Source organism: Mesorhizobium sp. B2-4-2 (genome assembly GCF_006442845.1).
Lineage (GTDB): Bacteria > Pseudomonadota > Alphaproteobacteria > Rhizobiales > Rhizobiaceae > Mesorhizobium.
The window spans coordinates 1-212539 of record NZ_VFVM01000010.1 but is presented as its reverse complement, the minus strand read 5'-3'; the positions used below and the strand labels follow the sequence as shown (position 1 = coordinate 212539).

220 protein-coding genes, 5 pseudogenes and 1 riboswitch are annotated in these 212539 nt (G+C 64.4%); of the genes and pseudogenes, 151 read left to right on the top strand and 74 right to left on the bottom strand.

The window, feature by feature from the left end:
• The coding region (locus tag FJ942_RS22345; RefSeq protein ID WP_140898963.1) for an ABC-F family ATP-binding cassette domain-containing protein at nucleotides 1–954 on the top strand (954 nt) is incomplete at its 5' end.
• A 36-nt stretch (nucleotides 955–990) separates the two neighbouring features.
• Here FJ942_RS22345 and gcvA read toward each other — a convergent pair.
• Nucleotides 991–1875: a transcriptional regulator GcvA gene (gene gcvA / locus FJ942_RS22340; RefSeq protein WP_140898961.1), complete on the bottom strand. Its 885-nt coding sequence runs from the start codon at nucleotides 1873–1875 to the stop codon at nucleotides 991–993.
• A 111-nt stretch (nucleotides 1876–1986) separates the two neighbouring features.
• Here gcvA and FJ942_RS22335 point away from each other — a divergent pair, with 111 nt between their 5' ends.
• Nucleotides 1987–2472, top strand: coding sequence for a VOC family protein (locus tag FJ942_RS22335; protein WP_140898959.1), 486 nt, complete (start codon nucleotides 1987–1989; stop codon nucleotides 2470–2472).
• 32 nt (nucleotides 2473–2504) lie between these two features.
• Nucleotides 2505–3236 carry an SDR family oxidoreductase gene (locus FJ942_RS22330; RefSeq protein ID WP_140898957.1) on the top strand — a complete coding sequence of 244 codons (732 nt, stop codon included), beginning with the start codon at nucleotides 2505–2507 and terminating at the stop codon, nucleotides 3234–3236.
• A 24-nt stretch (nucleotides 3237–3260) separates the two neighbouring features.
• On the opposite strand, the gene FJ942_RS22325 is transcribed toward FJ942_RS22330, so the two are convergent.
• Both FJ942_RS22325 and FJ942_RS22320 read right to left on the bottom strand, forming a co-directional pair.
• A complete protein-coding gene (locus FJ942_RS22325) occupies nucleotides 3261–3791 on the bottom strand; it encodes a DUF1629 domain-containing protein (RefSeq protein WP_140556404.1) in 531 nt (176 codons plus the stop codon).
• Between the two features lie 87 nt (nucleotides 3792–3878).
• Nucleotides 3879–4232 carry a hypothetical protein gene (locus FJ942_RS22320; RefSeq protein WP_140556406.1) on the bottom strand — a complete coding sequence of 118 codons (354 nt, stop codon included), beginning with the start codon at nucleotides 4230–4232 and terminating at the stop codon, nucleotides 3879–3881.
• Nucleotides 4233–4358: 126 nt separating this feature from the next.
• Here FJ942_RS22320 and FJ942_RS22315 point away from each other — a divergent pair, with 126 nt between their 5' ends.
• The 15 genes and pseudogenes from FJ942_RS22315 (at nucleotide 4359) to FJ942_RS22245 (ending at nucleotide 15578) form a co-directional block, all read left to right on the top strand.
• Entirely contained in the window at nucleotides 4359–5486 is a 1128-nt protein-coding gene (locus FJ942_RS22315) for a KamA family radical SAM protein (protein WP_140898955.1), read from the top strand.
• A 124-nt stretch (nucleotides 5487–5610) separates the two neighbouring features.
• The gene (locus FJ942_RS22310; protein ID WP_181167667.1) at nucleotides 5611–6648 is read left to right on the top strand and encodes a helix-turn-helix domain-containing protein; all 1038 of its coding nucleotides are present in this window, start codon (nucleotides 5611–5613) and stop codon (nucleotides 6646–6648) included.
• Nucleotides 6649–6975: 327 nt separating this feature from the next.
• The gene (locus tag FJ942_RS22305) at nucleotides 6976–7938 is read left to right on the top strand and encodes an AraC family transcriptional regulator (protein WP_140499017.1); all 963 of its coding nucleotides are present in this window, start codon (nucleotides 6976–6978) and stop codon (nucleotides 7936–7938) included.
• A gap of 198 nt (nucleotides 7939–8136) precedes the next feature.
• The gene (locus FJ942_RS22300; RefSeq protein ID WP_140499015.1) at nucleotides 8137–8442 is read left to right on the top strand and encodes a hypothetical protein; all 306 of its coding nucleotides are present in this window, start codon (nucleotides 8137–8139) and stop codon (nucleotides 8440–8442) included.
• Between the two features lie 283 nt (nucleotides 8443–8725).
• On the top strand, nucleotides 8726–8971 hold the full coding sequence (locus FJ942_RS22295; RefSeq protein ID WP_140499012.1) for a DUF680 domain-containing protein: 246 nt from the start codon (nucleotides 8726–8728) through the stop codon (nucleotides 8969–8971).
• Nucleotides 8972–9080: 109 nt separating this feature from the next.
• Nucleotides 9081–10052 (top strand): MBL fold metallo-hydrolase, encoded by a 972-nt coding sequence (locus FJ942_RS22290; protein WP_140499010.1) that lies wholly within the window; start codon nucleotides 9081–9083, stop codon nucleotides 10050–10052.
• Between the two features lie 31 nt (nucleotides 10053–10083).
• Nucleotides 10084–10581: a tetratricopeptide repeat protein gene (locus FJ942_RS22285; protein ID WP_140759708.1), complete on the top strand. Its 498-nt coding sequence runs from the start codon at nucleotides 10084–10086 to the stop codon at nucleotides 10579–10581.
• Between the two features lie 217 nt (nucleotides 10582–10798).
• On the top strand, nucleotides 10799–11320 hold the full coding sequence (locus FJ942_RS22280) for a DoxX family protein (protein ID WP_140521452.1): 522 nt from the start codon (nucleotides 10799–10801) through the stop codon (nucleotides 11318–11320).
• A 111-nt stretch (nucleotides 11321–11431) separates the two neighbouring features.
• A complete protein-coding gene (locus FJ942_RS22275; RefSeq protein ID WP_140521453.1) occupies nucleotides 11432–12028 on the top strand; it encodes a BA14K family protein in 597 nt (198 codons plus the stop codon).
• A gap of 277 nt (nucleotides 12029–12305) precedes the next feature.
• A complete protein-coding gene (locus FJ942_RS22270; RefSeq protein ID WP_140521454.1) occupies nucleotides 12306–12557 on the top strand; it encodes a hypothetical protein in 252 nt (83 codons plus the stop codon).
• 200 nt (nucleotides 12558–12757) lie between these two features.
• Nucleotides 12758–13090, top strand: coding sequence for a DUF2934 domain-containing protein (locus FJ942_RS22265; protein ID WP_140521455.1), 333 nt, complete (start codon nucleotides 12758–12760; stop codon nucleotides 13088–13090).
• On the top strand, nucleotides 13087–13236 hold the full coding sequence (locus FJ942_RS22260) for a hypothetical protein (RefSeq protein WP_140898953.1): 150 nt from the start codon (nucleotides 13087–13089) through the stop codon (nucleotides 13234–13236). The genes FJ942_RS22265 and FJ942_RS22260 overlap by 4 nt, the downstream gene beginning before the upstream one ends.
• 366 nt (nucleotides 13237–13602) lie before the next feature.
• Nucleotides 13603–14760: a sulfite oxidase gene (locus FJ942_RS22255; protein WP_140516107.1), complete on the top strand. Its 1158-nt coding sequence runs from the start codon at nucleotides 13603–13605 to the stop codon at nucleotides 14758–14760.
• 210 nt (nucleotides 14761–14970) lie between these two features.
• Nucleotides 14971–15074: pseudogene (locus FJ942_RS28935) on the top strand (PRC-barrel domain containing protein); the annotation flags it as partial.
• A 156-nt stretch (nucleotides 15075–15230) separates the two neighbouring features.
• Nucleotides 15231–15578: a hypothetical protein gene (locus FJ942_RS22245; RefSeq protein WP_140500147.1), complete on the top strand. Its 348-nt coding sequence runs from the start codon at nucleotides 15231–15233 to the stop codon at nucleotides 15576–15578.
• A 189-nt stretch (nucleotides 15579–15767) separates the two neighbouring features.
• Here the strand turns inward: FJ942_RS22245 and FJ942_RS22240 are convergent, their stop codons facing one another.
• Both FJ942_RS22240 and FJ942_RS22235 read right to left on the bottom strand, forming a co-directional pair.
• Complete coding sequence (locus FJ942_RS22240; protein ID WP_140898950.1) at nucleotides 15768–17825, bottom strand: TRAP transporter permease; 2058 nt, start codon at nucleotides 17823–17825, stop codon at nucleotides 15768–15770.
• Between the two features lie 85 nt (nucleotides 17826–17910).
• A complete protein-coding gene (locus FJ942_RS22235; protein WP_140500143.1) occupies nucleotides 17911–18900 on the bottom strand; it encodes a TAXI family TRAP transporter solute-binding subunit in 990 nt (329 codons plus the stop codon).
• A gap of 337 nt (nucleotides 18901–19237) precedes the next feature.
• Between FJ942_RS22235 and minC the strand changes: the two genes are divergently transcribed.
• The 4 genes from minC to FJ942_RS22215 all read left to right on the top strand — a co-directional run bounded on the left by minC (nucleotide 19238) and on the right by FJ942_RS22215 (nucleotide 23135).
• Complete coding sequence (gene minC, locus FJ942_RS22230) at nucleotides 19238–20083, top strand: septum site-determining protein MinC (RefSeq protein ID WP_140898947.1); 846 nt, start codon at nucleotides 19238–19240, stop codon at nucleotides 20081–20083.
• Between the two features lie 170 nt (nucleotides 20084–20253).
• Nucleotides 20254–21069: a septum site-determining protein MinD gene (minD, locus tag FJ942_RS22225; RefSeq protein ID WP_140500139.1), complete on the top strand. Its 816-nt coding sequence runs from the start codon at nucleotides 20254–20256 to the stop codon at nucleotides 21067–21069.
• Nucleotides 21066–21338 carry a cell division topological specificity factor MinE gene (gene minE, locus FJ942_RS22220; protein WP_140500137.1) on the top strand — a complete coding sequence of 91 codons (273 nt, stop codon included), beginning with the start codon at nucleotides 21066–21068 and terminating at the stop codon, nucleotides 21336–21338. Before minD ends, minE begins: the two co-directional genes overlap by 4 nt.
• Before the next feature lie 339 nt (nucleotides 21339–21677).
• On the top strand, nucleotides 21678–23135 hold the full coding sequence (locus tag FJ942_RS22215) for a hypothetical protein (RefSeq protein ID WP_140898945.1): 1458 nt from the start codon (nucleotides 21678–21680) through the stop codon (nucleotides 23133–23135).
• A 167-nt stretch (nucleotides 23136–23302) separates the two neighbouring features.
• On the opposite strand, the gene FJ942_RS22210 is transcribed toward FJ942_RS22215, so the two are convergent.
• Nucleotides 23303–23839, bottom strand: a complete 537-nt coding sequence (locus FJ942_RS22210) for a DUF6428 family protein (RefSeq protein ID WP_140582464.1) — start codon at nucleotides 23837–23839, stop codon at nucleotides 23303–23305.
• A gap of 42 nt (nucleotides 23840–23881) precedes the next feature.
• On the opposite strand from FJ942_RS22210, the gene FJ942_RS22205 reads away from it, so the two are divergent.
• From FJ942_RS22205 to FJ942_RS22190, 4 genes are all read left to right on the top strand, one after another.
• Nucleotides 23882–24235 (top strand): metalloregulator ArsR/SmtB family transcription factor, encoded by a 354-nt coding sequence (locus FJ942_RS22205; protein ID WP_140556429.1) that lies wholly within the window; start codon nucleotides 23882–23884, stop codon nucleotides 24233–24235.
• A gap of 85 nt (nucleotides 24236–24320) precedes the next feature.
• On the top strand, nucleotides 24321–24734 hold the full coding sequence (arsC, locus tag FJ942_RS22200; protein WP_140898943.1) for an arsenate reductase (glutaredoxin): 414 nt from the start codon (nucleotides 24321–24323) through the stop codon (nucleotides 24732–24734).
• Nucleotides 24715–25953 (top strand): arsenite efflux MFS transporter ArsK, encoded by a 1239-nt coding sequence (gene arsK / locus FJ942_RS22195; protein WP_140898941.1) that lies wholly within the window; start codon nucleotides 24715–24717, stop codon nucleotides 25951–25953. Before arsC ends, arsK begins: the two co-directional genes overlap by 20 nt.
• A gap of 129 nt (nucleotides 25954–26082) precedes the next feature.
• Nucleotides 26083–26964, top strand: a complete 882-nt coding sequence (locus tag FJ942_RS22190; RefSeq protein WP_140657648.1) for a DMT family transporter — start codon at nucleotides 26083–26085, stop codon at nucleotides 26962–26964.
• 52 nt (nucleotides 26965–27016) lie between these two features.
• On the opposite strand, the gene FJ942_RS22185 is transcribed toward FJ942_RS22190, so the two are convergent.
• Together FJ942_RS22185 and FJ942_RS22180 are read right to left on the bottom strand one after the other, a co-directional pair.
• Complete coding sequence (locus tag FJ942_RS22185) at nucleotides 27017–31105, bottom strand: autotransporter domain-containing protein (protein WP_281406757.1); 4089 nt, start codon at nucleotides 31103–31105, stop codon at nucleotides 27017–27019.
• 224 nt (nucleotides 31106–31329) lie between these two features.
• Nucleotides 31330–32289 (bottom strand): AraC family transcriptional regulator, encoded by a 960-nt coding sequence (locus tag FJ942_RS22180; protein ID WP_140516087.1) that lies wholly within the window; start codon nucleotides 32287–32289, stop codon nucleotides 31330–31332.
• Nucleotides 32290–32488: 199 nt separating this feature from the next.
• Here FJ942_RS22180 and FJ942_RS22175 point away from each other — a divergent pair, with 199 nt between their 5' ends.
• Nucleotides 32489–33625: a helix-turn-helix transcriptional regulator gene (locus FJ942_RS22175; RefSeq protein WP_140898937.1), complete on the top strand. Its 1137-nt coding sequence runs from the start codon at nucleotides 32489–32491 to the stop codon at nucleotides 33623–33625.
• 153 nt (nucleotides 33626–33778) lie between these two features.
• Here the strand turns inward: FJ942_RS22175 and FJ942_RS22170 are convergent, their stop codons facing one another.
• From FJ942_RS22170 to FJ942_RS22160, 3 genes are read right to left on the bottom strand one after another with little or no spacing between them, the layout of a single operon-like run.
• Nucleotides 33779–36076 (bottom strand): xanthine dehydrogenase family protein molybdopterin-binding subunit, encoded by a 2298-nt coding sequence (locus tag FJ942_RS22170; RefSeq protein WP_140500120.1) that lies wholly within the window; start codon nucleotides 36074–36076, stop codon nucleotides 33779–33781.
• A complete protein-coding gene (locus tag FJ942_RS22165; protein ID WP_140565295.1) occupies nucleotides 36073–37056 on the bottom strand; it encodes a xanthine dehydrogenase family protein subunit M in 984 nt (327 codons plus the stop codon). The genes FJ942_RS22170 and FJ942_RS22165 overlap by 4 nt, the downstream gene beginning before the upstream one ends.
• Nucleotides 37053–37532 (bottom strand): (2Fe-2S)-binding protein, encoded by a 480-nt coding sequence (locus tag FJ942_RS22160; protein WP_140500117.1) that lies wholly within the window; start codon nucleotides 37530–37532, stop codon nucleotides 37053–37055. Before FJ942_RS22160 ends, FJ942_RS22165 begins: the two co-directional genes overlap by 4 nt.
• 302 nt (nucleotides 37533–37834) lie before the next feature.
• Between FJ942_RS22160 and FJ942_RS22155 the strand changes: the two genes are divergently transcribed.
• Nucleotides 37835–38449: a TetR/AcrR family transcriptional regulator gene (locus tag FJ942_RS22155; RefSeq protein ID WP_140500115.1), complete on the top strand. Its 615-nt coding sequence runs from the start codon at nucleotides 37835–37837 to the stop codon at nucleotides 38447–38449.
• Between the two features lie 56 nt (nucleotides 38450–38505).
• Nucleotides 38506–39504 carry a bestrophin family ion channel gene (locus FJ942_RS22150; protein ID WP_140556442.1) on the top strand — a complete coding sequence of 333 codons (999 nt, stop codon included), beginning with the start codon at nucleotides 38506–38508 and terminating at the stop codon, nucleotides 39502–39504.
• Nucleotides 39505–39588: 84 nt separating this feature from the next.
• Here FJ942_RS22150 and FJ942_RS29080 read toward each other — a convergent pair whose 3' ends face one another.
• The 3 genes from FJ942_RS29080 to FJ942_RS22140 form a co-directional block, all read right to left on the bottom strand.
• Nucleotides 39589–39717: a hypothetical protein gene (locus tag FJ942_RS29080; protein ID WP_263483591.1), complete on the bottom strand. Its 129-nt coding sequence runs from the start codon at nucleotides 39715–39717 to the stop codon at nucleotides 39589–39591.
• Between the two features lie 32 nt (nucleotides 39718–39749).
• Nucleotides 39750–40070 (bottom strand): hypothetical protein, encoded by a 321-nt coding sequence (locus FJ942_RS22145; protein ID WP_140898935.1) that lies wholly within the window; start codon nucleotides 40068–40070, stop codon nucleotides 39750–39752.
• Between the two features lie 120 nt (nucleotides 40071–40190).
• Entirely contained in the window at nucleotides 40191–40943 is a 753-nt protein-coding gene (locus tag FJ942_RS22140; RefSeq protein ID WP_140898933.1) for a DUF899 domain-containing protein, read from the bottom strand.
• A gap of 110 nt (nucleotides 40944–41053) precedes the next feature.
• On the opposite strand from FJ942_RS22140, the gene FJ942_RS22135 reads away from it, so the two are divergent.
• The 3 genes from FJ942_RS22135 (at nucleotide 41054) to FJ942_RS22125 (ending at nucleotide 43926) form a co-directional block, all read left to right on the top strand.
• Nucleotides 41054–42274, top strand: coding sequence for a helix-turn-helix domain-containing protein (locus tag FJ942_RS22135; protein WP_140898931.1), 1221 nt, complete (start codon nucleotides 41054–41056; stop codon nucleotides 42272–42274).
• Between the two features lie 36 nt (nucleotides 42275–42310).
• Nucleotides 42311–42943: a PQQ-binding-like beta-propeller repeat protein gene (locus FJ942_RS22130; RefSeq protein ID WP_140898929.1), complete on the top strand. Its 633-nt coding sequence runs from the start codon at nucleotides 42311–42313 to the stop codon at nucleotides 42941–42943.
• Between the two features lie 152 nt (nucleotides 42944–43095).
• Nucleotides 43096–43926, top strand: a complete 831-nt coding sequence (locus FJ942_RS22125) for an aldo/keto reductase (RefSeq protein WP_140500104.1) — start codon at nucleotides 43096–43098, stop codon at nucleotides 43924–43926.
• A 201-nt stretch (nucleotides 43927–44127) separates the two neighbouring features.
• Here the strand turns inward: FJ942_RS22125 and FJ942_RS22115 are convergent, their stop codons facing one another.
• Both FJ942_RS22115 and FJ942_RS22110 read right to left on the bottom strand, forming a co-directional pair.
• Nucleotides 44128–44499: an endonuclease domain-containing protein gene (locus tag FJ942_RS22115; protein ID WP_140521473.1), complete on the bottom strand. Its 372-nt coding sequence runs from the start codon at nucleotides 44497–44499 to the stop codon at nucleotides 44128–44130.
• A gap of 249 nt (nucleotides 44500–44748) precedes the next feature.
• On the bottom strand, nucleotides 44749–45054 hold the full coding sequence (locus tag FJ942_RS22110; RefSeq protein WP_140500102.1) for a hypothetical protein: 306 nt from the start codon (nucleotides 45052–45054) through the stop codon (nucleotides 44749–44751).
• 221 nt (nucleotides 45055–45275) lie between these two features.
• Between FJ942_RS22110 and FJ942_RS22105 the strand changes: the two genes are divergently transcribed.
• The 12 genes from FJ942_RS22105 to FJ942_RS22050 all read left to right on the top strand — a co-directional run bounded on the left by FJ942_RS22105 (nucleotide 45276) and on the right by FJ942_RS22050 (nucleotide 60173).
• The gene (locus FJ942_RS22105) at nucleotides 45276–45917 is read left to right on the top strand and encodes a glutathione S-transferase family protein (RefSeq protein WP_140898976.1); all 642 of its coding nucleotides are present in this window, start codon (nucleotides 45276–45278) and stop codon (nucleotides 45915–45917) included.
• A gap of 254 nt (nucleotides 45918–46171) precedes the next feature.
• Entirely contained in the window at nucleotides 46172–47716 is a 1545-nt protein-coding gene (locus FJ942_RS22100; RefSeq protein ID WP_246679880.1) for an ATP-binding protein, read from the top strand.
• A gap of 103 nt (nucleotides 47717–47819) precedes the next feature.
• Complete coding sequence (locus FJ942_RS22095) at nucleotides 47820–49625, top strand: N-6 DNA methylase (RefSeq protein ID WP_140898926.1); 1806 nt, start codon at nucleotides 47820–47822, stop codon at nucleotides 49623–49625.
• Nucleotides 49622–50713, top strand: a complete 1092-nt coding sequence (locus tag FJ942_RS22090; RefSeq protein WP_140558894.1) for a BsuBI/PstI family type II restriction endonuclease — start codon at nucleotides 49622–49624, stop codon at nucleotides 50711–50713. Before FJ942_RS22095 ends, FJ942_RS22090 begins: the two co-directional genes overlap by 4 nt.
• 187 nt (nucleotides 50714–50900) lie before the next feature.
• The gene (locus FJ942_RS22085) at nucleotides 50901–51110 is read left to right on the top strand and encodes a hypothetical protein (protein ID WP_140558895.1); all 210 of its coding nucleotides are present in this window, start codon (nucleotides 50901–50903) and stop codon (nucleotides 51108–51110) included.
• Nucleotides 51111–51207: 97 nt separating this feature from the next.
• Nucleotides 51208–52398 (top strand): AraC family transcriptional regulator, encoded by a 1191-nt coding sequence (locus tag FJ942_RS22080; protein WP_224655996.1) that lies wholly within the window; start codon nucleotides 51208–51210, stop codon nucleotides 52396–52398.
• 174 nt (nucleotides 52399–52572) lie between these two features.
• A complete protein-coding gene (locus tag FJ942_RS22075; protein WP_140500094.1) occupies nucleotides 52573–53091 on the top strand; it encodes an AraC family transcriptional regulator in 519 nt (172 codons plus the stop codon).
• A 196-nt stretch (nucleotides 53092–53287) separates the two neighbouring features.
• Nucleotides 53288–57691 carry a YadA-like family protein gene (locus tag FJ942_RS22070; RefSeq protein WP_140898924.1) on the top strand — a complete coding sequence of 1468 codons (4404 nt, stop codon included), beginning with the start codon at nucleotides 53288–53290 and terminating at the stop codon, nucleotides 57689–57691.
• Between the two features lie 7 nt (nucleotides 57692–57698).
• Nucleotides 57699–58274 (top strand): invasion associated locus B family protein, encoded by a 576-nt coding sequence (locus FJ942_RS22065; RefSeq protein ID WP_140898922.1) that lies wholly within the window; start codon nucleotides 57699–57701, stop codon nucleotides 58272–58274.
• Nucleotides 58275–58287: 13 nt separating this feature from the next.
• Nucleotides 58288–58974: a hypothetical protein gene (locus FJ942_RS22060; protein WP_140898920.1), complete on the top strand. Its 687-nt coding sequence runs from the start codon at nucleotides 58288–58290 to the stop codon at nucleotides 58972–58974.
• Between the two features lie 49 nt (nucleotides 58975–59023).
• On the top strand, nucleotides 59024–59491 hold the full coding sequence (locus FJ942_RS22055; RefSeq protein ID WP_140898918.1) for a DUF4189 domain-containing protein: 468 nt from the start codon (nucleotides 59024–59026) through the stop codon (nucleotides 59489–59491).
• 58 nt (nucleotides 59492–59549) lie between these two features.
• Nucleotides 59550–60173: an invasion associated locus B family protein gene (locus tag FJ942_RS22050; RefSeq protein ID WP_224681689.1), complete on the top strand. Its 624-nt coding sequence runs from the start codon at nucleotides 59550–59552 to the stop codon at nucleotides 60171–60173.
• An 18-nt stretch (nucleotides 60174–60191) separates the two neighbouring features.
• Here the strand turns inward: FJ942_RS22050 and FJ942_RS22045 are convergent, their stop codons facing one another.
• Nucleotides 60192–62177 carry an ABC transporter ATP-binding protein/permease gene (locus FJ942_RS22045; RefSeq protein WP_140630638.1) on the bottom strand — a complete coding sequence of 662 codons (1986 nt, stop codon included), beginning with the start codon at nucleotides 62175–62177 and terminating at the stop codon, nucleotides 60192–60194.
• A 296-nt stretch (nucleotides 62178–62473) separates the two neighbouring features.
• Here FJ942_RS22045 and FJ942_RS22040 point away from each other — a divergent pair, with 296 nt between their 5' ends.
• Nucleotides 62474–62914, top strand: coding sequence for a hypothetical protein (locus tag FJ942_RS22040; protein WP_140500175.1), 441 nt, complete (start codon nucleotides 62474–62476; stop codon nucleotides 62912–62914).
• A 48-nt stretch (nucleotides 62915–62962) separates the two neighbouring features.
• Here the strand turns inward: FJ942_RS22040 and FJ942_RS22035 are convergent, their stop codons facing one another.
• The 8 genes from FJ942_RS22035 to FJ942_RS21995 all read right to left on the bottom strand — a co-directional run bounded on the left by FJ942_RS22035 (nucleotide 62963) and on the right by FJ942_RS21995 (nucleotide 72359).
• Nucleotides 62963–63949 (bottom strand): ABC transporter permease, encoded by a 987-nt coding sequence (locus FJ942_RS22035; RefSeq protein ID WP_140516049.1) that lies wholly within the window; start codon nucleotides 63947–63949, stop codon nucleotides 62963–62965.
• A 229-nt stretch (nucleotides 63950–64178) separates the two neighbouring features.
• Nucleotides 64179–65150 (bottom strand): ABC transporter permease, encoded by a 972-nt coding sequence (locus FJ942_RS22030; RefSeq protein WP_140561105.1) that lies wholly within the window; start codon nucleotides 65148–65150, stop codon nucleotides 64179–64181.
• A complete protein-coding gene (locus tag FJ942_RS22025; RefSeq protein WP_140561104.1) occupies nucleotides 65147–66697 on the bottom strand; it encodes a sugar ABC transporter ATP-binding protein in 1551 nt (516 codons plus the stop codon). Before FJ942_RS22025 ends, FJ942_RS22030 begins: the two co-directional genes overlap by 4 nt.
• A gap of 278 nt (nucleotides 66698–66975) precedes the next feature.
• Nucleotides 66976–68025, bottom strand: coding sequence for an ABC transporter substrate-binding protein (locus FJ942_RS22015; protein WP_140516043.1), 1050 nt, complete (start codon nucleotides 68023–68025; stop codon nucleotides 66976–66978).
• Between the two features lie 101 nt (nucleotides 68026–68126).
• Entirely contained in the window at nucleotides 68127–69041 is a 915-nt protein-coding gene (locus FJ942_RS22010) for a sugar phosphate isomerase/epimerase (RefSeq protein ID WP_140557833.1), read from the bottom strand.
• A 38-nt stretch (nucleotides 69042–69079) separates the two neighbouring features.
• On the bottom strand, nucleotides 69080–70615 hold the full coding sequence (locus tag FJ942_RS22005) for a mannitol dehydrogenase family protein (protein WP_140557835.1): 1536 nt from the start codon (nucleotides 70613–70615) through the stop codon (nucleotides 69080–69082).
• Entirely contained in the window at nucleotides 70612–71394 is a 783-nt protein-coding gene (locus FJ942_RS22000) for an SDR family oxidoreductase (RefSeq protein WP_140500072.1), read from the bottom strand. Before FJ942_RS22000 ends, FJ942_RS22005 begins: the two co-directional genes overlap by 4 nt.
• Before the next feature lie 44 nt (nucleotides 71395–71438).
• Nucleotides 71439–72359, bottom strand: coding sequence for a MurR/RpiR family transcriptional regulator (locus tag FJ942_RS21995; protein ID WP_140898916.1), 921 nt, complete (start codon nucleotides 72357–72359; stop codon nucleotides 71439–71441).
• A 331-nt stretch (nucleotides 72360–72690) separates the two neighbouring features.
• On the opposite strand from FJ942_RS21995, the gene FJ942_RS21990 reads away from it, so the two are divergent.
• On the top strand, nucleotides 72691–73875 hold the full coding sequence (locus tag FJ942_RS21990) for a Gfo/Idh/MocA family oxidoreductase (protein ID WP_140898914.1): 1185 nt from the start codon (nucleotides 72691–72693) through the stop codon (nucleotides 73873–73875).
• Nucleotides 73876–74154: 279 nt separating this feature from the next.
• Nucleotides 74155–74688, top strand: coding sequence for a sterol desaturase family protein (locus FJ942_RS21985; RefSeq protein ID WP_140500066.1), 534 nt, complete (start codon nucleotides 74155–74157; stop codon nucleotides 74686–74688).
• Between the two features lie 47 nt (nucleotides 74689–74735).
• Here the strand turns inward: FJ942_RS21985 and dinB are convergent, their stop codons facing one another.
• On the bottom strand, nucleotides 74736–75977 hold the full coding sequence (gene dinB, locus FJ942_RS21980) for a DNA polymerase IV (RefSeq protein WP_140500065.1): 1242 nt from the start codon (nucleotides 75975–75977) through the stop codon (nucleotides 74736–74738).
• A gap of 141 nt (nucleotides 75978–76118) precedes the next feature.
• Here dinB and FJ942_RS21975 point away from each other — a divergent pair, with 141 nt between their 5' ends.
• Nucleotides 76119–76355 (top strand): hypothetical protein, encoded by a 237-nt coding sequence (locus tag FJ942_RS21975; RefSeq protein WP_140500063.1) that lies wholly within the window; start codon nucleotides 76119–76121, stop codon nucleotides 76353–76355.
• Between the two features lie 144 nt (nucleotides 76356–76499).
• On the opposite strand, the gene FJ942_RS21970 is transcribed toward FJ942_RS21975, so the two are convergent.
• On the bottom strand, nucleotides 76500–76916 hold the full coding sequence (locus FJ942_RS21970; protein ID WP_140516034.1) for a helix-turn-helix domain-containing protein: 417 nt from the start codon (nucleotides 76914–76916) through the stop codon (nucleotides 76500–76502).
• Between the two features lie 140 nt (nucleotides 76917–77056).
• On the opposite strand from FJ942_RS21970, the gene FJ942_RS21965 reads away from it, so the two are divergent.
• Complete coding sequence (locus tag FJ942_RS21965) at nucleotides 77057–77644, top strand: dihydrofolate reductase family protein (protein ID WP_140898912.1); 588 nt, start codon at nucleotides 77057–77059, stop codon at nucleotides 77642–77644.
• A gap of 150 nt (nucleotides 77645–77794) precedes the next feature.
• Here the strand turns inward: FJ942_RS21965 and FJ942_RS21960 are convergent, their stop codons facing one another.
• From FJ942_RS21960 to ada, 4 genes are all read right to left on the bottom strand, one after another.
• Nucleotides 77795–78538, bottom strand: a complete 744-nt coding sequence (locus FJ942_RS21960; RefSeq protein ID WP_140547272.1) for a 2OG-Fe(II) oxygenase — start codon at nucleotides 78536–78538, stop codon at nucleotides 77795–77797.
• Nucleotides 78535–79080, bottom strand: coding sequence for a methylated-DNA--[protein]-cysteine S-methyltransferase (locus tag FJ942_RS21955; protein ID WP_140547273.1), 546 nt, complete (start codon nucleotides 79078–79080; stop codon nucleotides 78535–78537). The genes FJ942_RS21960 and FJ942_RS21955 overlap by 4 nt, the downstream gene beginning before the upstream one ends.
• 157 nt (nucleotides 79081–79237) lie before the next feature.
• Nucleotides 79238–79432, bottom strand: coding sequence for a hypothetical protein (locus tag FJ942_RS21950; protein ID WP_140898910.1), 195 nt, complete (start codon nucleotides 79430–79432; stop codon nucleotides 79238–79240).
• A 12-nt stretch (nucleotides 79433–79444) separates the two neighbouring features.
• Nucleotides 79445–80524, bottom strand: a complete 1080-nt coding sequence (gene ada / locus FJ942_RS21945) for a bifunctional DNA-binding transcriptional regulator/O6-methylguanine-DNA methyltransferase Ada (RefSeq protein WP_181169997.1) — start codon at nucleotides 80522–80524, stop codon at nucleotides 79445–79447.
• Between the two features lie 123 nt (nucleotides 80525–80647).
• On the opposite strand from ada, the gene FJ942_RS21940 reads away from it, so the two are divergent.
• Nucleotides 80648–81046: a type II toxin-antitoxin system HigA family antitoxin gene (locus FJ942_RS21940; RefSeq protein ID WP_140561099.1), complete on the top strand. Its 399-nt coding sequence runs from the start codon at nucleotides 80648–80650 to the stop codon at nucleotides 81044–81046.
• Between the two features lie 14 nt (nucleotides 81047–81060).
• Here FJ942_RS21940 and FJ942_RS21935 read toward each other — a convergent pair whose 3' ends face one another.
• On the bottom strand, nucleotides 81061–81753 hold the full coding sequence (locus FJ942_RS21935) for a helix-turn-helix domain-containing protein (RefSeq protein WP_140561098.1): 693 nt from the start codon (nucleotides 81751–81753) through the stop codon (nucleotides 81061–81063).
• A gap of 174 nt (nucleotides 81754–81927) precedes the next feature.
• Between FJ942_RS21935 and FJ942_RS21930 the strand changes: the two genes are divergently transcribed.
• Nucleotides 81928–82254: a DUF1330 domain-containing protein gene (locus tag FJ942_RS21930; RefSeq protein WP_140500048.1), complete on the top strand. Its 327-nt coding sequence runs from the start codon at nucleotides 81928–81930 to the stop codon at nucleotides 82252–82254.
• Nucleotides 82255–82375: 121 nt separating this feature from the next.
• The gene (locus FJ942_RS21925; RefSeq protein ID WP_181165266.1) at nucleotides 82376–82912 is read left to right on the top strand and encodes a hypothetical protein; all 537 of its coding nucleotides are present in this window, start codon (nucleotides 82376–82378) and stop codon (nucleotides 82910–82912) included.
• A gap of 54 nt (nucleotides 82913–82966) precedes the next feature.
• Here FJ942_RS21925 and FJ942_RS21920 read toward each other — a convergent pair whose 3' ends face one another.
• Both FJ942_RS21920 and FJ942_RS21915 read right to left on the bottom strand, forming a co-directional pair.
• Nucleotides 82967–84058: a phosphatase PAP2 family protein gene (locus tag FJ942_RS21920; RefSeq protein WP_140898908.1), complete on the bottom strand. Its 1092-nt coding sequence runs from the start codon at nucleotides 84056–84058 to the stop codon at nucleotides 82967–82969.
• A 243-nt stretch (nucleotides 84059–84301) separates the two neighbouring features.
• On the bottom strand, nucleotides 84302–84751 hold the full coding sequence (locus FJ942_RS21915; RefSeq protein ID WP_140568049.1) for an ester cyclase: 450 nt from the start codon (nucleotides 84749–84751) through the stop codon (nucleotides 84302–84304).
• A 216-nt stretch (nucleotides 84752–84967) separates the two neighbouring features.
• Here FJ942_RS21915 and FJ942_RS21910 point away from each other — a divergent pair, with 216 nt between their 5' ends.
• Nucleotides 84968–87064: an EAL domain-containing protein gene (locus tag FJ942_RS21910; RefSeq protein ID WP_140568047.1), complete on the top strand. Its 2097-nt coding sequence runs from the start codon at nucleotides 84968–84970 to the stop codon at nucleotides 87062–87064.
• Nucleotides 87065–87209: 145 nt separating this feature from the next.
• Here the strand turns inward: FJ942_RS21910 and FJ942_RS21905 are convergent, their stop codons facing one another.
• The gene (locus FJ942_RS21905) at nucleotides 87210–87407 is read right to left on the bottom strand and encodes a hypothetical protein (protein ID WP_181165267.1); all 198 of its coding nucleotides are present in this window, start codon (nucleotides 87405–87407) and stop codon (nucleotides 87210–87212) included.
• A gap of 205 nt (nucleotides 87408–87612) precedes the next feature.
• Between FJ942_RS21905 and FJ942_RS21900 the strand changes: the two genes are divergently transcribed.
• Both FJ942_RS21900 and FJ942_RS21895 read left to right on the top strand, forming a co-directional pair.
• On the top strand, nucleotides 87613–88332 hold the full coding sequence (locus FJ942_RS21900; RefSeq protein ID WP_140547201.1) for a 3-keto-5-aminohexanoate cleavage protein: 720 nt from the start codon (nucleotides 87613–87615) through the stop codon (nucleotides 88330–88332).
• A 148-nt stretch (nucleotides 88333–88480) separates the two neighbouring features.
• Nucleotides 88481–89035, top strand: a complete 555-nt coding sequence (locus FJ942_RS21895) for a cytochrome b (protein WP_140500038.1) — start codon at nucleotides 88481–88483, stop codon at nucleotides 89033–89035.
• Here the strand turns inward: FJ942_RS21895 and FJ942_RS21890 are convergent.
• The 3 genes from FJ942_RS21890 to FJ942_RS21875 form a co-directional block, all read right to left on the bottom strand.
• Entirely contained in the window at nucleotides 88998–90119 is a 1122-nt protein-coding gene (locus FJ942_RS21890; protein ID WP_140516020.1) for a serine hydrolase domain-containing protein, read from the bottom strand. The genes FJ942_RS21895 and FJ942_RS21890 overlap by 38 nt on opposite strands.
• A 183-nt stretch (nucleotides 90120–90302) precedes the next feature.
• Nucleotides 90303–91907: an ABC transporter substrate-binding protein gene (locus tag FJ942_RS21880; RefSeq protein ID WP_140898905.1), complete on the bottom strand. Its 1605-nt coding sequence runs from the start codon at nucleotides 91905–91907 to the stop codon at nucleotides 90303–90305.
• Nucleotides 91908–91957: 50 nt separating this feature from the next.
• The gene (locus FJ942_RS21875; RefSeq protein ID WP_140898903.1) at nucleotides 91958–93091 is read right to left on the bottom strand and encodes an FAD-binding oxidoreductase; all 1134 of its coding nucleotides are present in this window, start codon (nucleotides 93089–93091) and stop codon (nucleotides 91958–91960) included.
• Between the two features lie 132 nt (nucleotides 93092–93223).
• On the opposite strand from FJ942_RS21875, the gene FJ942_RS21870 reads away from it, so the two are divergent.
• The 3 genes from FJ942_RS21870 to FJ942_RS21860 all read left to right on the top strand — a co-directional run bounded on the left by FJ942_RS21870 (nucleotide 93224) and on the right by FJ942_RS21860 (nucleotide 95822).
• A complete protein-coding gene (locus FJ942_RS21870; RefSeq protein ID WP_140898900.1) occupies nucleotides 93224–93841 on the top strand; it encodes an XRE family transcriptional regulator in 618 nt (205 codons plus the stop codon).
• A gap of 124 nt (nucleotides 93842–93965) precedes the next feature.
• Nucleotides 93966–94670 (top strand): SDR family oxidoreductase, encoded by a 705-nt coding sequence (locus FJ942_RS21865; protein ID WP_140557856.1) that lies wholly within the window; start codon nucleotides 93966–93968, stop codon nucleotides 94668–94670.
• A gap of 93 nt (nucleotides 94671–94763) precedes the next feature.
• Nucleotides 94764–95822 (top strand): Gfo/Idh/MocA family oxidoreductase, encoded by a 1059-nt coding sequence (locus tag FJ942_RS21860; RefSeq protein ID WP_140685688.1) that lies wholly within the window; start codon nucleotides 94764–94766, stop codon nucleotides 95820–95822.
• Between the two features lie 16 nt (nucleotides 95823–95838).
• Here the strand turns inward: FJ942_RS21860 and FJ942_RS21855 are convergent, their stop codons facing one another.
• Nucleotides 95839–96486 carry a DUF922 domain-containing protein gene (locus FJ942_RS21855; RefSeq protein ID WP_140898897.1) on the bottom strand — a complete coding sequence of 216 codons (648 nt, stop codon included), beginning with the start codon at nucleotides 96484–96486 and terminating at the stop codon, nucleotides 95839–95841.
• A 241-nt stretch (nucleotides 96487–96727) separates the two neighbouring features.
• Here FJ942_RS21855 and FJ942_RS21850 point away from each other — a divergent pair.
• From FJ942_RS21850 to FJ942_RS21820, 7 genes and pseudogenes are all read left to right on the top strand, one after another.
• Nucleotides 96728–97014 (top strand): annotated as a pseudogene (locus FJ942_RS21850) (GIY-YIG nuclease family protein).
• A 216-nt stretch (nucleotides 97015–97230) separates the two neighbouring features.
• Complete coding sequence (locus tag FJ942_RS21845; protein ID WP_140500024.1) at nucleotides 97231–97683, top strand: GNAT family N-acetyltransferase; 453 nt, start codon at nucleotides 97231–97233, stop codon at nucleotides 97681–97683.
• A 148-nt stretch (nucleotides 97684–97831) separates the two neighbouring features.
• Nucleotides 97832–99031 carry a PLP-dependent aminotransferase family protein gene (locus tag FJ942_RS21840; protein ID WP_181169999.1) on the top strand — a complete coding sequence of 400 codons (1200 nt, stop codon included), beginning with the start codon at nucleotides 97832–97834 and terminating at the stop codon, nucleotides 99029–99031.
• Between the two features lie 110 nt (nucleotides 99032–99141).
• Nucleotides 99142–99522, top strand: a complete 381-nt coding sequence (locus tag FJ942_RS21835; RefSeq protein ID WP_140898892.1) for an ester cyclase — start codon at nucleotides 99142–99144, stop codon at nucleotides 99520–99522.
• Nucleotides 99523–99533: 11 nt separating this feature from the next.
• A pseudogene (locus FJ942_RS21830) lies at nucleotides 99534–99698 on the top strand (PLP-dependent aminotransferase family protein); the annotation flags it as partial.
• Nucleotides 99699–99813: 115 nt separating this feature from the next.
• Nucleotides 99814–100611: a hypothetical protein gene (locus FJ942_RS21825; RefSeq protein WP_140898889.1), complete on the top strand. Its 798-nt coding sequence runs from the start codon at nucleotides 99814–99816 to the stop codon at nucleotides 100609–100611.
• Nucleotides 100612–100744: 133 nt separating this feature from the next.
• Nucleotides 100745–101293, top strand: a complete 549-nt coding sequence (locus FJ942_RS21820; protein ID WP_140898886.1) for a YbhB/YbcL family Raf kinase inhibitor-like protein — start codon at nucleotides 100745–100747, stop codon at nucleotides 101291–101293.
• A gap of 131 nt (nucleotides 101294–101424) precedes the next feature.
• Here the strand turns inward: FJ942_RS21820 and FJ942_RS21815 are convergent, their stop codons facing one another.
• Nucleotides 101425–101895: a nucleoside deaminase gene (locus FJ942_RS21815; RefSeq protein WP_140898884.1), complete on the bottom strand. Its 471-nt coding sequence runs from the start codon at nucleotides 101893–101895 to the stop codon at nucleotides 101425–101427.
• Between the two features lie 218 nt (nucleotides 101896–102113).
• Between FJ942_RS21815 and FJ942_RS21810 the strand changes: the two genes are divergently transcribed.
• The 8 genes from FJ942_RS21810 to FJ942_RS21775 all read left to right on the top strand — a co-directional run bounded on the left by FJ942_RS21810 (nucleotide 102114) and on the right by FJ942_RS21775 (nucleotide 109708).
• A complete protein-coding gene (locus FJ942_RS21810) occupies nucleotides 102114–102731 on the top strand; it encodes a hypothetical protein (RefSeq protein WP_140898882.1) in 618 nt (205 codons plus the stop codon).
• Nucleotides 102732–102766: 35 nt separating this feature from the next.
• On the top strand, nucleotides 102767–103852 hold the full coding sequence (locus tag FJ942_RS21805) for a D-alanine--D-alanine ligase family protein (protein WP_140898880.1): 1086 nt from the start codon (nucleotides 102767–102769) through the stop codon (nucleotides 103850–103852).
• 73 nt (nucleotides 103853–103925) lie between these two features.
• Entirely contained in the window at nucleotides 103926–104348 is a 423-nt protein-coding gene (locus FJ942_RS21800; protein WP_140500011.1) for a VOC family protein, read from the top strand.
• Nucleotides 104349–104556: 208 nt separating this feature from the next.
• Entirely contained in the window at nucleotides 104557–104916 is a 360-nt protein-coding gene (locus FJ942_RS21795; protein WP_140500009.1) for an SPW repeat protein, read from the top strand.
• 190 nt (nucleotides 104917–105106) lie between these two features.
• A complete protein-coding gene (locus FJ942_RS21790; protein WP_246679879.1) occupies nucleotides 105107–106480 on the top strand; it encodes a nodulation protein NfeD in 1374 nt (457 codons plus the stop codon).
• Nucleotides 106477–107241, top strand: a complete 765-nt coding sequence (locus FJ942_RS21785) for a slipin family protein (RefSeq protein ID WP_140623014.1) — start codon at nucleotides 106477–106479, stop codon at nucleotides 107239–107241. Before FJ942_RS21790 ends, FJ942_RS21785 begins: the two co-directional genes overlap by 4 nt.
• 326 nt (nucleotides 107242–107567) lie before the next feature.
• Nucleotides 107568–108560, top strand: coding sequence for a sterol desaturase family protein (locus FJ942_RS21780; protein ID WP_140898969.1), 993 nt, complete (start codon nucleotides 107568–107570; stop codon nucleotides 108558–108560).
• Entirely contained in the window at nucleotides 108557–109708 is a 1152-nt protein-coding gene (locus FJ942_RS21775; protein ID WP_140500002.1) for a GNAT family N-acetyltransferase, read from the top strand. The genes FJ942_RS21780 and FJ942_RS21775 overlap by 4 nt, the downstream gene beginning before the upstream one ends.
• Before the next feature lie 26 nt (nucleotides 109709–109734).
• On the opposite strand, the gene FJ942_RS21770 is transcribed toward FJ942_RS21775, so the two are convergent.
• Both FJ942_RS21770 and FJ942_RS21765 read right to left on the bottom strand, forming a co-directional pair.
• Entirely contained in the window at nucleotides 109735–110742 is a 1008-nt protein-coding gene (locus FJ942_RS21770) for an aldo/keto reductase (protein WP_140500000.1), read from the bottom strand.
• A gap of 144 nt (nucleotides 110743–110886) precedes the next feature.
• Nucleotides 110887–111177, bottom strand: coding sequence for a hypothetical protein (locus FJ942_RS21765; protein WP_224519116.1), 291 nt, complete (start codon nucleotides 111175–111177; stop codon nucleotides 110887–110889).
• Between the two features lie 256 nt (nucleotides 111178–111433).
• Between FJ942_RS21765 and FJ942_RS21760 the strand changes: the two genes are divergently transcribed.
• Both FJ942_RS21760 and FJ942_RS21755 read left to right on the top strand, forming a co-directional pair.
• Nucleotides 111434–111679: a hypothetical protein gene (locus FJ942_RS21760; RefSeq protein ID WP_140499998.1), complete on the top strand. Its 246-nt coding sequence runs from the start codon at nucleotides 111434–111436 to the stop codon at nucleotides 111677–111679.
• A gap of 282 nt (nucleotides 111680–111961) precedes the next feature.
• Entirely contained in the window at nucleotides 111962–113026 is a 1065-nt protein-coding gene (locus FJ942_RS21755; RefSeq protein ID WP_140499996.1) for a PAS domain S-box protein, read from the top strand.
• 47 nt (nucleotides 113027–113073) lie between these two features.
• On the opposite strand, the gene FJ942_RS21750 is transcribed toward FJ942_RS21755, so the two are convergent.
• Nucleotides 113074–113280, bottom strand: a complete 207-nt coding sequence (locus FJ942_RS21750) for a hypothetical protein (RefSeq protein WP_140898878.1) — start codon at nucleotides 113278–113280, stop codon at nucleotides 113074–113076.
• A 109-nt stretch (nucleotides 113281–113389) separates the two neighbouring features.
• The gene (locus FJ942_RS21745; RefSeq protein ID WP_140547516.1) at nucleotides 113390–113680 is read right to left on the bottom strand and encodes a hypothetical protein; all 291 of its coding nucleotides are present in this window, start codon (nucleotides 113678–113680) and stop codon (nucleotides 113390–113392) included.
• A 227-nt stretch (nucleotides 113681–113907) separates the two neighbouring features.
• Here FJ942_RS21745 and FJ942_RS28595 point away from each other — a divergent pair, with 227 nt between their 5' ends.
• Complete coding sequence (locus FJ942_RS28595) at nucleotides 113908–114060, top strand: hypothetical protein (protein ID WP_181167666.1); 153 nt, start codon at nucleotides 113908–113910, stop codon at nucleotides 114058–114060.
• 27 nt (nucleotides 114061–114087) lie between these two features.
• Here FJ942_RS28595 and FJ942_RS21740 read toward each other — a convergent pair whose 3' ends face one another.
• Nucleotides 114088–114402 (bottom strand): plasmid stabilization protein, encoded by a 315-nt coding sequence (locus FJ942_RS21740; RefSeq protein WP_140515975.1) that lies wholly within the window; start codon nucleotides 114400–114402, stop codon nucleotides 114088–114090.
• Nucleotides 114403–114568: 166 nt separating this feature from the next.
• Nucleotides 114569–115501, bottom strand: coding sequence for an alpha/beta hydrolase (locus tag FJ942_RS21735; RefSeq protein WP_140649194.1), 933 nt, complete (start codon nucleotides 115499–115501; stop codon nucleotides 114569–114571).
• A gap of 193 nt (nucleotides 115502–115694) precedes the next feature.
• On the opposite strand from FJ942_RS21735, the gene FJ942_RS21730 reads away from it, so the two are divergent.
• Both FJ942_RS21730 and FJ942_RS21725 read left to right on the top strand, forming a co-directional pair.
• The gene (locus tag FJ942_RS21730; RefSeq protein ID WP_140898876.1) at nucleotides 115695–116672 is read left to right on the top strand and encodes an SDR family oxidoreductase; all 978 of its coding nucleotides are present in this window, start codon (nucleotides 115695–115697) and stop codon (nucleotides 116670–116672) included.
• Between the two features lie 75 nt (nucleotides 116673–116747).
• A complete protein-coding gene (locus FJ942_RS21725) occupies nucleotides 116748–117044 on the top strand; it encodes a hypothetical protein (RefSeq protein ID WP_140582360.1) in 297 nt (98 codons plus the stop codon).
• Between the two features lie 60 nt (nucleotides 117045–117104).
• Here FJ942_RS21725 and FJ942_RS21720 read toward each other — a convergent pair whose 3' ends face one another.
• The 3 genes from FJ942_RS21720 to FJ942_RS21710 all read right to left on the bottom strand — a co-directional run bounded on the left by FJ942_RS21720 (nucleotide 117105) and on the right by FJ942_RS21710 (nucleotide 118148).
• Nucleotides 117105–117356: a DUF982 domain-containing protein gene (locus FJ942_RS21720; RefSeq protein WP_140582358.1), complete on the bottom strand. Its 252-nt coding sequence runs from the start codon at nucleotides 117354–117356 to the stop codon at nucleotides 117105–117107.
• An 87-nt stretch (nucleotides 117357–117443) separates the two neighbouring features.
• Complete coding sequence (locus tag FJ942_RS21715; RefSeq protein ID WP_140582355.1) at nucleotides 117444–117887, bottom strand: GFA family protein; 444 nt, start codon at nucleotides 117885–117887, stop codon at nucleotides 117444–117446.
• Nucleotides 117888–117968: 81 nt separating this feature from the next.
• The gene (locus FJ942_RS21710; protein WP_115144153.1) at nucleotides 117969–118148 is read right to left on the bottom strand and encodes a DUF3606 domain-containing protein; all 180 of its coding nucleotides are present in this window, start codon (nucleotides 118146–118148) and stop codon (nucleotides 117969–117971) included.
• A gap of 395 nt (nucleotides 118149–118543) precedes the next feature.
• Between FJ942_RS21710 and FJ942_RS21705 the strand changes: the two genes are divergently transcribed.
• On the top strand, nucleotides 118544–118972 hold the full coding sequence (locus tag FJ942_RS21705) for a DoxX family protein (protein ID WP_140499981.1): 429 nt from the start codon (nucleotides 118544–118546) through the stop codon (nucleotides 118970–118972).
• Here the strand turns inward: FJ942_RS21705 and FJ942_RS21700 are convergent, their stop codons facing one another.
• Nucleotides 118973–119278 carry a hypothetical protein gene (locus tag FJ942_RS21700; RefSeq protein WP_140499979.1) on the bottom strand — a complete coding sequence of 102 codons (306 nt, stop codon included), beginning with the start codon at nucleotides 119276–119278 and terminating at the stop codon, nucleotides 118973–118975. It lies immediately after the preceding gene.
• Between the two features lie 252 nt (nucleotides 119279–119530).
• On the opposite strand from FJ942_RS21700, the gene FJ942_RS21695 reads away from it, so the two are divergent.
• The 5 genes and pseudogenes from FJ942_RS21695 to FJ942_RS21670 all read left to right on the top strand — a co-directional run bounded on the left by FJ942_RS21695 (nucleotide 119531) and on the right by FJ942_RS21670 (nucleotide 123362).
• On the top strand, nucleotides 119531–120178 hold the full coding sequence (locus FJ942_RS21695) for a glutathione S-transferase family protein (protein ID WP_140499977.1): 648 nt from the start codon (nucleotides 119531–119533) through the stop codon (nucleotides 120176–120178).
• Between the two features lie 696 nt (nucleotides 120179–120874).
• A complete protein-coding gene (locus FJ942_RS21685) occupies nucleotides 120875–121255 on the top strand; it encodes a hypothetical protein (RefSeq protein ID WP_140521518.1) in 381 nt (126 codons plus the stop codon).
• Complete coding sequence (locus FJ942_RS21680) at nucleotides 121248–121643, top strand: hypothetical protein (protein ID WP_140521519.1); 396 nt, start codon at nucleotides 121248–121250, stop codon at nucleotides 121641–121643. Before FJ942_RS21685 ends, FJ942_RS21680 begins: the two co-directional genes overlap by 8 nt.
• Nucleotides 121600–122259: pseudogene (locus FJ942_RS21675) on the top strand (terminase family protein); the annotation flags it as partial. The gene FJ942_RS21680 and the pseudogene FJ942_RS21675, both read left to right, overlap by 44 nt.
• Before the next feature lie 347 nt (nucleotides 122260–122606).
• On the top strand, nucleotides 122607–123362 hold the full coding sequence (locus FJ942_RS21670; RefSeq protein ID WP_140630708.1) for a terminase family protein: 756 nt from the start codon (nucleotides 122607–122609) through the stop codon (nucleotides 123360–123362).
• Nucleotides 123363–123466: 104 nt separating this feature from the next.
• On the opposite strand, the gene FJ942_RS21665 is transcribed toward FJ942_RS21670, so the two are convergent.
• The gene (locus tag FJ942_RS21665) at nucleotides 123467–123838 is read right to left on the bottom strand and encodes a nuclear transport factor 2 family protein (RefSeq protein WP_140521521.1); all 372 of its coding nucleotides are present in this window, start codon (nucleotides 123836–123838) and stop codon (nucleotides 123467–123469) included.
• A 150-nt stretch (nucleotides 123839–123988) separates the two neighbouring features.
• Here FJ942_RS21665 and FJ942_RS21660 point away from each other — a divergent pair, with 150 nt between their 5' ends.
• Nucleotides 123989–124522, top strand: a complete 534-nt coding sequence (locus tag FJ942_RS21660; protein ID WP_140521522.1) for a hypothetical protein — start codon at nucleotides 123989–123991, stop codon at nucleotides 124520–124522.
• Nucleotides 124523–124795: 273 nt separating this feature from the next.
• Here FJ942_RS21660 and FJ942_RS21650 read toward each other — a convergent pair whose 3' ends face one another.
• Nucleotides 124796–125410 (bottom strand): methyltransferase domain-containing protein, encoded by a 615-nt coding sequence (locus tag FJ942_RS21650; protein WP_224519113.1) that lies wholly within the window; start codon nucleotides 125408–125410, stop codon nucleotides 124796–124798.
• Nucleotides 125411–125669: 259 nt separating this feature from the next.
• Between FJ942_RS21650 and FJ942_RS21645 the strand changes: the two genes are divergently transcribed.
• Both FJ942_RS21645 and FJ942_RS21640 read left to right on the top strand, forming a co-directional pair.
• On the top strand, nucleotides 125670–127448 hold the full coding sequence (locus tag FJ942_RS21645) for a portal protein (protein ID WP_140898873.1): 1779 nt from the start codon (nucleotides 125670–125672) through the stop codon (nucleotides 127446–127448).
• Nucleotides 127445–127768, top strand: coding sequence for a hypothetical protein (locus FJ942_RS21640; RefSeq protein ID WP_140898871.1), 324 nt, complete (start codon nucleotides 127445–127447; stop codon nucleotides 127766–127768). Before FJ942_RS21645 ends, FJ942_RS21640 begins: the two co-directional genes overlap by 4 nt.
• 259 nt (nucleotides 127769–128027) lie before the next feature.
• Here FJ942_RS21640 and FJ942_RS21635 read toward each other — a convergent pair whose 3' ends face one another.
• Complete coding sequence (locus FJ942_RS21635; protein ID WP_140521524.1) at nucleotides 128028–128342, bottom strand: YMGG-like glycine zipper-containing protein; 315 nt, start codon at nucleotides 128340–128342, stop codon at nucleotides 128028–128030.
• Nucleotides 128343–128646: 304 nt separating this feature from the next.
• Here FJ942_RS21635 and FJ942_RS21630 point away from each other — a divergent pair, with 304 nt between their 5' ends.
• The 10 genes from FJ942_RS21630 to FJ942_RS21585 all read left to right on the top strand — a co-directional run bounded on the left by FJ942_RS21630 (nucleotide 128647) and on the right by FJ942_RS21585 (nucleotide 139238).
• Nucleotides 128647–129558 (top strand): hypothetical protein, encoded by a 912-nt coding sequence (locus tag FJ942_RS21630; protein ID WP_140561079.1) that lies wholly within the window; start codon nucleotides 128647–128649, stop codon nucleotides 129556–129558.
• A gap of 45 nt (nucleotides 129559–129603) precedes the next feature.
• Complete coding sequence (locus tag FJ942_RS21625; RefSeq protein WP_140515933.1) at nucleotides 129604–130593, top strand: Coat protein; 990 nt, start codon at nucleotides 129604–129606, stop codon at nucleotides 130591–130593.
• A 177-nt stretch (nucleotides 130594–130770) separates the two neighbouring features.
• Nucleotides 130771–131382 (top strand): hypothetical protein, encoded by a 612-nt coding sequence (locus tag FJ942_RS21620; RefSeq protein ID WP_140561078.1) that lies wholly within the window; start codon nucleotides 130771–130773, stop codon nucleotides 131380–131382.
• Nucleotides 131382–133838 carry a hypothetical protein gene (locus tag FJ942_RS21615; RefSeq protein WP_140898869.1) on the top strand — a complete coding sequence of 819 codons (2457 nt, stop codon included), beginning with the start codon at nucleotides 131382–131384 and terminating at the stop codon, nucleotides 133836–133838. Before FJ942_RS21620 ends, FJ942_RS21615 begins: the two co-directional genes overlap by 1 nt.
• Before the next feature lie 293 nt (nucleotides 133839–134131).
• Nucleotides 134132–134785 carry a hypothetical protein gene (locus tag FJ942_RS21610; RefSeq protein WP_140817830.1) on the top strand — a complete coding sequence of 218 codons (654 nt, stop codon included), beginning with the start codon at nucleotides 134132–134134 and terminating at the stop codon, nucleotides 134783–134785.
• A gap of 2 nt (nucleotides 134786–134787) precedes the next feature.
• Complete coding sequence (locus FJ942_RS21605) at nucleotides 134788–135291, top strand: hypothetical protein (RefSeq protein ID WP_140817828.1); 504 nt, start codon at nucleotides 134788–134790, stop codon at nucleotides 135289–135291.
• On the top strand, nucleotides 135291–137819 hold the full coding sequence (locus FJ942_RS28590; RefSeq protein WP_181169995.1) for a hypothetical protein: 2529 nt from the start codon (nucleotides 135291–135293) through the stop codon (nucleotides 137817–137819). The genes FJ942_RS21605 and FJ942_RS28590 overlap by 1 nt, the downstream gene beginning before the upstream one ends.
• A 56-nt stretch (nucleotides 137820–137875) precedes the next feature.
• A complete protein-coding gene (locus FJ942_RS21595) occupies nucleotides 137876–138253 on the top strand; it encodes a hypothetical protein (RefSeq protein WP_224519111.1) in 378 nt (125 codons plus the stop codon).
• Between the two features lie 297 nt (nucleotides 138254–138550).
• Entirely contained in the window at nucleotides 138551–139024 is a 474-nt protein-coding gene (locus tag FJ942_RS21590; protein WP_140499943.1) for a hypothetical protein, read from the top strand.
• A 28-nt stretch (nucleotides 139025–139052) separates the two neighbouring features.
• On the top strand, nucleotides 139053–139238 hold the full coding sequence (locus FJ942_RS21585; protein WP_140663772.1) for a hypothetical protein: 186 nt from the start codon (nucleotides 139053–139055) through the stop codon (nucleotides 139236–139238).
• A 643-nt stretch (nucleotides 139239–139881) separates the two neighbouring features.
• Here the strand turns inward: FJ942_RS21585 and FJ942_RS21575 are convergent.
• Entirely contained in the window at nucleotides 139882–140070 is a 189-nt protein-coding gene (locus FJ942_RS21575) for a hypothetical protein (protein ID WP_140521537.1), read from the bottom strand.
• Nucleotides 140071–140404: 334 nt separating this feature from the next.
• On the opposite strand from FJ942_RS21575, the gene FJ942_RS21570 reads away from it, so the two are divergent.
• A complete protein-coding gene (locus FJ942_RS21570) occupies nucleotides 140405–142978 on the top strand; it encodes a hypothetical protein (protein ID WP_140898867.1) in 2574 nt (857 codons plus the stop codon).
• A 19-nt stretch (nucleotides 142979–142997) separates the two neighbouring features.
• Here FJ942_RS21570 and FJ942_RS29075 read toward each other — a convergent pair whose 3' ends face one another.
• Nucleotides 142998–143120, bottom strand: a complete 123-nt coding sequence (locus FJ942_RS29075) for a hypothetical protein (RefSeq protein ID WP_263486362.1) — start codon at nucleotides 143118–143120, stop codon at nucleotides 142998–143000.
• Nucleotides 143121–143158: 38 nt separating this feature from the next.
• Nucleotides 143159–143986, bottom strand: coding sequence for a class I SAM-dependent methyltransferase (locus FJ942_RS21565; protein WP_140898864.1), 828 nt, complete (start codon nucleotides 143984–143986; stop codon nucleotides 143159–143161).
• Between the two features lie 182 nt (nucleotides 143987–144168).
• Between FJ942_RS21565 and FJ942_RS21560 the strand changes: the two genes are divergently transcribed.
• The 6 genes from FJ942_RS21560 (at nucleotide 144169) to msrA (ending at nucleotide 146643) form a co-directional block, all read left to right on the top strand.
• Nucleotides 144169–144906, top strand: a complete 738-nt coding sequence (locus FJ942_RS21560; RefSeq protein WP_140898862.1) for a glycosyl hydrolase 108 family protein — start codon at nucleotides 144169–144171, stop codon at nucleotides 144904–144906.
• Nucleotides 144907–144908: 2 nt separating this feature from the next.
• Nucleotides 144909–145109 (top strand): hypothetical protein, encoded by a 201-nt coding sequence (locus FJ942_RS21555; RefSeq protein ID WP_140499933.1) that lies wholly within the window; start codon nucleotides 144909–144911, stop codon nucleotides 145107–145109.
• The gene (locus FJ942_RS21550; protein WP_140499931.1) at nucleotides 145106–145345 is read left to right on the top strand and encodes an ABC transporter permease; all 240 of its coding nucleotides are present in this window, start codon (nucleotides 145106–145108) and stop codon (nucleotides 145343–145345) included. The genes FJ942_RS21555 and FJ942_RS21550 overlap by 4 nt, the downstream gene beginning before the upstream one ends.
• Nucleotides 145330–145530: a hypothetical protein gene (locus FJ942_RS21545; RefSeq protein ID WP_140685705.1), complete on the top strand. Its 201-nt coding sequence runs from the start codon at nucleotides 145330–145332 to the stop codon at nucleotides 145528–145530. Before FJ942_RS21550 ends, FJ942_RS21545 begins: the two co-directional genes overlap by 16 nt.
• A 100-nt stretch (nucleotides 145531–145630) precedes the next feature.
• Complete coding sequence (locus tag FJ942_RS21540) at nucleotides 145631–145942, top strand: hypothetical protein (RefSeq protein ID WP_140898967.1); 312 nt, start codon at nucleotides 145631–145633, stop codon at nucleotides 145940–145942.
• 182 nt (nucleotides 145943–146124) lie between these two features.
• Entirely contained in the window at nucleotides 146125–146643 is a 519-nt protein-coding gene (msrA, locus tag FJ942_RS21535; protein ID WP_140898860.1) for a peptide-methionine (S)-S-oxide reductase MsrA, read from the top strand.
• 138 nt (nucleotides 146644–146781) lie between these two features.
• Here msrA and FJ942_RS21530 read toward each other — a convergent pair whose 3' ends face one another.
• Nucleotides 146782–147099 (bottom strand): hypothetical protein, encoded by a 318-nt coding sequence (locus tag FJ942_RS21530; protein ID WP_140515911.1) that lies wholly within the window; start codon nucleotides 147097–147099, stop codon nucleotides 146782–146784.
• Between the two features lie 218 nt (nucleotides 147100–147317).
• A riboswitch (TPP riboswitch) is annotated at nucleotides 147318–147431 on the top strand.
• Here FJ942_RS21530 and FJ942_RS21525 point away from each other — a divergent pair.
• From FJ942_RS21525 to FJ942_RS21510, 4 genes are all read left to right on the top strand, one after another.
• Entirely contained in the window at nucleotides 147422–148030 is a 609-nt protein-coding gene (locus tag FJ942_RS21525; protein ID WP_140499924.1) for a YkoF family thiamine/hydroxymethylpyrimidine-binding protein, read from the top strand. (Overlaps the previous riboswitch by 10 nt.)
• A 98-nt stretch (nucleotides 148031–148128) precedes the next feature.
• Nucleotides 148129–148884, top strand: coding sequence for an ABC transporter permease (locus FJ942_RS21520; protein ID WP_140898965.1), 756 nt, complete (start codon nucleotides 148129–148131; stop codon nucleotides 148882–148884).
• Nucleotides 148881–149648 carry an ABC transporter ATP-binding protein gene (locus FJ942_RS21515; protein WP_140515907.1) on the top strand — a complete coding sequence of 256 codons (768 nt, stop codon included), beginning with the start codon at nucleotides 148881–148883 and terminating at the stop codon, nucleotides 149646–149648. Before FJ942_RS21520 ends, FJ942_RS21515 begins: the two co-directional genes overlap by 4 nt.
• Entirely contained in the window at nucleotides 149641–150663 is a 1023-nt protein-coding gene (locus FJ942_RS21510; RefSeq protein ID WP_140898858.1) for an ABC transporter substrate-binding protein, read from the top strand. The genes FJ942_RS21515 and FJ942_RS21510 overlap by 8 nt, the downstream gene beginning before the upstream one ends.
• A gap of 168 nt (nucleotides 150664–150831) precedes the next feature.
• On the opposite strand, the gene FJ942_RS21505 is transcribed toward FJ942_RS21510, so the two are convergent.
• Nucleotides 150832–153441: a tetratricopeptide repeat protein gene (locus FJ942_RS21505; protein WP_246679878.1), complete on the bottom strand. Its 2610-nt coding sequence runs from the start codon at nucleotides 153439–153441 to the stop codon at nucleotides 150832–150834.
• A 214-nt stretch (nucleotides 153442–153655) separates the two neighbouring features.
• On the opposite strand from FJ942_RS21505, the gene FJ942_RS21495 reads away from it, so the two are divergent.
• The 16 genes from FJ942_RS21495 to FJ942_RS21420 all read left to right on the top strand — a co-directional run bounded on the left by FJ942_RS21495 (nucleotide 153656) and on the right by FJ942_RS21420 (nucleotide 168343).
• The gene (locus tag FJ942_RS21495; protein ID WP_023757858.1) at nucleotides 153656–153820 is read left to right on the top strand and encodes a DUF3309 family protein; all 165 of its coding nucleotides are present in this window, start codon (nucleotides 153656–153658) and stop codon (nucleotides 153818–153820) included.
• Between the two features lie 480 nt (nucleotides 153821–154300).
• The gene (locus FJ942_RS21490) at nucleotides 154301–155026 is read left to right on the top strand and encodes a GntR family transcriptional regulator (protein WP_140561063.1); all 726 of its coding nucleotides are present in this window, start codon (nucleotides 154301–154303) and stop codon (nucleotides 155024–155026) included.
• 3 nt (nucleotides 155027–155029) lie between these two features.
• Entirely contained in the window at nucleotides 155030–156082 is a 1053-nt protein-coding gene (locus FJ942_RS21485) for an ADP-ribosylglycohydrolase family protein (RefSeq protein WP_140561062.1), read from the top strand.
• Complete coding sequence (locus FJ942_RS21480; RefSeq protein ID WP_140561061.1) at nucleotides 156079–157062, top strand: PfkB family carbohydrate kinase; 984 nt, start codon at nucleotides 156079–156081, stop codon at nucleotides 157060–157062. Before FJ942_RS21485 ends, FJ942_RS21480 begins: the two co-directional genes overlap by 4 nt.
• Nucleotides 157063–157102: 40 nt before the next feature.
• Nucleotides 157103–158164, top strand: a complete 1062-nt coding sequence (locus FJ942_RS21475; RefSeq protein ID WP_140898855.1) for an ABC transporter substrate-binding protein — start codon at nucleotides 157103–157105, stop codon at nucleotides 158162–158164.
• A gap of 65 nt (nucleotides 158165–158229) precedes the next feature.
• A complete protein-coding gene (locus FJ942_RS21470; RefSeq protein WP_140515893.1) occupies nucleotides 158230–159099 on the top strand; it encodes an ABC transporter permease in 870 nt (289 codons plus the stop codon).
• Entirely contained in the window at nucleotides 159099–159887 is a 789-nt protein-coding gene (locus tag FJ942_RS21465; RefSeq protein WP_140898853.1) for an ABC transporter permease, read from the top strand. The genes FJ942_RS21470 and FJ942_RS21465 overlap by 1 nt, the downstream gene beginning before the upstream one ends.
• Nucleotides 159887–160951, top strand: coding sequence for an ABC transporter ATP-binding protein (locus FJ942_RS21460; protein WP_140499909.1), 1065 nt, complete (start codon nucleotides 159887–159889; stop codon nucleotides 160949–160951). The genes FJ942_RS21465 and FJ942_RS21460 overlap by 1 nt, the downstream gene beginning before the upstream one ends.
• Nucleotides 160952–161009: 58 nt before the next feature.
• Nucleotides 161010–162260, top strand: a complete 1251-nt coding sequence (locus FJ942_RS21455; RefSeq protein ID WP_140499907.1) for an aconitase X — start codon at nucleotides 161010–161012, stop codon at nucleotides 162258–162260.
• A complete protein-coding gene (locus tag FJ942_RS21450; RefSeq protein ID WP_140499906.1) occupies nucleotides 162257–162706 on the top strand; it encodes a DUF126 domain-containing protein in 450 nt (149 codons plus the stop codon). Before FJ942_RS21455 ends, FJ942_RS21450 begins: the two co-directional genes overlap by 4 nt.
• Nucleotides 162707–162952: 246 nt before the next feature.
• Nucleotides 162953–163549 (top strand): thioredoxin family protein, encoded by a 597-nt coding sequence (locus tag FJ942_RS21445; RefSeq protein WP_140499904.1) that lies wholly within the window; start codon nucleotides 162953–162955, stop codon nucleotides 163547–163549.
• Between the two features lie 27 nt (nucleotides 163550–163576).
• Nucleotides 163577–165202: an FAD-binding protein gene (locus tag FJ942_RS21440; protein WP_140499902.1), complete on the top strand. Its 1626-nt coding sequence runs from the start codon at nucleotides 163577–163579 to the stop codon at nucleotides 165200–165202.
• On the top strand, nucleotides 165199–165525 hold the full coding sequence (locus tag FJ942_RS21435; protein WP_140499901.1) for a ferredoxin family protein: 327 nt from the start codon (nucleotides 165199–165201) through the stop codon (nucleotides 165523–165525). Before FJ942_RS21440 ends, FJ942_RS21435 begins: the two co-directional genes overlap by 4 nt.
• 13 nt (nucleotides 165526–165538) lie before the next feature.
• Nucleotides 165539–166375 (top strand): ABC transporter ATP-binding protein, encoded by an 837-nt coding sequence (locus FJ942_RS21430; protein ID WP_140499899.1) that lies wholly within the window; start codon nucleotides 165539–165541, stop codon nucleotides 166373–166375.
• 12 nt (nucleotides 166376–166387) lie between these two features.
• Complete coding sequence (locus FJ942_RS21425) at nucleotides 166388–167287, top strand: ABC transporter permease (RefSeq protein WP_140657754.1); 900 nt, start codon at nucleotides 166388–166390, stop codon at nucleotides 167285–167287.
• A 36-nt stretch (nucleotides 167288–167323) separates the two neighbouring features.
• The gene (locus tag FJ942_RS21420) at nucleotides 167324–168343 is read left to right on the top strand and encodes an aliphatic sulfonate ABC transporter substrate-binding protein (RefSeq protein ID WP_140499896.1); all 1020 of its coding nucleotides are present in this window, start codon (nucleotides 167324–167326) and stop codon (nucleotides 168341–168343) included.
• Nucleotides 168344–168394: 51 nt separating this feature from the next.
• Here the strand turns inward: FJ942_RS21420 and FJ942_RS21415 are convergent, their stop codons facing one another.
• Nucleotides 168395–169423, bottom strand: a complete 1029-nt coding sequence (locus tag FJ942_RS21415; RefSeq protein ID WP_140499894.1) for a LacI family DNA-binding transcriptional regulator — start codon at nucleotides 169421–169423, stop codon at nucleotides 168395–168397.
• A gap of 455 nt (nucleotides 169424–169878) precedes the next feature.
• Between FJ942_RS21415 and FJ942_RS21410 the strand changes: the two genes are divergently transcribed.
• The 9 genes from FJ942_RS21410 (at nucleotide 169879) to FJ942_RS21370 (ending at nucleotide 178317) form a co-directional block, all read left to right on the top strand.
• Nucleotides 169879–170976 carry a Gfo/Idh/MocA family oxidoreductase gene (locus FJ942_RS21410; protein WP_140499892.1) on the top strand — a complete coding sequence of 366 codons (1098 nt, stop codon included), beginning with the start codon at nucleotides 169879–169881 and terminating at the stop codon, nucleotides 170974–170976.
• Between the two features lie 42 nt (nucleotides 170977–171018).
• On the top strand, nucleotides 171019–171933 hold the full coding sequence (locus FJ942_RS21405) for a sugar phosphate isomerase/epimerase (RefSeq protein WP_140567567.1): 915 nt from the start codon (nucleotides 171019–171021) through the stop codon (nucleotides 171931–171933).
• 55 nt (nucleotides 171934–171988) lie between these two features.
• Complete coding sequence (locus FJ942_RS21400) at nucleotides 171989–172933, top strand: substrate-binding domain-containing protein (protein WP_140499889.1); 945 nt, start codon at nucleotides 171989–171991, stop codon at nucleotides 172931–172933.
• Between the two features lie 58 nt (nucleotides 172934–172991).
• Nucleotides 172992–173996 (top strand): ABC transporter permease, encoded by a 1005-nt coding sequence (locus FJ942_RS21395; RefSeq protein ID WP_140500161.1) that lies wholly within the window; start codon nucleotides 172992–172994, stop codon nucleotides 173994–173996.
• A gap of 2 nt (nucleotides 173997–173998) precedes the next feature.
• Nucleotides 173999–174775: an ATP-binding cassette domain-containing protein gene (locus tag FJ942_RS21390; protein ID WP_140499887.1), complete on the top strand. Its 777-nt coding sequence runs from the start codon at nucleotides 173999–174001 to the stop codon at nucleotides 174773–174775.
• Nucleotides 174776–174779: 4 nt separating this feature from the next.
• A complete protein-coding gene (locus FJ942_RS21385; RefSeq protein ID WP_140499885.1) occupies nucleotides 174780–175961 on the top strand; it encodes an aldose 1-epimerase family protein in 1182 nt (393 codons plus the stop codon).
• 85 nt (nucleotides 175962–176046) lie between these two features.
• Nucleotides 176047–177129, top strand: coding sequence for a fatty acid desaturase family protein (locus FJ942_RS21380; RefSeq protein WP_140500160.1), 1083 nt, complete (start codon nucleotides 176047–176049; stop codon nucleotides 177127–177129).
• 28 nt (nucleotides 177130–177157) lie between these two features.
• Nucleotides 177158–177469, top strand: a complete 312-nt coding sequence (locus FJ942_RS21375; RefSeq protein ID WP_140515869.1) for a MocE family 2Fe-2S type ferredoxin — start codon at nucleotides 177158–177160, stop codon at nucleotides 177467–177469.
• A gap of 47 nt (nucleotides 177470–177516) precedes the next feature.
• Nucleotides 177517–178317, top strand: coding sequence for a 3-methyl-2-oxobutanoate hydroxymethyltransferase (locus FJ942_RS21370; RefSeq protein WP_140898851.1), 801 nt, complete (start codon nucleotides 177517–177519; stop codon nucleotides 178315–178317).
• On the opposite strand, the gene FJ942_RS21365 is transcribed toward FJ942_RS21370, so the two are convergent.
• Nucleotides 178282–178767, bottom strand: a complete 486-nt coding sequence (locus tag FJ942_RS21365) for an aromatic amino acid lyase (RefSeq protein WP_224671940.1) — start codon at nucleotides 178765–178767, stop codon at nucleotides 178282–178284. The genes FJ942_RS21370 and FJ942_RS21365 overlap by 36 nt on opposite strands.
• Nucleotides 178716–178962, bottom strand: a pseudogene (locus FJ942_RS21360) (ornithine cyclodeaminase family protein); the annotation flags it as partial. The pseudogene FJ942_RS21360 and the gene FJ942_RS21365, both read right to left, overlap by 52 nt.
• A gap of 19 nt (nucleotides 178963–178981) precedes the next feature.
• Here FJ942_RS21360 and FJ942_RS21355 point away from each other — a divergent pair.
• The 7 genes from FJ942_RS21355 to FJ942_RS21325 all read left to right on the top strand — a co-directional run bounded on the left by FJ942_RS21355 (nucleotide 178982) and on the right by FJ942_RS21325 (nucleotide 188408).
• Entirely contained in the window at nucleotides 178982–180415 is a 1434-nt protein-coding gene (locus FJ942_RS21355; protein WP_140898848.1) for a DHA2 family efflux MFS transporter permease subunit, read from the top strand.
• Between the two features lie 271 nt (nucleotides 180416–180686).
• Entirely contained in the window at nucleotides 180687–181673 is a 987-nt protein-coding gene (locus FJ942_RS21350) for an ABC transporter permease (protein ID WP_140499878.1), read from the top strand.
• A gap of 118 nt (nucleotides 181674–181791) precedes the next feature.
• Nucleotides 181792–182817 (top strand): sugar ABC transporter substrate-binding protein, encoded by a 1026-nt coding sequence (locus FJ942_RS21345; protein WP_140557939.1) that lies wholly within the window; start codon nucleotides 181792–181794, stop codon nucleotides 182815–182817.
• 259 nt (nucleotides 182818–183076) lie between these two features.
• Nucleotides 183077–185200 carry an SMP-30/gluconolactonase/LRE family protein gene (locus tag FJ942_RS21340; protein WP_140898846.1) on the top strand — a complete coding sequence of 708 codons (2124 nt, stop codon included), beginning with the start codon at nucleotides 183077–183079 and terminating at the stop codon, nucleotides 185198–185200.
• On the top strand, nucleotides 185197–186246 hold the full coding sequence (locus tag FJ942_RS21335) for a hypothetical protein (RefSeq protein ID WP_140630784.1): 1050 nt from the start codon (nucleotides 185197–185199) through the stop codon (nucleotides 186244–186246). Before FJ942_RS21340 ends, FJ942_RS21335 begins: the two co-directional genes overlap by 4 nt.
• On the top strand, nucleotides 186246–187742 hold the full coding sequence (locus tag FJ942_RS21330) for a sugar ABC transporter ATP-binding protein (protein ID WP_140499871.1): 1497 nt from the start codon (nucleotides 186246–186248) through the stop codon (nucleotides 187740–187742). The genes FJ942_RS21335 and FJ942_RS21330 overlap by 1 nt, the downstream gene beginning before the upstream one ends.
• A gap of 258 nt (nucleotides 187743–188000) precedes the next feature.
• The gene (locus tag FJ942_RS21325; protein ID WP_140499869.1) at nucleotides 188001–188408 is read left to right on the top strand and encodes a carboxymuconolactone decarboxylase family protein; all 408 of its coding nucleotides are present in this window, start codon (nucleotides 188001–188003) and stop codon (nucleotides 188406–188408) included.
• Between the two features lie 11 nt (nucleotides 188409–188419).
• Here the strand turns inward: FJ942_RS21325 and FJ942_RS21320 are convergent, their stop codons facing one another.
• From FJ942_RS21320 to FJ942_RS21270, 11 genes are all read right to left on the bottom strand, one after another.
• A complete protein-coding gene (locus tag FJ942_RS21320; protein ID WP_181167212.1) occupies nucleotides 188420–189307 on the bottom strand; it encodes an amidohydrolase in 888 nt (295 codons plus the stop codon).
• Complete coding sequence (locus FJ942_RS21315) at nucleotides 189307–190383, bottom strand: VWA domain-containing protein (RefSeq protein ID WP_181165282.1); 1077 nt, start codon at nucleotides 190381–190383, stop codon at nucleotides 189307–189309. The genes FJ942_RS21320 and FJ942_RS21315 overlap by 1 nt, the downstream gene beginning before the upstream one ends.
• A gap of 101 nt (nucleotides 190384–190484) precedes the next feature.
• Entirely contained in the window at nucleotides 190485–191366 is an 882-nt protein-coding gene (locus FJ942_RS21310; RefSeq protein ID WP_140898844.1) for a MoxR family ATPase, read from the bottom strand.
• A gap of 8 nt (nucleotides 191367–191374) precedes the next feature.
• Nucleotides 191375–192379 (bottom strand): molybdopterin cofactor-binding domain-containing protein, encoded by a 1005-nt coding sequence (locus tag FJ942_RS29070; protein WP_140898842.1) that lies wholly within the window; start codon nucleotides 192377–192379, stop codon nucleotides 191375–191377.
• A 1-nt stretch (nucleotide 192380) separates the two neighbouring features.
• Nucleotides 192381–193748: a xanthine dehydrogenase family protein molybdopterin-binding subunit gene (locus tag FJ942_RS29065; RefSeq protein ID WP_140499863.1), complete on the bottom strand. Its 1368-nt coding sequence runs from the start codon at nucleotides 193746–193748 to the stop codon at nucleotides 192381–192383.
• Nucleotides 193749–193758: 10 nt separating this feature from the next.
• The gene (locus FJ942_RS21295; RefSeq protein WP_140499861.1) at nucleotides 193759–194241 is read right to left on the bottom strand and encodes a (2Fe-2S)-binding protein; all 483 of its coding nucleotides are present in this window, start codon (nucleotides 194239–194241) and stop codon (nucleotides 193759–193761) included.
• Between the two features lie 52 nt (nucleotides 194242–194293).
• Nucleotides 194294–195088, bottom strand: a complete 795-nt coding sequence (locus FJ942_RS21290; protein ID WP_140499860.1) for an FAD binding domain-containing protein — start codon at nucleotides 195086–195088, stop codon at nucleotides 194294–194296.
• A gap of 10 nt (nucleotides 195089–195098) precedes the next feature.
• A complete protein-coding gene (locus FJ942_RS21285) occupies nucleotides 195099–195542 on the bottom strand; it encodes an SRPBCC family protein (RefSeq protein ID WP_140567548.1) in 444 nt (147 codons plus the stop codon).
• Between the two features lie 117 nt (nucleotides 195543–195659).
• Nucleotides 195660–196487 carry an AraC family transcriptional regulator gene (locus tag FJ942_RS21280; protein WP_140898840.1) on the bottom strand — a complete coding sequence of 276 codons (828 nt, stop codon included), beginning with the start codon at nucleotides 196485–196487 and terminating at the stop codon, nucleotides 195660–195662.
• 177 nt (nucleotides 196488–196664) lie between these two features.
• Nucleotides 196665–197663 carry an ABC transporter permease gene (locus tag FJ942_RS21275; RefSeq protein ID WP_140580042.1) on the bottom strand — a complete coding sequence of 333 codons (999 nt, stop codon included), beginning with the start codon at nucleotides 197661–197663 and terminating at the stop codon, nucleotides 196665–196667.
• A 60-nt stretch (nucleotides 197664–197723) separates the two neighbouring features.
• The gene (locus FJ942_RS21270; protein WP_140521596.1) at nucleotides 197724–198467 is read right to left on the bottom strand and encodes an ATP-binding cassette domain-containing protein; all 744 of its coding nucleotides are present in this window, start codon (nucleotides 198465–198467) and stop codon (nucleotides 197724–197726) included.
• Nucleotides 198468–198921: 454 nt separating this feature from the next.
• Here FJ942_RS21270 and FJ942_RS21265 point away from each other — a divergent pair, with 454 nt between their 5' ends.
• A complete protein-coding gene (locus FJ942_RS21265; protein WP_140499854.1) occupies nucleotides 198922–199911 on the top strand; it encodes a sugar-binding protein in 990 nt (329 codons plus the stop codon).
• Between the two features lie 181 nt (nucleotides 199912–200092).
• The gene (locus FJ942_RS21260; RefSeq protein WP_140728490.1) at nucleotides 200093–200875 is read left to right on the top strand and encodes a FadR/GntR family transcriptional regulator; all 783 of its coding nucleotides are present in this window, start codon (nucleotides 200093–200095) and stop codon (nucleotides 200873–200875) included.
• 136 nt (nucleotides 200876–201011) lie between these two features.
• On the opposite strand, the gene FJ942_RS21255 is transcribed toward FJ942_RS21260, so the two are convergent.
• Nucleotides 201012–201950, bottom strand: a complete 939-nt coding sequence (locus FJ942_RS21255; RefSeq protein ID WP_140657768.1) for an NAD(P)-dependent oxidoreductase — start codon at nucleotides 201948–201950, stop codon at nucleotides 201012–201014.
• A gap of 118 nt (nucleotides 201951–202068) precedes the next feature.
• Between FJ942_RS21255 and FJ942_RS21250 the strand changes: the two genes are divergently transcribed.
• Both FJ942_RS21250 and FJ942_RS21245 read left to right on the top strand, forming a co-directional pair.
• The gene (locus tag FJ942_RS21250; protein ID WP_140500155.1) at nucleotides 202069–202965 is read left to right on the top strand and encodes an NAD(P)-dependent oxidoreductase; all 897 of its coding nucleotides are present in this window, start codon (nucleotides 202069–202071) and stop codon (nucleotides 202963–202965) included.
• A gap of 103 nt (nucleotides 202966–203068) precedes the next feature.
• A complete protein-coding gene (locus FJ942_RS21245; RefSeq protein WP_140500153.1) occupies nucleotides 203069–203845 on the top strand; it encodes a FadR/GntR family transcriptional regulator in 777 nt (258 codons plus the stop codon).
• A 33-nt stretch (nucleotides 203846–203878) separates the two neighbouring features.
• Here FJ942_RS21245 and FJ942_RS21240 read toward each other — a convergent pair whose 3' ends face one another.
• Complete coding sequence (locus tag FJ942_RS21240; RefSeq protein ID WP_140499848.1) at nucleotides 203879–204166, bottom strand: DUF3175 domain-containing protein; 288 nt, start codon at nucleotides 204164–204166, stop codon at nucleotides 203879–203881.
• 198 nt (nucleotides 204167–204364) lie between these two features.
• On the opposite strand from FJ942_RS21240, the gene FJ942_RS21235 reads away from it, so the two are divergent.
• The 7 genes from FJ942_RS21235 (at nucleotide 204365) to FJ942_RS21205 (ending at nucleotide 212395) form a co-directional block, all read left to right on the top strand.
• A complete protein-coding gene (locus FJ942_RS21235; protein ID WP_140500151.1) occupies nucleotides 204365–205609 on the top strand; it encodes an MFS transporter in 1245 nt (414 codons plus the stop codon).
• Nucleotides 205610–205773: 164 nt separating this feature from the next.
• The gene (locus FJ942_RS21230) at nucleotides 205774–206802 is read left to right on the top strand and encodes a LacI family DNA-binding transcriptional regulator (RefSeq protein WP_140499846.1); all 1029 of its coding nucleotides are present in this window, start codon (nucleotides 205774–205776) and stop codon (nucleotides 206800–206802) included.
• 309 nt (nucleotides 206803–207111) lie between these two features.
• Nucleotides 207112–208239 (top strand): sugar ABC transporter substrate-binding protein, encoded by a 1128-nt coding sequence (locus FJ942_RS21225; protein ID WP_140515835.1) that lies wholly within the window; start codon nucleotides 207112–207114, stop codon nucleotides 208237–208239.
• Between the two features lie 79 nt (nucleotides 208240–208318).
• Nucleotides 208319–209866, top strand: a complete 1548-nt coding sequence (locus FJ942_RS21220) for a sugar ABC transporter ATP-binding protein (RefSeq protein WP_140515833.1) — start codon at nucleotides 208319–208321, stop codon at nucleotides 209864–209866.
• A 13-nt stretch (nucleotides 209867–209879) separates the two neighbouring features.
• Complete coding sequence (locus FJ942_RS21215) at nucleotides 209880–210860, top strand: ABC transporter permease (RefSeq protein ID WP_140499841.1); 981 nt, start codon at nucleotides 209880–209882, stop codon at nucleotides 210858–210860.
• Entirely contained in the window at nucleotides 210857–211843 is a 987-nt protein-coding gene (locus FJ942_RS21210) for an ABC transporter permease (RefSeq protein WP_140499839.1), read from the top strand. The genes FJ942_RS21215 and FJ942_RS21210 overlap by 4 nt, the downstream gene beginning before the upstream one ends.
• 69 nt (nucleotides 211844–211912) lie before the next feature.
• A complete protein-coding gene (locus FJ942_RS21205; RefSeq protein ID WP_140516289.1) occupies nucleotides 211913–212395 on the top strand; it encodes a gluconokinase in 483 nt (160 codons plus the stop codon).
• Nucleotides 212396–212539: the final 144 nt, after the last annotated feature.

Here is a 212539-nt window from a genome sequence, read left to right as displayed (position 1 = left end):
ATGGTCAAAAAGGTGGTGGAGATCGACGGCGGGTCGCTCACCGCCTATTCCGGCAATTACGAATTCTATCAGCAGCAGCGCGCGATCGCGGACAAGCAGCAGCAGGCGCAGTTCGAGCGCCAGCAGGCGATGCTGGCCAAGGAGATCGCCTTTATCGAACGGTTCAAGGCGCGCGCGTCGCATGCGGCCCAGGTGCAGAGCCGGGTGAAGAAGCTCGACAAGATCGATCGCGTCGAGCCGCCGAAGCGCCGCCAGACGGTGAATTTCGAGTTCCAGCCGGCGCCGCGCTGCGGCGAGGACGTCGTGACGTTGAAGAACGTCCACAAGGCCTATGGCAGCCGTTCGATCTATGAAGGGCTCGACTTCCAGGTGCGCCGACGCGAGCGCTGGTGCATCATGGGCGTCAATGGCGCGGGCAAGTCGACGCTGTTGAAATTGGTGGCCGGCGCGTCCAATCCCGACCAGGGCTCGGTGGCGCGTGGTCCGAGCGTCAAGATGGGCTATTTCGCCCAGCATGCCATGGAGCTGCTCGACGGCGAGCGCACCGTGTTCCAGACGCTGGAGGACAATTTTCCGCAGGCCGGCCAGGCGCCGCTTCGGGCGCTTGCCGGCTGCTTCGGTTTTTCCGGCGACGAGATCGATAAGAAGTGCCGGGTGCTTTCGGGCGGCGAAAAGGCGCGGCTGGTGATGGCGCTGATGCTGTTCGACCCGCCCAACCTCCTGGTGCTGGACGAGCCGACCAACCATCTCGACATCGTCACCAAGCAGATGCTGATCGAGGCGCTGTCGCAATATGAGGGCACCATGCTGTTCGTCTCGCACGACCGCCATTTCCTGGCGGCGCTGTCCAATCGCGTGCTGGAATTGACGCCGGATGGCATCCACACCTATGGCGGCGGCTACACCGAATATGTCGAGCGCACCGGGCAGGAGGCACCGGGGCTGAGGGGATAAGCACAGAGGCTACTCTCCGGAAGCGGCCGTGAAACGCTACGCCGTCATTTCCGAAAAGAGCCAATCGCGAAAAGCCTTCACCTTGCGCCGGCGGACCGCGTCCGGAGGGTAGACCAGGTAGAAGCTGGAAACCGATTTCAGCGCGTGGCCGAAAGGGCGGACAAGCCTTCCGGTGGCGAGGTCGGCCGCCACGAGCATGGTCCGGCCAAGTACCACGCCTTCACCTTGCACGGCCGATTCGACGGCGAAAGTGGCGGAATCGAAGGTAATCCCGCTCCGCGGATCCACGCCTTCCACTCCCGCGCTGGACAGCCAAGCCGCCCAGCCGATCGGGAAACCATCATGGATCAGCGTGTGGTGCCTGAGATCGTCGGGCTTCTCCAGCGGCCAGGCGCCCTGCATGAGCCTGGGGCTACACACTGGAAACACCTCCTCGCCAGTGAGGAATTCCGATGTGAGACCCGGATAGTTTCCGGCGCCATAGCGGATGGCGACGTCGATGCCGTCGCCAAGGAAATTGGTCAACCTGCCGGTCGTCGAAATCCTGACGTCGATGTCGCCATGCGCGCGATGAAAGCGATAGAGCCGCGGCACCAGCCATTTTCCCGCGAAGCCGTCGGAGGTGGAGACGTTCAATGTCGAGCCCGAATGGGCGGCCGTCGCCGATTGGGTGGCGGCCGCGAGCTGGTCGAGCACCTCGTGGACCGCCCTCGCATAGGGCTCGCCCACGGCGGTGAGGCGCACCGAGCGCGTCGCGCGCTCGAACAAAAGCACGCCGAGCTGTTCCTCAAGGTGCTTGATCGCCCGGCTGACGGCGCCGTGCGTGACGTTGAGCTCGTCGGCTGCCCTGGAGAAATTCAAATGCCGCGCGGCGGCCTCGAAGGCCGGCAGCGCGTTGAGTGGGGGAAGTCTGCGGATCATGGCCAATCTGTGAGATTTGATCACAAATCCTTGCCAAAGTTTGGATTGTCTGTCCAGCGCATGCTGGACAGAATGCTCGCAGGATTTGTGATCAAACGTCACGAGAGCAGCATGGCTACCGTTCACCCCTTCCTCTGGTTCCATCTCAACGCCGAAGAGGCGCGCGACTTCTATCTGTCTGTGTTCAAGAATGGCCGGGCGCTTGAGGCGATCGAATTCACCGATTTCGTCGGCGGCACGAATAAAACGGTGCCGCACGCGATTTTCGACTTCGAGCTCGAGGGCCAGCGCTTCACGGCGCTCAATGCCGGCTCGATGCCGCCGTTCAACGAGCGGATCTCGCTCTACATCGAGACCAAGGACCAGGCCGAGACAGATTATTACTGGAACGCGCTGACGGCGGGCGGCGGCGCAGAAAAGCCTTGCGGCTGGCTGAGGGACAAATTCGGCGTCTACTGGCAGGTGATCCCCGAAGCGGCGCTGCGCCTGATGAACGACCCGGACCGCGACAAGGCGGGCCGGGCGCGGCAGGCGATGTACAAGATGAGCAAGATCATTGTCGCCGACATTGAGGCGGCCCACGCCGGCAAGGCGTAATCCAGCAGTCCATCCTGAAGACGGAGGTTCCCATGGCATCGCTCAAGGGCAAGAGAATTATTGTCGTCGGAGGCAGTTCCGGCGTAGGGCTCGGCGTAGCGGCAGCCGCGCTGGAGCGCGGCGCGGAGCTGGTGATCGTCGGCCGCTCGGGCGAAAAGCTCAAGGCCGCGGAACGGACGCTCGGCCCGGGCGGTCGCGTGCGAAGCCTTTCCGCTGATATGACGAAAGAGGCGGATATTACCCGGATGTTCGACGAAACCGGTGCCTTCGACCACCTCGTCTCGACAGCCGGCACGCCGCCGCCCAACGACCCGATCGGCCAGACCGACATGGACTACGTGCGGCGCTTCGTCGACAACAAGCTGATCGGCGCCGTGATGCTCGCCAAACATGGCGTGCGCACGCTGAAAGCCGGAGGGTCCATGACCTTCACATCAGGCATCAACAAGGACCGCCCGCCGGTTCCCGGAGGCTCGGTTGTTTCCGCGATCGCCGGTTCATTCAGCTATTTCGCCCGGGCGCTGGCGCTGGAGTTGGCCCCGACGCGCGTCAACATCGTGTCGCCGGGATGGGTCGACACGCCGATGTGGGACGAACTCGTCGGTGAGGCCAAATCCGGTTTTTTCGCCGGCATGGCCGCCCGCCTGCCCGCGAGGAAGGTCGCTACGCCCGCCGACGTCGCCCCTGCCTATCTCTACCTCATGGAAAGCGAATTCACGACCGGCGAGACGATCCGCATCGATGGCGGACAGAACCTGATCTAGTTGGCATCGCAGGGTCGTCAAACGTCACGCTTCGATGCGACGCCACCTGGGTTTGAACGATACCGTCCGCAGTCCGGCGTCGCGCACGCGATTGACGAATGTGTCGTTGACGAACACCGGGGACGCACGCATCGGCAGCTTGAAAATTTCGGCGGTGCCGATCTTGTCCGCATCGAATTCGTATCGCTCGATCGCGAGAATGGCGCCGTCATCAAAATAGACGATTCCAGACCGCTCCTCGTCCAGCGCATCGATCACGGTGGTCGCGTTGAAAAGCCAGACCTCTTCCCCGCGCAACGGGATCAGCTGGCCATAGGGCAGCAGATATGCCTTCAGCGCGTCGACGGCAGGCTTGCGCAAAAGCGGCGCATGCTCGCCAAGCCAAGGGAAGTCCGAATAGAGGGGGTCGCCCTCCGACACGCGGCGCATGACCGGTGGATCCCAGTTCTCGAGGGGTGTTCCGTCAAGGGAGGAGAAGACCTCGTAGTAGGCCTCGTCGACCGGAAGCACCCATTCCTGGCCCTCGACAACCGCGAATTCGTAAATGGTCGTCATCGCCGGCGTTCCCAAGTTCAGTCCTGCTTCCGCTTCTGCGATCCCATCAAACGCTGGCCTGCCTTCAGAAGCATCAAAGCATATCATCTATGGATATTTTGTCGTGGCCGGGGGGCTCGGCTCGCCCGCGAGTTCGTTCGGCAGCGGCAAACTCGAGCACTGCAAATGTATCCTGCGGGCGAATATCTTGCGCTCCTTTTGCTCGTGCTCCTTGATGGCTGCCGCGAGACCCAATCCGTAAGGGCCAAGGAAGACACCGGTCCCCCAACCGGGATGCTCTTTTTCACGCGCATCATAGTTCGAGGCCTCGACCCGGGCCTGTTGGCATTCCGGCGATATCCATTTCGGGTCTTGCGTCGAAAGCGAGGCCCCATAATCCACCGGAGAGCTCACACATCCGGTTGCCACCGTGGCTAGCACCACCAACACCACAAGTCTCATCCCGGGTCTTCTCCGCGGCATTTTCGAGAGCACAGACCCTCCTTGCTACACGGGGAAGGCCGGCGCAAGGCGGTTGACCCGGCAGGCCATCCGGCCGATAGGTCCGCTAAAAACCTCGAGAACCCCATGATCACACAGCTCCACGATGCGACGACGGCCGAAGTTGAGCCCGTTTCCGATGCCGACGCCGCCTGGCAGGACGACATCCGCGCCGGCGTGCGCCATGTGCGCGATCTGGCCGTGCTGCCACTGTCGCCAGGCGAACGCGCGGCGGCCCAGGAAGCAGCCTCCCGCCACAAGGTGCGTATCCCCAAATCCTATCTCGACCTGATCGACTGGGAAGACCCCGCCGATCCTATCCGGGCGCAAGTCATCCCGTCTCCCGACGAGCTGGTGACCGGCGAAGGCGAGCTCGACGACCCGATCGGCGACCACGCCTTCAGTCCGGTGCCCAGGCTGACGCATCGCCATGCCGACCGGGTGCTGCTGTTTCCCACCTATCAATGCGCGGTCTATTGCCGCTTCTGCTTCCGCAAGGAGTCCCTGACCTCGATCGGACGCGGCTATACGCGCGAAGCCCTGGAGCCGGCGCTCGCCTATATCGCTTCCCACCCCGAGATCCGCGAGGTGATCCTGACTGGCGGCGACCCGCTCTCGCTGCCCGACAAGGCGCTCAGCGAAATCCGCGCCCGCATCGAGGCGATCGCGCATGTGCGGCTGATGCGCATCCACACCCGCGTGCCGGTCGCGCTGCCTTCACGCATCACGCCAGGGCTGATCGCTGCTTTGCAAGGCCGGCTGATGATCACGGTCGTCACCCATTTCAACCATCCGCGCGAGATCACCGATGCGACCGAGGCGGCCTGCCGCGGCTTGCGGCAGGCGGGATTCGTGCTGCTCAACCAGAGCGTCCTGCTCAAGGGCGTCAACGACACTGTCGAGGTGCAGGAGGAACTCTGCCGCGAGCTGATGTACCGCCTGGGGGTAAAGCCCTATTACCTTCACCACGGCGACCTCGCGCGCGGCATGGCGCACCGCCGCACCACGATCGCCGAAGGCCAGGCGCTGGTGGCCGCGCTGCGCGCGCGCCTGTCCGGCATCTGCAATCCCATCTACGTGCTCGACCTGCCCGACGGTGGCGGCAAGGTGCCGATCGGGCCGGGTTACGTGGAAGACCGCGACGGCGGCAACTGGCGCATTCGTGGGCAGGATGGAAAGGTGAGGGAATATACAGAAGTGGTGAGCCAGCTCTGAGTCCACATTCCCGGCGGCGTCCGTGCGATCAGGCGTTGTCGCGCCCCGGCATAAATGCATATTGTGAGCGGTTCGCGGTTGCGGAGCATGGGCGGTGGCAGCGGCAGGCAGCAGTCAAGGCGTTGTGTCCCAACGGCAATTCGTCGACACCGGGGTTCAGCACTGCGTGCTGGACACGGCAGGCCTGGCGCCTCGGCAAGCCCTTGCGTTGTGGCAGGAGAATATCGGCCTGCTCTACGACGTTCGCCTGCGCAACGCCGGCGATGACCGGTTTCATTTCCACGCCGATGCCTTTCACTTCGGCGAGATCGTTCTCACCTCGTATGGGTGCATCGCGCAAAGCTTCGACCGCTCGCGCGCCCGGATCAGCCGCGACGGCCTCGATCACATCACTGTGCAGGTCTGCCTGCGCGGAAGCCATGGACGGCGCGATGGCGCATCGGATGAAAAGGCCTCGTCGGGGGACCTGATCGTGGCCGACCTGGCACAGGCCCAGTCGACGGGTACGTCCGATTTCGACAGCCTCAACCTGACCATGCCGCGCCGCCTGCTGGCGCCATTCCTAAAGGCGCCGGACGAGCACAATATGCGCGTCATTTCCGGCAACGCGCCGTTGGCAGCGCTGTTGCGTGGGCATCTTGTGGGCCTCTACGGGGCCGCGCCCGCAATGAGCCGTCAGGACGCCGAGGCGGTGATCGGGCCGACGCTGGAACTCGCCGCCGCAGCCGTGAATTCGGCCGTGGCGGAGGAAAACGCCGCCTCGGTCCACCTGGCGCTGACCAGCGAGATCCGTCGCCACATCGACGCGCATATCCGCAGCCGGCACCTCACCGCCGAGGCCATCGCCGCCATGTTCGGCATTTCCATGCGCAAGCTCTATTACCTCTTCGAGCCTCATGGCGGTCTTTCCAGATATATCCAGGAGGAGAGGCTGCGCCGCTGCCGCGCCGAACTCGCCGATCCCGGCCGCCGGCACGAAAGCATTGCCGAGATCGCCGATCGCTATGGTTTCGGTCACCGCAAGAGCTTCGTGCGCGCCTTCCGCCGCTCTTTCGACATGACCCCGCGGGAGATGCGGGCACATGCCGCCCATGGGCGCAGCCAGTCCCTCGGCCATGGCGAGAACCGCACCATGTGGCACTGGATCCGCGAACTGCGATAGAGGCGGCGTGCCAGCCGAAAGGCAAATGAATCAATGGACAAGCGGTGTCCGATCAGCAGGCATGTGAAGAGCCTTCCCGTGCTTTCCGAAGCGATTTCCCCGATCGGTTGCACCAGCGGCCACATTCCCTGCGCCTCATGCCACATTTGCGCGGAGCCCTCACATAGGTCTTGAAATTCTGCCGCAGCCCGCGCGAAAAGCGGCCGAAGGCTCACACCACGTCGAGGGCACTGGAGGGGTTCATGGCACTGTCTAGAGCGGAGAGGCAGCAAACGGCGCCCGCCATCGGCGGCACCCCGTGAGGTTCTGAGCGGGGATCGAACGCAGGTGGCCGACCAGGACACCATCATAGTTCTGTCCACGGACGCGATCGCGGCCCGAGAGCGCGAAGCTGCCGTGCGCGAGTTCTATGGCCGCATCTGCATGCGGCTGGACCTTGCGCCGCTTGAACGCGGCGAGTTGCGGCTAAGCGCCTCCACCACCATCCTGCCAGGGGTGAGCGTGGCCCACGGGCAGGTCGCGCCCATGGCTTGGGAACGCACGGCCGCGCTCCAGCAGGACGCCAATGACGACCTGGTGGTGTCCTGGATCGCGGGCGGGTGGCGTTTCGATACGGCACGGCACGAGGCGGTTGAGACCTCGCCCGGTGCGCCCTGCATCATGCCGATGGACCGGAGCTGGCGAGCGAGGGCGCAGAACGGCGATTGGACGATCTGCGCGCGATTTGCCCGATCGACGCTCACTCCTCTCCTTCGCCATGTCGGCGATCTCAGGCCGGATGCCATCAATCCCGGCACGCCTGAAGCGCGGCTTCTGCTGGCCTATGTCGAGGCGGTGGCGGGTGGGGCGATCGGCCCCGGTCTGGCGCCGCTGGCCGCCCAGCACATTGCCGATCTGTTCGCCGCGGCGGTCGGCGCCAACCGCGAGGTTGACCAGGTGGTCGCCGGCCGCGGCGTTCGTACCGCCCGCATGCATGCCATCAAGCGTTATATCGAGGAGAACCTGCACCGAGCGCGCCTCTCGGCAGAGACGGCGGGCCGGGGGCTGGGGCTCAGCCCGCGCTACATCAGGCGCCTTTTCGCCGAAGAGGGGCAGGGGTTTTCCGACTATGTCATGCAAAGACGGCTGGAGCGGGTCCACCGGCAGCTCGCCAGCCCGCTTTTTTCAGCAAGGCCGATCGCCGACCTCGCTTTCGAGGCGGGGCTGGTCGAACCCTCGACCTTCTACCGGCAGTTCCGGTCCCGCTATGGCATGACCCCATCGGAGGTGCGCGCCGGCCGCGCGCCGTGAGACGCATGCGGCCGCTCACGCTGGCAAACCCGGTCACCTGTTCCGTCAGTGCCACTTGCCTGTGCCGCCAGTGCGATACGCCTTTATCCCCGGTGCGGGCATGGTCGCGCCGGCGGACGCGGGTGCAACGGCATGCGCGGGAGCGGGGGCGAGCGGCCAGGCCTCCGTGACATCGGAAAGCTGGCCCTGGAGATAAAAATGCGTGCGGCGAGAAGCTTGATACTGGGCATTACGGTTTTCTGCGCAATTCTTCCGACCGAGGTCTTCGCGGCCTACAAATGCATGAATCCGGCAATCTGCAGGGCGGTCTGCGGCAGCGAAACATGCGGCAAGATCGCCGCGCGCGATCCCGACATGAAGGCGCTGGACCTGTCCAAAGGCGCGTCCGGGCAGATCGCCGCTTCCAGCAGCGGGTCTTCGTCCGGGACCAGCTCGAGAAAAACCTACACCTGTTCGAACCCGGCGATCTGCATCGCGGTCTGCGGCAAGAAGACCTGTCCGTAACCAGAACGGACTCGGCGTATCATCAGAGGCGCCGGCGCGCTGCGCCGGCGCCTTTCGTGCGTGCACGCGGTCGGCGTGCCGGAACGCGGCGGCATTCCCAGCCTGGTTCCTCTCGCTAATATTCGTGGGCGAGGACTTCAGTCCTGGCCGCCGAGCCCCTGATTTTTCTCCTTCAAAAGAATCTCATCGCGCCCGGGAATAAAGCGCGGGGCTGCAGGGTCTTCACTGTAGCGGGCCAATCTGACGGCCCGCGCCGAGGAAACGAAACAAGGACCTAGCCAAAATGACCAAGCTCGCTCTCAGCGTGGCTGCCATGATGCTTGCCTCGAGCGCTGCCTTCGCCGGCAGCGATCATGGCGCCAATAACGCCAACCAGCCGGTCGCTCCGGTCGACACCAATGCCACCGGCTCGATCGCCTACACCGCACGCCCCAATGGCGCCGACACCAAGATAAAGACGGGGCCGAGCCAGGGGTCGGTGCAGGACATCATCACCAGACACAACAACGACAGCCTCTGGGGTCGCTGAATTCATGGGGCCGGGCCGGCTCCCGACGGGTACCGGCCTCTCCTCGTCATTCCTTCCAGGACTTTGGCCATACGCGACTTTTAGCCACCACCTCGAACAGGAGATCACCATGTTCACCATGACACGCCGCACAGTGCTTGGCACCGCCGCCGCTGCTGCTGCCTTCGGCCTTGCCGGCAAGCTTGAATTCATCCGTCCGGCCTTCGCGCAAGCTCCGGTGGAGCCCACCGTCGGCTTCTACGGATACAAGGTCGGCGATATCGAGATCACCGCCATCTATGACGGCATCTGGCGCAAGCCGCACGACCCGGCCTTCATCAAGGATGTCTCGGTCGAGGACACCAAGGCAGCACTCGCCAAAGCGGGGCTGACCACCGACTTCATGCCCATCCCGCTCACTGTCGTCGTGCTCAAGATGGGCGGCAAGCTGATCATGATGGATGCCGGCTCGGGCGTCGGCCAGTGGCAGGCCAATGCCACGCATCTGCCGGCCAACATGGCCGCGGCCGGCATCGACTACAACGCGATCGACACCGTCATGATCTCGCATTTCCACCCCGATCATGTCTGGGGCCTGATGGAAAAGGGCACCAACGCGCCGGTGTTCCCCAATGCCGAGCTCATCGTCAACGCCACCGAATACAAGTGGTGGACCGACCCAAGCCGGCTGGCCAAGCTGCCCGAGGGCCGCAAGCCGGCGGGCAAGCGCATCGCCGAGAACTTTCCGAAATGGAAGAACTGGAAGCTGGTCGAGGACGGCGCCGAGGTCACGCCCGGCATCCAGATCATCGCCGCGCCCGGCCACACACCAGGCCATTCTGTCTACCTGGCCAACTCCGGCAAGGAGCAGATCATGATCTCGGCCGACACTATGTATGTGCCGGCGCTGCTGGCGCCGCATCCGGAGTGGCAGGGCGCTTACGACCAGGACGGACCGACGGCAATCGCCACGCGCCACAAGATCATCGACCGGGTGATATCGGACAATATCCGCATTTCCGGGTCGCACTTCCCGTTCCCGGGCACCGGCACCTTCGTCAAGGACGGCAAGGCGTACGGATTTACCCCGGTCCAGATCTGAGCACGAGCTTCCAACGCAAGCGAGAAAGACAATGAAACGATCCCTTTTGAGCAGAAATGCCCTGTCGGGCAGACATGCCCTGTTCGGCCTGCTCGGCGCCATTGCCGTGCTGACCGTGCTTCCCGTTGCGACAATCATGCCGGCCTATGCGGTCGACGACATCGAAGGCGCCGACGCGCCGGATCTCACCGCCATCAAGGCCAAGATCGATGCCAAGGACTATTCCGGCGCATTGGCCGAGCTGCGCGATCTGGCGCAGGACACGCAGCAGGCGGACGTCTACAACCTGCTCGGCTTCACCCTGCGCAAGACCGGCGACTACAAGACCGCGCTCACCTACTACACCAAGGCGCTGGAGCTGAAGCCCGACCACAGAGCCACCCGCGAATATCTAGGCGAGCTCTATGTCGAGACCGGCGACATGGACAAGGCCAAGGAGCAGCTGGCCTCCCTGCAGCAGCTGTGCCCGGCCGGGTGCGACGAGCTTTCCGACCTGCGGCAGGCCATCGACACCAAGGTGACGAAGTAGGACCTTTTCTCTTCCCCACAAATGGGGAGAGCTGGCTCGGCGTAGCCGAGACGGAGCAGGGGCGTTGGCACCGAACTCGCCCCTTCGTCCACCACGGTTGGGCGCTCGTGGCTGGCGCGCTTTGCCGGAGCCGGCATCCTCTCCCTCGCGCCGGCTCCGGCCTTTTCAACATCAGGCGCTTGGCGCCTGCCCGTGCCAAAAAGATCGGAGGCTGACCATGACATTGACCGAACGCTCCGCGAAGCTGCAGGGTCTTGCCGCTAAATACCACCTCGGGGACGTGGGCCTGCTTGCCGGCCGCCTGCTTCTGTCTCTCATCTTTTTGCATGAGGGCGCCACGCTGGCCGCCCATTTCAATGCCGCCGCCAAAGCCATGGCAGCGCTTGGTGTCAACCTGCCGCTGTTTGTCGCCACCGTAGCGTTGCAACTGGGGGCAGGGCTCTCCCTCGCGTCAGGCCTGCTGACGCGGCTTGGCGCTATCGCGCTCGGCCTGTTCTGTTTGGCAACGGCCATGCTGTTCCACACCAATTTCGGCAGCCAGAACGAACTGCTGCATTTCGAAAAGGACCTGGCGATATCGGGCGGCATGTTCGTGCTGGCCGTTGCCGGGGCCGGCAGGGTCTCGCTGGACCGGCTGTTGGCGCTCCATCTGCGGCAGCGCCAGCGCGGCGAGGACATGCCGGCCGCGTTGCCCACAGCGGAGACCCAATTGCCAGTGGACGTGAAGCAGCTGGTTTGAACGGCGCCGCCTTCGCATTCGCCCAGCGGAGCGCCGCGCCTATTTCCCGCGCTTTGCTGGAACCAGCCTTGACCCCCCGCATTGCTTTAGCAGGGGCTCAAGGAGCGCGGCGTGAAAGCATTGTTGGGACTGGTCTGCGGTTTCGTTTTGACCCTTGCGGTGTTCGGTAGCGGTCTGGCCTTCGCCGTCTGGCTAATCACCGCGAACCCACCGCGCCAGGCACCGGCCACCGTCAGTATGGCGGAGCTTTGGACCAAAACGGCGCGGCCGGTGGACAGAACGGCGCAGAATCTCGAGCGCCTGCCGGCCGAGCAGCCCGCGCCCGCCAATATCGAGCCCAAGCGCCAGGCCGGGGAGACCGATCCCACCGCCACCGGCGCCATCGCGCCCGCCACGGCCGAACTGCCGCAGCCGCATGTCGCCTGGTGCGCGAGCCGCTACCGCTCCTACCGGCCGCAGGACAACAGCTACATGTCCTATAGCGGGCAGCAGCGCCCCTGCATCTCGCCCTATCTCGACGCCGACCGTGCCGCGCCGCCCGCCGCCGAGGCCAGCTACGTCGAGGACAACGGCACTGGGCCGGGCGCCTATGCGGCCGCTGGCGATGATGACCATGTCGCCTCCTGCTTCAGCCGCTACCGCTCCTACCGCCCGGAAGACAACAGCTACCAGCCCTATTCCGGCGGGCCGAGGCGGCAATGCCAATAGCGGGCGCTGCGCTTTCCGGCTGCATTCCACGCAAAATTCCACTCCGGCAAGGGTTTCTACCACGCTGCCTACCACGCCCACACAAACACCACGCCCTTATCAAGCCGCCAACAGCGCAACAACGGACCGAGACGGTCGTGCGCTGAACGACCTGTCACTGCAAGATCCAGTGGGATCGCGGTTGGCCGGTTTCGCCTGAAACAACAAACACGGTCCCATGAACGCGGGCGGGCGGCGCGTCGGGGCCAAATGTCAACTTCAAAAGATGGAAACCGAAATGAAGAAGATCGTATTGACCGTTGCCTCGTTGTTGTTCGCCTCCGGCATGGCTTTTGCCGGCAGCGACCACTTTGGCTCCGACTTCATCCCTGCCGCAAGCAGCTATCCAACCGCCCATGCCATGATGTCGGGCGGCGCCAAGGCGGTTGTCCCGAGCGTCACAAACAGCATCACTGACAGCGCAATGGGGGCAAACTCGAACTCCGACATGCCTGCACAGGGCTATGGTCAGGGCGTCTGGGGACGCTGACAACAAAGCCGGCCGCCGCGGCCGGCATCCAGGCGGCGGGGGGACCCGCCGCCTGGATCATTTCGCTCCATGACCGGGCTCTGCCCGGCGCGCCTCGTGTCATCCCAATCTCCAACGACCCGGCCCGGCGATCACGCAAATTCTTTGGATCGTTCGGAGGCGGGCGGCGTTCAGATGCTACCCAATGGAGGATTTGAGAAATGGGCGACGACCAACGGCATGGGAAAATCCGGGAGCGCGCCTATCGGATCTGGGAGCGCGAAGGCGGCGGCGACCCCGAGCAGCACTGGCATCGCGCGGAGGCCGAGATCGACAGGGAGCTGTCGATGGCGGCGGGCAACGCGCCGCCGCGCGAGATTGCCAGCACCGACGTGCTTACGGTCGAGGAGCTGGCCATGCGCACCGGCATATCAGGCAAGCAGGCACAGGACCTGATCGACAGGCTGGGCAACGACCGCGCCGCGATCGAACAGGCAGCACTCGGGCTGAAGGGCAAGCGGCGGCGAAATCCCGGTCAGGGAGAGGCCAAATGATCCGCAAACTCAAGGACGGAAAATACCGGCTCTATTCGCGCAAGAAGGATGAGAAGACGGGCAAGCGACGGAACCTGGGGAATTTCGATAGCCGCGAGGCGGCGGAGAAGCATGAGCGCGAGGTGCAGTATTTCAAGCGCCATTGAGGAAATCGACTCGTTGGTCCTTTATTCTCGGCGTTGTCCCTGCCGCTCACAAAATCCGACCCACCAATTGTAGGCTGCATTGGATTTTGGAACACGAGGCAGATGCCAATCGTGATGCGAAGATGCGGCCCTTGCCCTCGCCACGAGGACATATAGGGCATATAGTTGAAGATCGCCGGCTCGGACCTGACAAGCTGGCGATTGAGAGCGGAGACGTCGCTTTAACTACGGCGCGCTTCTAACTCGGGTTGTTTCACACGCTCTCATAATTGCCCGCCGCGGCCGGCCTCTGCTTTGCGCGATCCCGGTCGCTATTGCATCTATCACTGAAGGAGAACTGAGCTTTTCACTGGAGGAGAAGTCGTCATGCATTACCTTCCCAGACGTGAATTCATCGTTCAAGGCGGGGCAGCCCTCGCAGCGTTGGCGTCCTTTCAATCGCGGATTGCCTCTGCCTTTCCAAGCCGGGCCGGCGAGGAAGTCATCAAATGGTTGGATCAGCTGCCGCCGAACCCGGTTCCGGAAGTCATCAAAAATCAGCTGGTGTGGGAGGATCTCGATTCCTGGGTGACGCCCAACGACAAGTTCTTTTCAATCGCGCATTTCGACCGGCCGGTGATCGACGAAAGCACCTGGAAACTCGAAATCGGCGGCTCCGTTAAAAAGCCGACAACCCTGACGCTCGCCGACATCAAGGCTCGACCGCGCCAGGAAGTCACCTTCACGGTCGAATGTTCGGGCAATACCGGTCTGCCGTTTTTCAATGGCGGCATTGGCAATGCGCGCTGGGCGGGCACGCCGCTCGCGCCGATCCTCACGGAGGCCGGAGTCCTCGACACTGGTATCGAGGTCGTCTTCTGGGGCACCGATAAAGGGGAAATCAAGCGGGCCGACGACGTCAAGTTCACGCAGAATTTTGCGCGCAGCATGTCACTTCCCGACGCCATGGATCCCAAAAACATCCTTTGCTACGAGATGAATGGGTCCCCCTTGCCTCCTGACAACGGCTTCCCGCTGCGGCTGATTGCGCCGGGATGGTACGGGATCGCGAACGTCAAATGGATCAAGCGCATAGACGTGAACGATCAGCGCTTCGAGAACCGGTTCATGGGACGCGATTATGTCACGCTGCGCGAGGAAGACCACAACGGCGAGACAGTATGGGTGGAAACTTCGGTCGGGCGGGCGAGGCTGAAATCGGCACCGGCCCGGGTCACTCATATCGGCGATGACTACCGGATCGTCGGGGCCGCCTGGGGCGCACCGGTCGACCGGGTCGAGGTGAAGATCGATGACGGGCCATGGATGCCGGCGGCCATCGACGAAACCGACAAGGCGGACTTTGCCTGGAAACTATGGTCCGTCGACTGGCCCAAGCCTTCTGCCGGAGAGCACGCCGTCACCTCGCGCGCGGTTGATACGGGAGGGCAGGTCCAACCCGCAATGGACGATCCCATCATTGCCAAGAAGCATACCTATTGGGAAAGCAACGGTCAGGTGACGCGACGTATCAACATTCACTGACTGGCGGGCAGTCGTATCAAAGTGTCTGAGAGCGATGTGCCCCCATGTCTTTGGCATGGGGTCACCCACATCCGACCAGGCGCCGGCCTGAAGCTGGCCAGAGACGATGCGATGACGACTCCATCGCAGCGCCAAGAGCGGTGTTTAGTGACCTGCGCGGACGCGGAGAAAACTTGAACGGCTGGCGTTCCTCGTCCTTCGCCGAGCCCGGTGGCCGTCACCGAGCTCGACTTCATGCGCGACGAGGACGGCGCCACGCCGTGACCCAATGGACCAAGGACCAGCTGAAAGGAGTGCCGGAGCACCGAGACTGAAGGGCCCGACCGTGGCCCTTTTCGAAAGGAGAGTGAGATGATCCGAAAGTGCCCGGACAAGGGCAATTCGCCGTGCCTGAGGGTGGTAGTGCTTAGTGACTTCGGCCAACCGAGAGTCTAGGCTGGCATCGGTTCTGTCAGCGCGAAGACCGTCACATGCCCCGCTTTCTTGCCGTCTACACCATGAAGCCTGAAGACCTTGCCCGCTTTCGCAGCCTGCCCAAGCCCGAGCAAGATGCGATTGATAGCGTCGGCCTACAGCAGTGGACGGACTGGGAGGAGAGAAATGCCGCATCTTTCCCCGATCGCGGCGGCATGGTCGGGAGGACGACGCGCGTTACCAAGGATGGGGTCGCAGACGCCGTGAACCCTTTCTGCGGCTACATTGTCGTCGAGGCCGATACAATCGATGCCGCCGCCCGCCTGTTCGAAAGCCATCCGCATTTCACCGTCTTCCCGGGAGACGGCGTGGACATCATGCCTTTCGTCACTGACCCTCAATGACTTGAAACTCCGGCTGTCGCTTTCTGATGTCGAAGGCTGTCTGTCAGCTCTCGGGGAACTTTTCCCCCGCGGAACCGATCCTGGCGGTTCGCGTCAGATTCAGGTTGAGAGCACGCTGACTTCCTGAAGTCCCCAAAACGTTTCCGGCCCCTTTGAGTTCTCGGGGAGCGATCGTTGGGGCGGCGCTGATCAAGCCGGTCGCGCCTCTTCGACGTTGCGCGCGCTCCAATGGCGCCAGATGACGGGAATGGTCAGAACCAGGCCGAGTAGGGACGAATAGAGTTCGGGCGCCACCAGAAGCAGGGCGGCCAAGACCAGCAACACGTTTTCCCATGGCCGGGTGCGCACGAGCAGGTAGCGCGAGAGGGCGGCCCCCAGGCAGGTGATGCCGAGCACGCAGCCAAAGAAAGCCAGGAAGAAGTTCGGCCAGGTGAAATCTTTCGTCACCAGCAGAAGCGACGGCGAGAAGACAAAGACAAAGGGCACCAGCGCCTTGCCGAGCCCGAGCCGAAAGGCAGTGTTGCCGGTCTTGAATGGATCAGCTCCCGCCATGCCGGCGGCAGCGTAGGCAGCCAGCGCAACCGGCGGCGTGATGTCAGCCAGCAGGCCATAATAGAAAACGAAGAAGTGGGCGACGATCGGCTCGGTGCCGAGCATCACCAGTGCCGGCGCGGCAATCGTCACCATGATGATGTAGTTCGCTGTCGTCGGGATGCCGCAACCCATCAGGATGCAGACCACGCCGGTCATGATCAGCGTGAACAAAAGGGTCAGCCCGTGCGTCGAGAAGATCGCTTCGGGGATAAAGGTGCCGAACAGCAGCGACAGATGGCCTGCCGTCGAAGTGACGATGTAGGACAGCTTGAAGCCGACGCCGGTCAGGGTGACAACGCCGACGACGATGCCGACCGTGGCGGCGGCAGCGCCGACGGCGAGCGCATACTTGGCGCCGTCGCGCAGGCACACCACGATGTCGGCGACAGACATGCGCCGGCGCGGGTTAAACAGGCCGACCAGGATGCACAGGGTAATGCCCCAGAAGGCAGCCATGTAGGGCGTATAACCCGCAAGAAGCACGCCGATCAGGACGACGAGTGGGATGATGGTCGGCCAGTCCCGTTTCAATGCCTCGACCACGTCGGGCATCTCGTCCGGCCGCAGGCCGCGCAAGCCGGTGCGCTTGGCCTCGAAATGCACCTGCATGAACACGCCGAAGAAGTGCATGAAGGCCGGCACTATCGCTGCCAGGATGATGGTCGTGTAGGGCAGTTCGAGGAACTCGATCATCAGGAAGGCGGCGGCTCCCATGATCGGCGGCGTCACCTGCCCGCCGGTGGAGGAAGCCGCCTCCACCGCGGCGGCGAAATGCTTCTTGTAGCCGAGCCGGATCATCGCCGGGATGGTCAGCGAGCCGACGGTGACGGTGTTGGCGACCGACGAGCCAGAGATCATGCCAAACAGGGCCGAGCCGAAGATCGATACCTTGGCCGGACCGCCGGCGTAGCGGCCGGCGACCCATGCCGCGCAGTCGAGAAAGAGCTGGCCGAGACCGATGCGGGTGGCGAAGACGCCAAACAGGACGAAGTGGAAAACGTAGGTGGCGACGACGCCGAGCGCGATGCCGTAGATGCCTTGCGTCGTGAGGTAGAGGTGGTCGACGAGCTGAGAGACGGACGCGCCGGGATGCACCAGGATGCTCGGCATATAGGGGCCGAACAGCGCATAAGCCATGAAGAGGATGGCGATGATGGGCAGCGGGATGCCGACGGACCGGCGCGTCGCTTCCAGCAGGAGCAAAATGAGGGTCAGCCCGAGCACCACGTCGGTCGTCGTGGGGTTGCCGACGCGGAAGGCAAGATCGTCGAGCGGGATCATCGGCACGTGCAGGACCGCTACCACCGCGGCAAGCGCCAGCAGCCAGTCGAAAACCGGTATGCCGAGCGGCCGCAGAAGGCTGGATTGGGCGGGCTGGTCGTAGCCCTTCTTCACCAGAGGGAAGACGAGGAAGATCAGCGACAGCACCATCGACAGGTGGATGCCCCGGTGCAGCATCTCCTGCAGCAAGCCGAATCCAGCCGTGTAATAGTGAAACAGCGACAAGGCCACCAGGAGGAAGCCGACCAGCCAGCCGGCGGCCCGGGTCAGCGGCCGGAACCGGATCTCGGAGTCGAATTTCTCCTCCAGTTCGCGAGCCTTTTCCTCGTCGAACTCCATGCCGGAAAGCCTGATTTTGTCGTCGTCGCTCATAGTCGGTTCCGTATCCTGAATCCCCAGACAAACGAGGCGGAAAGCACGCCTTCCGCCTCGTTGTCGCCAGTCTGTTGATGGCCTCTTATTTCAGGGCGCCGACTTCCTTGTAGAATTTCTCCGCGCCCGGATGGAACGGAATGCCGGCGCTGGTGACCGCGTTCTGGAGCGTGATCAGCTTGCCCTTGGCATGACCAGCCTGCAGCGCCTTCTGGGTCTCGTCGCTGTAGAGCGACTTGACGATCTTGTAGATGAGGTCATCGGTCTGCTTGGCGCTGGTCACCCATTGCGCGGCGACCGAAATGGTCTTGGTCTCGCCGACATTCTTGTAGGTGCCCGCGGGCACGATGTCGGTCGAGAAGAACTTCTGTTCGGACAGGAGCTTGTCGGCCTCGGGGCCGGTGATCGGCACCAGCGTGATGTTGTTGGTGCTGGCAAGCTCGACGATGGCACCGGTCGGATAGCCGCCAACGAAGAAATAGGCGTCCATGGCGCCGTCTTGCAGGCGCTCGCCGGCCGGGCCGGGCTTGAGATATTCGGGCTTTACGTCCTTCTCCGTTAGACCGTAGGCGCCGAGCACCAGGCGCGCATCAACGATGGTGCCGGAACCCGGCTCGTCGAGGGAGACGCGCTTGCCCTTCAGATCCGCCACCGTCTTGATGCCGGCGTCGGCGCGCGCGACCAGATGGATGGTTTCAGGATAGAGCGTCGCAATGAGGCGCAGATCCTCTACCTTGGGCTTGCCCTCGTAGAGGCCGGTGCCCGAATGCGCCCAGTAGGCGACATCGGATTGCGTGAAGCCCGATTCGGAAGCGCCCGACTGGATGGCGCTGATGTTGGCCACCGAACCGTTGGAGGACGTGGCGCTGGCAACCAGGCCCTCGACGCCGGCCGGCCCCGTCGCCGAGATCGCGTTGGCGATCAGCCCGCCCACCGGATAGTAGGTGCCGGACGTGCCGCCGGTGCCGATACGGAAAAAAGCCTGCTGCGCGCGCGCCGGCGAAAACCCTGCCGCGGCCAGCGCCAAAGTGCCCGCGCCGACGGAAAAGACGCGACGGTTGATCGAAACAGTCATATTACCTCCCGGTCAAAGATCGGCAGGATGTTGCATCAACCCAAGGATTGTCAACCTGCGCGCGCCTTTCGGAGGGGATCGGTCGTCGCTGGCGGTGGCTCCCCCGCTGTTGCCGTCATGGCGCATTTTGAGATCTAGCTTGTCGATTGAACGGCGGTAATCCGCTTGCTGACGCGGCGCTATCAACACATTCCGCGTGTTGTCAGCCGGCATCCGCAACTGGCGGTTAGCCGACCCTCCAATTTCTGGCGGCTTCCAAGGTGCCAGCCGTCTTTATTAACCATTTGTTAACCATTCGGCCGGCACCCTTTAACCATTGAGTAAGGATTCGCCAGCCGTGACCTTTGCCGCTCCCCTGGAGACCAAATCCATTCGCTTTCGCGCCCGTTCGTTCGTCGCTTTCACGCTGACGCCGGAGGCGCCGATCGGTGCTTGGTTGGAGGGGCTGGATCATTGGATCGGCAATTCGCCGGGCTATTTCTCAGGGCGGCCGGTGGTGCTCGATCTCAATGCGCTGAAGCCTGCGGCCGACGAGATCGCGGCGCTGGTCGCTTCGCTCGGCACGCGTGGCATCCGGGTCTATGCCATCGAACTCGAAGGGGCCTCGCTCGGGCCCGAGCTGCCACCGCTGCTGGCCGGCGCCAAGGAGGCCACTTCAGATGGCCTGCTGGCGCAGCCCGGCCGCAACGGCAAGGCAGGCCTGGCGGAAGAGGCCGGCAAGACGGAAGCGGTGTCTTCGGAACGCGGCAAGGAAACGGGCAAGCCCGACGAGGGCAGGGCCGAGGCTGGAAGGGTCAACGCGGCCAAGGCGGCCAAGACAGAACAGCAAGCCGGCGCGGCGGAGCCGGCCCTGGCCGGAACGCTGATGGTCAAGTCGCCCCTTCGCTCGGGCCAGTCGATCTTTCATCCGCATGGCGATGTCATCGTGCTTGGATCGGTCGCTTCCGGTTCCGAGATCATTGCGGCGGGCTCGATCCATGTCTACGGCACACTGCGCGGCCGCGCCATTGCGGGCTCGGAAGGCAATATTTCGGCGCGCATCTTCTGCCGCAGGAACGAGGCCGAGCTGCTCGCCATCGACGGCTGGTACACCACGGCGGAGGACATGGAAGGCGCCTCGCGCGGCAAGCCGGTGCAGGCCTTCCTCGAAGACGGCGTGCTGCGCGTCGTGCCGCTGAACTAGGGCGCCGGGATGAAAACGCCGAACCAGTTCTTGTGCGCGATCGCGAACAGGACGCTCAGGTCCGCAAGGTTGGGACCGGTTTCGCGTGGAATGATGCCAGGTTCCAACAATAGCCGTGCGACGCACGGAGCAATAACAAACGACAACATCAGGCGACGGAGGCTTTTTTCATGGGCAAGGTAGTGGTGGTCACCTCAGGCAAGGGAGGTGTCGGCAAGACGACCTCGACGGCCGCATTGGGGGCCGCGGTCGCCAGGACCGGCAAGAAAGTGGCGCTGGTCGATTTCGACGTCGGCCTGCGCAATCTCGACCTGATCATGGGCGCCGAACGGCGCGTGGTGTTCGACCTCGTCAATGTCATCCAGGGCACGGCCAAGCTGTCGCAGGCGCTGATCCGCGACAAGCGCGTCGACACGCTGTTCCTGCTGCCGGCCTCGCAGACGCGCGACAAGGACGCGCTGACCGAAGAAGGCGTCGGCGAGGTGATCGAGAAGCTGCGCTCGGTGTTCGACTATGTGTTCTGCGACAGCCCGGCCGGCATCGAACGCGGCGCGCAGCTCGCCATGCGCTTCGCCGACGAGGCGGTCATCGTCACCAATCCGGAAGTGTCGTCGGTGCGCGATTCCGACCGTATCATCGGCCTGCTCGACGCCCGCACCATGCGCGCCGAACAGGGCGAGCAAATCGCCAAGCACGTGCTGGTGACGCGTTACGATGCCGGCCGCGCGGCTCGCGGCGAGATGCTGTCCATCGACGACGTGCTGGAAATCCTGTCGGTGCCGCTCCTTGGCATCATCCCGGAGAGCCAGGATGTGCTCAGGGCCTCCAATCTCGGTTCGCCGGTGACGCTGAGCGATCCGCTGAACGCCGCCGCCAAGGCCTATATCGAAGCGGCGCGGCGGCTGGAAGGCGAAGACCTGCCGGTCGTGGTTCCCTTCGAGCGCAAGGGCTTCCTCGACAGGCTGCTCGGAAGGAGGGCGGCATGAACATTCTCGACCTCTTCAAGCGGCGCTCCAGCGCGCCCGTGGCGCGTGAGCGACTGCAGGTGCTGCTCGCCTACGAACGCCGCAGCCGTGGCCAGCCCGATCTCGTCTCCGTGCTGCGCGAGGAGATCATGGCCGTCATCGCCAAGCACGTGCAGATCGACCAGGACTATCTGCAAATCTCGATGGACCGCGGCGAGACCATGTCGACGCTGGAAATCGACATCCAGATCCCCAACAAAAGCGCCGTGCCGCTGGCCATGGCGGGCTGACTTTTACCCTCCCCTTGTGGGGAGGGTCGCTGCAAGCAGCGGGCGGAGTTGGCGCGGCGCTACAGGAAGAGCATCCTTCAGCGCCAGCGCCTCAGTCCTACCTTCCACGAGGGGAAGGTAGGATCCAGGATTTTCCGCATCAGATTCCACCCAGAAATCGGGTGCGTCAATTCTGCAAAAAGACGGCCGCGGCACTGGTCGCCCGCCGCATCCCAACCCCAAATGTCCAACTTTACGCTCCCCCTAATGGGGGGCTTCCCCTGCGCAATCAGTGGATGTAAGCATACATATTAGCCAATTATTAAATACTGAATGGGGTATGTGTAAAGGGCATTCGTTATGAATTTCAAGGGTCTGATCAAGCGTGCCGAAGACGTAGATGATGCACTCCAGGAGCTGCAGGCCGATCTGGCGGACGCTCTGGATGCCAGCCTCGATACCGAATACGACGCGCCGCCGGACAGCGGCTATATCCCAGATTCCGCGCCAGGAGCCGAGGCCTCGGCACCCGAGGCCAATGCGGATGATGCGGATAATCCGGACGGCGCGGGCAACGCCGACGATACCGAAACCGCACCACGACTGACGCCCCATACCCAGACCCGGATGGCGGCATTGAGTGCCTTCGAAGGGATGTTCCATGACGCCAGGAACTATATGGACGAGATCAACGGCAAATTGTCGGAGATCGCTACCTCACACCATTTGACGCGCGAGTTCCTCAACATCCTCCACACCGATATTCTTCGCGCCAACGAGCTGGAGCTCGCAAATGGCGACCTGGTCGCGGAACAAAGAACGCTGTCGGAAAAGCTGCACGACACGGCAAGAAAGCTGCGCGAGCGTGAAAGCGCCTGCGAATTGCTGCAACAGCGCGAGACAAGCCTGGTCCAGGACAGGGAGGCGCTTCGCGCAGCGCTCGCAGCGGCCAGGCTGGAACTTGCCGAAACGGCCAATGCGGGCGCAAAACGCGACGCGGAGTTCGGTGACATCGCCAAGCGGCTGACGGCCAGGGCGGTCGAGGCCAACAGGCGCCTGCGCGAGAGCAAGATGCTGCGGGAAAAACATGTCAGCCTGTCGATCGAGCTCGACAAGGCGCTGAAGCGAGAAACCCAGACGCGCCACAGGCTCGACGAGCTCTCGACGATCCATGCCAGCGAAGCAGCGCGGCTTGCCGAACTGCTGACCGCGCTCGGCAAGAGCGAGAAGGAGGAGATGCGGCTCCAGAAATCACTCGAGACCGCGCAGGCGAAGCTGTCGGAAATGACCGAAGCGGCCAGCATGATGGAAGGCGACAGGCAAGCTGAACTCGCCCGCAGCCAGACGGAAATGCGCGGATTGCGTTCCGAGATCCAGGACCTGCAATCACGGCTGGAGCGGGCCTCGCACGAGAACAGCGAGGCCACAGCCGAGATCGCCAGGCTCAAGACCGACTTGAACGACACGCTGGCCGAAAAGAAAATCGCCGATCAAAAGTTGTCCTCGCTCACCGACGAGAACGAAAACGACAAGACGAGCCTTTCGAAAGCGAACGCCAATCTTTCGCAGCTTGCGCTGCAACAAGCATCGGAACAGATACAGCTGGATGTCCAGAGGCAGGAATGCGAGGACCTCAAAGCTGAAATCGCGTCGCTCAATGCGCGGATCAAGGAATTGCTGCCTTACGAGCGGCTTCACAAGGCCACCAACGGCAGATCGCGCGAGGCCGACGTGGTCGACATCGCCGCCGTTGTGGCGGAGAAAGCCCGTGGAACGGGCAGGCGGCGCATCCGCAGGAATCTCCGCGCCACGCCGTAGCTCATTTCGCCGGCATGACCGCAGGTCCCACTGCGGGGCAGCGTTCCGCGCCCGCTGCCTCAACGCGATCACACGCCGCCGCCGCGGCGCAAATCGCTGAACTGAGGGAGCGGAAGGCTGTCTTGGCCGTCAAGACGGCGCCAAGCCATCTGCTTGGCTGCGAAACATCAGCCGCAGCAAGGTTGCGGTCCGGCCGAAGGTCCGCAACAGGCCTTGGCTTTCCTCTCCTCCTCCAGCCAGCGGTCACGCGGCTTGCAGCTTGCCGGCCGCGGCGAAAGCTCGACATGCACCGCATCACCCGCGAGCCGGGGGAGCGCGGCGCGGTAGAGCTGCATCGGGCGCACGCCGTCGCTGACTTCGAAAGTGAGCTTGGCGGAATGGTCGAGGCCGACATGCTCCGTCACCTTGCGGATGATCGCCGAGAATTTCCCGGCCGGCATATGCGTGCGGTCCTCCTCGACGTCCCAGAGCTGCACGAAGATCTCGGCCCAGGATTCCGGGTTTGCACCGCAGTCCAGCGCAGCGAACTGGCCGGCCTTCACTTCGGTGACGTGGTAGCCAGGTCGCACCGGCCGGCCGTCATAGAAGAACACCAGCGGCCGGTCCTTGTAGCCCGCCAGAAACTCCAGCAGGCCAGCGATGGTGATGTCGTCGGGATCAACGACGTCAGCGGGTTCAAATTCCCGATTGTCAGAAACGAGCATGTGCGGTAATCCTTGTTTCAACGTTTTTAGGATTGTTGAAATATGGATGAACGTCAAGCCCTTTCCGCCTTTGCGGCCCTTTCGCAAGAAACTCGCCTGCGCATCCTGCGGCATCTGGTGATTGCCGGTCCGGACGGGATTGCCGCCGGCGCCATCGCCGAAAAAGTCGAGGTCTCGGCCTCGAATGTGAGCTTCCACCTGAAGGAGCTCGAGCGGGCAGGGCTGATAAGCGTGCGGCGCGATTCGCGCTCCATGGTCTACAGCGCCGAATATGACGCGTTGAGCGGCCTCATCCGTTTCCTGATGGAGGATTGCTGCTCCGGCCGGCTGGAGATCCGCGCTTCGGCGTTGGCTCCAGACTGCTGCGCCGCCGATGTGAAGGGACCGGTTCAGTGATCGTCGCGCCGACAGCCCGGGCGATCGTCCCGACCGCGCCGCATCAGCAATCCGAAATCCAACCTCTTGCCGTCGAGGCCAAGCCATGACCGCTACGATCTTCCACAATCCCGACTGCGGCACCTCGCGCAACACGCTTGCCATGATCCAGGCGAGCGGCGAGAAGCCTGACATCATCGAGTATCTGAAACATCCGCCCAGCCGGGACCGCTTGCGCCAGCTGGTCGCCGCCATGGGAATTCCCGCGCGCGCCTTGCTGCGCGAAAAGGGTACGCCCTATGCCGAACTCGGCCTGGGTGACGCCGAATGGACCGATGAACAGCTGATCGACGCCATGCTGAGGCATCCGATCCTGATCAACCGGCCGATCGTCGAGACGCCCAAGGGGACGCGGCTGTGCCGTCCGTCCGAGCTCGTGCTCGATCTGCTCGACCATCCGGTGGCCCGCTTCGCCAAGGAAGGCGGCGAGGTAGTGATCCATGACCGTGGCATCAAGTGATCGAAGCCTTTCCGATCTCGAATTCCCGGAGCGCTCGCCGCTGACCGCCATTGCCGCCCTCGGCGTCACCCAGATCATCGGCTACGGCACGCTGTACTACAGTTTCAGCATTCTCGCCGCCGATATGGCCAGGGATCTGGACTGGCCGACCGAATGGATTTTCGGCGCGCTCTCGGCGGCTCTGCTGGTTGGCGGCCTGACGGCGCCCTGGCTCGGAAACTGGATCGACCGCTTCGGCGCCGGCAAGATCATGACCGCCGGCTCGATCCTTGCCGCGGCTGCGCTCGCCGCCTGTGCCTACGCGCCGGCGGCCGGGGCCTTCGTGGCGGCGCTGATCGTGCTGGAAGTGGCATCGAACCTGGTCCAGTACGGCGCCGCTTTCGCGCTGCTTGTGCAGATAAGGCCGCGCGCGGCGCAACGTAGCATCACCTATCTCACCCTCATCGCCGGCTTCGCATCGACCGTGTTCTGGCCGATCACCTCGGCCCTGCACGCGCAGATGTCATGGCGAACCATCTATCTCGTCTTCGCGGGGCTGAACCTGCTCGTCTGCCTGCCGCTGCACGCCTGGCTCTCCCACGGGCTGGCCAAGAGCAGGCGATCGGCGACCGAGCCGCCACGGCATGTCCAGGGATCGCTTCCGGCCTCGGCGCGGCCGCTCGGCTTCGCGTTGATGGTCATCGCCTTTTCGCTGCAGAACCTGCTTGGCGCCGCTGTCCTGGTGCATATGGTGCCGCTGCTTTCCGGACTTGGCCTCGGGGCGACCGCCGCCATCGTCGGAACGCTGTTCGGGCCGTCACAAGTGTTGAGCCGCTTCATCAACATGATCTTCGGCATCAACCTGCCGCCATTGACGCTGGCCATCATCTCGGCCGGCCTGATGACGAGCGGGGTCGTCGTGCTGAACTGCACGGCGCCTTCCGTCGCAGGCGCGATGGTTTTCGCCGTCGTGTTCGGCATGGGCAATGGGCTTTTCAGCATCGTCATCGGCGCCCTGCCGCTGACATTGTTCGGCAGTGCGGACTATGGCCGGCTGCAGGGGCGCGTCACATCGGCCCGGCTGCTCGTTTCGGCCGTCGCGCCGTTTGCGCTGGCCTTTGCCATCGTCAATGTCGGCACTGCCTGGTCGCTGGGGGCCATCGCGTTTCTGGGCGGCACCGCGCTGCTGGTCCTGACGTCGATCATGAGACTGCCGAACGCGCGCAACGGCCGCGTCTGAGGGCGGCCGGCTCGTCCGGCCCTTTCTTGCCCCATCGAGATGCCGGTCCTGCCTCACGACGGACGGGCCGGTTCGCCCTATCTCCCATGACGCAGCGTTTGCCTGATGGCGCACGGAGGACGGGATCAAGTGACATCGACGCCGGTTGTCGGTCGTGAAGCGGCGCCTTTGCCCGTGATGGCGCTGTTGGGGGCCATGGTGTCGATCCAGATCGGCGCTACTTTCGCCAAGAGCCTGTTTCCGGTGATCGGCGCGCAGGGCACGACGACGCTGAGGCTGGTCGTCGGCGCGCTGATGCTGATCGCCGTGCTGCGGCCCTGGCAGATGCGGCCTTCGCGCGCCACCATGCCGTGGCTGGTCGCCTATGGCGTGACGCTGTGCGCGCTCAATCTCCTGTTCTACGCCGCGCTCGCCACGATTCCGCTCGGCGTCGCGGTGGCGCTGGAATTTTCAGGACCGCTGCTGGTGGCGACGCTGACCTCGCGGCGGGCGGGCGACTTTGCCTGGATCGCGTTGGCGGTCGCCGGCATCGTGCTGTTGTCACCCTTCATCCGTTCGCTCCAGCCGCTCGATCCGATTGGGGTGATGCTGGCGCTGGCGGCTGGCGGTTTCTGGGCGCTCTACATCGTGCTGGCGCAGAAGGCGGGCGCCGAGCTCGGCACCCGCACCACCGCCTACGGCATGGCGATTGCCGCCGTGCTGGTGCTGCCTTTCGGCGTGGCGCAGGCGGGAGCGGGCCTGCTTGCGCCGTCGATCCTGGTCAGTGCCTTGCTCGTCGGCCTGTTCTCGAGCGCGCTGCCGTTCTTTCTGGAGATGGTGGCGCTGACCCGGATGCCGGCCCGCATCTACGGCACGCTGACCTGCCTGGAGCCAGGATTGGGCGCGCTGGCCGGCTTCCTGTTCCTGCATGAGAGCCTGACCGCGCCGCAACTGGCTGGCATCGCCGCCGTCATCGTCGCGGCCGCCGGCACCGCGCTGACGTCGAAGCCGCCGGTGCCGTCGCCGGAGTAGGGGCGGGTCAACGTGCAGGTTCGTGCTGCAAAGCCGGTTTCGTCACCGTCGTTCAGAACTTCACGCTCAGATCCACCTTGGCGCCCTGGTCGACCGTGCCACTGCCGAACTGGCCGGTATAGGACAGGCCGAGCGTCGCATTGGCCGACATGTTGAGATCGAGGCCGGCCTCGATCACCGCGGCATCCCTGGCGATCGGCACGCCGGCGATGGTGAATTGATCGCCGCCGGCGAAGGCGAAGACCGAGGTCGGCGTGACATCGCCGAAGGCGTGACGCCAGCCGAGCATGCCGCGAGCGGTGGCATCGATGCCGCCAAGCGCGAAGTCGGTCGCGCCGCGAAGGCCGAGCGTGGTGAAGGTGGCGTCGTTGTTTGTGCTGGCGCTGGTCAGCGCCGCGGCACCACCGGTTTCGGTGAAGCCGTCGGTGTGCACGCTGACGTAGGCGAGGTTGGCGAAGGGTTCGAACTTGAAGCCACCGGCATCAGCCTTGTAAGCGAGTTCGCCGAACGCTTGCGCGGTGCCGGCATCGTAGTCGGCTGATAGTTGATCGGCAAAGCCGTTGAAAGCAACCGAGCGTCTGGTCGAGATGCTGCTCCAGCTATAAGCCGCTCCGCTGCGGAAGGCGATGGCGCCCCAGTTGGTGCCGCCATAGAGACCGAGATGATAGCTGTCGCTCTTGCCCGATGAATCGCGGTCGTCGGCATCGAAGGAGGAATGGCCGTAGCCGCCGATGAGGCCGACACGCCAGCCGCCGACCAAAGTGTCGGCGCCGGCCAACAGGCCGCCGGTCGAGCGGTCGAAGGCGGCGGCATTGCCGTCGCTGTCGGTGTTGCTCCACGAACCGAACACCTGGCCCCAGACAGCGAAGCGGTCGGTATCGGCCGCCACCATTTCCGGCCCACCCTCGCCATAGGCCATGACCGGCAGCGCCGCCGCGCCGCCATCGCCAAAGGCAGCAGCAATGCGATTGCTGGCGGCGTCGCGGACGAAGCGGCTGTCTTCAAGCAGCATGCCCTTGGCCGAGGCATGGATTTCCCCGGAAAGCTGGTCGAAGGCGTCCTGGGCGGCTGCTTCGCTCGGCAAAGCAAATATCGCATCGAACAGCGGATTACCGCTGCCAAGACTTTCGGCACCACCGCCGGTGGCGATCTGGTTGGGTGTCAGGCCGACCTCGGCGAAGGATTTTGCCTGCGTCGCGTCGAGATAGACATGCGTCGGGTCGTAACTCGCGAAAAGGCCGGTGAACGGGCCTAGGCCGCTGAGCGTGTAGGTGCCGGTGACGCCCATGTCTGCCTGCAGCACGGTGTAATGCGTGCCCGCCACGTAAGGTGCTGCGTCGGTCTTGATCACGTCGAGGACCGCACCGGCGGCGATCGTCGCCGTGCCCGTCGCGTGGATGAGATCGGACTGGCCGGTCGAGGTCAGTTCGACCTGGTAGATCGAGCCGGCCGCCTGGTCGAGATTGCCGGCGACGTGGAGCGTACCGATCGAATTACCGGGTGCGATGATGCCGCCCGACCGCGCCATGACACCGCCCACCGTGCCGTTGCCGCCCAGCGTGCCACCGAAGATCGTCACCAGCGAATTGGCCAGCGAACCATTTACGGCCAGCCGCCCGCCATCCACATTGGTGGCACCGGTGAAGCCGCTCGAATCGGCGGTGAGGTTCGTCGCGCCGGCGATCTGGTTGATCGTGCCTGCGCCACCGATCGCCGACGCGAAGGCGTAGTTCGTATCGGTGTGGTTGAAGTTGATCGCACCCGCGCCCGGCCCGAACTGGACGCTCGCCGCATTGAGCGTGCCCGCGGCCGCCGCTGGCGATCCGCTCGCCGCACCGATGTTGAGCGTGCCGACGGAGCCCGCCATGGCGGCGATGTTGACCACGCCGCCGCTCGACACCGCGCCGCCATTGGCAATCGTCAGCGTGCCTGTTCCACTAACGCCGACATCAAGATCTCCGCTGCTGGCCCATGTCGAGCCTGTGCCGTCGACCGCTACCGTGCCGACCGAACCTGCGGCGTAGCCAACCAAGCCCAAGCCATTGCTGACCACGCCGCCTTTCGAAACCGTCACCGTGCCCGTGCCAAAGCCTCCGACATAGAGGTCCCCGCTGTTCGTCCACTTCGATCCCGCGCCGTCAACCGCCGCCATGCCGGTCGAACCGGCAACGTAGCCGATATAGCCCCAGCCATTGCTGACCGTGCCGCTGTTCGAGATCGTCAGAGTACCCGTGCTGAAACCGCCTACGAACAGGTCCGAGCTGTTGTTCCAGGCCGACCCCCCGCCGTCGACCGTCACCGTGCCGGTCGAGCCAGAGAATGCGCCCACATAGCCTGTGGTATCGCTAACCTTGCCGCCGTTCGAGATATTCAGCGTGCCAGTACCCTGATCGCCGACGAACAGGTTGGAACTGTTTGTCCAGGTCGATCCCCCGCCGTCGACGGTCACTGTGCCGGCGGAACCCGAACCGAAACCAACGAAGCCCAGGCCACTGTTGACCGCGCCGCCGTTGAGGATGTTCAGTTCGCCCGTGCCGGCGAAACCGACGAAAAGGGCTACGCTGGCCCAGGTCGAGCCTATACCGTCGACCGTTGCCGTGCCGGTGGAGCCCGCAACGTTGGCTAAAATGCCGTTCTGATTGCTGACCGCGCCCTTGTTCGAGACCGCCAGCGTACCCGTGCCCTGATCGCCAACGATGAGGTCCGAACTGTTTGTCCAGGTCGAGCCGGCACCGTCGACGAATACGATGCCGGTCGAGCCCGCCTTCGCGCCAACAGTTGCCCAACTGTTGCTGACCGCGCCGCCTTGCGTGATCTGCAGAGCGCCCTTGCCGAAATCGCCGACGATCAGCGACCCGCTGTTTGTCCAGGTTGAGTCGACGACTATCACGATGCCGGTCGAGTCCGCCGACTTGCCAACATAGGCCTTGTCATTGCTGACAGCGCCGCCGTTGCTGATCGCTAGCGTGCCGGTGCCGAAATCGCCGACAGCCAGGTCGGAACTGTTGGTCCAGGTCGAGCCGGCATTTTCGATGAACACGCTGCCGGTCGAGCCGGCATTCGCGCCAATAGTCCCCCCATTGGAGCTGACGTCGCCGCCATGGCTGATCGCCAGAGTGCCGGTGCCGAAATCGCCGACACTCAGCGATCCGCTGTTTGTCCAGGTCGAGTTGTCGACGAACACCTTGCCGGTCGAACCCGCGGAGGCGCCAATATAACCTGAAGTATTGCTGACCTTTCCGCTGTTCGAGACCATCAACGTACCTGTCCCGTCGACGCCGACGGACAAGTTCCCGCTGTTGAGCCAGGTTGAGCCGATGCCATCGACCATCACCTTACCGGCTGAATCGGTGCTGTAGCCCACCATGGCATCAGCATTGCTAACCACACCGCCGTTGGTGATTATCAACGCGCCGTCGCCATCATGGCCGACATAGAGCGTTCCATTGTTTGTCCAGGTGGCATCATCGATCGTCGCCGAGCCGATCGAATCTGAATATTGGCCAATATAGGCGCTGTCGCTGATGACGTTGCCGCCGTTGGAAACCGTTACCGCACCAACGCCGGAACTGCCGACCGTGAGGCTATCAGTGTTAAGCCACGTTGAGCCGGCGCCATCGATCTTTACGACGCCTTGAACGTTGCTGCCGCCCGCAACAATACCCACAGCATCCGTCACGACACCGCCATTGAGGATATCGAGCGTAGCCAGCCCGAAACTACCAACCACCAAACTGCTGCTGGTCCACGAGGAACCCGCACCTGTTACGGTGACATCAGAAGTGGAGTTATCCCCCCAGGATAAGAATGCTCGGTCGGTCGTCAACGTGCCGTTCGAAATGACAAGGCTGCCGTCCGAAGAAGCTACAAAGCCAAGGTAAATATCGTCGGCAAAAGCGTTGCCAGCGTTGATAACAGTCGGATTCGGTGTCGAATTGCTGATATATACAATATCGGCCGCCGTCGGCACTGACCCAGCGTTCCAGTTTCCGGCGGTAAACCAATCCGTGGAGGTGGTGCCGGTCCAGGCATCGGCCGCCGTCGCGGCGATCGGCTGGCCGAGTCCGACCAGCGCGGTCGACGTCAGCGCCAGATATTTCCATGCGTTAGCCCTGCGGCCACCAAAACCATTCTGCGGCATCCAAACCCCTGACATGATAGTCATTTCACCCTGAGGCTGACATGTCATTGGAGCTCGGGCTTGTCTTGGGCAGGGCCGCACTGGAATTGGACTGGAGCGAAAAGCCGAGCCTTTTGCGCGCACTGTGGCAGTTCTGCGCCACGATCGCGCAGGTGCCGCTCCACCGGCCTCTCAAAGAGAGAATCGGACGCCGCGCCAGGGCCGGCCACAGAAAATGCCGCAACCTATCTGGCGCTGGTCGGCGTATAGCCGAAACGGCGACGGAAGCAGCGATTGAAATACGATACATCGCTGAACCCGCTCGTCATCGCGATATCGCTGACCCGCATGTCGCTGTGTCTCTGAGAGAGCATCCTATGGGCGCTCTGCAACCGCAGTTCGAGAACGCGCTCGGAGAAGCTCACTCCGGTTTCCTGAAGGAGATCATGGACGTAGCGCGCCGACAGGCCGAGCTGTTGCGCGACACCTTGGGCGGAGATGCCAGGATCGGCAAAATCCTCGGCAATCGTTGCCAGGATCGCCTCCAGCCTGGCGGCGCGCAGGCCGCGAAGGCCGACCAATTCGGCAGCCCGGCCTTTCGCCCCGGTCACCAGGCCGATCAGGTCCACGATCGTGTCCGTCGCATGGGTTATGAGATCGGCCGAGGCGAGCGGGCTGCCGCTTTCAAGAAGCTCGCAATAGCGCTTGAGAAGATCGAGGGCTTCGTTGTCGGCGCCGATCTTCAATCCCAGCCGGTCGTCGATCTGCGGGAAGGCGCGCATGAGGACCGCGCGTGGGACCACCACATTGGTCCAGATATTGCTGTCGGCACCGGTCATTTTCAGCGCCTCCGAGGCCGTGACGAGGACCGCTTCTCCCCGACCGACGGCATATTCGCGGCCGACCTGCACGCCCGACAAGAGGGTGTCGGCCTTGTTGATCAACAGCAAATAGCCGTCATTGTCGTCCTCGGCGATGTTGCTCGCCTTCCTTGTCGCCTGCTTGATCGTTCCGGACATCTGACCGAGAACCAGTGAACCGACAGCCGTGGCTTCGATCGAGGCCTCGAAGGGCAGGTTTTCCGATATGCCGTATTCCACCGACCAGATTTCCGCGACGTGGATGTCCTGCCACAGGGAAAATCGCTCGCGTTCGCCAAGATGCGGCGGCAACTGAGCCGATGAAAACACCGTCTTTCGCGACAATGGAAAACCTCGATAAAGTATCCGCGCTTAAAAAATACCGATCGCCATACTTTCAATCGGCAGAATAACCGGCAACAGTGGCGGCTGGCGTCAAGCAATCGAGTTGAATCCTAATCGAGATCGGCCAGGAGTGGCGTCATCCAAAAGTATGACGCCACAAAATTCTCCGAGGCGAGATCGCAGTGTGTCTGGAGGCGTGGTGGAGAGGCTGAGCAGCGAAGTCCTTGGTTCCATTATCGGCGATATCTACGATTGCGTTTTGAACCCGGAAGGCTGGGCCGGGGTCATGACCCGGATCACGACGGCCATGGACGCGGCCTATACAACCATCGCGCTCGCCAGCACCGCCGACAATCATGGCCGCTTCGCCGCTCAATCGCCCTGGGATCCCGTGCAAATGCGCGTGCTCCAGGACTATGACTTTGATGCAATTCCCGGTCTGAAGACGGCGGTCATCGGCGACGTCGACACGCCCGTCGCGACGCTGTCGCTGATGAGCGAAGCCGAACTCGGGCAGACGGCATTTTTTCAGAATTGGGCCAAACCGCAGGGATTGCGCGAAGCCTGCATCACCAAATTCGTCCACACATCGGACCGGATCGGGCTCATGGGTTGCACCACATGGGCCGACAGGGGGATCATATCAGCCGAAGACCAACATTTCCTCGCGTTGCTCTCGCCGCATCTGCGCCGTGCTTCCCTGATCGGAGACCTGCTCGACCAGGCTCGCGTTACCGCCAGCCTTTACCGCCAGGCGCTCGACAATCTCGCAGTGCCTGTCGTGCTTGCCGGCGCCAACGGGGCCATCCTCCATGCCAATGGCGCTGCCGAACGGATGTTGTCGGCGCAAGGTCCGATTCTTTCCAGGAACGGCCTGCTCCAGGCGCAGAATCCGGCGGTCGCCCGCGCCCTGCTGGAAGCGATCGCCAGCGCCGCGAACGCGGATGCTTCGCTTGGCGCCCGGGGCATAGGACTGCCGGTCTCGGCCCCAGGCCGGCCGCCCGCCGTCGCCTATGTGCTGCCGCTGACCGAAGGAACCGCGCGCGCGGCTTTCCGGCCGGCATGCGCGGCTGTTTTTATATCGACCACGACGTCGGCTTCTCCTCTGCCAGAGGCCGTCCTGACCACGCTGTTCGACCTTACGCCCGCGGAGGCGCGGGTCCTGCTGCGGATCGGCAGCGGATTGTCGGCGTCGAAGAGCGCTTTGTCGCTCGGCATCGGCGAAAACACCTTGAAGACACACCTCAATCGTATCTTCGCCAAAACCGGGACGAGACGCCAAGCCGACCTCGTCAAGCTCGTCTCGGACATAGGCACGCCCCTGGCAGCGCATTGAGGCTGAAGGCGTAGTCCGCAGCGCGAGATCGGCTCACCGCCTCCAGAGCGGCTCCGGCGCGAAGCGCTCGCTCGCCGGGATCGCGCCTGGCCGCCCCCCTCTGGCCTGCCGGCCATCTCCCCCTCAAGGGGGGAGATTACTCGCTTCCACCGCTCAGATCAGCTTCTCCAGCGTGATCGGCAAGTCGCGCACCCTTTTCCCCGTCGCGTGGAACACCGCGTTGGCGATCGCCGGCGCCACGCCGACGATGGGCAGTTCGCCGACGCCCTTGCCGCCGAGCACAGAGGAGTGCGGGTCGGGGATGCCGACCGAAATCACCTCGATGTCGGGAATGTCGGCATTGGTCGGCACCAGATAGTCGGCGAGGTTGTTGTTGACGATGCGGCCGTGGCGGCGGTCGATGATGCCTTCTTCCAGCAACGCCTGGCCGATGCCCATGATGATGCCGCCCTTCCACTGGCTTTCCGCCAGCTTCGGATTGTAGAGCCGTCCCGAATCCAGCGCCGACACGACGCGCGAGACCCGCACGGTGCCGAAATCCTCGTCGACCCGGACCTCGATGAAATGCGCGCACCAGGAGTGGCGGGAATAGTCGCCTTCGGTGTGCGGCAGCGCCATGGCGATGGTGGTGTAGTTCCTGTAGCGGTCCTCGGCACTCGAATTGGCCGGCATGGTATCGCCTGTCGCCTCGATGCGATCGCGGCCGACGCTTTTGAGGAGCTCGGCGATCGACACATCGGGGCCGTCGCCACGCGGTGCGGTGATGCGGCCATTGGCGACGACCAGCGTGTTGGCCTGCAGCGCATGGAAGGGCGAGCGCGGGTCGCTGATCGCCAACCCGACCAACTGGTCGAGCGCCGAGGTCGCGGCCTTGTAGACGGCACCGGTCATGACGCCGGCCAGGCGCGAGCCGCCTGCGACGCCGGCGCGGGGAAAGCGGGAATCGCCCAGCTTCACCACGACGTCGTCGGCCGGCACGCCCACCGTCTCGGCCGCCGTCTGCGCCAGGATGGTGTAGGTGCCCTGGCCCATGTCGATCGAGGAGCTTTCGACCTCCACCGAGCCGTCGGCCAGGATGCGCACGATCGCCTCGCCATAGGCGCGCCGCACCGGATAGGTACCGGCGGCCACGCCCCAGCCGATCAGCTGGTTGCCGTCGCGCATCGAACGCGGCTCCGGTGAGCGCCTGGCCCAGCCGAAGCGCTCGGCGCCCGTGGCAAAAGCCTCGCGCAACTGCCTGGTGGACCAGGCTTTTTTCACTTCCGGGTCCTGCTCGGCATAGTTCCGCAGCCGGATCTCCAGCGGGTCGATGCCAACCTCATAGGCGAGCTCGTCGATGGCGCTTTCGATGCCGAAGGCCGAAGGGTTCTCGCCCGGCGCGCGCATGGCGCCCGGCACCACGGAATTCACCCGCACGACGTTCTGCCGGGACGAAAAGTTCGGCGTCGCGTACATGATCGAGGTAACCGAGGCCAACGGCTCCACCCACATGCCATCGATCGACGTTTCATTGACGCCGCGATGCACGATCGACTGGATTTTTCCTTCCGCATCCGCGCCGAGCGCCACCGTCTGGCGCGTCGCGGCGCGGCCGCCATAGCCGGTGAAGGTCTGCGGGCGCGTCATCACCAGGCGCACCGGCCGGCCGAGCATTTTGGCTGCACTCGCGGCAACCGCGCCGTGGCCGAGCGCCAGCGCCTTGGAGCCGAACCCGCCGCCAATATAGGGCGAGACCAGCCGCACATTCTCGAACGGCACACCGAACCATTCGGCATAGGTGCGCGCCATGCCGTCGAGCCATTGGCTCGGCTCCCAAACAGTGAGCCGGTCGCCCTCCCAGCGGGCGATCAGGCCGTGCGGCTCCATCGGCGCCTGGTATTCGCGCGGCGTGTTGTAGGCGGCGCAGATCCGGACCGGGGCGGACGCAAAGGCAGCCTGCGCGTCGCCCCATTCCTTGGTCATGGCCTCGATCGGAATGCCGTCGCCGGCCTTGGCATCGTTGAGGTCGACGATGGCCGGCGTCTCGTCATAGCCGACCTTGACGAGGGCCGCTGCCGCAACCGCCTGTTCGAAGGTTTCGGCGACCACGGCGGCGACATGCTGGCCCGAAAAGCTGATGTCGCGCGCCAGCGGGCAATAAGGCTTGTCGGGCGGGGGCGTGCCGAACCAGTCCGACGCGGTTTTCAGGGCCATGATGGTGTCCGGCGTCAGCACTTGCAGCACGCCGGGCGCCGCCTCAGCCTGCGCCGTATCGATGGCGCGCACCTTGCCGGACGCGATCGTGCTGTCGACCAGCACGGCATAGGCCAGGTCTTCGAGCTGCTGTTCGACGGCGTATTTGGCCGCGCCGGTGATCTTGGCCGGGCCGTCGACGCGCGACAGCCGGCCTCCGACGGCTTGTGCCAGCACGCCGTCGGAGGCGTCGCCATGTCTTGCGATGTGAACGGTCATGCCGCTTCTCCCAGTTTGAGGATCGCTCTGGCCACGACGCGCGGCGCGAGCTCGATCTTGTAGTGGTTGGCGCCATGGTCGACGGCGCCCTCGACGGCGAGCAGGCTGGCCGCGCGGACAGCCTTAGGCTCCAGCACCTTGCCTTTCAGCGCCTCTTCCACGGCGCGCGCCCGCCAGGGCTTCGTGGCAACGCCGCCGAGCGCGACGCGCAGGTCGCGGACGGTGCGCCCGTCGGCCTCGAGTTCGAGGCCGACGGCGGCACTGGCGGCGGCGAACTCGTAAGACTGCCGGTCGCGGACCTTCACGTAGCTCGAGCGGCGGGCGGCGGCGGATCCCGGGATTTCGATGGCGGTGATCATCTCGCCCGGTTCGATCGCGTGTTCCTTCTGAGGCGTGGTGCCGGGCAGCAGGAAAAAGTCGTCGACCAAGACGCGGCGTTCTCCGAGATGGACCACCGCATCGAAGGCGACCAGCGCGGTGGCGAGATCGCCGGGATAGGTGGCGATGCAGGCCTCGCTGGTGCCGAGCACCGCATGGCCCCTGGTGACGCCGCCGATCGCCGAACAGCCGCTGCCGGGCTCGCGCTTGTTGCAGGCGGCAAAATTCGAAGGATCGCGGAAATAGGGGCAGCGTGTGCGCTGCATCAGATTGCCGCCGACGGTCGCCATGTTGCGGAGCTGCGCCGAAGCCGCCTGCCACAGCGCCTCCGAGACAGCGGGAAAGCCGCCCTTGATGCCGGCATGGTCGGCGACATGGCTCATCCTGGCGAGCGCGCCGATGACGGCGCCGCGCTCGTCGATCTCGATGGTGTCGAGCCCCTTGAGATGGGTGATGTCGACCAGGCTGTCGGGCTCGGCGACGCCGCATTTGGCGAGGTCGATCAGCGTCGTGCCGCCGGCCAGCAGCATGGCGCCGGGCAGGGCGGCCGCCTGGCGTGCGGCGTCGACGGAGTTGGCGCGAAGATAGGAAAAATCCCTCATGACGCGGCCTCCAGCGCTGCCTGGCGCACGGCGGCGACGATGTGCGGATAAGCGCCGCAGCGGCAGAGATTGCCGGCCATGTATTCGCGGATCTCGTCATCGGAGCCGGCATGGCCCTCGCGGATGCAGGCGACCGCCGACATGATCTGGCCCGATGTGCAATAGCCGCACTGGAAGGCGTCCTGATCGAGGAAGGCAGCCTGCACGGGATGCAGTGCGCCCTCCCGTGCAAGCCCCTCTATGGTGGTGACGGTGCGGCCTTCGGCCTGTGCCGCGAGCGTCAGGCAAGCCAGCACGCGCTCGCCGTCGACATGCACGGTGCAGGCGCCGCACTGGCCGTGGTCGCAGCCCTTCTTGGTGCCTGTCAGGCCGAGGCGGTCGCGCAAGGCGTCGAGCAGTGTGACGCGCGGTTCGAGGTCCAGCGTATGCGGCTGGCCGTTGATATCGAGATGGACGGGGATTGTGGTGTTCGTCATGGGCGTCTGGCTCCAGTTGCTTGACGCTGAGGGAAATGAAGTGGTGTCGGGGCGGGGAAGGGCAAGGCGCAATGTGGTCAGCTTGGCCGATCTCCCCCCGTGCGGGGGGAGATTACGCTCTTCGGCGCCTTCACCAGTCCCTGACGGAAATCGGCTTTGGCTTGCAAGCTTTCAGCACGTGACATACCGGTTCCCCTGATTATATGATAAAGGTGCTCCACTAAAGCGGAGGCGCCTCCGTTTATTACGTGGGGGCTGACCCGATGGGGTTCAAGCCCCATATTTCGACAGTGGAGAAAAAATTGGCCGCAGAGCCGTCCGCCATCCCCGACCAGAAGACAGCAGAGGCCAAGCCGCTGCGCGCCGACGCGCAGCGCAACCGCGACCGGCTGGTCGAGGTGGCGGCCTCGGTCTTCGCCGAGCGCGGGATCGACGCCTCGCTGGAGGAGATCGCGCGCCGCGCGGGCGTCGGCATCGGCACGCTCTACCGGCATTTCCCGACACGCGAGCACCTGGTCGAGGTGGTCTACCGCCGCGAGGTGGAGGGGCTGTGCGCGGCCGCCGGCGAACTGGCGGCAAAGCATCCGTCTGACGTGGCGCTGGAAGAATGGATGCGGCGCTTCGTCGACTATATCGCCACCAAGCGAGGGCTTGCGACCAGCCTGCGCATCCTGTTGACGGCGAATGCCAATCTCTATTCCGACACGTCGGGTCGGGTCTCGGCGGCGTTGCGGCAATTGGTCGAGGCGGCGGTGGCCGAGGGCACCATCCGTGGCGATGTCGACGCGTCCGACGTGCTGCACGCGCTGGGCGGCATCTATTCGGCGCCCGACACCCCGGATTGGCGCGATCGCTCGCGCCGGCTGGTCCGGCTGCTGATGGACGGATTGCGGTTCGGCGCCGCCAAGGCTAGGTGAGGGCGACTGGAGACTGGCCTGCGGCTAGCGGGCACGTCCGCGATTTGGGGCATCTTATGTATGTGGGCCGTTCCTACAAGGTGATGGATTTCGCGCTCTGGTCGCGGCGCAGCGTCATCTACATGGTGGTGGTGAGCGGACTGGCGGTGGCCGCCTACCGTTTTCCCGGACTTGCCGGGTTCTCGGTGCCGTGGTCTGTCGTGCTGGTGCTCGGCACCACGGTGTCACTGGTGGCCGGCTTCAAGAATTCGCAGGTGTTTACCCGCAGCGGTGAAGCGCTGCAGGCGTTTGCGCAAATCACGGCCAGCAGCCGGTTGTGGTCCAATTTCTGCAGGGACTTCACCGACGCCCCGACAGCGAAGCAACTCATCTATCGCCACATCGCCTGGATGACGGCGCTGCGTTTCGCGCTGCGGCGGCCGATGCCATGGGAATCCATGGCGCGGGCCGCCAATATCGAATACCGGCGGCGTTACCATGTCCAGGAGGATACGGGCTCGATTGCCGACGAATTGCGGCCGTTGCTGGCCGAGCAGACCGAGGGCGTCCTGAAATCGCCCCGCCCGGCGATCGCCTTGCTCGAAATGCAATCGGTGCAGGTCAACGGCTTGTTCAAGGATGCCAAGATTCCTCCGCAGATCTATGGCGAACTGACAAAACTCATCCGCGACTTCCACGACCAGCAGGCGCGCTGCGACCGCATCAAGAACAATCCCTATCCCCGCCAATACGCCATCGTCAGTTCCATGTTCGTCATGATCTTCTGCACGCTGTTGCCGTTCGGCGTCGTTCCGGTCTTCGCTGAGATGGGCAAATTCGGCGGGGCGCTGGGCTCGATCGCGATCTGGCTGACGATCCCGTTCAGCACGCTGCTGGGCTGGGCATACATGTCGCTCGACCAGGTCGGCGAGAGCAGCGCCAACCCTTTCGAGGGCAACGCCAACGATGTGCCGATTTCGCAGATCTGCCGCGACATCGAGATCGAGATGCGGACCGGGCTCGGCGAGGTCGACCTTCCCGCGCCATTGCTGCCTGTCAACGACATCGCGACGTAAACGCCAGCGCGCTTGGCGGCGATGAGCAGGGCGAACGGCCGGCTTCATTGCGCCTGGGCGGCGCGCCGCTCCGCCGTCGAAGCGTCAGGTCTTTTCGGGCGTGCACCAGGGGCAGCCCTTGGCGGGTTGCGACGGCTCGTCGCCGCGCCGTGTCGGCTCCGCCTCGATCGGCTCCCGTGTGTCGGGACCGTGCGTCTCACTCGTCCGTGTCATGGTTCTTCTCCTTGATGGGTTGCATCGGCGATTCAAACTGGTTGCGCAATGCTCTGTTTTTGCAGAGTTTTCTCCAAGCGCTTTGCTTTCTCCCGGCCCGCCTGCCTGTTGGAAATCACGCGCAGCCAAGGCGCCAGATGGAAGGCGCTCATCAGCAGGTACATGGCCGGCATGCCGGTGAGCGGCGAAGAGGTGCCCATGCACAGCATCGCCGCATCGCCGCCGAAGATGCCGGCCAGCAGCGCCATCAGGGCGAAGATCGGCGCTGCGGCGAGGCCCAGCCGGTCGGCGATGCCGAGGCGGGCCGCGTCCTGATCGGGACAGCGGCGGGCGTCTGTATGGATGTCGCTCATGTCTTTCTCCTCGGTTGCGCATTGGCGCAAGCCCGGAAAGCAGCAGCAGTTCTGGGAAAGCTGCCGCCTTGTGAAGAGCGTCCGGCCGCGCTTGCGTGGAGCCGGCGCTCTAGCCAGGCTCTACTGGGCGTCCTTGTTGCGGAACGCCGCCTCGCCGGCAGCAGACACTTCGTCCCATTTCCTGTCCGGCGCGGTGTCGGCGTCGTAATTGTCGCTCCAGTTCCACCATTTGTAGGTCGGGGTCTGCGGATAGCCTTCGGGCGAGTCCTCCCAGATCTCCTGGCGGCCGAGCGGCGTGGCATCGAGGTAGCTCCAGACGGTGCCCATCGCCTCGTCGCCGCGGTTGTTGATCAGATAGGTGCGGAAGATGCGGTCCCCGTCGCGGATGAAGACGTTGTGGCCGTGCCATTCGTCGACGCCGAAATCTTTGTCGAAGCTGTCGGTGATGGTGTACCAGGGCATTGCCCAGCCCATCCGCTTCTTCAACCGCGCAATGTCGGCCTGCGGCGCGCGCGAGGCGTAGGCCAGCGTGGTGTCGCGGGCGTTGAGATGGGCGAGGTTGGAGACCTGGTCGGCACCCAGCGAGCAGCCGCGGCAGGCGTGATCGGGCCAGCCATACACACCCGGCTCGAAGAAGGCGCGGTAGACGATCAGCTGGCGGCGGCCCTCGAACAGGTCGAGCAGGCTCGCTTTTCCGTTGGGGCCTTCGAACGTGTAATCCTTCTCGACGGCCATCCACGGCATGCGCCGGCGCTCGGCGGCCAGTGCGTCCTTGGCGCGGAGCGTCGCCTTCTCCTTTACGAGCAACTGCTGGCGCGCCGCCTCCCATGCTTGCTGGGAAACGATCGGCGGTGTGTGCATTTGCTTGGTCATGGCTTTTGCCTCGCTGTTCCGGTTTGATGTGACGCGACTGACATAGCGCCGGACAGCGGGATGGTGAGAGTTACAAGTGTGGCGGGATTCGCCGTGGCGGGATTTTTTTGATGGATTCGCTGATCACGGCCGCGGGTCTGTTGCTGGCGGCGGGTGACCCGCTCGGCGCGCTCGACCGCGTGGCGTTGCGCGAGGACGCGCCGGCGCTGGCGCTGCGCGGCATCGCCATGGCGCAACTCGGCGATCTCGACCGGGCCAGGGCTCTGCTGCGGCGGGCGGGGCGCACCTTCGGGCCGAGGGAAGCGGTGGCGCGCGCCAGATGCGTCATCGCCGAAGCCGAGATCGCGCTGGTTTCGCGCGACCTCGGCTGGCCGGCCAAGGCGCTCGACGCGGCGCGGGCGACGCTGGAAAAGCAAGGCGACCGGCTGAACGCCGCGCATGCGCGGCACCTGGAAGTGCGATTCCTGTTGCTGATCGGCCGTCTCGACGAGGCCGAGCAGGTGCTGGCCGGGCTCGATGCGACGCCGTTTCCGCCGGCTTCGCGGGCCGCGCACGAGCTGGTCGTCGCCGGCATCGCCATGCGGCGCCTCAGGACGAAGACCGCGCGCGCGGCACTCGAGCGGGCCCGCCACGCCGCATGGCGGGCCGGCATTCCCGGACTGATGGCCGAGGTCGACAGCGCGTTCCGGGTGCTGGCAACGCCGGCGGCGCGGCTGATCGCGAACGGCCAGGAGCATCCGCTGCTGCTCGAGGAAGTCGAGACCTTGCAGGCATCGGAAGCGCTGGTGGTCGACGGTCTTCGTTATGCCGTGCGCAGACAGGAGGCGCGGGCCTCTCTGGCGACGCGCCCGGTGCTGTTTGCGCTGGCGCGCGCGTTGGCCGAGGCCTGGCCCGGCGACATGCCGCGTGCGGCGCTCATCGCCAGGGCCTTCGGCGGCAGGCACGCCGATGAATCGCATCGCGCCCGGCTGCGGGTCGAGATCGGCCGGCTGCGCGCCGAGCTGCGCGGGCTGGCCGACATCCAGGCGACGAAGCGCGGTTTTTCGCTGGCGCCGAAACGGGGCGGCGAAGTGGTGGTGCTGGCGCGGCCTCTCGATGAGCGGCATGCGGCAGTGCTCGCCTTCCTCGCCGACGGCGAAGCCTGGTCGAGCTCGGCACTGGCGCTGGCGCTCGCATCCAGCCAGCGCAGCGTGCAGCGCGCGCTGGAGCAGCTTGCCGAGACCGGCAAGGTGCAATGGTTCGGCCGCGGCCGGGCGCGCCGCTGGATGACGCCGCCGGTGGCGGGTTTCACGACCACCTTGTTACTCCCGGCGCCGTTGCCGAGCGGCTAGGAATGGATCACACGATCAAAAGGTGAGGATGAAGACATGAAACATGCGGCGGCCGAAATCCTGCGTGAATACGGCCCCTTTGCGGGCGTGGACAGCGTGCATGGGGTGAGCTTCGATGGGCAGAACGTCTGGTTTGCCTCGGGCAAGGGGCTCACCGCCTTCGACCCGGAGAGCGGGCAGGCGGTGCGCTCGATCGATGTCGCCGCCCATGCCGGGACGGCCTATGATGGCCAGTACCTCTACCAACTCGCCAAGGACCGGATCCAGAAGATCGATCCCGGCACCGGCGCGGTGCTGTCCACCATTCCGGCGCCCGGCGGCGGCGGCGATTCCGGCCTCACCTGGGCCGAGGGCACGTTGTGGGTGGGGCAGAACCGCCAGCGCAAGATCCACCAGATCGATCCCGAGACCGGGGCGGTCCTGCGCGTCATCGAATCCAACCGCTTCGTCACCGGCGTGACCTGGGTCGATGGCGAGTTGTGGCACGGCACCTGGGAAGGCGATCAGAGCGACCTGCGGCGCGTCGATCCCGAGACCGGAGAGGTGCTGGAACGGCTCGACATGCCGCCCGGCAAGGGCGTGTCGGGGCTCGAATCCGGCGGCGGCGACCGCTTCTTCTGCGGCGGCGGCCCGGGCGGCGTGGTGAGGACCGTGCGCCGACCGAAATGAGGGCTAATCTTTGCGGTGAGCTCAAATGCCAACGAAAGCGACAAGAGCATCGTCTGTGTCGATCACACATTCGGCAATTTGTCCGCCGCCGGCTGGCCGTTGCCCGATGCCGGGCCTAGATAGGCTGGACCATCTTCGCAGAGGACCAGACCATGCCTGAACAGATTTCGTTGAACGACGGCTCGACCATTCCCCGGCTCGGCCTTGGCGTGTGGCAAGTCGATCCCGCTATCACCGCCAAGGTGGTGGGTTGGGGGATCAAGGCCGGCTACAGGCTGATCGACACCGCCGAAGGCTACCAGAACGAGAAGGGCGTCGGGGAGGCGATCCGGGGCGCGGGCGTGCCGAGGGGCGAGCTGTTCATCACCTCGAAGCTGCGCAACGGCGCGCACCAGCGCGATGCCGCATTGCGCGCCTTCGAGGATACGATGGACAAGCTCGGCATCGAACAGATCGACCTGTTCCTCATCCACTGGCCGGTGCCCAGCCAGGACAAATATGTCGAGGCCTGGCAGACATTGGTCGAGCTGCAGAAAGCCGGCCGGATCAAATCGGTCGGCGTGTCGAATTTCAACCGGGATCACCTGGAGCGCATCATCGGCGAAACCGGCGTCACGCCAGCCGTCAACCAGATCGAGCTGCATCCGCGTTTCCAGCAGCGCGAGATCAGGGAGTTCCATGCCCGGCACAACATCCACACCGAAAGCTGGAGCCCGCTCGGCAGCGGCAGGCTGCTCAGCGACGCGACCATAGCAGGCATCGCCGCAAAGCACGGCAAGTCCGCGGCGCAGACGATGATCCGCTGGCATCTCCAGGAAGGGCTGATCGTCATCCCGAAATCGGTCCACCAGGACCGCATATCGGCCAATTTCGACGTCTTCGATTTCGAACTGGACGCGCAGGACCTGAAGGCCATCCGCGGCATGGATTCAGCCGATGGCCGCGTCGGGCCGAACCCTGCGACGGCGGCGTTCTTGTTTTGAGGCCACCAACGTTTTTACTCTACGGCGCCCCCCTCTGTCCTGCCGGACATCTCCCCCACGAGGGGGGAGATCGGCTGTCGTGAATGCTTTCGCCAATTTTCAACTTTGAAAAATGTGGCGCTGGAGCCAAAGCTGCCAATCTCCCCCCTTGTGGGGGAGATGCCCGGCAGGGCAGAGGGGGGGCGCTGTCCCGCCAGCCTGTCAGGGCGCGTCTGCCAAACCAGCCGCGATAACGATATGCTGGCAGACATTGTCTATGTCGCGGATGACATCGTCATTCCAGAAGCGCAAGACGATCCAGCCATCCTGTTCCAAGCGTTTGGTTCTGGCCTCGTCAGCATTGGCAAGACCCGGGTCGCCATGTTGTGAACCGTCGACCTCTGCAATCAGCTTTTTCTCCGGGCAGGCGAAGTCCACGATGTAGCCGGCGATGGGGAATTGCCTGCGAAAGCCCAGGCCCATCAGCCTATGCGCACGCAGCTCGTTCCAGAGCTTTAGTTCGGCATCGGTCATGATCCTGCGCATCGATTTCGCGTTAGCGCGGTGTCTTGGGGGCAAGGGTGTGTGTGGCATGGTGTGAGAGGCTTGATGCTGAAGTTGGTCACCAACGTTTTTACTCTACGGCGCCCCCCTCTGTCCTGCCGGACATCTCCCCCACGAGGGGGGAGATTGGCAGCTTTGGCTCCGGCGCTACATTCTTCAACGTTGAAGATTGGCGAAAGCATTCGCGACAGCCGATCTCCCCCCTTGTGGGGAGATGCCCGGCAGGGCAGAGGGGGGGCTGTCCCGCCGGCGTCTCAGGAGATCAGCAGCTTCAGTGCCTCAAATCCCCGAGCCGTCCAGCTGCTGGGCGTCGTCGCCTTCCCAGGGCGAGGGCATGGAGGCGCGGGCGAGGTTGGCCGAGGGCATCGGCATCCAGCATTTCAGCTCCGGCTCGGCATATTCGACGATGCGGCCGGGCGAGGAGTCCGACGCGCGCCAGCCTTCTTCGCCGAACTGGTCGCCATCCGACCAATAGGCGAGGTCGACTTCCGCCGGCCCCTGCTCGGACGGCCGGACCGTGACGAGGATCCGGCTGCCGTCCTTGGGCGCGCTTGACATGTGGCGCCAGCGGTCGGGCTCATCCATCGCTCATCCTCCTCGAGATCCATTGCCATGCTTCGAGAGGGATAGTCGCCTCGCGTCCGGAAGCGGTCAACCCGGACTTTTCGCAAAACCGGTCCTTGCGGTCGCGACCGCATTGTCGGATTCGATCGGCGCTATCCGTCCTTGGCGTGCATGCCGCAACAAGGAGCGAGGCGATGGCGAGTGACAAGGTCGGGCCGAAACCGCACGGGGCGGACGCGGAGATGAAACTGTTCTTCAGCCGCAACCCCAATCCGCGCCTGGGAGTCGCGGTGGCCCGTCACCTCGGGGCGAAGGTCGCGTTCGAATTCGCTTCGCCTATGGCGCCGGGCCAGGCGGAGCGGTTCCGTCCGCTCAATCCCAATCTTTCCCTGCCCTTGCTGGCCTGGCCTGGAGGGAGCCTCTGGGAAGCGGACGCCATAGCCTGCCGGCTTTCGCGCGACATGGGTTCGGATTTCTGGCGCGCGGGCGACGACGAACCCGAGATGATCCGTTGGCTGAGCTGGGGCAAGGAAGAGTTCGTCAGGGCCTGTGACATCGTGCATTTCGAGCGCGGCACCAAGCAGCGCTATGGCATCGGTCCGATCGACGCGGAAAAGGTCGCGGAGGGACTGGAACAGTTCCACAGGACGGCGCCGATCCTCGAGGCGGCACTTGGCCGGCGGCCATGGCTGGCCGGGACTTCGGTTTCCTATGCCGATTTCCGCATGGCGACGTTCCTGCCCTTCAACGACGCCGCCCGCTTGCCGCTCGGCGACTATTCCGAGATCGAGCGCTGGTATCGCCGGCTCGAAGAGATCGAGGCCTGGCGCGATCCGTTCCAGGGGCTGGACGCGCCCGCATTGGCGCCGGTCCCCGGACGGTGATGCCCGCGTGAGACGACGCGGGAGCGGCCGACCAGGCTTCAGGATTTGATTCGCGATTCCGCTTCAACTGCTTGTTTTCACATCCATCCGAAACGATTGCGCGCTTGTCATGCGATCGTTCAGCCGGTCCGAGGTTCGCATCAGGCAGGCAGCATTCGCACAACTGTGCGCAACGCCCAACCGGCGGCCATCGGCGCTCGACGCTTTGCAATCGGATTGATAAGTCCCTCTGCGAAGGAGCGGCTGAGTCTGACATGACCGTTGCGATCGAGATGGGACAGACGACCGCCGGCGCGCCGGCGGCGCTGGACCTTGAGGAACTGCTGGCGACGCGGCTTTTGGTGCAGGGCAATTCGGGCTCCGGCAAATCTCATTTGTTGCGCCGGCTGCTGGAGCAGAGCGCGCCCTGGGTGCAGCAGACCATCATCGACCCCGAAGGCGACTTCGTGTCGCTGGGCGAACGCTTCGGCCATCTGGTGATCGATGCCGAGGAACATACCGAGCGCGGGTTGCAGAGCGCCGGCGAGCGGGCGCGCATCCACCGCGTCTCCACGGTGCTCAATCTCGAAGGGCTCGACGCCGAGAACCAGATGCGGCGCGCCGCCGCCTTCCTCGGCGGGCTGTTCGAGGTGGCGCGCGACCATTGGTATCCCATGCTGGTGGTGGTGGACGAGGCGCAGCTTTTCGCGCCGGCGGTGGCCGGCGAGGTTTCCGACGAAGCGAGAAAGCTTTCGCTCGGCGCCATGACCAATCTGATGTGCCGCGGCCGCAAGCGCGGGCTTGCCGGCATCGTCGCCACGCAGCGCCTTGCCAAGCTTGCCAAGAACGTCGCGGCCGAGGCTTCCAATTTCCTCATGGGCCGCACCTTCCTCGACATCGACATGGCACGTGCCGCCGATCTGCTTGGCATGGAGCGGCGGCAGGCGGAGGCCTTTCGCGACCTGGAACGCGGACACTTCATGGCGCTGGGCCCGGCGCTGTCGCGCCGTCCGCTCGGCCTGCGCATCGGGCCGACGGATACGAGCCCGCGCAACGGTACGCCGCGGCTGATGCCGCTGCCGGAAGCGGCATTGGAGGACGCCCGCGCGATCATCCTGGCGGCACCGCCGCCGGAGGCCGTGCGGCCGCAGCGGCGGGTGACATCGCCGGACCTGCTCGACCAGCTGATGGCGGCGAAGTCCGCGGCGCTGGAGATCCGCCCCGAACCGGCCGAGCCGGCGCCCAGCGCCGAGGACCTGGCGGAGCGGCGCGAGCGGATGGACCGCATCCTGCGCGCCATCCTGGCGGAGCCCGACGCGGGCTTCCGCGTCATCGGCGTGCTCTACCAGGAGTTCGTGGTGCGCTGCCGCATCGAGGGGCTGGCGTCGGTCGTGCCCGATCTGCAGGAGTTCCGCCGCATGCTGACGCGCGCCCGCGCCGGCGTGGGTTCCGATATGGCCGAGGACGATGCGTGGCGCGACGTCTCCGTGCGCGCCTCGCTGTTGCCCGAGGACATGCAGGGCGTGTTCATGATGATCGCCCGCGCGGCAAAGGAAGGCTGGCCCTGCCCGAGCGACGCCGCGATCGCCCGCGCCTATGGTTCGCACTCCATGCGCCGCGCCCGGCGCCTGCTCACCTACATCGAGGAGCAGGGCCTGATCGTGTGCCAGCTCGACGGTACCGGCCGGCGCACCGTCACACTGGTGGAACTCGCCTGGGCGACGGCGCCGGGCGACCCCAATGCGGCGCCGGGCGACCGCAACGCGGCGCCGGGCGATCCCAATACCGAGGAGACGGAGCAGGGTAGCCTGGCGCTGTGATCAATGCATGCGCGCGGCACGGTTGCGGTTTTCCACTGGAACATAACGAGAACATGTGATACTCTATCGCATCGGTGAGTCTTGCGCGGTACGGTCGAGAGCGATGGGAAAAGTTTCACAGATTCGCGGGTCGAAATTGCCTGCCGTCTTGCGCTCGGTGGCTGATGCATTGCGAGTGGCGCGCGCGGAGCTGTCGAAGGCTCGCCTGCTGGCGCGCGCATGGTGCGAGACGATCGATGAATGCGACCGCGAAACCTATGCGGTTTCGCTGACCCGGCGCGCGCTGGAGGCCTTGTCGGCGGCCCTCGGCATTTCCCCGGCGATCTGCCCCTCGCTCGCCTTCGATACGGAGGCGCTGGACGAGCCGGCTTCCGCGCTTGCGCACAGCATCGGAGAGACCGCCGCGCGGCTGCCGATCCTCGAAGCGCTGCATCTCGTCACCAGCCTCTATCCGGTCCTGCTGCCGACCAGGGAGCGCGGTGAGCGCGGTGCCTTCTACACGCCGCCGGCGCTGGTCAATCGCCTGCTCGACCAGGCCGAGGAAGAGGGCCTGGACTGGCGCAGCGCGCGGGTTCTCGATCCCGCCGCCGGCGGTGGGACGTTTCTGTTTCATGCCGCGCACCGCATGATCGCCGCGCTCGGCGATTGCGAGCCCGCTTTCGCGCTCAGCCATGTCGGCACCAGGCTTGCCGGTTTCGAGCTCGATCCTCTCGCGGCGCGGCTGGCGCAAGGCGCCCTGGAGATCGCGCTCGCCGATATCGCGACCAAGGCCGGGCGGGCCGCCCCCGCCATGGTGACGGCCTGCGACACGCTTGAAGCCGATCCGGAACCCGTCTTCGACCTCGTCGTCGGCAATCCGCCCTATGGGCGGGTCTCGCTGCCGTCGCAATTGCGCGAGCGCTATGCGCGCGGCCTCTACGGGCACGCCAATCTCTATGGCGTTTTCACCGACGCTGCGCTGCGCTGGACCAAGCCTGGCGGCCTCATCGCCTTCCTGACGCCGACAAGCTTTCTCGGCGGCCAATACTACTCGGCGCTGCGCAGCCTTCTGGCCAAGGAGGCGCCGCCCGTCGCGATCGACTTCGTGCATGCGCGGCGCGGCGTTTTCGAGGATGTGCTGCAAGAGACGCTGCTTGCCGTCTACGTCAACGGCGCGGAGCCGCGGCGCGCGCAGATCCACTATCTGACCGTCGCCTCCGAGACCGAGGCCGGGATTGCCCGCAACGGCACGATAGGCTTGCCATCGGACCACGCCATGCCTTGGCTTGCGCCGCGCACGCCGGAGCACAGCCGGCTCATCGCCCGGGCCGAGACGATGACGCATCGCCTCGTCGACTGGGGCTATGGGGTTTCGACCGGCCCGCTGGTCTGGAACCGCTTCAAGGGTCAATTGCGCGATCGCGCCGGCGGCAAGGGGGTGCATCCGTTGATCTGGGCCGAAGCCGTGACCGCCGACGGCCAGTTCGCCTATCGCGCGCGCAAGAAGAACCACGCTCCCTACTTCAAGCTGGAGGCCGGCGACGGCTGGCTGCTTGTCGAGGCGCCCTGCATCCTCGTCCAGCGCACCACCGCCAAGGAACAGGCCCGGCGCCTGATTGCCGCCGAACTTCGCCAGGAATTCATCGATGCGCATGGCGGCGTCGTCGTCGAAAACCATCTCAACATGGTCCGCGCGACCGGCAGCGCGAAGGTGCCGGCAGCGGTCTTGGCGGCGCTTTTGAACAGCCGCGTCGTCGATGATCTTTTCCGCTGCATCAGCGGCAGCGTCGCCGTTTCCGCCTTCGAGCTGGAAGCGCTGCCGCTGCCGCCGCCCAAGAGCACCAGCACGTTGGCGAAGCTCGTCGCAGCCGGTGCGACGCGCGAAAAGATCGAGGCGGAATGCAGCCGCCTCTACGGTGAGCCTGCATGACGGCACGGCCGCCCTATGCGACGCGCGATCTTGTCGCCGGGCGCTTGCCGCTGATCTTTCCGGAAGGCACGCCGAACCGCATCTATTGCATCCGCGAACTTGCCGCCAGCACCGTGTTCGCCGCTCTCTACATTGGCGCCGTCGAGGGTTCGGGGCGATTCCTGGGCCCTGTCCATGTTTATCGCATGACCCGCGAGCAGGCGGCGCTGGCGGACGATGCAGATCGCGATGCCTACGCCGCAACCGTCCTGCGCAAGAACGGCGCCGTCGCGGGCTCGCGCTGGTACGCGGACAATACGCGCGAGCCCATCCGCGACGAGACGCTGCGGGACGGGCTGGTGGCGATCGGCGCCGTGCTGCGTCGCGAGGATCTGCCGACGACCTCGGGCCAGCCCCGCTACGCGCTGAGGGCGGCGTTTGCAGCCCTGTTCGACCCGGCGCTGGAAGGCGAGGCGCTGGAAACCGCCATCTCGGAGTTCCAGGAAACGCATCTCAGCAAGGGCGCGCTGGCCCGCGTGACCATCATGCGCGCCGGCGCTGTCGCCAACACCGCCGGCATCCGCGTCACCTTTCCGAACGGCGACACCAGGCTTTTGGCGCCGGGACCGAGTTCGGTCATCGCGCAAGCCGTCATCGAGGTGTTCGCCAAACGGTTTCTCGCCGCCCCTGCCATGTTGTGGCTGAGCGAGAGCGGCAACAAGGTGGTCCTGCGCGACGACGCCATCGCCAGTGCGATCGGCCTCAAGATCGAGGCCGACAGGAACTTGCCCGACATCATCCTCGCCGATCTCGGCCGCAAGGAGCCGTTGATCCTGTTCGTGGAAGTGGTGGCGACCGATGGCGCGATCACGGATCGCCGGCGCGATGCCCTCCATGCTGTCACGGACGCGGCCGGTTTCGACCGAAAACAGATCGCGTTCCTGACCGCCTATCAGGATCGCCAGTCCGCCGGCTTCAAGAAGACCGTCGCGCAGCTTGCCTGGGGCTCGTTCGCCTGGTTCGTCTCCGAACCCGGCCAACTCCTCGTGCTTCATGACGGCGCGGCCGACGGGCGTCCATTCGGCAGCTTGCCTTGGACAGTGATGTAATAACGCTTCCCCAGCGTCACTAGGACAGCCGGTCGATACACGGATTATCCGGTGTTGCGCTCCGTTGGCGGCCTAGCCTGCTATGTTTAATGTTGGAGTTATTGTATAGGAATAAGGTCTGGCGAATAGCACTTCGTTTGTTGGGAACGAGTAGCATTTCGTTTGATGGCGAGGGGAGCGCCAAACGATGAAGTTCAACTTCGATGGACCTCCAGTGGATGAATCCGAGGCTGACATCCCGCTCGCCTGCCAGCGCCAATTGTTGCCTCTCGTGGGCGAAATCGTCGAGGCGGCTGTCGCGGCCGGCTGGGACAAGGATGATGTGCTTCTGGCTTTTGTGGAACTCGCGTGGGATCTTTACGAAAAAGGTCGCGGGGACCGCAATAGACGGCCGTGAACGACTGGCTCCGCGCCGCGCCGTTGCGTGCCACTGATGCCGAACAACGCTGTCGAACCACAGGGCCGACACAGCCTCGCATGTGAACTCCTCCTTCGTGACCGATGCGTTGCCGGCTTACGCCCGGGCCGACGAATCCGGAAGCGAAGATCCGTCAAGGCTCTTCGCTATTGACAGAAATGCTGCTGAACTTCCTTCGACGGTCAGTTCTTCTTTCTTATCTCGAATAAAGAATTTTCTTTGCGCGTGGAAGTTCTTTTCAATTCGAGGCGTGTGCGTTACGTTGATTCCGGGTCAGGGGAAGGGGATACCAAGCGGCGGTAAGCCGGCTGAGGCAACACGTATGAAACATGCGGGCGGGGCTCGGGAAAGCGGCGATTCCCAGGGCGTCGATCAAGAGCGGACAGCTCGATACGTCCTGGATATCATTCCGGAAAGTGCTGGTCCCAGAAGAGCCACCGCCCGCGGAAGCGTCATCTATTCCGTCCGCAGTCCGGGATCGCAGAAATTCCTGGCCAGGGAGCATTCCACGGGGATTGTGCTGAGGCCGGCACGCAAGCTGAGAGCCTCGCTCGGCAGTGACAGGATCACGCAGTACGATGCGCCGGTCGGCTGTCTCGTCGTCAATCCGGCGGGCGTCGACAGCACGCTGGCCTGGTCGCAGACCAGGGAGAACGCCGTCGTTTCGATCTCTCCCGAAGCGCTGTCCGAGCTGGCGGCCCATGAGTTCGACCTCCCGGACGTCAAGCTCGAGCCGCCCGCGTTCGGCACGGTTGACCTGAGGGCGCTCAACATAGCCCAGATGATCACTGCCGAACTGACCGACAGGCTGCCGCCGAACGAGCTCTATCTGGACTCGCTGCTGACGGTGTTCGGGGTGCATCTGCTGCGCGGTTATACGGGTCGCAAGAGGCAGGCCGCGTCGCCCAAAGGCGGGCTCTCCGCCGTTGGCGCCCGACGCGTGCGAGAGTATCTCGACCAGAACTTCGTGCGGAAAGTCATGGTCGCCGAGCTCGCGTCGGTCGCGGGGGTGTCACCAAATCATTTCATAGCAAGGTTCGCCGGGACATTCGGCATGCCGCCGCATCGGTATCTGATCAACCTGCGCCTCGATCTCGCGGAAAAGCTGCTGGCCGGCGGAGAGTTGCCGATTGCCGAAGTCGCCTACCTTGCCGGATTTTCGGATCAGAGCCACCTGGCCGCGACCATGAAGAGATACAGGGGAAGGACGCCAGGCGGGCTGGTGACGCTTTCCGCAGGAATTGAAAGCCCGACCATGGCAAAGTAGCAACAGCTGCTGGCCAGCGATCCAAGACCGGAATTTCCTACAAGGCTTCCGGAGTTTTTCAAAATACGTCCGTCACCACCTGTGCCCCAAGCTTTGCTGGAGTCATTTGGAATGCCATTCAGTTCGCGCATTGCTTGCCATCCGGCCGGATCGATCACATGAGCGGGGTTGGCGATGCGGGCCCGCTTCGATCAATCACGAATTGTTTTTCAGGGGAACGGGGAGGGAGGCCTCGGGTTGAAGTTCATCTGGGAAATATCGGGAGGCCGAAAAATGCCGGGCGATGATGGTCCCCCCGGATCGGTATCCGGAGCCAATCCGGCCCGGCAGCCGCTGCTCAACGTGAAGGGCGGGCTTTCCGTCCGCAGTGCGCGCAAGGTGCAGGAGTTCCTGAACGAGAACTTCTCGCGCAAGCTGGCGCTTGCCGAAATGGCCGCCGTCTGCGGATTTTCATCGTACCACTTCGTGCGCGCCTTCTCCAAGACGTTCGGCATGCCGCCGCATCAATATGTTCTCGATCTCAGGCTGGACTTCGCGGAAAGACTTCTTGCCGACAGCCGCATGACCATCGCCGACATCGCCCATCTCAGCGGGTTTTCGAGCCAGAGCCACTTCACCACCATGATGAAGAAATACCGGCAGATGACGCCGATGCAGGCGCGGGCGGGCAAGTTTAACGCAAAGATTAGATGAAGCCGCGCTCTCGTCATTATTTGATTACTTGATTTTAAAGCAGTTGCTAAGGTAACGAGCCGTTAACCTCCGCGTATATGCTCGTATCTTTTCTCACAAGACAGCAATTTCGTGAAATACCGCGAAGGGGAATCATGTCTTCCTGCTGTGGAGTGGAAGTGTCAGACATTTCGTGCCGGCCAGCGGAGAGGGAACCATGACCGACAATCATATTTCGGGCGGCCATATTTCGGGCGGCTCGCTCCTTGTTCAGCGCCGTGCGGCGCATTTCGCCAGTCACTGGATCGCGAATGGCGATCCTCGGTCCCGCTCGGCCCGGCGCCGCTTGATGGCGGTCCTGCGCATGGCGCATCGTGCGCTCGGCATGGGGCGCAAGCGCCTGGGGTTGGGAACGCTGGGCGTCGGCGGGGCGCTCGGGACCGCCGTGACGCTGGGCGCCTTCGCCGTGGGTATGGCCGCGACGCCGGCTCAGGCGCAATATCAGGCCGGCGGCGGGTCCGCGACCGCTCCCGAGGCCATCGCGGTCGGAAACGGCTCAAACGCCAGCCTTAACTGGGCCATAGCGCTCGGCTTCCAGGCCCAATCGACGGCGCAATACGGCGTCGCCATTGGTCGCACCGCGTCGGCCACGGGCACCGGCGGCGCAGTGGCGATCGGCTCCGGTACGATTTCAAACAATATCAACACGGTAGCGATCGGCGTCGCCGCGGGTGCCACTGGGGCCGGGGCCAGCGCGCTGGGCACCAACGCCCAAGCTTCGGGAGGGAACTCCACCGCAGTCGGTGTCAGCGCCACGGCCAGCAACAACTATGCGTTCGCCGCTGGCTACGGGTCCGTAGCCAGCGGGCTGCGCAGCACTGCGATTGGGCAGTTCGCAGGGGCGTCCGGGCTGGACGCTGTTGCACAAGGCACCAGCACCGTTGCGAACAGCCAAAATGCCGTCGCCGTCGGCTTCCAGTCGACCGCAACCGCGATAAACGCCGTCTATCTCGGCTCGCGCACCGCTGCCGGGACGGGAGCCTTGGCCCAGAGCGCCATTGCTATCGGTACGGACGTGACGGCGTCTCAGGTCGACACCACCGCAATCGGACGCCAAAGCAAGGCAACGGGAACGGGCGCCACGGCGATGGGTAAGAACGCCAGCGCCTGGGGCAACCAGTCCATTGCATTCGGTGTGGGCGCGCAGGCAGGCGTGCAGGCCGACACGGCCGTGCCCAACAGCATCGCCATCGGCACCAGCGCGCTTGCGAATAAGAACAACGCGATGGCGCTCGGCACGCTGGCCAATGCCACGGAGGACGGTGCCATCGCCATGGGCTCCTCTACCAACGCGACAGCCACGCAGGCCGTGGCGCTTGGCGTTTCCGTCAACGCCACTGGCGCCGGCGCCACCGTGGTGGGCAGCGCAGGCTCCACTGCGTCCGGCGCCTACTCCATTGTGGTAGGCGCCACCAGTACCGCGAGCGGAGCCAATTCCATCGCCATCGGCCCCTCGACCAACGCGACGGCGGCTAACACCATCGCCTTGGGCGCCAGCGCCAAGGCGGATTCCGCCGAAGCGGTCGCCATGGGCACCAATGCGGTGGCGACCGGCGGCAAAGCCGTCTCCATCGGCTCCGGCAACACCGCCTATGGCGACGGCGCGGTGTCGATCGGCGATCCGAGCTATGCCAGCGGCACCGGCGCCTTCACCGGCGGCGCCAACAACATCGCCAACAGCGACGGCACGGCGACCGCCACCGCGGCCAACATGGCCAACGGCGCCGTCGCGATCGGCAACAGCAACAAGGCGATCGGGCAAGGTTCCGTGGCGCTGGGCAACGGCTCGACGGCGGGCGCCGCCGGTCTTGCGGGCAATGTCGCGATTGGCGATGGCGCGACGGCGGCGGCAAGCTCCGGCGACGTGGCGCTCGGTTCGGGCTCGGTGACCACCACGGCGGTCGGCACGGCCAGCGGGGTGGTCAACGGCACCACCTACGCCTTCCAGGGCACCAACCCGACCTCGACGGTCAGCATCGGCGCGGCCGGCGCGGAACGCACCATCACCAACCTGGCGGCTGGGCGGATCAGCGCGCTCTCGACCGACGCCATCAACGGCTCGCAGCTCTTCGCCACCAACCAGGCGGTCGATGCCATCGGCGCCGTCGTCAACAACATCAATGTCGGCGGCGGCATCAAGTATTTCCATGCCAACTCGACGCTGGCGGATTCGCAGGCGCTGGGAGCCGATTCCGTCGCTGTCGGCCCGAATGCGGTCGCCAACAATGCCGGCGATGTCGCGATCGGCCTGAATTCGACGTCGGGCGCCACGACCAATGTCGGCGGCACGACGATCGGCGGCGTCAACTATACCTTCGCCGGCGGCACGCCGGCGGGCGCCTTCTCGGTCGGCTCGGCCGGCGCCGAGCGCCAGATCCAGAACGTCGCGGCCGGACAGTTGAACGGCGGTTCGACCGATGCCGTCAACGGCTCGCAGCTCTTCGCCACCAACCAGCAGGTGACCCAGAACACGACCGACATTGCCAATATCGGCGCTGGCGTGACCAATCTCGGCAACACGATCAACAACATCACCGGCGACACCTCGACCGTCTTCACCGACGCCAATGGCGAAGGCATCCGCTATGCCCGCACCAACGAGTTCGGGCTGGCGCAGACCGATTCCTTCGCCCAAGGCGTCGGTTCCACGGCGGTCGGCTACAATGCGACCGCGACCGGCGTCAGCGCGCTGGCGCTCGGCCGCGACAGCAATGCCAGCATCGACGGCGGCGTGGCCCTCGGCTCGGGTTCGCTCTCCGATCGCCCGATCGCTCCGGCTACCGGGCAACTGCCCGCCGGCCCGTCCAACTTCATCGAGTACAACACAACCGACAAGGCGCTGCTCGGCGCCGTTTCGGTCGGCAACGCCACCTCCTACCGGCAGATCACCAATGTCGCCGACGGCACGCAGGACCAGGACGCGGTGACGGTGCGCCAGCTCGCGGGCGCCATCGCCGCCGTGTCGGCCACCTCGACCAAGTATTTCCATGCCAATTCGGTGGCGGCCGACTCACTGGCGGTTGGCGCGGAATCGGTCGCGGTCGGTCCGACCACGGTCGTCAACGGCGATAACGGCATCGGCATCGGTAACGGCGCCATCGTCGACCAGACGGCGCCCGGCGGAACCGCCATCGGTCAGAACGCCCATGTGATGCTGGCGGACGGCCTTGCCTTCGGCACCAATTCGCTCGCCTCCGGCATCCAGTCGGTGGCGCTCGGCGCCGGCGCCCAAAGCACCTTCATCAACAGCGTGGCGCTGGGCGCGCAGTCCATCACCTCGGTCGGCGCGCAGGCCGGCTACGCGGCCTTTGCCCTGACCGCTCCGCAGACCTCGGTGGGCGAGGTGTCGATCGGCGACGCCGGAGCTGAACGCAAGCTCACCAATGTCGCGGCGGGCTCGGCCGACACCGACGGCGTCAACGTCTCGCAGCTGCGCGGCGTGTCGCAAAACGTGACCAACCTGTTCGGCGGCACCACCACGCTCAACCCCGACGGCTCGATCACCGGGCCGACCTACACCGTCCAGGGCAACACCTACACGACCGTCTATGACGGGCTCACGGCGGTCGACAATGCCTTGACCACCATCAGCAATGGCGGCGGCATCAAGTACTTCCACGCCAATTCGTCGCTGGCCGACAGTATCGCCGGCGGCACCGACGCCGTGGCGATCGGACCCGAAAGCGTGGCGAGCGGCAACGACAGCCTGGCCGCCGGCCATGGCTCGACGGCTACCGGGGCGGGCGCGGTCGCGCTCGGCCAGGGCGCGCAGGCCAACAACGCCAACGATGTGGCGCTCGGCTCCGGCTCGGTGACGCAGACCGCCGTCGGCACCTCCAGCACCGTCATCAACGGCAAGACCTACGCCTTTGCCGGCACCACGCCGACCGGAACAGTCAGCGTCGGCGATGCCGGCGCGGAGAGGACGATCACCAATGTCGCAGCCGGACGGATCGCCGCCGACAGCACCGACGCGATCAACGGTTCACAGCTCTTCGCCTCCAACCAGGCGATCGAGGCCCTGCAAACCGGCGTCGGAAATCTCAACCAGAATGCGGTGACCTATGACACGCAGGGCGGCGCCAAGACGAACACCATCACGCTGCAAGGCGGCGACGTCAACGCGCCGGTCGTCATCTCCAATGTCGGACCCGGCGTCGCCGGCACCGACGCGGTCAATGTCAACCAGCTGACCAAGGGCCTCGACACCGCCATCAGCACATCCAACAGCTATACCGACAAGGTGGCGGCCACGACCCTGCAACAGGCCAACGACTATACCGACCAGAAACTCGGCCAGCTGAATTCGGACATCAGCGGCATCCGCGACGAAGCCCGGCAAGCGGCGGCAATCGGCCTCGCCGCCGCCTCGCTGCGCTACGACGACCGTCCCGGAAAGCTGAGCGTCGCGGCGGGCGGCGGCTTCTGGCGGGATGCCAGCGCCTTTGCCTTCGGCGCGGGCTACACCAGCGAGGACGGCCGTATCCGCGGCAATGTCTCGGGCACGGCGGCGGGCGGAAATGTCGGTGTCGGCGCCGGCCTGAGCTTCACGTTGAACTGAGGCGGGAATGAACGGGGCAACCAGCCGTCATGCCCGGCTTTTCCTCCTGACCTGCCTGGCGCTTGCCGGCGGCCTGTCCTTGGCCGCCGCGCAAGCGACCGCGCCCTACAGGATCAAGCCATCCGACGTGGCGGTGCCGCCGGATGTGAAGCTGGGCCAATACCAGCGCACCATCCGGCCCTTCGAGAACTGGACGCTGATCTGCGACGAGAACCTCAAGGCGCGCAAGAAGGTCTGCAATGTCTCGCAGGTGATCGAGGACGGGGCCGGCAGGATGGCCTTCAGCTGGTCGCTCGCGGCCACGCAGGACGGCAAGCCCTACATGATCCTGCGCACCGCGCCGAACGCCAAAAGCGACGGGCTGGTGTCGCTGAAGTTCGACGGGCGCGACCCGATCGACGTCCACTTGAATGGCTGCAACGAAGTGGTCTGCGTCGGCATGCTGCCGGTGGGGCCCGTCATGCGCCAGCAGATAGTGCAGAAAGCGACGCCGGCGATCTCCTACCCGACCGTCGACGGCCAGACGATTACCGTGACCGCAACGCTCAAGGGGCTGTCCGAGGCCCTTGCGCCAATCAAATAACCGAGGCAGCACCGTGAACCAGCAAGACCCGTTCATCTCCCCAGCGCGCGGCCCGAGCGTGGAGCCGGACCGCAAGAGGATCGTCGAGCCCGATCGCAAGAGGGTCGCCGAGCCGCAGCGGCGGTGGCCGCGCGTCCTAGCCTTCTCGCTGCTGGGGCTGGCCATGATCGGCATCGGCTTCGCTGCCGCCAACTATGCCGCGATCGCCGGTCTCGTCGGCACCCCGACGGCCGCACAGGCCGGGACCGCGCCGCCCGCATTGCCGGACTCGCCTTTCCTCGAACATGTCAAACAGGCCGGCGTGCAGGCCTGCTCGACGATCTTTCCTGTGCTCGGACAGGTGCTGACGACGGGCTCGAAATACAGCGTCAAATCCTTGTGGAACGACCAGGCCGCCGACAAGCACGCCGTGCAGGCCCTCGTCGGCATGAACTATTCGACGGAAAAATACAGCGGACCGGCCGCCGGCGTGGTTTTCGCATCGCCCACCGCTTCCGGCTGCGAAGGCGCGATGGTGCGGGTGGCGCCGTTCGCCAGCCCGTGTTCGGATATCCCGTCCGTTCTTCCGCAAGGCAGCAAGATCACCGACCATCTCGGCCAGGTCGAGGTGTACGAGCTGGGCGGCAATTCGGGTGAAGCGCTGCTGCTGCCGACCGGCAATAGCTGCGTGGTGATTTCCATAGCGTCGGCGTCGACGTGAGACACGGGATAGGCGAATGGGCGAGGGCTCCTGGAAAGGATTGCAGACCATGATATCGCGACGTCTGGCAGTTTTGTGCATGGCCCTGCTGTGGAGCGGGCAGGTTGTCTCGGCCGACCTTGTGGCGCCGCCGGAGCCGGAGCCGAAGGAGGAAAAAGGCATCTGGGGGGCGATCGCCTATTCCAGCATCGATACCAAGCACGGCTTCTTCTGGGGCGCCGACAAGCGCCAGGAGGCGAAGGACGCCGCGATGAAATATTGCGAGAACGCCGGCGGCAAGGGCTGCACTGTTGTCACGGTGTTCCGCAATCATCGCCATTGGACAGACGACGACGAGACCGGCTTTCCCTACAAGCACTGCGGCGCCCTGGCCGTGGCTAAGGAGAAGCAGAGCGACCGGCTGACGCCGTGGGGCGCGAACTCCGCCGAGACCCGCAAGGACGCGGAAGATCTCGCTCTGCATGCCTGCGAGGCGGCGGGAACCGAATGCAAGGTCCGCGAGTGGGTCTGTACCTGAAGCGCGCCGCGCTCACACGGCGCGCTTTGGAATTGCTTTTGCACGCTGCGTGAGGCAGATGACCATGCCCGCGGCCCCGAAAATCCCATCCGGTTTTCGGGGCCATGCGCGTGAACCCCGAAAGAGAAAGTCGCCATCGTTGTTTGACAGATTTGTTCTTCTGAAGGCGGCCGCAATCTGCGCGGTGGCCCTGGCTGCATCGAGTGCCTGTGCGCAACAACAGCAGGCGGCCACGCTTCCAAACGGCGCGTCGTCGCTCCAGGAGACCTATCAGGACTGGAGCCTGGCCTGCACCATCCAGGACAATGCACGCGCCTGCTCGGTTTCGCAGGACCAGACGCAGAAGAACGGCCAGAGGCTGCTGGCTGTGGAGCTGCGCGCGGGACCGAAGGGTGGATTGACCGGAACCCTGCTTCTGCCGTTCGGCATCCTGTTCGACCCAGGCGTGACGATCCAGATCGACGACCAGCCGCCCCTCGGCCAGTTGCGGTTCCGCACCTGCCTGCCGAACGGATGCGTGGCGCAGTTTCCGATCGACCGGGCGCTGGCGCAGAAGCTGAAGGCGGGCGGCGTATTGACGCTCAACGTCGTCACCGACGCCGAGACCAAGCTCAACTTCCCCGTCTCCCTGAAAGGCCTCGGCGCCGCCCTCGACCGCGTCGCGGCGCTGAGCGGGCGCTGAGGCGGGACGAAGTCGGCTTTAGTCCAGCTCGCGCGGCCTTTGGGCCGCAGCGCCGGAGCCCCACAAGGCGCGCCTGAGCAGGTTCCGTCCGCCCTTGCGCGGGACAAGATTGATATCGCTGACAAGCTTTGCGCCGCCCTCGCGCCGCTCCAATGTGATCTTGCGGCTGTGGAAGGCTTCCAGCTCGGCGCGATGCGCGACGCTTATGATGGTCACCTTCGGTAATTCATGGATGACCGTCTCCATCATCTTGTCCTGGCTCTTCTCATCGAGCGCAGACGTCGCTTCGTCCAGAACGACGATATCGGGATGATGCAGCAGGAGGCGCGCGAAGGCGAGCCGCTGCTTTTCGCCACCCGACAGGGTCTGGTCCCAGGGCGCGTCTTCCTCGATCCGGTCCTTGAGATAATCGAGCCCCACCTTGTCGAGGGCGGCGTTGATCTTCTCCAGCGTCCAGTTGTCGGCGGCGGCCGGATAGGCGACCGCGCGGCGCAGCGTTCCGGAGGGGATGTAGGGACGTTGCGGCAACATGAACAGCCGCCTGCCGGGGTGGAAGTCGACGCTGCCGCCACCCCACGGCCAAAGGCCTGCGACGGCCCGCACCAGCGTGCTCTTGCCCGAACCGGATTCGCCGGCCACCAGCACCCGCTCGCCAGGCTCGATCTCGACCTCGGTTTCCTTGACCACGCCGGTGCCGTCGTCGAGCGACACCGAGAGATTGTCCAGGCTGAGCATCGCACCGTCTTCGGTTTCGCCGTGCCTGATGCGGCCCAGCGCGTCGCTGCGTTCGGCGCGCTCCAGCCCGTCAAGCGACATCATCAGCGAGGCAATACGCCGTGCCGAGGCGTTCCAGTCGGCGAGGCGGGGATAGTTGTCGACCAGCCATCCGAACGCGGCCTGCACGATGGCGAAGGCTGAGGCAGCCTGCATGATCTGTCCAAGTGTCATGCTGCCTTCGAGAAATTTTGGCGCGCAAAGCAAGATCGGCACGACCGGTGCAAACAGGCTCGACCCCTGCGACACCAGCGCCGTGCGCATGTGCTGGCCTGTCAGCAGCGCCCATTGCCGGAGCACCGTGCCGAACGTCTTGTCGATGCCGCTGCGCTCCTCCTCCTCGCCGCCGAGCAAGGCGATGCTCTCGCCGTTTTCGCGCACGCGCGTCAGCGTGTAGCGGAAATCGGCTTCCGCCTGGTTCTTCTGCTCGGAGAGCCGCACGAAATGGCGGCCGATGACCACCATCGAAGTGGAGGTGATGGCGGCGTAGATCACCGCGGTCACGACCAGGAAGCCGGGAATGGTGACGCTCCAGCTTCCGATCGGCAAAGTCAGCGCCCCGCCGATCGTCCACAGCACCACGATGAAAGTGGAGGCCGACAAAAACGCGTTGATCACGCCGGAGATGAAATCGACGGGCGATTCCGTGGCGATCCGCAAATCCTCCGCGATGCGTGCCTCGGGGTTCGTGTGGTCGCCGCCCACGAGGTTCAGCTGATAGTAGCGGCCGCTTGCGAGCCAGCGCGCGATGATGGCAGTGGTCGACCAGGAACGCCAGCGGCGCTGGATCGTCATGCGAAGGTAGACTTGCGCGACGACAAGGCTTGCGCTTCCAACCACGAGCGGCGGGAACACGGCGCTGAGCACATAGACGGTGTGGGCGTTGCGCTGCTCGATGGCGTCGAAGATCGAGCGGTTCCAGATGTTGATCCCATACTGGAAGCCGACATTGATGCATATCAGCATCAACAGCCCGAGCGTGAACGGCCAGGCCAGCTTGTCGCCGCGCGTGCTCCAGTAGCCGCGCGCGCTGATCCAGAAGCGCCTCAGCAGGTATCGCTTGCGCGCCTGCTCGGCCTCCTGCGGCGTCAGCTCCGGACCGGGTTCGATGGCCCCGGGCGGTGGCGCAGCCTCGCCCACGACCTCGGACGCAACTTCGACTGTCGAGGCCTTCTCCTGGTGCGACTTCTCTGCCTTGCGCCGCCTGGCGCCGTCGACCGTTTTCGGCATGAGTTCAGCCTCGGATGTAACGGCGACAACGGCCTAAAAATCAAAAAGTTTCACCAGGCCCGCTCCAGACGGCGCCATGGGTCTCCCCGTGCTCCCCTGCTCGACCCGCGATGCCGCCAGCCGCCGCTGGACAATTCGCCAGCCGGCGGGCCCGTTTAGCGACGGTCTCCTCGCAGCCGGAACGAGACCGTGTGCTTGGAACCAATGATGGGCGAGACTGTTTAGCCATGAACTTCGATGCGACGCCGACGTCCCGGCCCGGTCGGGTGAGCAGCGACCTTGAGGAGCCCCTTGTCATGAAGATTTCGTCCAGATTTCGTTCAGTCGCCATCGCCGTGATCACTGCCGCGGGCGTTGGCTTTGCCAGTGTCGCGCACGCCGACACCGGAACGATCCGCTTCTCCATCTACAAGGCGGCCTTCTTCATCGGCGGCGCCGGAGGCGAGGGCACGCTGACCTTCCATGGCCGCCGGTATCCGATCTCGGTCGGCGGCATTTCGGGCGGCCTCGCCTTCGGTGCCTCCAAGACCTATTTCCGGGGCACCGTGCGCCATATCAAGCGCGCCCGGGACGTGACGGGTGTGTACGGCGCGGCGGGCGGCGGCGGCGCGCTCGGCAAGGGCGCCCAGGTGATCGTCATGACCAACGACAAGGGCGCCCAGCTCGAGCTCACGGGCAGGCAGGTAGGGCTGCAAGTCAACGCCGATCTCAGCGGCATGAGCATCACGGTGAAGTGAGGGCGGTCACTGCGTCGGTGTTTCGAGGGATGAGCCGGCGGCCCCTCCCTACCGCTCCTCCACGATCCGCAGATAGGCCGCCGTCACGAACAGCACGATCAGGCCGAACAGGATCCTTCTTGCCCCCTCCGGCATCTGCAAAATCGTCAGCAGCGTCGTCAGCACGGTCAGGATCAAGGCACCGATGATGGTGCCGGTATAGCCGCCGCGGCCGCCGAAGATGGAGGTGCCGCCGATGACGGCGGCGGCCACGGAGGGCAGCACCAGCGGTTCGGCGAGGGACAGGGAAGGGGCCTTGATCAAGCCGATATAGAGCAAGCCGGTGATGCCGGCGAGCAGGCTGGATAGGACGTAGAGCGCGGTGATGACCTGCCAGTAGCGCACGCCGGAAAGGCGGGTCGCGCGCTCATTGTCGCCGACGGCGTAGAGCAGGCGGCCGAAACCGGTGCGGTTGAGGCCGAAGACGATCAGCACCGCGACGGGGACGAACAGAAGCAGCGCGTTGGGAAACCCTGCGGTCACGCCGGTGCCGAGCCAGGCGAGGAAATCGGGGATCTTGGCGCCCGAGGCGATCACCGTGCGTTGATAGACCTGCAGGAAGCCGGTGCCGATCAGGCTGGTGCCCAGCGTCATGATCAGCGGATGGACGCGGAAGACGCCGACGCCGATGCCGTTGACGAGGCCGATCAGCACCGCCGGCATCATCGCCAGGAGGAAGGCCACGGCTGGGTCCTGGTTGACGGCTTGCGTAGCCATGATGAAGGCGCTCATCGTCGCCACCGTGCCGACAGAGAGATCGATGCCGCCGGTCAGCATGGTCATGGTCTGGCAGCCGGCAAGGATCGCCAAGGGAATGGCGAATTTGATGGTGTTGGCGATCCAGCGCTCGTTGACGATGCCGGGGCGCAGGATCTGCAAAATCACAACCAGGATGACCAGCAGGATGACCAGCGGAATCAGCGGCCGGTCGGCCATGAAGCGTTTGACACGGCGGCCGAAGGGGACGGGTTGGGGCGTGATTGCTGACGTGCTCATGGGGTGGCTCTTGTCTGCAAATGTAGCGCCCTACGGCGGCCCCCTCTGTCCTGCCGGACATCTCCCCCTCTAGGGGGGAGATCGGATGGGGTGACGGCTTTCGCAAATTGTCGGCGTTGCAAGAATGAGCGAGACGCCGAAGCTGCCAATCTCCCCCTTTGAGGGGGAGATGTCCGGCAGGACAGAGGGGGGCGCCGTAGAGCGCTATGCGCCAATTCATTCTCCCTCATCATTGCCGACCCCGCATCGTAATGAAAGCCCCGAACATCACCACGGCGACCATGATCAGGCCCTCGATGATGGCGGTGACGTTGGGGTCGATGGCAAGCAGGGTGAGGTCGGTGCGCACCAGGCGCAGCACGAAGACGGCGACGATGGGGCCGAGCAGGCCGCCCTTGCCGCCGCCCAGCGCCACGCCGCCCAGCACCACGGCCGCGACGCTGGCGAGCAGATAGGGGCCGGGAATAGGAGCGCCGATGCCGGTGCTCATGGTCAGCGCCAGGCCGCCCATGGCCGCGAACAGGCCCGACAACGCATAGGCGATGATGCGGGTGCGCTTGACCGGCACGCCGCTGCGGAACGCCGCCAGCTCGCTCGAGCCGATGGCGTAGATGGACAGGCCGAGGCGCGAGCGCCTCAGCGGTATCCAGACGATGCAGAGGCAGATGATCAGCACCAGCAGAGCCTTCGGCAGCCAGGCGTCGATGTTCTGCGGCAGGCCGGGTATCGGGACCGTGCCTGAAATCATCGCCTTCAGCCATTCGGCGGCGGCGCCGCCCGGCGCGCCGAGCACCAGAAGAGCCGCCCCTTGCAACACGAACAGCATGGCGAGCGTCACCACGATGTCGGGGACACGGGTGGCGACAATGAGCAGGCCGTTGAGCGCGCCGAGCACAAAACCCATGGCCAGTACGAAAGGCACCACGAACAGCGCGTATTCTTCCGAGGCGCCGGCCATCATCGAGGCGGCGGTGACGCTGGTCAGCGCCATCATGGCGGCGACCGACAGGTCGATGCCGCCGGCGATGACGACGACGGTCTGCGCGGCCACGGCAAAGGCGTAGGGCAAGACGGCCCGCGCGAGCGAGCCGAAATCGCCGCTGCCATAGCCGGGCTGGATCAGCTTGGTGACGACGAACAGCACGACGAGGAGGGCGAACAGGCCGGCGACCCAGCCCTGGCGGCGCAGGAGATGGCTCATGGCGTCACCTCCGGTGCATCCGGGGTATTTGCTGTGGGGTCCGCCAAAATGCCGACATCGGCCTTGGCGTCGCGCGGCAGGCCGTAGGCGGCGCGCATCAGTGCCGGCTCGTCCGCCTCCTCGACCGGGAAGATATCGACGACGCGGCCGCCGAAGATGACGATGACGCGATCGCAGACGCGCTGCACCTCTTCGAGTTCCGAGGTGTAGAACAGCACCGACTTGCCGTGGCCGGCGAGCTCGCGCAGCAATTTGTAGATCTCCTGTTTGGTGCCGACATCGATGCCGCGCGTCGGGTCGAAGCACAGGATGGTGCGGGCGTCCGCCGCGATCCAGCGTGCGATGGTCACCTTCTGCTGGTTGCCGCCGGACAGGCGCTGCACCTCGCCTTGCGCGCGGGTGTCGATCTGGAGGCGCGCGATGGCGCTCGCCACCGTGGCGCGCTCCTTGCGCATGGCGATCGGCCCCCAGTTGCGCAAGGCGGCGCTGAAGGGCAGCGCGATGTTCTCGCGCACCGAGCGCTGCATGGCGAGGGCCTCGGAGCGGTCGCCCGGCACATAGGCGATGCCGGCGCGGATGGCGTCGATCGGATGGGTGAATTTCGCCGGATGGGCGTCGACCTCGATCGTGCCGCCGGACGGTTTGATCGAGCCGGCAAGGGCGGCGAACAATTCATCCTGGCCCTGGCCTTCGAGCGCGACGACGCCGGCGACCTCGCCGTCGGCGAGCTCGAAGGAGACGTCGTTGAGCTTGGTGCCGACGCGCAGATTGCGCACGGCGAGACGCGGGCGGGCAGGGACCGATGTGGCGGCCTGGCCGGCGGCGCGGGCGGCCACCTTGGTCTTCTCGATGCGGGCGCCGAGCATCAGCTCGACGATCTTTTCCTCCACGCCGGGCTCGATGTCGAGAACGCCGACGGTCGCACCGTCGCGCAGCACGGTGGCGCGGTCGCAGAGCGCCGAGATCTCGACGAAGCGGTGCGAGATGAAGATCACGGCGCGGCCGCTGTCGCCCTGGCGACGCACGACTTCCAGCACTTTTTCAGCGAGGTTGGCGGGGAGCGCCGCGGTCATCTCGTCGAGCAGCAGCACGTCGGGCTCGACGGCGAGCGCCCGCGCCAGGTCGAGCACGCGCAGCACCGCCAGTGGAATGTCGCGCGCGGTGTCGCGCAGGTCGAGGTCGGGAATGCCAAGTTCGCGCACCCAGGCACGGAACGGCTCGACGGGCGTGCCGGTGAGCCGCAGATTGGACAGTATGTCGAGATCGGGGATCAGCGACGGTTCCTGGTAGACCGGCAAAAGGCCAGCGCGGCGCGCGGCGGCGGGCGAGCGTATGTCGCGCGCCTCGCCACGGATCAGGACGCGCCCGGCCGAGGCAGGGACCGCGCCGGTCAGGATCTTCACCAGCGTCGACTTGCCGGCGCCATTGGCGCCCATCAGGGCATGCACCTCGCCCGGCAGGACGGACAGCGACGCGTCGCGCAGCGCGGCAACCGCACCGTAATTCTTGGCGACGCCGGAGGCGTCGAGGAGGGGTTTGGTGGTCAAATTGCTGTCCGTACCAGAAACTCAATTGCTGGCGCTCTACGGCGCCCCCCTCTGTCCTGCCGGACATCTCCCCCACAAGGGGGGAGATTGGCCGCAACTTCGGCTTTCGCCAATTTTCAACGTGGCAAGACGAGAGCCGGCGCCGAAACTGCCAATCTCCCCCCAAGTGGGGGAGATGTCCGGCAGGACAGAGGGGGGCGCCGTAGAGCGCTAACCTATCAAACCTTTGGTTGGCGGGGACGGCAAACGCCATCCTCGCTAGCCAATCAAAATAGCCCTTACTCCCCCGGCCCCTTGCACGCTACGATCTGGTCCTTGGTGTAGGTCGTCCAGTCCGGGATCGAGATCGAGACCGGCCATTCCGGGCTGAGCGACGGATCGGCGGCGGCCTTCAGCTTGGCCTTGCCTTCCTCGGTGGCGTTTTCCCAGAGCTGCGGCTCGACCAGAACGGTCTGCTGCGCCGGCTTCTTGCCGTCGAGGATCTGGAGCGCGAGCGTCACGCCGGCGCCGCCGATCGAGCCGGGATTGGTCACGGCGGCCCCGACCAGGTCCTTGACCGAATTCAGCTGGCCGACGAAACCGGCATTGTCGGCGCCGACCACGGGCACCATCGGCGCCTGCGATTCCACCAGCGCGTCGACGATGACGTTGTCGATGCCCGAGGTCCACACGCCGTTGAACGGCGTGCCGGTGGCGAGGAAGGACAGCATCTGCTGCTTGGCCTGGTCCTGCTGCCAGCCGGTGAACACTTCCTGCGCGACCTTCACGTCGGGGAATTCGGCCAGCGCCTTCTTGAAGCCCTTGTCGCGATCCGAGTCGGCGGAGGCGCCGGCGGCGCCGCGCATGTAAAACACCTCACCCTTGCCGCCCATCTGCTGGAACAGCCATTTGGCGCCGAGATAGGCATATTGTTCCTGGTTGTTGGAGATGATGTAGGCCGAGGGTTCGGTGACCGCCTGGTCGACGGCGACGACAACGATGCCGGCCTTGGTGGCTTCCTCCAGCCCCGCCTTGATGCCGGCGGGATCAGCCGGATTGACGACGATGGCGTCGACCTTGGCGCTGATCAGGTTGCGGATGTCCTCGAGCTGCCCGGCGGCGTCGGTATTGCGGTGGGCGATGTTGAGCTTGGTCACTTCGCCGGAGGCCAGCGCCTGCGCCTTCATGGCGCAGACCATCTCCTCGCGCCAGCCATTGCCCTGCACGGTGTTGGAGATGCCGATCGTGTATTTGCCCTCGGCGGACGAGGCGCCCATCGAGGCCAGCAAGGCAGCGCCGGCAAGGAGCGGAACAATGGGCAGCGGCACCATGGTCAGGTATTTCTTCATTTCAGATTTCCTCCACTTTGATTTTCGTTTCAATTCCAAGTCGTTACACCGGGCCGCGCAGAAAGAGATTCAGGCGGCGCCCCGATGTTGTTTTTGCGCCTTCATTTGACGAAGGGACGCAGCACGTCGCGGGCAAGCAGGAAACCGCGCTTGACCTTATCGTCGCTGCCCTCGAACCACCGGTCCTCGTGCTCGATGATGATCGGGCCGTCATAGCCGGCACGGTAGAGGCCGGAGAAGAAGCCGTTCCAGCCGACATCGCCCAGCCCCGGCATGCGCGGCACCTGCCAGCCTATGCCAGACGAAAGGATTCCGCGCTCGTACAAACCATCATGATCAATCATCAGGTCCTTGGCGTGGACATGCAACATGTAGGGGCCGAATTCCCTGATGAAGCGGGCCTGGTCGATCATCTGCCAGACCAGGTGTGAAGGATCGAAATTCATCCCGACATCGCCGCCCCAGGTTTCGAGGATGCGGCGCCAGACCAGCGGCGAATAGGCGATGTTGTGGCCGCCCGGCCATTCGTCATAGCTGAAGATCATCGGGCAGTTCTCGAAAGCGAGCTTGACGCCGTGATCGCGCGCATGGGCGACGATATCGGGCCAGATTTCGAGCGCGTGCTGCCAGTTGACGTCGACGGTCTTCGAGGCATCGCCACCGCAGAAGGTGTTGACCAGGGGCACGCCCATATTCGCGGCCAGCACGATCACCTGCTTCAGATGGTCGATCACCGTCTTGCGGTGGGCGGCATCGGGATGCAGCGGGTTGGGATAATAGCCGAGACCGGAAATGGTCAGCCCCTTGCCGGCAAGGTTTGCCGCGATGTCCCTGGCCTGCGCCGGCGAGGTCGCGGCGGTGTCGATGTGGCTTGTACCGGCATAGCGGCGGCTGGCGCCGGAGGCTCTCGGCCAGCAGGCGATTTCCAGCGCCTCGAAGCCGGCCGAGCTTGCCCAGTCGGCGACCGCGTCGAGCGGCGTCTCCGCGAACGGTGCGGTGAGCAGTCCAAGCCTCATAGTGCCTCCCCTGGTCGTGAATTCACGACCGATTCCTACTATGCAGATCGTGCCGGTTGCTTCAACCGCTCATCTGCCGGTTGCGCGCATGCATGCCTGACGGTTGCCATCGGATCGTCCGACAACAGCCCGTCGAGCGCCGATGTGACGGCCTTGCGGAACATGTCGTTGGCGGCGAGGGCGGGATCGAAGATGGCGTCAATCGCCAGGATGCCCGCAGCCAGTACCGGGACGTCGCGTCCGCTTGCCTCCGCTATGCCAGCGATCTTGCCGGCATAGGGGTCCGACACCGGCCAGCGCCGGCCGAACCGGGATGAAGCCTGGATCAGATAGGCCATCCAGCCGGCGACGGATACCGACAGCAGCGCAATGCTTTTTTCCTCGCCCAGCCGATCGCGGATCGGGTTGAGTAGGCGCTGCACGATCTTTTGCGAGCCGTCGGTGGCGATCTGGTGGTTGCGGTGGCGGATCGCGGTATTCTGCAGACGGCCAAGGCTCTGCTCGACATAGGCTGATGGGTCCATGCCGGGCACCGGCTTCAACGTTGGCAGAGTCTCCTCGACGAGCATGCGGCGCACGAAGGCCGACAGCAGCGGGTCCGCCATCGCATCGAAAGTGTGTTCGAGGCCGGCCAGCACGCCGAGATAGCTGAGCGTCGTCTGAGCGCCATTCAGCACACGCATCTTGAGATGCTCGAACGGCGTGACGTCGTCGACGAAGGTTGCCCCCACCAGGTCCCAGCGCGGCACGCGGCCGGCGAATTTCTGCTCGATCACCCATTGCCGGAACGGCTCGCCGGCAACGACGGCTCCATCGCGGTAGCCGAAAAGCTGCTCCACACCGTCGAGATCGGCCTGCGTGCTCGCCGGCACGATGCGGTCGACCATGGCGCTGGGGAAGGCGGCATTGGCCGCGATCCAGCCGGCAAGGCCGTTGCCGCGCCGTTCGGCAAAAGTCCGCACGACATTTTCCAGGATGGTGCCGTTGGCCGGGATATTGTCGCACGAGAGCAGCGTCAGCGGCCGGCCGTGCGTGGCCATGCGTTGCTCCAGCGCCCGCGCCAGAATGCCGGGCACGCTGCGCGGCGTCAGCGGGTTTGCGAGATCGTCGACGATGTCGGGATGGTCGAGGTCGAGCGCGCCGCTGGCCGGAATATGGCAATAGCCCTTTTCGGTAACGGTCAGCGTCACGAATTCGATGTCCGGGGAGGACAGCACTTCGAGCGCGGGCATAGCGCTCGCCTGGCTATCGACAACGCGCACGATGCTGCCGATGACGCGCGCCTCGACTTGGGAATCCTGGCGGATGAGCCTGGTGTAGAGCCCGTCCTGGGGGCCGAGCGTATCGGCGAGCGCCGGCGGACGGATGTTGATGCCGACCACGCCCCAGCGGCCGAAGCTCCGCGCCAGGAGGTCGTCGGTGTATTCGGCCTGGTGGCAGCGGTGGAAGGCGCCGACGCCGAGATGCGCCATGCCTGCCTGGAGCAAGGCACGGTCATAGCCGGGCCTTTGCACCGTCGCCGTCAGGCGGCCGAGCAAGGCCGGACCGAGCGTCTCGGGCGCGGCTGTGCTCACCGGTTGGCTCCGATCACCCACTGTTCCTGGTCGATCAGCGAGCCGGTCATCGGTCCCGCGGCGTCGGAGAGAAGGAAGACGGCGAGCCTGGCCACGTCCTCCGCCGAGAACAGCCGGCCGAAGGGCTGCGCGGCGTTGGCGGCATCGAGCCAGCCGGCGCCGTGGCCGAGCGTCTCGGCCTGCATGACGCGCTCGGCGGGCGTATCGGTCCAGCCGACATTGATGCCGTTGACGCGGATGCGGTCGAAGCGGTGGGCGTTGGCTGCGTTCCTGGTCAGCGTCGCCAGCGCGCCCTTGGTGGCGGAATAGACGGCGAGCTCGGGCGAGCCGCAATGGGCATTGATCGACAGGATGTTGACGATCGCGCCGCCCTGGCCCCGCTTCCGCATGTCGGCAATCGCCGCCTGCATGAGGAAGAAAGGGGCGCGGGCGTTGACGGCGAACAGCGAGGCCCAGTCGTCGGGGGTCGCATCGAGGAAGGAGGCCCGGTCGGTCAGGCCGGCGGCATTGACGAGACCGTCGATACGGCCGAAGCGGTCGATGCAGGCTTGCGCCAGGAGGGCAGGGGCTGCCGGGTCGGAAAGCTCGGCGGCGATGAAGTGTGCCGGCGTGCCCGCTTGCGAAAGCTCCGCAGCAACGGCCTCGCCGCGCGTCCCGTCGCGGCCGGTGACCAGCAGGCCGCCGGCGCCGGCACGCGCCAAGGTTTCGGCGACTGCCCGGCCGATGCCTTGCGTCGCGCCGGTGACCAGCACCATCTTGCCGTCGAGCTGAAGCTCCATTCCTCCTCCCGGAACAAAGTTTCTATTTCTGAAGATATGGAATGTCAGTTCCCGTTAGTCAACCGCGCAATCATTTCTGCCCGTTGGGCCACGACACCATGGACCAAAGCCATGCCGACGGCGAGCGACGCCGCCAGCGAGCGGAAGCCTGCGAAGTCCTGTTCCACAACTTCCAGCCAGGTGTCCGAGAACTTGACCAGCGGAGAAAAAGTGCTGTCGGTGATGGTGACGATCCGCGCGCGCCGCTCGTGGGCGACCGAGACGAGGTCGGGCGTGATCGAATTGTAGGGACTGAAGGAGACCGCCAGCACCGCGTCGCGTCTGCCGATGCAGCCGACCTGGTCGAGCGCGGTGGAGCCGACATTGTCGACCAGCACATTGCGCACGCCTTGCTGCGACAAGGTCAGCGAGAGATAGCTGGTGACGGGAAAGGCGCGCTTGGAGCCGATGACGTAGATCAGCTCGGCGGCCGAAAGCAACGCCACCATTTTCTCGAAGCTCTCGATATCGAAGCCGGTTTCGATGCGGCCGAGCGAGGCCTGCGAGGCGCCGACCATGCCGCGCAGGAAATGCAGGTCGGCATTGGATACGCGCGGCGTGCGTTCCTGGCCGCGCCCTTCCGGCCAGGACGCCTTGACATGGTCCTTGAATAGGCCCTGGAAATCGGAAAAGCCGGCATAGCCGAAGATCTGGGCGAAGCGCACCAGCGTCGAAGGCTGCACCCCTGCCTGCGCGGCGACCTGTGCGATGGTGCCGAGCGCGACGTCGCTCGGATGCTGCCACAGGAAGATCGCGACCTGGCGCAGCCGCTTGGGGAAATGGACCGTGCCCGACGACAGCACCGCGCGCAGTTCCTCGTAAGTCTGCGGCTTGATATAGCCGAGCGCCGCCAGCGAACGCCCGCGCTTGCGGGTCGCCGCCTCGTCGGCGCTGGACCGTCCGGATGATTTGCGCGTCCCGCTCATGATTTCAGGCTAGCGCGATACGATCGTTTTACAATATGAAAATTGGAAATCCTGTTCGAGGGTGGTAGCTGTTCTGCAGCGAAGAAGTTCGATGCATTCAACATAGCACCCTATGGCGCCCCCCTCTGTCCTGCCGGACATCTCCCCCACAAGGGGGGAGATCGGATGTCACGCCGGCTTTCGCCAAATTGCCAGCGTTGCATGAAAGGCGTCGCGGTCGACGCTGCCAATCTCCCCACCTGTGGGGGAGATGTCCGGCAGGACAGAGGGGGGCGCTACAGAGCTCGACGGTGGGTGCTGGCTTAACATCCTTAAATCGGAGGAGACAAACATGGTTTATGCGACATCGGACGGATCGGCGGGCAAGCGTTTGCGCGTCGGCATGGTGGGAGGCGGGCAGCGCGCCTTCATCGGCGCGGTGCATCGCCTCGCCATGCGGCTCGACGACCAGATCGCGCTGGTGGCCGGCGCGCTGTCGTCCGACCCCGGGAATGCCGCCGCCTCGGCCGCCGAGATCGGCATCGCGCCGGAGCGCAGCTATGCCGATTACCGCATGATGGCCAAGGCAGAGGCGGCGCGCCCGGACGGCATCGAGGCGGTCGTCATCGTCACGCCCAACCATCTGCACGCGCCGGTCGCGACAGCCTTTCTGGAAGCCGGCATCGATGTGATCTGCGACAAGCCGCTGTCGACGACGCTGGGCGAGGCGCAAGCCCTGGTGGCGCTGACGCGGGAGAAAAATCGCCGCTTCGTCGTCACCCTCAACAACACCGGCTACGCCATGGTGCGCCAGGCGCGCGAGATGGTGGCGGCGGGCGAACTCGGCCGCATCGTCTCCGTGCACGGCGCCTATATCCAGGACTGGCTGACCAGGCCGATCGATGCCGACGGCCAGAAACAGGCGGAATGGCGCACCGACCCGGCGCGCGCCGGCCAGTCGGCGGTGCTGGCCGATATCGGCGTGCATGCCTTCAACCTGGCGAGTTTCATCAGCGGCCGCGAGGCCGAGACGGTGTCGGCCGACCTGTTCACCGCCGTGCCGGGACGGCGGCTCGATGACAACGCGCATGTGCTGGTGCGCTGGGCGGGCGGGGCACGCGGCACGATCCTGGCCAGCCAGACGTCGCCCGGCCACTATAATGATCTCTCCGTGCGCATCTATGGCGACAGGGCGGGGCTTGAATGGTCGGGCACGCGGCCCGAGGAACTGCGCTTCTCCAGATATGGCGAGGAAAGCCGCACGCTCGTGCGCGGCGGCCATGGCTCGACGCAGGAAAGCCGGCGCGTGTCGCGCATGCCGGCCGCTCATCCCGAAGGCTATATCGAGGCCTTCGCCAATTTCTACCGCGACGCCGCCGACATCATCCGCGCGCATCGTTCGGGCGCCGCCGTCGATGCGGCCCGGGCGGCGCAGGTGCCCGATGTGGTCGACGGCGCGCGCGGCGTGAAGTTCGTCGCCGCGGCGGTGGAGTCGAACGCGGCTGACGGGGCGTGGACGGCGGCAAGGTTCGGGTGAGGGTGTGCCATCCAATGTGACATCGCGGCCACGCCCGACGGTGCCGCGCGGTTGACGGCGATCAAGAGTTGGCCGTCCATTCGGGACCGCGCTGTGTTCCGCCATTTTTCAGCTCGTTGCGAGGCTGGTTTCGAAGGCAACAGCCGGTTGACTGGCTTCCAAATCGTTGCCGCCGACCTTGCGCGAGGTGATTGCGACGCTATGTCAGGCGCATCCGCGTTGCTCCCCGCCCGCGCATTCGGCAATCTGTCGCTTCTTCGGCGTTGAAGGCTTGCTCCGATGGAACTCGGTCTCATTGGATACTACAGCGACTTCGTGGTTTACCCCCTGGCGATCGCCCTGCTGGCTGTGGCCGGGCTTATCGAGGCCGGCGAAGAGAGCGCGCCAGGCTGGCTGGCGACGGCGCTGGCGTGCCTTTGTCTGTGGACGCTGATCGAATACGTCATGCACCGCTTCGTCCTTCACCACATTCCCTGGATCAGGGATCTGCACGCCCGCCATCATGTCGAGGAGCGCAGTCCGGTGGGCACGCCGACCTGGCTCAGCCTCGGCGTGCATGCGCTTGTCGCGTTCTTTCCCGTATGGATGGTCTCGGATTTCGCGGTCGCCAGCGCGGCGAGCTGCGGGCTGATGCTGGGCTACCTATGGTACGTCAGCATCCACCATGTGATCCATCACTGGCATCCCACTCATCCGAGCTATCTCTACACGCTGAAGCGCCGCCACGCGCTGCATCATCATGTCGACGAAAATGTCAATTTCGGCGTGACGTCGCTGTTCTGGGATCGGGTCTTCGGCACGATGCGGCTCTGAAGCCAACTGGTGTGCGCCATTCGAGGAGCGCAGACAGCCATTCCCGCTTACAATTCCTTCTGCGCCAATTCCCTGAACTCGTCGGGCACGGAGCGGGCCGCCTCCAGCGCCACGGTGCCGTAGCCGACGGCCTGTTTGCCGAAGCGCTCGCGGATCTTGTCGATGGCGCGGTCGGCGCCGAAGCGTGCGAGGCCCTTCCTGGTGCCGGGGCGGCGCTTTTCGTCGGCGAGGCCGAGCGGCAGTTCGAGCTGCAATTCGGCACTTTCCTCCAGATGCGAGACCGAGATCGCCAGCAGCGAAATCGTCCTGTCATGCGGATGATCGGCAAGCACGCCCCGCACCAGGTCTGTCGCGATCTCGGCCAGCATCACCGTCGCCGAGATCGGCTGGTCGAGCGTGATCGAGCGGGTGACGGCGCTGAGGTCGGCGAAGCGCACGCGCACCGTCACCGTGCGGCCGGGGCGCGCCTTGGCGCGCAGCCGGCTGGCGACCCGGTCGGCCAGATGCAGCAGGACGGGGATGTAGACGCATTCCAGTGCCGGCTTGCGGCCAAGCGCCGACTGGGCACCGGCCGAATGGGCGCGGCGACGTGTTTCCAATTTGCGCGGATCGCGGTTCCACGACAAGGCGGCAAGCTTTTCGCCGGCGGCAGGGCCGAGCAGCCGCGCCAGCGCGCCGCTGTGCGTCCTGGCCAGTTCGCCGATTGTCTGGACGCCGATCTCGGCCAGCCGCGCGCTGGTCGCCGGGCCGACGCCCCACATCAGGGAGACCGGCAGGTCATGCAGGAAGGCGATCTCGGTGCCGGGCTCGACCACCACCAGCCCATCGGGCTTGGCCACCTGCGAGGCGATCTTGGCCAGGTGCTTGGTGCGCGCCACGCCGATCGAGATCGGCAGGCCGAGTTCGCTTCGCACGCGGCGGCGAATGGTCGAGGCGATCTCCCGCGGCTGGCCGAACAGATGCGTGCAACCGGCGACATCGGCGAAGGCCTCGTCGATGGAGATGCGCTCGACCAGCGGCGTGAAATCGTCGAGCACCTTCATCGCGGCGTCGCCGAGCCGCTGGTAGTCGCGGAAATTTCCGCCGACGAAAATCAACTGCGGGCAGAGCTCGCGCGCCTTGCGCCCCGGCATGCCGCCGCGCACGCCGAAGGCGCGGGCTTCGTAGGAGGCGGCGAGCACGACGCCGCCGCCGACCGCGATCGGCTTGCCGCGCAGCGACGGGTCGAGAAGCTGCTCGACCGAGGCGTAGAAAGCGTCGAGATCGGCATGCAGGATGGTGGGCTCCATCCCCGGTTCCTCGCGACGTTGTAGAGTATGGAACATAAAGAGAACAAACATTGCTCGCTGTCAAGCGAGGTCGCGATCCGCCGGAACATTGTCGCTCACAATCGCGTTGACGGCCGAAGGGCGCCGCGTGCGGAGGCTGGCATGGGCAACTTTGAAATGATCGATCTGGTTTGCGTCGTCAACGCCTGCTCGACCGACCGCGCCGCGGGGCGGCTGGTTTCGATGGCCAAGGCCGTGGAGGAATTGCGGGTGCTGACCGGCGATTTCGTCTCGGCCGACGAAACGGTCGCGAATGCGCTGAGTGAAGTCGCGCTGCAGTGCGGCTGCGCCGTGCTGTTCGATGAGCAGGCGGGCGCCGACATATTGCGCACGCCATAGCTCGTCGCCGGCGTGCTGCAATGCATCACGCAACCGTTCCAATCGCTTGTTTTTGCGCTATTCCGAACAGAGGGCCGTGACGCACTTTCTAACGCGCGTTGCCTGTGCGGGTCGTTGTCCCCGAGGCCGCCTTGGCGACATCCATCAACCGAGATGCTCCGCCCGCAGCGCCTGCTTGAGGCGCTCCAGCGCCGGCTCGCCGTCGGCAGCGAGCTTATCGGCGATCCTTGCCAGATCATCGTCGGCCTTGCGGTGCTTGCTGCCCCAGGCGCCGAGCGTGGCCAGCACGGGCACAAGGTCGATGCCGGCCTCGGTCAGGCGATAGATCGCCTTCAGCCCATGCGAGGGATCACCGCTGCGGGTGAGGATGCCTTCGTCCTGCAATGTCTGGAGGCGCTCGGCCAGCGTACGCGAGGAAATGCCCTCATCGGATTGCAGGAATTCGCGAAAGTGCTTTTTTCCGGCGAAGACCAGGTCGCGGATGATGAGCAGCGTCCAGCGGTCGCCGAGCAGTTCGAGCGACAGGTTGATGGGGCAGCCGGACCGGTCCCGTGTCGACATGTGTATGGTTCCATTTTTAAATCGCTTTACTATTGACATCGTTTTCATCTCAGGTCAATAGTTCCAAATGTAAACCATCGGCAACCGTGCCGGCCGGACGGGTAAAACGAGCCGCTCGGCCCTTGACTGGGAGAACCATGATGAAAAAGCTGATCCTCCAGATGCAGATGTCGGTCGACGGTTTTGTCGGCGCCGACGCGGATCATCGCTGGCAGCTCTGGGAATGGGGCGACGACAGCGCCTGGGACGAGGAGCTGAAGCGGGACTTCAACGCCGTCTTCGCCGGCATCGATACCATCCTCCTGAGCCGCAAGATGGCCGAGGAAGGCTACCTCGCCCATTGGGGCAATGCGGCGAAGAGATATCCGCGCGACCCGTTTTACGCTTTCGCCCAGCGCATCGTCGAGGCGAAGAAGGTGGTGCCGAGCGACAGGCTCAAGGCCTCGCGATGGGAGGGCACGACAGTGGTCAGCGGCGACCTGCCGCGGGAGATCGACTTGCTGAAGAGGGGTGAGAGCGGCGACATCGCGGTGTTCGGCGGCGCCGGCTTCGCCTCGGCGCTGATCGCGGCCAGGCTGGTCGACGAGTTCCAGCTGTTCATCAACCCGGCCGTGCTGGGTGCCGGCCGCCGCATCTTCGACCAAGGCGGGTTCGGCAGGCTGCGGCTGCTCGGCTCGAAATCCTATGCGAGCGGCATGGTGGTGAGCCGCTACGCGCCGGCCGGCTAATCGAAAGGCATTGCACTGATATCATGCCTGCCGTTGAGCTCGGGCATGGCAGTCGGCGATGCAGCACCAAGCGCGGTTGTGCCTTAGCCCCAGGGGCGAAGGGAACACGCGCCTCGATGTACTCTTGATCAACACCTTGGCCTCACCAATTCACTTCGCATCATGAAAAATGATGCCCACCGTGTGCCGCATGCCCGAGCGCAGGCGGCTGACGCCGTGGCGCAGATTGACGCGGTAATTGCCCTTGGTGCCCTGCACCGGCCGATTGTGGACGGCGAAGGAGACGGCATCGCCCTGGCGCAAGGGCACCACTTCCACCCGGCTCTGCATGCGCGGCCGCTGTTCGGTCAGGGCGAACTCGCCGCCGGTGAAATCCTCGCCGGGTTCTGAAAGCAGAACCGCCACCTGCACCGGAAAAGCGAGGTCGCCATAGAGGTCCTGGTGCAGGCAGTTGAAGTCGCCGGGCACATATTGCAGCAGAAGTGGCGTCGGCCTGACCTGGCCGGCGGCGTGGCACTGCTTGAGAAAGGCGGCATGCGTTTCGGGATAGCGCGTGGCGATGCCCATGCGTTCGTTCCACCGGTTGGCGACCTCGGCGAGCCTGGGATAGAGCGCCGTGCGCAGCCCGCCGATCAGGTCTGGCAAGGGGTAGCGGAAATAGCGGTATTCGCCCTTGCCGAAGCCGTGCCTGGCCATGTGGATATGGCTGCGGAAATGTTCCTCATGCGGATAGAGCCCGGCGAGTTGTCGGCACTCCTGCGGCGTGAGCAGCTTTTCCATCATCGCACAGCCGAAGCCGTCGAGTTCGGCGGCTAGGGCTGGCCAGTCGTAAGCGGCAACGCGTTCCTCGGCGGCTTTCACCACCGATGCCGCAACCTTGGCATGGGCGTTCATATCGCGGCCTCTTTGTCGAGCAAAGCGTGCTTGCGCTCAGTGCCCCAGCGGTAGCCGGAGGGCGTGCCGTCGGCGCGGACGACGCGGTGGCAGGGAATGCCGAGCGCGATCGCGTTAGCGGCGCAGGCCGTCGCCACGGCGCGGGCGCCGTTCGATTGGCCGAGACGCTGGGCAAGGGCGGCGTAGGTGATGGTTGCGCCGCGGCGGATGCTGCGAAGCTCGCCCCAAACTTTTTGCTGGAACGGCGTGCCGTGGCTGATGTCGAGCGGCAGGTCCAGGCCGGCGGCGGGCGTTTCGATGAAACGCGTTATCGCCGCAAGATCGCCTTGCAAGGCGGTCTCGTCCTCGACCAGCATCCTGCCGGGGAAGCGGCTGGCGAGATCCTGCGCCAGCGCCTCGGCGTCGGAGTCGATCAGGATGGCGCAGACGCCGAGGGAACCGCGCGCGGCGAGGATTTTGCCGATCGCGGATTGGGCGATGGCGTAGGTGATGGTGTCGGCGCCGGAGGCTGTCGCCGGCGTGTGGGTTTGCATGAGGTTCATTGCTTCACTCCTTCTGTGTGCCTGAACCCTAGCCGCGTGCCTTCCGTTCCTCACTCCGATGCTTGCTTTCAAATTCAATTTCCGGAACGATGCGGAGGTAAGTACCCTACGGCGCCCCCCTCCGGCAGGACAGAGGGGGGCGCCGTAGAGCGCTGATTTATGCGATACGAATGACAGCAACCTCGCCAAGCAAAAAAACCTCGCCTGATAACAGCCGCAGTTCGATCTCGCCGGTCGCGCCACGGCTCCACTCGGCCTTGCCGCTCTCGACAAGCTCCCCGAGCGCAGCCATCACCAGCGACCGCGCATCTTTGTCCGCATCGGTGGTGGAAGACCTTGCCATCGCGCCCATTGCCGCTCCTCCTCAGGCCTCGCGGCCGAGCAGCGCGCGCTTGCGCTCCGCGCCCCAGGCGTAGCCGGACAGGGCGCCGTCCTTGCGGATCACGCGGTGGCAGGGAATGGCGACCGCGAGCGCGTTGGCGGCGCAGGCGCCGGCAACGGCGCGGGTCGCCTTCGGCGCGCCGATGCGCCCTGCTATCTCGGCATAGGAGACGGTGCGGCCGGCCGGGATGTCCCGCAGGGCCTGCCAGACGCGCTGCCGGAACGCGGTGCCGCGCAGGTCGAGCGGCAGGTCGAGACCAAGCCTTGGAGCCTCGACGAAACCGACGACGCGGGCGACGAGCGCCTCATAATCGCGGTCGGCGCCGATCAGGCGCGCCTTGGGGAAACGGTCCTGCAGGTCGCGCACCAGCGCGTCTGGGTCGTCGCCGAGCAGGATCGCGGCGACGCCCTTCCTGCTCGATGCGACAAGGATGGCGCCGAGCGAGCATTCGCCGACGGCGAAGCGGATCTCCTCGCTGGCGCCGCCGGCGCGGTAGCGCGTCGGCGTCATGCCGAGCATGCCGGCCGACTTCTCATAGAAGCGTCCGCTCGAATTGAAGCCGGCATCGTAGATCGCCGCTGTCACGCTGGCGCCGTCTTCCAGGCCCCGGCGCACCCTTTCGGCGCGCCGGGCGGCCGCGTAGTCCTTCGGCGTCAGGCCGGTAACGGCCTTGAAGGTGCGGTGGAAATAGCCGGCGCTGCGGCCGGCGGCGGCGGCCAGTTCACCGAGCGACGGTTCTTCCTCGCTCTGTTCGATCCTGCGGCAGGCCTCAGCCACCATCGCGGCGTTGCCGGCCTCGAGCGAAGGTCCGTCGGGATTGCAGCGCCGGCAGGCGCGAAAGCCGGTTGCCCTGGCCTCGTCCAGCGTGTCGTGGAGCTGCACGTTCTTCGGGTTGGCGCGCCGCGACGGGCAGGAGGGCCGGCAATAGACGCCGGTCGTGGCCACCGAATACCAGAAGCTGCCATCGGCCGATTTGTCGCGCGCCACGACTTGCGTCCAGCGCGGATCGTCGGCGGCCGGCAGCGGCGCGGGTTTGAGATCCTTGGCAAGGGTGATGAACATGGCCGGCATTGAAGCCGCAGACGACCCGCGTCGCCACCCGTTTCCTGCCAATTGACAGGTGGACGCGAGCCTATTCGTCGGGACACACAAAGAGTATGACAAGATTGATCCGGAGAAGGTGTGATGGAAAACATTCGACCTCTTAAGACCGAAGCCGATTACGATTGGGCAATTGCCGAAATCACCCAATATTTCGAGAACGAGCCGGAAATCGGCTCTCCCGATGGCGACCGATTTGATGTTCTCGCAACCCTGATCGAGGCCTATGAGGACAAGCACTATCCCATTGAAGCACCCGATCCCGTTGAAGCCATTCAATCCCACATGGAGTTGTTCAACTTGCCGCGAAAGGCTCTGGCCGAGGTGATCGGATCATCACCCCGGGCAACGGAGGTGCTGAACAGGAAGCGGGCCTTGACCCTGGACATGGTCTTCAAACTGAACAAGGAATGGAACATTCCGGCCGAAATCCTCGTGCAACCCTATCATCTTGCAAATGATCGGGGTCGAAAGCGCGCCTAACGGGCTCCAGAATCCTACGCCGCCCGTTTGGGCTCGACCGCGAACGGGCTGAGGCCGAGCCAGGTCTGCATCTTCCTTGCGATGTGCTGATCTCCGGTCAAGGCGACCTTCGCGCCGGCCTTCTCGACGGTGATCAATCCCATCCAGATCGCCGTCATCGTGTGCAGGTCGGTTGAGACGTAGAGGTCGATATCGAAGCCCGGATCGTACCAGCACAGATCGACCTCGCCATGCTTTTCGACGATCAGCCACCACGACCGTTTGGACGCCGGCAGCTCCTGGTACAGGAATTGTATCACGGTGCGCCCGTCGGGCAGCGGCGAGGGGTTCAGATTGCGCCGCATGTCCCACATCAGCAGCGACGGATCGAGGTTCTTGAGGGACAGCCGGGACTCGACCCATTTCTGTCCCCAAAAGCCCATCGCCTCGACGACGGGGCGCAAATCCCGGCCGGCCTCCGTCAGCCGGTATTCGGAGATGCCCTTCTCGCCCGGCACCTCCTTGCGCTCGACGATCCCGGCGAGCTCGAGCTCTTTCAGCCGTTGCGACAGAAGGCTGGGCGACATTTTGGGAACGCCGCGGCGCAGGTCGTTGAAACGGGTCGAACCCGCCACCAATTCGCGCATCAGCACCATCGTCCAGCGGGTGCACAGCACCTCGGCGGCCATCGATAGCGGGCAGAACTGCTTGTATCCGTGGACCATGATCCGACGTCCTCCCTCGAAACTGGGCTGAACATTAGGCCTTCATGAAGGAAGCGGCCAGTACGGAAACTGTACCGGCCCGGTACAGATCGCGGACTGGCCGGCGCGGGCTCTGCCATGCGAGCCCTTTGACTGGCCGCGGGGATCTCCCCTGTGCGCCGTAACAGGGAGAAGACCATGACCACATACGTCATTGCAGACATCAAGGTGAAGAACCCGCAGTGGATGCCGGCCTACGCCGCATCGGTGCACGACCTCGTCCACAAGCATGGCGGCAAGTATTTGTCGCGCAGCGGCAATGTGAAGACGCTTGAAGGCAAGCCGCTCGACACCACTCTGATCGCGCTGATGGCATTCCCGTCGGAAGCGGCGGCGCGCGCCTTCGCCAACGATCCGGCCTACGCGCCCTTCGTCTCGGCCCGCCAGGATGGCAGCGACAGCCGCTTCCAGATGATCGACAACACCGACCTGGCGGGGACGATCCCGTATCTGCCGAAGGGATGAAGCTTTCCTCCATCCGTCGCATCGCTTGGGGGTGCTCCGAGCAACGACAATCACGGCGCTTGCCTGCCGCGCCTCCGTATTTCCGGCGGCCGGCGCGCTGGGCCTTTTCAAGAAGAATGGAATGAACATGATACGCAAATTCCGCAACGGGCTTCTCATGGCGGGGGCCATGCTGGCCGCCTGCGCCACCTTCGCCCACGCCCATCAGCAAGAGGCCGTGCCTGCATCCGGCGCGAATCCACTGGCCGGCAAGGTGCGGGCGGCGAACAGCCGGTTCCTCGACGCCAAGGTCGCCACGGACGAAGGCTATGCGCCCATTCCCTGCGCCAGCGGCATCACCGGCGGCGCGATGGGCATTCACTATGTCAACGGGCAATACCTGAAGGACGACAAGATCGACATCGCCCGTCCCGAGGCCGTGATGTACGAGCCGATGGCCGACGGCACACTGAAGCTGGTGGCGGTCGAATACATCACCGCCAAGGGGCCGGCGTCACTGGACGGCCAATTGTTCAACTTCAACAGTGCGCCCAACCGTTACGGCCTGGGCGAATTCTACGAGCTGCATGTCTGGGCCTGGAAGGGCAACCCGACCGGCACCTTCGCCGACATGAACCCGAAAGTGTCGTGCGAACACGCGGCGGCACCCAGCCAGTAAGCAATGAAGCCAGGCGGTGCAGGCCGCCTGGCTCGACGCTGTCCGCTCCGGCCGTTATCGCGGCGCGGGATTAGGGGCCGCCAATCCCGTATCGGAAGTCTGTTGGGCCACGTCGGAAGCCTGCTGCCCGGATGCCGGTAGAACGAAGCGTCCGGTCAGGTACCAGAGCAGAGAGACCACGAGGATCGACAGGTAGCCGTCCACGGCATAGTGCCAGCCGGTATAGACCGAGCCGAACAGGATGAGTGCGGCGAACGACCAGCCTGCAACGGCCCAGCGGCGACCAAAGCCGGTGAGGAAGAAGGCATTGAGCGTGACGATGGCGACATGCATGCTGGGCATCGCCGTGATGCCGCTGCCCAGCGCGGAGCGGCCGCTGTCGTGTGCATCGAGCAGATAGCTGGCGGCGAACCGCACCGGCAAGGCATACGGGTCTGCCATCAGCGCTGCGAGCACCCCGGCAAATCGGCTGCCGCCATAGAACCGGTCGTAGAATATCGGCCCGCTGGATGACAGCATGATTGGAAGAACGGTGCCACACAACACCATGGTGAGCGCGAACGCCCAGAGATAGCGGATGCGCCGGGCGGGACTGTTCCAGAAGGCGACGAAGAGCACGACGCCAAGCCATTGCATGAACCACCAGGACATATAGGCCTTGAAAACCAGCATGGAGGCGGGCTCTGAAACGATGCCGTGCGTCCATACCCAAGGATCGACGCCGTGCAGCCAACGATCGAGGTCGGCCAGCATGGGATCGGCATAGTAAGGCACGATCTCCGGTATGGTGATCCTGAATGTCGTGAAAGCGATGATGCCGAGAAAGAATAGCAAGACGACCCGCGCGGCCGCCGGCCCGCGTTCCTTGAGTATGTGCACCATGAATCTTGTCGGCCTGGGCCCGCCATACACCAATGCCGTCAACCCGAGGCCAACCACCAGCAGCACCGGCAGCAAGCCGAGGAATGTCCCGAAGTACTTTATGGACAGCAGAAGATATCGCTCAGGCCGCAGGCAAAGCGCCGTCGCGACGCAGACCAGGCACAGGCCCGTCAGCAGCCAGCTGCTTCTGGTTGTCGCCACGCCAAGATCAACAGTGGAAACCGATCGGAGATCGCCGCCCTGTGTTCCGGTGTGCCCACTCATCAGGGAGGTCCCGCCAGCTTTCGAACTTGTTATGATTGTTCTGGCGGCAACGTATTAATATCTTGTTGCACCCGTAATGGTGTCTGGTTTCCAATATAATACTCAATAGTGTAGTATTGTATTCAAATACGGGCTGAGGTCGATGGCGGTGCTGGCCCTGTGTTGGGTTGCTGCCAAGAGGCCTTTCGTCACGCACGTGCAATCGAGAGGGACCACTGCCTGGACGGCGATGGTCCCTCTCATTCAAGCCGCCTTGATCAGGCCGAGCTGGGTCAACGCCGCGACGCCGTCGTCGAGGCCGATCTCCTCGACGATCCTGCCGTCGATCACCTTCAGCACCGTGGTGCCGGTGAAGCGCATGGTGCGGCCGGTGGCGGCGGGCAGCGAACCGACGAGAAAATCGCTGAAGGCCGGACCGGCATGGGTGCCGCCGCCTTCCCACTGGCCGACGACATAGTCGCCTTCGGCGATGAGGTCGGCGGTGGCCCAGAAGTTGAGGTCCGGGAAGGCAGCGCGGAAATCGGTCATGAAGGCCTTGATGTCCTCGCGGCCGCGGCGCGGTTCATGCAGCGAATATTTGAGCAGCATGTCGGGCGCGGCGATGGCGTCGACGACGGAAAGATCGCAGGTTTCACCCCAGAAATCAGTGAACCATCTAACGACGACGGCCTTGTTGTCTTCCTGTTTGGTCATGGGAAAACTCCTCTTGTGTTTGCACGAGATCGCCAGGGCGGGCGGCGACCCCGCGCAAACACTAGGAGGATCGGCGGGCGGGCAAACTCCGCTTCTTGCCCGCCAATCGAAAGTCGGGACCGCAAGCGAGGAACGCGGCGGAGCCACCGGCGTGGTAACGCTTTCTTCTCTGGTTTTGCCGCAGATTGCCCCCGGCGGGGTTGGACGAAACGGAAGATGGCGGGTCAGGACAAGAAAAGCCGTAATGGAACGTTCTGGGAGAAGGCCCTGGAGCGCGCCCAACTTGGTGTCTGGGACTGGGACCTTCGGACAGGCGAGTGTTTCTATTCCGCCACCTGGGCGCGGATGCTGGGCTATGACGAAAGCGAGCTTGCCAACAGCAGCGACCTCTGGCTGCGGCTTACCCATCCCGACGATCGCGAGCAGGCGCTGGCCAGCGGCGACCGTCACATCGCCGGCCTGACCGACACCATCGAGACCGAGCTCAGGCTCCGGCACAAGCAAGGCCACTGGGTCTGGGTGCTCGACCGCGGCGGCATCGTCGAGCGCGACGGCGATGGCCAACCGATCCGGCTGATGGGCGTGCAGACCGATATTTCGAAACAGAAGGCGGCAGAGGCCGCGCTGGAACGGGTCAACATCCGCTTCCGCCTGGCGCTCGCGGCCAGCGGCACCGGCATCTGGCACTACGACATCGCCAGCAACAAAAGCTATTGGGATTCCCGCACCAGGGAAATTTTCGGCCTTGTCGCCGTTACCGACGAGGTGACGGCCGACCTATGGCACAGCTACCTGCATCCCGACGACAAGCAGGCGGCCGAACGCGCCCACAGGGCGCCGCTGGAAACCGACGGCGTCATTGCCGCGCAATATCGCATCATCAGGCGCGACGGCGATATCCGTCATGTCGAATCGCTGGTGCGTTTCGTCGCCGCCGCCGGTGCCGCCGGCCAGATCCTCGGCACGGTGCGCGACATCACCGAAGACAAGCTGCGCGAACAGGAACTGGCCCATGCCGCCCGCCACGACGCGCTGACCGGCCTGTGGAACCGCGCCGCCTTCGACAGGCTGCTTGGCGAGCATATCGCGGCGGGAGCGCCGCTGGCGGTGTTCTATGTCGATCTCGATTATTTCAAGGCGCTCAACGACTTCGCCGGGCATGCCGCCGGCGACCTGGCGCTGAAGAGCGTCGCGGGGGGCATGCGCGGCTGCCTGCCGCCGTCGGCGCATGCGGCGCGCCTGGGCGGCGACGAGTTCGCGCTGCTGGTGCCGCATTGCGACGCGGTGCAGGCCGAGCGGATCGCCGGCGCCGTGCTTGGGGCGGTGCGCGAGGCCGATCTCGGCCCGGCCGCGTCATCGCGCCGACTGGCGGCCTCGATCGGCATCGCCTTCATCGATGACGCCGCGACCACCGTGGCCGATGCGCTGGCTTGCGCCGACGACGCCTGCTACGCGGCCAAGGCGGCGGGGCGCAACCGCTTCGCGGTGTTTTCGGCCGCGGCGCGATCTGGGGCCGCCGGCCTCAATGCGGCGCGCATCGCAGCCGACACCGTCGATGCCATGGACGACGGGCGGCTGAAACTGTTCGGCCAGGAAATCCATCTCCTGGGAAAGCCATGGCAAGAGTGCCGGCACGTCGAAGTGCTGGCGAGGCTCGCCGCGCGCAACGGGCGGCTGGTGCCGCCGAGCGAATTCATCCCGGTGGCCGAGCGTTTCGGCATCGCCTCGAAACTCGACCGCTGGATCATTCGCACGGCGCTTTTGCGGCACGGACCGGCGCTGCGTGCCGGGGCGCTGACGCTGGGCTTCAACCTGTCGGCTCAGACATTGAGCGATCCGGGGCTGTGGGATTTCGTCGACAACACCATCGAGGAAACCGGTGCGCCGCATTCCGGCATCGGATTCGAGATCACCGAAACCGCGGCCGTCACCAATTTCGATGCCGCGGAGGACTTCGTGCGCAAGGCGCGTGAGCGACGCTGCCGGGTCAGCCTCGACGATTTCGGCGCCGGCATGAGCTCGTTCGAGTATCTCAGGCGCTTTCCCGTCGATGCGATCAAGATCGACGGCTCGTTCATCGAACATATCACCGACAGCCGCTTCGATCGCGAGATCGTGCTGGCGATGACCGGCATTGCGAGGAGCCTCGACTTCGCCGTGGTGGGCGAAAAGATCGAACGGCACGATACGCTGGCCATGCTCCAGGACATGGGGGTCGCCTACGGTCAGGGCTTCTTTCTGCATCGTCCCGAGCCGCTGGAGGCGATCGTTTCGCGCGCGACGGCCGGAACGCCCGACAGGCGGCGCGCCTGAAGCGGGCAAGCCGCCCGCCAGAATCGCCGAGCCACTCCAACACTCCATTAGGCAATCCCGAAGAGCTGTATTAGGCAATCCCGAAGAGCTGTTAAGCACGGCCCCTGGAACGGCTCCGGGCGGTCGGCCGGGCGTGGCGGAACGATCACTGGCGGTCGGCGAACCGTGCCGATCGCGGAAACTCCAACACCTCTGCCTCCGATCGCCTGTGCTGCGCCTCCGCGACCGCTTCGATCAGCAGGTCGAGGGCTTCGCATGCCGAGCGGCTTGTCTCGTCATCGCCGCGCAAATAGTGATAGGCGCGTTCGAGATGCACCCGGGCGGCTGAAAAATCGCTGGTCAATGATCCCTCCATTACCTCGCCCTAATATATCTTGGCCGGTCTGGCGGAACACAGGGTAAATATCCACAGGCGGATTTTATTCAAATGCCGGGGGATTCCGGCAAGAAGGGCGAGGCTGGCGCTGTCAGGAGAGACAACGCCCAACTCTTTGCCATGCCTTGCCACGCAGCTAGAGTGCTGGCTCCCTTGTCCGAGGATGGCAGCCATGATCGTCCAGGCCTGCATCAATGGCGCACGACCGCGCGATTTTCATCCGAAATTGCCGCTGACGGCGCAGGCGATGGCGAGCGATGCGGCCGCCTGCGTCGCCACGGGCGCGGCCGAGCTGCACATCCATCCGCGCGGCGCGGACGGGCGCGAGAGCCTGGCCGCCGTGGACGCGACCGTGCTGGCGGTGCGCCGGGCCTGTCCCGGCACGCTGATCGGCGTGTCGACAGGCGCCTGGATCGAGAATGACGTCGAGCGCACCCGCGCGGCGATCGCCGGCTGGCGCGAACTGCCCGACTATGCCTCGGTCAATCTTTCGGAGGCCGACGCGCCCGGCGTGATGGAGCTTTTGCGCCAGCGCGGCGTCGGCATCGAGGCCGGCCTTGCCACAACGGAAGATGCCCAGCGGTTCGTCAGTCTTGCCGATCACGGCCGGGTGCTGCGCATCCTGATCGAGATCGACATACAGGAATTGCCCGCCGCACTCGCCGAGGCGCACGGCATCGCCGCCGCGCTGGACCGCGCCGGGGTGCGGCGGCCGATCCTGCTGCACGGCGCCGATGCCACGGTCTGGCCGTTCGTGGAGCTCGCGCATCGAAGGCGCTGGTCGACGCGGGTCGGACTGGAAGACGGCAGGACGCTTCCCGATGGAAAGGTGGCGCTGGACAATGCGGAGATCGTCGCGGGGGCGGCGGCGGTATTTTGGTCGAAAACCTGAAGGGTCTCAAGCGCCTTGGCTGTGCAGCCGGTGCGACAAGCCGACCCGACCTGCTCCGCCATAAATCGTTCTCACTCGAGGCGCAGCTAAATAAAGGCAAATTCGGCTTGGCGCGGGGAGCCTTGTGCAACTGCCGCGGAGTTCCTGCATGTCACTGTCCGGTACCACAACTCGCTACGGAAGCCTTGCCCAGGCATTCCACTGGTTGACGGCACTGCTCGTGCTCATCGCCTTCCTGGTCTCGGCAGGCGGCCCTCCTACGCGCGTTTATTCAGCGCCCAGGGCCTCGATGCTGCTGCTTCATGAATCGCTCGGCTTCGCGGTTTTCTGGCTGCTGGTGATCCGCCTGGCCTGGCGGCTGTTCGATCGCATTCCCGATGCTCCGTCCATGCCCGCCTGGATGTATGTCGGGTCGAAGGCGGTACATTGGGCGCTCTACGCATTGATGTTCGCTGTGCCGGTGACCGCCATGCTCGGCGCATGGTTTGGCGGCCATCCGGTCACGGTGTACGGCTTCGGTCCGATCGGTCCGCTTTTCGCCCCATGGGACGTCGGCGCTTCGCTGGCGGAAATCCACGGCACGCTTGGCGACATCCTCATGTGGCTGGCCGGCCTGCACGCCGCGGCGGCCGTCTTCCACCACGTTCTTCTGCGAGATCGCGTGCTCAGCCAGATGCTGCCCGGCTTGGCTGCTCCAGAATGATCCGGATCGCCTGATCCACCACGGGATGCAGGCCGCTGGCCTGGAAGGACAGGCGGTTGCCGGAGCCGACATTGCTGGTCATGGCGATGGTAAGACCGGTCGCCGGATCATGCAGCATGACCGCGACATAGCCCGGAATGCTGCCCTGATGGCCGTAGAAGGCGCGGTCGGCATAGGCGCTCTGGAACATGCCGGCGCCGGTCTCGCGCATGCGGGTGCCCGGGAAGCTCGCCGGCACGCGGCGTTCGAACATCTCGGCGAAGAAAGGCGGCGACAAGAGCTTGCCGGAGAACAGGCTGCGCATGAAGCTCACCATGTCGGACGGCGTCGACACCATGTCGCCGCAGCCATAGGCGGCGCCGAATGGGAAGGAATCGGAAGAATCCTGCAATTCGTCGGAGTAGGGCAGCACGCCGTCCATGCGCCACATCTCGCCGCCGGAAGCGATGTCTGTCGGTGCGCCCGGCGCCAGCGGCGGCCGGTGGTAGTAGCCGCGCACCATGGACCTTTCCGGGAATGCTTCGGTGGCTGGCGACCAGGTGTTTTCCAGGGCGAGCGGCCGCAGGACCGCGCTTCTGACGTAGGCGCCGAGCGACTGGCCGGTGACGGCCTCGATCACCATGCCGGCCAACACATAGCCGGTGTTGTTGTAGACAGCGGGTCCGCCCGGTGCCTTCTGTTTGTCGGAGGCGAAGGCGATGTCGACCAGCTGCTGCGGCGTCCATTGCCGGCCCGGATCCATCGGTATGTAATATTCGAATTCCGGCAGGCCGCTGCGATGGTTGATCAGCTGGCGCACCGAAATATTCCCTGCGCCCGGCAGATCCGGGAACCAGGAGGAGATCGGCGCGCCGAGCTCGAGCTTGCCGGTCTCGGCGAGCTTGACCAGGGCGGCGGCGACGAAGGTCTTGGTGCAGCTGCCGATCTTGAACAACTGGTCCGGTGTGACTGATGTGCCATGTGCGCGATCGGCTAGGCCCGCGGTGAGGGCGATTGGCGCGGCGCCTGTCGAATAGGCCAGCGAGGCACCCACCGCGCCGTCGGCGAGGTAGCTGTTGAGGAGGGAGGTCAGGTCTTTCGGCATTGATATCGCTTTCTTTTTTCCTTCTCCCCTGTGGGAGAAGGTGGCCTCGCGAAGCGAGGTCGGATGAGGGGTGCTCCAGGGAACACCAACGTCTCATTCCGCTGGAACACCCCTCAACCGTCTCGGCGCTGCGCGCCGATCCACCTTCCCCCACAAGGGGGGAAGGACAGGGAGCGCCTGCCCTCACTCAGCCACATCGACCGCCGCGAAATTCTGCCGGCCGAAGGGGTCGAGGATGTAGTTGAGCACGCTCTTGCGGATCGGGATCGCCACCAGCGAATGGGCGATCGGCGCCACCGGCACCTCGGCCTTCAGGATTGCCTGCGCCCTGCCGTAGATCGCGGCGCGTTCTTTCGGGTCGGCGGCGACGCGGCCTTCATCCAGCAGCTTCTCGAAATCCTTGTCGCACCAGCGCGACCGGTTCGAGCCACCCTTCACGCCGTCGCAGGACAGGAGATAGCTCAGCATGTTGTCGGGATCGCCATTGTCGCTGCTGCCGCCGAGCAGGAAAGCGTCCTGCTCGCCCGCGGCGGTGCGCTTGAGATATTCGCCCCATTCGAAGCTGACGATCTCGGACTGCACGCCGACCTTCGCCCAGTCGGCCTGGATCATCTCGGCCATGCGCTTGGCGTTGGGGTTGTAGGGGCGCGACACCGGCATCGCCCATAGGCTGATCTTGAGGCCGCTTTCGTGGCCTGCTTCCTTCAGCAGTTTCTTCGCGCCGTCGGGATCGTAGTCGATGCCGGCATCGGTGACGGCGCCGAGCTGCGCCGGCGGCACGACGCTGCCGGCAACCGTGCCGGCGCCGGCATAGACGGCATCGACGATTGCCTTGCGGTCGACGGCCTTGGCAAGCGCGGTGCGCACGCGGACATCGCCCAGCGGCTGATGTTCGACGTTGAAGCCGAGGATGCCGATATTCTGGCCCTTGAGGTCGAGGACCGTGATGTCTGGATCGGCGCGCAATTCGGCGACGGCACTGGGCGGAGGCGGGGCCGCCACCTGGCATTCATTGGCCTTGAGGCGCTCGACGCGGGTGGTCGGCTCGGGCGTGACGGCGAAGACCAGCGTGTCGATCTTCGGCGCGCCGCGCCAGTAATCCTTGTTGGCGGCGTAGCGCACCTGGCTGTCGGGCACATAGGCCTCGAGCATGAACGGGCCGGTCCCGACCGGCTGGCTGTCGATCAGCTCCGGCGTGCCGGCGGCCACCATCTTTTCGGTCTGCTCCAGCGACAAGATCGAGAGGTAGTCGAGCGCCAGCCCGGCCAGGAAGGTGACGTTGGGGGCCGTCAGCGTGAAGCGCACGGTGTAATCGTCGACCTTGTCTATTTTGCTGATCAGCGTGCCCATGCCCAGCGCGTTGAAGTATTCGTAAGAGCCGCCGCCGAGCTTGTGGTAGGGATTGTTGGCGTCGCGCTGGCGGTTGAACGTGTAAAGGACGTCGTCCGCGTTGAACTCGCGCGTCGGCGTGAAATGCTCGTTCGACTGGAATTTCACGCCTTGGCGCAGGTGGAATGTGTAGGTCTTGCCGTCCGGCGAGACATCCCAGCTCTCGGCCAGCGCCGGTCCGACTTCGGTCGTGCCCGGCTTGAACTCCACCAGCCGGTTGAAGATCGTCTTGGCGGCGGCATCCATGGTGGAGTCGGCGATGCCGATCGCCGGGTTGAAGGTCTCGGGATTGGCCTCCGAGCAATAGACGAGCGTCTTGGCATGAGCCTGCCCGCCGAGAAGGACGGACGAGGCCAGAAGGGTCGAGCCAAGCACTGTGCGCAGAACGGTGGATTTCATCGCAAACGCTCCTGATGACGCTTTTTCTGGTTGAGGGAAGGGCATGAAATTCATGGCGTCGCCGCCGGGGCCAGGAAGCGGTCGGGCGCCAGCCCCGCGGCGGTGACGCCAAGCGCGGTGACATCGTCGGGCAAGGGTTGGCCGCGCATCAGCGCCGAGCCGAGCCGCGCCAATGTCAGCGACACCTGGAAACCGTAGCCGCCCTGGCCGCCGAGCCAGAAGAAGCCGGGCAGGCGCGGGTCGAAGCCGGCGACCGGCGTGCGGTCGGGCGCGAAGGTGCGCAGGCCGGCCCAGGGCGTCGACGGGCGGCCTATGCGCATGGACGTTGCCTGCTCGATCCGGTCGACGGCAATGGCGACGTCGATGTCTTCCGGCCAGGCGTCGCAAGGCTCGGAATCGGTTTCGTCGGCCAGCGAGCCGATCAGCCTGCCGGCGTCTGGCTTGAAGTAGAATTGTTCGTGCAGATCGACCACCAGCGGCCAGCCGGCAATGTCGGCGCCCGCGGGCGGGTCGAACAGGAAGGCGGTGCGCCGCTTGGGCTGGAAGCCGAGGCCGGTGAGCCCCGCCAGGCCGGCCACGACATCGACCCAGGCGCCGGCGGCGTTGACGACGATGTCGGCGGGATAGGCGCCGGCACTGGTGGCGACGCGCAGGCCATTGCCGGCGGGCGCGATCTCGCGCACCTCTTCGCCCGTGCGCATGATGCCGCCCCCGGCCTTCAGTGCCGAAGCGCAGGCCGCAAGCATCTTGCCGGTATCGACGTCCACCGCACCCGGTTCATGGACACCGCCGCATGTGGCTTGCGGATCGATGACGGGAACCAGCGCATGCAGCTCAGCGGCGGAGAGGCGGCGCACGCTCGGCACCATGGCCTGCAATTCGCCGGCCAGCCGGTCGACGGCCGCGCCGTCACCGGCGCGGCCGACATGCAGCGCGCCACGTTGATGCGCGACGAAGCCGCCGTCGAAGATCGCCCGGCGGCTCGCCAGCGTCAGTGCTCGCACCAGCCGGTTGCCATAAGTCTCGGTGAACAGGGCCGCCGAGCGGCCGCTGGCATGATAGCCCGGCTGGCTCTCGCGCTCGATGAGGGTGACGTCGGCCCAGTCCGCCACCTCGGCGGCAAGCGAGAGGCCGGCAATGCCGCCGCCGATGACGACGATTTTCGTGAGGGACTTCGACTGCATCATCCAGTCGTAAAAATAATTTCTTATCCAGTCAATGTTTAGCGTATAAGAAAATTATCGGCGTTGTTGATGACGGCGGGAAGTTCAATTACCTAGGGGTGGAGCGGCGCGATCCCGCGGCATGGAGCTGATATGTCGGAGCAACCGAAGCTGCGTGATTGCCTGCGCGGCTTGAGGAAGACGCATGGCTGGACCCTCCAGGAGGTGAGCAGGCTCACCGGGGTCGCGGTGTCGACGCTGTCCAAGGTCGAGAACGACCAGATGTCGCTGAGCTACGACAAGCTGCTGCAGATCTGCGAAGGGCTCGGCATCCATGTAACGGAACTGCTCAGCGGTGACCGCAAGCAGCCGGCGGCGCGCACCCGCCGCTCCGTTACCTCACCGTCCAACACACTGCGCCAGCTGACCCGTAATTACGACTACCGGTACCTGGCCACCGACCTGGTGCGCAAGCGCATGGTGCCGATCCACGCCTTTGCGCGCGCCCGGACGCCCGAGGAGTTCGGCCCGCTGACGAAACATGCCGGCGAGGAATTTTTGATCGTGCTCAAGGGCGAGATCGAACTGCACACCGACCAGTACGCGCCGGTGCGGCTGAAACAGGGCGAGAGCGTCTATATCGATTCCACCATGGGCCACGCCTACCTCTCGGTGGGCGAGGGCGACGCCGAAATGCTGTGCGTCTGCTCCGGCGACGAGCCCGACATGGAAGGCACGCTGCTCAGCGTGCTGGAGACGGTCGAAGGCTAGGGCGGTTGGCGCGTCGCATTTTTCTGCAGGTCGGTTCAGCCTTTCTGGTTCGAAGCGGCCGACGAAACCGGCTATATGACCGCTGAACCGCAACTCCCGCCAACCCCCTTGAGAGGAAAACCCAATGAGTTCAGAAAAAGTGGCTGTCATCGTGGCGGGCGGCAGCGGCATGGGGGCGGCAGCGGCCAAGCGGCTGGCGGCGGACGGGTTCAAGGTCGCCATCCTGTCTTCGTCCGGCAAGGGCGAGGCGCTGGCCAAGGAACTGGGCGGCATCGGTGTCACCGGTTCCAACCAGTCGAACGAGGATCTGCGGCGCCTCGCGGACCTGACGCTGGAGCACTATGGCCGCATCGACGTTCTGGTCAACAGCGGCGGCCACGGGCCGCGCGCGCCGATCCTGGAGATCACGGACGAACAGTGGCACGCCGGCATGGACGTCTACCTGCTCAACGTCATCCGGCCGGTGCGCATCGTGGCGCCGCAGATGGTCAAGCAGAAGGCCGGCGCCATCATCAACATCTCGACCGCCTGGGTGGTGGAGCCGAGCCCGATGTTCCCGACTTCAGCGGTGTTCCGCGCCGGCCTCGCCGCCTACACCAAGATCTTCGCCAACACCTATGCAGCGGACAATGTGCGCATGAACAATGTGCTGCCCGGCTGGATCGACAGCCTGCCGGCGACGGAAGAACGCCGCGACTCCGTGCCCATGCAGCGCTACGGCACGTCGGAAGAGATCGCCGCGACCATCGCCTTCCTGGCTTCGGAAGGCGCCGGCTACATCACCGGCCAGAACATCCGCGTCGACGGCGGGATCATTCGCGCTATTTGAGGCGGGTCCGGGAGGGGAGGCCTGTCCGACGCGCGCCGCGGAGGGGTCCGGCATCCCGCCTGGCGCGACGACATCTCGCACCAAGGAGGAAAAATGCGGCTTCTGATACTTGGCACCGGCTGGATGGCGCAGGAACATGCACGGCAATTCAGCGCCATCGATGGCGTCGACATTGTCGGGGCCGTCGACCTCGATCCGGCGCGCGTCGGCGAATTCGCCGACGGCTTCAACATCCCCAACCGCTTCACCGCGCTGGACGAGGCGCTCAAATGGGGCGCTTTCGACGCCGTGGCCAATGTTACGCCGGACCGCATCCACCACCCGACCACCATGCAGCTGATCGCCGCCGGCAAACCGGTGCTGTGCGAGAAACCGCTGGCCGAGAATTTCGGCAAGGCGATCGAGATGGCCGAGGCCGCCGAGAAAGCCGGCATCGTCAACATGGTGAACCTCACCTACCGCAATGTGGCGGCGTTGCAGAAGGCCCGCCGGATGGTGCAGGCCGGTGAGATCGGCACGGTCCGGCATGTCGAGGCGTCCTATCTGCAGAGCTGGCTGGTGTCGAAATTCTGGGGCGACTGGCGCAGCGACCCGAAATGGCTCTGGCGGCTGTCGCGCGGCCACGGCTCCAACGGCGTGCTTGGCGATGTCGGCATCCACATCCTCGATTTCGCCAGCTATGGCGCGGCCCTCGGCATCGGTCATGTGTTCTGCCGGCTGCGTTCCTTCGATAAGGCGCCGGGCAACCGCATCGGCGACTACGGGCTCGACGCCAATGACAGTTTCGCCATGACGGTGGATTTCTCCAACGGCGCCTTCGGCGTGGTGCATGCCAGTCGCTGGGCGACCGGCCATCTCAACGAATTGCGCCTGCGCATCTATGGCGACAGAGGCGGTCTCGAAGTGGTGCACAATCTCGACGGCTCGTCGCTCAAGGCCTGCCTCGGCGAAAATGTCGACGACGGGATATGGGAAGAGCTCGACGCCGGCACGGTGGCGACCAACTACCGGCGTTTCGCCGACGCGGTGCGGACCGGCGTGCAGGCCGAACCGTCCTTCCGCCACGCCGCCGAACTGCAGAAGGTGCTGGATCTGGCCGTGGTGTCGGACGAGAAGCGGGCGGAGCTCGCGGCGAGCGCGCAGACGCGGTGAGGGTGGCGCCTTCCTCTCAGGGACCGGTCACGAGGCCAAAAACCAGTTTTTGCAAATTGCCGCCATTGCCGAATTCGACGCGGTCGAAATCGCGGCTTGCCTGCCGCTGCGCCCGCGACAATTCGGAGAGGCGCCTGGTCATCTCGGTCCGGATCTTGGCGCATTTGGGATCGTCGGCAACGCTGAGGCCGACGGTCGCCGCCTCGATCTTGCGCACCATGGCGATGATATCGGCGCCATGCACCTTCTCATGGGCGGTGACGCCGGCGATGAAGCTGTCCCAGCTCTTCTGCACGGCCGGCGGCAGGGAGCCTGACGGCTTTGGCAAGGCATAGGTGATGATCAGCTTCGGCCTGGCCGATGCCAGCACGCAATCGCGGCCCTTGTTCTGGTAGTCCCTGGTCCAGGTCAGCTTGAAATTGGTGTAGGCGATGGTGCGCGTTTTGGCGCCGCGGATCAGCGGTCCGTTCTCGCCGATCGACCGGTAGAGCTCCTGTCCGGTCCGGCCCGAGATGGCGTAGGGCTCGATCGTCTCGACCGGCTTCCATTGGGCATGGGCGACAAGCGGCAAGGCGAGCACCGCGACCAGCGACAGGCACAGACGAACACACGCTCTCAACACCGCTCTCCGCGAAACCAGGACCGGCGCCGACGCCAATGCCATCTTGTGGCTTTTCCTATATGCTGCCGGCGGGTGCTGCAAATGTGTTGGAGGGAGGCGCTGGCGCCGTGCGGCAAGACCAGGATGGGGATGGGGTTGAAGAAGTTCCCTCGGTTCGTCATCCTAGGGCGGAGCAAGGAGCGAAGCGACGCGGCGCAGACCCTAGGATCCATGCCGTGACACCTGCCGAAGAATGCAGCGAATCAGGATGTTCTCCCAACGCATGGCCCGATAGCCCCGACACATGACCGGCTATGTCTACATGACCGCCAGCCAGAAGGCCGGCACCATTTACATCGGCGTCACAAACGATCTCGGTCGTCGTATGCCAGAACACAAGTCGGGCCAGGGTTCGCGCTCACCAGCCAATATGGCGTGCAGCGACTGGTCTGGTACGAGGAGTATTTCGATATCACGGACGCCATCCAGCGCGAGAAATCGCTCAAGCGCTGGCGGCGGCAATGGAAGGTCGAACTGATCGAAAAGGCCAATCCTGAATGGTTCGAGCTGTTTCGTGGAACAGGATGGTAGCCATTGGCCACTTCGTCCTCGGGTTTGACTCGGGGCATGTCGCGGGGCTCGGTGATCGAAATTCCGCACGGTAGCGGCGCTCCCATGTCACGGCATGGATCCCAGGGTCTCCGCGACGGAGCTTCGCTCCTGCTTCGCCCTAGGATGACGAAGATAGGGTGGGGCTTCCAAACCAACGGCCTTGCCGGCGCCGGCGCGTCGCCGTAAGTCGTGCTCATGATCACCTTCCGCAAGGCCCTGGCCTCCGACCTGCCTGCCCTCGTGGCCATGCTGGCGGACGATCCACTTGGCGCGGCCAGAGAGGATGCCTCGCTGCCGCTGGCGCAGGGCTATGTCGATGCCTTCAACGCCATCGATGCCGACCCCAACCAGTTGTTGGCGGTGGCGGTCGATGGCGCCGACGTGGTCGGCACCTTGCAGATCAGCTTCCTTGCCGGGCTGTCGCGGAAGGGCGCCTGGCGCGGTCAGATCGAGGCGGTGCGGGTCGCCGGGCACCGCCGTTCCGAAGGCATAGGCAGGCTGATGATCGAATGGGCTGTTGATCAATGCCGGGCGCGCGGTTGCGGCCTCGTCCAGCTCACCACCGACAAGACCAGAGCGGACGCGCACCGCTTCTATGAAAGCCTCGGCTTCACCGGCACCCATCTCGGCTACAAGAAGACCTTGTAGCGCAGGCGGGGCCGTCGCTTTCCGCTAAGGCGGGCGGCTGGCGCATGCGGGAAGGCTAGCAGGCCCTATTCAATTTGCGGCGAGACCAGATATAGGTCAGCTAAGTTGACCTATATTCGATGCGTCCGGGGAGGCATGCTTGACCCTTATGAACCTGTTGGCGTCGCGCTCGTCGCGCATGAAGGCCTCGGAAATCCGCGAGCTGCTGAAGCTGCTCGACCAGCCGGACATCATCTCCTTCGCAGGCGGCATTCCCGATCCGGCGCTGTTTCCGGCCGAGGCGATCCGCGACGCCTATGCCGACGTGCTCGGCGGCGGCGAGGCGGGGGCCGCGCTTCAGTACCAGGTGAGCGAGGGCTATCTGCCGCTGCGGCGATGGATCGCCGGGCAGATGGGCAAGCTCGGCGTCGCCTGCGAGGAAGCCAACATCTTCATCACTTCGGGCTCGCAGCAGGCGCTCGATTATATCGGCAAGCTGCTGCTGTCGCCCGGCGACACCGCACTGGTGACGTGGCCGACCTATCTCGGCGCGCTGCAAGCCTTCAACGCCTATGAACCGCGCTACGACCGGCTGCGGCCGGAAGGCGGTAACATGACGCCGGATGCCTATCGCGCGGCGGCGGCGGCGAATGGCGGCCGGGTCAAGTTCGCCTATCTGGTGCCGGATTTCGCCAACCCGACCGGCAACACGCTGGACAGGCAGCAGCGCGAGGCGGTGCTCGACCTTGCCGGCGAGCTCGACATCGCAATCGTCGAGGACGCCGCTTACCGGGCGCTGCGCTATGATGGCGAAAGCGTGCCGCCGATCCTGGCGCTGGACTGCGCCCGATCCGGCGGCATCGACAAGGCGCGCACGCTCTATTGCGGCTCGTTCTCGAAGATCCTGTCGCCGGGCATGCGCGTCGGCTGGGTCTGCGCGCCGCGTCACGTGGTGGAGAAGCTGGTGCTGATGAAGCAGGCTTCCGACCTGCACAGCCCGTCGATCAACCAGATGGTGATGCACCGGGCGGCCGAAGCGGTGTTCGAGGCCCAGGTCGAAAAGCTGATCGGCGCCTATCGCGAACGCCGCGACGGCCTGCTCGGCGCGCTCGCGGCCAACATGCCGGAAGGCGTGACCTGGAGCCGCCCGGAAGGCGGCATGTTCGTCTGGGTGACGCTGCCGGAAGGCGCTGACGCCACCACGCTCCTGGCGCGCTCGGTGAAGGAGGCGCGTGTCGCCTTCGTGCCCGGCAGCGCCTTCTTCGCCGATGGCACCGGGCGCAACACGCTGCGGCTGTCCTTCACGCTCGCTGACCGGCGCGCGGTGAGCGAGGGCATTCCGCGGCTGCCGGCGCTGCTCAAGGCTTAAGGCGCCGGCCAAACGACGGCGCATCGCCCCAGCGGCGAACAAACCCGGGTTGCCCTGACTTGTTGCTGGTGCAAAATAGCCTTGTGTCCACGAATGCGGGTTCATGCGCCATGACCGACCTTTCCGGTATCTACCGCGACTACATTGCCTGCCTGAACCGGCAGGACTGGCCGAACCTCGGGCAGTTCCTCGACGATGACGTGTCCCACAATGGCAGGCGGATCGGTCTCTCCGGCTACCGTGCGATGCTGGAGAAGGATTTCGACGACATTCCGGATCTTCGTTTCGATATCCGGCTGCTGGTCTGCGATCCGCCTCATGTCGCGAGCCGCCTGATGTTCGACTGCACGCCCAGGGGAAATTTCCTCGGGCTTGCCGTAGACGGCCGGAAAGTGTCCTTCGCCGAGAACGTCTTCTATGAATTTCGCGGCGCGAAGATCCGGCTCGTGTGGTCCATCATCGACAAGGCCGCCATCGAAGCCCAGCTTTGAACCACGAACCTCTCCTGGCGTGCTCGGTGAAGGAAGCGCGTGTCGCCTTCGTGCCCGGCAGCGCCTTCTTCGCCGATGGCACCGGGCGCAACACGCTGCGGCTGTCCTTCACCTTGGCCGACCGCCGCGCTGTGACCGAGGGAATTCCCAGATTGGCCAAGCTGCTGAGGAACTAGCAACCGACCGGATTCCTGGCCCCGGGGCGTCAGGCCGGCTTGTCGGCAGCCCTTGTGCGCCTGGCAAGGCGTGCGGTAAATGCGGGCGTGCCTTTGCCGGTCGAATGAGGATGTCATGGTCTCCGCAACGCCCAGAGTGACGCTGCTTCTCGGCAGCGCGCCCGACGTCGTGCGCTGCGCCGCCTGGCCGAAGGAGACCTTCGCCAGCATCGTCGCCATCAACAATGCCTGGCGCGTGCGCCCCGACTGGGACGTGCTGGTGCATGCCGGCGATTTCCCGTCCAACCGGATGCCGCCTCTGGAACCGCTGCGGCAGGCCGAGATCTTCAGCGCCGCGCATTACGTGCCGGCCCAGAATACTTTCGGCGGCTTCGTCTATGCCGGCGCCACCATGTCGCTGACAGCGGCCTATTGGGCCGTCCACAGCCAGAGGCCGGACGTGCTCGCCTTCCTCGGCTGCGACATGATCTACGACACGGCCGGCGACACCCATTTCTACGGCATCGGCCGCGCCGACCCGCTGCGCGACGATGTCACGCTGCAGAGCCTCGAGGCCAAATCCGCCCGCCTGCTCATTCATGCGCTGCGACGCGGCACGCTCTGCATCAACCTGTCGGACCTGCCGCAAAGCCGCCTGGTCTTCCCAAGGCTGTCCTTCGAGGAATTGCGGTTACTGTCCCCCGAGCGCCTCGCCGGCATGAAGATGGATGCGCGTGCGGGCATCCATCAGCATAGGGTCGAAGCGGCCGAGCAAATCGAGCGCGAGCTCGGCTATTTCTACGAGGATGGCATGTACTGGAACCATCTCGACGAAATCGACCGCGCGCAGCTAGCCGACATCGACCGGCTCTGGATCTCGGCGATCGGTCCGCCTGCGGCTGAGCCGACCGAAGAATGCAGCGCGGCGGAATAGCGCCGTCGGCAGCCCATGTCGGGAGGATCGACGGTTCCAGCAGCCCCCACCAGCAGTTTCGCGCCAAATTGCCTAATTTCGGGCCGCTTTTCGGCTAAACTTGTCGGCATCTTGGCTGGAAGTGGAGGAAGCCATGAGCTTGCGCCTCGGTTTCGCCGTGCTGGTGCTGTTCGGCCTCGCCAATCAGGCGGCGGCTTTCGAGATTTCAAGCCCGTCGGTTTCCAACGGCAAATGGGCCGAAAAATATCTCGGCGACAAGGCCGGCGGCTGCAGCGGGCAAAGCGTATCGATCGCCTTGAGATGGAAGGACCCGCCGGTCGGCACCAAGAGCTACGCGCTCACCATGTTCGACCCCGACGCCGGCGGCGGCAAGGGTTTCTGGCACTGGCTGGCCTGGAACATCCCGGCAAGCGCGAAGGGCCTGGCCGAAGGGGCGGGCTCGAAGCGCGGCAAGGGCTTGCCCAAGGGTACGGTGTTCGGCAAGGGCGGCATCGGCCGCGCAGGCTATTTCGGGCCATGCCCGCCGCCCGGCAGCGGCACGCATCACTATGTCTTCACGCTCTATGCGCTCGGCGCGCCGAAGCTGCGCGCGCCGGAAAATCCCTCTCCGGAAATGGTGGCAGTGGCCGCGAAGAGCCAGGCGCTCGGCGAGGCCAGCGTGACGTACACCTATGGGCGGTAGGCAAGACCGGTTCAGGCAATCGCCCTGGCCACCAGCGCATTGACGGCGCTGTTGGCAAACACGTTCCAAGAGATCGTTTGAATTCCGTTCCGGTGGCCATCTGGCGCTTCGCGCGCGCTTCGGCCGGCGCGTCAGCGCGTCCAGAAATCGCGGTGCGGCGCGATCAGCTCGTCCTCGATCTCGGGGAAAGGGCCAAAGACCTCGATCTTCTTCTGGCCCGAGGCGAGGACTGTGCGCGAGGGCAGGCTCATCGTCGGATTCTCGGCGTGGTCGCCGGTGAGTGCCAGGAGCTTCGTCTCCTCGAAGCCGTAGACCAGCCGGCCGATATTGGCCCAGTAGAGCGTTCCGGTGCACATCGCGCAGGGTTCACCGGTCGAGACCAGTGTGCAGGACCAGAGGAAATCCGGCTCGTAGGCAGCCGCGGCGCGCCGGGCGAGTTCCGTCTCGGCATGGCGCACCGTGTCGAGGTTTCCCTGGCGCATAAGCACGCGATCGTCCGGCCCGACCAGCACACAGCCGAACGGATGATGGCCGTGCACGGCCGCCTCGCGAGCGACGGCGTCGGCAGCACGCAGGTGGGCGAGCATCTGGTCGCGGGTCATTGCGCAATCCTAACACGACGGGCGAGGAGAGGAACCGACACCCGGCGACCGGCTTCGTAGGGCTGAGAGTGCGCCGATCGGCGGGCATTGGCAAGCTTCGCCCGGCGGGCAAAACCCGAGCGCGGGCCATCGCCTGATCAGGCGAATGAGGTTTGAAGCACTGTTCTCCGCTCTCGTATCCCTGTATACGAAATTGAAATGATCTGTTTGAGGAATTGATGAGCCCACCGCCTGGAACCGTGCCGTTTTTCAGCCAGTGGGAGACGCCCGATATGACTTTGGCCGTCCTTGCCGATGGCGCCGAGGTGGCGCTGCGGCGCGATCCGCTGTGGGAGAACTCGGGCGCGCGCACACTCGACGAATACGCGCTGTGGGCAGCCAATGTCCGCGGCATGGCGTGCCTCAAGATGATCCTGGCGGCGCGCGGCCAGATCGTGCCGACCATCGAACTGGCCAGGCGCTGCACCGGATATGGCGGTTATGTCGTCACCGAACGATCGATCAAGGGCCTGATCTACGCCCCCTTTGTCAGCTTCGTGAAGGCGGAATTCGGCCTGGAAGCGAAGGTGATGACCAGTGTCGCTACATCGGATATTCCGGCGATCCTCGGGCAGTCGCGCTTCTTCATCGCCTCGGTCAGCAGTTCGATCCGCTGGCCCGAGCGCGAGCCGCCGTCCAAGGGCGGCCATCTGGTGCTGGTCATGTCGGCATCGGATGAAGGTTTTCGCTTTCACAATCCGTCCGGCCATACCGGCGCCACACAGGCGAACGCAGTGTTGGCGGCCGCCGATTTCGATCGCTTCTTTGCCAATCGCGGCATTGCCGTCAGCATTTGATCTTGTGGGATTTCGATGAAGGACAAGGCTTTTCAATGAAGAACAAGATTAGGGTCGCCGTCCTCTATGGCGGACGTTCGGCCGAGCATGACGTATCGCGCCTTTCGGCCGCCAATGTGCTGAAGGCCATCGACCGGACGCTTTACGAGGTGGTCCCGATCGCCATTTCCAGGGACGGAAGATGGCTGCTGCAACCATCCTCCGAGGCTGGCGACGACAGAGCCGGGGCACCGGTGTCTGAGGACGGCGTGGAGGTCGCATTGTTGCCCGGTGGTAGAGGCAGGCTGGTGGCCGCACGGGGCGGCGGAGCACAGCCCGACCTGCCGCCGGTCGACGTCGTCTTTCCCGTGCTGCACGGTCCTTTCGGCGAGGACGGCTCGGTGCAGGGCTATGCCGAGGTCGCCGACGTCGCCTATGTCGGCTGCGGCATTCTCGCCTCGGCCGCCGCCATGGACAAGGATGTCGCCAAGCGGCTGCTGCGCGAGGCCGGGCTGCCGGTTGCCCGTTCCGTCACCGTGCATCGAAACGATGTCGGGCCGTTCCAGGAGATCGCCGGCGCGCTCGGCCTGCCTTTCTTCGCCAAGCCGGCGCGCCAGGGCTCGTCCTTCGGCGTCAGCAAGGTGAACGACCGGGACGGCTTCGAACGGGCCGTCGAGACGGCTTTCCGCTACGACGGCAAGGTCCTGATCGAGGAGTTCGTCGACGGCCGCGAGATCGAATGCTCGGTGCTGGAGCGAGCCGACGGAGCGCTGACCGTATCGCTGCCCGGCGAGATCATTCCGGCCGGCAAGCACGGCTTCTACACTTATGAAGCCAAATATCTCGACGCCAATGGCGCCGTGGTGAACGTGCCCGCCGATGTCCCGGCCGCCGTCGCCGACAAGGCAAGGGAGATGGCCGCGCGGGCTTTCCAGGCGCTCGGCTGCGAGGCGATGGCCCGCGTCGACTTCTTCCTGCGGGCTGACGGCTCGCTGCTGGTCAACGAGGTCAACACGCTGCCCGGCTTCACCGACATCTCGATGTATGCCAAGGCGCTGGCGGCGATCGGCATCGGCTACAGCCAGGTCATCGACGTGCTGATCGAGCACGCACTGGCGCGGCATGCCGCGCGAAAGTCCTGACGTTCGGCGCGGCATTGACGGCGGATCACGCGAAGCTAGTTAGATTCGAGCCCTTGGCGAGAGGAGAGCTTGCATGGAAGAACTGCATCGCGGCCGGCTCATCGATCATATCCAACTGGTGGTCAGGGACATCGCCGCCAGCCGCCGCTTTTACGAAGCAGTATTTCGAGTGCTCGATATTCCGATCGGCGGCAGCGCCGCCGATTATTTCTGGGCCGACGAGCTTTTCATTTCAACCGCCGATAGCCGCGCGGCTCGGGGAGAGTTGACCGGTCGCCATCACCTGGCATTCCAGGCGAAAGACCGCGCCATGGTCGATGCGTTCTATAAGGCCGGGCTGGACGGCGGCGGCAGGGACAATGGCGGGCCGGGTGAACGCCGGTACCACCCCGGCTACTACGCCGCTTTCCTTCTCGACCCGGACGGCAACAACATCGAAGCGGTGCATCACGGGGCGGCCAACCGCAGTGCTGCCTCGGTGAAGATCACCTTCTAGAATGCGCCGACAAGAGGCGGGTGGTTTTGCCTTGATGTGGCCCGTCCCGGCTTGATCCCAATTGGGTGGAGGAGCTCGATCGATGCCAAGGCGACCCGTCCGCGAGGCGGGCCTTGAAGGCCATGTGAGGCATAGTTACATCAACCATTAAGCGTGCGTTTGCACGCGAATACAACGCTTTGGCCAAGCTTCATCTATGGAGGTTGTCATGGCAAATACACTCATGGAAGGAAAGAAAGGCCAGGACTGGCTCAATCTGGTCCTTGCCGTCTGCCTGTTCATCTCACCCTGGATAATCGGCTTCGCTGCTGAAACCGCTCCCGCATGGAACGCCTGGATCGTCGGCGTCGTGCTGGGCGCGGTGGCCGTGGCGGCGCTTGCCGCCTTCGCCGAGTGGGAGGAATGGGTAGGTGTCGTTCTCGGGCTCTGGCTGATCGTGTCGCCCTGGCTGCTCAAATTCATGGCGAACACGAATGCGATGGCCACCCACGTCATTCTCGGCGTGCTGGTGGTTGCCGTATCGGGTTGGGCCGTCTGGGACGTCCGTCACCCGCACGCACATGCGTGACCGCTGACCAAGGACGGGGCCGGCGCGCGAGCGGGGCCCCTTCCGGCTTTGAACGTCTGCCCATTGCGTTTGCCGCCGGCTGCGAAGGGCAGGGTCGCCGGCTTGCAATCTGAGGCCAGGCCATGGATTTCGACGGACCCAACGCCATATCCTGCACAGCATATCCTGCGTAATCCAGGGAGTTTTGAGCGTGACCCTCGCGCGGATGGCGGTTCTGGCAGCGGCCTTCATGGCCGCCGCGGCCGCCAGTCACTCTTCCGTGACCGCGGAGGCTACGGAGAAGGTCGCGTTGCGCGTCGTGATCGACGGCGCCATCGGCCCGGCGAGCGCCAGGCAGCTCAACGAAGCGCTGGCCAAAGCCGCCGAGCGGCACGCCGAAGCGGTTGTCCTCGAGATCGACACGCCGGGCGGGCTGGTCACCTCGATGCGCGAAATGATCGCCGATATCCTTGCCTCGCCGGTTCCCGTCATCGGCTATGTCGCGCCCGCCGGCGCGCACGCGGCAAGTGCCGGGACCTATATCCTTTATGCCACCCATGTCGCGGCGATGGCGCCCGGCACCAATCTGGGCGCCGCCACGCCGGTCGAGCTTGGCGGGTTGCCGCCCCTTCCCGGTGGCGACCAAAAGGACAAGGGCGACCAGAAGAATGCCACCGGGCCTCCGGCCGGCGACCCGATGATGACAAAGGTGACGAACGACGCGGTCGCCTTGATCCGTTCGCTCGCCGAACTGCGCGGCCGCAATGCCGACTGGGGCGAAAAGGCGGTGCGCGAGGCAGCCAGCCTTTCCGCCAATGCGGCACTTCAGGCACATGTAGTCGACCTCGTCGCCCGCGACACCGCCGAGATGCTCCAGCTTGCCGACGGCCGCACGGTCGAGGTGGCCGGCAAGCAACAGGTGCTGGCGACCAAGGGCGTGGCGGTCGAGACGCTCGATCCCGGCTGGCTGATCCGGCTTCTCGCCGTCATCACCGATCCCAACATCGCCGTCGTCCTGATGCTGGCCGGCGTCTACGGCCTCGTCTTCGAGTTCACCAGCCCAGGCGCAGTGGCGCCCGGCGTGATCGGGACCATCTGCCTGCTGCTCGGGCTCTATGCCCTCAATTTGCTGCCGATCAGCTATACCGGCCTCGCCCTGATGCTGCTTGGCATCGCCTTCCTCGTCATCGAGGCCTTCAACCCGACCGTGGTGCTCGGGCTCGGAGGCGTGGCCGCCTTCCTGCTCGGCGCCGCCATGCTGCTCAAGGTCGAGGGCCCCGGCTTCGAGATGTCGTGGGCGCTCATCGGCACCGCCGCGGCGCTGACGCTTGGCCTGGCGCTGCTGGCCGGCAGCTATCTGTGGAGGGCGCGCAGGAGCCTGCCGCGTGTCGGCGCGCAGGCCATGCACGGGCTGCCGGCCAGGATCCTCGACTGGTCGGGCAGCGAGGGCCATGTGCTCGCGCAGGGCGAGCGCTGGCGGGCGAAAGCCGATGAACCGCTCGCCCCCGGCGACAGCGTCGAGGTGGCCGATGTCAGGGATCTCGTGCTGACGGTCCGGCGCAGGAACAATGGAGCAAGGCAATGATCATCGGTTACGTCGCCTACCTGGTGCTCGCCCTCATCGTGCTGATCTTCCTGTCCGCCGCCATTCGCATCCTGCGGGAATATGAGCGCGGCGTGGTCTTCACGCTCGGCCGCTTCACCGGGGTGAAGGGCCCCGGCCTCATCCTCCTCGTCCCCTTCGTCCAGCAGATGGTGCGGGTCGACCTGCGCGTGGTGGTCCAGGACGTGCCGCCGCAGGACGTGATCTCGCGCGACAATGTCTCGGTGAAGGTGAACGCGGTGCTGTATTTCCGGATCGTCGACGCCGAGCGGGCCGTCATCCAGGTCGAGGACTTCATGGCCGCGACAAACCAGCTCGCGCAGACCACGTTGCGCTCGGTTCTCGGCAAGCACGAACTCGACGAGATGCTGGCCGAGCGCGACAAGTTGAACAGCGACATCCAGGAGATCCTGGACCAGCGGACCGATGCATGGGGCATCAAGGTGTCCAATGTCGAGATCAAGCATGTCGACCTCAACGAGAACATGGTCCGCGCCATCGCCAAGCAGGCCGAGGCTGAAAGGCTGCGGCGCGCGAAGGTGATCAACGCCGATGGCGAGCAGCAGGCGGCGGCAAAGCTGGTCGAGGCCGGCAAGATGCTGGCGCAGGAGCCACAGGCCATGCAACTGCGCTATTTCGAGGCGCTGCACGACATCGCCGGCGAGCGCTCGTCGACGGTGGTGTTTCCGCTGCCGATGGACCTGCTCACGATCTTCAACAAGCAGCCGGGCGCCGGGAAATAAGCCTGGGAGGGGTTTGGCAGCCTGGCCGCGGGCCGGCGAGCTCGGGACCGGCATGATCACCCGGCGATTCCCCGAAGTTGCGATCTCCACGCCAAGCGCCGCCGGTCATTTGCTGTCAATTTTAGGAGTTTTATTCAGAATTCGGCAATATATAGCGAGCTTTTTAGCGGATTCATTGTTTTTAATTAGCTTAAGCTTTCGATATGGATTCTCGACTAGGGTGACGGCGAAATGATCGAGAGCCCTGACGGCGTGGCGGCTTGCCCTGCCTGTCAGGTAAATCGCTTTCTACAAGTCAAGCTTCGGTTGCATAAATGAGTGGGCCCATGTCGATTGCCGGCATCATCGAAAGGATCCTGGACAAGTTGTCCGGCTCCAGCCTGCTTGCGGCCGGCCTTTTGCTGCTGACCGCGCTGGGCAGCGCCCTGATCGCCTATTGGCGGACGGCGGAGCGCAAGAGCTTCAGGGAATTCTTCGATTTCGTCTTTCCCAACGAGATCGTCACGCATCCCTCGGCGCGGGCGGACCTGCTTTTCTGGATCACCCGCAAGGCGATTATGCCCTTCCTGATGCTGCCGGCGGGCGTGACCTTCGTCGTCGCCGTCGGTTACGCGACGAATCGGACGCTGGCGGCACTCCTGCAAATCGACCCGCCGCTGCTGCCGGGACCGCCGGGAGCGGTGACGATCGTCGTCTTCACGGTGACGATGCTGATCGCCTACGACATATCCTATTACCTCTACCATGTGGCCCAGCACCGCTTCCCGTTCCTGTGGGAGCTGCACAAGGTGCATCACTCGGCGGAGGTGATGGTCGGGATCACCAAGGACAGGGTTCATCCGCTCGACGAGCTCATGAACCGCGCCTGGGACGGCGTCATACCCGGGATCTGCTTCGGCATCTGGACCCTTTTGTCGCTTAACCTCGTCGAAGTGACGATCTTCGGCGTCAACGTCTACGTCATGCGCAATATCCTGATGATGGATTTCGTCAGGCACACCCATTTCAAGATATCGTTCGGGCCGCTCAACAACATCGTGCTGTGCCCGCATTGGCACCAACTGCACCACAGCGTCGATCCAAGGCACTACGACAAGAATTTCGGCTTGCTGTTCTCGTTCTGGGACCGGCTATTCGGAACGTTGTGCGTGCCCAAGCCCGATGAGGATTTCAGGTTCGGATTGATGGAACGCGGCGCGCGCGACTATCAATCCCTGTCGGGGCTTTACGTGCTGCCGCTCAAGAAGATGTGGGGGCACATCGCCCGGCGGTTTCGCCGCCGCGCTTCGTCCGAGCCGACACGGAGCCCGCAGCCATGAACGCTCACGCCGCGATCGAGGGCCCGAAGGCCGGCGCTTTGGAGATCGTCACCTCCGAGGAGCGCCTCGCGTCGGTCGGGCCGGCCTGGACGGAGCTGTGGCGCCGGGCGGAGGGGCTGATCTTTCAAAGCCACGCCTGGGTCACGGCGTGGTGGCAGACGGCCCCGGACCGGGAGCTGCGTGGTCTCAGGATCGGCCTCGTCTGGAACGGTGACCGGATCGACGCCGTCATCCCGCTGGCGACGGTGCGGCGCAAGGGCGTCAACGTCCTGGAATGGGCTGCCAAGGACCACAGCGACTATGGCGACGTGCTGGTCGCGCCGGACTGCGATCCGGCGGCGGTCGCGGCGCTATGGCAGGAAATTTCGGCCGCGGGCGGCTTCGATCTCGTCTATCTGAACCGCCTGCTGCCGGACGCCGCGATGCGCACGCTGCTTGCTCCCGCTTCGGCGCCCAAGATGGCGCTGCGCCCGAACCGCCGCAGCGAAACCAGCTTCCGGGTCGCCGGGCCATGGCGTACGGGCGCGGACTGGTTCGGGGAACAAACGAAGAAGATGCGCCAGAATTATCGCCGTGGCCGCAAATTCCTCGAGGAAGGCGGCGAAGTGCGGTTCCGCCTCATGTCGCCGGACGAGCCGATGCAGCCCGTCCTCGACAGGCTCGCCGAGTTCAAGCGCAAATGGCTCGCCGCGCGCGGACACGAATCCAACCTGTTCGATGAGGGGTCGCCGGCCCTGGCCGCGCTGGTCGCGGTGCTGGCCAGGGAAGGACTCCTGCATGTCTTCGTGCTGGAATGCGCCGGGATGGTGGTGGCGGTCTCGATCAATTTCGTCCAGCACAACACGATGATGGCCTTCGTCACGACCTACGATCCGGATGTCGAACGGGCGTCTCCCGGCATGGTGCTGATGATGGACTACATCCAGTGGTCGATCGACAGAGGGCTGACGATGGTCGACTTCCTGTGCGGCGGCGAGGACTTCAAGCGGCGCTTCGCGACCCAGTCGGTGACGCTGGATTCGGTGCTGGGAACAAGGACCTTGCGCGGAACACTCGCCGCGCTGGCGGACCGGACCCTGCACGCCGGCAGGGAACTTCACCAGCGGTTGCGGCCCGATCCTCGGCAAAAGCCCGCACCGGTGGAATAGGCCCGATTCACCGGCGACGTGCGAACCTATCGGTCGATCATCATCATGGTGCGGTCGCCGTAGCGCGGGCCGGAGACCTTCCCCGGGGCCAGCGCGTCGTCGAGCGCCGCCATCTCGGCGGCCTCCAGTTTCAGCGACGCAGCGGCGACATTTTCTTCCAGATATTTGATCCGCTTGGTGCCGGGGATCGGCACGATGTCGACACCGAAGACGTTGCCCTTCTCCAGGAGCCAGGCCAGCGCGATCTGCCCTGGCTTGACGCCTTTGGCGGCGGCGATGTCGCGGACCTTTGCGGCGGCCTCGACATTGGCGTCATAGTTCGCACCCTGGTAGCGCGGGTCGCCGCGGCGGTAATCACCTTCCGGATAGTCCTCGGCGCGCTTGGCGCCGCCGGTCAGGAAGCCGCGGCCGAGCGGTGAGAACGGCACCAGGCCGATGCCGGTTTGCCGCAGCAGGGGAATGATTTCCGGCTCGAGATTGCGCTCCCACAGCGAGTACTCGCTCTGCAGCGCCGAGACCGGAAACACGGCGTGCGCCCGCTGGATGTTCGCGGCTCCCGCCTCCGACAGGCCGAAGAAGCGGACCTTGCCCTGTTTGACCAGTTCGCCGACCGTGCCGGCGACATCCTCGGCCGGCACGGCTGGGTCGACACGGTGCTGGTAGAGAAGGTCGATATGGTCGGTGGCGAGCCGCTTCAACGACCCTTCAACCGCCGCCCTGATGGTTTGCGGCCTGCTGTCGCGTTCGGTGCCGACCTGCCGGCCATTTTCGATGCGAAAGCCGAATTTGGTGGCGATGGTCACCTGGTCGCGCTTGCCCTTCAAGGCGCGGCCGAGCAGCGCCTCATTGGCGTAAGGGCCATACACCTCGGCGGTGTCGAGGAAGGTGCAGCCGAGTTCGATGGCGCGGTGCAGCGTGGCGATGGATTCGGCTTCGTCGGCCGGGCCGTAGGACTGGCTCATGCCCATGCAGCCGAGGCCGATGGCAGAAACCCGCAGCCCCTGGCTGCCGAGCTTGCGTGTGTCGAGCGTCATGGCGTGTTCTCCGGAGGGGAATTCAACACCATATAGCGCGCGCGCTCAATTTCCACAGGTAGGCCGCGTCCAGCGGGCTCGCCCGGCCACCGGAGCCCTGATGCAGGTCGCCCGAAATGACTTAGCGCGTCGCCTCAAATCTGTTCAGACGAGGCGCTTCAGGGCAGGGGCCGGTCCGCCGGGGCGGCCGTTGACATGAGCGTCCGGCAAGCGGTCGATCATGGTCAGGCCCTCGAATTCGATGGCGGCGCCAAGCAGTTGGGCGGCCGCCAGGACCAGGTGCTCGACGTCCTCGAGAGCAACGTTTTCGTCGAGGTTCCTGAGCCTGATCCGTTCGGCCACCGCGGTGATGTTGACGATGCCGTACGTCCTGAAAGCCGTGGTGACCGCGGATTGAACGTCATCGCGCAACCGCGTCGAGTAGTCATACCGCATGGAAACCTCCTGGACTGGTTTTGCCTTTGTAGCATGCGCCTCGCATCGGTGTGTGGCAAGCGGAAATCTGAAAATACTCGATGTATATCAGTTAGTTAGCATGGTTACGCAAAGGCGCACCCGACGCTTTATAGTCATCATGAGCAGGATGGGAGGTCGCGTATTTGCCGATCTTGACGTGTTAGGATTGCTATCCTAATTATTAGTGGAATGAGACAGATACTCATTCGCGTATTCGGTTGTGCGAGGAAGTGCCGTGACTGAACTGGAACGTCCTGAACGCTTGCAGGTCATGCTGACCGCCGACGAACTGGCGGCACTGGAGAACTGGCGCTTCGACAAGCGCATGCCGAGCCGCTCGGCCGCGGTCAGGGAGCTCTTGCGGCGTGGCCTCGCCTCGGACGGATTCCTGGCGGCGGAGCAGGGCGTCAAGTCCCAGGACTTCGGACTGCTGTCCACCCCGGGCGGCAACGGCAATGTGGGCGACGGCCATTCTGACTGAGGCGCGGTGACATTCAGGTGATGCCGGCCCGCAAGGACGGGTTCCGCGCTTCCGGTGCCCATGGACTTGAATGTCCGCTCTGTCCTGGTGCTCGAAAACCATTTTGTATGGTCGCTGGCGTCTCCGATGCCGGCCGCCCTGATCTGCGGAACGACCTTCCCCTCGATCACTCCAGCCGGCGAGGCGATTTCGATGAAGTTGAAGCAGCAGGCCGCTTCAAGGTGATTGCCTTGTCCGGCGCACGCGTTATCTAGTGGCTATAGGCTGACACCTGGCGGGGCAATGGCTGACATAGCAAGCGGTGAAAAACAGGACGCAACGGCCGATGCGCAGCTGGCGGCGATCGTCGATTCCTCCTTCGACGCCATCATCAGCAAGGACCTGAACAGCATCATCAAAAGCTGGAACCAGGCGGCCGAACGCATGTTCGGCTACAGCGCGGAGGAAGCGTTGGGGCAGTCGATCCTGATGCTCATCCCCGACCACCTCAAGAACGAGGAAACCGAGATCATCGCCAAGGTCCGCCGCGGCGAACGCCTCGCGAGCTACGAGACGACGCGAAAGCGCAAGGACGGCACCTTCATTGCCGTTTCGCTGACGGTGTCGCCGATCAGGAACGCCAGCGGCGAGATCGTCGGCGCCTCGAAGATCGCCCGCGACATCAGCGCCAGCAGGGAGAACGAGCGCCGGATCAAGATGCTGATGCGCGAGGTCAACCATCGCGTCAAGAACCAGTTTGCGGTGATCCTGTCGATGGTCAGGGAAACCAGCAAGCGCTCGCAGGACCCGCGCGAGTTCGAGGAGATGATCCGCGCCCGCATCATGGCGCTGTCACGCTCGCACGATCTGCTGGTCACCTCGAACTGGGCGGGAGCCAGCCTGTTCGACCTGGTCCAGGAACATCTCAAACCGTTCGGCCGCGAGGAGCAGATACTGCTTTCGGGACCGCTGCTGACCTTGCAGTCGAATGCGGTGCAGAATCTCGGCATGGCTTTCCACGAGCTCGGCACCAATTCGTCCAAGTATGGAGCGCTCGCCAGCGATTCCGGCCGGGTCGAGGTGACCTGGAGCATGAGCGACGACGCTCTGGCCGAACGCGAATTCCAACTTGTCTGGGAGGAGCGGTCGCCCCCCTATAGCGGCGGCGACGAGCGCGACGACACCACGCGCAAGGGGTTCGGCACCGTTGTCCTGCAAAGGGTGGCGCCGCAGTCGCTCGGCGGGTCCGCCGTGATCGAGCGCTCGCCCGGCTATTTCAGATGGACGCTGAACGCGCCGCTGGCGTCGATCATCGTGCCGCAGCACCCTATGGAAGACGCCGGCCAGACGATCGGCTTAGGCATCTGAAAGCCGCCGCCGTGGCCAAGGCGCGCCGCATTTGCGGATTCAGGGGGCTAGAGGATGTTGGCCGTCACCTCGACGATGATCGCAGCTCCTTCGAGCGAGCCGTCGGGCACATGCACGACACGCGAAACGCGCAGGTCCTGGGCGTTTCCGTCGACGGACAGCGAAACGCTCTCGCCGATCCGGGGCACGGCCTGGAAAACGGCCTCGATCGATTGAGGCCCGTTGTCGATGGATACGCGGCAGTTGACGGTCATGGGCATCTCCTGTGGCGGCCACCCCACGCGTCAACGCGGCCCCCTCGGAATGGTTTCAGGCAGGGATGCGGCAATCCCCGAACGTCGATGCCGGCGCCTGGCCGACCGGTCAATTCGGGAAATTGTTGACCGGCTCCTCGCAGCGGTAGACCGGACAGTGCCCGTCGCGGGCCGGGATATAGGCCGACATCGGCACTTCGGGCCAATCGCATTCATTGCCGAACTGCCTGACATAGCGGTCATAGGTATTGGGGCCGGTGGTCAGCACGACGGCGCGGTGGCTGTGGATCATGGCGCGGATCTGCGCGCAGCTCATGGCGCGGCTGTCGGGCCGGGCTTCGGCCAGGCCGGTGGCGGCAAGCATGGCAGCCACGGTCGGCAACAGGATTCGAACGGACATGGCGGTCTCTCCAAGGCATGATCCGCAACGCCGGGCGATCAAGCTTGGTTGCGGCATGCCGGGGAGATTCGCACTTTGTCTGGCGGTTGCGCAACAGCCGGCGTCTTCTCTTGCGAGGGACGGCGCGGGCGCGCAACCAAATCGCGCCTCGCGCATTGCTGGGCATGCTCGGCAGGAAGCCTTACCAAACCCCGCGATGGCCGCCCGGGAACAGGGATCGCGAGGCCATGTGCTGTTCGTTCTGCGGCGGCCGCGACCACGGCTACGAGGACTGTCCGCAAAGGCCGCCGTCCGACAATCCGGCCGAGCCCAACTTCGATGATCCGCCGGGCGACGATCTGATCAAGAGCAGCTCGGGCGAGGGCAGGCAAGGCGCATAGGAACTTCGTGACCCGGTCGCCCGCGCATCAATGGGCGTGCGCTTCGTTGCGCTTGCGGGTCGCGGCTGCCTTCCTGGCCGATGCCGACCGGCTGGCGGCCGAACGCGAGGCGGAAGCCTTGCCGCCCTTTTCGCCGCCCTTATGCGCGGCGGGATGGCCGGTGTGCTTGCCGCGGCCGGAGCCGCCCTCCTTCTTGCCGCCGCCATCATCCTTGTTGACGGTGGCCCAGGCGCGGCGCTCGGCTTCCTTCTCGGACACGCCGCGATGCTCGTAGCCCTCGGCGATGTGGTCTGCCTTGCGCTCCTGCTTGTCGGTGTATTTCGATTTTTCTCCACGTGGCATGGCTCTGCTCCCGGGTTCATCCGATGCCCCTGCAACTGCGCAGCCAAGGATGTGGTTCCAATTCCCCTGGTCGCGGCCGGCTGCGAAGGTTCCCGCTGAACCGCTCCAGGCGTGAATTCGACGCGATTCCCCAGGGAAAGCGCCACGTCCCTTTCCCGGGAAAGCCCTACGTACTCTTCTGGGCATTCGCCGGACGGGCTGCGGTCTCGGAGCCGGCGAAGAAAGCGCTCAATTCGGCGGCCGTTTGCGCGGGTGCTTCTTCGGGAAAGAAATGCCCGCCCTGGACCGCATGGCCGCGCAGATCGCCGGCCCAGCCGCGCCACAAGGCCAGTGGTCCGCCTTCGCCGGCATACCATTCGGCGAGCGCGCCTTGCCCGCTCCACAGCGCCAGCACCGCGCAGGCGATGCGCCGGCCGGCGGCGCTGTCGGCATGGTCGTGCTTGCGGTCGAGCCTCGCGGCCGCCCGGTACTCCTCGCAGATCGCATGGGCATGGGCGGGATCGCGCAGGGCCTCGACATAGGCCTGGCGCACGCCGGCGGAAAACGCTTTTGGCGACGAGCCCCAGCCGCCCAGGGCGTCATCGACGATCGCGTCGGCCGCGCCCGCCAGGAGCTTTTCCGGCAGCGGCTCCGGCTGCGCCAGCAACGACCACGGCCAATAGCCGAGCGCCAGCCTGGCGTCGGCCCGGTCCCAGGCGTCGGCGGTGGGCACGATGTCGAGCACGGCAAGCCTTTCGACGCGGTCGGGATGGTCGAGCGCGAGGCGGTAGGCGACACGTCCGCCGCGATCATGGCCGGCGACCATGAAGCTGGAAAAGCCGAGCTCGGCCATCAGCGCCACCATGTCGCGGGCCATGGCGCGCTTGGCGTAAGGGGCGTGATCGGCGCTCGACGCCGGGCATGAGCTGGCGCCGTAGCCGCGCAGGTCGGCGCATATGACGGTGAACCGGTCCGCCAGGCGTGGCGCCACGTCGCGCCACATCAGATGCGTCTGCGGAAAGCCGTGCAGCAGAAGAACGGCGGGCCCGTCGCCGGCGCGCCGGGCGAAGATGCGGGCATCCCCGCAGTCGACCTTGAGGGTCTGAAAACCTTCGAACATGATTGCCTCCGGCAGGCGAAACGGCGGCAGGATGCGAGGGTTGCAATGTGCGCCTGCGAAAGCCGCCAACTTTTTCCGCCGACATGCGTTGTCCCTGCGAGCAGAGCGTTTGGACCGAAGACATCGCGAACAGTTCCGCGCGTTGCGCGAGGAGGTTCGGGATGTCTCCGGTCCAAACACAGAGGAGATGACCATGCCGACCAGCACCCAGAGCGACAGTTCGAAAGCAACCAGCAAGCAGCGCAGCATCCAGCGCAAGGTCGACGCCAAGGACCGCGCCAAGGCCAAGCCCAAGGACGACGGCGCCATGCAGGCCGGCGCGCGAAAATATCCCGCGCCGCCTTTTCCCGCCCAGCATCATCCCAAACCCGGCGAGGAATGGGCCATCGAGCCGGCGCCGCTCTATGACGCGCCGTTCTGGCGCGGTTCGGGAAAGCTGGAAGGCAAGGCGGCGTTGATCACCGGCGGCGATTCCGGGATCGGCCGTGCGGTGGCCGTGCTGTTCGCGCGCGAGGGTGCCGATATCGCCATTGTCTATCTCAGCGAGGACCGTGACGCGGAGGCGACCAAGCAAGCGGTCGAAGCGGAGGGCCGCCGCTGCCTCGCCTTGCGCGGCGATGTCGGCAATCGCGCTTTCTGCGCCAAGGCCGTGGCAAGGGTCGTCAAGGAACTGGGGCGGCTCGACGTGCTGGTCAACAATGCCGCCTTCCAGATCCATTCCACCGATTTCGCCGACCTGACCGAGGAGCATTTCGACACCACGCTGAAGACCAACCTCTACGGCTACTTCCATATGGCGCAGGAGGCGGTGGCGCATATGAAGCCGGGTTCGGCCATCATCAACACCGGTTCGGTCACCGGCATCGAGGGATCGAAGGACCTGGTCGACTACTCCATGACCAAGGGCGGCATCCATGCCTTCACCCGGGCGCTGTCGGGCAACCTCGTCGGCAAGGGCATCCGCGTCAACGCGGTGGCGCCGGGACCGGTGTGGACGCCGCTCAATCCGTCGGAGAAGGAGGCGCAGGACGTGTCGCAGTTCGGCGCCAAGACGCCGATGAAGCGGCCCGCCCAGCCGGAGGAAATCGCGCCCGCCTATGTGTTCCTGGCCTCGCCGCAATGCTCCAGCTACATCACCGGCGAAATCCTGCCGATCGTCGGCGGCTATTGAGGCAAGCCTGTCGAAGGCACGCCATCGACTATTGGGCGGCCGGTGAGGGCGGCCCAACCTGGAAAGGAGGCCGAGATGAGATTTCTCGCCATCATGTCCGTCAGCCTGATGCTCGCCGCGCCCGCCGCGGCGCTGGCGCAGGCCGAGCAGCAGAACCCCGACAAGCAGGCGCCCAGCGAAAAATGCCGGGCCAAGCCCGACGGCAACCAGCAGCCGACCGACAACACGCTGACCGAGACGCTGAACGATTGCGGCGGCGTGCTGAAGCCGCCGCCCACAGGTGACCAGGGCATGGCCGCGCCCGCGCCCAACGAAGGCAAGACGCCGGTGATCAAACCGGGTGAAGTGCCGCCGCAGCCGCCGAAACAGTAGCCGGCCGCTTGCCGCGATGCAGCTATCGGGTTCCGGACCGCCCCTTGAGGCGGCAGGCTTTCAGGGTTTGCCGTTGCCGGGCAGGAATTCCGCCTCGCGCCCGGCATCGATCATGGCCCGCATCGCCTTCTCGGCCGGGGTCCAGCCATCGAGGGCATCGCGGCAGCTGCGCCATGCGGCGCGGTAGCGCCGGCCGTGCTTGCCGGGCCAGTCGCGTAGGCATTCCAGGCCTTCCCAGGCGCTGCGCACCACGCGCTCCCGGGCCGGTCCGACCTTCAGCCTGACCGGACGGGGAAAGAACTTGTCGTTCACGGCGATCTCCATTGAAACTGAGGCGCCCGATAACGCCGGCCGCCGTTCCGGGGTTCCGTCGCAGCCGCTAAACTTTTCGACTAATTTTCAGCCGCCGGGAGCTGCGTCCGACAGCGGCCTCGGCGGCGGCGGGCCGGGAGCCTGCGCGGCGGGCCGGTCGTGCTCGAACTGCCGCGTATCGGGCAAGGCATGCAGCCAGGATTCGCGCCGGCCGATCCACAATTCGTACTCCGGCATGAGATCGGTCGGCGCCACGTCCAGGCTGCCGATCATCACCTCGGCTTCGTCGTCGCTGAGCGAGGCGACACGGCTGCCGCAGGTCGGGCAGAAGCCGCGGCCGGCATAGGTGCCGAGAATGCCCGATGTCTCGAACGCCTGGCGCGGCCAGATGGCGAAGGCGGCAAAGGCGGAGCCGCTGGTCTTGCGGCAATCCTTGCAATGGCAGAGACCCACCCGCAGGGGCGGACCGCTGACGGTGAACTGCACGCCGCCGCAAAGGCAACTGCCGGTTCTGCGCGCGGTGTCGGGCATGGCCGTGGCCTCCAACCATTCGGTGCCGCAATGCGCCCGGGTCCTGCCCCGGGCAACGCTTCCAAAGCCGGTCGCGCCGAGCTATCCGCGCGCGGCCATGTGGTTGTCGAGCTTCTTCCTCGAGGGCCCGTAGCGCTTGATGATGGTCTGGGCCTCGCTCTGCGGGATGCCGTATTTGCGGGCGAAAGCGGCAACCTCATAGGTTTCCTCGCTCGAAACCAGCTTGCGATCCTGCTTGATCTTCGATTTGTCGTCCGCCATGCCGAGCCTCACTTTCCACCCCCGGCGCGCCGCCGTCGCGGCGCGACCCTGCGGTCATACATAACAGCATTTGACGCCGCTGGTTCCATAGCGGCTTTTGCAGGCTTTGGCGAACACCGACCGGAATATCGGCTCCGCCGCCTCAGGCCGGCTCCAGGCGCATGGCGGCGAGATACATCAGGGACGATGCGGCCCCCTCTATCCAGGAGCCGGCAAACCGGAATCCGGTTTTGCGACAGCGGGCCCGATCGAGCGGCGCCGATCGCGACATCCGGAAAAAACTTCGGCGGACATGTCGGATGCGCGGCGCATGGCGCGTCCTAGGAGCAATTCCAGGAAAGTTCGGTTTCCATCCGGAATTGGGTAAGACAAGCAAACGAAACGGGAGAACAACCATGCCGTCGCCAACCGTCCAATCGCCGTGGCAGACCGCCGCCTTGCTCATCGCCCGCCTGATCTTCGCGGCCGTCTTCCTGATGGCGGTGACGTTCAAGTTCATGGGCATGGGCGCCACCGCCGGCTATATCGCCGCCGCCGGCTTTCCGTTTCCGCTGTTCCTGGCCTGGTGCGCGGCGATACTGGAGGTGCTGCTGGTGATCGCTTTCCTCACCGGCGCCTTCTTCACGCCGGCCGCGCTGGTCGCGGCGGTCTACGTGCTGTTCCTCGGCTTCGCCTTCCACGGACCGAGCCACTGGGCCGGCAACCAGGCGGAATTCGGCTTCTTCGTCGACCATTTTTCCTTCCTGGCCGGGCTGCTGTTCGCCGCCGTGCACGGGCCGGGCCGCGTGCTTTCGTTCAATCCGGGATGGCCGGGCAGGGCGTAGCTACATCTGGTCGTTGTAGGGTTCCTTCATCTGGCCGACCATGCGCGCCAGTTTCGAAAAGGACGGCATGTCAGCTTCGGGCTGGCACTGGTTGGCGAGCTCCAGCAGCCGGATCGGGAAATTGACGGCGTCGCGGCTCGACGCCGACATGCCCTCGGACCGCTCCTCGCTGGTTTCGCCGGCTTCGGCCTTGCGCAGGGCGATGTCGATCTCCTCTGATGTCAGCACGCCCTTCCTGACCAGGACGTGGTTGATCGATGCGACGGCCATCAGCAGGCCCTCGAGTTGCAGGTTGGCGACGTTCATGGCGGTTGCTCCCATCGGTGAGGCGCGTCACGCTGAACAGGGCCCGTGCGACGCACTTGCAGGTATCGGCCTACGCATGTCGCCCAAAACCGAGGTCACTTTGAGGCGGCGTGCATAGGCGTTCAGAACGCGCGGACATCCATTCGCGATCCGCGCCCGGCAAGGAAAATAGTTCAAGACCGATGTCGGGCTGCCGCGCAGGCTTGTTCGTCATCGCCAGGAAGCCCGGAAACAGGCAAGGAAGCGGATGCAATGACAATCACCATTACGGCATTCAAACGGTCGCCCGACGGCGGCAAGGGACTGGCGCGCGACACGCGCGTTCGCTGGGCGCTCGAGGAAGTGGGCCAGCCGTATGAGGTTCGTCTTGTTTCCCATGCCGAGATGAAGGCGCCCGACCATCTGGCCATTCAGCCCTTCGGCCAGATCCCCACCTACGAGGACGGTTCGCTCTGCCTGTTCGAGACCGGCTCGATCGTCTTCCACCTTGCCGAGCGGTATCCGGGGCTGCTGCCGGAGGATCGCGATGCCCGCGCCCGCGCCATCACCTGGATGTTTGCCGCGCTCAACACCGTCGAGCTGCCGATCCTCGAACTGACGACGGCAAAAATATTCGAGGCCGACAAGCCCTGGAGCGAGGAGCGCCTGCCATTGGTGAAGGACCGCGTTCGCGCCCGGCTGGACAGGCTCTCGGCCCATCTGGGCGGCGCCGACTGGCTCGACGGCGCGTTCAGCGCGGGCGATCTGTTGATGGTATCTGTGCTGCTGCGGCTCAGAATGTCGGGCATTCTGGACGAATATCAAAACCTGGCTGCCTATGTGGCCCGCGGCGAAGCCCGGCCCGCCTATGGCAGGGCGTTCGCCGCGCAATTCGCGGTCAATGCTCCAGCACCCAACTGACAAAGCGGATAGGCCGGGGGAGGATCACGCTGGGACGGGCAAGATAGGATTTTTTTCTTAAAGACTGTTGACGGGGTGAAGGCAACTATGCTATGTTTTTATCTATGGTGCTGAGTTGCGCCGATGACCCGCCCCCGAGGCGGGTTTTTGATTCTGGCGCGCCGAAACAAGAGCGCCGGTCGTGCTGGGTATTGGCGCGATATTCAAGCGGATCTTCATTCAACGCGCTTAGCGACCTTCACAGCGAGATTGTGACGAAGCCCCGGTTCATTAGTTGGGCTGATCCTGTTCGCCCATGCCGTGAAGGCGTGCATTCGCTGCGCGGGGATGCCTAAAGCCGATAAGGAATTTTTTCCTAAAAGCTGTTGACGGGGTGAAGGCAACTATGCTATGTTTTTATCTATGGTGCTGAGTTGCGCCGATGACCCGCCGCCGAGGCGGGTTTTGTGTTTCTGGTTTTGCTTTCCTCTTCGAACGATGGCGCTCTACGGCGCCCCCCTCTGGCCTGCCGGCCATCTCCCCCACGGGTGGGGAGATCGGCTGTTGTCCCGGCTTTCGCCAATCGCCAACGTTGTAGAAAAAAGCGAGGCGCCGAAGCTGCGATCTTCCCCCTCGTGGGGGAGATGTCCGGCAGGACAGAGGGGGACGCGAAGGAATGCGACGTTTCGAACCTGACGATTGTCCGCGAGAAATCCCATGCCACGCTATGCCACCATCATCACCGGGGATGACGGCCTTGAGGTCGTCAGCGCCATTGGCGAATTCGAGGGTGCGGCACCGCAGACGCGGCTCGGCCGGATCGAGCAGGTCGCGCCCGGCGTGCTGATCGGCATGGTTCGGGACGCGGCCGGCGGCTTCGCTTTCCCGCAGGCGACAATTCATAGCGGCGCCATCGGCCTCGCCATGGCGGGCCTGAAGGATCTGCCGGGCGTCGCAAAACCTGCCCGGCGGCCGAAGGGCGCCAGGAACGTCAGGAGGAAATCCACCCGCTCGAAGAAGAAGCGGGTCCGGTCGGTCAAGTCCGTGCCGTCGAAGGCCAAGGCCGGCGATGCCGAGGCGGTGACGGGCCATGGCTGACGAAACCGCCGCAGTGCCGGCGCGCGGCAAAGGGCGCAAGCCGGCCGCCAGCCGGAGCGCAAGCCCGGAGGCCGCGCCGGAGACCCGCCGCAAACGCCCGAAGAAAACGCTGGGCGACGACTTTCTCGCCGCCGTGCGCGCAGATTTCCGCGCCCATGGCGCCGGCGTCATCGCCGAAGTGCGGGCCGACAAGCCTGACCAGTATTTGAAGATCGTGCTTTCGGTGCTGCCCAAGGATTTCGATGTCGCCGTCAACCATCTGGATGCCCTGAGCGATGAAGAGATCCGCAGCCGCATCCGCGCGCTCGAAGCCGCGGTCAAACCGTTCCTCGAAGACATCGCCGGTGGCGGCGAGGACGGAATATCTGGCGCTGCTGGCGGAGCTTGATCGCAGGCGTCGTACCAACCAGCTTGCCGCCTACCGGCCCTATGCCAGGCAGGCGGCGTTTCACGCGGCAGGCGCCGCCAACCGCGAGCGGCTGTTCATGGCCGGCAACCAGCTCGGCAAGACCCGCGCCGGCGGCGCCGAATGGGCCATGCACCTGACCGGCCGCTATCCCGCGTGGTGGCAAGGCAAGGTTTTCGATGCGCCCGTGCGGCTGTGGGCCGCCGGCGTGACCGGCGAGGGCACGCGCGACAATCCGCAGCGCGTGCTGGTCGGCCCGCCGCAGCAGCAGGCGCAATGGGGCACCGGCATGATCCCGGCCGATGCCATCGTCGACACCATGATGGGCCGCGGCGCGCCGGGCGCGCTCGACAGCATCGTGGTGCGCCATGGCGGCGGCGGCGACGTGCAGGCCGGCGAGAGCGTGCTGTCGTTCAAGAGTTTCGAGAAGGGCCGCGAGAAATGGCAGGGCGAAACGCTGCACGGCGTCTGGTTCGACGAGGAACCGCCGCTCGACATTTATTCCGAGGGCCTCACCCGCACCAACGCCACCGGCGGCATCACCATCGTCACCTTCACGCCGCTGCTCGGCATGTCCGATGTGGTGCTGCTGTTTTTGTCGGCGGCGAAGGTGGAGGGGATGGGGAAGGGGTGATGGAGAAGAAACTGATTGGGGACGAGCGGCATCGCACTTGGCGCTTGCTCCCCTTCGTCGGCGCTGCCCCTCATCCGGCTGCCGCCACCTTCTCCCCGTAATGACGGGGAGAAGGGAGCTGGCCGCAATCTCGGCGCCGATTCTTGAACGTTCGCGATTGGCGAAATCGTCGACAACAGCACCCCTCTCCCCGTCACTATACGGGGAGAGGATGCCGGCAGGCAGGTGAGGGGCGGCGCGACGTTGGTCCGAAAAACGTAGCCTTCACAAGACGCTACATCGATTATCTCGAAAGTGATTCAGGATCCCCCATGTCCCGTCACGTCACCTTCATGACCATAGACGACGCCGAGCATTATTCGCCCGAGGAGCGCGCGGCGATCGTTGCCGCCTATCCCGCGCATGAGCGCGAGGCCCGCGCCCGGGGCATTCCGGTGCTGGGGTCCGGCCGCATCTTTCCGGTGGCGGAGGAGCTGATTGCCTGCGCGCCGTTCCGGCTGCCGCGCTACTGGCCGCGCATCGGGGCGCTCGATTTCGGCTGGGACCACCCTTCCGCCGCGGTCGAGCTCGCCTGGGATACGGAGGCCGACGTCGTCTATGTCGCCAAGGCCGCGCGCGCCTCGCAGCAGACTCCCGCCATGCAGGCGCTGACCCTGAAGCCTTGGGGCGAATGGCTGCCCTGGGCGTGGCCGCGCGACGGCCGCCGCGAAACGCTGGAAGGGGCGGGCACCGCGCTCGCCAAGCAATATGCCGCGCACGGGCTGAACATGCTGTCGCGCCACGCGCAATTCCCCGACGGTTCGGTCTCGGTCGAGGCCGGGCTGATGGAGATGCTCGACCGCATGCAGTCCGGCCGCTTCAAGGTGTTTTCGACGCTTGTCCCCTGGTTCGAGGAGTTCCGGCTCTATCATCGCAAGGACGGCCAGGTGGTCAAACTTCGCGACGATTTGATGGCGGCGACGCGTTATGGCGTGATGATGCTCAGGGAAGCGGTGGTCGATCCGGCGGAGTTCAGGACTGCGAGACGGGCGAAGGGGCAGAGCGATCCGCTGGGGGCGTTCAGGTGAGGGCGGAGGGCTCTTCGGAGCGTCGCGGCAGCGCAATTCCCGCTGGAGGAAACGGGCGCTCCGGCGCCGGCCCGATAGCCCGCGCTGCGATGTCCCTGCGGGGCCTACTCCACGATTTTCCAATATGAATCCTTGCGGATCACCTTGCCGTCGCGAAACGTGTAGAAGTCGCAACCCCTGACCTCCTTTTTCTCCCCCTCGCGGGTGGTACCTGTGAGGATCCATTTCGAGATGCCGGTATTGGCGGTCGAATCCACAAAATGCTCGGCGTTGCCGTAGTGGACATCGGGCAAGCCTTCAAAGCGTGTCGCCAGTGCTTGCCGTACGTTTTCCTTGCCCTCGAAACGAGAGCCCCAAGGATTGCCTCCCCTCGGCATCTCCAGGATGCAGTCGTCGGAAAAGAACGCCATGATGCGATCGAGATCGTGCGCGTTGAAGGCCTCAGATATCTGCGTCAGCGCCGATCGAATGTCCATTCGCCCGTCTCCCTTCAATTGGATGACCGATGTTTTGCTCCCGCATTCTATGGTCGAAGTAGGTCACCGGAGAGGAGACCGGTCAAGGGCGTGAATTTTTCACGCGGCACTCACACAGATGAACCTTATCCCCCGGGCTCTGGCATCCGCATGACCCTCCGCATCATCCCCGCGACCCTGCGCGATCTCTCCTATATCGCCGCCAATTTGCGGCCCGAGGATCGCGCCGAGATCGATTGCCAGCTCGACTACTGGTCGCCGGCGCTGCTGGCGCTCACCGCGCTGCAAGGGTTTGCCTATGTGGCCGAGCTCGGCGGCAATCCGGAGGTCGGCTTCGGCGCGGCCGAACAGCGGAGCGGGCTTTGGATCGCCTGGAGCTGGGGCACGCGCCGCATGAGGCGCTGCGTGCCCGGGATTACGGAGTTCTTTCACGCGGTGCTCGGTCCGCAAGTTTCCGCCCGCGGTGCCTGGCGGGTCGAGGCGCGGGCGCTGGCCGGCAATGAACTGGCGCTGCGCTGGCTTGCGCGGCTGGGCGCCACGCAACGTTGCCTGCTGCCCGGATATGGCCGGAACGGCGAAGATTTTTTCCTCTACGACTGGACAAGAGAAGGCTGGAACCATGTGTCTGTTTCAAAAACCACCGGAACTGAAGCCGCTGCCGGCAGTGCCGACGGCCGGGGATAAGGACGTGCAGGCGCGCGAAGCAGCACTTCGGGCTGAGCTCGAACAACGCCAGGGCACGGCCAGCACCATAAAGACCGATCTGGCGCCCGGTAGCCTCGCCGGCCAGCGCCGCGTGCTTTTGGGGGTGTAACCATGACCGCGATGAAGCGCAGTTTTCGCCGGCGCGTGCTGGACTGGTGGTATTGGAGACGGCATGCAAGGTTGGTGAAGCGGCGTGGCGGGTGAACGCTGCCAATCTCCCCCACGAGGGGGGAGATTGGCAGCTTCCACCGCTCATCCCTTCTTCGCGAACGCCCAGACCATCATCGGGTATTCCTCGTCGTTGCTGAGGTCCCGCCACAGGCCGTAGGCGCGGACCGGGCCGCCTATGTGGGCGCGGGCGCAGGCCTTGTTGCCCCAGCCGAACGCCTGGACGTTGTCCTCGGCGAAGCCGCCATCGACCATCAGCTGCTTCAGGCCGGCCGGCGTCCACCTGTTGTAGTCGTGCGGCCTGGCGTGTACGCGAAACAGGAAGGGCGTCGCCACCATCGCCCAGCCGCCCTCGCGGGTCATGGCGTGGATGTTCCGCGCCGCCGCCTGCGGCCGCTGCACATGTTCCAGCACCTGGTCGGCGATGACGATGGAATATTGCTCGTCGGTGCGATCCTTGCAGATGTCGAAATCGGGGAAGTCGACCGAGCGATAGTTGGGGCACATCGCCTTCCAGTAGCGGTTCCAGCCGGGCGAGATCTCGATCACGTCGCGCGATTTGCGGTTGGCGGCCGTCAGGAAAGTGGTGAAGGCTTCGATCTGGCGGATGCGCAGCCAGTTGCGGGAATCATAGCCGATGAGCCGTTTAACGGTACGTTTGCTCTGGTTCTTCAGGGCGGCAAGGCTTGTCGTCGTCACATCGACCTCCTGCAAAACCCCGCCGCGAGACGTTCCTAGACCAAGAACCGCGCAAAAGAATGACATCGTCGGCTGAAGCTGCCGATCTCCCCCCTTGAGGGGGAGATGTCGCCGGAGGCGACAGAGGGGGTCGCCTCGCATGAAGCGCTAACCTCCTTCTGTTGCAGAAGGCCGAACCCGGTCGATCCGACCCCCTCTGGCCGCTTTGCGGCCATCTCCCCCTCAAGGGGGGAGATCCCCCAGTTTTAACGAGGCCCCCATGACCAGCGATTCCCGCGCCCGCGATATTCTTTCCCGCCAGTCCGAACTCGAGAGTGAGCGCGCCGCCTACGAGCCCGTCTGGGAGGCGGTGGCGGAGTTCTGCGATCCCGATGCGCCCGATATCCGCTCCGGGCGCGGTGCCCGCCGCGGCGACAGCCAGGCCGAGCGGCAGGAGCGGCGCGGCGCCCGCGTCTATGCCAACACCATCAACTCGGCCGCCAACCGGCTGGCCGCCGGGCTGGAAAGCCTGATCATCCCGCAGTCGGAGAAATGGCACGGGCTGACCACCGCCGAGATGGACGACGAGGAGACCGACGAGGAAAAGGAATGGGCGGAAAACCTGCGCGACTTCCTGTTTTCGCTGCGCTACTCCGCCAATTCCAATTTCGTGCCGGCGACGCAAGCCTGCCTGCGCAATGTCGTGCGCTACGGTCCGGCCTATCTCTATGCCGAGGAAGGGTTCGGTTCGACGCTGATCCGCTACGCCTCGATCCCGGTGGTGGAAGGCTATCTCTCGCGCAACCGCTGGGGCCAGGTCGACATCTTCCACCGCCGCTACGAACGCACCGCGCGCCAGGCGGCGCAGCTGCTCGGCTATGAAAAACTGCCGGCGCGCATCAGGACGCTGGTCGACGACCCCGCCAAATGCGAGGAGAAGATCGCGCTCATCCAGTGCATCCAGCCGCGTGACGAGCGCCGCATGTACCGATCGGGCGGAAGCTACCGCTATCTCGACGCCGCCTTCGCCTCCTACCATGTCATCGAGGACGAGGAGGAGATCGTGCGCGAGAGCGGTTTTCGCACCTTCCCGGTGTCGGCCTTCAACTGGCGCCGCTACGAGGGCGACGCCTATGGCATCTCGCCGACCATCGAAGCCTTGACGACCGTGCGCGAGGAAAACGCGGTCCGCCGCTCGGGCCTGCGCGCGCTGCAACAGATCACCGATCCGCCGACGGCGTCGAAGGCCAGGCTCGACTATGTGCCGGTGCTCGATCCGGGCGAGAATTATCCTGGCCTCATCGACGACAATGGAAGGCCGCTGATCGCGCCGATCACCACCGGGCAGAACCCGAGCTACGCCTTCGACTATGCGGCGAGCCGGGCGGAGGAGATCCGCGACATGATGTTCGTCAACCTGTTCCAGACCCTGGTGCAGAACCCGCAGATGACCGCCACCGAGGCGCTGATCCGCCAGGAGGAGAAGGGCGCGCTGCTGGGGCCGTCGGGCTCGATCATCCAGGCGGGCTTTGCCACCAATCTCGACCGCGAGCTCGCCATATTGGAGGACAAGGGCCTCTATGACGAGGACAGCCGGTTCCTGCCGCCGGCGAGCCTGGCGGGCAAGGCGGTGCGGCCGACCTTCACCGGTCCGCTCGATGTCTTGCGCCGCTCGGCGGAAGCGCGCGACACCATCCAGCTGGTGACCACGGCCATGCAGATGGCGCAGTTCGACCCTGATGTGATGGACAATATCGACAGCGACGAGGCGCTCAAGATCGTGCAGAGCGCCGGCCGCAGCCCGCAGCGCATCTTCCGCCGCAAGGATGAGGTGGCGGGCCTGCGCGACGCGAGGGCCAAGGCCAGCCAGGCGCAGGCCGGCATGGCGGCGATCGCCACCGCCGGCAAGGTGGCCAAGGACGCGGTGCCGGCGGCCGTGCAGGCGCGCGACAGCGGCCTGCTCGAGGGCTTGCAAGGCATGCTGCAGGGCGGCACCGCCGATGGGCCGACACCTGATGCCGGCGCCCAGGGCGCGATGCCGGCCGGACAGCGCGCATGAGCCGCAAACGCTTCGCCCACGCGTCGCAAAGCGGCGGCCCCGCCAAAGCGCGCGAGGCGCTGGCCAAGGCGTATATGCGCGTGTTTTCCGGCGAGGACGGCGAAATGGTGCTGGCCGATCTCGCGGCGACGGTCGGCTATTTCAGGCGCCCGTCATACGGCGAGTGGATGGCGCGGACCAGAACCCCCAATGGCTTCGAGCTGCACAGCGCGCTCAGCAACGCGCGCGCCGAAGTGGTGCAGCACATTATGGGGTTCCTGACGCTGGACGAGGCGCAGCTCGTGGCGCTGGAAAAGGCGGCAAGGATGGAGGAGAGGTGAGGCGCTGAAGCGCCGATCTCCCCCCTTGTGGGGGAGATGCCCGGCAGGGCAGAGGGGGGCGCTGTCCCGCCGGCCTTGCCGTGTTCATCGCACGGCGATCAAATCACGAGCGGTCGCTCAAGCCGGGCCCTAGACGACAAACATATGGCCATGTTCAAAGTTCGGCAGCGACCGAGGTCGGCGCTCTACGGCGCCCCCCTCTGTCCTGCCGGACATCTCCCCCACGAGGGGGGAGATCGGCGGTCTGGCCGCCGGTGATTCAATAATTGCCGTTGTAGTACCGGTCGTCGCAAGGCGCGGTGTAGATGCGGCCGTAGCGGTCCTGGTAGCGGCAGAGCTGGTCGCCGCGGCGCTGCGGGGTGGTGGCCGAGCCGACGACGGCGCCGAGCAAGGCGCCGCTGGCCGCGCCGATGACCGTGCTCTTGGTGTTGCCGCCGATGGCCTGGCCGACGAGGGCGCCGCCGGCGCCGCCGATCAGCGCACCGGTTCCGGCCCGCTGCTGGCCTTCCGTCTGCGCGCAGCCCGCCAGCGCGGCGATCATCAAAACGGCGGCAGTTGTTTTGTGAAGGTTCATGTGACGTCTCCCTTAAAGATTTGAAATCCCTATCGATCGTCCCGTGCGGCCGCATTGCGGCGGAACGGCGGCACAGGCTGTCACGATATAAGACATGGTTTCTCGGGCGTTGATGAACCGGGAGGCGAAACACCTCTTTCGAACAAGGCGCTAGCGCCGATGCCTGTCAAAATGATTCAGCCTGAGCGGTCCCGGCCGTGTCTGGCCGCCCTTCCTGCCGCGTAGACCGCTCCTCTCCCTCACACAAGGACGATTGGCGGCGCCACCAGTTCACTTCCAACCTAACCCTCAAAAGGAACATCACATGACAGATCTGGCAGATGCCGGGTCCGTGGCTGCCTCGTCGCAGCCGGCGGGCAACCCGGAACGGCCACCGGCAGGCGCGGATAACGGGTCCGCCGGGCTTGCCGGCAAAAGTTGGTTTGACGGTCTTTCCGAAGGCAACCGCAAGCTTGCTGAAGCCAAGGGCTGGACCAAGCCTGAAAGCCTCGATCGGGTTTTCACATCCTATGCGGAGCTGGAGCGGCGGCAGGGCGAAAGCCTGCGCGTTCCAGCCAGGGACGCGCCTAAGGAAGACTGGGACAAATTCCATGCCCGGCTGCCCGAGGCGATGCGTCCGCTGACATCGCCCGAAAAGGTCGAATACCGGCGGCCCGACGGCCTGCCGGAAACCTTCGCCTATTCGGACGAACTCGCCCAGGCGTCCAAGGCCTGGGCGGTCGAAGCCGGCGCCACGCCGAAGATCGCCCAGGCCTATCATGACAGGTTCGTCGGCTACATGGCCGAGCAGGCGGCGGCCCAGCAGGCAGCGCTCGCCCGCTCGGTCGAAGCCACCCATGACGATCTTGTCAGGGATTGGGGGCCTACCGACAGCGATGGCTTTCGCCAGAAGCTGGAGGTGGCCAACCGGGCGATGAAGAAGCTCGGCCTGGTCGATGCCTACAAGCAGAAAGGCATCCTTCTGCCCGACGGCGCCCTGACCGATCCGCAGATCGCCAGGGCCTTCCAGGCGATCGGCGAGGCGATGTTCCGCGAAGACACGATCGACGCCGACGCGGCGCCGCGGGGGCAAAACCCCTTCCGGCGCAACGCCGCCGGCGAGCGCAACGTTTCGGCCATTTCAGCCCTTGTCAAAAGCGACCCTCAACGCGCCCGGCGGCTGGCCAGGGAAGCGGGCGAAAACCCGGATCTCTGGATGCCGAACAACCCGCTCTGATCCCGACGCATCAGCCGCCGATCAATCTCTCAAAGGAAAGACAAAATGGCAGACGCCTATACCCGTATCGCGGACGCGATCGTTCCGTCCGTTTATGCCCAATACGCTTTCGAGGAGCACGTCCAGTCGCTCGAAATCTACCAAGCCGGCATCCTGTTTTCCGATCCGGCCATCTCCTCGAAACTGTCGATGGGCGGCCGTTCCGTCGACATGCCCGGCTGGAAGGACCTCGGCAACGATCCGTCCGAGCCGGTCAATGACGACCCGGCCGATTCCATCGAGATGAAGAAGATCGGCTCGCGCCGCGAGGTCGCCGCCCGCAATGTCCGCGCCCAGGCGTGGGGCGTTCCCGACCTGACCTCCATCCTGGCGGGCGACGATCCGCAGAAGCTGATCGTCAAGCGGCAGACCGAGTACTGGCAGCGCGCCAACAAGCTGACCCTCATCGGCATGCTCAAGGGCGTCGTCGCCGACAATCTGGCCAATGACGGCGGCGACCTGGTGCGCGCCACCGGCGCCTCCATCGTCGACACCGACATCATCGAGGCGGCCTACCTGATGGGCGACCGCGCCGACAAGTTCCGCACCCTCTGGATCCATTCCAAGCAGATGAAAGCGCTGAAGCTCGCCGACCTCATCGACTATGTGCCGTCCTCGCAGCAGGGCGGGCCGCTCATCCCCTATTACATGGGGCTGCGCTGCGTGGTCGACGACGACATCCCGCAGGCGGCGGGCGTCTACACCGCGTTCATGTTCAAGGACAAGGCGATCCTGTGGAACGAGCTGCCCGTGAACACCGAAGGCGGGCCGCTCGAGTTCGACCGCAAGCCGCGCCAGGGCCATGGCGGCGGGGTGACGGAAATGGTCGGCCGCCGGCATTTCGTGCCGCATGTGCCGGGCACCCGCTTCCTCGACGCCTCCACCGCCGGCGAATTCGCCACCGACGCGGAGCTGGCGCTGGCGGCGAACTGGGACCGCACCGCGTCGAGCGTCAAGACCATGACGTTCATCGCTCTGAAGACGACCGAGGCATAGGGTTTCGTCTCCCGGGAGGTGGGCCAGGCCCACCTCCTTCCTGCGAGCGCCGGCGCTTGAACATTGACGCCAACCGTCGATGCCGGCGCTGCCCCTCATTGCCCTGCCGGGCATTTCTCCCCGTGAACGGGGAGAAAGACGCACTTCCCCCAATCACAACCCACGGAGGCCTTACCCATGGCCATAACCCCGACCGACATCGCCAATATGGCGCTGGCCGTCCTCGACGAGGCGCCGATCGACAGCCTTGACGAGGACATCAAGGCCGCGCGCTTGCTCAACATGCATTTCGACCTGACCCGCGAGGCCGAGTTGACGAAATACGCCTGGGTGTTCGCCATCCTTTCGGCATCCCTGGCCGGCAGCGATACCGGTTCCGGCGATTGCACGCTGAACTGGGTCTATGAACTCCCCGTCGATTGCCTTCGCCCGCTGCCGCTGACCCACAATGGCGAGCCGGACGGCATCGCGATCTCGTGGCGGCAGGAGGCGGGGCTGGTCTACAGCGACCGGGCGGGACCGCTCACCATCCGCTATGTCGCGAACCTCACCGACCCCAACGACTGGGACGCGCCGTTCACCGAAGTGCTGGTGGCGGCACTCGCCGTCAAGATCGCGCATCCGCTGACGCACAAGGCCGGCATGATCGACATTGCCCGTTCGGCCTACGACCGCGCGCTGGACGCCGCCTTCACCGCGCAGGCCATCCAGCGCGGCGGACGGCTTTCGACATCGAGTTGGGCGCGGCAGCGCGGCGACAGCCGGTTTTATGCGGGGGCCATGCGCTGATGGCGACGCTCTATCCGGTCCAGGACGTCTTCACCCGCGGCGAGATCTCGCCACGCCTGCACGCGCGCGCCTCGCTTGATCTCTACCGCGCGGCGCTGTCGAAATGCGAAAACTTCGTCACCCTGCCGCATGGCGGCATCCGCAAGCGCGGCGGCACCTGTTTCGTCGGCGAAGTCAAGACGTCCGCCAAGGCGACGCGGGCGATCCCGTTCATCTTCTCGGCCGACCAGGCCTACATGCTGGAGTTCGGCAATCTTTACATCCGCGTCTACGCCTATGGCGCGCGTGTCGGCACGGTCGAGGTGGCCTCGCCCTATCTTGAAGCCGACCTGTTCGATCTCGACTATGTGCAGTCCGCGGACCAGATGTGGATTTCCCACAGGGATTATCCGCTCAAGGTGCTGACGCGCACCGCCCATACGGCATGGGCGCTCGACGACTACGCGATCGACGACGGGCCCTATGACGACATCAACGATACGCCGACCACGCTGACGCCCGCGGACTATGGGGCGCTGACGCCGAAGATGACGTCGAACACCGCGCCTTCCGGCACGGTCTCAGGCATGGGCGGGGCAGGGGACGCCTTCCAGCTTTTCGACAAGGCGACAGAGACGGACAGCGGCATCGCCGGTGCCACCAACGGCTCGGTCACCTACCAGCTTGCCGGTGGCGCGCAGGCCATCGTCGAAAACTACTATCTGACCGCACGCACCGGCGGAACGGTCGACCGCACGCCGACTATCTGGGTGCTTGAAGGATCGAATGACGGCGCGACATGGGTGACGCTCGACAGCCGCACCGGCGAGACCGGCTGGTCGGGCGGCGAAACCCGCTACTATGAATTCCTGAACAAGCTGGCGTTCGAGTATCACCGCTTTACGTGGAAGGCGATCAACGGCGCTTCGGACAGCGCGTTTTCCGAACTGAACCTCAACCGGGCGGCGGCCAGCCAGACCCCGTTCGACCTCACGGCGTCATCGACCGCCGGCATCAATGGCGGCGCCGGCTTCCAGGCTTCTGACGTCGGCCGGGCCATTCGCCTGCTAGCGTCCGACGGCCGCTGGCGCTGGGCCAAGATCACCAGCCGCACCAGCGCCACGGCGGTGAAAGTCCAACTGCATGGATTTGCCCTGCCGGACCTCAGCCCGATATCCCGCTGGCGCCTGGGCACGCTTGTGCCGGGGAAATATGTCGAAAGCGGATCGCTCTACGAGGAGCGCCTGGCCTTCAGCCGCAAGTTTTCGGTCTACGCCTCGGCAACGGGGGATTTCAACAATTTCGCATTGGGCGAGAAGGATGACGACGCGCTGGAATTCCTCCAGGCCGGCGGCGGCCAGGCGAACGACATCACGTGGATCGCGGAATCGGACGGCGCGCTGCTGATCGGGACGCTCGGCGGCGTCCGCGCGCTCTCCGGCTCCGGCATCGACGAGGCATTGACGCCCTCCTCGTTCAAGAACCGGCGCTCGCGCACATCGGGCTGTGCCCGCATCCGCCCCGTCGATGCAGGCCAGTCGTTCCTCTATGTCACGCGCTCGCGCCGCTCGATCGCCGAGCTGACGCAGGCTTCGACCGGCCGCTTCACCTCCGACGATATCGGCCAGATCTCCGAGCATATCGCAAAGCGTGGCGTGGTCGAGCTGGCGTTCCAGACCGACCCCGACCCGATGCTCTGGTTTCCGCTCGATAATGGCGAGCTCGGCGGCTACACCCACCAGCCCTCGCAGGAGGTGCGCGGCATGCACCGCCACCGCCTCGGCGATACCGTCGCCGGTTCCGGCTGGGCGGCCGTCGAAAGCGCTGTGGTGACGCCCGGCCAGGATGGCGTCGACGACATCTGGCTGATCGTCAGGCGGACCATCGGCGGCGTGACCAGGCGCTATATCGAGATCATGACGGCGCCGTTCGAATATGGGGCGCTGGAGGACGCCTTCCAGGTCGATTGCGGCCTGACCTATTCGGGCGCCGCCGTCAACACCGTGTCCGGGCTTGCCCATCTCAACGGCGAAAAGGTCGACGTGCTGGCCGGCGGCAAGGTCTATCGCGGGCTGCCGGTCGCCTCCGGCCAGGTGACGCTGCCCGGCGGCGCCGTCGCGGCCAGATGGCAGGCCGGGCTTGCGTTCCAGTCGCAGGCCGACACGCTGGAGCTCGACGTCGCCGGCCGGGACGGCTCGATCCTCGGGCGGCGCAAGAAGGTGGCGGGTGTCATCCTGTCCCTGCTCGAGACCGACACGACAGGGCTTCAGGTGCAGTCGCTGATCCGCGGCCGCTGGGAAAGCGTGCGCATGCCCTCCCTCGTCGCGCCCGACGGCAAGGCAAGCCTGTTCACCGGCAATGTCGAGGTGCCCATCGACGACAGCTGGGAAGGGCAGGGCCGGGTGCGGATCCGCCACGTCAACCCGACGCCCTGCACGATAAGGGCATTTACGCCAGTGTTCGACGCCGAGCCGTAGGGCGAGCTGGCGTTCCTCGCCCCCGCGAGGCGGGGGAGAGGTGGCCGCGAAGCGGTCGGAGAGGGGGCCTTCGTAAGGCGCAGGCGCTTCTGCCGGAGAGTCCGGCACAGGTCGGCGCCATCCCCTCTCCGTCTCGGCTTCGCCGAGCCACCTCTCCCCACTTGGGGGGGCGAGGAACCCAGGCTGAATCAACGCCGCGATCCTTCGCGCCTCCCTCTGCCCTGCCAATTTCCCCCACAAGGGCGATTGGCAGTTGCGCCCTCCCGCCCATCCACCCACAAGGAACCCATCCCGTGACCACATCCCCCCATGCCGAACAGCTCGGCAGGGCGCGGACGGCTGCCGAATATGCTGCCGTCATCGCCTTGCTCGATGCCGACCTCAATGATGCGATCGCCCGCCGGCGCGGCTGCGAACAGGCCGAGGACCGCGCCGTTTTCGGCGACGGCGATCTTTCCGCCGCGCGCATCGCGCTGGACGACTGCAACGACGTCGTCGCGCTGCTGGAGAAGATTATCGCTGCCGCGGACAAATGCCGTGCCGCGGCCGCCGCGGCAGAGGCGCGCGCGGCCGTCGAGGCGCTGGGCGGGCAAGCGAAAACCAAGGCAGAGGTGCTGACCGAGCGCTGGCGCGCGGTGCGCCGCCTGGTCGAGCTGTTGCGCCAGGAACTGTTCGAGGCCGATGCGCTCGCCCGCGCGCTCGCCACCGCCAACGGCCTCTTCGACGCCGCCGGCATGCCTGACCTGAAGGTGAACCTGGCCGTTGCCCGCCGCGCCGCCATGGCCGGGCCGCGCGCGCCGGCGCCGGCGCGCCTCAGCCGCCCGGCGATCCAGGCCGACAGGCTGCTTCTGTCGTTCACCAACCCCGGCGGCGCGCTCGACCCGCGACCGGCACTCGGCGCGCGGGCAGCCAGGAAACCCCCCATTGCCGCATCCCAGCGAGGCTGACCATGTGCACATTAGCCCTTCTCGGCACGGCCATCTCGGTGGGTGGCGCATTGATCGAAGGCCGGCAGCAAAACCAGGCGGCCGGTTATCAGGCCAAGGCCTACGGGCAGCAGGCGCAGGCCGATGCGCAAAGTGCCGCCTTCGAACAGAGCCAGGAACGCCACAGGCAGGATCTGCTGCTTTCGCAGGCGCGAGCCCGGGCGGGCGCCTCCGGCGTCGGCCTATCGGGCTCGCCCACCGAGGTGCTGGCGGCCAATGCCAGGCAAGGCCAGCTCGACCTGAAGGCGATCCAGTACGGCTCGGCGCTGCGCCGCAACACTCTCGACAGCCAGGCGGCGCTCGCGCGCTACTCCGGCAGGCAGGCCGCGGCGGCGTCGATCTTCAAGGCCGGCGGCAGCCTCGTGTCCGGGCTCTCCCGTCTCTACGACCCGACCAAGGCCGTGACCTTCGGCAAGGGCGCCTTCCCGCCGGCGCCGGGCGGCGCCTTCACGGGAGGGCTCTACTGATGGCGACGATTCCTCTCCAGCTTGCCCAGCGCCGGCTCGAGGCCGGCAATGGCGTTTCCTATCCCGAGGGGTCGCCGGCCGGCAGGGCGATGCAGGATCTTGGCGACGAGCTCTCGGCCGTCGCCGAGCGCTACCGGCAGATGAAGGAGCGGCAGGAGGCGTTCGACGCCGAGCTGGCGCGCCGACGGTTCGCCGACCGCATCGCGCAGGCGGAAGACGAGGTGGCGGCGAACGCGCCGGCCGACGGCAGCGGCCTGCACGATGCGATGTATGGCGAGGTCGATCCGCGCACCGGGCAGGTCGTCAAGCCCGGCCTGTTCGACACGCTGTTCGACGAGACTCTGCCTGAGATACCCGAGAGCCGGCGGGCCGCTTTCGCTAGGCAGAAGGAGCCGATGCGCGCGGCCGGCTCGCCGCGCATGGCGCAGCGGCAGCAGGAGCAGCGCGATGAATATGAGCTGGCGGAGTGGGCGAAGGTCGACACCATGTCCACCAGCTCCATCGCAAAAGGCGACCCGAACGACATCGGAGCTTTCGAGGCGATCCGGCAGAACGGGTCCGATCTGATCGCCAAGATCGGAAACCCGGTTATCAGGCAAGCGGCGGAAGTGGCCTGGCGCAGCAACACGGCCAAGGCACTGGTTCAGGCGATGATCGCCCAGGATCCGAAGCGGGCCGCCGAGATGTTGGGCGGGGCGCCGGCAGACTCTTCCAGCAGCGATGCCTCCGACGTTAGCTGGATCCGTCTTGCCGGCAGTTCAGATACGGCGGCAGCGAAAGGCAATCGTGTTGGCAAGCTCGCGCCGGATGAAATTGTGGCACAAGCATTTGGGGAAGACATTCCACAAGACGACCGGTCGGCGCTGCTCCAACAGGCGCAGGCGGCTCACGCTTCTCAGCAAGTTGAGATGCGCACCCGTATTGGCCTCGCCGAACAGAACGCACCTAGGGCGATCAGGGACACTGGCAGCTATTCGGGCCCGACCTTCACGCCAGAACAGTTCGTGGGGCTCTATGGGGCGACGGAAGGGTTCAGGCGTTTTCAGGCTCTCCATCAAGCGCTTGATGTCAGTCGCCAGTTCCACGGCATGCGCACAATGTCCAATGACGCCGTGCAGGCCATGGTCAAAGAGTCTGCGCCCAAGGCCGATAGTGCGACGCCAGAAGAGGATCGGGCGCGTTATGATGCAATAGCCACCGCGGCGGACCTGACATTTCAAGCGAGGCGAGGCGATCCGGGCGGTTATGTACGCAAGACATTCGCGGCCCTCGACGCAGCTTGGAATAATCTTTCGAAGCCGGAGGACTATCAGACCGCGATCGTTGGCTCGATTGCCGCCCAACAGCAGTTGGGCCTCAACCCCGTCCAGCCGTTGCCGAATTCTGTGGCAAAAGGCGTTGTAGGGAAATTTAAAGACGAAGCTCACCCGCCCAAATCTCAGCAGACAGAGCTGCGCAATGTGCTTGCCGCTCTGCCGAATCAAGAGGCGCTTGAAGCGGTGCTTGGCCATCTTTTGCAGGCCAGTGCGTCGCAAGCAGACAACGATGCCGCGAACAGCTCGCTTCGGGCAGCAGGCGTCGACCCGATGGGCGTGCTCGATTTGCAGAACACCGTCCAGTCGGGATGGTCGGTACCAACTGGGTACGCAACCAACCGGTACCTGACGGCTCGAGAGCGGTTAGGGAACCTAATAGCTGGCGATAGTGAACCGGGAAGTCTGTGGCGGTTCGCCGCGCAAAAGCTTGTAGGCTCTGAGGGCCTCGGCAATGACGGTATTTCGGTAGCCGACTTCACACCTGTCGTGGGAGCTTCGTTGGCGCTCGACGAAGCCCTGAATGCCGCCCTGGATGGAAACTACAGCGATGCAGTGCTCGACGCCTTAGGTACCTTTCCCGGCGAAAAGTTGGTGGGTGAGGTTTTCCAGGGCGCCAAAAGTATTGCCAAGCCCTGGGTCGAGAGCTCTTCCGTATTTTCGAAGCGATCGGCTGAACTTGCCAAAGGCGGCGAGATACTTGTTCGTGGCGTCGACGCCGAAACCCTTCGATCCCAACAAGCCATTGCTCGGTCGGTCTCTCGGCAGTCTCGACGCCGTAGAACGCGATCCGGTGAGATATCCGAAAGTGCTTTTGAAGCTGCAATGCTGGCTTCTCTGCTTTCTAGGGACGCCTCCATGATTAAATATGCCGGTGCAAAGGTTGGGTGGACGAAATCAAAAAACTACCGAAAAACGTTCTTTAAAGCGAATCCCGCACTCAACGAGGGAGATTATGTTGTTCATCATAGTGTCGAGCAAAACGTTCTTGATAGATACCCAGGGCTTTTTGCAAGTGAAGAGATACATTCACTCGAAAATCTCCGTGGTGTCCGAAAGGAATTCGACGTAAATTTGCATTTAAAAGTGATTCGAGCCGAGTGGGATGAATTCTATAAGACGCACATCACGGCAACCCGGCAGCAAGTGCTTGACTACGCAACTGAGTTAGACAAGAAATATGGGCATCTGTTCGACCCACCGATAGGTGAATAATGCGATATTATGAAGTTAGGCCTGACGTGGCTGGTGGGCTGGGTGAGAACACTGTTATGGACACCAGCGTCCATCCGCCTGCCGTGAGCAAGCTCCACTATCAGGTTGAGGGATGGTTCGGCGACGCGCTTGTCACCACTTTTCCTTGTTTCCTGGTGACGGAAGAAGCCAAGCGCGGATTGCTCGATATTGGCATCTCCGGCGCTACATTCGCTCCTGCCGAAGTGACCAAATCCGAAAATTTTCTGGAGCTGCAGCCCGATGTCGAGCTCCCTCCGTTTGTTTGGCTCAAGGTGGACGGTAGAGCAGGTCACGACGACTTCGGCGTCAATCAGAAACTGAACCTCGTGATATCGGAGCGCGCCTTCGATGTGCTTGATGAACTGGGACTTCCTTCCGCATCCATCCAACGGTTCGACGTCGGCAATAAGTAGTGGGGTCGCCCGCGTCGTTGCCGACGAACGTTAAAGCGCCTCGGATAAGTGTCGAGTTAATCATGACGATCAATGCCAAATCCAATTTTGAGCAGCGTCACACATCTGCCTTCGGTTTAATGTCAGCCGGGCTCGACGAAAAGATCTTATCGTCGCCAATGGTGGGCTAGATCACGTATCAAATATTAAGCCTCGTACCAGGGAAGAGCACATAAGGCTCCACATGGAAGCCGGCGATTTTCAGCGCTGGGCTAGGAGACGATGGCTGCGGACTAAGATAAGTAGTGGAGAGAAACTGTGAGCAAAATTACCCCGGATCTCGGTAAAGTAAGCCGTCTTCCTCTACCAGCAGACGACCCAGGTGCAGATGATGACCTTGACAGCGCCCTTCTGGAAGCTCGTGAATATATCAAATCATACGACTGGGTAAGGAGAATCGAAGGCGAGTATTTCGGATATGGTGCCGAAGGGATAATATACATTTTTCTCTTCGAGATTTCACCCGGGAAACCAGATGTGCCACGATGGATATGGGTGCTCGTCGGTGATGTACCCCCAGCGTACATGCCCGGTGACGATTTGGAGACCCCGTACGAGGCGCTGGACGGATATATCGGTGCAATGGATGAGTGGGTTGAAGCTGCGCGGCAAGGGAAGTCCGTGGCGAAGCTCATTCCCGTTAATGTCCCGGCGAATCCCGCCAACGCCGAGATGTTGAGTGGACGGCTTAAATTCCTCGACGAAAAGATTCTGCCGCTGCTTCAAGAATGATGTCTCGGCAAGCAGAAGAGCCTAAGATATGGATAAATGGAAGTTCGAAGGTCCAGAAAATTTGGCCGTCATATCGACCCGAAAAATATTTGGTGGTGGCGGCTGGGTTGCCTACGCCTCACATGATGCCGATGATGAGTCGTGGCAATTCTACGGAGATGAAGCTGAAGTTGATCAAGGCGACCTAATTTGGTGGGTTTGGCCGAAGTGGTAGAGCTTGATAATACGGTTGCACAATTGGCAGATTTGCCAGTGGGTTGGCATGCTCGGCGCGATACAAAGACCTCACCATGGAGGCGGAGCAAAATGCCCGACGAATTTCCGGAACTGAAGGAGAGCTAGTTCCGTCATCCAAATTCCTGGTGGGGTGAATTTCTGGCCAGTCGGCGCCCGATGGCCGAAGAATACAATTTTAAGCAAATGTTTCCGGATTGGTCTATTCTGTTACCTGGCGGCAGTTCAGGTGCAATACAGCGGAAACACCCACGGAACACCTTGGCATTAGGGCTGCCAGTGCACTTCGATGGCGCAGCTGGCAGCTCTGCGATGTGTAATATTAGCTAGGCGTAAACTTTGGCATGTTCGTTGCACCTTACCCCTTGAGGGGGCCACAGGGGTTGGAACCGATGTATCGAAATGACACAGAACTGTTCGCGCGGGCGAACGAGCGGGGCATTACGATCTATCAACGCTCGAAAACGGTGTGGATCGCGGCGGGAAGCTACCGGGACCGCGAATATGCGGTGAAGGGGCGGACACCCGCCCTTGCGCTCGCCTTGTGGAAGGAGGCCACCAGATACAGCGGGTCGGGACTTTAGAGCCTGTCCTTGCCGTCTGGATGAAGCCTCAAAGGCGATCTAGACGCCCGCTACGCGACAGAACATCTGCAAAGCCGTCAGGGCGCGGGCCTCGGTCGGCTCTTCGCCTCCTGCCTGTGAATCCGCCGGCGCCGTCACCGCTCCAACGGATTTGTACCGTGAAGCGAACGGCCTTTCTTCTGCCGTGCGGTTGTCGTTTGCAGCGACGACAATCGCGGATTTTTTCATCGGAAATCACACCTTGTGGAAGCGCTGCGACATTGACGCTCCCATAGCGCAAGCCACCGCAGTGCGCGGGTGTTAACACGGCAGCCAGTCCGGGAGCAAGCCGGCATTGCTGCTTGTTCAGGAAGTGCGTGCCCAAGGACAAAAAACCGACCGCTGAATTGTCTCTCGCCTAGCCGAGCGATCGTGACCAAACTTCTCAAGGAAGAACCTGAATGACCGTGGCGCCGTGGCCGCACGGGCCAGCGCTTATCCCATCCGAACCCGTCGCCACGCCGCCAACCAACCCGAATTCCAAGCCTTGCTTTCGCGAGGCTTTTTTTATGGAGCAAGCCTCATGGCCCGACCCGCAACTGCCGCCGTTCGCCTGCTGACGGGCGAGCGCGAACCCGTGCGCCTGGCGACGACGGCAAACCTGGAGACGGTCATCGTCGACGGCGTTGCCTGGATCCTCGGCCTGAAGACGATCGACGGGGTTTTGACCGCCGTCGGCGACCGGGTGCTGGTCAAGAACCAGTCGGACGCCCGGCTGAACGGCATCTATACGGCGAGCGAGGGCTACTGGTACCGCGCCGCGGACGCCCGCACCGCGCGCACGATGCAGAAGGGAACGACCGTTCACGTGCAGGAGGGGGTTGCTTCGGGTGGCCTGGTCTACGCTTTCCAGACCCTCAATCCTGTGATCGGCACGAGCGACATCGTGATCTCCTACTATCTGTCGGATGATCCGCTCGGGGATATCGGCGGAGCGCTGGCGGCAGTCATCCACATCGCGGAACTCGCGCGCGACCTGGCCCAGCAATATGCCGCCGACGCCGCGCAGGTTTCGGGCGTCAACGTGCCGATCTACGCATCCGTGGCGACAGCATCGGGCTCGACGATCGCTGCCGGCGTCAAGAGCATCAGGACCCAATTCTACGCCCCGGTCTTCACGACCCCGGCAACCCTGGTGGGCGGCGCCAACTATGCCCGCATGTCGCGCGCGGCGATCACCGCCGGCGGCTACCCGGCGCTGGCCTATTTCCGCTCCGCCGACCGCTTCATGCCGGACGGGACGACCGATGCGGTCAATGGCGGGTTTTGGGTGTTGAATGAAAGCGTCGCCACCGCCACGATGTTTGGCGCCCGTGAAGGGCTTGCCGACAACGCGCTTGCGTTAAACGCGCTCGGCTCCTATTGCCGGATTACCAAGGCCGTGCTCGTCCTGCCTGCCGTAGCAACATACTACGCGGTTGGCTCTTCTATCGACTGGCGCGACATCAGCGAGATCAATGGCAAGGGGGCGCTGATACGCGGTGCTTTCGACGGCCTTTCGGCGGTCCGCATCGGTGGGACCGGAACGAATGTTTTGCGCGGCGCAAAGATCTGGTTAGAAGTCCAGAATACACCAGACAAATCTGTTGTCGCCAACACGCGAGGCATTCACTTCGGCGGCATGGCCGAGAGCAAGCTCTGGCTTGCTGCCCGTGGTTACGACGAAGGGCTCTATTTCGACGGCCTGACGGCAAATACAAATTGGGTAAGCAACGAATTCAACATCATCACTCTCTACAACAACGGCTCCCATGTGCATTGCGATCTGGCTGGCGCGAGCTATTTCGTAAACAACCAGTTCCGCGGTGGAACCTGGTACATCGGCACCAACCAGAAGGCGGCGGGTCGCGGGACCTTCAAGCTGACTCTCGCCGGGACCGCTGCCGTTGAAGAGGTGTTGATCGACAGCCCCCAAATCGGCATTGATGGTGGCTCGGCCGGCGTTAGCCATGCAGCTTTCATCTACGCCGCGCTAGGCAGCACCAGCAACCTGACCACCGTGTTTTTCAAGAATGCGCGCATCGAAACTTACAGCGCCTTCACCAACACACTTGCTCTCGTCAACGTGCCATCCGCGACTGGCTTCGCCTCCTTCAACATTGATCTTTTGAGCGCGTCAGGCATCGATGACGCGAACATCCTTTCGCCTGATCTGAAGCGCCTGTTTGTCTCACTGCGAGATATGTCGAATAGGCCGACTGGAGGGGCCAACTTGGTGAGGCGCTTTCAGGGCGAGCGGTTCTTTCCGGTGCAGGCCGAGGGCCGCATCACAGTACCCGGCGTCGTTTTGTACGACAGCGCGACCGGCGGTTATACAGCTCCATCGCCCTTCCTGACCAACGGTGTCACGGCGCGCACGTCGCGGGCCAACGGCGACGGCCAACTTGTGGTGTCAAGCTCGGGCCAGGCTGTCGGCCACATCTACAAAAAAGCCAACACCACACAGCACGCGTTCCTCAACTTCCTTAACGGTTCGCGCGCCATTACGGTCATCTGTTTCGACGCCTCTGGCACCGTGTTGTCAGGCAATGCCCCGTACTATGCAAAAGGTAGCAACGGCCAGTCAATCGCTCGAACCGGTGCATCGGTTTATGAATTTTCGACCAACTGGCTGTGGATACACCCATCTGTTGCCTCATTCTTCGTTGGGGCGTCCGGATGGATTGGCGCAACGATCATTGAAGGTATCGATTTTGAACAAGGCTTCGCCGCGCCCATACTGCGATTGCGTGATCAAGAGACCGACATCAGCCGGCTTTGCTATAGCTTCCTTATGGAAAGCTATCTTCCCGTTGGAGCGACCATCGAGCGGGCACAATTTGGTGGATATCGAAATACATTCCTACTGAAGACCACCGTCTCCACCGCCGCCATTTCCGGTGCCACCACGATTGGCTTAGCAAGCGTCGCGGGAATCACGGCTGGCGACCGTATTGGAATCGAACTTGACACTGTGATTACCGGAGCAGAGCTCCAATGGCACCACACAACTGTGAACGGCGCACCTTCGGCTAACACGGTGACACTGACCAATGCCTTGCCGGCAGCAGCCGCTGCCGGCCGCGCGGTCAGGCTCAATCGCTGGGTGGCGCGCTAGGTCGGTTTCTTGCGCAGGATCAGCAATGCTTCGTCGCCATCGGGAAGTACGGCACCTTCAGGTAGTGATCGGCCGCCGTGGGGCTGATATCGATGTTCCGGCGCATGCCGAGATAAAGCCTGCGGGCGATATTTCTGAGCAAGGTCTCGCCTCCGATGGTTTATCCGGGCTCTCGTCTCGTCACCGCCTGACGCCCCAGGCATAGGTTCTTTGCTTGGACGCGTTCAGACGGCGCACCTCGTACCGGCCCTGCCGCTCGATCTCGGCGACCGCTTCGACCACGCCATCGAAGGACCCCGGCGTGACGTCGTCGAATACGACCATGTCGCCCTCGCGCTGAACGCCCGAAACGCAGCGATGCTCGGCCAGCACGTTCTTCCTGGTGTGCTGCGCGTCGATGAAGGCGAAGTGGATCCGGTTCACGCCGACCCTGGGCAATTGAAGGAGTGAATCGCCTTGCAGGAAAATGATCCGGTCGGCCAGCGGCTGCCACGGCCGAAGCAGTTCGGCGCGCGACTTCCTGCCGTCATGGTCGTCGATGCAATTCCAGTAGAAGCGATGATGGTGCGGCAGGACGTCGAGCGTGACGACATGCCCGCAGGCGCCGGCATCGGCGAGTGCCTTGGCCATGCAGATCGCGGAGAAACCACGCGCGGTGCCGGTCTCGACGACGGTGGTGAATGGCCTTGGGCTGTCGGCCAGCTGGCGGCGAAGAAGACTGTAGAGCACCCGCCCGTGCGGGTAGGCGAGCGCGCTGGTCTTGATGGTGATCTGGGTGTGGAGGGCCAGTTCGTCGAGCCAGTCGCGATCGACGGCAAAGCCGGTTTCGGCCTCGAGCCTGTCGATCTCAGCGAATGAGACGCGCCGGGTGGCTTCGAACAGCCTCAGATATTCCTTTTTCGAGGCACGCGGCGCCGAGCCCAGCGGGTCGACGTTCCAGCGGCGATCGATGGCGGCCGACAGGCTGTTGAAGGCCAGGCGTCGCGCGGCGCCAACAAAGTCTCTCATCCCAGACCTGTTCGTCCTAAAATTGTATTTTTTCTAACCATGCGTCGGCCGGCGCGCAAGGCGACCTTCGGTTTTGATGCACTGCAAGTAGGCACCCAGCCGCGCGCAACGGCGACTATCCGCACCCCTGTGCTGCCGGCGATCACCCACTCACCCATCCACCAGAAATCGAAAGGGATATCATGGACCGCAATTTTACGTGGGCGCTTGCGCTCGTCCTCAAATCCGAAGGCGGCTGGTCGGACAATCCGGCCGATCCGGGCGGCGCCACCATGAAGGGCGTCACGCTCGCCAATTTCCGCCGCTACGTGAAGGCGGACGCCGTCAAGGCGGATCTCAGGAAGATCAGCGATGCCCAGCTCGCCACGGTGTACCGCCGCTTCTACTGGGATGCGGTGGCTGGCGCCGAGTTGCCCGACGGCGTGGACTACGCGGTGTTCGACTATGCCGTGAACAGTGGGCCAAGCAGGGCGGCGAAATATCTTCAAGCAGTCGTCGGCACCGCCCAGGACGGCCGCATCGGGCCCGAGACGCTCGCGGCCGTCGCTTCCCGACCGGCCGCCGTCGTCATCGACAATCTCTGCGATGCCCGCCTGGCTTTCCTGAAGCGGCTTCCGACCTGGCCGACTTTCGGCAAAGGCTGGTCGAGCCGGGTCGGATCCGTCCGCGCACAGGCGCTGCTGCTGACGGCTGTCGGGGCAGGCGAGGCATCGGCCACGCGGCCAGATCCTGCACCGGCCGCTGCTGCGGCGGCGCCGGGCGGCGCTGCTGCCGTAGATGCCGTCGAATCGGTCGCGGCGATGCCTGCCGGCGCCAACATTCCAGCCGCCGCCAAGGCGGGCGGCATCATTGTCGCGTGCCTGCTCGTCGCCTACGCCGCCTGGCACCACATCGCCGCCACCTTGCAAGGAATGTTCTGATCATGGCCACCACAACCCAGCCGACCATCCGCCCGACCAACAAGCTGACGGCCGCGACCATCGCCGCCGCCGCCGTTTCGATTTCGGGCGTCTTCGTGCGCAATGTCTGGCCATCCTGGTACGATGCCGAGACATGGGCCACGCTGCTGCCGCTAGCCGTCTTTGCCGTCGGCTATCTCGTCAAGGACGCGCCAAACCAATGAGCGCGCTCCTCTCCTTCCTGCTCAGCAATTCGACCGTTCTCGGCATCGGCGCAGCCATCGTCGCTGCGTTTGGCTGGGGTGTTCGCCAGCGGCTTGCCGGCGAGCGCGCCGAACGCAGCCGGCAGGCCGCGGCCGAGGCGGCGGCGCGCGACGTCGCCGACCAAGTGGACAACGATATCGGCGCGCTACCCGCCGCCACTGCCCGAAAGGAGCTCAGGTCATGGGCAAGGGATTGATTGTCGCAGCGGCCGCAGCACTTGTCGCGGTAGCCGGCTGCACCACCGTCACCGGCGGATTTTGCGCGGTTTCGAGCCCGTTGCGCTTGTCCGTATCCGCCGTCGCAGCGCTGTCGGATGCGGAAGTCCGGACGCTGCTGGCGCACAACCGCAAGGGCGAGAAACTGTGCGGGTGGAAACCATGACGATCGTATTGCCGCTCGATTCGGGCCCTGCTGCTCTGGGACTGCTCATCTTCGGTGCCGGATCGGTCGTTCTGTTTCCTGATCGCGAGACAATGAAATGATGCATGATATTTTCGATGTGCTCGGTATCAAGGTGCCGGTGGTGGTCGCCGGCCTTTCCGGCGGCATATTGCGCGCGCTGTCGCGCCACCGCTACAAACCGCGCGAGATGGTGGCCTCGCCGATCTGCGGCGCGCTAGCCGCCGCCTATCTGACGCTGCCCGTGGTCCAGTATTCCCGCGCCATGGGCCTGCCGATGGCCAATGACGACACCACGACGCTGGCGGCCGCATTCCTCATCGGCGTCTGCGCGATGTGGATCTCGGATATCGTATTCGAGGTCGTGGTGCGCAGGTTCAAGCCTGGGGAGTGACGCCGCGCGTCCGTGGTGATCGGCAGCAGGACGCGCCCATCGACTGGACGAAGCCGACGACAATGCCCATCTATGGGAAATCCTGGAGCGGCTGTCATAGCGCCGGGCCTCCAGTTTTATCGTGCGCAATTCCGGACGGAAACGGCTACAACCTTTCCCGGAGTTGCTTTGGGGAGATTGATATGGCGACTTCAAGCGAACGCGCGGTGCTTGCCGGCGGCTGTTTCTGGGGCATGCAGGATCTGATCCGACGCATCCCGGGCGTCCTGTCCACGCGCGTCGGCTACAGCGGCGGCGACGTGCCTGATGCCACCTACCGAAACCATGGCACCCATGCCGAAGCCATCGAGATCAATTTCGATCCCGCCAGTGTGAGCTACCGTACGCTGCTGGAGTTCTTCTTCCAGATTCATGATCCGACGACACGCAACCGCCAGGGCAACGATGTGGGGATGAGCTACCGTTCGGCGATCTACTACACCACCGATGAGCAGAAGCGCGTCGCCGAAGACACTATCGCCGACGTCGACGCCTCGGGCCTGTGGCCCGGCACGGTGGTCACCGAGGTGGCTCCGGCCGGCGCGTTCTGGGAAGCCGAACCCGAGCATCAGGACTATCTGCAGAAATACCCGAACGGCTACACCTGTCATTTCGTCAGGCCGGGCTGGAAGCTGCCGGTTCGCGAAAAGGCTGTTTCGTAGACGGCGCCCGAACCGAGACGAAGGCCGATGGCGGTTTACGTCTCAGGCGCCTGCCTGTTCGGCGAGGGTGAACATAAAGAGACGGAAACGCCACGGAACAGGCGCCCCGTGGCATTCTCCAGCAGTTTCGGCGAGTGGCTACTTGCCGCAATGCTTGTCGTTGACAGTCGGCGAAGCCGTGCCCGGAGCGGTGTGGCTGGCATCCGGCTGAGCACCTTGTGGGCTGGCCGGACAGTTCCGGTCCGCGTTCGAATTCATGCCGTCGGGCATGACGGTCGTGCTCCCGGTCGTGCCAGGATCCACCGTGTTCGGCGATGCCGGCGTGTTCGGGTCGACCGTGACCGACTGGCCGCTGCCGGGCCCATTATTGGCGCCGTTTCCGCCAGCACTTTGCGCCATCGCCGAAGTCGCGAGACCAATGGTAAGAGCCGAAGCTGCGAGGATTTTCATGAGCATGGTTTGTCTCCATTTCTGTGAAGTCTTCGCTCGTTTCCACGAAGTTCGTCGCGTTTGCGACTATAGGGACAACCACTCGTCGTGGCTAAGGTTCCGGACAAATTTCCCTCAAGACCGGGCCCGACGGAACCGCCCATAAATCAGGCCTGGCGCAATGCATTTCCGGCGATGGTCCTGAAAAAACAGCTTTCATAGCCGCCCGATTGGTGCTTTAACGCGTCCATCCACAGGGGTGCTCCGTACGGTCGGGGCTGAGACGGGGGCGGCAAGCCCACAGACCCTAGAAGCTGATCTGGGTAATACCAGCGGAGCGAGGCGGGCGATGTTTTCAGGCGCACAGATTTCCCTATATCCCATGTCCGGCGATTTTGTCGGCGTCATCCTTGGCGCGCTCGGGGCACTGGACCCCTATCGTGATCGACTGCGGATCGAGACCGACGATATCTCGACCTTGCTTGTCGGGCCGCCCGAGGTGCTGTTTCCTGCCATGCGCGACCTGTTCGTGGCGGCAGCGCGCAGCGGCAAGCATTGCGTGCTTTCGGCCGCCATCTCGCGCGGCTGCCCGGGCGAGCCGGACGATCCGATCTGCCGCTCCGACGCGTTTGGCGGACCTGCCGGGCCGCTCGGCCCGCGCAAGGAAGCGGCTATCGCCGCCGTGCGCGGCGTGGCCGTCACCGGCCAGCCGGCGGCGGCGCAGTTCTCGCTTTACGTCATGGGCACCGACGACCACATGGACGAGATCTATGGCTGCATCGACTTCCTGAAGCAGTCGGGCGTATATGAGCGCTCCAAGCATTTCTGCACAAAGTTGCGCGGCGACGCAGGCGCCATTTTTACCGCACTCAACGAGGCCTTTTGCCGCTTCGGGCCGGGTGCCGGTCACGTAACGCTCGACGTCACCGTCTCGGCCAACAGCCCCACCGCCGTCTGACGGCGCGCCCCGCGCCATCCGCTCCGGGTACCTGCGTGTCCTCCCCGTCCGCCCCTTCGCGTCCGATCGTGGACCTCATCGCCAGAACCGCTCCGGCGATGCTTTCGGTGGGGCTGCTGCTAGCCGCGTGGGAACTCTATGCGCGCTTTGGTGGCATCAAGCCGACAATCCTCCCGGCGCCATCGCGCGTCTTCGCTCAGGCAATGCTCAACCGGCACGCGCTGGCCGATAACGCCGTGCCAACCCTCCGTGCCACGCTCGCAGGCTTTGCCTGTTCGCTCGGCGGTGCCTTTGCGCTGTCGATATTGATCGACTTCTCCCAGCCATTGCGGCGCGCCCTTTTTCCGGTCTTCGTGGTCAGCCAGACCTTGCCGCTGGTGGCGATTGCACCGCTGGTGGTGCTGTGGTTCGGCTTTGGGCTGATGCCCAAGATCATGCTGGTGGCGCTGGTCACCTTCTTTCCGATGTTGGTGGCTTTGGCCGAAGGATATGAGGCGACGGAGGCTGAGATCGGCCAAATGCTGCGCGCCATGGGGGCAGGGCGCTGGCGTGTCTTCGTCCTGGCGCGGCTGCCCTCGGCGCTGCCCTACTTCTTCGCCGGTGTCAGGATCTCGATCACCTATGCTGTCGTGGGCGCCATCTTCGCCGAATATGCGGGCGCGGCGAAGGGCCTCGGCATCTACATGCTCAACGCCAAGAACAACTTCCGCCCGGACCTGGTGCTGGCCGCCGTCGCCGTCAGCGCCTCGCTGACGCTCGTCCTGTTCGGGCTGACGATGCTGGTCCAGCGCCTTGCCATGCCATGGGAACGGACCGCCGGCGGGCGGGCCGCAGGAAAGGGGCCGTGGCGATGAACCGGCTCGAACTGCGACATGTGCGCAAGGCCTTCGAAGGACTCGACGTGCTTGCCGACATTTCGCTCAGCGTCGGCGCCGGCGAATTCGTCTCCATTCTGGGCCCCTCCGGCGCCGGCAAGTCGACGCTGTTCCAGTTTCTGACCGGCGCGCTTCACGGCGAGGGCGAGATATTCTTCGACGGCAAGCCGCTCGATGACCACGGCCGGCATTTCGCTTTCATGCCGCAGCGCGACGCGTTGATGCCTTGGCGGCGCATTCTTGACAACGCCACGCTCGGGCTTGAGGTGCAAGGTGTCAGGCGCAAGGCTGCCCGCGCTCGCGTTGCTCCGCTGTTCGAGGAATTCGGGCTTGCCGGTTTCGAACGGCATTTTCCGGCGCAGCTTTCCGGCGGCATGCGCCAGCGCGCGGCCTTGCTGCGCACCGTGGTGCAGGAACGCGATATGCTGCTGCTCGACGAGCCGTTCGGCGCACTCGATGCGCTGACCCGCGCCGCCATGCAACGCTGGTTGGAACAGATGTGGCGGCGCCACTGCTGGACGGCGCTGCTGATCACCCACGACGTGCGCGAAGCTGTGTTCCTGTCCGACCGCATCTATGTGCTTTCGGCGCGGCCGGCGCGCGTCGTCGCTGAGATCACCGTGCCGCTGCCGCGTCCACGCGAACTGGCCGGCGGCGCTGCACGGCAGGCCGGCACCCTCGAAGCCGAGATCCTCGACATCCTCCTCAACCCGAGCCACCAGAAGGACACGGACCATGACTGACCTGACGCGCCGGCAAGCCTTGCTGCTCACTGCCGCTGCCGGCCTTCCCCTTATAGCCCGGCCAGGCCGATCTCTTGCCCAGGCGGCCGCCCGGAAAGTAACGGTGGCGCTGGACTGGACGGTCAACACCAACCATATCGGCCTGTTCGTCGCTCGCGACAAAGGGTTTTACAGCGAGGCCGGCCTCGAGGTCGACATCCTGCCCTACAGCGATACCGGTGCAGGCACGCTGGTTGCCAACCGCGTTGCCGATTTCGGCATCAACGGCTCCATCGGCCTCTTCACCCAGAAAGCCGCCGGCGCCGATCTCAAGGCGGTCTATGCCGTGGTGCAGTCCGAAACCGGACGGCTGGTGTTCAATGCAGCGCGTGACGAGATCAAAACCCCCAGGGATCTTGACGGCCTGACCTATGGCGGTTTCGGCAGTGCCTGGGAAAACGCGCTGATCTCGACCATCATCCGTCACGACGGCGGCAAGGGGGCTTTCGAAACGGTGACGCTCGGCACGTCCGCCTATGAGGCGCTGGCCAACGGTTCGGTCGACTTCACGTTGGAGGTCTCGACCTGGGAAGGCGTCGAGGCAGAACTGAAAGGCGTTAAACAGCGAAGCTTCGTCTATGCCGACTACGGCGTGCCCGACGAGCACACCACGCTGATCTCCTCTAGCGATGCGTATCTGCGTGCAAATCCGGAATTGGCGTCGGGCTTCATACGGGCAACGCGGCGCGGCTACCAGTTCACCGTCGATCATCCCGAAGAAGCGGCCACACTGCTGATCGCCGCCAACAAGGACGCCCTGACCAATCCGGCATTGATCCACGCCTCGCTGAAGACGCTGATCGACGAGCACTATCTGCGCCGGCGAAACGGCGCCATAGGCAGCATGGACCCGGCCAAGATGGAAGCGATCGGTTCCTATCTCTTCGCCGCCGGCATCCTCCGGAACGGGGACGGCGAGCCCGTTGCCCGGCAACCGGATTTTGGCAACTATTTCAGTAACTTCTATTTGGGGTAGGGATCAAACCGCATCGGGCGCCAGCGCTGCTCAAGCTGATTGCCTTTCGTCAGCCTCGTCAGAGCTGCGCCCAAGGCAAAACCTTTACCGCAATAAAGCACAGAGCGGCGACTGCCATTACGCCCAAACCACTCCAACGCAAAATCCGCGCCCTCCCGAAAAGCCCGTCTAATCTACCCCAAGGCTCAGTGCCTTCTTGCGATCGGCCTGAGCACGCTTGCGGTTGCCCTTGGCTTCCCACGCCCGGCTCCGCGCCTCGTAGGCGGTTGCGAAATCCGGCTTAAGCCTTATCGCCTGGCTGAAATCCGCGATGGCCCCTTCATAGTCCGCTCTGCTGGTTCGGATCACGCCTCGACCGAAATAGCCAAAGGGGTTCTTGTGATCGAGGCTGATGGCCTTTTCGAAATCGTGCAGCGCGGCGACGTCCTCGTGCCCTCCCATCCATAGGAGGCCTCGATCGGCATAGACCCTTGCGTCCGCGGGGTTGAGATTGATGGCCTTTTCGAAGTCGGCAAACGCCCCGTCGTAGTTTTCCTGGAAACTGAGGTTCTGGCCGCGACTGTAGTAGGTCTCGGCTATATTCGGATTGATCGCGATCGCCTGCGTGTAATCGGCAACAGCATGAGCATAATCGTTCTTGGCCTCCCAAGCCATGGCCCGGGCCAGATAGGCGTCATGAAATGCCGGGACCAGTGCGATCGCCTTGCCATACAGGGCTATGGCGCCGTCATAGTCATTTTTCTCATGCAGCCTCCGACCCTTGGCGAAAAGCGCCTTGGCGGCCGAATCAGTATCGCTCGGTGCGGCCGAACCGGCGGCTGAACTGGCGGTGGCCGCCGCCGAGCTGACGGCGCCGAGCGTGGCGGCCGCCATATCGCCCTGTCCCTTCGCAGCCACAGCCGCCTTGCGGGCGACCGCGTAATCGCGATTGTCGGGATCGAGCTTGATCGCCTGGCCGAAGTCGGCGATTGCCTCGTCATAGTCCTTCCTGTCAGCACGCGCCATGCCGCGCCCGTAATGGCTGGCGTCGTCTTTCGGATCGATCTCGATGGCTACCGAATAGGCGGCAATCGCGCGCCCCGCGTCGCCCTTGGCGTGCCAGGCCATGCCCATGCAGAAGTAGGCGTCGCGCGCTTTTGGATCGAGTGTTGAAGCCCGGCTGCAATCGGCAAGAGCGCCTTCGGCATCGCCTGACGTGATCTTGGCGAGGCCCCGGCGAGAATGAGCCGCAGCAAAATTGGGGGCGAGCTGGATGACCGTGTCGTAATCGGCGATCGCTTGCTCGTAAACGCGTTTGGCGGCCTGGGCCTTGCCGCGGCCGTAATAGGCGAACCGGTTGTTCGGATCGAGCGCAATCGCTTTGTTGTAGGCGCCGATCGCCTGATCGTACTTGCCCATGTCCAGGAAGGCATCGCCGCCAAGGATCGCTTCGAGGGCGCGCGGATCGGTCGCCTCCAGAACCCTTGCGGCCAGCGTGTCTTGGGTAGCAGTGATATCCGGAACGACGGCTCGCTGCTTTTGCTGTTGGGTGTCCGGCAACGGTGCCGGCTTGCTTTGGTCGGCGGCGAGCTGAGCGCCGCAGCTTCCTGCCCGCGTCGGATCAAGCTCGATGGCGCGCAGGCAATCCGCCGCCGCTCCGGCGCTGTCTCCCTTGAGTGTCCTTGCGCGGCTGCGCCCGAGATAGGCGTCCGCATTGTCGGGATCGAGGCTGATCGCCTTGTCGAAATCGAGAAGCGCGCCTTCGAGGCCATATTTCGACAGCCGCATCCCCGCACGCTCGATCAAGGTCTTTGCGGCTGCGCGATTGCTGGTCGTATCCTTGGCGGCGGATAAGTCCTCGCCGGGCGCCTGTTCAGCATCGTCATCGGTGACAGTGGGATCGAACTCACTCTCGGCGGCGCGGGCGATACCGCGTTTGACATTGGCCAATATGTTGTTGGGATCGATACGGACCGCCTCGTCATACTCGGCCAGGGCCTGTTTCGGGTCGCCCATCCTGTCCCAGGCGATGCCCAGGCCCGCATGCGCCTTGCCATTCTGAGGGTCCGCCTCGATTGCCTGTTGGAAATCGATGATGGCCGCGTCGATCTTGCCCTTGTGCAGGAAGGCGAGGCCACGGTTGCTGTAGGCATCGCTGGAAGACGGCTCCAGGCTGATGGCGATGTTGAAGTCCGCGATCGCACGGTCGTCGTCTCCATTGCTGAACCAGTCGGCGCCGCGGTTGAGATACGCGGAAGCGTCGTTCGGATCGAGCGCGATCGCCTCGCTGTAGTCGGCGATCGATCGGTCGTATTGCTTCTGGTCGCCGAGAGCGACGCCCCGTTGGAAATAGGCTGTGGCGCGGCTGCGCGCCGGCTCTGCGGCGTCCTCCGCAATCGCGGAGCAGGCAACAATGCGCTTGTCCGGCTCGATGTCTCGCCGAAGCAGGTTGCATAATCCTTCTCGGCTGCGAGCGCAGGCGTGTTCCGGGCGAGAGCGGCGCCAAGCCCGGCTGAGGGCCACCGGTCGGGCGCAAGGCTTGTCATCGCGATCGCGGCGGCGAGGAGCCGCGCATCCTTCCACCTCGTCATATCGCTGGTCCCCCCAAAACTTTAATCCGCCTTGGCAGCTAGGTTCCCTACTGTTCCTTATTTGTTCCAGAAATGCAAGCATGAATTGCAAATCCGCTCTCACAGATCTGACGATGCAAGATCGAGATAAGTCGAAGTGGATCCGATCTTGACGCTCAACTGCCTGTTTTTGCTGTCGGCTTTTTCCTTCTACAATCTCGCCGTCCACGTCGTGATCACGTACCTTCAGTTGTATCGTATCCTGCGCGGTGGCCGGTCGGAAAGCCCGCCGTTGCGGCAAGACTGCTGCACGAATTGCGCCGTCGCCTTCTCGACGTCCTGCATTAGGTGGAACGCGAACGCGTTCAAAGCGTTGTCTGTGAGCAACATTCTCAACCCAGAAGTGCCGAACCGGCGCGCAAGTGCCTGCGGGAGTGGAAGCCATGAGTCTTGGAACCATCCTTATCATCATCCTTATCCTCGCCCTGCTCGGCGGCTTCAGCGGCCTCGGCGGCGGTCCGTTCTACGGAACCGGTTATTATGGTGGCGGCGGGCTGGGGCTTGTGTTGCTGATCGTCATTATTCTGGTCGTGCTCGGACGCATCTAAAGCGCGTCGTGCACGTCGTTCTCACAAGGCGAGAGCCCGCTTTTGGGCGACATGCATCGTTTGGGCGACATGCATTGGTCGCTAATCGCGATCCCGTGACCAATGTCGATGCCGGTGCGCACCGGATCGTGATGCGGGCAAACAGGCTTGTGATCGGGCCTCTGGCGAAACTCCCGTAAGGTGATTTCGGTCCACACCCCCCGTGGAAAGCAAGAGGAGAGGTCCCACCCCTTGTCCTCCTCCAAGGCCCGCCCCGGTTCCCGGAGCGGGCTTTCGTTCTTCTGCCGGTAGGGTCACCGCAGCAGGATCGCGACACGGTGCGACGCGTCCAGCACTGGGGAAATTCCTTCTTCGTTGCCGCCTGCGGCCGGCGGATCGTCGAAAGCAGTGCATCGGGGCACATGACCCGTCCCATTGACAAGTCCGCTATACGAGGAGAGATTAAACAGGACTAGACAGGTTCACTATACAGGTACGAATATGAAGCGGAGCGCGATCAAACTGTCTCCCGGCACGGGCAAGCCCGAGCAGATCGCCACCGTTCTGGAACACGAGATCCGCTCCGGCGTGCTGGGTTTCGGCGACCGTCTGCAAAGCGAAAACGAACTCGTGCAGCGTTTCTCCGTCAGCCGCAACACGGTGCGCAAAGGCTTGGAGGAACTTTCCAGCCGCGGATTGATCACCACAAAGGTCGGTATCGGCTCCTTCGTCACCTTTGACGGCAAGCCGGTCGATGATGCGATCGGCTGGTCGCGCGCGCTGGCCAATGCCGGCGCCAACGCCGATACCCGGACGCTGCGACTGGAGGTGATCGAGGACCCCGAGCTTGCCGTGCTGTTAGGCATCGAAAGCCCCCTCTTCATCGCCGTCGACCGGGTTCGCACCAATGCCAGCGACGGCCATGCCATCTCCATCGAACGCAGCCGCCTGCCGCTGTCGCCCGAGCTGGAGGACGTGCCGCTGCGCGGCCTGCGCGAAGGCTCGCTGCACCAGACGCTGCGCGAAGCGGGGCTTGTACCCGACCATGGCGAGGAGTGGGTCGACATCGAGATGTTGAACGCCCATGACGCCGCTATCCTCGGCTGCGCGCAAGGCACACCCTTCCTGCGTGGCCGTCGCCTGACGCGCGCGGCCGATGAGCGGCCGGTCGAATATGTCACCAGCCTGCTCAATCCCGCCCATTTCGCGCTGCATATGAGGTTCTGAGCGATGCCGGAGAACGAGCTTGAGATGGACCGCGCCATGGGTGCGCTCGTCGGCGGGGCGCTGGGCGACGCGCTCGGCATGCCGACGCAGCTTCTGTCGCCTCAGCGCATCGCCGAACTCTACGGCCATGTCGAGGATTTCGTCGCGCCCTTTGCCGATCATCCGGTGTCGAAAGGGCTGCCGGCCGGGACTATCACCGACGATACCGAGCAGGCGCTGCTGCTCGGCCGCATCCTGGTTGCCTCAGGCGGCCGCTTTGAGCATGCGCGCTGGGTCAACGCGCTGCTCGACTGGGAGCGCGAGGTCAAGGCGCGCGGCAGCTACGATCTGTTGGGACCGTCGACCAAGCGTGCCATCGACGCCATCAACAAGGGCGTGCCGGCCGAGGAGGCTGGGCGCGGCGGCGACACCAACGGCGCGGCCATGCGCATCGCGCCGCTCGGCATCATGATGCAGCCGGAGCCGCTGGATGCGCTCGTCGACAAGGTGGCCGAAACCTGCCGGGCGACACACAACACCTCGATCGCCATTGCCTCCGCCGCGGCGGTCGCGGCCGCCGTCAGCCGCGGCATCGCCGGCGGCGACTGGCGCGCCGCGTCCGACAGCGCCGTCGCGGCGGCGAGGCGGGGGGCGACACACGGCCACTGGGTGACCGGCGGCGACATCGCCGCGCGCGTCGCCTGGGCGCAGGATCTGATCCGCGGCAAGGCGCCACGAGACGCGGTCCGGCTGATCACCGATCTGGTCGGCACCGGCGTTGCCAGCCAGGAGTCCGTTCCGGCCGCCTTTGCGGTGCTGGAGGTCGCCGGCGGCGATGCTTGGCAAGCGGCGGTCATCAGCGCCAATCTCGGCGGCGACACCGACACGATCGGCGCCATCGCCGCAGGCATGGCCGGCGCCTGCACCGGCCTTTCACGATTGCCGCAGGACCGCATCGCCCGCCTCAAAGGCTTTGACATGGCGGGCGTTCGTGCGCTCGCCGCCGATCTCGTCGCGGCGCGGACTTCGAACAGCCGCCTGGAGCAGGCCGGCCCCGGCAAGGACGCGGCGGCATGAGCGCGCGTCTCGTCCATATCGGCAGCGCGGTGGTCGACTATGTCTACCGTATCGATGCCTTGCCGGCGCCGGGCACGGAGAAGACGGCTTCGAGCTATGCGCAGGTCGCCGGTGGCGGTTTCAACATGATGGTCGCGGCAATCCGCACCGGGATGAAGGTGGTATTCGCAGGCCAACTCGGCAGCGGACCCAATGGCGACTTCCTGCGCGCCGCCTTCGCCGTCGAAGATATCAACATTCTGACGCAGCCTTCGCCTCTGATGGATAGCGGCAACTGCGTCGCCATGATCTCCAGCGATGCCGAACGCACCTTCGTGTCGTGGCCGGGGGCGGAGAGCGTGCTCAGCCTCGACATGATGGCTCCGGTGCTGGTCTCGACCGAGGATTGGGTGTTCACGTCAGGCTATACGCTGAGCTATCCCGGCAGCCGCGACGCGCTCACCGACTGGATCGAGACGCTGCCGGCGGACATTCCACTTGTCTTCGACCCGACGCCGGTCGTTTCGGACATTTCGCGCGCCACCCTGTCGCGGGTGCTCGCCCGCACGACCTGGCTGAGCTGCAATACGACGGAAGCCGCCGACATTGCCGGCCCGGGCGATGCCGACGCCCTTGCGGCGCGATTGCTTGCCGATCATTGTCCCAAGGCCGACGGCGTCGTCATCCGCTGCGGCGCCAGGGGCTGCCATATCCGACTGGCGGACGGTTCCGCCGGGACCATTCCCGGTTTCAAGGTGGCGGCGGTCGATACCAACGGCGCCGGCGACACTCATATTGGCGCCTTCGTAAGTGCGCTCGCGCGCGGCATGCCGCCTTTCGAGGCGGCGCGCTACGCCAATGCGGCGGCGGCCATTTCGGTCACTCGCCATGGCGGTTCCTCCGCGCCCACAGACGCGGAAATCCAGACTTTCCTGAGTCATGCCGACGGTGGCTCGACCGGCGCGCGAGGCCAGAACCGGAAGGCCCATCAGACAGCCTGACTAAGCCCGGGAAGCGGGCAAACAAAAGAGAGGAACGAACATGCGCATGCCTGACTTCACTGCCCTGCTGACGGCGACGGCCGTCTTCACCTCCGCACTTACTTTTGCCGCCAAGGCCGATGAAGTGCACGTGCTCAACTGGAAGGGCTACGGCGCCGACGAGCCATGGGCGATCGCCGCCTTCGAGAAGGCGACCGGCCATAAGGTGGTCAACGACTTCTTCAATTCCGAACAGGAAATGCTGACCAAGATCCGCACCAATCCCGGCCTCTATGACGTCGTCATGATCAACGCCGCCTTCAACGACCAGGCAATGGCTGAAAAGCTGATCCAGCCGATCGACACCTCCAAGCTGCCCAACTATGCCGACATCAGCAAGGACAAGGCGAGCTCGCCGATGCTCGACCATGACGGCAAGGTCTATGGCGTGCCGTGGGTGTGGGGCCTGACCGCCCTTGCCATCAACGAAAAGTCCTTCGACAAGCCGCCGACGTCGATCGCCGAAATGTGGAACCCCGCCCACAAGGGCCGCGTCGTCATCCGCGACGACGCCGTCGAGGCGGTGCAGTTCGGCGCCATCGCGACGGGCCAGAACATCAACGACATCAAGGATATGGACGCGGTCAAGACGAAGCTCACCTCGCTAATGCCGCAGATCAAGACCTTCTGGAGCTCGGAGAACGACTGGAACCAGATGGTGGCTTCCAACCAGATCGACATCGGCACCTATTGGAGCGGTTCGGCCGACCGCGCCAAGACGCATTTCAAGCTGCCGGTCTCGCTCGTGATCCCGCAGGAAGGCGCCGTCGCCTGGCTGGACGCCTTCTCCATCCCGGTTGGCTCCAAGAATGTCGCGGGCGCCGAAGCCTTCATCAATTACATGATCGATCCGAAATTCTATGTCGAATGGGTCACCAAGGTCGGTGCACCGGTGTCGGCCAACACCAAGGCGGTGGAAGCGTTGCTCGAGGATTCGTTCAACCGCAAGGTGATGGGTGATCCCACAGTCGCCAAGCGCATCCAGTTCCAGGCTCCGATCACCGATGCGCAGCGCAAGGCCTATCTGGCGCTCTGGCAGCAGCTCAAGGTCGACGTGAAGTAAAACCCGCGCCAGGGCCAGCCGGCGTTCGCGCCGGTTGGTCCTTCCAATCCGGGGAGGAGGATAGCATGGCAGCAGAGGGTGCGGTCGCAGTGCGCGGCGGGCTGAGGTCGGCACTGCCGCTGCTGGCGCCCGCCTATCTCTGGCTGACGGTGGCGATCTTCCTGCCGTTGTCGGCCATGGTGTTCTTCTCGTTCATGACCGACCTGCCGCTGACGGGAAAGCCGTGGGCGTTCACGCTTGGCAACTACGCCGCCTTCTTCTCGCAAAGCCTGTACCTGACACTGCTGCTTGCCTCGCTGCGCCTCGGCCTCGAGGTGACCTTGTGGTGCATCGTCATCGGCTATCCCGCGGCTTATGTACTGGCCAAGGTGCTGAAGGGGCGCAGCCGCGAGGCGATCTTCCTGCTCGTCATCCTGCCGTTCTGGTCGAACGGGCTGGTGCGCATCTTCTCCTGGGCGATGGTTTTGCGCGAAGGCGGCATTCTCGACACCGCGCTCAACGCTGTGCTGCCGTTCAAGATCAACATCGACCTCATGTATTCCTATCCGGCGATCATCATCGGACTGGTGCACTCCTATGTGCCCTACATGGTGCTGACCTGCTATCTCACTTTGCAGGCGATCGACGATTCATTGCTCGAGGCCGGACGCTCGCTCGGCGCCTCGCGGCTGCAGGTGCTGAAGCGGGTCATTGTCCCGCTATCGATGCCGGGCCTGGTGGCGGGCGCGGCCCTCATATTTGTGCCCGTCGTCGGCTCCTTCATGGAGCCGCGGATCCTCGGCGGCCGCAGCGGTACCTTTTACGGCACGGTGATCGAGGACCAGTTCGTCGCCGTATTCAACTGGCCGCTGGGGGCCGCACTCTCCTTCATTCTGCTGGCCGTCGTGCTGATCATTCTGGCGCTGGCCGCACCGGTGCTGCGGAGGGTGGCGTGATGGCGACGACGCGTATCCTGGAGTGGCTCGGCCGCCTCTATATCGCGGTGCTGCTCGCCTTCCTGTATTTGCCCATCATTATCATGGCGCTGATGTCGTTCAACGTCTCGCCATTCTACCAGCTGCCGTTCGAGTGGACGACGGAATGGTACGCCTCGCTGTGGCAGAACGACCAGCTCATCGCCGCCACCTGGAACAGCATCGAGATCGCCGTCATCACCACGGTCATCTCGACCGTGCTCGGCTCGGCCGCGTCCCTGGCGCTCTACCGCAATGAATTCCGCGGCAAGAAATTCCTGCAGGCGCTGTTGTTCCCACCGATCGCCATTCCCTGGCTGATCACCGGCACGGCGATGCTGATCTTCTTCTTCGGCATCGGCATTGGACGCGGCCTGTTCGCCATCCTGCTCGGCCATGTCGCGCTGGCATTGCCCTATGTCATCGTCGTCGTCTCGACCCGGCTGCAAACTTTCGCACCGGAGCTGGAAGAGGCGGCGCGCTCGCTGGGGGCCAATCAGTGGCAGGTAACGAACCGGGTTACGCTGCCGTGGATCATGCCGGGTGTGATCGCGGGCGGCTTGTTTGCGTTCGCCGTGTCGTTCGACCAGTTCGTGGTGTCCTACTTCCTGGCGACGCCGGGGCAGACGACGCTGCCGGTCGAGATCTACGCCGCGATCCGCAAGGGTTTCACGCCCGAGATCAACGCGGTCTCCACCATCATAATCGTGGTGTCGATGGCGCTGATGCTGCTCACAGCGCGCTTCTTCAAATTCGGCGGAGAGAAATAATGGCGGGCGTTCAGGTATCAAACGTCTCGCGCAGCTTCGGCGCGCACAAGGCGTTGGACGACGTCTCGATCGATTTCGTCGATGGCGGCTTCTACGCGCTGCTTGGGCCATCAGGCAGCGGCAAGACCACGCTGCTCAGGCAAATCGCCGGCTTCGATTTTCCCGACAGCGGCCGCATCGCCATCGGCGGCGAGAGCGTCGAGCGGGTACCGGTCGAGAAGCGGCGCATCGGCATGGTGTTCCAGAACTACGCGCTGTTCCCCAATATGAGCGTCGCCGACAATGTCGCCTTCGGCCTGTCGGTGCGCGGCGAGGCCAAGGCGGTGATTGCCACCGAGGTGCAACGCGCGCTCGACCTCGTTCAGCTCGGCTCGCTCGGCGGTCGCAAGCCGCATCAGCTCTCCGGCGGCCAGCGCCAGCGGGTCGCGCTGGCGCGCGCCATCGTCACCAAGCCACGCGTGCTTTTGCTCGACGAGCCGCTCGGCGCGCTCGACAAGGCGCTGCGCGTCGACATGCAAATCGAGCTCAAGCGCATCCAGCGCGAGATCGGCATCACAACCATTTTCGTCACCCACGACCAGGAAGAGGCGCTGACGATGAGCGACCGCATCGGTATCTTGCGCGATGGCCGGCTGGTGCAGGAAGGGCCGCCGGAGGAGATCTACGACAGGCCGAAAAGCGAATTCGCCGCCATCTTCCTCGGGGATGCCAACATCTTTCGCGGCGATACCACCGGCAACGGCATCCGCTTGGCGGACGGCACGACGATCGCCGCCGGGGCCGGCGCCAGGCTTGCCGCCGGCGCAAAGGCAAGCTGCGCCGTGCGTCCGGAGCGTATTCGGATTGCCCTGGATGCCGGAACTTCGGGCGGCGATGCCAACATACTGAAGGGCCAGGTTTGCAAACGCATCTTCGCCGGCAACAACAGCACCTACTTTGTCGAGCGTGCCGGCCAGACGCTGAAGGTCATCGTCCAGAACACCGGCGCTGACAGGCTGGCGGAAGGTCAGCATGTCGTACTACGCTGGTCCCCGCAGAGCACGGTGTTGATCCCTGCGGGGTAGTTCACTGAACTGCTGGCGTTCCTTCGCGCCATAAGATCGAGTAGGGGCCAGAGCGGCAATGACGTTGGAATTGACTGCCGAGGACCAATCCATGCTCGACGGCGAGCAAGGGCCGTCGGCGGCCGCGGCCATGAAGATCCTCGTCGCCTTTTCCAAAGCCGTCGGAGCGGACAGCCTCCTCGACATTGCCGGCGCCCATATCGATGGCTGCCTCTACCATGGCACGGCAGGGCTCGATTTCGTCGAACGGCTGGTCGAGGGCGGCGGCCGCGTGCAGGTGCCGACGACGCTCAATGTCGGCTCATTCGATCTCATCCATCCCGGCATGGTGAAGATGCCCGCGGCGGAGGAAGCGCCGGCGCGGCGGCTGATGAAGGCGCATATCGAGCTCGGCTGCCAGGCGACCTTCACCTGCGCGCCCTACCAGACGCGGTTCCGGCCAGATTTCGGGCAGCAGATCGCCTGGGGCGAATCCAACGCCATCGTGTTTGCAAATTCGGTGATCGGCGCGCGCACCAACCGCTATGGCGATTTCATCGACCTGTGCTGCGCCATGACGGGCCGCGCGCCGGCCTGGGGCCTGCATCTGAGCGAGAACCGGCGCGGCCGCATCCTGTTCGAGCTGGACTTTGCTGAGCCAGAGCCGAGCGACGCCCTGTTCGTCGGCGTCGGACTGATCATCGGGCAACCCAGCGGCGATCGCGTTCCGGTTGTCACAGGTCTGCCACGGCCGCGCGACGAGGACCAGCTGAAGGCGCTGGGCGCGGCAGCAGCGACTACCGGCGCCGTGGCGCTGTTCCATGCGGTCGGCATCACGCCCGAAGCGGGAACGCTCGACGAGGCGTTCCATGGTCAAGCGCCGGAAGAGACGATCCGCATCACGCGCGCCGATATCGATCATGCACTGGCCAAGCTGTCGCGCGTACCCGACGGGGCGCCGCTGGCGGCCGTGTCGCTGGGCACTCCGCATTTCTCGCATGCGGAATGGATGCGCCTGCTGCCCTTGCTGCGTGCCATCGCGCCGGGCAGGGGCATCCCGATCTATGTCAACACCGGTCGCGCGACGCTGACGCGATTGCAGGAGGAGGGCGCGCTTGATGGCACACAGGCGTTCGGCCTGATCCCCGTCGCCGACACCTGCACCTATGTCACTGCGATTCTGGAACGGCTCGACGGCGTGGTGATGACCAATTCCGGCAAATGGGCGCATTACGCTCCGGGCAATATCGGCGTGACGGTTGCGTTCGCGGATATGGCGGATTGCATCCGCTCCGCCGCGGTGGGGCATGTCATGCGGGGCGCGTCATGACCGCGCCGGTGGAACCGGGCGTCGTCCAGCGATCCGGCACCTTCCAACTGGCCGGGAGTGCCGAGGGCCGGGCGTTGGTATTCTCGCAACCGCTGAGCTTCTGGGGCGGCGTTGATGCCACGACAGGCGACATAACGGATCACTCGCATCCTGGCCTCGGCCAGAACGTCGCCGGGAAAATCCTGATCATGCCGAGCGGGCGCGGCTCCTCGTCCTCATCCTCGGTGCTGGCCGAGGCAATCCGCAGGGGCACGGCTCCGGCCGGCATCCTCCTGGAACGGCCTGACCCGATCCTGGCAGTGGGCGCCATCGTCGCGGAATTTCTCTACGGGATCAGCATGCCGCTGGTGGTCTGCGACATTAACGGCATTGTTTCCGGCGAGCGGATCGCGATCGATGTCGGCGGGGATGACAGGGCAATTGTCCGCAAGGAAACCGTTTCCTGACCAAGCTCGACGCGGACGACGAAGGCAGTTGCGGCTTCGCTCCCCGCCAAATCTCATTTCTTTCAAAACGGCCTTCCGTTCGAACAAACTTTTCGCCCGGCCCGAAACATTGGCACGATATTCCAAGCGGCGCGGTTGACCGGAGGCGGGTTGTCTAGCCTATAATTCTACTAAATTCATAGACTAACTTCGTCCGGCGCTGCACGGCATGGTCCGTCTGAGCGGCAGCAAGAAGGGAGCGCATTGATGCCGAAGACAGAATCCAACTCGATCGAGCTTGGCACCAAAGCGGCCGATTTCCTGCTGCCCGACGCACAAGGCGTGCTGCACCGGCTCGGCGATTTCGATGCAAAGCCCGCCTTGCTCGTCGCCTTTATCTCCAACCGCTGCCCTTTCGTCGTGCTGATCCGCGAGCAGCTTGCCGCTTTCGCCAGGGAATATGCGGGCAAGGGGCTGCAAGTGGTGGCCATCAATGCCAACGACCATGAGGCGCATCCCGAAGAGACGCTGGCCCGCATCGGCGAGGAAGTGGAGAAATTCGGCTATTCCTTCCCCTATCTCAAGGATGCCTCGCAGCAGACGGCGAAAGCCTATGGCGCGGCCTGTACACCCGACTTCTTCCTGTTCGGCGCCGGCCGGCGGCTTGCCTATCATGGCCAGTTCGACGATGCGCGGCCGGGCAATGGCAAGGCGGTGACGGGTAACGACCTGCGCGCGGCGGTCGACGCGGTGCTGGAGGGCGGCAGGCCCGCCGCCGACCAGGTGCCGTCGATCGGCTGCAACATCAAATGGAGCGCCGGCAATGAGCCGGCGTGGTTCTCGGGCGCTGCGCGCGCTGCTTAGCGCCTCGCACTCCTTCGCAGAGCATCCATGTCCATGCCTCAAAGATCCGCGTCCGACAGGCTGCAACTCCAGACCGACGTGCTCGTGCTGGGCGGAGGCCCGTCCGCAGCCTGGGCGGCGGTCGCCGCTGCCGAAAGCGGCGCGCAGGTGGTGCTGGCCGACAAGGGCTATCTCGGCACCAGCGGCGCCACCGCGCCGTCCAATACGGGTACCTGGTGCGTACCGCCGGGCGACAACAGGCATGCGGTGGTCGAGCGACGCTGGCAGCGCACCGGCGAGCTTGCGGACCAGCGCTGGATGCTGCGCTGCGTCGACACGGCCTATCGCAACCTGCTCAGGCTTTCCGAGTGGGGCTATCCGTTCCCGAGCGAGGATGACGGCCGGCTCTACATCGCCAATCTGCGCGGGCCCGACTACATGCGCTTCATGCGCCGCCGTGTGCTTCTGGCTGGCGTTACCGTGCTCGACCATCATCCGGCGCTGGAACTCCTGTCGGATGGCGATGCCGTCGTAGGCGCGGCCGGTATCGGCCGGCAGGCCGGCCAGGACTGGCGCGTCGACGCCAACGCAGTGGTGCTGGCGACCGGCGGCTGCGCTTTCCGTGAGCGCATCCTCGGCGGGACTGGACTGACCGGCGACGGCTATCTGATGGCGGCGGAGGCCGGTGCCAGCCTGTCGGGCATGGAGTTTACCGGCAAATACACGTTGGCGCCCTTTGGGTCTTCGCTGAACAAGGGGCTGCCGTTCCGCTGGGCCTCATTCCATCGCGAGGATGGATCGCCGATCCTGGGCCCTGCCGGTGAGCCGCTGCGCAACGGCATCGGCGACCGCGAGGACGAGGTGGCGCGCGCATTGATCGGGGGACCGGTCTATGCGCGGCTCGATCAGGCGGAGCCGGCGCTGCAAGGCTGGTTGCGCCAAGGGCAGCCGAACTGCTTCGTGCCTTATGACCGCGCCGGTGTCGATCCATTCACCGAGCTGTTCCGCATCACCCTGCGCGCCGAAGGCACGGTACGCGGTACCGGCGGCATCGACATCGTCTCCGACGACTGCGCCACCGGCGTGCCCGGCCTCTATGTCGCAGGCGACGCCGCCAGCCGCGAGATCATGACCGGAGCGGTATCGGGCGGCGGCGCCGTCAATTCCTCCTGGGCGCTGGCCAGCGGCTGGTGGGCGGGCAAGGGCGCCTCGATCCATTCGAAGCGTCGCGGCGGCAGGGCGTTCCGCGACACCGTCGAACCACTCGGTCAGGCCGGCCTGCGCCCGGCGGCCTCGCCGCGTGCCGACATCGCTGCAGGCGAGGTCATCGAGGCGGTGCGCAACGAGGTGACGCCGCTCGACAAAAATTTCTTCCGCAACGGCGAGAGCTTGGAGAAAAGCCGGGGGCGGCTGGAGAGTGTCTGGCGCGACGTGCGCGACCATCTGCGGGGCGAAGGGGTGGACCGGGTCCGCGCGCGCGAGGCGGCGTCGATCGCCGCCGCGGGGCGCTGGTCGGTGGCGGCCGCGCTGCATCGGACAGAAAGCCGCGGCATGCATCGGCGCACCGATCTGCAGGGCAAGAACCCGGCCCTCGCGCATCGGCTGGTCATCACCGGCGTCGACGACTTCCGCATTGCCGGGGCGCCGGAGCGCCTGGCGGAGCTGGCGTCATGATCGAGATCGTCTCGGCCGCGCGCTGCGTCGAATGCGACATCTGCGTCAAGGTGTGCCCGACCAATGTGTTCGACGCTACCAAGGACGGCGCGCCTGTGATCGCCCGTCAGGACGACTGCCAGACCTGCTTTCTCTGTGAAATCTACTGCCCGACCGACGCGCTTTACGTGGCCGAGTTCGCCGAGGGGCCGACCGGCATCACGGAAGCGCAGGTCGAGGCACGTCAACTGTTCGGCGGCTACGCCCGCGCGCTCGGCTGGAAGCGCGGCAAGGCCGGCGGCTCTGAATTCGACCCGACGCACCGCATCCGCGTGGCGCAATAGGAAGCGACAGGACATGGACCGCATCGTCGTCAGCGATATCAAGAAGACCTTTCTGCTCAAGCCGGGGCAGTTCGTCACCGTCGACGGCGAGGAGACCGACCGCGTCACCGTGCTCGACGGCGTCGATCTTTCGATCCGCAAAGGCGAGTTCATCACTTTGGTCGGCCCGAGCGGCTCGGGCAAATCTGTGCTGCTCGACATCATCGGCGGGCTGACGCAGGCGAGCGGCGGCGATGTCCAGCTCGACGGCCGGCGCATCACCAGGCCGGATCCCAAGACCGGCTATGTCTTCCAACAATATGCGCTGTTTCCCTGGCGCACGGCGCTGGCCAACATCGAATACGCGCTGGAGGTGCGTGGCGTCGCCAAGGCCGAGCGCACGGTGACGGCGCGCCATTTGTTGTCGTTGTTCGGTCTTGCCGGTTTCGAGGACCGTTTCCCCAACCAGCTCTCCGGGGGCATGCAGCAGCGCGTGGCGATCGCCCGCGCCTTGGCGAGCAACCCGGAAGTGCTTTTGATGGATGAACCCTTCGCCGCACTCGACCAGCAGACGCGCGAGCTCCTGCAGGGCGAGTTGCTGCGGATCTGGGGCAAGATCAAGACAACAGTGATCTTCGTTACCCATTCGATCGACGAGGCAATCTTCCTCGCTGACCGCGTGGTGGTGATGACGGCGCGGCCGGGCGCGGTGAAGGAGATCATAGACATCGACCTGCCACGGCCGCGCGACGGGGACATCCGCGCCAGCGCCGGATTCAACGGATATCGCGGCCGCGTCTGGGACGCGCTGCGCGATGAGGTCAACAAGGCGCAAAAGGACTGGACGCTGTCGCCAGCCTTCAGTCATTGAGGAGGTAGAGCCATGGCTTATCTTACCGAAAAGTTCGGGCCTGACGGCGCTCTTCATCTGTTTGCCGGCGCCGGCGAGACGGCGGCCGCCGCAAGAGTCCCGGCCATCACCGCCCACAGTGCCAAGGTCCGGCGCAAAGGGACGAGCCACGGGACTTTCCTTTACGGCTTGCCGCTGCTCGGCCTGTTCTTTCTCGTGTGGGAAATCGCGCCACGGCTCGGCTGGCTGAACCGCATCTTCTTTCCGCCGCTGAGCGAGGTGCTGGTCGCTTGGTGGAACCTGCTCGCCTCGGGCGTTCTGGTCAAACATATCGGCATCAGCCTGCAGCGCGCTGCGATCGGCTTCGCTCTCGGCGTGGTGGTGGCCATTCCGCTCGGCCTGCTGATGGGGCGCTACTCGCTGTTCGAGAAGGTCTCTGACCTGCTTGTGCAGACGCTGCGCAACACCTCGCAATTCGCGCTGCTTCCGGTGTTCATCCTTTTGCTCGGCATCGGCGAGGAATCGAAGGTGGCGATCACCTTCTACTCCTCGGTCTTCTTTCTGCTGGTCAACACGATCAGCGGCGTCAAGTCGGTCGATCCGCTGCTGATCAAGGCGGCGCGCTCGATGGGTACGTCCGACTTCGACCTGTTCCGGAAGGTTATCCTGCCGGCCAGCATCCCCTCTGTTGTCGCCGGCGCAAGGCTGGCGGTGAAGTCGTCGCTGTTCGCGGTGATCGGCGCCGAGATGCTGGCGGCCAAATCCGGCCTCGGTTTCCTTATTCAGAACTCGCAGTTGATGATGGAAACGGCGGACATGTATGCCGGCATCCTGACGCTGACCGTCATCGGGCTCACCGTCAACTATTTGCTCGTCTGGTTCGAGCGCTGGGCGACCGCCTGGAAAGGCCAGTCCGAGTCCTCGCTCATCTGAGCCGTTCACTCATTCCAATCAGCAAGGATTTTCCTCATGTCCAACATTGCATTCGACGGATTTCGCCGGCTGTTCCTGAAGGGCGCCATTGCCGTCGTCATCGGCCTTGGCGGCATGCCCGCCTTCGCGCAGGACAAGCCCGAATTCATCCGCATCGGCAGCACCGCGCCGGGGCACCTCAAATTCGTCCTCGCACAGAAGGACGGCTGGTGGGAAAAGGAGTTCGCCAAGGACGGCATCAAGGTCGAACTTGTCACCTTCAATGGCGGCTCCGAGGCGACGACGGCGCTTGCGACAGGCGCCATCGAATTCACCTATACCGGCAACAATCCCGCGTTGCGCGTCGCCGCCTCCGGCGCCGATGTCAAGCTGATTGGCCTGTCGAGCTATGTGCGGTCGGGCGGCTCGTATATCGTGGTCAAATCCGACTCTCCACTGAAGACGCTGCAGGACCTCAAAGGCAAGAAGGTCGCCTATCTCACCGGTACGGTGCGGCACTCGAATTTCAGCAAGGCGCTGAACAGCGTCGGCCTGACGACCGGTGATGTCGAGGGATTGAACCTGCCTTTCGAGGCATCCGGCCCGGCACTGCTGCGCGGCGACATCGACGCCCTCGTCGAAACGGATTCGACCGCGGCCAAGCTGGTCGACACCGGCGAGGCACGGGTGCTCTTCGACACCAGCACCCATCCGGAATGGAACGTGCCGAACGTCATTTCGATCAACGGCGCCTTCGCGGCGAAATATCCCGACCTGGTCAAGCGGCTGCTGAAGGTCGACATCGAGATTTCGCGCTGGGCCGATGCCCATCCCGACGAGACGATCAAGACATTCGTCGAGGCGACCAAGTCGTCGGAGAAATCGGTACGCAAGACCTATGCGGACGGCGTCTTTCACCAGGATCCGAGGCTGACCGACGATGCGATCGAGGCGCTCAAGGGCGAAGAGAAATTCATGGCCGGTGCCGGGCTTTTGAAGGGCTCGATCGACTACGGCAAATGGATCGACAAGAGCTTTGTCGACGCGGCCGGCGCGGAAGTCGCGGCCGTCCAGTAGCGGGCGTGCTGAACGGGCAGGGGTTCCGGCGCCGCTCCATTTCAGAGAGTATCAGATTTCCGGGATGTTCTCCTTGAAGATCACCTGGAGCCTCGGCTGGTGCAATTCGTAAGGCAGTCTCCGGACCGCATGGGTCAAGGTGTTGAGCGCTTCGCGCGCTTCGACGCGCGGGTTCTGGTCGATGACCGCGTCGAGCGTGCCGTCGAGCAGAAGCTCCTTGGTGCCTTCGGTTACCTCATGGCCGAGGAAAACCATCGATATCGCACGGCCGCGCTCCTTGAGCGCGCGGGCAATGCCGGTGTTGCCCGCGCCGACATTGTAGATCGCGGCCAGGTCGGGGTGCCGCTCCAGAAGGGCTGATGCCTCCGAATAGGCCTTTTCGCGGTCGTCAAGCATCTCGCGCATTTCGACAATCTCCAGATTGGGCGATTCCTCGGCCAATATGTGCCGGAATCCCATCTCGCGTTCCTCATGGCCGCGATAGGAGAGCGAGCCGGCGAACAGCGCCACCTTGCCAGGACGTTCCGACCCCATGAAACGGTTGAGCAGATAGCCGGCCAGGCGCCCGGCGGCGCGGTTGTCGATGCCGATATACGCGACCCTTGGCACATGCAGGATGTCGGAGGCGATGGTCACCACCTTGACGTCGTTGGCCGACAGCGAGCGGATCGCCTCGCGCACCGTCGGATGGTCGAGCGCGATGACGCCGACGCCCTGAGTCTGGCCGCGCAGATCCTGCAAAAGGCGTGCGAGCCGGTCGGGATTGAAGCCCTCTATGGTGGCGATGTGGACATCGAGATCCGGCCGCGCCAAGGCTTGGGCTTCGATGTGGCGATGCAGCATCTTGATGAAGGAATTGGTGCCGGCCGGCAGCGCGAAGTCGAGCCGGATGACATCGCCGGGCAAGGGCTTGAGAGGCGCCCCGTTCGCGCCTTCGGCGATGTAGCCAAGACGCCGCGCCATTTCGAGCACGATTTCGCGCGTGCGCGCCCGCACACCCGGACGGTTGTTGAGAACACGGTCGACGGTGGCGGCGGAAACGCCGGCTTCCCGGGCTATGTCAGTCAGGGTGGAACGCACCGTCTTTCATCTCCTCAATGCATCAGGATCACGCAATGCCGACCGCCGGCCGGGTGGCGACTGCTCTTCGCCATCCGCGATTCTGATGGGAAATGATGTATCCGGCCTTGGCCGATGCGCAAGCAGCCAGGCTAAATCAGATCGCCCGGCAGGATCGCGTCGGCATGGGAAAATAGATTTCCCATCAAATCGAGGCATCATGAGCACTAGATGGATCTCCGTATGATGCATTTCCCTGCCTCGTTGCGATGTTATGAGGTGTTTTGATTATTTATGATGTTGACAGTCTTCCCGTACTGCCGTCAATGTCCCTCATGGCTGTGGAGGAAACATTGGCCCTGAGGGAGGAATTCCAATGCCTGATCCGATCCGCATGCCGCGGCTCCGGTTGCTAGCATCTGGAAGCGCGTTGGCGAGATGACGACGGCCGCGAAGACAGATTCTGGGAGGAAGAGATGGCAGGCAAAGGCTTCGAGCCGGACGTGAAGGTTCGCACCAGGGAATTCAAGATCGGCTGCGTCGGCGCCGGCATGATCATGGCCGAATGCCATCTCGCGGCCTATAAGGAAGCAGGCTTTCCTGTCGTGGCGATCGCTTCGCGCACAAGGGCGAATGCGCAGAAGGTCGCCACGCGCTGGGGCATTCCGACCGTCCACGACACGCCGGAACGACTGATCGAGGATCCGCAAGTCGAGATCATCGACCTGGCTTTCCCACCGGACCAGCAGCCGGCGCTGATCCGCCACGCGCTGGAGCAGAAGCACATCAAGGCGATCCTGGCGCAGAAGCCGCTGGCGCTGTCGGTCGAGGAAGCGGTGAAGCTGCGCGACGAGGCGGCGAAGGCTGGCAAGATCCTCTCGGTCAACCAGAACATGCGCTACGACCAGTCGATGCGCGTGCTGAAGCAGATCATCGACAGCGGCGCGCTCGGCGACGTCGTCTTCGCGCAGATCGACATGCATGCGATCCCGCACTGGCAAGGCTTCCTCGAGGAGTACGACCGGCTGACGCTTGCCAATATGAGCGTGCATCATCTCGACGTGCTGCGTTTCCTGTTCGGCGATCCCGATGAGATCACCACGCTGACGCGCAAGGATCCGCGCACGACTTTCGAACACACCGACGGCATCACCGTCTCGACGCTGCGCTTCCCGTCCGGCGTGCTTGCCGTGTCGCTCGAGGATGTCTGGTCCGGCCCACGCCAGGAAGGCTACAAGGACGACCAGCACATCAACTGGCGCGTCGACGGCACCAAGGGCGTCGCCAAGGGCACGATCGGCTGGCCGACCGGTGCGGCCTCCACGCTCACCTATGCCTCGGCCGAGACGACGGATGGCGAGTGGGTGAGCCCAAGCTGGGACACGATGTGGTTCCCGCATGCTTTCATCGGCGTGATGGAACAACTCCAGCACGCGGTGAAGACAGGCACGCCACCGGCGCTTTCCGTCGCCGACAACGTCAAGACCATGGCGCTGGTAGAGGCGGGTTACCGCTCGATCGCTTCGGGCCGCACGGTCAAGCTTTCCGAAATCTCGACAAACCCGATCAATTGAAATCACTGGTAACTGAATCGCTTACAGGGAGGAATTCACACCATGATGCAGGCAGGTATTTTCACGGGCTATTTCCCGTACGGCCTCGAAGAGACGGCGAAGAAGATCCGCGGGCTCGGTTTCAACACGGTGCAGCTCGATCTGCATTTCAGGGATATCGACCTGTCGGCCGGGCAGATCACCAAAGACAAGGCCAAGACCGTGCGCGATGTCTTCCGCGACCACAACCTGCCGGTCTGCTGCGTGTCGGGCTACACCAACATCATCCATCCCGACAAGGCAGAGCGCGACAAGCGCGTCGGCTACCTCAAGGAAATCATCCGCAACGCCCGCCATTTCGGCTCGCCCTACGTGATCTCGGAAACCGGCACCTACAACACCGAATCCGACTGGGTGCACCACCCCAAGAACAAGACCGAGGAGGGGTTCGAGGAATGCCGCAAGGTGATCGCTGATCTTGCGCAAACCGCCTATGACCATGGCGCGGTCTTCCTGCTCGAAACCTATGTCAACAACGTCGTCGGCTCGGTCGAGGAAACGGTCAAGATGTTCGCGCAGGTCGACCATCCCGGCCTGGGCCTCTTGATGGACCCGACCAACTACTTCGAGACGCACAACATCGACAGGATGGACCAGATCCTGAACCAGGTGTTCGACACGTTGACGGACAAAATCAAGATAGCGCATGCCAAGGACGTCAAGCGCTCGGGCAGCGACAAGTCGGAAAAGCACGCCGACATCGGCGATGAGGATGCCATGGAAAGCCACACCTTCCGCGGCGTCGGCGAGATCGAACTGCCGGCGCCCGGCCTCGGCTCGCTCAACTACGACCTTTATCTTCAGCGGCTTGCCGAGAAGCACCCGAACATTCCGGTCATCATCGAGCACCTGTCGGAAGACGACGTGCCGCGCGCCAAGACATTCCTCGACGGGAAGTTCCGCGCCAACGGCCTGTGACGGCCGGCCGCGCCGCCTGTGCATGGCGGCACGGCTCCAAACAAGGAGGAAAGCAATGTTGAAATTTGCATTGAAATTGGCGGCCGCCGCGACTGTGCTTGCCGGCATCGCGTTCGGGTCGGCCGCGCAGGCACAGGACGGCCAGAAGACCTTTTATCTACTGTCGCATGGCGGCCCGTCGGATGCGTTCTGGATCGACTGGAACGCCGGCGCCACAAAGGCCTGCGACCAGCTCAAGGTGACCTGCAAGATCTCCTTCAGCGGCGGCGACATGGCGGCGCAGAAGGAAGCCTTCAATTCCGCGCTTGCCGCCAAGCCCGATGGCATCGCCACCACCTCGGCGCAGCCTGGCCTGTGGACCGAGGAGGTCAAGGCGGCGAAGGCCGCCGGCATCCCGATCGTGTTCTTCAACACCGACGATCCGGCGACGGGGCGGCAGGCCTATGTCGGCGCCGACCTGAAGGAGGCCGGCACGATCTGGGCAAAGTATCTTGTCGACCACAAAATGGTGAAGCAGGGTGACAAGGTCTTTCTGCCGGTCGAAGTCCCCGGCGCAAGCTACCAGCAGCTCGAGACCGAAGGCATCGCCAGCGTCTTCGATCCGCTCGGCATCAAATATGACGTGGTCGATTGCGGCACCGATCCGGCCGGCATCATCGCCAAGATGACCGACTATATGGTTGCCAACAATCCGCCGGCGATCATCGCGCTCGGCGATTCCGTGGCGGCCAGCGTCAAGCGGGTCTTCGACGGCGCCGGCGTGCCGGCAGGCAAAATCCCGGTCGTCGGCTGGGGCAATTCGAAGGAGACGGCGCAAGCCGTCCAGGACGGTTTCGTCAACGCTGCGGCCTGGCAGTACCCATCGGCGCAGGGCTTCATGCCGGTAGCACTGCTCGGGCTTGCCGCCTCGGGCGAGCCAATCGGCTACGACATCCACACTTTCGGTCTCTACGACGCGTCGAGCGTCGAGCCGATCCTCAAACTCTACGACAAGAAGTGAAAATGGACGCCCGCCGCGCCGGCGGCGGGCGCCTGCAAACAGCATGGTTCAGAACGTCATGGCAGTCACCGCGGAAGAGGGCGCAGCAAGCGCCAGGAGCAGGTCGAGGCTGATGCGCTCGCCGCAATTTTCCTCGTTCATCATCCTCGTCGTCCTTCTCGTGGTATTCGCGATCGCGGACGGCAATTTCCTGTCGCCGCTCAACATCTCCAACATGATGGCGTTCCTGCCCGAGCTCGGCATCATCGCGCTCGGCATGACGCTGCTTCTGACGGCCGGCGAGTTCGACCTGTCGGTCGGTGCCGTATTCGGCCTGGCGCCAGTGGTCGTGATGCTTCTGGTGCAGAACGGCGGGGTGGATATCGGCGTCGCCCTTCTGGCTGGACTTTTACTGTGCATCGCGATTGGGGCGATCAATGGGGTGATCGTCACCAAGATCGGCATCTCGTCATTCCTGGTGACCCTGTCCATGCTGCTGATCGTGCGCGGCGCGGCCCTCTACATCACGCAGGGTTTCCCGCTGAAGTCGTGGGACCAGCCTGGCTTCTTCGTGACGCTGCTTGCCGGCAGCTTCAATATCGGCTCGTTCCGCTTCTACACCTCGCTGTGGTGGTTCGTCGGCCTGTCGTTGCTGGCAATCTACGTCCTGCGCTATGCCAAGCTCGGCAACTGGATCAGCGCCATCGGTTCCAACCGCAACGCGGCAGTGGCCCGCGGCGTGCCGGCGGACGCCGTCAAGATATGGCTGTTCATCGCCACCTCGGTGCTGGCCGGGCTTGCCGGCATGATCAGCGCCTTTCGTATTTCGGCCGCTTCGCCGGTGGCCGGCACAGGCTATGAGCTCGAAGTGATCGCCATGGTGGTGGTTGGCGGCACGGCGCTGACCGGCGGACGCGGCACCATCCTGGGCACCATCGTCGGCGCGCTGATGCTGCGCGCCATCCGTAACGGCATCGTGCTCGTCGGCGTGCCCGGCCTCGCCTACAACATCTTCGTCGGCGTGATCATCCTCGCCATGCTCATCCTGCATGCTTTGCTGCAGAAAAACGCGGCAAGGAGCTGACTATGATGCAAGAAGTGCTTCGGCTGCAGAACCTGCAAAAATCCTTCGGCAGCGTGCGCGCGCTGAAGAATGCCTCGCTGACGCTGAGAGAAGGCGAGATAGTGGCCCTGCTCGGCGACAATGGCGCCGGCAAATCGACGCTGATCAAGGCGATCTCCGGCGTCTTCCCGGTCGATCGCGGTGACATCTATGTGCGCGGGCAGAAGGTTTCGATCCGCTCGACGCGCGACGCGATGGATCTCGGCATCGAGACCATCCACCAGGATACGTCGCTGGCGCCGGATCTCAGTATCGCGCGCAACCTCTTCCTCGGCCGCGAACCGGTCAATTTCAAATGGTTGGGCGTGTTTGCGCCGCTCGATCTCGCCAAGCTGCGCGATGCTGCCTCCTCCCTGCTGAAGCGCGTCGGCATCTCGAAGAAACTCGACGCCGACGCGCTGGTCTCAACGCTGTCGGGCGGCGAGCGCCAGTCGATCGCCATTTCGCGGGCCATGCAGTTCGCCGCCAAGGTGATCATCCTCGACGAGCCGACCAACAATCTCGGCGTCGAGGAAACCCATGGCGTGCTGCGCTTCGTCAAGGAGATGCGTCAGGCCGGCCATTCGGTGCTGCTCATCACCCACAACATCCATCACGTGTTCGAGGTTGCCGACCGCATCATCGTCATGCGCCGCGGCGAGATCGTTGCCGAGCAGACGGTCGCCGATACCGATCTGCTGACCGTGGAAAGCATCATCACCGGCGCCGACCTGTCGGCTCTGATGAAGAGGGCGCAGTGACGGCATGGTAGAGCTTTACGGCAAGACGCTCTCGCGCCGGCAGGTCTCGGAACGCTCCGGCATGCTGTCGCAGTTCGCCGGCGTGCGGCTGATGACGCTCGGCGACGGGGTGGAGCGCGGTGTCCGCATGCTGGAGTTCCGCACCGGCTCCGGCCTGCGCTTCACCGCACTCGTCGACCGCGCGCTCGACATCGCCGATTGCGACTTCAAGGGCCAGGCGATCGGCTGGCACTCGCCGGGCGGTTTTCGCAACCCCGGTCTTCACGACTATGAGGGGGAAGGGGGGCTGGCCTGGGCGCGCTCCTTTTCCGGTTTGCTGGTCACCTGCGGCCTCGACCATATACTGGGTCGGGAAGAGGTGCCGGCCGAGAACTACAACTATCCCGGCAAGAAGACCGTGATCCATTCGCTGCATGGCCGTGTCGGCACCATCCCGGCGCGGCTGACCGGCTACGGTGAGGCGTGGGACGGCGACCGCTGCGTGCTGTGGGCCGAAGGCATCGTCCAGCAATCGGCGGTATTCGGCGAGGATCTGCATCTGATCCGGCGGATCGAGGCGGATGTCGGCGGCAACGAGATCCGGCTGTCCGACCGCGTCGTGAACCATGGCTTCAATCGCACGCCGCATATGTATTTCTACCATGTGAATGTCAGTCATCCCCTGCTTGACGAGGGCTCACGCTACCTCGCGCCAATCCGCGACGTGGTGTGGGCCGGCCATGCCGGCGAGCGCTATGAGGCGCAGAAGGTCGGCTACCGCACCGTGCCGGAACCGCGAATGGGGTTCAGCGAACAGGTCTGGCAGCATGAAATGGACGCCGATGGAAAGGGCGAGGTACCAGTGGCGGTGGTCAACGACCGGCTCGGCCTCGGCTTCGAAATGGTGACGCGGAAAGACCAGCTGCCTTGCGCCTATCAATGGCAGAATTTCCAGGCCGGACACTATGCGCTGGGCATCGAGCCATCGACGCATCATGTGCTCGGCGATCTCGCCGCGCGCGAACGCGGCGAGATGATCTGGCTGGAGCATGACGAAGGCCGCGCCTACGATGCCGTGTTCCGGGTCCTGGACGGCAGGGAAGCGATCGCCGGCGCCGAAGCCAGGATTGCGGCGATCGCCCGCCAGCCCGAACAGGATTATCCTCGGCCTTCCGGCAATTTCCGGAGACTGGCGGGCCCGGCATGAGCGCGACATGTATTCAAAGCAAGCCCTCCGGCCGGCGGACCGGATTGCGAGCGGTGCGAGAAGTTTGGAGGCCCGTGTGAAGACGATGGCAAAAAAGCGGGATTACAGCCTGGTCGGTGAAAGCACCAGAGCCGCGATCGAGACCGGCCTGGCCTCCGCCGAATGGTACCACACCGATGTCCCCCGCAAGGTGATGAAGGAGCTGATGCAGCGTTCCGACGGGCCGGCGATCCGCGACACCATCATCTGGATTGTTGCGATCCTGGCCTCGGCCGCCGGCATCATATGGTTCTGGGGCTCATGGTGGGTGGTGCCGTTCCTATTCATCTACGGCGTGCTCTACGGCTCGTCTAGCGACTCGCGCTGGCACGAATGCGGCCATGGCACGGCCTTCCGCACGCGCTGGATGAACGATGTCGTGTACCACATCGCCTCCTTCATGCTGATGCGCAATCCAGTGCAGTGGCGCTGGAGCCATGCCCGCCACCACACCGACACCATCATCGTCGGCCGCGATGCCGAGATCGCCGTCATGCGGCCGCCGGACCTGTTGAAGGCGGCGCTGGCCTTCACCGGCATCCTCGATTTCCGCTACTCGCTGCCGACGCTCGTGCGCCAGGCGTTCGGCAAGCTGTCCGACGAGGAAAAGAGCTATGTTCCGGAAATGGAATGGGCAAAGGCCGTGACGGCCGCGCGGTGGCATGTTGCCGTGTACATTGCGACGATCGCTGTCGCGGTCGTCCTCAGGTCATGGATACCGGTGGTGCTGATTGGGTTGCCGCGCCTCTACGGCACCTGGCACATGGTGACCACCGGCCTGCTGCAGCATATCGGGCTGGCCGACAATGTCGTCGACCACCGGCTCAACACGCGCACCGTCTACATGAACCCGATCAGCCGGTTCATCTACTGGAACATGAACTATCATGTGGAGCACCACATGTTCCCGATGGTGCCCTATCATGCGCTGCCCAGGCTGCATGAGCTGATCAAGCACGACCTGCCCGTGCCGAACCCGTCGATGTGGCATGCCTATCGCGAGGTCTGGCCGGTCCTGCTCAGGCAGCTGAAATACGAGGACTACTACCTCAAGCGCGAGCTGCCGCCGACGGCCAGGCCCTATCGCGGCGAATTCCATGAGTTCGACATGTCGGCGGCGGCTGAATAAGGATCGCGAATGCTTGCGGGAGACAGAGATGGTCGATTGGATTGAAGCGTGTGCGGTGGACGATGTCGAGGAAGAGGATGTCATCCGCTTCGACCACGGTGGCCGAACCTTCGCGATCTATCGCTCCCCGGACAATGAGTTCTTCGCCACCGACGGTTTCTGCACGCATGAGAAGGCACATCTCGCCGACGGGCTGGTGATGGACGACATCATCGAATGTCCCAAGCACAATGGCCGCTTCAACTATAAGACCGGCCAGGCAAAGGGCGCGCCGGTCTGCGTCAATCTTGCGACCTATCCGGTGAAGATCGAAGCTGGCAAGGTGATGATCGAGATCTGAAGCGGCACACCGATCCGGCACCGCGGCAAGCAAAAGAGGAACGTTTAATGAGCCGAAAGAGACCGACCGTCGCCGACCTGCGCGCCATGAAAGGCAAGCGTCAGCTGACCATGCTGCGCGTGCTGACCCTGGACGAGGCGGAAGCTGCCGAGCGGGCAGGGGTCGATATCGTCTCCGTGCCGCCGGAACTCGTGCTCAACGCGCAATACCGCGATGCGGCACCGAGCCTGTTCACCATGCCGGGAGACAATTTCTACGAAATCGGCACATCGGATGATTTCCTGCGTTGGGCTTTCCGGCTCTACAAGGCCGGCGCCGACGCGGTCTATTGCAGCGCGGGCTACGCCACCATCAAACGCATGACGGACGATGCCATCCCCGTCATCGGCCATGTCGGCCTCATTCCATCCCGCGCGACATGGACCGGCGGCTTCAAGGCGGTCGGCAAGACCGCCGACACCGCCATGCAGGTGTTCGAAGCGGTGAAACAGCTCGAGGCCGCCGGCGCCATCGGCGCCGAAATCGAAGTGGTGCCGGTCGAGGTCGCCAAGGCGATCTCCGAGCGTACCTCGCTGATCATGCTGTCGATGGGCGCGGGCACCGGTTGCGACGCGCAATATCTGTTCGCCGAAGATATCCTCGGGCAGAATCGGGGCCACATGCCACGACACTCCAAGGTCTATCGCAACTTCGCCGCTGAATATGATCGGTTGCAGGCGGAGCGGGTGGCTGCATTCTCCGAATATGTCGCCGACGTCAACAGCGGCGTCTATCCCGAGGACAGGCATGTGGTGCACATGGACCCGGCCGAGCTACGCCTGTTCCTGGACAAGGTCGGTCGGGGCTAAGGTCGGCTGCCATCTGTCGCTGGCAAGCGCTGTATGCAGCGCTTCGGCTTCGATGCCGAGCGGCCGATCCTCCTTCAGCGCCGGCACCAGCGCGCGTATCGCCGTATGGATAGCGGCTGTGCGCGGCGCCAGCGTCAGCCCGTCGCGCAGATCGACGGCCTGGGCGGCCGCCATCAGTTCGAAGGCGATCAACCGGCGCCACAGTGCAATCATGGCGGCGCATTTCGAAACGGCCAGCGGCGTCTGCGTGGCATGGTCCTCGACGCCCTCGGAGACGGGCAGGAAATCGAGCATCACCGGATTGGCCTTGTGGCGGATGGCGGCCAGGATCGATGTTACCGTCTTCTGCAGCGGCACGAAGCCGGCCGATGCGCCGCCGACCGGCGACAGGTATTTCGGACCGCGCTCATCGTGCCATAGGGCACGACCAGCGCACCACGCTTGATCCAATCGGTCTTCAGCAGCGGCTGCGGCTTCGGCAGCCGCGAGGCCTCGACGACGATGTCGGCGCCCTCGACGCAACTTTGCCAGTCGGCCACAGCCTTGACCGGCTTGCCGAGATCGGTGGAGAGCCTGGCGGCAAAGCCGTCGCGGCTTTTCCGGCCGGCGCGAATGGACACGGATCTGGACGCCGTCGGTCAAATGCTGTTCAAAGCGGTCCGTCATGACTGCCATTCCCGAGATTGAAGCTTCAGCCGACCCAGCCAGCAATTCGCGGCGTGTGGCGCTGATCGTCGCCATTGCCTTCTTCATGCAGCTCTTGGATTCGACGATCATCTCGACGTCGCTGCCGCAGATGGGTGCCTCCTTCGGCGTGCCGGCGGTGGCGATGAGCATCGGCATCACCATCTATATGCTGACCATGGCGGTGTTCGTGCCCCTGTCGGGCTGGCTCGCCGACCGGTTCGGCGCGCGCAACATCTTCCTGGTGGCGATCGCAGTGTTCACGCTGGCTTCGCTCGCCTGCGGCTTCTCCGAGAATCTCACCGAGTTCGTCGCGGCGCGCGCCGCGCAAGGGCTGGGCAGCGCATTGATGACGCCGGTCGGCCGCATCCTGGTGCTGCGCAACGCGTCAAAATCGGAACTGCTCAACGCAACCGCGCTCATCACTTGGCCGGCGCTGTTCGCGCCTGTCGTTGGTCCGGTGCTTGGCGGTTTCATCACCACCTATCTCTCCTGGCACTGGAATTTCTTCATCAACATCCCGCTTGGGCTGATCGGGCTGGCGCTGGTCGCCCGCTTCATCCCCGGTGACCGTGAAGCCGATCCCAAGCCACTCGACTGGCCGGGTTTCTTCCTGACATCGGCGGGACTTGCTTGCCTTCTCTGCGGCCTCGAGCGTATCGCGCATCCCGACGACGGCGTGCTGCCGACGGTGCTGCTGGTCGCGGCAGGGATCGTCATCGGCTGGTTGGCGGTGCGGCATCTCCGGCGCGCGCCCCATCCGCTGCTCGACCTGTCCTCGTTCAAGGTGCTGACCTTCGCCATCTCGACGCTTGCGGCCGGCACCATATTCCGCGTCGCGATCAACGCCACGCCGTTCCTGCTGCCGCTTTTGTTCCAGGTCGGCTTTGGCATGAGCCCGGTCGATGCCGGCATGATGATCCTGGCCTATTTCCTCGGCAATCTCGGGATGAAGACGGTGACGACGCCGATGCTGCGCCACTTCGGCTTTCGTTCGGTGATGGTCGTCAACGGCGTCATTGCGTCCGCATCGATCATGGCCTGCGCGGCGATCTCGCCGCAGACGCCGCAGGCGCTCGTGGTGGGGCTGATGCTGATCGCCGGCCTGTCGCGTTCCATGCAGTTCACGGCGCTGAACACGCTGGCCTTCGCCGATGTCGCCGCGGCGCAGCGCAGCTCGGCGGCGACGCTGTCCTCGATGCTGCAGCAGGTGGCAATGCTGTTCGGTGTGGCGATAGCTGCGGCGATCCTCAACCTGTCGCAGATCACCAGGGCCCAGCCGGCGCTGGACCTCGTCGATTTTCGAGTCACCTTCCTGGTGATCGGCGTCATCGGGCTGGTGGCGTCGTTCCGTTTCCTGGTGTTGCCGAGGACCGCCGGCGCCGAGGTTTCCGGCCACATGGCCGGGAACTGAAATCGAATTTTCCCATCCACCGCAGGGTTAAATTCCATCTTCGCCTTGCGCCTTGGTGTCGTGCTTGCGCAAGACGCAGGGATGGCGCAAACAATTGCCAAAAGTGCTGAAGTTTCCAGGCATTGCGCCAGCATCAGCAATCAATGCGTCCACATCGCGAGTCTCGTCGGCAGTCCGTGTTTTGAACGCGGATTCATTTGACGAACCGACGTTGAGCCGATTAGCTTTCTTCCCAGGGGCGGCAGCGCTGCCGCCGGGGTGAAGACAGACAATGAACGCGATCGGTCGGCCGAGTTTCAAGAGCCTGAACCAGGAAGGTATTGTCTTTGCCATAGCGGTGATGCTGTTCATTGCCGCGGCCATAGGCCTGCCGGGCTTCATCGCTCCGAACAATCTCGTTGCCATCGTTCGTTCGGTCTCGGTACTGGGCATATTGGCATTGGGCATGGCGGTCGTCATCATTGGCCGTGGCATCGACCTCTCGGCGGTGGCGATCATGGCGATGTCGGTCGCCTGGTATCTGCAGTTGATGAATTCAGGAACGCCTGACGGGCTCGCCTTCGCCTATGTGCTGGCCGGCGTGCTCGCCATCGGCCTGCTCAACGGCTTTCTCGTCGCTTACGCCGACGTGCCGGCGATCTTCGTGACGCTTGCCACCGGCTCCTTCGTCTTCGGCTATGTGCGCTCGCAACTGATCACGCAGGATGCGGTTCCGGTGCCGCAGGGCCATTGGGTGGAACTGCTTGGCGGCCTGCGCTTCCTCGACATTCCCATCGAGGTGTTCGTCTTCGCTGCACTGGCTTTCCTGTTCTTCCTGTTCCTGCGCTACACCAAATGGGGCCGCTACATCTATTTCGCCGGCGATAATCCGGTCGCCGCGCGCAACATCGGTATTCCAGTGCGGCCGATGCTGGTGCTGCGCTATGTGCTTTCCGCCTTCGTGGCGCTGATCGCCGGCCTGCTGACAGCGGCCAGCCTGCATTCGATCAACACCCGCGTCGTCAACTCGACGCTGCTCTACGACATCGTGCTGGTGGCGGTGATCGGGGGCATCGGGCTTTCGGGCGGACGAGGCGGGGTGCGAAACGTGCTGGTCGGAGCGGCGCTGATCGGCATCCTGCTCAATGCGATGACCATCATCGACATTCCGCTGCTCTACCAAAACCTGATCAAGGCGGCGATCCTGCTCGGTGCCATCATCGTCGACGGCATCATCAATCCGCGTGACGAACAGACGGCGCAGCAGGGCGACATCTAGAGCATGATCCCGAAAAGTGGGAACTTTTCGGAAAAGATCATGCTCAAACAGGAAGACTAAACCAAAGCGGACGGTTGGGGCCGGCCGTAAATAACAACGACCAACCAGAGGATGTGACATGAAACTGATCAAAACATTGATGGCCGCCGCGACGGCGCTTGCGGTCACCGCGTTCGTGGCGCCGAGCTTCGCTGCCGACGATCCGGGCCCCGCTGCCTATGCGCAGGCACTCAAGAGCAAACGCGTCATGCTGGTGCCGCTGGCGATGGGCTTCGACCTGGCGCAGGGCTGGGCGCACTATCTGAAGACCGAAGTCGAGGCCTGGGGCGGCACGTTCGAGACGCGCGATCCGAACTGGGTCGTCGATGCCGGCGCGCAGGCGATCACCGATGCCATCTCCTCCGACACCAGGCCTGACGTGCTGATCATCCACGCGCCCGACCTCAATTCCTACTCCAAGCTGATGAAGAAGGCGCAGGCAGCCGGCACCTACGTGATCCTGGTCGACAATCCCGCCAATTTCCCGGCCGATGCCTTTGTCGGCAGCGATTGGGACCGGCTCGGCCAACTCGAGGCGGAAGCCGCGATCAAGGGCTGCGGCGAGAACTCGTCCAAAAAGATCGGCCTTGTGCAGGGCGATCAAGCGAACTCCTCCAGCCTTTATCAGTACGCCGGCATCATGAAGGTACTGGAAAAGCATCCCGAGTTTCAGGTCGTGGCCAAGCCCGACTCCAACTGGGATGCGACCACCTCGCGCAATGTCACGACGACGATGCTGCAGCAGAACCCCGACATCTGCTCGATCATCGACTTCTGGGATGGTGATGCTACTGGCGCGTCGGCCGCGATCCGTGATGCCAAGCTCGAGGGCAAGGTTTTCCTGGTCACCACCGGAGGCGGCGAAAAGGCGGCCGACTGCGACAAGCTGCAGGACGGCACTTATGGCGCGGTTGTCATGACCGACCTTGCCCGGCAGTCGGGGGACATGAACGCCATCATAAAGTTCCTGCTGCAGAGCGGCCAGCCGGCCGGCACGTCGCACACCTACATCTACACGCTGGAGAAGGCGACGACCAAGGCCGACCTCAAGCCCGACAGCTGCTGGGACCTGAAGGCGCTGCAAGCGGAAGCTGCGGCGAAGTAGGTCGCGAGTTTACGCCTGATATCAACATGGCGGCCGGGTTGTACGTGGACAATCTCCAACCTCGGCGCTGCCCCTCACCTTACCCTCTCTTCGTGAAAACGGGGAGAGGGGGTGTCGACGCTGGAGCTTATCCCTTCTCCCCGTTCTTCACGGGGAGAAGGTGCCGGCAGGCGGATGAGGGGCAGCGGCGAAGTTGAGAATTGCTCCGGAGCGATTACCCGGCCACCTTTTTCTCTTCTCTCGCAATAGCAGTGACCTGATGTCCTTTCGCGAACGCCTCCAGGCCTGGCGCTACAATCTCGTGCCCGACCATCTGGTCGGCGAGATACTGACCAAGCGCTGGACCGACAATGCCATTCCCTTCCTGGCACTGGTGGCAACACTCGGCGTGTTCGGTTCGATCATTCCGGGCTTCTTCAAACTGACCTCGCTGCAGGAATCGACCCGCCAGCTCGGTGAATTCTCGATGGTCGTCACCGGCATGACGGTGGTGATGCTTGGCGGCGGCATCGACCTGTCGGTCGGCTCGATCTTTGCGCTGTCCTGCTTTTCGGCCGTCTATGTCTTCTTCATCCTCGAACAGTCGATCTGGCTGGCGCTGGCCGCTTCGCTTGCCGCCGGCCTCGTCTTCGGCGCCGTCAACGGCTATCTCGTCGGATACCTCAGGCTGCGCGCCTTCCTCACCACGCTGGTGACCTTCATTTTCGGGCGGGCGCTGTTCGACATCCTGGTCACCACCTATGCCGCCGATGTGCAGCTGTCCCTAGCCACCTCCGATGTGCTCGACTTCATCGGCGACGGCACCTTCTGGGGCCTGTCGGTCTCGGTGTGGTTGGCCATTATCCTCGCCATCGTCACTCATATCGCGCTGACGCGCTCGCGGCCCGGCTGGCATGTGCTGGCGGTTGGCGGCTCCCGGCGCTCTGCCCACAATGCCGGCATCCGTGTGCGCCGCACCGTGTTCATGACTTATGTCTTCTCAGGCTTCTGCGCCTCGATCGGCGGCTTCCTCATAGCTTGCCGGCTGAGCGGAGCAGGGCCGGGCACCGGCCTCAACCTCGAGATCATGGCGCTGACCGCGGCGGTGGTCGGCGGTGTCAGCCTCGGAGGCGGGCGCGGCTCGGTGATCAAGGGGCTGATGGGCGCCATCATCGTTTTGACCATGACCAACGGCCTGATCAGGCTGGGCTACGGCACCGGCACCAACCAGATGGTGCTGGGCATCATGCTGGCAGTGGCGGTGACGATCGACATCCGCTGGCTGAAGAACCGCCACAAGGTGCTGAACGAGGTCTATGTCGCGCCGGTCTATCTCAGGATGGGCGAGACGCAGTCGGCGGCGCCCGGCTCCGGCACATCCTACGAACTCGACAATCGGCTGTCGGGCGCCGACCATATCGGGCTCGGCGAACTGGAAGGACCGGAAGATGTCATTCTCGACCGTGACGACCACCTCTATTGCGGCACGCGCCATGGCGAGATCGTCCGCTTCTTCGCGCCGGACTATGTGAAGTCGGAAGTGTTCGCTCATATCGGCGGCTTTCCGCTCGGCCTTGCCTTCGACAAATCAGGCAATCTGATCAGTTGTGTCGGCGCCATGGGGCTCTATTCCGTCTCGCCCGATCGTGAGGTCAAACGCCTGTCGGCCGAAACGTCGCGCTCCTGGACATCGGTCGTCGACGACGCACGGCTGCGCGATCCCAACGACTGCGACATAGCACCGGACGGCCGCATCTATTTCACCGACTCGACCAAGCGCTATGACGCGCATGACTGGGCGCTGGATTCGATCGAGAACCGCGCCACCGGCCGTCTTCTGGTCTATGACCCGAAGGACGGATCGACCAGGACGCTGCTCGACGGCTACCGCTACACCAACGGCGTGTGCATGGCGCATGACGGCAAGTCGCTGTTCTTCGCCGAGAGCTGGGCCTGCCGCGTGCATCGCTACTGGCTGGAAGGGCCGAAGGCCGGCACCGCCGAATGCGTCATCCGGGACATGCCGGGCTATCCTGATAACATCAACCGGGCGTCGGACGGCAATTACTGGATGGCGTGGCTCGGCATGCGCACGCCGAGCTTCGACCTGTCGCTGCGCCATCCCGACATGCGCAAGCGCATGACGCGCCGGCTGCCGCAGGACGAATGGCTGTTCCCCAACATCAACACCGGGGGCGTGGTGAAATTCACGGAGGAGGGCGACATCGTCGAAGCGATGGGCGACCTCTCGGGCGGCGCGCATCCGATGGTCACCTCGATGCGCGAGCACAAGGGTTTTCTGTTCGTCGGCGGCATCCTCAACAACCGCATCGGCCGCTACAAGATCTCGGGTGCCGATCCGAACTGGACCAGCCCGGCTTCCTATTGGGGAGCAAAGCGATGATCCTCGATCCCATCCTGGATTTATTTCGCGGCAAGGCGGTGACGATCCCGCCGCTGGATGGCGCTTTCCGACCCAACACGCAGCTTGACGATGCGCCGGCGTTTGCCGAACTGACCGAACCGGACAATCTGCTGATCTCTGGCGACAAGCTGCTCGCTTCCAGCGGCAACGCCGTTTATTCGATTGCCGCCGGTACCGCGCCCAAGTTGGTCGAGACCTTTGCGTCCACCGTTACCGCGCTGGCGTTCTCGCCATCGGGTGAGCTGACGGTCGGATTGGAAAGCGGCAAGCTCCTGGTCGGCGGCAGGGATGTTTCGCTACCGGCTGGTGTCAGCTGCATCACCGCGCTCGCCTATCCCGGTGACGGCGCTCTGTGGCTGGCCAATGGTTCGGCCGAATTCGCACCATCACAATGGGCGGCCGACCTGATGAAGAAAGGCGCGTCCGGATCGCTTTGGAAGCAGGATGCGGCAGGCGGGACCTTCCGCAAGGTGGCCGGCGCCATCGCCTTTCCCTATGGGCTCCATCCCGTCGGGGGGGATGTGCTGGTGAGCGAGAGCTGGCGCCATCAGCTCATCCGCTTCGAGGCGGCAAGCGGCAGCCGCTCGACGGTGTTGACCCATCTGCCCGGCTATCCCGCGCGGCTGTCGCCGGCAGCCGATGGCGGCGCCTGGCTGACCCTGTTTGCGCCGCGCAACCGGCTGATCGAATTCGTGCTGCAGGAGACGCATTACCGTCAGGACATGATCGAGCAGGTGCCGCCGGCCTATTGGATCGCACCGGCTCTGGCCTCAAGCCGCAGCTTCCTCGAACCGCTGCAATGCGGCGGCATCCGCACGATGGGCATCCACAAGCCCTGGTCGCCGAGCCGCTCCTACGGTCTGGTGGTCAGGCTCGACCAGAAGATGCAGCCTCGGTTCAGCCTGCACAGCCGCGCCAACGGCATACGTCACGGCATTTGCAGCGTGGTTGAAAAAGATGGCGAACTGTTCGTCGCCTCGAAGGGCGGCGACTGCGTGTTGGCTGTCGATGCCGGGGGGTTTTGATGGAACCAATCGTGCGCCTGGAGAATGTCACCAAAAATTATCGCGGCGTGCCCGCGGTCAAGAATGTCAGCTTCGAATTGCGCAAGGGCGAGATCCACGCGCTGCTCGGCGAAAACGGCGCCGGCAAGTCGACGCTGACCAAGATCATCGCCGGAGTGGTCGACGCCAGTTCGGGCAAGATGTTCCACAAGGGACGCGAGATCGCTTACGCCTCGCCGCATGCGGCGCTCGAGGCGGGCATCGCAATGGTGTTCCAGGAGACCAGCCTGGTGCCGTCGATGACGGTGGCGCAGAATCTTTATCTCGGCACCGAGAAATTCCTCAACCGGCTGCGCGGCACCTACATTTCCGCGCAGCAGTTCCTGCAGTCGCTGAATTTTCCGGTCGACCCGAACGCCATGGTGGCGACGCTTGGCGCGGCCAAGCGCCAGATGGTCGAGATCGCGCGCGCCGTGCACCACAATGCCGAGATCATCATCTTCGACGAGCCGACCGCGACGTTGACGCCGGAGGAAAAGCGGCACTTCTTCGCGCTGATCCGGCGGCTCAAGGCGCGCGGCGTCTCCATCGTCTTCATCAGCCATGCGCTGGAAGAGGCGCTGCTGATTGCCGACCGTATCACCATCCTGCGCGACGGCGAGTTGGCCATCACCGACGACACGTCGGCCTTCGATCGCGACCGGATCGTTGCCGCCATGGTCGGGCGCACGCTGTCCGGGCAGATCTATCGCCAGCGAGACGAGGCCAGGCTGCGCAAGGCGGGCAAGAAAGTTCTGTCGGTGCAGGACATCTCAATGAGCAATGTCGTGCGCAACAATTCGTTCTCGATCTTCGAAGGCCAGATCACCGGCGTCTTCGGGCTGATCGGCTCCGGCCGTACCGAGACGTTCAAAATCGTGTCCGGCATCTACAAACGCGATTTCCTGCGCGGCGGGGCGATCGAGCTGGACGACAGGCCGGTGCGCTATCTCGTGCCGAGCGAAGCGGTAGCCGACGGCATCGTCTACGTCACGGAGGATCGCAAGAGCGAAGGCATTTTCGAGACGATGGGCATTGCCGAGAACCTGTTCGGCGGGCTGCTGGCAGCCGGCCGCGAAACGGCCTGGGTGATCAACCAGCAGGAAATGCGCGCGCTTTCCGCCGAATGGACCAAGACGCTGAATATCAAGGCGATCAACGACAATGCGCGCGTGGTCGAGCTTTCCGGCGGCAACCAGCAGAAGGTGGTTATCGGCAAGGGGCTGGTGCAGAAGCCGCGCGTCGTCATCTTCGACGAGCCGACGCGCGGCGTCGATGTCGGCGCCATCGCCGAGATCCACCAGATCATCAACCGGCTGGCAGACGAGGGTCTGGCCGTCGTGGTCATCTCGTCCTACCTGCCGGAGATCATGAACCTGTCCGACCGGATCCTGGTCTGCCGCCAGGGCCGCATCGTCGAAGAGTTTTCGCCGGCGGAGGCGACGGAGGAGAAGATTATGTATGCGGCGGTGCATTAGAGGGTGTGTCGGTATTCAGGTGAGGCCGGCCTGCAAACGCCGGCTTCCTGCGCTCCCGGTGCTCACGTACTTCAAGTACGCTCCGCTCCGGTTCTCGGAACCCGTCGTTTTCGACTCGGCCTGACCTGAATCTCGACACACCCTCGCGGTGCTGTTTGCGTCGCAAAAGGCGAATAGGCGAATGAAGTGAATGGATTGGCGGCGGCTGTTCAGCGTCCGATTCAAACGTCCGGCATTGAAAAAACGAAAGGAAACACCATGGCCACCACCAGACTCCTGAGCGATGCCGAGGTGGAGAAAATCCCGGCCTTAAAGGCGGTGTTCGACGACATCCGCGCGACGCGCAAATCCGATTTCGTCAATAATTTCTGGCGCGGGCTGGCCAATGATCCTGCGGCGCTGAAGCGTATCTGGGAACAGCTCAAGGCGGTGATGGTTGCAGACAGTGCGATCGATCCGTTGACCAAGGAGATGATCTACATCGCGGTGTCGACCGCCAATGGCTGCTCCTATTGCGTCCATTCGCACACCGCGGCGGCGCGCGCCAAGGGCATGACAGACGCACAGCATGGCGAACTGGTGTCGATCATCGGGTTGGCGGGGCAGACCAACCATCTGGTGACGGCAATGCAGATCCCGGTCGATCCACAGTTCGAGGTGAAGTGAGGAAAGACGCGCTACACCGGCCTGTAAACCTTCTCCGCCGCGTTCCAGAAAATGTCGGCTTCCGCCGCCGTGCCATGCTTCTCCACCGCATCGCGGTGCGCCTTGATCAGTTCGGCGTGGCCGGTCCAGAGCTTCTCGATCGGGAAGTTCGAGCCGAACATCAGATGGTCGCTGCCAAGAATATCGATCGCATTGTCGATGATGTAGGCGATCAGCGCCGGGTCGTTGCGGTGAACGAAGGTGCCGAGGCCAGACAGCTTGGCGTAGAGATTGGGCGCCGCCGACAGCGTGCGCAGGCCGGCCTTCCAGGCTTCGGTGGTTTCCGGTTCCATGCCGGTCAGCATGCCGGCGTGGGTCAGGATGAAATTCGTCTCCGGGTTTTCGCCGACCAGCGTCAGCCCGTCCTTCATCTGGGCGGGGAAGAGCTGCAGGTCGAAGGACAGGCCGTAATCCTTCAGCCGCGCGACGTTGGCGCGGACCTTGGGGTCGATCACCTGGTCGGCCGAGGCGGCGAAGCGGAAGGCCGGGGTCTCGTGCCAGTGCAGTTGCATGCGCACGCCGCGCAGCAGCCTGTATTTCATCAACCGGTCGATCTGCGGCCTGACATCGTCCACCGTCATGTCGGCATAGCCGACGATGGCGTGCGGCCAGCCGGTCTCGTCAGCGGTCTTCTGCAGGAAGGCGACCTCCTTCTCGAAATCCTCCTTGGCCCAATTGGTCTGGACATAAACGGCTTTTTCGACGCCGGAACCTTTTTGGTCGGCCAAAAATTCATCGATCGGATAGTCGCGGCGGATCGGTTCGTAAGGGCCGAAGATGCGCGGCACCATCGGGCCGACCAGCCATGGTTGGTCCTTCTGGCGCCAGATGTGGAAATGCGCGTCGATGGCTTTCTGCATCACGATACCCTTTTCCAGATGGTCGCGGCCGCCGGGGCGGGGCGTGCGAGCGACAGGATGAAATCGGTGAGGCCGGCCAGCGACGAGCCGTCGACCAGATCGTCGAGGTCGGGCAGGATGGCGCGCAGCGCCGCTGTCGCCGGCTGGAAGCGCGGGTCGCCGGCCAGCGGGGTCGCCAGCGACAGCCGGAAGGCGCGGGCGCTAAGCCTGCGCATGGCAATCTCCAGTTCGGCATGGTCGCCGCGCTCCAGCGCGTCGGAGAGAATGACGACCGCGGCGCCGCGCGTGAACGACGAAAAGCGCGGCACCGAGAGGAATGCCAGCAGGGTCGGTCCCATGCGGGTGCCGCCATCCCAATCGTCGACCTGGGCCGCCGCGCGCGCCAGCGCCTGATCGCGGTCGCGGATGCGCAATGCCGAGGTGATGCGGGTGAGCCGCGTGCCGAAGGTAAAGATCTCGGCGCGGTCCGCGCCCTGCACGGCGGCATGCGCCAGCTTGAGATAGTCGGCGGTGTGCAGCTTCATCGAGCCGGAGACATCGATCAAGAGCAGCAGTTTGCGCGGCACGGTCTGGCGGCGGCGCAGCAGCGGCGAGGGGACATCGCCATCTGCGCCGACGATTTCCCTGAGCGAGCGGCGCAGGTCGAGCTTGCCGCGCGAATGGGTACGCACGGTGCGGAAGGAACGTCGGGCGGGCAGGGCCGATGACAGCTTTCGGCGAAACGCGGTCAGACTGTCGTCGTCGCGCTGGAAGTCGCGCGAGCTCAACTGCTCCAGGGCGGAAGACAACTCGCCGCCTTCCTGTTTCTGCTCGGCCTCGATCCGTTCGTCGTCGGCACCGCCATCATCCTTGATGCGCGTTTCCTCGTCTGCATCGCCTTCGATCACAGCTGACGCGTTGCCATAGAAATGGCTCTGGAAATGCGCTTCGAATTCGTCGCGGCGGTCAGGCGGCGGCGCTAGTGTGGCCAGGGCCGCCTCACGGATGTCCGCCATCGAGCGCGGCCCCAGCAGGGTCACGGCCTGCATGAAGCGGGAGACTTGTTCCGGGGCAATAGCGAAGCCGTAGCGGCGCAGCAGGCGAGCGAAGCTGAGCAAGGGCGTTGCGGCGCGGGGGAGATGTCCGGCAGGACAGAGGGGGGCGCTGCCCCGCCCGCGTTGCTGAATGACGTCGCGGCTCACGCCAGCACCTCGTCGACGATCCGGCCGAGCTCGGGCGCGATGTAGGACAGATCCTCCTCGTCCTTGATCAGCACGCCGATGGCGCGGCGGAAGGCTTCCGGCCATGGACTGCCGCCTTTTTCGAGAATGGTCGCGGCATTGGCCCATTCGACCGCCTCGGCGATGCCGGGCGGCTTGGCGAGTGGACGCGCGCGGATGGTCTGCACGGCTGTGGCCACGGCGCGTGCCGTTGCCTCTGCGACATCGCCGGCGCGCAGCATGATGATGGCCGCCTCACGCTCGGCATCGGGATAGCCAATCCAGTGATAGACGCAACGCCGCCGGAGCGCTTCGGCGAGTTCGCGGGTGCGGTTGGAGGTCAGGATGACGATCGGCTGTGCGGTGGCGCGGATGGTGCCGCGCTCGGGAATGCTGATCTGGAAGTCGGAAAGAAACTCCAACAGCAGCGCCTCGAATTCGTGGTCGGAACGGTCGATCTCGTCGACCAGCAGGATGCGCTGCTCCGGCGCCTTCAGGACCTGCAGCAGCGGGCGGGCGATCAGAAAGCGGTCGTCGTAGATATCGACTTCTTGCTCGCCGGCATGGCGGATGGCGAGCAGCTGGCGCTGGTAGTTCCACTCATAGAGTGCATGCGCGGCGTCTATGCCTTCATAGCATTGCAACCGCACCAGATCGCGGCCGAGCAGTTCGGCCATTGCCTTGGCCGCTTCCGTCTTGCCGACGCCCGGAGCGCCTTCGAGCAGCAGCGGCTTGCCCAGCCGGATCGCCAGGAAGATGGCCGTCGCCAGGCTTTCATCAGCCAGATAATGCGAGGCAGCGAGGCGCTCGGCGACCGCTTCTGGCGAAGTCGCGACCGTTTCGGCGTTTACCTCGGGCATGTCGGTCCTCAGGTCGTCGCTTGCGCCTTGAGCGCACGCAAAATGCGTTCCGGCGTGATCGGTAGCGTGTCGATGCGCACGCCGACAGCGTCGAAAACGGCATTGGCGACCGCCGGAATCTGTGGATTGGCGCACATTTCGCCGGGCCCCTTGGCGCCGTAAGGACCATCTGCCGAGGGCCGCTCCAGCACGATAATCTCGGTTTCGGCCAGGTCCCCGGGACCTGGCATCAGATACTGGTTGAAGTCGGTGCCGCCGTGGTCACGGCTGGGATAATAGGGCTCGGTCGTTTCGTAGAGCGCATGGCTGATGCCCATCCAGGAGCCGCCGACCAGCTGCTGCTCGACCATCTTGGGATTCAGCGCACGGCCGATCTCGAAGACGTTCTTCACCGTCAGCACCGTCACCTCGCCGGTCTCGTCGTCGACCTCGACCTCGGCCACCGTGCAGGCATGCGCGTAACAGGTCGACGGCTTCATCGCGCCGGTCTCCTTCTCCGGATAGGAGCGTGGGATGAGGAACATGCCGCGTCCCGAGATCGAGCGGCCGCGCTTGAAATGCGCCGAAAGCGCGACGTCGAAGATCGAGATCGATTTCTGCGGCGCGCCTTTCAACAGGATGTTGCCCTGGCCGTCGGTCTCGAGGTCGGAGGCGTTCACCTCCAATTCCTCCGCCGCCACTTCCAGCATCACCTGGCGGGCTTCCTTGGCCGCCTGGATGACGGCGTTGCCGGCGCGGTGCGTGCCGCGCGAGGCGAAAGTGCCCATGCAGTGCGGGCCGGTGTCGGTGTCGGCGGTGTCGACGACGACGCGGTCGGTCGGCACGCCGATTGTCTCGGCGCAGATCTGCGCCATGATCTGCTTCATGCCCTGGCCGAGATCGACCGATGATAGGGTCACCATGAAATTGCCGGTTGGGGTCGAATGCACCAGCGCCTGGGTGGGATCGCCGCCAAGGTTCATGCCCGTGGGATAATTGATCGCGGCAACGCCGCGTCCGTGCCTGATCGCCATGTCAAGCTCCCTTCGCGTAGGAGGACATCGCCATGTATTTCTCGGCCACGGGCCAGTTGGCCGCCCGCGAAGCCTCCTGCATGCACTCTATGAGGGCCGCCCCTTCGGTCGGCTGGCGATGCGCCTTCATATCGCCGTCGCGATAGGCGTTGATGAAGCGGAATTCGAGCGGATCCATGCCGATCAGCCGCGCCAGCTTGTCCATCTGCACCTCCAGCGCGAAGTCACCGATGGTGACGCCGAAGCCGCGCATGGCGGAGGAGGGGGTGCGGTTGGTGTAGACGCAGTACGTGTCGATCCAGACATTGGGGATGGTGTAGGGGCCGGGATAGTGCCCCGCGCCCTTCTGGGCGCCATAGGGCGAATGGCGGGAGTAGGCGCCGGCGTCGGTGTAGCCGGTGACTTTGCGCGCGACGATGCGGCCGTCCTTCATCACGCCGTCCTTGATGACGACCTTTTCGGCCGCGCGAGGTGACGAGATCTGCATCTCCTCCTCGCGGCTGTAGGTAAAACAGACCGGTCGCCCTGTTAGCTTGGCGCCGAGGATCGCGATCGGTTCGACGATGACATCGACCTTGCCGCCAAAGCCGCCGCCGACCGTGCCGCCGACGAAATGCAGCTTGCTGCCCGGCATCTGCAAAATGATCGACGTGTTGTCGAGGGTGAAGAACATCGCCTGCGTGTTGGTATAGCAGGTGAAGCGGTCATTGCCCTCCGGTGCCACGATACAGCCGGTGGTCTCGGTCGGCGCATGCTCTATCGGCGAGGACTGGTAGCTTTGTTCGAGGACGTAGTCGGCCTCGGCAAACCCCGCCTCGACATCGCCGAAGCGCACCTTGCGGCACTCGCCGCTGTCATAGAGATAGTAGTTCTGGCCGTGATACTCGTTGACGAGGGGCGCGCCGGGCTTCAGCGCTTCCTCCATGTCGAAGACGGCCGGCAGCACCTCGTAGTCGACCTTGACCTTGGCCGCGGCTTCCTGGGCGGCGCGCTCCGTCTCGGCCAGCACCGCCACCACGGCCTCGCCCTTCCAGCGCACCTTGCCGTCGGCCAGAACCGCCTCGTCCTCCGGCCCGATCTGGATCAGGATCAGGATGGTGTAGACATTGTGCGGGACGTCCCTGGCGGTGAGAATTTTCACCACGCCCGGATGTTTTTCCGCTTCGGACGTATCGATCGATCGGATGCGGGCATGATGGTGCGGGCTGCGCACCATCTTCAGATGCAGCATGCCGGGAAAGTTGCGGTCGGCGAAATAGGCGGTTTTGCCGGTGACATGGCCGGGCGAATCCGAGCGGGGCCTCGGCTGGCCGATCTCGTTGAGGTCATCCTTGCGGACGTCCGAAAAATAGCTTTTGCGCAGTTCCATCTTGCTTCCCTCAGGCCGCGTTCTGCGAGTTGGCGCGAGCGGCGGTGAGCACCGCCTGGATGATAGGCTCGTAGCCTGTACAGCGGCATATGTTGCCCGACAGCGCTTCGACGACATCGTCGCGGCTGGGATCGGGCGTGTGGTCGAGCAACACCTTGGCCGCCATGAGCATGCCCGGCGTGCAGAAGCCGCATTGGGTGGCGAAGGCGTCGAGAAAGGCGCGCTGCAGCGGATGCAGGACGCCGCCTTCGGCAAGACCCGATGTGGTGGTGATGGCAGCGCCGTTGCAGGTTTCGGCGAGCGTCAGACAGGACAGCCGGAGCTCACCGTCGACGATCACCGAGCAGGCGCCACAGGTGCCTTGATGGCAGCCGCCCTTCGGCGAAGTGTCGCCGATCTTGTCGCGCAAGGCGTTGAGCAGCGTGGTGCCGCTTTCGACGAATTCGGCCTTCTCAGAACCGTTGAGCGTGAACTGGACGGGAACCTTTGCCATTCTTCCTCCTTGCGCGCCTGCCCCGCAGGGCAAGCGCGCGCCCCGAATGTGACTAGCTGAGCAGCAGCCGACCGAGATGAACCGGCAGCACTTGCGCGCGATACCAGGCGCTGGCGATCGGGTCGGTGATTGGTGCGGTGCCGTCGCCCGCGGCGGCCAGTGCCGAAGCGATGCCGTCCGCGTCCAGTGTCCTGCCGAGCAGCGCTTTTTCGGCTGTCTTGGCTCGCATCGGCCGGTCGGCCATACAACCGAGCGCGATGCGCGCCGAGGATATCGTGCCGTCGCCGGCTTGTTCCAGGATAGCGGCGATACTGAGCACCGAGACGCCCTTGGGCTTTACCCGCGAGACCTTCACGAATCGAAAGCTTCCCTGCGCCGGCCGCGTGAAGCTGACCGAGGTGACGATCGCGCGGCTCCCGCCCCGCTTGGCCAGAAACGCTTCCATCGGCATTTCGCCGTCATTGGTGCTCACCATGGCGTCCAGCGCCAGCAGGGCGACTGCGAAATCGCCATAGGGGCTTGGCGCAAACAGATTGCCGCCGACGGTCGCCATGTTGCGGATCGCCGGACCGCCAACGGCACGCGCGGCCTTGGCAAGCTGGCCGAGCTCGGGATGGCGGGCGATCGCCGCCATGGTCACCGAAGCGCCGATGCGGATCGTGCCGCCGGAGACCGTGATGACCGACAAGGCCGGGTCGGTCGACCTGACAAGGCCGGAGACCGAAACGTCGCCCTCATTGGCGGCGCGCAAGACGAGCGTGCCACCGCCGAGATAGCGCGTGCCGGCGGCTTTCAGCGCCGCGCTGGCGTCTTTCACCGTTGCAAAACTCTGCAATGCCAGCGCCATGGCCCGCTCCTCAACCCTGGCCGGTGAAATGGCTCTTCAGGGCGTTGAAGCCGCCCTGGAAGACATTGGCGCCCATGCCCTCGGCCAGCTTGTCGGCTTCTTCGGGTGCTGCGTCGAAGCTGGCGGTCCATTCGGCATAGGTGCGGTCGCCGTCGGTGACGCGCCGCAATTGCAGCGTAGCCCTGTGGTTGGTGAGCGGCTGCGGCGTTTCCAGGATCGAATAGCTGACGAGGAAATTCTCATCGGAGAAATCGAGCAGCTTTTCGCGCAGCCGCGCGCCGCTGGCCAGCTGGAAGTTGCGCACGCAGCCGATCGTGGTGGCGTCCTTGCCGTCCTCGATATGGCTTTCGACCATGCGCGGATGCCAATTCGGCAGTCCGTTGAAGTCGCGGATGCGCGCCCAGACCTTTTCGACCGGCGCGTCGATGACGGTGGAGATGGTGACATCAGCCATATGCTCTTTCCCCTGCAAACGTTCTGCTTGGGACGGTAGGCCGATCGTGGTCGCGGTGCTTATCAATGCGTCTTGGGCACGTATCAATCAGTCTGAAAATAGCCGCTTTCCGGCCCGTCAGGACACTGCTCGCGCCGCTTCGCGATAGAGCGTCGGCGGCACGCCGACATGGTCGCGGAAGAAACGCGAGAAATTGCCCTGGGTGGTGAAGCCGAGATTGCAGGCGACCGATATCAGCGGCTCATGCGACCACTGGAGCTGGCGCACCGCTTCCTCCATGCGCAGCGTGTTCCAGTAGACGTTGGGCGTCAAACTGGTCTGTTCCTTGAACAGGGCGAAGAAATGCGGCCGCGACAGGCCGACGCTGCGCGCCACGTCATCGAAGGAGATACGCTCGCAGACATTGGCTTTCATCAGCTGGATCGCCTTGCGGACGCGGAAATCCTGCATGGTGTTCACGCGGCCACGCGGCTCCTGCGGAGCTGAAGCGTCGGCGGCATCGAGCACCGTGTCGATGAAGCGCTCGATCTCGTAATTGGCGACATCGTCGATGCTCTCATTGTCGGTCAGATGATCGAGCAGGCCGGCAGCAGCCTGGTGCAGCCAGGGTTCGAGCGTGATTGCCGCCTGCGCGAAAAGCGGCGCGGACGAGGGCAGGTCACGGCGCCGCCGTGCCCAGTCCGGGTCGATGTAAAAGGCGAGGAACAGGCCTGGGGTGCCGTCGTGCGACAGCACATGGCTATGCGGCTGCAGCGAGTTGATGCCGGCAGCCGTGCCAGGTCCAAGCAGGACCGTCTCACGGCCGATGGTCATCTCGCCGGCGGTGCCTTCCAGCCAGATGATGAGATGTGCCTCGACATGGGCATGGGTGACGAAGTCGCTCGCGACATTCAGGACAGAAACATGTCCGAACCGGCCCCAGTAGAGCCTGATCGCTTCCGTCATGGGTATATCCTCCCGCAGGCGACTGGCCTCCCTTCGCCTGCTTGGGGATTGTGCGGCCGGTTTTCCGTGTCCGTCAAGGCATAGCCGCACGCCCGGTATTCGCGGCAGGCCGCTTCAGCCGATTTTCAGACTGAGCGATAGGACCGAAATGAACGCCGCTTCGGCGAAGACAGGCTTTTAGTCGCTTCGCCTGAAGTTGCGGATGCGGTCGAACAGCACCGCCAGCAGGATGGCGCCGCCGATGAAGGTGCCCTGCCAGAAGGCGTTAATACCGAGCAGGCCGAGGCTGTTGCGGATCACCTCGATGAGGGCGGCACCCACGATGGCGCCAAAGGCGGTGCCGACGCCGCCGGCGAGATTGGCGCCGCCGATGACGGTGGCGGCGATGACCTGCAGCTCCATGCCGTTGCCGAGATTGGTGGTGACGGCGCCCAGCCAGCCGGTCTGGATGATGCCGGCTATTCCCGCCGACAACGCCGAGATCATGTAGACGGCGACCTTGATCTGGCGCACCGGAACGCCGGTCAGCGTCGCCGCATGCTCGTTGCCGCCAATGGCGAAGATGTGCCGGCCGAACTTGGTCCAGCGCAGGACGAAGCCGGTGATCAGCGCCAAAAGGATCATGTAGAGCACCGGATTGGCGATCCCGAACAGCCAGGCGCCGCCGCCCAGCGCCAGCAGCTTGTCGTGATCGGGCCCGAACTGGAAGACGACGGTGTTGTTGGAGGCCACCATGGCGAGGCTGCGGGCGATCGACAGCATGCCGAGCGTCACCACGAAGGGCGGAAAGCCGAGATAGGCGATCAGAATGCCGTTGAAGCCGCCGATGACGAGTGCGGTGACGATCGAAGCCAGGATGCCGACTTCGATCGAAAACCCGGCATGCATGGTAACGGCCAGCACCATCGAGCACAGGCACAGCACCGAACCGACCGAGAGGTCGATGCCGCCGGTGATGATGACGAAGGTCATGCCCAGCGCGACAATGGCGACGAAGGTGACGTTGCGGGTGATGTTGAAGAGGTTCTTCGGGGTGGCGAAGGCATCCGTGGCAAAGGACAGGAAGATACAGGCGAGGATGACGGCGATCACCACCCAGAACGTCTGGCTGGAGAGCAGCCGCGACAGAAAACTGTGCTGTTTCTGCGCGATCGTCTGATCAAGGGTGACTGCCATTATCGACCTTTCCTGCCGGCAGCGAAACGCGCCAGCGCAATGAAATCCGGTTTGCCGCTCTCACGCCACCTGCTCGATGGCGCCGGTGATCAGCCCTGTCACTTCCTCGGGCGAACTCGAGGCGATCGCCTTGTCGGCGACTTTCCTGCCGCGCCGCATGACGATGACGCGATCGGCGACGTCGAAAACGTCGGGCATGCGGTGGCTGATCAGCACCACGGCGATGCCCTGGTCGCGCAAATGGCGAATCAGGTTGAGGACCTCCGCCACCTGGCGGACCGAAATCGCCGCTGTCGGCTCGTCCATCAGCACGATCTTGGCCTGTGACAGCATGGTGCGGGCGATCGCCACCGCCTGGCGCTGACCGCCGGACATCTGCTTGACGAGGTCGCGCGGGCGCGTCTCGGATTTGAGCTCGGCGAATATCTGGCCGGCGCGCTTGTACATGGCGGCATAGTCGAGGATACGGAAGGGCCCGACGCCGCGGCGCAGTTCGCGGCCGAGATAGACATTGGCCGCCGCCGTCAAATTATTGCACAGCGCCAGATCCTGGTGGACGATCTCGATGCCGTGCTGGCGGGCCTCGACCGGCTTGTGCAGGATCAGATCCTTGCCGTCCATCTGCATGGTGCCGTGGCTCGGGCGGAAATTGCCGGCGATCATCTTGACCAGCGTCGACTTGCCGGCGCCGTTGTCACCCATCAGGCCGACGACCTGGCCGGGCTCGATCGACAGCGACACGTCGTTCACCGCCTGGATGGCGCCGAAATGCTTCGAGATGTTGGTGAGTTCGAGAACCGCCACCAGCCTTTTGCCTCCCATGTCTGGCCGTCTGTCCCGGAACGGGCGACGGCTTCGGTTCGCTACCCCAGCTCCTCCCGGAAGCAGCGACGCGGTCATTTACGCAAATGCCTGCATGGGCGTCAATTGTCTGACGAATAAGATTTGGGCAATTGTCGGACGAATGAGATCCCGCCTTTCGGAAAAATCCGTTTTGTAGGACAAATAGCAATTGACGTTGGCGGCAAGCCGTTATTAGTTGAGCGTCGGAGGAAGATATGCCGGCTTTGACGACGTTGTTTGGCGGCGCAACCGGTAGAGGATTATCGACCGTGCCGGCATCGTTGCCGGGCTGGTCGCATCTGAAAATACTTATCGGCCTGGCCTGAAGGCACGAGCGCTTGCTTCTGTCATCTCGCATTCGGCCGATCTGTGTGGCGGGCACGCCGTGTCCGTCTGTTTCCAAGGGAGGACTGACATGAGGAAAACAGTTTTGCTCGCCGCCGTCGCCGCCATGGCGTTGGGCGCCGGGCCGGCTTTGGCCAAGAAGCAGCTCGTCATCGTGGTGAAAGGTCTCGACAATCCGTTCTTCGAGGCGATCCACCAGGGCTGCGAGAAATGGAACAAGGAAAACGCCAGCTCGGAATATGAGTGCTTCTACACCGGTCCGGCGTCGACTTCCGACGAGGCCGGCGAGGCGCAGATCGTGCAGGATATGCTGAGCAAGCCGGATACGGTGGCGATGGCGATTTCGCCGTCCAACGCGCCGCTGATCGCGCAAACGATCAAAAGCGCCAACCCGTCGATCCCGATCATGACCGTCGATGCCGATCTTGCCAAGGAAGACGCAGCACTTCGCAAGACTTATCTCGGCACCGACAACTATCTGATGGGCAAGAAGATCGGCGAATACATAAAGAAGGCCAAGCCGAAGGGCGGCACGATCTGCACCATCGAGGGCAATCCGGCGGCCGACAACATCCTTCGCCGCGCGCAAGGCATGCGTGATGCGCTGTCGGGCAAGGAAGGACTTGCAGCCCTGGCCGGCGAAGGCGGCTGGACGGAAGTGGCGGGCTGTCCGGTGTTCACCAATGACGACGGCGCCAAGGGCGTCCAGGCGATGACCGACATCCTTGCCGCCAACCCCAAGCTCGATGCGTTCGGCATCATGGGCGGCTGGCCGCTGTTCGGCGCGCCGCAGCCCTATCGCGATCTGGTTGGACCGCTGAAGGACAAGCTGGCCAGCAACGACTTCGTCATCGGCGCCGCCGACACGATCGGCGACGAGGTGGCGATCGCGCGGGATGGCCTTGTCACCGCGCTGGTCGGCCAGCGGCCGTTCGAGATGGGCTACAAGGCGCCGTCCGTGATGATCGACCTGGTCGAAGGCAAGAAGGTCGACGATCCGGTGTTCACCGGCCTCGACGAATGCACCAAGGATACGGTCGACACCTGCATCCAGAAGTAGGCGTCTCGATCGGGGCGCTCGTCAACGGGCGCCCCGCCACCTCTGCTGACGAACAGGGACACGCATTTCAGGGGCAGCGGCTCCGGCTTTGGCGCGCCCGTGGTTCGAACTTTCGGCAATGGCATCGGCGTACCCGACAGTTCCTGACCGGAACAGGTACGGCCGACGCATTGGAACGTGGATGCCGGACGAAAAATCAAACAAGCGAGCCATTCGGACCAAGGCACAGGCCGGCCGCCGTCCGGTCGCCATGCGCCGGCCCGATGCGGCGCACTTTCCCGGTGCCAGCGTGCACGCCTCGCTGGCCAGCGAGATCGGGCTCAGGATCGTGCGCGGCGACTATCCACCAGGCACCATCCTGCCCAACGAAGCCCAATGGTCGCAAACGTTCAACGTCAGCCGCTCGGCGGTGCGCGAGGCGATCAAGATGCTGATGGCCAAAAGCCTGCTCGCTTCGCGCCCCAAGATCGGCAGCTGGGTCGAACCGAAGGAGCGCTGGAACCTGCTCGACCGCGACGTGCTCGCCTGGTACGCGACCGCGCCGGACCGTGAGGTGTTCCTGCGGACGGTACAGGAGTTCCGCCATATCATCGAGCCGGAAGCGAGCGCCTTTGCCGCGGTGCGGCGGACCGACGAGCAGATGGCCGAGATCAGCCAGGCCTGCCGCGAGATGGGCGAGGCGGCAAGCCTTCAGGAGCGCATCCGGGCCGACACGCGCTTTCATCTCGCCATCCTGCGGGCGTCCGGCAACGACCTGCTGGTGCCGCTCGGCGTGCTCATCGAGTCGGCGCTCGACCATCTCTTCGTCTTCACGACTCAGCAGGTCGGCGACCAACGGCGGGCCCAGAGGCTGCACGAGGCGATCGAGAAGAATATTCGTTTGCAGCGACCCACAGCGGCGCGCAACGCCGTGCACAAGCTGCTCGCCGATACGGATGAAGGGATCGGAAGAGGGCGAGGGTGATCGACGCTCGCGCTTGGTGATCACCTTTCTATGGACAATGCGTAGCCTTCTGCGGCCTTTCGCAGGCTCCCGGCGTTCGAAGCTCGAAAAGCCAAGCTATTGGCTTTTCATCCGGTGCGCGGACCGCTTCTCACCCTTAAATCGTCTGTTTCTTTCCATCTTTCATCGGCATCAGATCGACACCGTTGACCTTGCCGATATGGGTGGCCAGCATCGGCACGTACTGCTCGGCCGGTCCGGTGGCGTGTGCTCCGGCGAAAGCGTTCTTGGTGGCGTTGCCGAGGGGGTTGGCAATGCCGGCAGAACCCGCCATCGATTCGAGGTAGGTCAAGTCCTTGAAGGCGTTGGCAATAGTGAATTTGTGGGCGTCGCGGTCGCCCTCCAACGTCCAGCGCATGAAGGTCTGGTAGAAGCCGCAATCCATGCGGCCGTTGCGGATGACGCTGTCGAAGCGCTGCGGCGAGATGCCGACCTTCTCGGCCAAGGCCAACGCCTCGGAATAGATCGCCGCATAGCCCAGCGAGACGAAATTATTGAGCAATTTCATGCGGTGGCCGTCGCCGGTGTCGCCGATATGGACGATACGGCCGGCCCAGGTTTCGATCACCGGTTTGACCCTGGCAAAGACGGCGTCGGGTGCGCCGACCATGGCGTCGAGCGTGCCTTCCCAAGCCTCCTTCGGCGTGCGGCTGAGCGGTGCATCGACATAGTTGACGCCGAGCGCCTTGAGTTCGGCGGCCAGCGCAACGGTCGAGACTGGGTCGGAGGTCGAGCAGTCGACGACTACCGAGCCTTTTCTCAATCCTTCCTTGAGACCGCCGGGGCCTCGAATGATGGCTTCGACCTCACGCGAACCGGTGACGCAGATGAAGACGATCGTCGATGCCGCCGCCACGTCGCGGGAGGTCGAGGCTTCGTGGGCGCCGCGATTAGCCATATCCTCCGCCGGCTTGCGATTCTTGCGGCCGAGGAAGGTCAGGTGATGGCCTTTATCGACGATGTTCTTGGCGATGCCATGACCCATCAGGCCAAGGCCGATGAAGCCGATCTTCTCGCTCGCGGCGGTCGTGTTCATGCTGTCTGTCCTGTGTTGCGATTATCGATAATGTCGCCGCTCTTTTAGCCGCAAGCGGTTGCAGAAAGCAATATTGTCTGACAATACACATAATTCCTGAGCTTTCGTGGAGACCAGAATAATGAAGCGGATCATGTTCACCGGCGGCAGCGGCAAGGCCGGGCGCCACGTCGTGCAATATCTGGTGGAGCAGGGCTGCCAGGTGCTCAACATCGACACCAAGCCGCTCGACAATCCCAAGGTGCGCACGCTGATCACCGACATCACCGACAGCGGGCAGGTGTTCAACGCGCTGTCGAGCTATGCGGGCTTGCATGAATTCGACCCGTCGCTGCGCCCCCAGCCCGTCGACGCCGTGGTGCATTTCGCCGCGATCCCGCGCATCATGATCACGCCCGACAACGAAGTGTTCCGCATCAACGCACTCGGTACCTACAATGTCATCGAGGCGGCGGTGAAGCTCGGCATCCGCAAGGTGATAATCGCCTCCAGCGAGACCACCTACGGGCTGGTCTTCGCCAACGAGCCGCGCACGCCGAAATATTTCCCGCTCGACGAAGAATACGACGTCGATCCGATGGACAGCTATGCCCTTTCCAAGGTGGTCAACGAGAAGACGGCACGGGCCTTTGCGCAGCGCGACGGTGCCGACATCTATGCATTGCGCATCGGCAACGTCATCGAACCGCACGAATACTCCCTGTTTCCGAAATGGTTCGCCGATCCCGGTTTCCGCAAGCGCATCGCCTGGAGCTATGTCGATGCGCGCGACCTCGGCCAGATCACGCTGCGCGCCATCGAGAAGGATGGGCTCGGCTACCAGGTGTTCAACGCTGCCAATGACGACACGTCGTCGGACCTGCCGACCGCGGAACTGCTGAAGCGCTTCTATCCCGGTGTGCCGGTCAAGGGTGAGCTCGGCGAATTCGAGACGCTGCTGTCCAATCGCAAGGCGCGCGACATGTTGGGCTTTCGGCCGGAACACAGCTGGCGCAAATACGTGAGGATCTCTTGAAAACAGGCCCCGCCGGGGGTTGAGCTGTGCACAGAAGCCGGCTTTGCGGGTGAACCCGCTTGCCGTGCTTGACAGCTTGCTCAATCCGGACTTTCTGGAGCCTATGCGGGACGCGAAGCCGAACAAGGAAAAATCGCCGGCAAAAGCGGCATCGGCCGAGCGTCAGGCCGGCGTTCGCCGCACCGATGCGGCGCGCATTCCGGGTTCCAGCGTGCACACCTCGCTGGCCAGCGAAATCGGGCTCAGGATCGTGCGCGGCGACTATCCGCCCGGCACCATCCTGCCCAACGAAGCCAAATGGTCGGAGACCTTCAGCGTCAGCCGCTCGGCGGTACGCGAGGCGATCAAGATGCTGATGGCCAAAAGCCTGCTCGCCTCGCGCCCGAAGATCGGCAGCTGGGTCGAGCCGAAAGAACGTTGGAATCTGCTCGACCGCGACGTGCTTGCCTGGTACGCGACCTCGCCGGACCGCGAGGTATTTCTGAAGACGGTGCAGGAATTCCGCCACATCATCGAGCCGGAGGCATCCGCTTTTGCCGCCATGCGGCGGACCGACGAGCAGATGGCCGAAATCAGCCAGGCCTGCCGCGAGATGGGCGAGGCACCAAGCCTGCAGGAGCGCACCCGCGCCGACACGCGCTTTCATCTCGCGATCCTGCGGGCGTCTGGCAACGACCTGCTGGTGCCGCTCGGGGTGCTGATCGAATCCGCCTTCGACCATCTCTTCACCTATACGACGCGGGAACTCGACGATTTGCAGCACGCACAGAAGATGCATGAGGCGATCGAGAAGAACATCCGCCTGCAGCGGCCCGACGCGGCGCGTGCCGCGGTGCGCAAGCTGCTCGCCAACACAGACGGCGTGATCAGGTCACGATAAGCCGTTCCAGGAACCCGTCACGCGGCTTGCTGCCTACTCTTCCTTCTCACGTCCGAACGCCGCGCGCAGTTCGTCCTTGGCGTCCTCGAGCACCTTCTTCTGCTTCGCCGGCAGGTTCTTGCCGGCACGGTTGATGTAGAAGTTCAGCATCGACATGGCGGACTGGAACGGTTCGGCCTTGCGCCGGTCGCTGTGTTCGGCCGACCGCTTGAGCGAAGCCGCGATCTTCTTCGGGTCGTGGGATTCGAAGACATGGTCTTCGAGATCCATGGCATTGCTGTGCTCGGTCACCTCAGCCGACCATTTCCGTTTCGCGGTCATGGCAATCTCCTTCGCGTTGAGCCGATTGCAAAACGTCCTTCATCGTCGCACGTTCCGGTGAGCCCGGAACCGGCGAACCCTGGAACCATGGAATTACCCACGTGGCGCTGCTCGGCGCCGCGAATGCGCCGATAGTGGTGGAAGGACCGTCGGCCGCTAGGCCGCATGACCGCGACCATGGTCAATGTCGATGACGGAATGGGAAACAGCTTGGCCTCGATCTTCTCCTCACCAGCAGCCGGCAATGCGGTCGTCGACAGCTCGCATGCATGGATACGGCTGGCGGTGTCGATGCTTTTGTCAACAGTCGGCGGCGTCGGCATGTGGGCCGTGGTCGTGGTGCTGCCGGCCGTGCAGGCCGAGTTCGGCGTCGACAGGGCCGACGCCGCTCTGCCCTACACCGCGACCATGGTCGGCTTTGCCGCCGGAAACGTTCTGGTCGGGCGCGCCATCGACCGTGTCGGCTACTGGATCCCGGCGCTTGTTTCCTCGATGGCGCTGGTTGCCGGCTTCCTGCTGGCGGCGCTGTCGACCTCGATCCTGCAGTTCACGCTCGCCCAGGGCTTGCTGATCGGGGTCGGTACATCGGCGATCTTCGGGCCGCTGATCGCTGACATCTCGCATTGGTTCAACCGCCGGCGCGGCGTCGCCGTGGCGGCGGCCGCGGCCGGCAGCTATCTCGCCGGAACGATCTGGCCTACCGTCATGCCACCCCTGATGAAGGCGGAAGGCTGGCGCTTCACCTATGTGGCCATCGGCATCTTCTGCCTGGCGACCATGGTGCCGCTGGTGCTGATGCTGCGGCGCGGCGCCCCGATCGCGGCCGCCGGTTCCGCGGGCAGCCGGCTGGTGCAGCCGATCTCGTTGTCGCCGACGGCACTCCAGGTGCTGCTTGTCATTGCTGGTCTTGGCTGCTGCGTGGCGATGTCGATGCCGCAGGTGCATATCGTGGCCTACTGCATGGATCTCGGCTACGGCGTCGCGCATGGCGCCGACATGCTGTCGATCATGATGGCGGCCGGCGTGGTCAGCCGCGTGGCTTCGGGCTTCGTTGCCGACCGCATCGGCGGGGTGAAGACCCTGCTTATCGGCTCGGTGCTGCAATGCCTGTCACTGTTCTTTTACATTCCCTTCGACGGGCTTGCCTCGCTCTACGTCGTTTCGCTGGTCTTCGGCCTGTCGCAGGGTGGCATCGTGCCCTGCTATGCTATCATCGTGCGGGAATACATGCCCGCCAGGGAGGCCGGCCAACGCGTCGGCATTGTCATCATGGCGACCATTTTCGGCATGGCGATCGGCGGCTGGATGTCGGGCTGGATCTACGACCTGACCGGCTCCTACGCCGCCGCGTTCCTGAACGGCATCGCCTGGAACCTGCTGAACATCTTGGTGATGGTGCTGGTGCTTTGGAAGGCAAGACGCGGCGCAACGGCGATGGCCTGAGGCAGAGCGGAAGCACTCGCCCGCAAGCGCCTCGGCTTGACAACGGGCCGGGGCTGCGCGACGCCAGAGGCGAGTGGTGCGGCACAGGCTGGTGAAATGGCGACAGCAACGTCGATCGTATTGCGGCAGCGCCTTGGCGGCCACGCACCGCATGGAGCCTGTCCTTGATCAAGCCGCGCTCGCGCCGAGGCGGCGGCCGCCCGACCATATCAGACGTCGCGCGCAAGGCGGGCGTAGGCGCCATCACCGTGTCTCGTGCTTTGCGCGAGCCGGAGCGGGTCTCGCAGGACCTGCGCCGCCAGATCCAGGCCGCCGTCGACGAGCTCGGTTACGTGCCGGATCCCAACGCGCGGGCGCTGGCCTCGGCCCGCGCCGAGGTGTTCGGCGTGCTGGTGCCGTCGCTTACCAACAACGTCTTTGCCGAGGTGGTGCGTGGCATCTATGACAGCCTGTCGGATAGCGCCTTCCGCATCCAGCTCGGCAACACCCACTATTCCGGCCTCGAAGAAGAACGGCTGCTGCAGGTGTTCGGGCCGCAAAGGCCGGCGGCGCTGATCGTGGCCGGCATCGACCAGACGCCGGCCTCGCGAAAACTGCTGGAGAATGCAGGCTGCCCGGTGGTCCAGGTCATGGAAACCGGCCCGGACCCGGTCGATATGATGGTCGGCTTCTCGCATCTGGACGGGGGCAGGGCGGCGACTGAGCATCTGCTCGAAGCGGGTTACCGCCGCATCGGATTCATCGGCGCGCGCATGGATCCGCGCTCGCAGCGGCGCTTGGCCGGATACCGCATGGCAGTGGAGAAAGCCGGCCTGTTCGATCCACGACTGATCACCACCACGCCGGTGCCGTCCAGTGTGACGCTGGGACGCGAACTTTTCCGCGACGCGCTGGCCAAGATGCCGACGCTCGACGGCGTATTCTGCAACAATGACGACATCGCGCTAGGCGCGCTGTTCGAGTGTCATCGCGCTTCGATCGGTGTGCCCAAGAGGATCGGCATCGTCGGCTTCAACGATCTCGACATGATGCAGGTGGCGTTTCCCTCCGTCACCAGCATCCGCACGCCCCGCTACGAGATCGGACGGCGGGCAGTGGCCATGGCGCTGGCGGCGATAGGAGGCGAGCCTCCGCAGCAGCGCGTCGTGGATCTCGGTTTCGAACTCATGCGCCGCGAGAGCACGGCGCGCTGAACACGCTTTCGCGATCAAGAGAAAGGGCGCTTTACACACCGTTCATGGTAGCGCTACCGTCGTCGTCGGACAGGAAAGAGAAATGCAACGGTACGGCGCCTGTCTATTATACATAAGCGACAACTAATTCTTGTTTATTATGTATAATATGCTATTTTCCCAGCAACCTGGGAACGACGGGGGAGGAGGCATCGCATAGACCATTGGCCATCGGAAAGGCAGGTGCGGCAAGGCAGGAGGAGCCGGAGCCGACCGTGCGAAATTCACATCGCGAAACGACGTCAGAATTACAAAATGGGAGGATTATCGATGATCAAGTCACTGGTAGGTGGCATCGTTGCCGCCAGCGCATTCGTCATGCTCAACTCGGCCGCGATGGCCGCCGGCCCCGAGATCGTGCCGGGCCCGGCCGCCCAAGCCGACTGCTTCGCGCCTTGGAGCGCGGACACGAAATTCTTCAAATATCCCAAAAAGGAAGGCCCATACCGCATCGCCTTCGCCAATGGCTATATCGCCAACACCTGGCGCATCCAGATGGTGCAGACCGCAAAGGCCTATGCCGCCCAGCCGGACGTCAAAGCCAAGATCAAGGAATTCAAGGTCGTCTCGACCGGCGAGGACGTGCCGGCGCAGATCTCGGCGATCAACAACTTCATCGATTCCGGCTATGACGCGATCGTCACCGACGCGCAGAACCCAACTGCTTTCGGCCCGGTCATCAAGCGCGCCAAGCAGGCTGGCATCGTGCTGGTCGCCTTCGACAACATCCTCGACACCAAGGATGCCATCAACGTCAATGTGGACCAGAAGGGCCTCGGCGAATTGTGGGCCAAATGGCTGGTCGCGAAGGTGCCGAATGGCGGCAAGATTCTCGAAGTGCGCGGCGTTGCCGGCACCTCCGTCGATACCGATCGCCACAACGGCATCCACGAGGTGCTCGACGCTTCCGGCAAGAAATGGGACGTCACCGAAGTCGCCGGCAAGTGGGACGACGGCGTGGCACAGAAGGTCACCGCCGACGCGATCGCCACCAACGGGCCATTCGACGGCATCACCGGCCAGGGCGGCGACACCGGCATCGTGCAGGCGATGATCGATGCCAAGCATCCGTTCGTGCCCTTTGGCGGTGAAACCGAAAACGGCTTCCGCAAGTTCTGCGCGGCGCATTCGGCCGACGGGTTGAAGTGCTCTTCCGCGGGCTCGGGCCCGGCCCAGGTCGCCGTCGCCATCAAGACCGCGATTGCAGCGCTCGAAGGCGAAGTGGTGCCGCAAGAGGTGAAGCTGCCGCTGGCGATCGCCGAAGATCCGAACATGAAGGAAGGCACGGATTACTTCCCGAAAGAGTCGGACAATTTCTTCGTCGGCAACTCCTTCCCAACCTGCGGCATCAACTTCAGCGCCCAGGAAATCATGGGTCAGACCAAGGAAAATCAGTAGTTTCCAGTGGATATCGTTTCGGCGCCGCGGCTAAGCCGCGGCGCCGGTTCTTGAATGTTCGAGCGCCCTGGGAGGGTTGATGGACGGTGCGGCTCCGCTCTTGCGCATGGAAGGCATATCGAAGCGCTATGGCGGCGTGCGGGCGCTGGAGAAGGCCGACCTGTCGGTCGAGGCCGGCAGCATCCACGCCATCCTCGGCGAAAACGGCGCCGGCAAGTCGACGCTGATCAAGATCATGGCGGGCGTCGTTGCGCCCGACGAGGGCCGCATGGTGCTGGACGGGCGAGAGGCGACCTTCGCCTCGCCGGGCGCCGCGAACAAGGCCGGCATAGTCTGCATCTTCCAGGAGTTGTCGCTGATTCCCGAACTCAGCGTCGCCGACAACATCGTCATATCCGATCCGCCGAAACGCTTCGGCATGATCGACCGCAAGGCGCAGCGGCGCATCGCCGAGGACGCGCTGGCGCGTGCGGGAGCATCCGACATTCATCCGCTGGCGCTGGTCAAGGACCTGCCGCTGTCACGCCGGCAGATGGTCGAGATCGCCAAGGCATTGGCCAGGAAGCCACGCATCCTGATCCTCGACGAGGCGACCTCGGCACTGACGGCGGCGGATGTGTCGAAGATCTTCGCTGTGCTGAAGCGGCTGCGTTCGGAAGGGCTGGCGCTGCTCTACATCTCGCACCGCATGAACGAGATCGCCGAATTGGCGGACCAGTGCACGGTGTTCCGCAACGGCCGCAATGTCGCCAGCTATCCCGCCGGCTCGAAGAGCGACAGTGAAGTCGTCGAACTGATGATCGGGCGCGAATACAGCCATATCTTCCCGCCCAAGCCGACATTCGCGCCGGCCACCACCGCGCCGGTGCTCGAAGCCCGCAAGCTCTCCTGGACGGATCGCCTGCACAACATCTCGCTGTCGGTCAGGGCAGGCGAGGTGGTCGGCCTCGGCGGCCTCGACGGGCAGGGCCAACGCGAATTGCTGCTCGCTTTCTTCGGCGTCCTGCGTGGCCTTTCCGGCCAGATCCTGGTCGACGGTAAGCCAGTGGGCATCGCCAGCCCCGCCGCCGCACGCGAGAACGGCATCGGCATGGCGCTCATTCCCGAGGATCGCAAGACCGAAGGCCTGATGCTGCCGATGACGGTGCGCGAGAACCTGTCTTTCGCCGCGCTCGACCGGCTGTCGAAAGGCGGCATAATAGACCGCGCCGCCGAGCAGCGGCTTATCGACGACATGGTCGGCCTGCTGGCGATCAAGACGGCCGGCCTCGACATTCCGGTCGGCGCGTTGTCGGGCGGCAACCAGCAGAAGGTCGTCATCGCCAAATGGCTGATGCGCCAGCCGCGCATCATCCTGCTCAACGATCCGACGCGCGGCATCGATGTCGGCACCAAGCAGGAGCTGTATCAGCTGATGCGCAAGCTGGCGGACGCGGGGGCGGCAATCCTGTTCTATTCGACCGACTATGACGAGCTGATCGGCTGCTGCGACCGTGTGCTGGTGCTCTATGACGGGGCGGTCAAGCGCGAATTGGTGGGCGCCGAAATCACCGAACGGGCTCTGATATCAAGCGCGCTCAACATGCCTGGCGGGGATAGCCCGGTGAACCGGGGAGCGAACGCGTGAAAGGGATTTTGGCGTGAAGGATTGGCGCTACTGGTTGGCGGAGCAGCGCGGAACGCTGCTGGCGCTTGGCATCTTCATCGTCATGTTCGTCATCTACACCGCGAACCATCCGGCCGGCTTCACCGCCAATGTCGTGCAGACGGCGGCCAACAAGGGCGTGCTGCTGGCCTTCGTCGCCATGGCGCAGACGCTGGTGGTGATCACCGCGGGCATCGACCTTTCCGTCGGCATGATCTTCCTGTTGACCAACTGCCTGGCCTCGTGGCTGGTGGTGGGCACGCCGGTGCAGACGGCGCTTGGCGTGTTGGCGGTGCTGGCCGTCGGACTGCTGTGCGGGGCGATCAACGGCGCCATCGTCATCTACGGGCGGCTGCAGCCGATCGTCGCCACGATCGCCACCGGCGCGGTCTATTATGGCATCGGGCTTCTACTGCGGCCGTTCCCGGGCGGATCGGTCAACGAGGATCTGGCTGACGCGCTGACGGGCCGTGTGTTTGACGTGGTGCCGGCCAGCATGGTTGTGCTCCTGGCCGTCGTGTTGGTGATCTGGGTGCCGTTCAGCCGTTCGGTGCTTGGCCGCGCGGCCTATGCGGCAGGGTCGTCGGAAATGGCGGCCTACATGTCAGGCGTGCCCATCCGGCGCGGCAAGTTCGCAGCCTATACGCTGGCGGGGCTGCTGGCCTCGATCGGCGGCCTGTTCCTGACGTTCTTCACCTATACGGGCGAAGCGGCCTATGCCAGCGGCAACTCCTACACGCTGTTTTCCATTGCCGCCGTGGTGCTGGGCGGCGTCTCGCTGTTCGGTGGCAAGGGGAGTGCCATCGGCGCGATCTTCGGCGCGCTCGCCTTCCGCACCATCGGCGATCTCTTGTTCGTCTTCGATTTCGATCCGCTGTGGCAGCCGCTGTTCCAGGGCGTTATCCTGCTGATCGCCGTCAGCCTCGGCGCCTTCGCCCTGTTTCGGGTCCGCAACCGGCTGGAGTGGTTCCTGTGAGCGAGACGACATTGGGTGGCCTCGCCGGCCGCATGCCGAAATTCATTCGCCGCGCCGATCCCGCGGTGTTGACGGCCTTTGCCTGCATCGTGGTCCTGCTCCTGCTGGGCAGTCTTTATTCGCGCAGCTTCCTGTCGCCTGAATATCTCTTGCAGCAGCTCAAGGTGGCCTCGTTTCTCGGCGTCATCGCCACCGGCATGATGCTGGTCATCCTGCTCGGCCAGATCGACCTGTCGGTGCCGTGGTCGGTGGCGGCGGGCGCGATGATGGCTTGCGCTGCGGCCGCCTATGGCCCGGCCGGCGTTGCGTTGGCCATTCCATTCGGCATCTTGTGCGGGGTGCTGATCGGCATCGTCAACGGCATCGGCGTCGCCTATTTGCGCATTCCCTCCATGATCATCACGCTCGCCACCAACGCCGTCGCGCAAGGGCTGATGGTGGTCTACACCGGCGGCTTCTCGCCCCAGGATTCGGCCACCGGCGCCATGCGCTACCTGGCTACCGGCTTTGCCATTCCGGGAGTTCCCAACGCGGTCATCATCTGGGCGCTGATCGGCGCCGCGATGGTGTTCGTTCTGACCCGCACCGGCTTTGGCCGCACCGTCTACGGCATCGGCAACCGCGAGCGTGCCGCCTACCTCTCCGGCATCGACACAAGGCGCGTGGTGATGATCGCCTTTGCCGTCTCCGGCGGGCTCTCCGCCTTCGGCGGGGTGCTGCTTGCCGGCTACGCCTCCAAGGCGGCGCAGTCGATGGGCGACGCCTATCTCCTGCCGTCGATCGCGGCCGTCGTGCTGGGCGGCACCTCGATCCTTGGCGGGCGCGGCTCCTATCTCGGCACTGTCGCCGGCGTCATCCTGATCACGCTCCTGCAATCCATACTGTCGGTCATGCAGATGCCGGAGGCGGGTAGGCAGATCATCTACGGCGTCGTCATCGTCGCCATGCTGCTGCTCTACGGCCGCGCGCCGGCAAGCCGCTAGACCATCGTGGCGGAAAGGACAGTTCAATCGCCGACAGGCACCAACGGGCCGGCGCCGGTCATCGTGGCAATGGGCGTCGCCGGCTGCGGCAAGTCGGCCGTCGGCATGGCGCTCGCGGAGAGACTGGGCGCCGTCTTCATCGAAGGCGACCGGCTGCATCCATCGGAAAACGTCGCACGCATGGCCAGAGGCGAGCCGCTGACAGACACTTTGCGCGAGGGATGGCTCGATGCGATCGGCGAGCGCATCGCGGCCTCGGCCGGCAAAGGGCAGGGCGTTGTCGCCGCCTGCTCGGCGCTGAAGCGAAGCTATCGTGAACGACTGCGCGGCTTCCGCCGTGACATCGTCTTCCTTTACCTGGAGATCGATCCGGCCATGGCGAGGCTGCGGGTCGCCAGCCGCAAGGGCCATTTCATGCCGGCAAGCCTGGTCGACAGCCAATTCGCCATTCTCGAGCCACCGGCGGCGGATGAGCGGGCGCTGACGCTCGATGCGACGCGCCCGATCGCCGACCTCGTCGCCGAGGCGGTGCGCATGACGCGGCGGTTCTGAACCTTGATCGGCGCCATACCGGCATGCGACTTACGCCGGCAAGTGCGGCGCATGCGCAGGATCTAGATCGTCGACCGTGAACAATCCGAGCCCTAAGCGGCGCACTGCTTCGACCGGAGTTGAAGCAGGACGATCAAGAGCGAC

What these genes read in the sequence shown, in the direction of transcription:
- FJ942_RS21880 (WP_140898905.1), bottom strand. Translation starts at nt 91,907, where the DNA reads ATGAAATCCACCGTTCTGCGCACAGTGCTTGGCTCGACCCTTCTGGCC.
- FJ942_RS21440 (WP_140499902.1), top strand. Translation starts at nt 163,577, where the DNA reads ATGTCCATGCCTCAAAGATCCGCGTCCGACAGGCTGCAACTCCAGACC.
- FJ942_RS21520 (WP_140898965.1), top strand. Translation starts at nt 148,129, where the DNA reads ATGCTTTCGGTGGGGCTGCTGCTAGCCGCGTGGGAACTCTATGCGCGC.
- FJ942_RS21920 (WP_140898908.1), bottom strand. Translation starts at nt 84,058, where the DNA reads ATGAGTGGGCACACCGGAACACAGGGCGGCGATCTCCGATCGGTTTCC.
- FJ942_RS29070 (WP_140898842.1), bottom strand. Translation starts at nt 192,379, where the DNA reads ATGGCGATCAGGCACGGACGCGGCGTTGCCGCGATCAATTATCCCACG.
- FJ942_RS21975 (WP_140500063.1), top strand. Translation starts at nt 76,119, where the DNA reads ATGGGCAACTTTGAAATGATCGATCTGGTTTGCGTCGTCAACGCCTGC.
- FJ942_RS22075 (WP_140500094.1), top strand. Translation starts at nt 52,573, where the DNA reads ATGCGGGCCCGCTTCGATCAATCACGAATTGTTTTTCAGGGGAACGGG.
- FJ942_RS21445 (WP_140499904.1), top strand. Translation starts at nt 162,953, where the DNA reads ATGCCGAAGACAGAATCCAACTCGATCGAGCTTGGCACCAAAGCGGCC.
- FJ942_RS21540 (WP_140898967.1), top strand. Translation starts at nt 145,631, where the DNA reads ATGCATGATATTTTCGATGTGCTCGGTATCAAGGTGCCGGTGGTGGTC.
- FJ942_RS21645 (WP_140898873.1), top strand. Translation starts at nt 125,670, where the DNA reads ATGACCAGCGATTCCCGCGCCCGCGATATTCTTTCCCGCCAGTCCGAA.
- FJ942_RS21615 (WP_140898869.1), top strand. Translation starts at nt 131,382, where the DNA reads ATGGCGACGCTCTATCCGGTCCAGGACGTCTTCACCCGCGGCGAGATC.
- FJ942_RS21345 (WP_140557939.1), top strand. Translation starts at nt 181,792, where the DNA reads ATGAAACTGATCAAAACATTGATGGCCGCCGCGACGGCGCTTGCGGTC.
- FJ942_RS21825 (WP_140898889.1), top strand. Translation starts at nt 99,814, where the DNA reads ATGGTCTCCGCAACGCCCAGAGTGACGCTGCTTCTCGGCAGCGCGCCC.
- FJ942_RS21915 (WP_140568049.1), bottom strand. Translation starts at nt 84,751, where the DNA reads ATGACCAAACAGGAAGACAACAAGGCCGTCGTCGTTAGATGGTTCACT.
- FJ942_RS21865 (WP_140557856.1), top strand. Translation starts at nt 93,966, where the DNA reads ATGAGTTCAGAAAAAGTGGCTGTCATCGTGGCGGGCGGCAGCGGCATG.
- FJ942_RS22295 (WP_140499012.1), top strand. Translation starts at nt 8,726, where the DNA reads ATGACCAAGCTCGCTCTCAGCGTGGCTGCCATGATGCTTGCCTCGAGC.
- FJ942_RS21375 (WP_140515869.1), top strand. Translation starts at nt 177,158, where the DNA reads ATGGTCGATTGGATTGAAGCGTGTGCGGTGGACGATGTCGAGGAAGAG.
- FJ942_RS21970 (WP_140516034.1), bottom strand. Translation starts at nt 76,916, where the DNA reads ATGTCGACACGGGACCGGTCCGGCTGCCCCATCAACCTGTCGCTCGAA.
- FJ942_RS21670 (WP_140630708.1), top strand. Translation starts at nt 122,607, where the DNA reads ATGTCCCGTCACGTCACCTTCATGACCATAGACGACGCCGAGCATTAT.
- FJ942_RS21950 (WP_140898910.1), bottom strand. Translation starts at nt 79,432, where the DNA reads ATGGGCGCGATGGCAAGGTCTTCCACCACCGATGCGGACAAAGATGCG.
- FJ942_RS21960 (WP_140547272.1), bottom strand. Translation starts at nt 78,538, where the DNA reads ATGAACGCCCATGCCAAGGTTGCGGCATCGGTGGTGAAAGCCGCCGAG.
- FJ942_RS21240 (WP_140499848.1), bottom strand. Translation starts at nt 204,166, where the DNA reads ATGACCGCGAAACGGAAATGGTCGGCTGAGGTGACCGAGCACAGCAAT.
- FJ942_RS22235 (WP_140500143.1), bottom strand. Translation starts at nt 18,900, where the DNA reads ATGACTGTTTCGATCAACCGTCGCGTCTTTTCCGTCGGCGCGGGCACT.
- FJ942_RS22145 (WP_140898935.1), bottom strand. Translation starts at nt 40,070, where the DNA reads ATGAGCGACATCCATACAGACGCCCGCCGCTGTCCCGATCAGGACGCG.
- FJ942_RS21685 (WP_140521518.1), top strand. Translation starts at nt 120,875, where the DNA reads ATGCCACGCTATGCCACCATCATCACCGGGGATGACGGCCTTGAGGTC.
- FJ942_RS29080 (WP_263483591.1), bottom strand. Translation starts at nt 39,717, where the DNA reads ATGACACGGACGAGTGAGACGCACGGTCCCGACACACGGGAGCCGATC.
- FJ942_RS21530 (WP_140515911.1), bottom strand. Translation starts at nt 147,099, where the DNA reads ATGCTCATGAAAATCCTCGCAGCTTCGGCTCTTACCATTGGTCTCGCG.
- dinB (WP_140500065.1), bottom strand. Translation starts at nt 75,977, where the DNA reads ATGGAGCCCACCATCCTGCATGCCGATCTCGACGCTTTCTACGCCTCG.
- FJ942_RS22070 (WP_140898924.1), top strand. Translation starts at nt 53,288, where the DNA reads ATGACCGACAATCATATTTCGGGCGGCCATATTTCGGGCGGCTCGCTC.
- FJ942_RS21795 (WP_140500009.1), top strand. Translation starts at nt 104,557, where the DNA reads ATGGCAAATACACTCATGGAAGGAAAGAAAGGCCAGGACTGGCTCAAT.
- FJ942_RS22130 (WP_140898929.1), top strand. Translation starts at nt 42,311, where the DNA reads ATGAAACATGCGGCGGCCGAAATCCTGCGTGAATACGGCCCCTTTGCG.
- FJ942_RS21290 (WP_140499860.1), bottom strand. Translation starts at nt 195,088, where the DNA reads ATGGCGCTGGCATTGCAGAGTTTTGCAACGGTGAAAGACGCCAGCGCG.
- FJ942_RS21545 (WP_140685705.1), top strand. Translation starts at nt 145,330, where the DNA reads ATGGGCAAGGGATTGATTGTCGCAGCGGCCGCAGCACTTGTCGCGGTA.
- FJ942_RS21560 (WP_140898862.1), top strand. Translation starts at nt 144,169, where the DNA reads ATGGACCGCAATTTTACGTGGGCGCTTGCGCTCGTCCTCAAATCCGAA.
- FJ942_RS21635 (WP_140521524.1), bottom strand. Translation starts at nt 128,342, where the DNA reads ATGAACCTTCACAAAACAACTGCCGCCGTTTTGATGATCGCCGCGCTG.
- FJ942_RS21640 (WP_140898871.1), top strand. Translation starts at nt 127,445, where the DNA reads ATGAGCCGCAAACGCTTCGCCCACGCGTCGCAAAGCGGCGGCCCCGCC.
- FJ942_RS21555 (WP_140499933.1), top strand. Translation starts at nt 144,909, where the DNA reads ATGGCCACCACAACCCAGCCGACCATCCGCCCGACCAACAAGCTGACG.
- FJ942_RS22185 (WP_281406757.1), bottom strand. Translation starts at nt 31,105, where the DNA reads ATGCCGCAGAATGGTTTTGGTGGCCGCAGGGCTAACGCATGGAAATAT.
- FJ942_RS21875 (WP_140898903.1), bottom strand. Translation starts at nt 93,091, where the DNA reads ATGCAGTCGAAGTCCCTCACGAAAATCGTCGTCATCGGCGGCGGCATT.
- FJ942_RS21325 (WP_140499869.1), top strand. Translation starts at nt 188,001, where the DNA reads ATGGCCACCACCAGACTCCTGAGCGATGCCGAGGTGGAGAAAATCCCG.
- FJ942_RS22320 (WP_140556406.1), bottom strand. Translation starts at nt 4,232, where the DNA reads ATGAGACTTGTGGTGTTGGTGGTGCTAGCCACGGTGGCAACCGGATGT.
- FJ942_RS21395 (WP_140500161.1), top strand. Translation starts at nt 172,992, where the DNA reads ATGGCAGTCACCGCGGAAGAGGGCGCAGCAAGCGCCAGGAGCAGGTCG.
- FJ942_RS21755 (WP_140499996.1), top strand. Translation starts at nt 111,962, where the DNA reads ATGGCTGACATAGCAAGCGGTGAAAAACAGGACGCAACGGCCGATGCG.
- FJ942_RS21750 (WP_140898878.1), bottom strand. Translation starts at nt 113,280, where the DNA reads ATGACCGTCAACTGCCGCGTATCCATCGACAACGGGCCTCAATCGATC.
- minE (WP_140500137.1), top strand. Translation starts at nt 21,066, where the DNA reads ATGAACATTCTCGACCTCTTCAAGCGGCGCTCCAGCGCGCCCGTGGCG.
- FJ942_RS29065 (WP_140499863.1), bottom strand. Translation starts at nt 193,748, where the DNA reads ATGGAACTGCGCAAAAGCTATTTTTCGGACGTCCGCAAGGATGACCTC.
- FJ942_RS21800 (WP_140500011.1), top strand. Translation starts at nt 103,926, where the DNA reads ATGGAAGAACTGCATCGCGGCCGGCTCATCGATCATATCCAACTGGTG.
- FJ942_RS21275 (WP_140580042.1), bottom strand. Translation starts at nt 197,663, where the DNA reads ATGGCAGTCACCCTTGATCAGACGATCGCGCAGAAACAGCACAGTTTT.
- FJ942_RS21425 (WP_140657754.1), top strand. Translation starts at nt 166,388, where the DNA reads ATGGCTTATCTTACCGAAAAGTTCGGGCCTGACGGCGCTCTTCATCTG.
- FJ942_RS21220 (WP_140515833.1), top strand. Translation starts at nt 208,319, where the DNA reads ATGGACGGTGCGGCTCCGCTCTTGCGCATGGAAGGCATATCGAAGCGC.
- FJ942_RS22015 (WP_140516043.1), bottom strand. Translation starts at nt 68,025, where the DNA reads ATGAAGAAATACCTGACCATGGTGCCGCTGCCCATTGTTCCGCTCCTT.
- FJ942_RS21995 (WP_140898916.1), bottom strand. Translation starts at nt 72,359, where the DNA reads ATGAGCGGGACGCGCAAATCATCCGGACGGTCCAGCGCCGACGAGGCG.
- FJ942_RS21845 (WP_140500024.1), top strand. Translation starts at nt 97,231, where the DNA reads ATGATCACCTTCCGCAAGGCCCTGGCCTCCGACCTGCCTGCCCTCGTG.
- FJ942_RS21515 (WP_140515907.1), top strand. Translation starts at nt 148,881, where the DNA reads ATGAACCGGCTCGAACTGCGACATGTGCGCAAGGCCTTCGAAGGACTC.
- FJ942_RS21815 (WP_140898884.1), bottom strand. Translation starts at nt 101,895, where the DNA reads ATGACCCGCGACCAGATGCTCGCCCACCTGCGTGCTGCCGACGCCGTC.
- FJ942_RS22030 (WP_140561105.1), bottom strand. Translation starts at nt 65,150, where the DNA reads ATGAGCCATCTCCTGCGCCGCCAGGGCTGGGTCGCCGGCCTGTTCGCC.
- FJ942_RS21840 (WP_181169999.1), top strand. Translation starts at nt 97,832, where the DNA reads ATGAACCTGTTGGCGTCGCGCTCGTCGCGCATGAAGGCCTCGGAAATC.
- arsK (WP_140898941.1), top strand. Translation starts at nt 24,715, where the DNA reads ATGACCGTGGCATCAAGTGATCGAAGCCTTTCCGATCTCGAATTCCCG.
- FJ942_RS21570 (WP_140898867.1), top strand. Translation starts at nt 140,405, where the DNA reads ATGGCCCGACCCGCAACTGCCGCCGTTCGCCTGCTGACGGGCGAGCGC.
- FJ942_RS22100 (WP_246679880.1), top strand. Translation starts at nt 46,172, where the DNA reads ATGACCGTTGCGATCGAGATGGGACAGACGACCGCCGGCGCGCCGGCG.
- FJ942_RS21480 (WP_140561061.1), top strand. Translation starts at nt 156,079, where the DNA reads ATGAGCGCGCGTCTCGTCCATATCGGCAGCGCGGTGGTCGACTATGTC.
- FJ942_RS22040 (WP_140500175.1), top strand. Translation starts at nt 62,474, where the DNA reads ATGAAGATTTCGTCCAGATTTCGTTCAGTCGCCATCGCCGTGATCACT.
- FJ942_RS22065 (WP_140898922.1), top strand. Translation starts at nt 57,699, where the DNA reads ATGAACGGGGCAACCAGCCGTCATGCCCGGCTTTTCCTCCTGACCTGC.
- FJ942_RS21495 (WP_023757858.1), top strand. Translation starts at nt 153,656, where the DNA reads ATGAGTCTTGGAACCATCCTTATCATCATCCTTATCCTCGCCCTGCTC.
- FJ942_RS21510 (WP_140898858.1), top strand. Translation starts at nt 149,641, where the DNA reads ATGACTGACCTGACGCGCCGGCAAGCCTTGCTGCTCACTGCCGCTGCC.
- FJ942_RS21335 (WP_140630784.1), top strand. Translation starts at nt 185,197, where the DNA reads ATGATCCTCGATCCCATCCTGGATTTATTTCGCGGCAAGGCGGTGACG.
- FJ942_RS21320 (WP_181167212.1), bottom strand. Translation starts at nt 189,307, where the DNA reads ATGCAGAAAGCCATCGACGCGCATTTCCACATCTGGCGCCAGAAGGAC.
- FJ942_RS22085 (WP_140558895.1), top strand. Translation starts at nt 50,901, where the DNA reads ATGAAGTTCAACTTCGATGGACCTCCAGTGGATGAATCCGAGGCTGAC.
- FJ942_RS21450 (WP_140499906.1), top strand. Translation starts at nt 162,257, where the DNA reads ATGACCGCGCCGGTGGAACCGGGCGTCGTCCAGCGATCCGGCACCTTC.
- FJ942_RS21695 (WP_140499977.1), top strand. Translation starts at nt 119,531, where the DNA reads ATGACAATCACCATTACGGCATTCAAACGGTCGCCCGACGGCGGCAAG.
- FJ942_RS21285 (WP_140567548.1), bottom strand. Translation starts at nt 195,542, where the DNA reads ATGGCTGATGTCACCATCTCCACCGTCATCGACGCGCCGGTCGAAAAG.
- FJ942_RS21585 (WP_140663772.1), top strand. Translation starts at nt 139,053, where the DNA reads ATGGATAAATGGAAGTTCGAAGGTCCAGAAAATTTGGCCGTCATATCG.
- FJ942_RS21390 (WP_140499887.1), top strand. Translation starts at nt 173,999, where the DNA reads ATGATGCAAGAAGTGCTTCGGCTGCAGAACCTGCAAAAATCCTTCGGC.
- FJ942_RS22265 (WP_140521455.1), top strand. Translation starts at nt 12,758, where the DNA reads ATGGGCGACGACCAACGGCATGGGAAAATCCGGGAGCGCGCCTATCGG.
- FJ942_RS21605 (WP_140817828.1), top strand. Translation starts at nt 134,788, where the DNA reads ATGTGCACATTAGCCCTTCTCGGCACGGCCATCTCGGTGGGTGGCGCA.
- FJ942_RS22290 (WP_140499010.1), top strand. Translation starts at nt 9,081, where the DNA reads ATGTTCACCATGACACGCCGCACAGTGCTTGGCACCGCCGCCGCTGCT.
- FJ942_RS22205 (WP_140556429.1), top strand. Translation starts at nt 23,882, where the DNA reads ATGGATGAACGTCAAGCCCTTTCCGCCTTTGCGGCCCTTTCGCAAGAA.
- FJ942_RS21430 (WP_140499899.1), top strand. Translation starts at nt 165,539, where the DNA reads ATGGACCGCATCGTCGTCAGCGATATCAAGAAGACCTTTCTGCTCAAG.
- FJ942_RS22090 (WP_140558894.1), top strand. Translation starts at nt 49,622, where the DNA reads ATGACGGCACGGCCGCCCTATGCGACGCGCGATCTTGTCGCCGGGCGC.
- FJ942_RS21965 (WP_140898912.1), top strand. Translation starts at nt 77,057, where the DNA reads ATGAAAAAGCTGATCCTCCAGATGCAGATGTCGGTCGACGGTTTTGTC.
- FJ942_RS22055 (WP_140898918.1), top strand. Translation starts at nt 59,024, where the DNA reads ATGATATCGCGACGTCTGGCAGTTTTGTGCATGGCCCTGCTGTGGAGC.
- FJ942_RS28590 (WP_181169995.1), top strand. Translation starts at nt 135,291, where the DNA reads ATGGCGACGATTCCTCTCCAGCTTGCCCAGCGCCGGCTCGAGGCCGGC.
- arsC (WP_140898943.1), top strand. Translation starts at nt 24,321, where the DNA reads ATGACCGCTACGATCTTCCACAATCCCGACTGCGGCACCTCGCGCAAC.
- FJ942_RS21930 (WP_140500048.1), top strand. Translation starts at nt 81,928, where the DNA reads ATGACCACATACGTCATTGCAGACATCAAGGTGAAGAACCCGCAGTGG.
- FJ942_RS21475 (WP_140898855.1), top strand. Translation starts at nt 157,103, where the DNA reads ATGCGCATGCCTGACTTCACTGCCCTGCTGACGGCGACGGCCGTCTTC.
- FJ942_RS21385 (WP_140499885.1), top strand. Translation starts at nt 174,780, where the DNA reads ATGGTAGAGCTTTACGGCAAGACGCTCTCGCGCCGGCAGGTCTCGGAA.
- FJ942_RS21355 (WP_140898848.1), top strand. Translation starts at nt 178,982, where the DNA reads ATGACTGCCATTCCCGAGATTGAAGCTTCAGCCGACCCAGCCAGCAAT.
- FJ942_RS22270 (WP_140521454.1), top strand. Translation starts at nt 12,306, where the DNA reads ATGAAGAAGATCGTATTGACCGTTGCCTCGTTGTTGTTCGCCTCCGGC.
- FJ942_RS22240 (WP_140898950.1), bottom strand. Translation starts at nt 17,825, where the DNA reads ATGAGCGACGACGACAAAATCAGGCTTTCCGGCATGGAGTTCGACGAG.
- FJ942_RS21810 (WP_140898882.1), top strand. Translation starts at nt 102,114, where the DNA reads ATGAGCCCACCGCCTGGAACCGTGCCGTTTTTCAGCCAGTGGGAGACG.
- FJ942_RS22165 (WP_140565295.1), bottom strand. Translation starts at nt 37,056, where the DNA reads ATGAGGGATTTTTCCTATCTTCGCGCCAACTCCGTCGACGCCGCACGC.
- FJ942_RS22245 (WP_140500147.1), top strand. Translation starts at nt 15,231, where the DNA reads ATGCCCCGCTTTCTTGCCGTCTACACCATGAAGCCTGAAGACCTTGCC.
- FJ942_RS21770 (WP_140500000.1), bottom strand. Translation starts at nt 110,742, where the DNA reads ATGACGCTCGACACACGCAAGCTCGGCAGCCAGGGGCTGCGGGTTTCT.
- FJ942_RS21575 (WP_140521537.1), bottom strand. Translation starts at nt 140,070, where the DNA reads ATGAAAAAATCCGCGATTGTCGTCGCTGCAAACGACAACCGCACGGCA.
- FJ942_RS21370 (WP_140898851.1), top strand. Translation starts at nt 177,517, where the DNA reads ATGAGCCGAAAGAGACCGACCGTCGCCGACCTGCGCGCCATGAAAGGC.
- FJ942_RS22125 (WP_140500104.1), top strand. Translation starts at nt 43,096, where the DNA reads ATGCCTGAACAGATTTCGTTGAACGACGGCTCGACCATTCCCCGGCTC.
- FJ942_RS21380 (WP_140500160.1), top strand. Translation starts at nt 176,047, where the DNA reads ATGGCAAAAAAGCGGGATTACAGCCTGGTCGGTGAAAGCACCAGAGCC.
- FJ942_RS22010 (WP_140557833.1), bottom strand. Translation starts at nt 69,041, where the DNA reads ATGAGGCTTGGACTGCTCACCGCACCGTTCGCGGAGACGCCGCTCGAC.
- FJ942_RS21820 (WP_140898886.1), top strand. Translation starts at nt 100,745, where the DNA reads ATGAGCTTGCGCCTCGGTTTCGCCGTGCTGGTGCTGTTCGGCCTCGCC.
- minD (WP_140500139.1), top strand. Translation starts at nt 20,254, where the DNA reads ATGGGCAAGGTAGTGGTGGTCACCTCAGGCAAGGGAGGTGTCGGCAAG.
- FJ942_RS21400 (WP_140499889.1), top strand. Translation starts at nt 171,989, where the DNA reads ATGTTGAAATTTGCATTGAAATTGGCGGCCGCCGCGACTGTGCTTGCC.
- FJ942_RS22150 (WP_140556442.1), top strand. Translation starts at nt 38,506, where the DNA reads ATGTATGTGGGCCGTTCCTACAAGGTGATGGATTTCGCGCTCTGGTCG.
- FJ942_RS22035 (WP_140516049.1), bottom strand. Translation starts at nt 63,949, where the DNA reads ATGAGCACGTCAGCAATCACGCCCCAACCCGTCCCCTTCGGCCGCCGT.
- FJ942_RS21900 (WP_140547201.1), top strand. Translation starts at nt 87,613, where the DNA reads ATGATCGTCCAGGCCTGCATCAATGGCGCACGACCGCGCGATTTTCAT.
- FJ942_RS21890 (WP_140516020.1), bottom strand. Translation starts at nt 90,119, where the DNA reads ATGCCGAAAGACCTGACCTCCCTCCTCAACAGCTACCTCGCCGACGGC.
- FJ942_RS22285 (WP_140759708.1), top strand. Translation starts at nt 10,084, where the DNA reads ATGAAACGATCCCTTTTGAGCAGAAATGCCCTGTCGGGCAGACATGCC.
- FJ942_RS21470 (WP_140515893.1), top strand. Translation starts at nt 158,230, where the DNA reads ATGGCAGCAGAGGGTGCGGTCGCAGTGCGCGGCGGGCTGAGGTCGGCA.
- FJ942_RS21630 (WP_140561079.1), top strand. Translation starts at nt 128,647, where the DNA reads ATGACAGATCTGGCAGATGCCGGGTCCGTGGCTGCCTCGTCGCAGCCG.
- msrA (WP_140898860.1), top strand. Translation starts at nt 146,125, where the DNA reads ATGGCGACTTCAAGCGAACGCGCGGTGCTTGCCGGCGGCTGTTTCTGG.
- FJ942_RS21525 (WP_140499924.1), top strand. Translation starts at nt 147,422, where the DNA reads ATGTTTTCAGGCGCACAGATTTCCCTATATCCCATGTCCGGCGATTTT.
- FJ942_RS22300 (WP_140499015.1), top strand. Translation starts at nt 8,137, where the DNA reads ATGCGTGCGGCGAGAAGCTTGATACTGGGCATTACGGTTTTCTGCGCA.
- FJ942_RS21735 (WP_140649194.1), bottom strand. Translation starts at nt 115,501, where the DNA reads ATGTTCGAAGGTTTTCAGACCCTCAAGGTCGACTGCGGGGATGCCCGC.
- FJ942_RS21785 (WP_140623014.1), top strand. Translation starts at nt 106,477, where the DNA reads ATGATCATCGGTTACGTCGCCTACCTGGTGCTCGCCCTCATCGTGCTG.
- FJ942_RS21700 (WP_140499979.1), bottom strand. Translation starts at nt 119,278, where the DNA reads ATGAACGTCGCCAACCTGCAACTCGAGGGCCTGCTGATGGCCGTCGCA.
- FJ942_RS21680 (WP_140521519.1), top strand. Translation starts at nt 121,248, where the DNA reads ATGGCTGACGAAACCGCCGCAGTGCCGGCGCGCGGCAAAGGGCGCAAG.
- FJ942_RS21235 (WP_140500151.1), top strand. Translation starts at nt 204,365, where the DNA reads ATGGGAAACAGCTTGGCCTCGATCTTCTCCTCACCAGCAGCCGGCAAT.
- FJ942_RS21330 (WP_140499871.1), top strand. Translation starts at nt 186,246, where the DNA reads ATGGAACCAATCGTGCGCCTGGAGAATGTCACCAAAAATTATCGCGGC.
- FJ942_RS21465 (WP_140898853.1), top strand. Translation starts at nt 159,099, where the DNA reads ATGGCGACGACGCGTATCCTGGAGTGGCTCGGCCGCCTCTATATCGCG.
- FJ942_RS22105 (WP_140898976.1), top strand. Translation starts at nt 45,276, where the DNA reads ATGAAACTGTTCTTCAGCCGCAACCCCAATCCGCGCCTGGGAGTCGCG.
- FJ942_RS21595 (WP_224519111.1), top strand. Translation starts at nt 137,876, where the DNA reads ATGGACACCAGCGTCCATCCGCCTGCCGTGAGCAAGCTCCACTATCAG.
- FJ942_RS21805 (WP_140898880.1), top strand. Translation starts at nt 102,767, where the DNA reads ATGAAGAACAAGATTAGGGTCGCCGTCCTCTATGGCGGACGTTCGGCC.
- FJ942_RS22260 (WP_140898953.1), top strand. Translation starts at nt 13,087, where the DNA reads ATGATCCGCAAACTCAAGGACGGAAAATACCGGCTCTATTCGCGCAAG.
- FJ942_RS21205 (WP_140516289.1), top strand. Translation starts at nt 211,913, where the DNA reads ATGGGCGTCGCCGGCTGCGGCAAGTCGGCCGTCGGCATGGCGCTCGCG.
- FJ942_RS21550 (WP_140499931.1), top strand. Translation starts at nt 145,106, where the DNA reads ATGAGCGCGCTCCTCTCCTTCCTGCTCAGCAATTCGACCGTTCTCGGC.
- FJ942_RS21255 (WP_140657768.1), bottom strand. Translation starts at nt 201,950, where the DNA reads ATGAACACGACCGCCGCGAGCGAGAAGATCGGCTTCATCGGCCTTGGC.
- FJ942_RS21565 (WP_140898864.1), bottom strand. Translation starts at nt 143,986, where the DNA reads ATGAGAGACTTTGTTGGCGCCGCGCGACGCCTGGCCTTCAACAGCCTG.
- FJ942_RS22315 (WP_140898955.1), top strand. Translation starts at nt 4,359, where the DNA reads ATGATCACACAGCTCCACGATGCGACGACGGCCGAAGTTGAGCCCGTT.
- FJ942_RS22135 (WP_140898931.1), top strand. Translation starts at nt 41,054, where the DNA reads ATGGATTCGCTGATCACGGCCGCGGGTCTGTTGCTGGCGGCGGGTGAC.
- FJ942_RS21350 (WP_140499878.1), top strand. Translation starts at nt 180,687, where the DNA reads ATGAACGCGATCGGTCGGCCGAGTTTCAAGAGCCTGAACCAGGAAGGT.
- FJ942_RS21225 (WP_140515835.1), top strand. Translation starts at nt 207,112, where the DNA reads ATGATCAAGTCACTGGTAGGTGGCATCGTTGCCGCCAGCGCATTCGTC.
- FJ942_RS21925 (WP_181165266.1), top strand. Translation starts at nt 82,376, where the DNA reads ATGAACATGATACGCAAATTCCGCAACGGGCTTCTCATGGCGGGGGCC.
- FJ942_RS21860 (WP_140685688.1), top strand. Translation starts at nt 94,764, where the DNA reads ATGCGGCTTCTGATACTTGGCACCGGCTGGATGGCGCAGGAACATGCA.
- FJ942_RS21775 (WP_140500002.1), top strand. Translation starts at nt 108,557, where the DNA reads ATGAACGCTCACGCCGCGATCGAGGGCCCGAAGGCCGGCGCTTTGGAG.
- FJ942_RS22215 (WP_140898945.1), top strand. Translation starts at nt 21,678, where the DNA reads ATGAATTTCAAGGGTCTGATCAAGCGTGCCGAAGACGTAGATGATGCA.
- FJ942_RS21855 (WP_140898897.1), bottom strand. Translation starts at nt 96,486, where the DNA reads ATGGCATTGGCGTCGGCGCCGGTCCTGGTTTCGCGGAGAGCGGTGTTG.
- FJ942_RS21870 (WP_140898900.1), top strand. Translation starts at nt 93,224, where the DNA reads ATGTCGGAGCAACCGAAGCTGCGTGATTGCCTGCGCGGCTTGAGGAAG.
- FJ942_RS21940 (WP_140561099.1), top strand. Translation starts at nt 80,648, where the DNA reads ATGGAAAACATTCGACCTCTTAAGACCGAAGCCGATTACGATTGGGCA.
- FJ942_RS21745 (WP_140547516.1), bottom strand. Translation starts at nt 113,680, where the DNA reads ATGTCCGTTCGAATCCTGTTGCCGACCGTGGCTGCCATGCTTGCCGCC.
- FJ942_RS21485 (WP_140561062.1), top strand. Translation starts at nt 155,030, where the DNA reads ATGCCGGAGAACGAGCTTGAGATGGACCGCGCCATGGGTGCGCTCGTC.
- FJ942_RS21620 (WP_140561078.1), top strand. Translation starts at nt 130,771, where the DNA reads ATGGCCATAACCCCGACCGACATCGCCAATATGGCGCTGGCCGTCCTC.
- FJ942_RS22210 (WP_140582464.1), bottom strand. Translation starts at nt 23,839, where the DNA reads ATGCTCGTTTCTGACAATCGGGAATTTGAACCCGCTGACGTCGTTGAT.
- FJ942_RS21990 (WP_140898914.1), top strand. Translation starts at nt 72,691, where the DNA reads ATGGTTTATGCGACATCGGACGGATCGGCGGGCAAGCGTTTGCGCGTC.
- FJ942_RS21835 (WP_140898892.1), top strand. Translation starts at nt 99,142, where the DNA reads ATGACCGACCTTTCCGGTATCTACCGCGACTACATTGCCTGCCTGAAC.
- FJ942_RS21725 (WP_140582360.1), top strand. Translation starts at nt 116,748, where the DNA reads ATGAGATTTCTCGCCATCATGTCCGTCAGCCTGATGCTCGCCGCGCCC.
- FJ942_RS21985 (WP_140500066.1), top strand. Translation starts at nt 74,155, where the DNA reads ATGGAACTCGGTCTCATTGGATACTACAGCGACTTCGTGGTTTACCCC.
- FJ942_RS21260 (WP_140728490.1), top strand. Translation starts at nt 200,093, where the DNA reads ATGCCGGACGAAAAATCAAACAAGCGAGCCATTCGGACCAAGGCACAG.
- FJ942_RS22000 (WP_140500072.1), bottom strand. Translation starts at nt 71,394, where the DNA reads ATGGAGCTTCAGCTCGACGGCAAGATGGTGCTGGTCACCGGCGCGACG.
- FJ942_RS22170 (WP_140500120.1), bottom strand. Translation starts at nt 36,076, where the DNA reads ATGACCGTTCACATCGCAAGACATGGCGACGCCTCCGACGGCGTGCTG.
- FJ942_RS21340 (WP_140898846.1), top strand. Translation starts at nt 183,077, where the DNA reads ATGTCCTTTCGCGAACGCCTCCAGGCCTGGCGCTACAATCTCGTGCCC.
- FJ942_RS21765 (WP_224519116.1), bottom strand. Translation starts at nt 111,177, where the DNA reads ATGCGGTATGACTACTCGACGCGGTTGCGCGATGACGTTCAATCCGCG.
- FJ942_RS21455 (WP_140499907.1), top strand. Translation starts at nt 161,010, where the DNA reads ATGACGTTGGAATTGACTGCCGAGGACCAATCCATGCTCGACGGCGAG.
- FJ942_RS21955 (WP_140547273.1), bottom strand. Translation starts at nt 79,080, where the DNA reads ATGAACCTCATGCAAACCCACACGCCGGCGACAGCCTCCGGCGCCGAC.
- FJ942_RS21910 (WP_140568047.1), top strand. Translation starts at nt 84,968, where the DNA reads ATGGCGGGTCAGGACAAGAAAAGCCGTAATGGAACGTTCTGGGAGAAG.
- FJ942_RS21245 (WP_140500153.1), top strand. Translation starts at nt 203,069, where the DNA reads ATGCGGGACGCGAAGCCGAACAAGGAAAAATCGCCGGCAAAAGCGGCA.
- FJ942_RS21780 (WP_140898969.1), top strand. Translation starts at nt 107,568, where the DNA reads ATGTCGATTGCCGGCATCATCGAAAGGATCCTGGACAAGTTGTCCGGC.
- gcvA (WP_140898961.1), bottom strand. Translation starts at nt 1,875, where the DNA reads ATGATCCGCAGACTTCCCCCACTCAACGCGCTGCCGGCCTTCGAGGCC.
- FJ942_RS21705 (WP_140499981.1), top strand. Translation starts at nt 118,544, where the DNA reads ATGCCGTCGCCAACCGTCCAATCGCCGTGGCAGACCGCCGCCTTGCTC.
- FJ942_RS21410 (WP_140499892.1), top strand. Translation starts at nt 169,879, where the DNA reads ATGGCAGGCAAAGGCTTCGAGCCGGACGTGAAGGTTCGCACCAGGGAA.
- FJ942_RS22325 (WP_140556404.1), bottom strand. Translation starts at nt 3,791, where the DNA reads ATGACGACCATTTACGAATTCGCGGTTGTCGAGGGCCAGGAATGGGTG.
- FJ942_RS22160 (WP_140500117.1), bottom strand. Translation starts at nt 37,532, where the DNA reads ATGACGAACACCACAATCCCCGTCCATCTCGATATCAACGGCCAGCCG.
- FJ942_RS21295 (WP_140499861.1), bottom strand. Translation starts at nt 194,241, where the DNA reads ATGGCAAAGGTTCCCGTCCAGTTCACGCTCAACGGTTCTGAGAAGGCC.
- FJ942_RS22330 (WP_140898957.1), top strand. Translation starts at nt 2,505, where the DNA reads ATGGCATCGCTCAAGGGCAAGAGAATTATTGTCGTCGGAGGCAGTTCC.
- ada (WP_181169997.1), bottom strand. Translation starts at nt 80,524, where the DNA reads ATGTTCATCACCCTTGCCAAGGATCTCAAACCCGCGCCGCTGCCGGCC.
- FJ942_RS21730 (WP_140898876.1), top strand. Translation starts at nt 115,695, where the DNA reads ATGCCGACCAGCACCCAGAGCGACAGTTCGAAAGCAACCAGCAAGCAG.
- FJ942_RS21490 (WP_140561063.1), top strand. Translation starts at nt 154,301, where the DNA reads ATGAAGCGGAGCGCGATCAAACTGTCTCCCGGCACGGGCAAGCCCGAG.
- FJ942_RS21895 (WP_140500038.1), top strand. Translation starts at nt 88,481, where the DNA reads ATGTCACTGTCCGGTACCACAACTCGCTACGGAAGCCTTGCCCAGGCA.
- FJ942_RS21405 (WP_140567567.1), top strand. Translation starts at nt 171,019, where the DNA reads ATGATGCAGGCAGGTATTTTCACGGGCTATTTCCCGTACGGCCTCGAA.
- FJ942_RS21715 (WP_140582355.1), bottom strand. Translation starts at nt 117,887, where the DNA reads ATGCCCGACACCGCGCGCAGAACCGGCAGTTGCCTTTGCGGCGGCGTG.
- FJ942_RS22280 (WP_140521452.1), top strand. Translation starts at nt 10,799, where the DNA reads ATGACATTGACCGAACGCTCCGCGAAGCTGCAGGGTCTTGCCGCTAAA.
- FJ942_RS21460 (WP_140499909.1), top strand. Translation starts at nt 159,887, where the DNA reads ATGGCGGGCGTTCAGGTATCAAACGTCTCGCGCAGCTTCGGCGCGCAC.
- FJ942_RS21625 (WP_140515933.1), top strand. Translation starts at nt 129,604, where the DNA reads ATGGCAGACGCCTATACCCGTATCGCGGACGCGATCGTTCCGTCCGTT.
- FJ942_RS21710 (WP_115144153.1), bottom strand. Translation starts at nt 118,148, where the DNA reads ATGGCGGACGACAAATCGAAGATCAAGCAGGATCGCAAGCTGGTTTCG.
- FJ942_RS22050 (WP_224681689.1), top strand. Translation starts at nt 59,550, where the DNA reads ATGACCATGCCCGCGGCCCCGAAAATCCCATCCGGTTTTCGGGGCCAT.
- FJ942_RS22115 (WP_140521473.1), bottom strand. Translation starts at nt 44,499, where the DNA reads ATGCCACACACACCCTTGCCCCCAAGACACCGCGCTAACGCGAAATCG.
- FJ942_RS22140 (WP_140898933.1), bottom strand. Translation starts at nt 40,943, where the DNA reads ATGACCAAGCAAATGCACACACCGCCGATCGTTTCCCAGCAAGCATGG.
- FJ942_RS21435 (WP_140499901.1), top strand. Translation starts at nt 165,199, where the DNA reads ATGATCGAGATCGTCTCGGCCGCGCGCTGCGTCGAATGCGACATCTGC.
- FJ942_RS21660 (WP_140521522.1), top strand. Translation starts at nt 123,989, where the DNA reads ATGACCCTCCGCATCATCCCCGCGACCCTGCGCGATCTCTCCTATATC.
- FJ942_RS28595 (WP_181167666.1), top strand. Translation starts at nt 113,908, where the DNA reads ATGTGCTGTTCGTTCTGCGGCGGCCGCGACCACGGCTACGAGGACTGT.
- FJ942_RS22045 (WP_140630638.1), bottom strand. Translation starts at nt 62,177, where the DNA reads ATGCCGAAAACGGTCGACGGCGCCAGGCGGCGCAAGGCAGAGAAGTCG.
- FJ942_RS21420 (WP_140499896.1), top strand. Translation starts at nt 167,324, where the DNA reads ATGTCCAACATTGCATTCGACGGATTTCGCCGGCTGTTCCTGAAGGGC.
- FJ942_RS22110 (WP_140500102.1), bottom strand. Translation starts at nt 45,054, where the DNA reads ATGGATGAGCCCGACCGCTGGCGCCACATGTCAAGCGCGCCCAAGGAC.
- FJ942_RS21665 (WP_140521521.1), bottom strand. Translation starts at nt 123,838, where the DNA reads ATGGACATTCGATCGGCGCTGACGCAGATATCTGAGGCCTTCAACGCG.
- FJ942_RS21740 (WP_140515975.1), bottom strand. Translation starts at nt 114,402, where the DNA reads ATGCCACGTGGAGAAAAATCGAAATACACCGACAAGCAGGAGCGCAAG.
- FJ942_RS22335 (WP_140898959.1), top strand. Translation starts at nt 1,987, where the DNA reads ATGGCTACCGTTCACCCCTTCCTCTGGTTCCATCTCAACGCCGAAGAG.
- FJ942_RS21265 (WP_140499854.1), top strand. Translation starts at nt 198,922, where the DNA reads ATGAGGAAAACAGTTTTGCTCGCCGCCGTCGCCGCCATGGCGTTGGGC.
- FJ942_RS21280 (WP_140898840.1), bottom strand. Translation starts at nt 196,487, where the DNA reads ATGACGGAAGCGATCAGGCTCTACTGGGGCCGGTTCGGACATGTTTCT.
- FJ942_RS22255 (WP_140516107.1), top strand. Translation starts at nt 13,603, where the DNA reads ATGCATTACCTTCCCAGACGTGAATTCATCGTTCAAGGCGGGGCAGCC.
- FJ942_RS21310 (WP_140898844.1), bottom strand. Translation starts at nt 191,366, where the DNA reads ATGCCCGAGGTAAACGCCGAAACGGTCGCGACTTCGCCAGAAGCGGTC.
- FJ942_RS22095 (WP_140898926.1), top strand. Translation starts at nt 47,820, where the DNA reads ATGGGAAAAGTTTCACAGATTCGCGGGTCGAAATTGCCTGCCGTCTTG.